The organism is Leucobacter sp. 1207-22 (assembly GCF_052850455.1).
Genome location: NZ_VXCR01000002.1, coordinates 230,687 through 461,372 on the forward strand (window position 1 = coordinate 230,687; position 230,686 = coordinate 461,372).

221 protein-coding genes, 4 tRNA genes and 3 pseudogenes (2 of these 228 cut by a window edge) are annotated in these 230,686 nt (G+C 59.6%); 78 read left to right on the forward strand and 150 right to left on the reverse strand.

The features are described 5' to 3' along the window. From uvrB to FW756_RS04275, 11 genes are all read left to right on the forward strand, one after another. Window positions 1-2,039: the 3' portion of an excinuclease ABC subunit UvrB gene (uvrB, locus tag FW756_RS04225; RefSeq protein WP_446428923.1), read on the forward strand. Its footprint begins 52 nt before the window's first position; the window shows 2,039 of its 2,091 coding nt (coding positions 53-2,091); its start codon lies beyond the left edge, outside the window; the stop codon is at window positions 2,037-2,039. A 49-nt stretch (window positions 2,040-2,088) separates the two neighbouring features. Next, on the forward strand, window positions 2,089-2,658 hold the full coding sequence (locus FW756_RS04230) for a hypothetical protein (RefSeq protein ID WP_446428924.1): 570 nt from the start codon (window positions 2,089-2,091) through the stop codon (window positions 2,656-2,658). 86 nt (window positions 2,659-2,744) lie between these two features. Further along, window positions 2,745-5,642 (forward strand): excinuclease ABC subunit UvrA, encoded by a 2,898-nt coding sequence (uvrA, locus tag FW756_RS04235; RefSeq protein ID WP_446429209.1) that lies wholly within the window; start codon window positions 2,745-2,747, stop codon window positions 5,640-5,642. After that, window positions 5,639-7,570 carry an excinuclease ABC subunit UvrC gene (uvrC, locus tag FW756_RS04240; protein WP_446428925.1) on the forward strand — a complete coding sequence of 644 codons (1,932 nt, stop codon included), beginning with the start codon at window positions 5,639-5,641 and terminating at the stop codon, window positions 7,568-7,570. Before uvrA ends, uvrC begins: the two co-directional genes overlap by 4 nt. Continuing rightward, window positions 7,567-8,445, forward strand: a complete 879-nt coding sequence (gene rapZ / locus FW756_RS04245) for an RNase adapter RapZ (RefSeq protein WP_446428926.1) — start codon at window positions 7,567-7,569, stop codon at window positions 8,443-8,445. The genes uvrC and rapZ overlap by 4 nt, the downstream gene beginning before the upstream one ends. A 50-nt stretch (window positions 8,446-8,495) precedes the next feature. Next, complete coding sequence (whiA, locus tag FW756_RS04250; RefSeq protein ID WP_446428927.1) at window positions 8,496-9,476, forward strand: DNA-binding protein WhiA; 981 nt, start codon at window positions 8,496-8,498, stop codon at window positions 9,474-9,476. Between the two features lie 128 nt (window positions 9,477-9,604). Next, entirely contained in the window at window positions 9,605-10,219 is a 615-nt protein-coding gene (locus FW756_RS04255; RefSeq protein ID WP_446428928.1) for a superoxide dismutase, read from the forward strand. A gap of 85 nt (window positions 10,220-10,304) precedes the next feature. Beyond that, window positions 10,305-11,507 carry a phosphoglycerate kinase gene (locus FW756_RS04260; RefSeq protein ID WP_446428929.1) on the forward strand — a complete coding sequence of 401 codons (1,203 nt, stop codon included), beginning with the start codon at window positions 10,305-10,307 and terminating at the stop codon, window positions 11,505-11,507. After that, window positions 11,504-12,298, forward strand: a complete 795-nt coding sequence (gene tpiA, locus FW756_RS04265; protein WP_446428930.1) for a triose-phosphate isomerase — start codon at window positions 11,504-11,506, stop codon at window positions 12,296-12,298. Before FW756_RS04260 ends, tpiA begins: the two co-directional genes overlap by 4 nt. A gap of 87 nt (window positions 12,299-12,385) precedes the next feature. Continuing rightward, window positions 12,386-12,634, forward strand: coding sequence for a preprotein translocase subunit SecG (gene secG, locus FW756_RS04270; protein WP_188024016.1), 249 nt, complete (start codon window positions 12,386-12,388; stop codon window positions 12,632-12,634). Window positions 12,635-12,662: 28 nt separating this feature from the next. Further along, on the forward strand, window positions 12,663-13,019 hold the full coding sequence (locus FW756_RS04275; RefSeq protein WP_446428931.1) for an RNA polymerase-binding protein RbpA: 357 nt from the start codon (window positions 12,663-12,665) through the stop codon (window positions 13,017-13,019). A 77-nt stretch (window positions 13,020-13,096) separates the two neighbouring features. Here the strand turns inward: FW756_RS04275 and FW756_RS04280 are convergent, their stop codons facing one another. The 3 genes from FW756_RS04280 to tkt are packed head-to-tail and all read right to left on the reverse strand — an operon-like array spanning window position 13,097 to window position 17,909. Next, entirely contained in the window at window positions 13,097-14,722 is a 1,626-nt protein-coding gene (locus tag FW756_RS04280; protein WP_446428932.1) for a glucose-6-phosphate isomerase, read from the reverse strand. Further along, window positions 14,719-15,831 carry a transaldolase gene (gene tal / locus FW756_RS04285; RefSeq protein WP_446428933.1) on the reverse strand — a complete coding sequence of 371 codons (1,113 nt, stop codon included), beginning with the start codon at window positions 15,829-15,831 and terminating at the stop codon, window positions 14,719-14,721. Before tal ends, FW756_RS04280 begins: the two co-directional genes overlap by 4 nt. An 8-nt stretch (window positions 15,832-15,839) precedes the next feature. Then, window positions 15,840-17,909, reverse strand: coding sequence for a transketolase (gene tkt / locus FW756_RS04290; RefSeq protein WP_446428934.1), 2,070 nt, complete (start codon window positions 17,907-17,909; stop codon window positions 15,840-15,842). 84 nt (window positions 17,910-17,993) lie between these two features. Between tkt and FW756_RS04295 the strand changes: the two genes are divergently transcribed. Further along, complete coding sequence (locus tag FW756_RS04295; RefSeq protein WP_446428935.1) at window positions 17,994-18,920, forward strand: heme o synthase; 927 nt, start codon at window positions 17,994-17,996, stop codon at window positions 18,918-18,920. A 472-nt stretch (window positions 18,921-19,392) separates the two neighbouring features. Here FW756_RS04295 and FW756_RS04300 read toward each other — a convergent pair whose 3' ends face one another. Together FW756_RS04300 and FW756_RS04305 are read right to left on the reverse strand one after the other, a co-directional pair. Further along, complete coding sequence (locus tag FW756_RS04300; protein WP_446428936.1) at window positions 19,393-20,820, reverse strand: APC family permease; 1,428 nt, start codon at window positions 20,818-20,820, stop codon at window positions 19,393-19,395. 48 nt (window positions 20,821-20,868) lie between these two features. Then, window positions 20,869-21,972 carry an alcohol dehydrogenase catalytic domain-containing protein gene (locus FW756_RS04305; protein ID WP_446428937.1) on the reverse strand — a complete coding sequence of 368 codons (1,104 nt, stop codon included), beginning with the start codon at window positions 21,970-21,972 and terminating at the stop codon, window positions 20,869-20,871. 142 nt (window positions 21,973-22,114) lie between these two features. On the opposite strand from FW756_RS04305, the gene FW756_RS04310 reads away from it, so the two are divergent. Continuing rightward, window positions 22,115-23,566, forward strand: a complete 1,452-nt coding sequence (locus tag FW756_RS04310) for a PucR family transcriptional regulator (protein ID WP_446428938.1) — start codon at window positions 22,115-22,117, stop codon at window positions 23,564-23,566. Here FW756_RS04310 and FW756_RS04315 read toward each other — a convergent pair. Then, window positions 23,563-24,477 (reverse strand): COX15/CtaA family protein, encoded by a 915-nt coding sequence (locus FW756_RS04315; protein ID WP_446428939.1) that lies wholly within the window; start codon window positions 24,475-24,477, stop codon window positions 23,563-23,565. The two genes, FW756_RS04310 and FW756_RS04315, sit on opposite strands and share 4 nt — an antisense overlap. Before the next feature lie 253 nt (window positions 24,478-24,730). Here FW756_RS04315 and sufB point away from each other — a divergent pair, with 253 nt between their 5' ends. Genes sufB through FW756_RS04350 form a run of 7 tightly spaced genes read left to right on the forward strand, consistent with a single transcriptional unit; the run spans window position 24,731 to window position 30,577 of the window. Then, complete coding sequence (gene sufB, locus FW756_RS04320; RefSeq protein WP_188024024.1) at window positions 24,731-26,149, forward strand: Fe-S cluster assembly protein SufB; 1,419 nt, start codon at window positions 24,731-24,733, stop codon at window positions 26,147-26,149. 2 nt (window positions 26,150-26,151) lie between these two features. Next, the gene (gene sufD / locus FW756_RS04325; RefSeq protein WP_446428940.1) at window positions 26,152-27,330 is read left to right on the forward strand and encodes a Fe-S cluster assembly protein SufD; all 1,179 of its coding nucleotides are present in this window, start codon (window positions 26,152-26,154) and stop codon (window positions 27,328-27,330) included. Beyond that, a complete protein-coding gene (locus FW756_RS04330) occupies window positions 27,330-27,662 on the forward strand; it encodes a non-heme iron oxygenase ferredoxin subunit (RefSeq protein WP_446428941.1) in 333 nt (110 codons plus the stop codon). The genes sufD and FW756_RS04330 overlap by 1 nt, the downstream gene beginning before the upstream one ends. Then, window positions 27,659-28,417, forward strand: coding sequence for a Fe-S cluster assembly ATPase SufC (gene sufC / locus FW756_RS04335; RefSeq protein ID WP_188033888.1), 759 nt, complete (start codon window positions 27,659-27,661; stop codon window positions 28,415-28,417). The genes FW756_RS04330 and sufC overlap by 4 nt, the downstream gene beginning before the upstream one ends. Before the next feature lie 9 nt (window positions 28,418-28,426). Further along, entirely contained in the window at window positions 28,427-28,777 is a 351-nt protein-coding gene (locus tag FW756_RS04340) for a metal-sulfur cluster assembly factor (protein ID WP_446428942.1), read from the forward strand. Between the two features lie 60 nt (window positions 28,778-28,837). Further along, window positions 28,838-28,969 carry a hypothetical protein gene (locus tag FW756_RS04345; protein ID WP_446428943.1) on the forward strand — a complete coding sequence of 44 codons (132 nt, stop codon included), beginning with the start codon at window positions 28,838-28,840 and terminating at the stop codon, window positions 28,967-28,969. 9 nt (window positions 28,970-28,978) lie between these two features. Then, complete coding sequence (locus FW756_RS04350; protein ID WP_446428944.1) at window positions 28,979-30,577, forward strand: ABC-F family ATP-binding cassette domain-containing protein; 1,599 nt, start codon at window positions 28,979-28,981, stop codon at window positions 30,575-30,577. Window positions 30,578-30,648: 71 nt separating this feature from the next. Here FW756_RS04350 and FW756_RS04355 read toward each other — a convergent pair whose 3' ends face one another. The 4 genes from FW756_RS04355 to FW756_RS04370 are packed head-to-tail and all read right to left on the reverse strand — an operon-like array spanning window position 30,649 to window position 33,263. Beyond that, the gene (locus FW756_RS04355) at window positions 30,649-31,641 is read right to left on the reverse strand and encodes a cutinase family protein (RefSeq protein WP_446428945.1); all 993 of its coding nucleotides are present in this window, start codon (window positions 31,639-31,641) and stop codon (window positions 30,649-30,651) included. 44 nt (window positions 31,642-31,685) lie between these two features. Continuing rightward, window positions 31,686-32,603 carry an SURF1 family cytochrome oxidase biogenesis protein gene (locus tag FW756_RS04360; RefSeq protein WP_446428946.1) on the reverse strand — a complete coding sequence of 306 codons (918 nt, stop codon included), beginning with the start codon at window positions 32,601-32,603 and terminating at the stop codon, window positions 31,686-31,688. Next, window positions 32,581-32,859 carry a hypothetical protein gene (locus FW756_RS04365; RefSeq protein ID WP_446428947.1) on the reverse strand — a complete coding sequence of 93 codons (279 nt, stop codon included), beginning with the start codon at window positions 32,857-32,859 and terminating at the stop codon, window positions 32,581-32,583. Before FW756_RS04365 ends, FW756_RS04360 begins: the two co-directional genes overlap by 23 nt. Further along, window positions 32,856-33,263 carry a DUF3099 domain-containing protein gene (locus FW756_RS04370; RefSeq protein WP_446428948.1) on the reverse strand — a complete coding sequence of 136 codons (408 nt, stop codon included), beginning with the start codon at window positions 33,261-33,263 and terminating at the stop codon, window positions 32,856-32,858. Before FW756_RS04370 ends, FW756_RS04365 begins: the two co-directional genes overlap by 4 nt. Window positions 33,264-33,403: 140 nt before the next feature. Between FW756_RS04370 and fabG the strand changes: the two genes are divergently transcribed. After that, window positions 33,404-34,114: a 3-oxoacyl-ACP reductase FabG gene (fabG, locus tag FW756_RS04375; RefSeq protein ID WP_446428949.1), complete on the forward strand. Its 711-nt coding sequence runs from the start codon at window positions 33,404-33,406 to the stop codon at window positions 34,112-34,114. A gap of 71 nt (window positions 34,115-34,185) precedes the next feature. Here the strand turns inward: fabG and FW756_RS04380 are convergent, their stop codons facing one another. The 5 genes from FW756_RS04380 to ctaE all read right to left on the reverse strand — a co-directional run bounded on the left by FW756_RS04380 (window position 34,186) and on the right by ctaE (window position 39,444). Further along, complete coding sequence (locus FW756_RS04380; protein ID WP_446428950.1) at window positions 34,186-35,178, reverse strand: CPBP family intramembrane glutamic endopeptidase; 993 nt, start codon at window positions 35,176-35,178, stop codon at window positions 34,186-34,188. A gap of 94 nt (window positions 35,179-35,272) precedes the next feature. Further along, complete coding sequence (gene qcrB, locus FW756_RS04385) at window positions 35,273-36,883, reverse strand: cytochrome bc1 complex cytochrome b subunit (protein ID WP_446428951.1); 1,611 nt, start codon at window positions 36,881-36,883, stop codon at window positions 35,273-35,275. Beyond that, a complete protein-coding gene (gene qcrA, locus FW756_RS04390; RefSeq protein ID WP_446428952.1) occupies window positions 36,880-37,968 on the reverse strand; it encodes a cytochrome bc1 complex Rieske iron-sulfur subunit in 1,089 nt (362 codons plus the stop codon). The genes qcrB and qcrA overlap by 4 nt, the downstream gene beginning before the upstream one ends. A 43-nt stretch (window positions 37,969-38,011) precedes the next feature. After that, a complete protein-coding gene (qcrC, locus tag FW756_RS04395) occupies window positions 38,012-38,809 on the reverse strand; it encodes a cytochrome bc1 complex diheme cytochrome c subunit (RefSeq protein WP_446428953.1) in 798 nt (265 codons plus the stop codon). Between the two features lie 20 nt (window positions 38,810-38,829). Continuing rightward, window positions 38,830-39,444, reverse strand: coding sequence for an aa3-type cytochrome oxidase subunit III (gene ctaE, locus FW756_RS04400; protein ID WP_446429210.1), 615 nt, complete (start codon window positions 39,442-39,444; stop codon window positions 38,830-38,832). 161 nt (window positions 39,445-39,605) lie between these two features. Between ctaE and trpD the strand changes: the two genes are divergently transcribed. After that, window positions 39,606-40,673, forward strand: a complete 1,068-nt coding sequence (gene trpD / locus FW756_RS04405; protein WP_446428954.1) for an anthranilate phosphoribosyltransferase — start codon at window positions 39,606-39,608, stop codon at window positions 40,671-40,673. A 75-nt stretch (window positions 40,674-40,748) separates the two neighbouring features. On the opposite strand, the gene FW756_RS04410 is transcribed toward trpD, so the two are convergent. From FW756_RS04410 to FW756_RS04420, 3 genes are all read right to left on the reverse strand, one after another. Further along, window positions 40,749-41,546 carry a M23 family metallopeptidase gene (locus FW756_RS04410; protein WP_446428955.1) on the reverse strand — a complete coding sequence of 266 codons (798 nt, stop codon included), beginning with the start codon at window positions 41,544-41,546 and terminating at the stop codon, window positions 40,749-40,751. Window positions 41,547-41,725: 179 nt separating this feature from the next. After that, on the reverse strand, window positions 41,726-42,358 hold the full coding sequence (locus tag FW756_RS04415) for a phosphoribosylanthranilate isomerase (protein ID WP_446428956.1): 633 nt from the start codon (window positions 42,356-42,358) through the stop codon (window positions 41,726-41,728). Window positions 42,359-42,663: 305 nt separating this feature from the next. Continuing rightward, complete coding sequence (locus FW756_RS04420; RefSeq protein WP_446428957.1) at window positions 42,664-43,491, reverse strand: phosphatase PAP2 family protein; 828 nt, start codon at window positions 43,489-43,491, stop codon at window positions 42,664-42,666. Between the two features lie 598 nt (window positions 43,492-44,089). Here FW756_RS04420 and FW756_RS04425 point away from each other — a divergent pair. After that, the gene (locus tag FW756_RS04425; RefSeq protein ID WP_446428958.1) at window positions 44,090-44,527 is read left to right on the forward strand and encodes a hypothetical protein; all 438 of its coding nucleotides are present in this window, start codon (window positions 44,090-44,092) and stop codon (window positions 44,525-44,527) included. Between the two features lie 15 nt (window positions 44,528-44,542). Here the strand turns inward: FW756_RS04425 and FW756_RS04430 are convergent, their stop codons facing one another. Then, a complete protein-coding gene (locus FW756_RS04430) occupies window positions 44,543-45,343 on the reverse strand; it encodes a TrmH family RNA methyltransferase (RefSeq protein WP_446428959.1) in 801 nt (266 codons plus the stop codon). Continuing rightward, window positions 45,340-46,203 (reverse strand): alpha/beta fold hydrolase, encoded by an 864-nt coding sequence (locus FW756_RS04435; RefSeq protein WP_446428960.1) that lies wholly within the window; start codon window positions 46,201-46,203, stop codon window positions 45,340-45,342. Before FW756_RS04435 ends, FW756_RS04430 begins: the two co-directional genes overlap by 4 nt. Before the next feature lie 117 nt (window positions 46,204-46,320). Here FW756_RS04435 and FW756_RS04440 point away from each other — a divergent pair, with 117 nt between their 5' ends. Beyond that, window positions 46,321-47,025, forward strand: coding sequence for an exonuclease domain-containing protein (locus FW756_RS04440; protein WP_446428961.1), 705 nt, complete (start codon window positions 46,321-46,323; stop codon window positions 47,023-47,025). A 194-nt stretch (window positions 47,026-47,219) separates the two neighbouring features. On the opposite strand, the gene FW756_RS04445 is transcribed toward FW756_RS04440, so the two are convergent. Together FW756_RS04445 and FW756_RS04450 are read right to left on the reverse strand one after the other, a co-directional pair. Next, window positions 47,220-47,468 carry a type B 50S ribosomal protein L31 gene (locus FW756_RS04445; RefSeq protein ID WP_446428962.1) on the reverse strand — a complete coding sequence of 83 codons (249 nt, stop codon included), beginning with the start codon at window positions 47,466-47,468 and terminating at the stop codon, window positions 47,220-47,222. 148 nt (window positions 47,469-47,616) lie between these two features. Continuing rightward, on the reverse strand, window positions 47,617-48,402 hold the full coding sequence (locus tag FW756_RS04450; RefSeq protein ID WP_446428963.1) for an ABC transporter ATP-binding protein: 786 nt from the start codon (window positions 48,400-48,402) through the stop codon (window positions 47,617-47,619). A 77-nt stretch (window positions 48,403-48,479) separates the two neighbouring features. Between FW756_RS04450 and serB the strand changes: the two genes are divergently transcribed. Together serB and FW756_RS04460 are read left to right on the forward strand one after the other, a co-directional pair. Then, window positions 48,480-49,127: a phosphoserine phosphatase SerB gene (gene serB, locus FW756_RS04455; protein ID WP_446428964.1), complete on the forward strand. Its 648-nt coding sequence runs from the start codon at window positions 48,480-48,482 to the stop codon at window positions 49,125-49,127. A gap of 37 nt (window positions 49,128-49,164) precedes the next feature. Next, window positions 49,165-50,001 (forward strand): aldo/keto reductase, encoded by an 837-nt coding sequence (locus tag FW756_RS04460; RefSeq protein WP_446428965.1) that lies wholly within the window; start codon window positions 49,165-49,167, stop codon window positions 49,999-50,001. An 81-nt stretch (window positions 50,002-50,082) separates the two neighbouring features. On the opposite strand, the gene FW756_RS04465 is transcribed toward FW756_RS04460, so the two are convergent. The 6 genes from FW756_RS04465 to FW756_RS04490 all read right to left on the reverse strand — a co-directional run bounded on the left by FW756_RS04465 (window position 50,083) and on the right by FW756_RS04490 (window position 54,449). Further along, window positions 50,083-50,520: a helix-turn-helix domain-containing protein gene (locus FW756_RS04465; protein WP_446428966.1), complete on the reverse strand. Its 438-nt coding sequence runs from the start codon at window positions 50,518-50,520 to the stop codon at window positions 50,083-50,085. Between the two features lie 4 nt (window positions 50,521-50,524). Further along, window positions 50,525-50,968 (reverse strand): GNAT family N-acetyltransferase, encoded by a 444-nt coding sequence (locus FW756_RS04470; protein ID WP_446428967.1) that lies wholly within the window; start codon window positions 50,966-50,968, stop codon window positions 50,525-50,527. Window positions 50,969-50,986: 18 nt separating this feature from the next. Then, window positions 50,987-51,409 carry a cytochrome c oxidase subunit 4 gene (locus tag FW756_RS04475; RefSeq protein ID WP_446428968.1) on the reverse strand — a complete coding sequence of 141 codons (423 nt, stop codon included), beginning with the start codon at window positions 51,407-51,409 and terminating at the stop codon, window positions 50,987-50,989. An 18-nt stretch (window positions 51,410-51,427) separates the two neighbouring features. Further along, window positions 51,428-53,062 carry an aa3-type cytochrome oxidase subunit I gene (gene ctaD / locus FW756_RS04480; RefSeq protein ID WP_446428969.1) on the reverse strand — a complete coding sequence of 545 codons (1,635 nt, stop codon included), beginning with the start codon at window positions 53,060-53,062 and terminating at the stop codon, window positions 51,428-51,430. 17 nt (window positions 53,063-53,079) lie between these two features. Then, on the reverse strand, window positions 53,080-53,931 hold the full coding sequence (gene ctaC, locus FW756_RS04485) for an aa3-type cytochrome oxidase subunit II (protein ID WP_446428970.1): 852 nt from the start codon (window positions 53,929-53,931) through the stop codon (window positions 53,080-53,082). Window positions 53,932-54,092: 161 nt separating this feature from the next. Beyond that, window positions 54,093-54,449: a HesB/IscA family protein gene (locus tag FW756_RS04490; protein WP_446429211.1), complete on the reverse strand. Its 357-nt coding sequence runs from the start codon at window positions 54,447-54,449 to the stop codon at window positions 54,093-54,095. An 88-nt stretch (window positions 54,450-54,537) separates the two neighbouring features. Between FW756_RS04490 and FW756_RS04495 the strand changes: the two genes are divergently transcribed. Continuing rightward, window positions 54,538-55,194 carry a DUF3043 domain-containing protein gene (locus FW756_RS04495; RefSeq protein WP_446428971.1) on the forward strand — a complete coding sequence of 219 codons (657 nt, stop codon included), beginning with the start codon at window positions 54,538-54,540 and terminating at the stop codon, window positions 55,192-55,194. 101 nt (window positions 55,195-55,295) lie between these two features. Here the strand turns inward: FW756_RS04495 and FW756_RS04500 are convergent, their stop codons facing one another. From FW756_RS04500 to FW756_RS04525, 6 genes are all read right to left on the reverse strand, one after another. After that, window positions 55,296-56,330, reverse strand: coding sequence for a quinone-dependent dihydroorotate dehydrogenase (locus FW756_RS04500; RefSeq protein ID WP_446429212.1), 1,035 nt, complete (start codon window positions 56,328-56,330; stop codon window positions 55,296-55,298). 13 nt (window positions 56,331-56,343) lie between these two features. Further along, the gene (nrdR, locus tag FW756_RS04505; RefSeq protein ID WP_446428972.1) at window positions 56,344-56,826 is read right to left on the reverse strand and encodes a transcriptional regulator NrdR; all 483 of its coding nucleotides are present in this window, start codon (window positions 56,824-56,826) and stop codon (window positions 56,344-56,346) included. Then, window positions 56,826-58,136 (reverse strand): histidinol dehydrogenase, encoded by a 1,311-nt coding sequence (hisD, locus tag FW756_RS04510; protein WP_446429213.1) that lies wholly within the window; start codon window positions 58,134-58,136, stop codon window positions 56,826-56,828. Before hisD ends, nrdR begins: the two co-directional genes overlap by 1 nt. A 27-nt stretch (window positions 58,137-58,163) precedes the next feature. Beyond that, on the reverse strand, window positions 58,164-59,741 hold the full coding sequence (locus FW756_RS04515) for a class I SAM-dependent methyltransferase (RefSeq protein WP_446428973.1): 1,578 nt from the start codon (window positions 59,739-59,741) through the stop codon (window positions 58,164-58,166). Between the two features lie 77 nt (window positions 59,742-59,818). Further along, entirely contained in the window at window positions 59,819-61,303 is a 1,485-nt protein-coding gene (locus FW756_RS04520) for an amino acid permease (protein ID WP_446428974.1), read from the reverse strand. Window positions 61,304-61,566: 263 nt separating this feature from the next. Continuing rightward, complete coding sequence (locus tag FW756_RS04525; protein WP_446428975.1) at window positions 61,567-62,349, reverse strand: SDR family oxidoreductase; 783 nt, start codon at window positions 62,347-62,349, stop codon at window positions 61,567-61,569. Window positions 62,350-62,505: 156 nt separating this feature from the next. Between FW756_RS04525 and FW756_RS04530 the strand changes: the two genes are divergently transcribed. Then, a complete protein-coding gene (locus FW756_RS04530; protein ID WP_446428976.1) occupies window positions 62,506-62,871 on the forward strand; it encodes an RNA polymerase-binding protein RbpA in 366 nt (121 codons plus the stop codon). On the opposite strand, the gene lnt is transcribed toward FW756_RS04530, so the two are convergent. From lnt to FW756_RS04565, 7 genes are all read right to left on the reverse strand, one after another. Continuing rightward, window positions 62,828-64,456, reverse strand: coding sequence for an apolipoprotein N-acyltransferase (gene lnt, locus FW756_RS04535; RefSeq protein ID WP_446428977.1), 1,629 nt, complete (start codon window positions 64,454-64,456; stop codon window positions 62,828-62,830). The two genes, FW756_RS04530 and lnt, sit on opposite strands and share 44 nt — an antisense overlap. Then, a complete protein-coding gene (locus FW756_RS04540; protein WP_446428978.1) occupies window positions 64,456-66,750 on the reverse strand; it encodes a DEAD/DEAH box helicase in 2,295 nt (764 codons plus the stop codon). Before FW756_RS04540 ends, lnt begins: the two co-directional genes overlap by 1 nt. 2 nt (window positions 66,751-66,752) lie before the next feature. After that, entirely contained in the window at window positions 66,753-67,586 is an 834-nt protein-coding gene (gene tatC, locus FW756_RS04545; protein ID WP_446428979.1) for a twin-arginine translocase subunit TatC, read from the reverse strand. A gap of 25 nt (window positions 67,587-67,611) precedes the next feature. After that, a complete protein-coding gene (locus FW756_RS04550; protein WP_446428980.1) occupies window positions 67,612-69,696 on the reverse strand; it encodes a helix-turn-helix transcriptional regulator in 2,085 nt (694 codons plus the stop codon). Between the two features lie 5 nt (window positions 69,697-69,701). Next, entirely contained in the window at window positions 69,702-70,604 is a 903-nt protein-coding gene (locus tag FW756_RS04555) for a peptidylprolyl isomerase (protein WP_446428981.1), read from the reverse strand. Between the two features lie 108 nt (window positions 70,605-70,712). Further along, window positions 70,713-71,780 carry a tRNA (adenine-N1)-methyltransferase gene (locus FW756_RS04560; protein ID WP_446428982.1) on the reverse strand — a complete coding sequence of 356 codons (1,068 nt, stop codon included), beginning with the start codon at window positions 71,778-71,780 and terminating at the stop codon, window positions 70,713-70,715. Continuing rightward, window positions 71,777-72,532, reverse strand: a complete 756-nt coding sequence (locus FW756_RS04565; protein WP_446428983.1) for an HAD family hydrolase — start codon at window positions 72,530-72,532, stop codon at window positions 71,777-71,779. The genes FW756_RS04560 and FW756_RS04565 overlap by 4 nt, the downstream gene beginning before the upstream one ends. A 106-nt stretch (window positions 72,533-72,638) precedes the next feature. On the opposite strand from FW756_RS04565, the gene FW756_RS04570 reads away from it, so the two are divergent. Continuing rightward, window positions 72,639-73,694 (forward strand): PAC2 family protein, encoded by a 1,056-nt coding sequence (locus FW756_RS04570; RefSeq protein WP_446428984.1) that lies wholly within the window; start codon window positions 72,639-72,641, stop codon window positions 73,692-73,694. A 101-nt stretch (window positions 73,695-73,795) separates the two neighbouring features. Here FW756_RS04570 and mshC read toward each other — a convergent pair whose 3' ends face one another. The 9 genes from mshC to FW756_RS04615 form a co-directional block, all read right to left on the reverse strand. Then, entirely contained in the window at window positions 73,796-75,043 is a 1,248-nt protein-coding gene (mshC, locus tag FW756_RS04575) for a cysteine--1-D-myo-inosityl 2-amino-2-deoxy-alpha-D-glucopyranoside ligase (protein ID WP_446428985.1), read from the reverse strand. Beyond that, window positions 75,043-75,921 (reverse strand): undecaprenyl-diphosphate phosphatase, encoded by an 879-nt coding sequence (locus FW756_RS04580; RefSeq protein WP_446428986.1) that lies wholly within the window; start codon window positions 75,919-75,921, stop codon window positions 75,043-75,045. The genes mshC and FW756_RS04580 overlap by 1 nt, the downstream gene beginning before the upstream one ends. A 92-nt stretch (window positions 75,922-76,013) precedes the next feature. Beyond that, complete coding sequence (locus FW756_RS04585; protein WP_446428987.1) at window positions 76,014-77,327, reverse strand: M20/M25/M40 family metallo-hydrolase; 1,314 nt, start codon at window positions 77,325-77,327, stop codon at window positions 76,014-76,016. A 120-nt stretch (window positions 77,328-77,447) separates the two neighbouring features. Further along, window positions 77,448-77,532, reverse strand: a tRNA-Leu gene (locus FW756_RS04590). Between the two features lie 131 nt (window positions 77,533-77,663). Next, window positions 77,664-78,470: a YidC/Oxa1 family membrane protein insertase gene (locus FW756_RS04595; RefSeq protein WP_446428988.1), complete on the reverse strand. Its 807-nt coding sequence runs from the start codon at window positions 78,468-78,470 to the stop codon at window positions 77,664-77,666. Window positions 78,471-78,675: 205 nt separating this feature from the next. Further along, window positions 78,676-78,984, reverse strand: coding sequence for a hypothetical protein (locus FW756_RS04600; RefSeq protein WP_446428989.1), 309 nt, complete (start codon window positions 78,982-78,984; stop codon window positions 78,676-78,678). A 182-nt stretch (window positions 78,985-79,166) separates the two neighbouring features. Beyond that, window positions 79,167-79,251 (reverse strand) — tRNA-Leu (locus tag FW756_RS04605). A 138-nt stretch (window positions 79,252-79,389) separates the two neighbouring features. Then, entirely contained in the window at window positions 79,390-79,884 is a 495-nt protein-coding gene (ybaK, locus tag FW756_RS04610; protein WP_446428990.1) for a Cys-tRNA(Pro) deacylase, read from the reverse strand. Between the two features lie 49 nt (window positions 79,885-79,933). Beyond that, complete coding sequence (locus FW756_RS04615; protein WP_446428991.1) at window positions 79,934-81,742, reverse strand: DEAD/DEAH box helicase; 1,809 nt, start codon at window positions 81,740-81,742, stop codon at window positions 79,934-79,936. Between the two features lie 82 nt (window positions 81,743-81,824). Between FW756_RS04615 and FW756_RS04620 the strand changes: the two genes are divergently transcribed. Both FW756_RS04620 and FW756_RS04625 read left to right on the forward strand, forming a co-directional pair. Beyond that, window positions 81,825-82,646, forward strand: coding sequence for an SGNH/GDSL hydrolase family protein (locus FW756_RS04620; protein WP_446428992.1), 822 nt, complete (start codon window positions 81,825-81,827; stop codon window positions 82,644-82,646). Between the two features lie 73 nt (window positions 82,647-82,719). Beyond that, window positions 82,720-83,061 carry a GerW family sporulation protein gene (locus FW756_RS04625; protein WP_446428993.1) on the forward strand — a complete coding sequence of 114 codons (342 nt, stop codon included), beginning with the start codon at window positions 82,720-82,722 and terminating at the stop codon, window positions 83,059-83,061. Here FW756_RS04625 and gluQRS read toward each other — a convergent pair. Beyond that, window positions 83,051-84,004 carry a tRNA glutamyl-Q(34) synthetase GluQRS gene (gene gluQRS / locus FW756_RS04630; protein WP_446428994.1) on the reverse strand — a complete coding sequence of 318 codons (954 nt, stop codon included), beginning with the start codon at window positions 84,002-84,004 and terminating at the stop codon, window positions 83,051-83,053. The two genes, FW756_RS04625 and gluQRS, sit on opposite strands and share 11 nt — an antisense overlap. A gap of 87 nt (window positions 84,005-84,091) precedes the next feature. Here gluQRS and FW756_RS04635 point away from each other — a divergent pair, with 87 nt between their 5' ends. Together FW756_RS04635 and pdxY are read left to right on the forward strand one after the other, a co-directional pair. After that, a complete protein-coding gene (locus FW756_RS04635) occupies window positions 84,092-85,435 on the forward strand; it encodes an FAD-binding oxidoreductase (RefSeq protein ID WP_446428995.1) in 1,344 nt (447 codons plus the stop codon). 61 nt (window positions 85,436-85,496) lie between these two features. After that, entirely contained in the window at window positions 85,497-86,348 is an 852-nt protein-coding gene (gene pdxY / locus FW756_RS04640; protein WP_446428996.1) for a pyridoxal kinase PdxY, read from the forward strand. Here the strand turns inward: pdxY and crcB are convergent. From crcB to FW756_RS04655, 3 genes are read right to left on the reverse strand one after another with little or no spacing between them, the layout of a single operon-like run. Next, entirely contained in the window at window positions 86,345-86,719 is a 375-nt protein-coding gene (crcB, locus tag FW756_RS04645) for a fluoride efflux transporter CrcB (RefSeq protein ID WP_446428997.1), read from the reverse strand. The two genes, pdxY and crcB, sit on opposite strands and share 4 nt — an antisense overlap. Then, on the reverse strand, window positions 86,712-87,143 hold the full coding sequence (locus FW756_RS04650) for a fluoride efflux transporter FluC (RefSeq protein WP_446428998.1): 432 nt from the start codon (window positions 87,141-87,143) through the stop codon (window positions 86,712-86,714). Before FW756_RS04650 ends, crcB begins: the two co-directional genes overlap by 8 nt. Window positions 87,144-87,196: 53 nt before the next feature. Further along, entirely contained in the window at window positions 87,197-87,727 is a 531-nt protein-coding gene (locus FW756_RS04655) for a hypothetical protein (protein WP_446428999.1), read from the reverse strand. A gap of 127 nt (window positions 87,728-87,854) precedes the next feature. Between FW756_RS04655 and FW756_RS04660 the strand changes: the two genes are divergently transcribed. From FW756_RS04660 to FW756_RS04675, 4 genes are all read left to right on the forward strand, one after another. Then, complete coding sequence (locus FW756_RS04660) at window positions 87,855-88,805, forward strand: ABC transporter substrate-binding protein (protein WP_446429000.1); 951 nt, start codon at window positions 87,855-87,857, stop codon at window positions 88,803-88,805. 39 nt (window positions 88,806-88,844) lie between these two features. Then, window positions 88,845-89,798, forward strand: coding sequence for an amino acid ABC transporter permease (locus tag FW756_RS04665; RefSeq protein WP_446429001.1), 954 nt, complete (start codon window positions 88,845-88,847; stop codon window positions 89,796-89,798). Beyond that, a complete protein-coding gene (locus FW756_RS04670) occupies window positions 89,795-90,565 on the forward strand; it encodes an amino acid ABC transporter ATP-binding protein (protein WP_446429002.1) in 771 nt (256 codons plus the stop codon). Before FW756_RS04665 ends, FW756_RS04670 begins: the two co-directional genes overlap by 4 nt. 105 nt (window positions 90,566-90,670) lie before the next feature. Continuing rightward, window positions 90,671-92,626, forward strand: coding sequence for a cyanophycinase (locus FW756_RS04675; RefSeq protein ID WP_446429003.1), 1,956 nt, complete (start codon window positions 90,671-90,673; stop codon window positions 92,624-92,626). Window positions 92,627-93,355: 729 nt separating this feature from the next. Here FW756_RS04675 and FW756_RS04680 read toward each other — a convergent pair. After that, the gene (locus FW756_RS04680) at window positions 93,356-97,819 is read right to left on the reverse strand and encodes a hypothetical protein (protein WP_446429004.1); all 4,464 of its coding nucleotides are present in this window, start codon (window positions 97,817-97,819) and stop codon (window positions 93,356-93,358) included. Between the two features lie 481 nt (window positions 97,820-98,300). On the opposite strand from FW756_RS04680, the gene FW756_RS04685 reads away from it, so the two are divergent. Continuing rightward, window positions 98,301-98,585, forward strand: a complete 285-nt coding sequence (locus tag FW756_RS04685; RefSeq protein WP_446429005.1) for a prepilin-type N-terminal cleavage/methylation domain-containing protein — start codon at window positions 98,301-98,303, stop codon at window positions 98,583-98,585. Window positions 98,586-99,062: 477 nt separating this feature from the next. On the opposite strand, the gene FW756_RS04690 is transcribed toward FW756_RS04685, so the two are convergent. The 3 genes from FW756_RS04690 to FW756_RS04700 form a co-directional block, all read right to left on the reverse strand. After that, window positions 99,063-99,443 (reverse strand): hypothetical protein, encoded by a 381-nt coding sequence (locus FW756_RS04690; protein ID WP_446429006.1) that lies wholly within the window; start codon window positions 99,441-99,443, stop codon window positions 99,063-99,065. An 80-nt stretch (window positions 99,444-99,523) separates the two neighbouring features. Continuing rightward, on the reverse strand, window positions 99,524-100,297 hold the full coding sequence (locus tag FW756_RS04695) for a hypothetical protein (protein WP_446429007.1): 774 nt from the start codon (window positions 100,295-100,297) through the stop codon (window positions 99,524-99,526). A 32-nt stretch (window positions 100,298-100,329) separates the two neighbouring features. Further along, window positions 100,330-101,490 carry a hypothetical protein gene (locus tag FW756_RS04700; RefSeq protein ID WP_446429008.1) on the reverse strand — a complete coding sequence of 387 codons (1,161 nt, stop codon included), beginning with the start codon at window positions 101,488-101,490 and terminating at the stop codon, window positions 100,330-100,332. Window positions 101,491-101,684: 194 nt separating this feature from the next. Between FW756_RS04700 and FW756_RS04705 the strand changes: the two are divergent. Then, window positions 101,685-101,861 (forward strand): annotated as a pseudogene (locus FW756_RS04705) (helix-turn-helix domain-containing protein); the annotation flags it as partial. A 9-nt stretch (window positions 101,862-101,870) separates the two neighbouring features. Here the strand turns inward: FW756_RS04705 and FW756_RS04710 are convergent. From FW756_RS04710 to FW756_RS04735, 6 genes are all read right to left on the reverse strand, one after another. Continuing rightward, a complete protein-coding gene (locus tag FW756_RS04710; protein WP_446429222.1) occupies window positions 101,871-102,251 on the reverse strand; it encodes a hypothetical protein in 381 nt (126 codons plus the stop codon). Window positions 102,252-102,448: 197 nt separating this feature from the next. Then, on the reverse strand, window positions 102,449-102,637 hold the full coding sequence (locus tag FW756_RS04715) for a hypothetical protein (protein WP_446429009.1): 189 nt from the start codon (window positions 102,635-102,637) through the stop codon (window positions 102,449-102,451). Window positions 102,638-102,919: 282 nt separating this feature from the next. Next, window positions 102,920-103,306 carry a hypothetical protein gene (locus FW756_RS04720; RefSeq protein WP_446429010.1) on the reverse strand — a complete coding sequence of 129 codons (387 nt, stop codon included), beginning with the start codon at window positions 103,304-103,306 and terminating at the stop codon, window positions 102,920-102,922. A 148-nt stretch (window positions 103,307-103,454) separates the two neighbouring features. Continuing rightward, complete coding sequence (locus FW756_RS04725) at window positions 103,455-104,171, reverse strand: hypothetical protein (RefSeq protein ID WP_446429011.1); 717 nt, start codon at window positions 104,169-104,171, stop codon at window positions 103,455-103,457. A gap of 92 nt (window positions 104,172-104,263) precedes the next feature. Beyond that, complete coding sequence (locus FW756_RS04730) at window positions 104,264-104,698, reverse strand: hypothetical protein (protein WP_446429012.1); 435 nt, start codon at window positions 104,696-104,698, stop codon at window positions 104,264-104,266. 11 nt (window positions 104,699-104,709) lie between these two features. Further along, window positions 104,710-104,970: a hypothetical protein gene (locus FW756_RS04735; RefSeq protein ID WP_446429013.1), complete on the reverse strand. Its 261-nt coding sequence runs from the start codon at window positions 104,968-104,970 to the stop codon at window positions 104,710-104,712. Window positions 104,971-105,234: 264 nt separating this feature from the next. Between FW756_RS04735 and FW756_RS04740 the strand changes: the two genes are divergently transcribed. The 8 genes and pseudogenes from FW756_RS04740 to FW756_RS04775 all read left to right on the forward strand — a co-directional run. After that, window positions 105,235-105,438, forward strand: coding sequence for a hypothetical protein (locus tag FW756_RS04740; RefSeq protein ID WP_446429014.1), 204 nt, complete (start codon window positions 105,235-105,237; stop codon window positions 105,436-105,438). Between the two features lie 212 nt (window positions 105,439-105,650). Further along, window positions 105,651-106,676: a hypothetical protein gene (locus tag FW756_RS04745; protein WP_446429015.1), complete on the forward strand. Its 1,026-nt coding sequence runs from the start codon at window positions 105,651-105,653 to the stop codon at window positions 106,674-106,676. Continuing rightward, window positions 106,625-107,302 carry a type IV secretory system conjugative DNA transfer family protein gene (locus FW756_RS04750; RefSeq protein WP_446429016.1) on the forward strand — a complete coding sequence of 226 codons (678 nt, stop codon included), beginning with the start codon at window positions 106,625-106,627 and terminating at the stop codon, window positions 107,300-107,302. Before FW756_RS04745 ends, FW756_RS04750 begins: the two co-directional genes overlap by 52 nt. Before the next feature lie 8 nt (window positions 107,303-107,310). Beyond that, a complete protein-coding gene (locus FW756_RS04755; protein WP_446429017.1) occupies window positions 107,311-107,853 on the forward strand; it encodes a hypothetical protein in 543 nt (180 codons plus the stop codon). 196 nt (window positions 107,854-108,049) lie between these two features. Next, entirely contained in the window at window positions 108,050-108,817 is a 768-nt protein-coding gene (locus FW756_RS04760) for a replication-relaxation family protein (RefSeq protein ID WP_446429018.1), read from the forward strand. Window positions 108,818-109,149: 332 nt separating this feature from the next. Further along, window positions 109,150-109,341, forward strand: a complete 192-nt coding sequence (locus tag FW756_RS04765) for a hypothetical protein (RefSeq protein ID WP_446429019.1) — start codon at window positions 109,150-109,152, stop codon at window positions 109,339-109,341. Window positions 109,342-109,425: 84 nt separating this feature from the next. Then, a complete protein-coding gene (locus FW756_RS04770; RefSeq protein WP_446429020.1) occupies window positions 109,426-109,701 on the forward strand; it encodes a hypothetical protein in 276 nt (91 codons plus the stop codon). A 283-nt stretch (window positions 109,702-109,984) separates the two neighbouring features. Next, window positions 109,985-111,049 (forward strand): annotated as a pseudogene (locus FW756_RS04775) (recombinase family protein); the annotation flags it as partial. 81 nt (window positions 111,050-111,130) lie between these two features. Here the strand turns inward: FW756_RS04775 and FW756_RS04780 are convergent. From FW756_RS04780 to FW756_RS04835, 12 genes are all read right to left on the reverse strand, one after another. Beyond that, window positions 111,131-111,616 (reverse strand): hypothetical protein, encoded by a 486-nt coding sequence (locus tag FW756_RS04780; RefSeq protein ID WP_446429021.1) that lies wholly within the window; start codon window positions 111,614-111,616, stop codon window positions 111,131-111,133. A gap of 58 nt (window positions 111,617-111,674) precedes the next feature. After that, window positions 111,675-111,750 (reverse strand) — tRNA-Ala (locus tag FW756_RS04785). 36 nt (window positions 111,751-111,786) lie between these two features. Continuing rightward, window positions 111,787-112,188: a ribosome silencing factor gene (gene rsfS, locus FW756_RS04790; RefSeq protein WP_446429022.1), complete on the reverse strand. Its 402-nt coding sequence runs from the start codon at window positions 112,186-112,188 to the stop codon at window positions 111,787-111,789. A 37-nt stretch (window positions 112,189-112,225) separates the two neighbouring features. Next, a complete protein-coding gene (locus FW756_RS04795; RefSeq protein WP_446429023.1) occupies window positions 112,226-113,626 on the reverse strand; it encodes a hypothetical protein in 1,401 nt (466 codons plus the stop codon). After that, complete coding sequence (gene nadD, locus FW756_RS04800) at window positions 113,623-114,222, reverse strand: nicotinate-nucleotide adenylyltransferase (RefSeq protein WP_446429024.1); 600 nt, start codon at window positions 114,220-114,222, stop codon at window positions 113,623-113,625. The genes FW756_RS04795 and nadD overlap by 4 nt, the downstream gene beginning before the upstream one ends. A gap of 2 nt (window positions 114,223-114,224) precedes the next feature. Continuing rightward, window positions 114,225-114,434 carry a hypothetical protein gene (locus FW756_RS04805; protein WP_446429025.1) on the reverse strand — a complete coding sequence of 70 codons (210 nt, stop codon included), beginning with the start codon at window positions 114,432-114,434 and terminating at the stop codon, window positions 114,225-114,227. A gap of 61 nt (window positions 114,435-114,495) precedes the next feature. Then, window positions 114,496-115,749 (reverse strand): glutamate-5-semialdehyde dehydrogenase, encoded by a 1,254-nt coding sequence (locus FW756_RS04810; protein WP_446429026.1) that lies wholly within the window; start codon window positions 115,747-115,749, stop codon window positions 114,496-114,498. 64 nt (window positions 115,750-115,813) lie between these two features. Then, window positions 115,814-116,596: a glutamate 5-kinase gene (proB, locus tag FW756_RS04815; protein ID WP_446429027.1), complete on the reverse strand. Its 783-nt coding sequence runs from the start codon at window positions 116,594-116,596 to the stop codon at window positions 115,814-115,816. Then, window positions 116,593-118,113, reverse strand: a complete 1,521-nt coding sequence (gene obgE / locus FW756_RS04820) for a GTPase ObgE (RefSeq protein ID WP_446429028.1) — start codon at window positions 118,111-118,113, stop codon at window positions 116,593-116,595. Before obgE ends, proB begins: the two co-directional genes overlap by 4 nt. Window positions 118,114-118,216: 103 nt before the next feature. Then, entirely contained in the window at window positions 118,217-118,471 is a 255-nt protein-coding gene (rpmA, locus tag FW756_RS04825; RefSeq protein ID WP_188024094.1) for a 50S ribosomal protein L27, read from the reverse strand. Window positions 118,472-118,505: 34 nt separating this feature from the next. Further along, window positions 118,506-118,814, reverse strand: a complete 309-nt coding sequence (rplU, locus tag FW756_RS04830) for a 50S ribosomal protein L21 (protein WP_188024095.1) — start codon at window positions 118,812-118,814, stop codon at window positions 118,506-118,508. A 188-nt stretch (window positions 118,815-119,002) separates the two neighbouring features. Then, window positions 119,003-121,456 (reverse strand): Rne/Rng family ribonuclease, encoded by a 2,454-nt coding sequence (locus FW756_RS04835; protein ID WP_446429029.1) that lies wholly within the window; start codon window positions 121,454-121,456, stop codon window positions 119,003-119,005. 248 nt (window positions 121,457-121,704) lie between these two features. On the opposite strand from FW756_RS04835, the gene FW756_RS04840 reads away from it, so the two are divergent. Beyond that, entirely contained in the window at window positions 121,705-122,313 is a 609-nt protein-coding gene (locus FW756_RS04840) for a vitamin K epoxide reductase family protein (protein ID WP_446429030.1), read from the forward strand. Between the two features lie 75 nt (window positions 122,314-122,388). Here the strand turns inward: FW756_RS04840 and coaE are convergent, their stop codons facing one another. The 5 genes from coaE to leuA form a co-directional block, all read right to left on the reverse strand. Further along, the gene (gene coaE, locus FW756_RS04845) at window positions 122,389-123,009 is read right to left on the reverse strand and encodes a dephospho-CoA kinase (RefSeq protein WP_446429031.1); all 621 of its coding nucleotides are present in this window, start codon (window positions 123,007-123,009) and stop codon (window positions 122,389-122,391) included. 74 nt (window positions 123,010-123,083) lie between these two features. Next, a complete protein-coding gene (gene rpsA, locus FW756_RS04850) occupies window positions 123,084-124,526 on the reverse strand; it encodes a 30S ribosomal protein S1 (RefSeq protein WP_446429032.1) in 1,443 nt (480 codons plus the stop codon). A gap of 168 nt (window positions 124,527-124,694) precedes the next feature. Further along, window positions 124,695-125,696 (reverse strand): Holliday junction branch migration DNA helicase RuvB, encoded by a 1,002-nt coding sequence (ruvB, locus tag FW756_RS04855; RefSeq protein WP_446429033.1) that lies wholly within the window; start codon window positions 125,694-125,696, stop codon window positions 124,695-124,697. Continuing rightward, window positions 125,693-126,310: a Holliday junction branch migration protein RuvA gene (gene ruvA, locus FW756_RS04860; RefSeq protein WP_446429034.1), complete on the reverse strand. Its 618-nt coding sequence runs from the start codon at window positions 126,308-126,310 to the stop codon at window positions 125,693-125,695. The genes ruvB and ruvA overlap by 4 nt, the downstream gene beginning before the upstream one ends. A gap of 74 nt (window positions 126,311-126,384) precedes the next feature. After that, window positions 126,385-128,130: a 2-isopropylmalate synthase gene (gene leuA, locus FW756_RS04865; protein ID WP_446429035.1), complete on the reverse strand. Its 1,746-nt coding sequence runs from the start codon at window positions 128,128-128,130 to the stop codon at window positions 126,385-126,387. Window positions 128,131-128,282: 152 nt separating this feature from the next. On the opposite strand from leuA, the gene FW756_RS04870 reads away from it, so the two are divergent. After that, window positions 128,283-130,076, forward strand: a complete 1,794-nt coding sequence (locus tag FW756_RS04870) for a DUF2207 domain-containing protein (RefSeq protein ID WP_446429036.1) — start codon at window positions 128,283-128,285, stop codon at window positions 130,074-130,076. An 86-nt stretch (window positions 130,077-130,162) separates the two neighbouring features. Here the strand turns inward: FW756_RS04870 and FW756_RS04875 are convergent, their stop codons facing one another. The 12 genes from FW756_RS04875 to lepA form a co-directional block, all read right to left on the reverse strand. Next, window positions 130,163-130,534, reverse strand: a complete 372-nt coding sequence (locus FW756_RS04875; RefSeq protein ID WP_446429037.1) for a DUF5684 domain-containing protein — start codon at window positions 130,532-130,534, stop codon at window positions 130,163-130,165. Between the two features lie 46 nt (window positions 130,535-130,580). After that, entirely contained in the window at window positions 130,581-131,516 is a 936-nt protein-coding gene (gene era, locus FW756_RS04880) for a GTPase Era (RefSeq protein ID WP_446429038.1), read from the reverse strand. A 5-nt stretch (window positions 131,517-131,521) separates the two neighbouring features. Further along, window positions 131,522-132,823: a hemolysin family protein gene (locus FW756_RS04885; protein ID WP_446429039.1), complete on the reverse strand. Its 1,302-nt coding sequence runs from the start codon at window positions 132,821-132,823 to the stop codon at window positions 131,522-131,524. Beyond that, on the reverse strand, window positions 132,820-133,281 hold the full coding sequence (gene ybeY / locus FW756_RS04890; protein ID WP_446429040.1) for an rRNA maturation RNase YbeY: 462 nt from the start codon (window positions 133,279-133,281) through the stop codon (window positions 132,820-132,822). Before ybeY ends, FW756_RS04885 begins: the two co-directional genes overlap by 4 nt. Next, entirely contained in the window at window positions 133,278-134,294 is a 1,017-nt protein-coding gene (locus tag FW756_RS04895; RefSeq protein ID WP_446429041.1) for a PhoH family protein, read from the reverse strand. The genes ybeY and FW756_RS04895 overlap by 4 nt, the downstream gene beginning before the upstream one ends. After that, window positions 134,284-134,634, reverse strand: coding sequence for an HIT domain-containing protein (locus tag FW756_RS04900; RefSeq protein WP_446429042.1), 351 nt, complete (start codon window positions 134,632-134,634; stop codon window positions 134,284-134,286). Before FW756_RS04900 ends, FW756_RS04895 begins: the two co-directional genes overlap by 11 nt. A 133-nt stretch (window positions 134,635-134,767) precedes the next feature. Next, window positions 134,768-135,535: a 16S rRNA (uracil(1498)-N(3))-methyltransferase gene (locus FW756_RS04905; protein WP_446429043.1), complete on the reverse strand. Its 768-nt coding sequence runs from the start codon at window positions 135,533-135,535 to the stop codon at window positions 134,768-134,770. A 6-nt stretch (window positions 135,536-135,541) separates the two neighbouring features. Then, window positions 135,542-136,648: a molecular chaperone DnaJ gene (dnaJ, locus tag FW756_RS04910; RefSeq protein WP_446429044.1), complete on the reverse strand. Its 1,107-nt coding sequence runs from the start codon at window positions 136,646-136,648 to the stop codon at window positions 135,542-135,544. Between the two features lie 52 nt (window positions 136,649-136,700). Further along, window positions 136,701-137,741, reverse strand: coding sequence for a heat-inducible transcriptional repressor HrcA (gene hrcA / locus FW756_RS04915; RefSeq protein ID WP_446429045.1), 1,041 nt, complete (start codon window positions 137,739-137,741; stop codon window positions 136,701-136,703). Window positions 137,742-137,808: 67 nt separating this feature from the next. After that, complete coding sequence (gene hemW, locus FW756_RS04920) at window positions 137,809-139,047, reverse strand: radical SAM family heme chaperone HemW (RefSeq protein ID WP_446429046.1); 1,239 nt, start codon at window positions 139,045-139,047, stop codon at window positions 137,809-137,811. Between the two features lie 2 nt (window positions 139,048-139,049). After that, the gene (locus FW756_RS04925; RefSeq protein ID WP_446429047.1) at window positions 139,050-139,844 is read right to left on the reverse strand and encodes a DUF1990 family protein; all 795 of its coding nucleotides are present in this window, start codon (window positions 139,842-139,844) and stop codon (window positions 139,050-139,052) included. Next, window positions 139,841-141,691, reverse strand: coding sequence for a translation elongation factor 4 (lepA, locus tag FW756_RS04930; protein ID WP_446429048.1), 1,851 nt, complete (start codon window positions 141,689-141,691; stop codon window positions 139,841-139,843). The genes FW756_RS04925 and lepA overlap by 4 nt, the downstream gene beginning before the upstream one ends. A 248-nt stretch (window positions 141,692-141,939) precedes the next feature. On the opposite strand from lepA, the gene rpsT reads away from it, so the two are divergent. Both rpsT and FW756_RS04940 read left to right on the forward strand, forming a co-directional pair. Further along, window positions 141,940-142,200: a 30S ribosomal protein S20 gene (gene rpsT, locus FW756_RS04935; RefSeq protein ID WP_446429049.1), complete on the forward strand. Its 261-nt coding sequence runs from the start codon at window positions 141,940-141,942 to the stop codon at window positions 142,198-142,200. A 101-nt stretch (window positions 142,201-142,301) separates the two neighbouring features. After that, window positions 142,302-142,802, forward strand: a complete 501-nt coding sequence (locus tag FW756_RS04940; protein WP_446429050.1) for an HPP family protein — start codon at window positions 142,302-142,304, stop codon at window positions 142,800-142,802. A 7-nt stretch (window positions 142,803-142,809) separates the two neighbouring features. Here FW756_RS04940 and holA read toward each other — a convergent pair whose 3' ends face one another. After that, window positions 142,810-143,847 carry a DNA polymerase III subunit delta gene (gene holA, locus FW756_RS04945; RefSeq protein ID WP_446429051.1) on the reverse strand — a complete coding sequence of 346 codons (1,038 nt, stop codon included), beginning with the start codon at window positions 143,845-143,847 and terminating at the stop codon, window positions 142,810-142,812. Between the two features lie 154 nt (window positions 143,848-144,001). Here holA and FW756_RS04950 point away from each other — a divergent pair, with 154 nt between their 5' ends. The 5 genes from FW756_RS04950 to FW756_RS04970 all read left to right on the forward strand — a co-directional run bounded on the left by FW756_RS04950 (window position 144,002) and on the right by FW756_RS04970 (window position 149,181). Beyond that, window positions 144,002-144,874 carry an AraC family transcriptional regulator gene (locus tag FW756_RS04950; RefSeq protein ID WP_446429052.1) on the forward strand — a complete coding sequence of 291 codons (873 nt, stop codon included), beginning with the start codon at window positions 144,002-144,004 and terminating at the stop codon, window positions 144,872-144,874. A gap of 117 nt (window positions 144,875-144,991) precedes the next feature. Beyond that, a complete protein-coding gene (locus FW756_RS04955) occupies window positions 144,992-146,077 on the forward strand; it encodes an iron chelate uptake ABC transporter family permease subunit (RefSeq protein ID WP_446429053.1) in 1,086 nt (361 codons plus the stop codon). Beyond that, complete coding sequence (locus FW756_RS04960; RefSeq protein WP_446429054.1) at window positions 146,074-147,186, forward strand: FecCD family ABC transporter permease; 1,113 nt, start codon at window positions 146,074-146,076, stop codon at window positions 147,184-147,186. Before FW756_RS04955 ends, FW756_RS04960 begins: the two co-directional genes overlap by 4 nt. A 35-nt stretch (window positions 147,187-147,221) precedes the next feature. After that, window positions 147,222-148,076, forward strand: coding sequence for an ABC transporter ATP-binding protein (locus tag FW756_RS04965; protein WP_446429055.1), 855 nt, complete (start codon window positions 147,222-147,224; stop codon window positions 148,074-148,076). A 79-nt stretch (window positions 148,077-148,155) separates the two neighbouring features. Further along, window positions 148,156-149,181, forward strand: coding sequence for an ABC transporter substrate-binding protein (locus tag FW756_RS04970; RefSeq protein ID WP_446429056.1), 1,026 nt, complete (start codon window positions 148,156-148,158; stop codon window positions 149,179-149,181). Between the two features lie 155 nt (window positions 149,182-149,336). Here FW756_RS04970 and FW756_RS04975 read toward each other — a convergent pair whose 3' ends face one another. The 4 genes from FW756_RS04975 to FW756_RS04990 all read right to left on the reverse strand — a co-directional run bounded on the left by FW756_RS04975 (window position 149,337) and on the right by FW756_RS04990 (window position 156,904). Then, complete coding sequence (locus FW756_RS04975) at window positions 149,337-151,529, reverse strand: ComEC/Rec2 family competence protein (protein WP_446429057.1); 2,193 nt, start codon at window positions 151,527-151,529, stop codon at window positions 149,337-149,339. Between the two features lie 284 nt (window positions 151,530-151,813). Then, window positions 151,814-152,689 (reverse strand): helix-hairpin-helix domain-containing protein, encoded by an 876-nt coding sequence (locus FW756_RS04980; protein ID WP_446429058.1) that lies wholly within the window; start codon window positions 152,687-152,689, stop codon window positions 151,814-151,816. A 215-nt stretch (window positions 152,690-152,904) separates the two neighbouring features. Continuing rightward, window positions 152,905-155,433, reverse strand: a complete 2,529-nt coding sequence (leuS, locus tag FW756_RS04985) for a leucine--tRNA ligase (protein ID WP_446429059.1) — start codon at window positions 155,431-155,433, stop codon at window positions 152,905-152,907. A 64-nt stretch (window positions 155,434-155,497) separates the two neighbouring features. Next, the gene (locus FW756_RS04990) at window positions 155,498-156,904 is read right to left on the reverse strand and encodes an anthranilate synthase component I family protein (RefSeq protein ID WP_446429214.1); all 1,407 of its coding nucleotides are present in this window, start codon (window positions 156,902-156,904) and stop codon (window positions 155,498-155,500) included. A 78-nt stretch (window positions 156,905-156,982) separates the two neighbouring features. Here FW756_RS04990 and FW756_RS04995 point away from each other — a divergent pair, with 78 nt between their 5' ends. Next, window positions 156,983-157,756, forward strand: a complete 774-nt coding sequence (locus FW756_RS04995) for a hypothetical protein (RefSeq protein WP_446429060.1) — start codon at window positions 156,983-156,985, stop codon at window positions 157,754-157,756. On the opposite strand, the gene cydC is transcribed toward FW756_RS04995, so the two are convergent. The 4 genes from cydC to FW756_RS05015 all read right to left on the reverse strand — a co-directional run bounded on the left by cydC (window position 157,753) and on the right by FW756_RS05015 (window position 163,661). After that, window positions 157,753-159,414, reverse strand: coding sequence for a thiol reductant ABC exporter subunit CydC (cydC, locus tag FW756_RS05000; RefSeq protein ID WP_446429061.1), 1,662 nt, complete (start codon window positions 159,412-159,414; stop codon window positions 157,753-157,755). The genes FW756_RS04995 and cydC overlap by 4 nt on opposite strands. Then, window positions 159,411-161,078 (reverse strand): thiol reductant ABC exporter subunit CydD, encoded by a 1,668-nt coding sequence (cydD, locus tag FW756_RS05005; RefSeq protein ID WP_446429062.1) that lies wholly within the window; start codon window positions 161,076-161,078, stop codon window positions 159,411-159,413. The genes cydC and cydD overlap by 4 nt, the downstream gene beginning before the upstream one ends. A 90-nt stretch (window positions 161,079-161,168) precedes the next feature. Then, a complete protein-coding gene (gene cydB / locus FW756_RS05010; protein WP_446429063.1) occupies window positions 161,169-162,197 on the reverse strand; it encodes a cytochrome d ubiquinol oxidase subunit II in 1,029 nt (342 codons plus the stop codon). A 15-nt stretch (window positions 162,198-162,212) separates the two neighbouring features. Next, on the reverse strand, window positions 162,213-163,661 hold the full coding sequence (locus FW756_RS05015) for a cytochrome ubiquinol oxidase subunit I (protein ID WP_446429215.1): 1,449 nt from the start codon (window positions 163,659-163,661) through the stop codon (window positions 162,213-162,215). Window positions 163,662-164,001: 340 nt separating this feature from the next. On the opposite strand from FW756_RS05015, the gene FW756_RS05020 reads away from it, so the two are divergent. Further along, a complete protein-coding gene (locus FW756_RS05020) occupies window positions 164,002-165,051 on the forward strand; it encodes an App1 family protein (protein ID WP_446429064.1) in 1,050 nt (349 codons plus the stop codon). Then, a complete protein-coding gene (locus tag FW756_RS05025; protein ID WP_446429065.1) occupies window positions 165,048-166,121 on the forward strand; it encodes an FUSC family protein in 1,074 nt (357 codons plus the stop codon). The genes FW756_RS05020 and FW756_RS05025 overlap by 4 nt, the downstream gene beginning before the upstream one ends. A 95-nt stretch (window positions 166,122-166,216) precedes the next feature. Here FW756_RS05025 and FW756_RS05030 read toward each other — a convergent pair whose 3' ends face one another. The 10 genes from FW756_RS05030 to FW756_RS05075 all read right to left on the reverse strand — a co-directional run bounded on the left by FW756_RS05030 (window position 166,217) and on the right by FW756_RS05075 (window position 176,458). Beyond that, on the reverse strand, window positions 166,217-166,774 hold the full coding sequence (locus FW756_RS05030) for a YceI family protein (protein ID WP_446429066.1): 558 nt from the start codon (window positions 166,772-166,774) through the stop codon (window positions 166,217-166,219). 136 nt (window positions 166,775-166,910) lie between these two features. Then, a complete protein-coding gene (gene trmD, locus FW756_RS05035; RefSeq protein WP_446429067.1) occupies window positions 166,911-167,645 on the reverse strand; it encodes a tRNA (guanosine(37)-N1)-methyltransferase TrmD in 735 nt (244 codons plus the stop codon). Next, on the reverse strand, window positions 167,642-168,256 hold the full coding sequence (rimM, locus tag FW756_RS05040; protein WP_446429068.1) for a ribosome maturation factor RimM: 615 nt from the start codon (window positions 168,254-168,256) through the stop codon (window positions 167,642-167,644). Before rimM ends, trmD begins: the two co-directional genes overlap by 4 nt. After that, entirely contained in the window at window positions 168,256-168,510 is a 255-nt protein-coding gene (locus FW756_RS05045) for an RNA-binding protein (RefSeq protein ID WP_188024259.1), read from the reverse strand. The genes rimM and FW756_RS05045 overlap by 1 nt, the downstream gene beginning before the upstream one ends. A 14-nt stretch (window positions 168,511-168,524) precedes the next feature. Then, window positions 168,525-168,944 carry a 30S ribosomal protein S16 gene (rpsP, locus tag FW756_RS05050; protein ID WP_446429069.1) on the reverse strand — a complete coding sequence of 140 codons (420 nt, stop codon included), beginning with the start codon at window positions 168,942-168,944 and terminating at the stop codon, window positions 168,525-168,527. A 150-nt stretch (window positions 168,945-169,094) separates the two neighbouring features. Next, window positions 169,095-170,654, reverse strand: a complete 1,560-nt coding sequence (gene ffh, locus FW756_RS05055) for a signal recognition particle protein (RefSeq protein ID WP_446429070.1) — start codon at window positions 170,652-170,654, stop codon at window positions 169,095-169,097. A 54-nt stretch (window positions 170,655-170,708) separates the two neighbouring features. Beyond that, window positions 170,709-171,584 carry a signal recognition particle-docking protein FtsY gene (ftsY, locus tag FW756_RS05060; RefSeq protein ID WP_446429071.1) on the reverse strand — a complete coding sequence of 292 codons (876 nt, stop codon included), beginning with the start codon at window positions 171,582-171,584 and terminating at the stop codon, window positions 170,709-170,711. 44 nt (window positions 171,585-171,628) lie between these two features. Further along, window positions 171,629-175,369, reverse strand: a complete 3,741-nt coding sequence (locus tag FW756_RS05065; RefSeq protein ID WP_446429072.1) for a chromosome segregation SMC family protein — start codon at window positions 175,367-175,369, stop codon at window positions 171,629-171,631. Between the two features lie 109 nt (window positions 175,370-175,478). Further along, window positions 175,479-175,871 carry a DUF4260 family protein gene (locus FW756_RS05070; protein ID WP_446429073.1) on the reverse strand — a complete coding sequence of 131 codons (393 nt, stop codon included), beginning with the start codon at window positions 175,869-175,871 and terminating at the stop codon, window positions 175,479-175,481. 29 nt (window positions 175,872-175,900) lie between these two features. Further along, a complete protein-coding gene (locus FW756_RS05075; RefSeq protein ID WP_446429074.1) occupies window positions 175,901-176,458 on the reverse strand; it encodes an OsmC family protein in 558 nt (185 codons plus the stop codon). A 250-nt stretch (window positions 176,459-176,708) separates the two neighbouring features. On the opposite strand from FW756_RS05075, the gene FW756_RS05080 reads away from it, so the two are divergent. Next, window positions 176,709-177,746 (forward strand): helix-turn-helix domain-containing protein, encoded by a 1,038-nt coding sequence (locus FW756_RS05080; protein WP_446429075.1) that lies wholly within the window; start codon window positions 176,709-176,711, stop codon window positions 177,744-177,746. Window positions 177,747-177,815: 69 nt separating this feature from the next. Here FW756_RS05080 and FW756_RS05085 read toward each other — a convergent pair whose 3' ends face one another. The 6 genes and pseudogenes from FW756_RS05085 to FW756_RS05110 all read right to left on the reverse strand — a co-directional run bounded on the left by FW756_RS05085 (window position 177,816) and on the right by FW756_RS05110 (window position 182,802). Then, window positions 177,816-179,531, reverse strand: a complete 1,716-nt coding sequence (locus FW756_RS05085; RefSeq protein WP_446429076.1) for a sunset domain-containing protein — start codon at window positions 179,529-179,531, stop codon at window positions 177,816-177,818. A gap of 150 nt (window positions 179,532-179,681) precedes the next feature. After that, a complete protein-coding gene (locus tag FW756_RS05090) occupies window positions 179,682-180,269 on the reverse strand; it encodes a hypothetical protein (protein WP_446429077.1) in 588 nt (195 codons plus the stop codon). 104 nt (window positions 180,270-180,373) lie between these two features. After that, window positions 180,374-180,778, reverse strand: a complete 405-nt coding sequence (locus FW756_RS05095) for an arsenate reductase ArsC (protein WP_446429216.1) — start codon at window positions 180,776-180,778, stop codon at window positions 180,374-180,376. A gap of 45 nt (window positions 180,779-180,823) precedes the next feature. After that, window positions 180,824-181,120 (reverse strand): annotated as a pseudogene (locus FW756_RS05100) (ArsR/SmtB family transcription factor); the annotation flags it as partial. Next, window positions 181,120-182,220 (reverse strand): ACR3 family arsenite efflux transporter, encoded by a 1,101-nt coding sequence (gene arsB / locus FW756_RS05105; protein WP_446429078.1) that lies wholly within the window; start codon window positions 182,218-182,220, stop codon window positions 181,120-181,122. The pseudogene FW756_RS05100 and the gene arsB, both read right to left, overlap by 1 nt. 117 nt (window positions 182,221-182,337) lie before the next feature. Then, complete coding sequence (locus FW756_RS05110) at window positions 182,338-182,802, reverse strand: MepB family protein (RefSeq protein WP_446429079.1); 465 nt, start codon at window positions 182,800-182,802, stop codon at window positions 182,338-182,340. Between the two features lie 212 nt (window positions 182,803-183,014). Between FW756_RS05110 and FW756_RS05115 the strand changes: the two genes are divergently transcribed. Next, window positions 183,015-183,368, forward strand: a complete 354-nt coding sequence (locus FW756_RS05115) for a DUF1877 family protein (protein ID WP_446429080.1) — start codon at window positions 183,015-183,017, stop codon at window positions 183,366-183,368. A 99-nt stretch (window positions 183,369-183,467) separates the two neighbouring features. On the opposite strand, the gene FW756_RS05120 is transcribed toward FW756_RS05115, so the two are convergent. After that, window positions 183,468-185,063 (reverse strand): isocitrate lyase, encoded by a 1,596-nt coding sequence (locus FW756_RS05120; protein WP_446429081.1) that lies wholly within the window; start codon window positions 185,061-185,063, stop codon window positions 183,468-183,470. Between the two features lie 318 nt (window positions 185,064-185,381). Here FW756_RS05120 and FW756_RS05125 point away from each other — a divergent pair, with 318 nt between their 5' ends. Next, entirely contained in the window at window positions 185,382-186,698 is a 1,317-nt protein-coding gene (locus FW756_RS05125; RefSeq protein WP_446429082.1) for a heparan-alpha-glucosaminide N-acetyltransferase domain-containing protein, read from the forward strand. 100 nt (window positions 186,699-186,798) lie between these two features. On the opposite strand, the gene FW756_RS05130 is transcribed toward FW756_RS05125, so the two are convergent. The 3 genes from FW756_RS05130 to FW756_RS05140 form a co-directional block, all read right to left on the reverse strand. Then, entirely contained in the window at window positions 186,799-187,635 is an 837-nt protein-coding gene (locus tag FW756_RS05130; RefSeq protein WP_446429083.1) for a PhzF family phenazine biosynthesis protein, read from the reverse strand. A gap of 20 nt (window positions 187,636-187,655) precedes the next feature. Continuing rightward, on the reverse strand, window positions 187,656-188,111 hold the full coding sequence (locus FW756_RS05135) for a hypothetical protein (RefSeq protein WP_446429084.1): 456 nt from the start codon (window positions 188,109-188,111) through the stop codon (window positions 187,656-187,658). A 174-nt stretch (window positions 188,112-188,285) separates the two neighbouring features. Next, complete coding sequence (locus FW756_RS05140) at window positions 188,286-189,386, reverse strand: hypothetical protein (protein ID WP_446429085.1); 1,101 nt, start codon at window positions 189,384-189,386, stop codon at window positions 188,286-188,288. Window positions 189,387-189,717: 331 nt separating this feature from the next. On the opposite strand from FW756_RS05140, the gene FW756_RS05145 reads away from it, so the two are divergent. Genes FW756_RS05145 through FW756_RS05155 form a run of 3 tightly spaced genes read left to right on the forward strand, consistent with a single transcriptional unit; the run spans window position 189,718 to window position 191,023 of the window. Beyond that, a complete protein-coding gene (locus tag FW756_RS05145; RefSeq protein WP_446429086.1) occupies window positions 189,718-190,137 on the forward strand; it encodes an SRPBCC family protein in 420 nt (139 codons plus the stop codon). Next, on the forward strand, window positions 190,134-190,544 hold the full coding sequence (locus FW756_RS05150; RefSeq protein ID WP_446429087.1) for an EVE domain-containing protein: 411 nt from the start codon (window positions 190,134-190,136) through the stop codon (window positions 190,542-190,544). The genes FW756_RS05145 and FW756_RS05150 overlap by 4 nt, the downstream gene beginning before the upstream one ends. Continuing rightward, the gene (locus FW756_RS05155; protein ID WP_446429088.1) at window positions 190,541-191,023 is read left to right on the forward strand and encodes a MarR family winged helix-turn-helix transcriptional regulator; all 483 of its coding nucleotides are present in this window, start codon (window positions 190,541-190,543) and stop codon (window positions 191,021-191,023) included. Before FW756_RS05150 ends, FW756_RS05155 begins: the two co-directional genes overlap by 4 nt. A gap of 23 nt (window positions 191,024-191,046) precedes the next feature. Here the strand turns inward: FW756_RS05155 and FW756_RS05160 are convergent, their stop codons facing one another. The 4 genes from FW756_RS05160 to FW756_RS05175 all read right to left on the reverse strand — a co-directional run bounded on the left by FW756_RS05160 (window position 191,047) and on the right by FW756_RS05175 (window position 194,654). Continuing rightward, entirely contained in the window at window positions 191,047-191,616 is a 570-nt protein-coding gene (locus FW756_RS05160) for a hypothetical protein (protein ID WP_446429089.1), read from the reverse strand. A 14-nt stretch (window positions 191,617-191,630) separates the two neighbouring features. After that, a complete protein-coding gene (locus FW756_RS05165) occupies window positions 191,631-192,200 on the reverse strand; it encodes a DUF6434 domain-containing protein (RefSeq protein ID WP_446429090.1) in 570 nt (189 codons plus the stop codon). 61 nt (window positions 192,201-192,261) lie between these two features. Next, window positions 192,262-194,070 carry an alpha/beta fold hydrolase gene (locus FW756_RS05170; protein ID WP_446429091.1) on the reverse strand — a complete coding sequence of 603 codons (1,809 nt, stop codon included), beginning with the start codon at window positions 194,068-194,070 and terminating at the stop codon, window positions 192,262-192,264. Next, entirely contained in the window at window positions 194,067-194,654 is a 588-nt protein-coding gene (locus FW756_RS05175; protein ID WP_446429092.1) for a TetR/AcrR family transcriptional regulator, read from the reverse strand. Before FW756_RS05175 ends, FW756_RS05170 begins: the two co-directional genes overlap by 4 nt. 139 nt (window positions 194,655-194,793) lie before the next feature. Here FW756_RS05175 and FW756_RS05180 point away from each other — a divergent pair, with 139 nt between their 5' ends. Next, window positions 194,794-195,276, forward strand: coding sequence for an HXXEE domain-containing protein (locus FW756_RS05180; RefSeq protein ID WP_446429093.1), 483 nt, complete (start codon window positions 194,794-194,796; stop codon window positions 195,274-195,276). Here the strand turns inward: FW756_RS05180 and FW756_RS05185 are convergent. Next, complete coding sequence (locus FW756_RS05185; RefSeq protein ID WP_446429094.1) at window positions 195,202-195,522, reverse strand: zinc finger domain-containing protein; 321 nt, start codon at window positions 195,520-195,522, stop codon at window positions 195,202-195,204. The genes FW756_RS05180 and FW756_RS05185 overlap by 75 nt on opposite strands. A 30-nt stretch (window positions 195,523-195,552) precedes the next feature. Between FW756_RS05185 and FW756_RS05190 the strand changes: the two genes are divergently transcribed. Further along, window positions 195,553-195,999 carry a hypothetical protein gene (locus tag FW756_RS05190; RefSeq protein ID WP_446429095.1) on the forward strand — a complete coding sequence of 149 codons (447 nt, stop codon included), beginning with the start codon at window positions 195,553-195,555 and terminating at the stop codon, window positions 195,997-195,999. Between the two features lie 72 nt (window positions 196,000-196,071). On the opposite strand, the gene FW756_RS05195 is transcribed toward FW756_RS05190, so the two are convergent. The 10 genes from FW756_RS05195 to FW756_RS05240 form a co-directional block, all read right to left on the reverse strand. Further along, window positions 196,072-197,091: an Fpg/Nei family DNA glycosylase gene (locus tag FW756_RS05195; RefSeq protein ID WP_446429096.1), complete on the reverse strand. Its 1,020-nt coding sequence runs from the start codon at window positions 197,089-197,091 to the stop codon at window positions 196,072-196,074. Then, the gene (rnc, locus tag FW756_RS05200; protein ID WP_446429097.1) at window positions 197,092-197,811 is read right to left on the reverse strand and encodes a ribonuclease III; all 720 of its coding nucleotides are present in this window, start codon (window positions 197,809-197,811) and stop codon (window positions 197,092-197,094) included. It lies immediately after the preceding gene. Between the two features lie 67 nt (window positions 197,812-197,878). After that, window positions 197,879-198,082 carry a 50S ribosomal protein L32 gene (rpmF, locus tag FW756_RS05205; RefSeq protein ID WP_188034009.1) on the reverse strand — a complete coding sequence of 68 codons (204 nt, stop codon included), beginning with the start codon at window positions 198,080-198,082 and terminating at the stop codon, window positions 197,879-197,881. A 15-nt stretch (window positions 198,083-198,097) separates the two neighbouring features. Continuing rightward, window positions 198,098-198,667 carry a YceD family protein gene (locus tag FW756_RS05210; RefSeq protein ID WP_446429098.1) on the reverse strand — a complete coding sequence of 190 codons (570 nt, stop codon included), beginning with the start codon at window positions 198,665-198,667 and terminating at the stop codon, window positions 198,098-198,100. Continuing rightward, window positions 198,667-199,161 carry a pantetheine-phosphate adenylyltransferase gene (gene coaD, locus FW756_RS05215; protein ID WP_446429099.1) on the reverse strand — a complete coding sequence of 165 codons (495 nt, stop codon included), beginning with the start codon at window positions 199,159-199,161 and terminating at the stop codon, window positions 198,667-198,669. Before coaD ends, FW756_RS05210 begins: the two co-directional genes overlap by 1 nt. A gap of 38 nt (window positions 199,162-199,199) precedes the next feature. Further along, window positions 199,200-199,892 (reverse strand): response regulator, encoded by a 693-nt coding sequence (locus tag FW756_RS05220; RefSeq protein ID WP_446429100.1) that lies wholly within the window; start codon window positions 199,890-199,892, stop codon window positions 199,200-199,202. 63 nt (window positions 199,893-199,955) lie between these two features. Further along, window positions 199,956-201,326 carry a sensor histidine kinase gene (locus tag FW756_RS05225; protein ID WP_446429101.1) on the reverse strand — a complete coding sequence of 457 codons (1,371 nt, stop codon included), beginning with the start codon at window positions 201,324-201,326 and terminating at the stop codon, window positions 199,956-199,958. 22 nt (window positions 201,327-201,348) lie between these two features. Then, window positions 201,349-202,248 (reverse strand): ABC transporter permease, encoded by a 900-nt coding sequence (locus FW756_RS05230; protein WP_446429102.1) that lies wholly within the window; start codon window positions 202,246-202,248, stop codon window positions 201,349-201,351. Window positions 202,249-202,276: 28 nt separating this feature from the next. Then, window positions 202,277-203,194, reverse strand: a complete 918-nt coding sequence (locus FW756_RS05235) for an ABC transporter ATP-binding protein (protein ID WP_446429103.1) — start codon at window positions 203,192-203,194, stop codon at window positions 202,277-202,279. Window positions 203,195-203,350: 156 nt separating this feature from the next. After that, window positions 203,351-205,540, reverse strand: coding sequence for an ATP-dependent DNA helicase RecG (locus tag FW756_RS05240; protein ID WP_446429104.1), 2,190 nt, complete (start codon window positions 205,538-205,540; stop codon window positions 203,351-203,353). A gap of 119 nt (window positions 205,541-205,659) precedes the next feature. On the opposite strand from FW756_RS05240, the gene FW756_RS05245 reads away from it, so the two are divergent. Next, entirely contained in the window at window positions 205,660-206,463 is an 804-nt protein-coding gene (locus tag FW756_RS05245; protein ID WP_446429105.1) for a tyrosine-protein phosphatase, read from the forward strand. 14 nt (window positions 206,464-206,477) lie between these two features. Then, on the forward strand, window positions 206,478-207,134 hold the full coding sequence (gene rsmD / locus FW756_RS05250) for a 16S rRNA (guanine(966)-N(2))-methyltransferase RsmD (RefSeq protein WP_446429106.1): 657 nt from the start codon (window positions 206,478-206,480) through the stop codon (window positions 207,132-207,134). A gap of 425 nt (window positions 207,135-207,559) precedes the next feature. On the opposite strand, the gene FW756_RS05255 is transcribed toward rsmD, so the two are convergent. After that, entirely contained in the window at window positions 207,560-209,026 is a 1,467-nt protein-coding gene (locus FW756_RS05255) for an NAD-dependent succinate-semialdehyde dehydrogenase (RefSeq protein WP_446429107.1), read from the reverse strand. A 31-nt stretch (window positions 209,027-209,057) separates the two neighbouring features. Next, window positions 209,058-210,401: a 4-aminobutyrate--2-oxoglutarate transaminase gene (gabT, locus tag FW756_RS05260; protein ID WP_446429108.1), complete on the reverse strand. Its 1,344-nt coding sequence runs from the start codon at window positions 210,399-210,401 to the stop codon at window positions 209,058-209,060. A gap of 111 nt (window positions 210,402-210,512) precedes the next feature. On the opposite strand from gabT, the gene FW756_RS05265 reads away from it, so the two are divergent. Beyond that, window positions 210,513-211,754, forward strand: coding sequence for a PucR family transcriptional regulator (locus FW756_RS05265; protein WP_446429109.1), 1,242 nt, complete (start codon window positions 210,513-210,515; stop codon window positions 211,752-211,754). On the opposite strand, the gene thiL is transcribed toward FW756_RS05265, so the two are convergent. Continuing rightward, window positions 211,751-212,788, reverse strand: coding sequence for a thiamine-phosphate kinase (thiL, locus tag FW756_RS05270; protein WP_446429217.1), 1,038 nt, complete (start codon window positions 212,786-212,788; stop codon window positions 211,751-211,753). The genes FW756_RS05265 and thiL overlap by 4 nt on opposite strands. Window positions 212,789-212,854: 66 nt before the next feature. Here thiL and FW756_RS05275 point away from each other — a divergent pair, with 66 nt between their 5' ends. Beyond that, window positions 212,855-213,361 carry a DUF3515 family protein gene (locus FW756_RS05275; protein WP_446429110.1) on the forward strand — a complete coding sequence of 169 codons (507 nt, stop codon included), beginning with the start codon at window positions 212,855-212,857 and terminating at the stop codon, window positions 213,359-213,361. A gap of 71 nt (window positions 213,362-213,432) precedes the next feature. Here the strand turns inward: FW756_RS05275 and FW756_RS05280 are convergent, their stop codons facing one another. From FW756_RS05280 to FW756_RS05310, 7 genes are all read right to left on the reverse strand, one after another. Then, a complete protein-coding gene (locus tag FW756_RS05280; RefSeq protein ID WP_446429111.1) occupies window positions 213,433-214,542 on the reverse strand; it encodes a D-alanine--D-alanine ligase family protein in 1,110 nt (369 codons plus the stop codon). After that, window positions 214,542-215,645: an NAD(P)H-dependent glycerol-3-phosphate dehydrogenase gene (locus FW756_RS05285; protein WP_446429112.1), complete on the reverse strand. Its 1,104-nt coding sequence runs from the start codon at window positions 215,643-215,645 to the stop codon at window positions 214,542-214,544. Before FW756_RS05285 ends, FW756_RS05280 begins: the two co-directional genes overlap by 1 nt. Further along, window positions 215,642-216,418, reverse strand: a complete 777-nt coding sequence (locus FW756_RS05290; RefSeq protein WP_446429113.1) for a lysophospholipid acyltransferase family protein — start codon at window positions 216,416-216,418, stop codon at window positions 215,642-215,644. Before FW756_RS05290 ends, FW756_RS05285 begins: the two co-directional genes overlap by 4 nt. Before the next feature lie 107 nt (window positions 216,419-216,525). Further along, the gene (gene murA / locus FW756_RS05295) at window positions 216,526-217,848 is read right to left on the reverse strand and encodes a UDP-N-acetylglucosamine 1-carboxyvinyltransferase (RefSeq protein ID WP_446429218.1); all 1,323 of its coding nucleotides are present in this window, start codon (window positions 217,846-217,848) and stop codon (window positions 216,526-216,528) included. 80 nt (window positions 217,849-217,928) lie between these two features. Continuing rightward, on the reverse strand, window positions 217,929-218,534 hold the full coding sequence (gene leuD, locus FW756_RS05300) for a 3-isopropylmalate dehydratase small subunit (protein WP_446429114.1): 606 nt from the start codon (window positions 218,532-218,534) through the stop codon (window positions 217,929-217,931). A 3-nt stretch (window positions 218,535-218,537) separates the two neighbouring features. After that, window positions 218,538-220,016: a 3-isopropylmalate dehydratase large subunit gene (gene leuC, locus FW756_RS05305; protein WP_446429115.1), complete on the reverse strand. Its 1,479-nt coding sequence runs from the start codon at window positions 220,014-220,016 to the stop codon at window positions 218,538-218,540. A gap of 212 nt (window positions 220,017-220,228) precedes the next feature. Then, window positions 220,229-221,260: a TerC/Alx family metal homeostasis membrane protein gene (locus FW756_RS05310; RefSeq protein WP_446429116.1), complete on the reverse strand. Its 1,032-nt coding sequence runs from the start codon at window positions 221,258-221,260 to the stop codon at window positions 220,229-220,231. Window positions 221,261-221,482: 222 nt separating this feature from the next. On the opposite strand from FW756_RS05310, the gene FW756_RS05315 reads away from it, so the two are divergent. Together FW756_RS05315 and FW756_RS05320 are read left to right on the forward strand one after the other, a co-directional pair. After that, window positions 221,483-222,241 (forward strand): TIGR00645 family protein, encoded by a 759-nt coding sequence (locus tag FW756_RS05315; RefSeq protein ID WP_446429117.1) that lies wholly within the window; start codon window positions 221,483-221,485, stop codon window positions 222,239-222,241. Between the two features lie 83 nt (window positions 222,242-222,324). Beyond that, window positions 222,325-222,409, forward strand: a tRNA-Leu gene (locus tag FW756_RS05320). Window positions 222,410-222,491: 82 nt separating this feature from the next. Here FW756_RS05320 and FW756_RS05325 read toward each other — a convergent pair. Continuing rightward, complete coding sequence (locus FW756_RS05325) at window positions 222,492-223,181, reverse strand: hypothetical protein (RefSeq protein ID WP_446429118.1); 690 nt, start codon at window positions 223,179-223,181, stop codon at window positions 222,492-222,494. A gap of 68 nt (window positions 223,182-223,249) precedes the next feature. On the opposite strand from FW756_RS05325, the gene FW756_RS05330 reads away from it, so the two are divergent. The 5 genes from FW756_RS05330 (at window position 223,250) to FW756_RS05350 (ending at window position 227,839) form a co-directional block, all read left to right on the forward strand. After that, window positions 223,250-223,567 (forward strand): putative quinol monooxygenase, encoded by a 318-nt coding sequence (locus FW756_RS05330; RefSeq protein WP_446429119.1) that lies wholly within the window; start codon window positions 223,250-223,252, stop codon window positions 223,565-223,567. Between the two features lie 215 nt (window positions 223,568-223,782). Continuing rightward, entirely contained in the window at window positions 223,783-224,031 is a 249-nt protein-coding gene (locus FW756_RS05335) for a hypothetical protein (RefSeq protein WP_446429120.1), read from the forward strand. A gap of 258 nt (window positions 224,032-224,289) precedes the next feature. Beyond that, window positions 224,290-225,507, forward strand: coding sequence for a hypothetical protein (locus FW756_RS05340; protein ID WP_446429121.1), 1,218 nt, complete (start codon window positions 224,290-224,292; stop codon window positions 225,505-225,507). Between the two features lie 128 nt (window positions 225,508-225,635). Further along, window positions 225,636-226,781, forward strand: a complete 1,146-nt coding sequence (locus tag FW756_RS05345) for a GTPase family protein (protein ID WP_446429122.1) — start codon at window positions 225,636-225,638, stop codon at window positions 226,779-226,781. Next, window positions 226,781-227,839, forward strand: a complete 1,059-nt coding sequence (locus tag FW756_RS05350) for a serine hydrolase domain-containing protein (protein WP_446429123.1) — start codon at window positions 226,781-226,783, stop codon at window positions 227,837-227,839. Before FW756_RS05345 ends, FW756_RS05350 begins: the two co-directional genes overlap by 1 nt. Window positions 227,840-227,885: 46 nt before the next feature. Here FW756_RS05350 and FW756_RS05355 read toward each other — a convergent pair whose 3' ends face one another. Both FW756_RS05355 and FW756_RS05360 read right to left on the reverse strand, forming a co-directional pair. Continuing rightward, window positions 227,886-229,151, reverse strand: coding sequence for an NAD(P)/FAD-dependent oxidoreductase (locus FW756_RS05355; RefSeq protein ID WP_446429124.1), 1,266 nt, complete (start codon window positions 229,149-229,151; stop codon window positions 227,886-227,888). A gap of 45 nt (window positions 229,152-229,196) precedes the next feature. Further along, on the reverse strand, window positions 229,197-230,686 hold the 3' portion of the coding sequence (locus FW756_RS05360; protein ID WP_446429125.1) for a serine hydrolase. 694 nt of this gene lie beyond the right edge of the window; only the last 1,490 of its 2,184 coding nucleotides appear in the window; its start codon lies beyond the right edge, outside the window — the gene reads right to left on this strand; its stop codon occupies window positions 229,197-229,199.

The window sequence follows — 230,686 nt, forward strand, 5'->3', positions numbered from 1 at the left end:
CGAGCGGCGATCAGCCGAAGGCGATTGAAGAGCTTGCTGCGCGCATCAACGCAGGCGAAACTGACGTCGTGCTACTCGGCGCAACTGGCACAGGCAAGTCAGCAACGACTGCTTGGCTCGTCGAGGCCGTGCAACGTCCGACGCTCGTTCTCGCCCACAACAAGACGCTTGCCGCGCAGCTGGCAAGTGAATTCCGTGAGCTCTTCCCCAACAATGCGGTCGAGTACTTCGTGAGCTACTACGACTACTACCAGCCTGAGGCTTACGTTCCCCAGACCGACACCTTTATTGAGAAGGACTCCTCGGTGAATGCCGAGGTTGAACGCTTGCGACATTCCACCACGAACGCACTGCTTTCCCGGCGTGACGTGATTGTGGTTTCGACAGTTTCGTGCATCTACGGCCTCGGTAAGCCTGAAGAGTATTACGAGGCAATGGTGCCGCTCGTGGTCGGCGACCGCCTCGACCGCGACGTGCTGCTGCGCCGGTTCGTTGACATGCAGTATCAGCGAAACGACATCGAGTTCGTTCGCGGCAACTTCCGTGTGCGTGGCGATACCGTCGAGATTATTCCGATGTATGAGGAGCTCGCGATTCGCATCGAGTTCTTCGGCGACGAGATCGAGGCGCTCTACTACCTGCACCCGCTCACGGGTGATGTCATCAAACAGGTCGAGACCGTGTCAGTTTTCCCAGGCTCACACTATGTCGCAAGCCGCGATGTCATGAATCGCGCAATGGGCACGATCTCTACCGAGCTAGATGAGCGTCTCGCCGAACTGAAACGCCAGAACAAGCTGGTCGAAGAGCAGCGTCTGCGCATGCGCACCACGTTTGACCTCGAGATGATGGAGCAGATTGGCTTCTGCTCGGGTATTGAGAATTACTCGCTCCACATCGATGGGCGGGAGCCGGGTGAGGCTCCGCACTGCCTGCTCGACTATTTCCCAGACGATTTCCTCGTTGTCATCGATGAGTCGCATGTCACCGTGCCACAAATTGGTGCGATGTATGAGGGTGATGCGTCGCGAAAGCGCACGCTGGTTGATCACGGATTCCGACTGCCGAGTGCGCTCGACAATCGACCGCTCAAGTTCGCAGAGTTCAAAGAGCGTGTTGGGCAAACCATTTACCTTTCGGCAACCCCTGGCAAGTATGAGATGGAGCGCGCTGACGGCATCGTCGAGCAGATTATTCGCCCGACAGGCCTGATCGATCCAGAAATTGTTGTGAAGCCTTCCGAGGGACAGATCGACGACCTGCTCGAGGAAGTTCGGGCCCGCGCTGAGCGTGACGAACGGGTGCTCGTCACTACGCTCACGAAGAAGATGGCCGAACAGCTCACGACCTTTATGGAGGAGGCGGGTGTTCGCGTTCGGTACCTGCACTCAGACGTCGACACACTGCGTCGTGTTGAGTTACTTACGGAGCTGCGTGCCGGCGTCTACGACGTACTCATCGGCATCAACCTACTGCGTGAGGGGCTCGATCTCCCTGAGGTGTCACTCGTCTCCATTCTCGACGCAGACAAAGAGGGCTTCCTGCGGTCGTCGACGTCACTCATCCAGACCATCGGTCGCGCTGCTCGAAACGTCTCTGGCCAGGTGCACATGTATGCCGACAAGATCACGCGCTCCATGAAGGAGGCGATTGAAGAGACCAATCGTCGCCGCGAGATTCAGGTGGCGTACAACACTGAGTACGGCATCGACCCGAAGCCGCTGCGTAAGAAGATCGGTGACATCACCGAGATGCTCAATCGCGAAGCCGCCGACACCGAAGATGTGCTCTCTCGTTCTGGTGCACATTCGCAGCGGAAGAGCGGTTCGTCGCAGAAGGCAAAAGGCAAGGCTGCTGCGCGCGCCGGAGCAATCGCTTCCGAGGGTGCAGCGAAGCTCGAAGAACTCATCAATGATCTCACCGAGCAGATGCTACTCGCGGCGGAGGAGCTCAAATTCGAGCTTGCCGCGCGCCTGCGTGATGAGCTCACCGAACTGAAGCGCGAACTGCGGAGCATGGACGAGGCGGGCCACCTGTAGGCCCTGCGATCCACGTCCACATGAACGAGCAAGAGGCAATGGAACAACAATGACCGCAACGTCGAGCAGCACCCGTGGGGCGAACATTCCTGCGCTTGAACGAGCTTCCAATATGACGTGGGGTGAGTGGCTTGAGCTGTTCGCAGCCGCGAACGCAGCGACGCTTAGTCACCGTGAGATCGCAGATCTTGCGGCCGCGAAGATGCCACCAGAACTGGAAAACCCGCACTGGTGGGCGCAGATGGCAACGATCGCCTTCGAGCAACATGCGGGCATTCGTCGGCCAGGCCAATCGGCAGATGGCACGTATCGAGTGAGCGTGAGCCGCACGGTCCCTGGAAACCGTGATGCTGTAATCGAATTCTGGGCCGAGACTGCCGCAGGCACCGATTTTCTCGGCGCCAAGCTGTCAGAACCTCGCCGCTCGCGCACCGACAAACGCACGTTCTGGCGTTCAAACCTCACGGGGCTGGGCAAGCTCGAAGTGGCTGCCGCAGCCAAAGACGAGACGAAGGTGCTCGTGACAATCAGTCACGAGGGGCTTGCTGACGAGAGCGACGTCGAACATTGGCGCGCGCTTTGGAAAGAACAGCTCGCCCGTTTTCCCAGCGCAAATTAATCGCACATATGTTCGAACTATTGCCCCCGGCAACGTAAGATAGAGCTGTGACTTCGAAGAACTTCGACCTTGCCCCCAGTACCCCGATTCGCTCCTCGGCAGCGCACGCCGAGATTAGTGTTCAGGGTGCCCGCGTCCATAATCTCCGCAATGTCGACCTGTCGATTCCGCGTGACTCCATGGTGGTGTTTACCGGCCTTTCGGGCAGCGGTAAGTCCAGCCTTGCGTTTGACACGATTTTCGCAGAGGGGCAGCGTCGTTATGTTGAAAGCCTGAGTGCGTATGCCCGCCAGTTCCTCGGTCAGGTCGACCGCCCAGATGTTGATTTCATTGAGGGCTTGAGCCCCGCGGTCTCAATCGATCAGAAGTCAACGAACCGTAACCCGCGTTCGACCGTCGGTACGATCACCGAGATCTACGACTACATGCGTCTACTCTGGGCTCGTGTTGGCATCCCACACTGTGCAGAGTGTGGTGAAGCGATCCAGGCACAGACGGTGCAGCAGATCGCTGACCGTCTCATGGAGCTCGAAGAGCGCACCCGTTATCAGGTGCTCGCACCCGTAGTGAGCAAGAAGAAGGGCGAGTTCGTCGACCTCTTCCAGGAGCTCGCAGCCGGCGGCTACTCACGAGCGATTGTAGATGGCGAGATGATTCAGCTGTCCGATCCTCCCAAGCTCAAGAAGCAGGTCAAGCACGACATCTCGGTCGTTATCGATCGCCTCGTTGCGACGCCAGACGTCCTCGGTCGGCTGACTGACTCGCTCGAGACCGCGCTGCGTCTCGCTGGCGGCATCGTCGCGATTGAGTACGTTGATGAAGACAAGGGGAGCGCCGACCGCGTACAGCTCTTCTCAGAGAAGCTCAGCTGCCCGAATCAGCACCCCATTCAGCTCACTGAGATCGAGCCCCGCACGTTCTCCTTCAACGCGCCCTTCGGAGCCTGTGGCGCGTGTTCAGGTCTCGGTACGAGCATGTCAGTCGATGAAGACCTCGTGCTTGGCGATCCGGCACTCTCAATTGCCGAGGGCGTCATCGTTCCATGGACGAGCCAGGGCAAGAGCCTCTATCAGTACTACGAGAAGCTGCTCGTTGGTCTCGCAGATGACCTCGACTTCTCGCTCAAGACACCGTGGGGTGAACTTGACGAAGAGGTACGCGAGGCAGTGCTTCACGGCAATAACTTCAAGGTCAACGTACGGTGGAAGAATCGTTTCGGCCGAGAGGTCAAGTACTCGAGCGGCTTTGAAGGCGTCATTCCCTTCATCGAGCGCCAATATGCCGAGGCAGAGTCTGACGCGAAGCGCGATCGCTGGCAGGAGTTCCTACGCGAGGTACCGTGCCAGTCGTGTGCTGGCCAACGCCTCAAGCCTGAAGTACTCGCAATTACTGTCAACGAGCAGTCAATCTCGCAGGTCACTGAGCTGAGCCTGTCGAACGCGAAGCAGTTCTTCGACGAGGTCACCCTGACCGAACGCGAGGCAAAGATTGCGGCGCAGGTGCTCCGCGAGATCCGCCTCCGCTTTGACTTCCTCATTGAGGTCGGACTTGGGTACCTCACACTCGCACGCGCCGCAGGCACACTCTCCGGTGGCGAGGCTCAGCGTATCCGCTTGGCTACACAGATTGGCTCCGGCCTGACTGGCGTGCTCTATGTGCTTGATGAGCCATCGATTGGCCTGCACCAGCGCGATAACCGCCGTCTGATCGAAACCCTCGTGAAATTGCGTGACCTCGGCAACACCCTCATCGTTGTGGAGCACGACGAAGAGACGATCGAAGCCGCCGACTGGATCGTTGATATCGGGCCTGGTGCTGGCGTTGAGGGTGGCACGGTTGTCCACTCTGGCAGCTACGCAGAGCTGCTGAGCAATCGAGAGTCCGTGACCGGCGACTATCTTGCGGGTCGTCGCAGCATCGATACCCCGAAGCAGCGTCGCAAGCGTGACAAAAAGCGCGAACTCAAGGTCGTTGGCGCGCGCTCAAACAACCTGCAGAACGTCGACGCAACGTTCCCACTCGGCGTCATGACTGCGGTCACTGGCGTCTCAGGCTCGGGCAAGTCAACCCTTGTGAACGACATCCTGTACCGCGTGCTTGCGAATCAGCTCAACGGTGCACGACTCGTTCCAGGCAAGCACACCCGAATTACCGGCCTCGAACACCTCGACAAGGTCGTGCACGTCGACCAGGCGCCGATTGGCCGCACACCACGCTCGAACCCTGCAACATACACGGGTGTCTTTGACAAGATCCGCAACCTGTTTGCTGAGACGCCCGAAGCGAAAACCCGCGGCTACCTGCCCGGTCGCTTCAGCTTCAATGTCAAGGGCGGCCGCTGTGAGGCTTGCTCGGGCGATGGCACCCTGAAGATCGAGATGAACTTCCTACCCGACGTATACGTCGCGTGTGAGATCTGTGGCGGCAGCCGTTACAATCGCGAGACGCTGCAGGTCCGCTACAAGGGCAAGAACATCTCCGAGGTCCTCGAGATGCCCATTTCTGAGGCAGAGTCGTTCTTCGAGCCGATCTCCTCGATCCACCGCTACATGAAGACTCTGGTCGACGTCGGGCTCGGCTATGTGCGCCTTGGCCAGAGCGCGACAACGCTCTCCGGTGGCGAAGCGCAGCGTGTGAAGCTCGCAACCGAGCTCCAGAAGCGCTCGAACGGCCGCAGTATCTATGTCCTCGACGAGCCAACGACCGGCCTTCACTTTGAAGACGTGCGCAAGCTACTGCTTGTACTCAACGGTCTGGTAGACAAGGGGAACACGGTGATTACGATCGAGCACAACCTCGACGTGATCCGCAGCGCCGACTGGGTTATTGACCTCGGCCCAGAGGGTGGATCTGGAGGCGGAACGATTCTCGCTACAGGCACTCCTGAGCAGCTCGCAGAACACCCCGAGAGCCACACTGGACGATTCCTCGCAGAGGTGCTGCACGGCCGTGAAGCGAAGGCGGCCGCAAAGGCCACCAAGTGACACCTGAAGACTCGAGATCTTCCTTCCGCCCTGCGCAGGGGGAGATCCCAACCAGCCCCGGCGTGTATCGGTTTAGCGACCGATACGGCCGGGTGCTGTACATCGGCAAGGCAAAGAACCTGCGCCAGCGGCTCGCGAACTATTTCCAGCCGATGCACGCACTCATGCCTCGTACGCAACGCATGCTCATGCTTGCCGCCAAGCTCGACTGGACCGTTGTCGCTACCGACACCGAGTCGCTCGTGCTCGAACACACATGGATCACGGAGTTCAAGCCGCCCTTCAACGTCCAGTTCAAAGACGACAAGACCTATCCGTACCTTGCCCTGACTCTTCGTGAGGAGTCTCCGCGACTCATCATCACTCGCAACGAGCACATCCGTGGCGCGAAGTACTTTGGCCCGTATCCGAAAGTATGGGCTCTGAAGGAGACCGTTTCGCTGCTGCAGCAGGCGTTCCCCATCCGCACCTGCAACGATGCCGATTACAAGCGGGCCATGTCCTCAGGTCGGCCGTGCCTCGCGGGTCAGATTGGTCGCTGTGGTGGCCCATGTTCGGGCACCATCAGCATTGCAGATCATCGGGCTCGAGTCGAAGAACTCGGCGCTTTCCTTGCGGGCGCCGATGATTCCCACCTCAAGCTTCTTGAACGTGAGATGAAGGCCGCCGCCATTGAGCAGCGGTATGAGGAGGCCGCAAAGCTGCGTGATCAGATGCAGGCAGTCGCTCACGTGCTTGAAAAGAACGCGATAGTTCTCGGCATGGACGTCAATCTCGATGTCTTTGGGCTCCGCTCTGATGAACTTTCGGCGGCCGCACATCAGTTCATCATTCGCGGTGGCCGCATTCGAGGTGAGCGTAGCTGGATCGTTGATGTCGAGCTCGATGACTCGCCTCCTCGGCTAGTTGAGCAAGTGCTCCAATCCGCGTACCCGCAGGACCGGGAGCCGCCTTCAGAAATCCTGGTATCCGTCATGCCCGACGGTGTAGAGGAGCTGCAGAAGGCGCTCGGCAAACAACGTCCGCGAGGCGGAAAAGTCAAGATCCGCGTCCCTGAACGAGGTGACAAGGCTCAGTTGATGGATCGCGCGGTCCTCAACGCGGGGGAGAACCTTGTCCGTCACAAGCTCAAGCGAGCGAGCGATATCACCGCACGAACTGATGCGCTCGCAGAGATCCAAGATGCGCTCGGTATGGATGTCGCGCCGCTTCGCATCGAGTGCATCGATGTGTCACATCTCCAAGGCACCAACGTTGTTGCGTCGCTTGTCGTATTCGAAGATGGCCTGCCAGCGAAGAGTGAGTATCGCAAGTACTCGATTGAGGCAACGACGGACGATACTGACTCCATTTATCAAGTGGTGTCTCGTCGCGCCGCACAACTCAACCAGGCGAGGGCTGCAGGCGAACTCCCAAACGGCGTCTATCGAGACCGCCCCCAGCTCCTTATCGTCGACGGTGGCGAGCCCCAGGTAGCGGCAGCAGCTCGTGCACTCTCGGAGCATGGCATTACCGACGTTATGCTCTGTGGAATTGCAAAGCGACTTGAAGAGATCTGGCTTCCTGAAGACCCGTTCCCAGTGATTCTTCCACGCACAAGTGACGCCTTGTTCCTGGTCCAGCGGATTCGAGACGAAGCCCACCGCTTTGCGATCACATTCCAACGACAGAAGCGCAGTACTGCAATTGCGACACAGCTTTCTGAGATCCCCGGGCTCGGCCCCAAGCGCGTGCAGCAGCTTCTGAAACGGTTCGGGTCGGCGAAGCGTTTGCGAAGCGCAACAGCAGCAGAGATCTCTGCGATGCCAGGCTTTGGGGATCGGCTCGGAGAACAAGTTCATCGCCATCTCACAACTGCGACAGAAGCGGCGACAGCCGGTAAGCTGGTGGTTCCTGAAACGGACGAGACCGAAGGTGATGCGACATGAGCGAAGAGAAATCGACGCAAGAAATTCTGATTGTCACGGGCATGTCTGGCGCAGGCCGAAGCACCGTGGCAAACACCCTTGAAGACCTTGGTTGGTACGTCGTCGATAACCTTCCGCTCTCCATGGTGAAAACACTGGCAGATATGGCCGATAAGTCTGGGGGAGCTCTCCCTCAGATTGCAGCGGTCATTGATGCTCGCGGGCGAAACCTGTATAGCGACATTCAATCAACTGTTGCTTCACTGCGTGAAAACGCAACGGTCCGTGTGGTCTTTCTTGATGCAAACAATGATGTTTTGGTACGACGGTACGAGCAGGTTCGTCGCCCTCACCCGCTCCAGCTTGAGGCAGGCGGCCTGCTCGAGGGAATCCGTCTAGAGCGTGAGCGCTCAGGGGAGTTGCGTGCTTCGAGCGATGTCGTCATTGACACGTCCGACTACAACGTTCATGGCCTCACCACCCACGTTCGGGACCTGTTTTCAGCGGAAGACACCCCCGGGCTGCAACTCAGCGTTATGAGCTTTGGATTTAAGTACGGGGCGCCAACTGACGTGGATCTCATGGCAGACATGCGATTTCTACCAAACCCATTCTGGGAAACTGATCTACGTTCGCTCACGGGACTGGACGGACCTGTGAAAGACTATGTCCTTGCGCAAGAAGGCGCAGCAGAGTTTCTCGAGCACTACGTTGCTTCTCTCGCGCCAGTTCTTGCTGGATTCCAGCGTGAGAACAAACGGCACGCAGCGCTCGCGATCGGCTGCACCGGTGGTAAACACCGGTCAGTTGCGATGGCCCGCGAGCTCGCGGATCAATTTGCTGCCCTCCCTGGCGTGAGCGTGTCGCTCCGTCACCGCGACCTCGGTCGCGAGTAGCGCACACCTTTTGATTTTCTGTTGATCTTTCGTTGAGAGGACTCTTCTCCGTGCCGACTACCGCTGAAGTCAAGGGCGAGCTCGTCCGCATTCCCGTCCAGCCGACTGGGGTGCGGATGGCTGAGGTTGCCACGACGCTTCGCCTTTCTGGAGGACTGCACACCATCAACGGTCGCATTGTCCTCGAGGCCGAACTGCACACCCCGCAGATCGTTCAGCGTGTCCGTAAGGACCTCGCCGAGCTGTATGGCGTCCGCGCTGACGCTAAGCAGCTGCCCCCCACCACGGTGCGCCCAGGTGCACCACAGTTTCTCGTTCGCGTCCTTGATGGCGAAACTCTCGCTCGCCAGCTTGGGCTTCTCGATCAGCGTCGTCGCCCGATCCGCGGCCTTCCAAATCGCGTCGCTACCGGCGACGCCGCAGAACTCGCTGCTGCGCTGCGCGGCGCATTCCTCGCGCGCGGCTCGATCACGCCGCCCGGCCGCACGGCTGGTCTCGAGATCGCATGCCCAAGCAGTGAAGTTGCGATGGCGCTTGTTGGCGCGGCAGGTCGCATCGGCATCGATGCGAAGAACCGCGAGGTTCGCGGCACCAGCAAGCTGCTTGTTCGTGACGGTGAAGCGATCAGCGCGATGCTCGGCGCAATGGGCGCTGTTGGCGCCCGTTCCGAGTGGGACAACCTTCGGAAGGCCCGCGAGACTCGCGCCACCGCGAATCGTCTCGTGAATTTTGATGACGCTAATCTTCGTCGATCCGCCCAGGCGTCTGTGACGGCTTGTGCGCGGGTTGAGCGCGCGCTTGAGATCCTTGGCGAAGATGTGCCAGAGCACCTCAAGTACGCTGGCATGTTGCGTCTGCAGCACCGCGAGGCGAGTCTCGATGAGCTCGGCACCAAGGCTGAGCCTGCATTGACGAAGGACGCAATCGCTGGCCGGATCCGCCGCCTTCTCGCGATGGCAGATAAGGAAGCTCTCGCGAAGGGGTTGCCTGGAACCGAAGCAAGTCTTCCCGATTTCGCAGAGGGCAACTAGGCCAAACCTGATACTCCCTGCATACCCCGGGAGTATCGCTAACTGCGAACGGAAATACCCCAGCCGACTCGCCGCGGTGCGAGTAGAGTGGGGCATACACCAACATCTGATTGAAACGGAGCAAGGCTATGGTTTACACCCTTCCTGAGATGCCCTACGACTACGCAGCACTCGAGCCGCACATCAGCGGCAAGATCATGGAGCTGCACCACAGCAAGCACCACCAGGCATACGTCACCGGTGCGAACGCTGCAGTCGAGGCTCTTGCTGAGGCTCGCGAGACTGGCAACCTTGCAAACGTGAACAAGCTTGAGAAGGACCTCGCGTTCAACCTCGGTGGCCACGTGAACCACAGCATCTTCTGGAACAACATGTCACCAGAGGGTGGCGAGCGTCCCGAGGGTGAGCTTGCAGCAGCAATTGACGAGTACTTCGGCAGCTTCGAGAAGTTCCAGGCTCAGTTCACCGCAACCGCACTTGGCGTGCAGGGCTCGGGTTGGGCTGCGCTTGCATGGGACTCGCTCGGCCAGCGCCCGAACATTGTTCAGCTCTTCGACCAGCAGGGCAACCTTCCCGCTGGCACCACTCCGCTGCTCATGCTCGACGTGTGGGAGCACGCGTACTACCTCGACTACCTCAACGTTCGCGCTGACTACGTCAAGGCTTTCTGGAACATCGCAAACTGGCAGGACGTCGCTCAGCGCTTCGAGACCGCTCGTTCGCAGACCCCAGGCCTGATCTAATTTCCGATAAGCGGGTGGGTGACGTATCTGTCACCCACCCGCTTCGGCATGTTCTCCCGAAATACCACTAGGAGTATTCCCCGCTATGCGCACGCTTGAAGATCTCGGCTCGCTCGCCTCACGAACGGTAATCGTTCGCTGCGACCTTAACGTCCCACTGTCAGAGGGCGTGATTACCGACGATGGGCGGATCCGCGCATCTCTCACGACCATCCGCGAATTGCGCGCTGCGGGCGCACGCGTGGTACTCCTGTCACACCTCGGTCGCCCCAAGGGGGCACCCGAGGAACGCTTCTCGCTTCGCCCTGTTGCAACGCGCATGGCAGAGCTGCTCGAGTCGCCTGTGCGGTTCGTTGGTCAAACCGTAGGAGATGAGGCTTCGGCTGCGGCGGCAGCGCTGAACGACGGCGACGTACTGTTGCTCGAGAACTTGCGCTTCAACGCAGGTGAGACCAGCAAGGACGATGCCGAGCGTCGCGCGTTCGCGGAACGGCTTGCTGCGCTTGGTGAGCTTTTTGTCTCTGACGGCTTCGGTGTTGTGCACCGTAAGCAGGCGAGCGTTTTCGATCTGCCCCAGATTCTTCCTAGCGCCGCAGGCCGCCTCGTTGCAGCCGAGACGGTTGTGCTCGAGCGATTGACGGAGAACGCGGAGCACCCTTACACGGTCATTCTCGGTGGCTCAAAGGTCTCAGATAAGCTCGGAGTCATTTCCCACCTCATCGAGCGCGTCGACACGCTGCTTATCGGTGGCGGAATGCTCTTCACTTTCCTTGCTGCACAGGGCCACCAGGTTGCTTCCAGCTTGCTTGAAGAGGACCAGCTTGAGACCGTGCGTGGCTACCTTGCTGACGCCGAGCGCCGCGGTGTTCGTATCGTCCTACCTACCGATGTCGTGGTAGCTGAGCGCTTTGCTGCTGATGCTGCCCACGAAATCGTCGCAGCCGATGCGATCGAGTCGAGCGCATTTGGTTCGGCAGGCATTGGCCTCGACATCGGCCCTGACAGTGCGGCGGCATTCGCAGAGGAGATTAGCAAGTCGCAGACCATTTTCTGGAACGGCCCAATGGGCGTATTCGAGATGGATGCATTTGCTCACGGCACCCGCGCTGTTGCACAGGCTCTCACCGCCACTCAGGGCTTCACTGTTGTTGGCGGCGGAGACTCTGCGGCTGCAGTTCGCGCGCTTGGCTTTGCTGATGACCAGTTCGGTCACATCTCCACCGGTGGTGGCGCGAGCCTCGAATTCCTCGAAGGCAAGCAGCTTCCGGGACTCGAGGTGCTCGCATGAACGCCACGGTAACCCGCACCCCGCTCATCGCGGGCAACTGGAAGATGAATTTCGATCACCTGCAGGCGATCGCTTTCGTGCAGAAGCTCGCTTGGGGCCTGAAAGACGCGAAGCACGACTTCTCTGACGCTGAAGTAGCCGTGTTCCCGCCTTTCACCGATCTACGTTCGGTGCAGACTCTCCTCGCAGCTGATCGACTTTCTCTGAGCCTCGGTGCTCAGGACGTTTCCCAGCATCAGTCGGGCGCATTCACCGGCGACATCTCGGCAGCAATGCTTACCAAGCTTGACGTGCAGTACGTCATCGTGGGGCACTCAGAGCGTCGTCACGGCCACGGCGAGTCCAATGACGTCGTTGCGGCAAAGGCTGCTGCGATCTCGCAGACCGGCATGGTTCCCGTCATTTGCGTTGGTGAAACCGCTGCTGATCTTGAGGAGCACGGCGCGGCCGCAGTTCCTGTCGCGCAGCTCCGCGCTGCGCTCGCGACGCTTCCCGCCGGCTCGCCATTCGTCGTCGCTTACGAGCCAGTCTGGGCGATCGGCAGTGGCCAGGCTGCAACGCCAGAGCAGGCGCAGTCTGTTGCGCAAGCTTTGCGTGAGACCATCATCGAGGTCTCCGGAGAAGATGCCGCCGCAACAACTCGTGTGCTGTATGGCGGGTCAGTGACGAGTGAGAATATCGCAGCGTTCATGCGTCAGTCTGACGTGGATGGCGCGTTGGTTGGTGGCGCCAGCCTGAAGGTTGACGAGTTCCAGCGGATCATCCGTTTCCGCCAACACGTCGGCGCGTAGCTATCCCAGTGCCGCATGGCGGCTATACTGGTTTCTGGTCCGTCGGTGCCGCGCACCTTGCGCAGTGCCAAGTGAAAGGTTTCCTCAGTGCTCGTAGTTAAGATCATCCTCTTGGCGCTGCTTGTTCTTACGAGCTTGCTCCTGACGCTGTTCATCCTGCTGCACAAGGGCCGCGGTGGCGGCCTCTCCGATATGTTCGGTGGCGGCATGGGCTCAGCTCTTGGCTCCTCGGGAGTCGCCGAGCGAAACCTCAACCGCATCACGGTTGTCGTCTCGATCGTTTGGGTTCTTTCGATCGTTGGCGTCAACGTTATTGATCGCTTCACGCTGATCTAAGTTTTATCTTGTAGAAAGCAGGTCACTCGTGGCAGGCAGCAGCAATGCTATCCGTGGTGCCCGCGTCGGTTCTGGTCCCATGGGGGAGCAGGATCACGGCGTGCGTGCCGAACGTGTTCAGGTCTCGTACTGGGACGCACTGGGCAACGAAACGATCCGCTACTTCTCAGCTGACGTAGCTGACGAGGAGATCCCGGATCAGATTGATTCACCGACTTCGGGGCTTCCCGCTGGTCGCAATAAGGATGAGCCACCCCAGCTCGTGAAGAACGAGCCTTACAAGACGCACCTCGCATATGTCAAGGAACGTCGCACCGAAGAGGAAGCCGTCGAGCTTCTCGAAGAGGCCCTGCAGAAGCTCCGCGCACGACGCGGCCGCAAGTAGCAGTCATCCTTGAGCGTAATAGGAAAGGCCCCGAGCAATTTGCTCGGGGCCTTTCCTATTACATGTGCCGCATCAAACTATGCACCCAGCTGCTCAACGGCAGCTACCAACTGGTCGAGTGCGGCAACGGTCGTCGCCCCGCTGACACGAAGCACCGTGCGACCGCGCTCTCTGAGTACCGCAGCATCACCATTTGCCTGCGCACGCATGAGTGTGGCAAAACTCGATTCGCCCTCTGGAATCTCAAGATCCTCTGTGGGAACATCGATGATCTGCAAGAACACCCCAAGCGGACGTCCACCCTTGTGGAACTGACCCACCGAGTGCAAGTATCGAGGACCCCAGCCGAGACTCACCGGAACATCCCACGCATCAGCGAGTGCTGACCGGAATCGCTCCAGTGGGCCTGAGCAGGGGCCCTCCGGAGCTGCATATGCCTGGATAGCGACATAGCCATTCGAGGGGACGGCCTGTTTCAGGCCGGCAATAATATCCGCAGCAGCAGCGTGTTCTCCCGATTTGCACGAGATGCCTGAGACCGTGGTTCCTGCAAATGCAGGCACCCAGCACTCTTCGGAATCCTCCGCAGAAGTCAAACTCTTCCGTGCCGCAATCTTTGCAGATTCAACGTCAGGCTGGTTAAACGGATCTACGCCGACAAGGTGTCCCAGCGCAGCGGTCGCAACTTCCCAAAGCAGGAACTGCGTACCGAGCGACCCAGCAACAGCAATCGCCTGTTCAGAATCAATCGTGAGGGCTGCGCCGATGGCGTCGCCGTCCTGGAGCTCAACCACGCGCGCTGGTTCTGCCGAGGTTGGTGCTGCACCACGGGGGAGCGACAGAGGGAGAACTCCCTGTTCATCCTTGCCTGTGGATTCTGCAACAAGTTGCTCGATCCACAAACCGAGGCCCCAAGGCTCAGACACTGACTCGACGACTTCGAGCACATAGCGCTCGGGAAGGTCCGCAAACACCGTTGCCGCCAGCTGCAGAGCAGGGTTGTCGAGTGAATCTTGCATGAGCGAAGGTCTGACTGCCTCCGCTTCAAGCAACAACCGCTCAATATCTGCTCCAGCCAGCCCCGCGGGCACGATGCCGAAAGCAGTGAGAGCCGAAAACCTGCCGCCCACATTCGGATCAGCATGAAACACTCGCTGTCCAGCCGCGCGAGCGCTAGCCTCAAGCTTTGATCCAGGATCTGTGACAACGACCACGTGATCCGCCGGATCAACATTCGCATCAGCGAACGCCCGCGTAAATGCCGCGCGATGGCTCAGAGTCTCCACAGTGGATCCAGACTTCGAGCTAATCACCGCAAGCGTCTGCTCGATATCGTGAGTGAGCGCTGCGCGAACCGTGTCAGGGTGCGTTGAATCGAGCACTGTGAGCTCGATTCCTTCCCTGTGTGTAATCACATATGGCGCAAGACTCGATCCACCCATACCGCACAGCACGATTCGCGAGATTCCACGTGCGAGAATCTCTGAGCGGAAAGACTCCACTTGCGCCAGCACATCCCGCGCTTCAGATGAGAAGTCCACCCATCCGAGACGAATCGCAGCTTCGTCAGCAGCCGAACCGCCCCAGAGCGTGTCGTCCTTTGCAAAGAGGCGTGATGCGAACCGGCTCTGAACAAGCTGTTCGAGAATTGGCTGCGAGCGGCGACGTGCCGAATCTGTCAGGCACACCGCTGCTGCGCTCACTGGGCCACCTGCATCGCCAGAGTAACGGTCTTCACCAGTTCCTTCCAGGAAGCTTCAAACTTCGCAAGTCCTTCGTCTTCGAGTTGAGACATCACGTCGCTGTATTGGATTCCCAACGCGTCCAACGCGTTCCAAACCTGATTCGCTTCAAGGTACGCAGGGGACACTCGGTCACTGGCGGGGAGGCCGTGATCAGCGAAAGCTTCAAGGGTCGCGAGCGGCATCGTGTTTACCGTGTTTGGCGTCACCAACTCGTCGACATACGCTGTGTCCTGCAGAAGTTCTGCATTCTTCACGCCCGTTGACGCCCAGAGCAGCCGCTGCGGCTGCGCCCCACGTGCATGTAGATACTTGAGCCGCTCGGTTTCCATCATGTTCGAGAAGATCTCGTGCGTGAGTCGCGCATTTGCAATTCCAGCGCGGCCGCGAAGCGAGAGTGCCTCATCAGTTCCGACGGATGTGAGTCTGGCATCAACCTCGGTGTCCACTCGAGAGACAAAGACTGAGGCTACCGAGTGGATTCCAGCGATGGATCGTCCTGCAGCGCGGGCTCGTTCGATCCCGGCATAGTACGCGTGGAGCACCTGACGATAGCGCACGACGTTAAAGATCAATGTCACGTTGACGCTGATGCCCTCGCTCACCACTGCAGCGATTGCCTCAAGACCTGCCTCAGTGGCGGGGATCTTAATCATCGCATTGGGGCGATCAATTCGTTTCCAAAGATCACGAGCTTGCTCGATCGTGCCCTGTGAATCGTGCGCGAGCCCGGGGTCAACCTCAAGCGAGACTCGACCATCACGACCCCTACTTGCCGCATACACATCTGCGAACACATCGCAGGCAGCTGTCACATCTGCGACAGTTAGATCGCGGATCGTTTCAGCAACGGAGAGTCCGCGAGCGACGCATTGATCTATTGCGGCGCGGTATGCGTCACCATCGGCCAGCGCGGCGGCAAAAATCGTGGGGTTCGTGGTCACGCCTACGACATCGTGTTCGCGGACGAGCCTCGAGAGCTGTCCGCTCTCGAGGCTGCGGCGCGAAAGATCATCAAGCCAGATGCTCACGCCCGCACTGCTGAGATCAGCGGTGTGCGAGTGGGACATTGATCCTCCTATGCCTGCGCCTGCAGGCTTTCCTGTGCTGCCGAAACGACAGCTTCAGTGGTGATTCCGTACTCACGGAACAGTGTTTCGAAGTCGGCTGACGCACCGAAGGTCTCGATTGAAACCGATCGGCCTGAGTCACCAACAAACTTTTCCCAGCCAAGCGATAGGCCAGCTTCAACGCTCACACGTGCCTTCACAGAAGCTGGGATGACACTTTCACGGTACTCAGCAGACTGCTCGGCGAACCACTCGAAGCACGGCATCGAGACCACTCGAGCGCCCACGCCCTGTTCGGCAAGAATGTCGCGAGCTGCCACTGCGAGCTGCACCTCTGAACCGGTTGCCATAAGAATGACATCAAGTGAATCGGTCGGCGTATCAGCAAGCACGTATGCGCCGCGACGAACAGCCTCAGTGCGGGTACCTGCGAGGACGGGAACGTTCTGACGGGTCAGAGCAAGGCCGGTTGGGCCGCCGTGACGTGTCAGGATCTCGTGCCATGCAATTGCAGTCTCGTTCGCATCGGCTGGGCGAACCATTGCAAGGTTTGGGATCGCACGAAGAGACGCAATGTGCTCGATCGGCTGATGCGTCGGACCGTCCTCACCAAGTGCGATCGAGTCATGTGTCCACACAAACACGCTCGGCACGTTCATGAGCGCCGCGAGTCGAACTGCAGGACGCATGTAGTCGGCGAACTGCAGGAAGGTACCGCCATAGCTACGGGTCTTGCCGTGAAGCTGGATGCCATTCAGGATCGCGCCCATGGCGTGTTCCCGAATACCAAAGTGCAGTACGCGGCCGTAGGGGTTGCCCTGCCAGGTCGAGGTCGAGTGGTTAGCGGGAACAAACGAAGCAGCGTTCGGGATCGTCGTGTTGTTGGACCCAGCGAGGTCTGCGGATCCGCCCCACAACTCGGGCATGATCGGACCGAGAGCTGCAAGCACCTTGCCGCTCGCCGAGCGGGTAGCGACGCTCGCGCCAGCTTCAAATGCGGGAAGCGCCTCAAGCGCGCCCTCAGGAAGTTCTTGTGCTTCAAGACGATCAAGCAACTGCTTACGCTCTGGGTGGGCCTTTGCCCAAGCGTCGAACGAAGCTTGCCATTCAGCTCGCTTTGCGGCGCCACGGTCGACTGCGCCACGGGTGTGTGCAATCACCTCAGGCGCAACATCAAAGTGCTTCTCAGGGTCGAACCCAAGAACCGTCTTCAGTCCTGCGAGTTCTTCTGCGCCCAGCTTTGCACCGTGGATTCCACCGCTGTTCTGCTTGCCCGGCGAAGGCCAACCGATGATGGTCTTCAGAATGATGAGGGTCGGCTTGGACGACTCTGCCTTTGCTTCCTCAATCGCAGCGTAAAGCTCAGCGACGTCTTCGACGTATGCTCCGGTCTTCTTCCAGTCGACCTCAAGCACCTGCCAGCCGTATGCTTCGTAACGCTTCGCGACGTCCTCAGAGAACGAGATGTCAGTGTCATCCTCGATCGAGATCTGGTTCGAATCGTAGATCGCGATGAGGTTGCCAAGCTCCTGGTGGCCCGCGAGCGAAGCAGCTTCGGCGGTCACGCCTTCCTGGAGGTCACCGTCACCTGCAACAACGTAGATGAAGTGGTCAAAGGGGCTGGTTCCTGGCGCAGCTTCGGGGTCAAAGAGGCCACGCTCGTAACGTGCCGAATAGGCAAACCCGACTGCCGACGCGAGTCCCTGGCCAAGTGGGCCGGTCGTAATTTCAACGCCCTTGGTGTGGCCATACTCGGGGTGCCCTGGGGTCTTTGAACCCCAGGTACGAAGCGCTTCGATGTCTTCGAGCTCAAGACCATAGCCACCCATGTACAACTGCACGTACTGTGTGAGCGACGAGTGTCCGATGGAGAGAATGAAGCGATCGCGGCCGAGCCAGTCAGCATCGGCAGGGTCATGGCGCATGACCTTCTGGTGCAGCAGGTACGAGACAGGGGCGAGGCTAATCGCCGTGCCTGGATGACCGTTGCCCACCTTCTCAACTGCGTCCGCAGCGAGCACGCGTGCGGTGTCCACCGCCCGATCATCAAGCTCGTCCCAGTGCAATCCGTTCGTCAACAGCCCCAGCCTCTCATGTTGCGTTTTGCGCCTACTCAGCGCACTCCCACCCAATCTTACCGACTACCGGTACCATGAGGAGTGATGTCCGCAGAGATTTCTACCCCAGCAGCTCCCGTTCAGGCCCCGCGTTCGTTCGGCCGGACGGTGAAGAACTACGTTGCACTCACCAAGCCGCGCGTGATGGAGCTTCTGCTCGTTGTCACTGTTCCGGCAATGATTCTGGCCCAAGGTGGCTTGCCGAATCTCTGGCTCGTGCTTGCAACGCTTATCGGTGGCGCCATGAGCGCGGGTTCCGCCGGTGCTTTCAATTGCTATATCGACCGCGAGGCCGATCGCGTGATGAACCGCACGAAGAATCGCCCGCTCGTTACCCGTGAGATTTCAGATCGCAATGCGCTGATTTTTGCGTTTGCGCTCGGCGTTGCGTCAATCGTCTGGCTCTACTTCACGACGAACTGGCTTGCCGCTCTGTTGAGCCTCGCCGCAATCTTCACGTATGTCGTTGTATACACAATGTGGCTCAAGGGTCGCAGTGAACAGAACATCATCTGGGGCGGCATCGCTGGCTGCTTCCCTGTGCTGATCGGCTGGGCTGCGGTGACTGAGTCACTCGCATGGCCGGCGTGGATCTTCTTCCTCATCATCTTCCTCTGGACTCCTGCACACTACTGGCCGCTCTCGATGCGTTACCGCGAGGACTACGCTGCAGCTGGCGTGCCCATGCTTGCGGTGGTGCGAGGCCGCACGACTGTTGGCCTCCAGGTCATCCTGTACACCTGGGCAACAGTCGTCTCGAGTTTCCTCCTCATCCCTGTCGCCAACATGGGTTGGACGTACTCGGTAGTCGCGCTTGCAAGTGGCATCTACTTCATTGTTGAAGCCCACAAGCTGTATAACCAGGCAATCCGCGGCAACGAAGGCAAGCCGATGCAGGTGTTCCACGCATCGATCGCCTACCTCTCGGTGCTTTCGATTGCGATCGCGGTGGATCCGCTGCTTCCGTTCTAGTTTTTACTCACGGCATAACTGCCGTATATGTAGTAGCCCCGGGCCGTTTGGCTCGGGGCTACTACATTGTCGGCTCAAGAAGATCATTGAGCAAAGTCGATCCTGGACCTATCGAATGTTGCCCTGTATTAAGTCCCAAGGGTTCACCGTTTGGAGAATCGCCATCGACTCTTCAGAGGGCAGAAGCACCCCGACCCCAGCACTTACTCAAGTAATGTCATCAGTAGTACCCACAGCTATACAACGCACCGTGGACGGCGACGGTGGCCCACCAGGTGGTGGTTCAGCAGCACTGGATGTGCAGCTCGCGAGTGTTACGGCAAGGCAGACAACTGCCGACATTGAAAGTACGTCGCGAAATGACACGATTCTCGTCTCTCAATCGTGGAATGGACGCCGCCGAACACAAAGAGGTGGCTGTTCTCCCCAAATAACAGGGAAGAACAGCCACCTCTTAGGCGAAGTCGAACTTCTAGCCGACGCCATCCAGCATGTCGGTGTCGGTGTTACCGATCCGCGCAATGACATCGGGTCGCTTCTGCTTCAAGTACACGAATCGGGTCAGCGCCAGGATCATGGTGAGCAAGAAGAGATACGGAATCACGTTCAACGGGAACGCAGGGACCGGCCACACGTTTGCGAAGAACACGTAGGCCATCGCAACAACAGCGACCGTCGCGCACACCGTCACGAGCGCGCTCCGCATCTTTTCGCGACGAACATACACCACACACGCAATCGCGACGAGAGCGTAGGCAACCATGTAGCCATAGGTGCCATAGGTGTCGACCCACACGACAATGTCCATCGGGTGCACGCCGAAGGCGAGCAAGATGATGTCAAGGATGATCGCTGCAGGTCCGGCAATCAACAGCACGCGGTGCGGCGTGAGGTGGGTGTCGTGCGTACGTCCGAAGCGTTCTGGGACGACGCCTTCCTTGCCCATGACGTAGACGATGCGGCCCACGACGTTGAGCGGAGCAACAACGACAGCGAAGAATGATGCAGCTACGCCAAACACGAGCAGCGGCGTGAACCAGGTCGGCATGCCAATCTTGTCCGAGATCGCCTGGAGCGGGCTCGCAACCTCACCCAGTTCCGCGCCAAGAACAGCGATCTGCGTGTACGCAGCGAAGATGTACAGTACGCCGACTCCCGCCGCGCTCCACATGATCGCACGGGGGATCGCGGTGTAGGGGTTCTTTGCCTCGCGTCCGAGCGCATCCGCGGATGAGAATCCGACGAAGCCAAGGATGCCGAGAACCATACCGGCAGCGACACCCTGGAAGGGTGCGCCCGTCATCTTGAACTGCGCCGGGTCCCATGCATTCGGGCCGACCGCAATCAGCGCGATGACCAAGAGCACAAGGATGATCGCGAGCGAGACCAGCTCGAGCACGAGCGATACACGTGCCGAGACGCGGATCCCGCGAATGGTGAAGAAGGTTGCAAGTCCACCGATAGTGATCGCGAGTGCAATCAGCCAGATAACGTTGCCAGCCGGGATGCCCAACAGGGTGAGCAAATCCGAGGTATATGAGATCGCTCCACCAAGCGAGCCCGCTGCGATGCCCCAGCAACCGATGATCAACGCGACGCCGGCGATGTACGCGCCGGTCGGGCCGAGGCCCTTCGAGACATAGGTGTACAGCGACCCTGCTGATGCGTTCTTCTTGGCGAAGACAGCCACGCACCAGCCGACACACAAAATGACGATGGTTGCGAGCAAGAGCGACAGCATGGTGCCGTTTCCGGCGCCGACGAAGATTCCGGCCGCTGTGAACGCCATCACGGCACTTGGCGCAATGTTCGCGATTGCCTGGGCAGAGAGCTCTGCGCCCGACATTACTCCCTGGCGCAAGCCCGCATCGACGGGCGCTTGCCTTTCAGTAGTTGACATGAAGTCGAATCACTCTCCTTCGAGTGGTTGAGAATTCCCGAAGGAAAATTACGGAATGAGCAGGGTGCGGAGTACGCCACCTGCTTCAAGGTCGTCGAGCGCATCTGCAGCGTCTTCGAGACGACGGCGACCTGAGATGAGCGGATCGAGCTTTAGCTGACCATCCATGTAGCGGTCCACGAGCGCCGGAATATCAATGGAAGGTCGAACAGAACCGTAGTTCGAGCCAAGGATGCGCTGGTCAGCCTCGGCAAGCACGAGAGGCTCAAACGATGCCTTCGCGCCGGTCGGCGGAAGGCCAACGATAACGGCAGCGCCGCCAAGCCCGAGCATGCGAACTGACTGTTCGGTGGTGATCGTGCGTCCGATTGCATCGAAGGCGTAGTCCACGCCATCGGGAATCAGCGCAAACAGCTGCTCGACGACGTCACCGTTTGAAGCATCGATGCGATCGGTCGCACCGAACTGCAGCGCCATCGCAGTCTTTTCAGGCAGCAGATCGATCGCAATGATTCGCTCAGCACCTGCAAGCTTCGCGCCCTGGACGACGTTCAGACCAACGCCGCCACAACCGATGACCGCGACCGTCGAGCCGGGCTCAACAGCTGCGGTGTTCAATACCGCACCAACACCAGTAGCTACCGCGCAACCAACCACGGCGATAACGTCAAGCGGTGCGTCATCTCGCACCTTCACAGCACCCGAAACGGGTACAACGACTTCTTCCGCGAAGGAAGAGACGCTGAGGTAGTGGCGTAGCGACTCGCCGGTCTCGGCGTTCGAGAGTCGTGACGTGCCGTCGAACAGTGAACCAGTAGCGTTGTTCACCTCAACGACCTTCTGGCATCGAGCCTCGTGGCCCTGCAGGCAGTAACGGCACTCGCCACAAGGCGGCACCCAGCTCAGCACAACATGATCGCCTACAGCGAGTGAAGTAACCCCTTCACCGAGCTCAACCACGACGCCTGAACCTTCGTGCCCCATGACGAGCGGCGCGGGTGCGTCCCACTCGCCACGCTTTACATGCAGATCGGAGTGGCACACGCCAGCCGCTGCAATCTTTACTCGCACCTCACCGGCTTTGGGGCCGGCAAGCTCTGCTTCAACGACCTCTACGCGAGTGTCTGGGTCGCGAAATACGACAGCCTTCATGGGTCTTCCTCCGTTGGATTATGTCCGCGCCGTTGGTCTGGCGCGAGGCTACTCCGAGATGGTACGTACGAGGTGAACGATTTGTCGCCGTACCAAGTGCTGAATTCTGGGCTTAAGCTGTTGCGTTTGGTACATTTGGCACATGGCGCTTACTGTTTCAGCTGTCACCCGCGCAGTCCGCGGCACCTTTGTCTCGCAAGGGCTTTCGAGCCTCAGTCTGATCGACAGCGTCACCGCACATGAGGATCTTGTTGTTGTTGGAAACCCCGGCTACACAACGCTGATCACCGGCAATTTCGACGCCCTCATTGCCAGGGTCGACAGCAGTCCCGATGATGCGAAAGTCTTTGCAAATACAGTGTGGGTGTCTGCGGTCGACTCTCCAGAAGTTCGGGCGAAACTTGAGGCCAGAAACCTTGATGCGATTCTGGGTTGCGAGCTCAATGCAGACGCCTTGCACGCGTCAATCACCACGCTGCTTGTCGAAGACCGAGCAGCGTCTGATCGCCTCGTTTCTGGAGGCATGAAAGTCTTAACTCAGGCCGCAAGACGAGGGGGAGTGACGGCTGTCATTGCAGAGCTCACGCATCGCGTGAATGGCTGGGCAGTGCTTCTAGATCCGCAGGGTCATCTCATCGCAAGCGCTGGTGCAGGCAGACTGCATGTCACTGACGCCTCAGCGGTCGCACTTGGCCGCCCGGTTCGGGTGCGGCACGAAGGGCTGCAGATTCACCAAGTTGGCTCTGATCGGGACATTGCAGGGTACTTAGTCATTGCGACCCGGTCTGGGACAATGAGTCACGCGCGCGACCTCGCGTCGCTCGCAGCTGAGCTCTGCGACTTGCTCTTGCGAACCCACGACCCGTCAAAGACTGATCACCTGGGGCGCGAAGCGCTCATGAACACGTTGCTCGCGGGTGGCACAGCCGCACTTGAGCTACTTCGAAGGTGGGGCGTCCACGAACACTCACTGACAGCATTCGCACTTGGATCGCGTTCTCGCACGATCGATGCGGAACGAATCCTGCGTCGCTGGCTCCACGAGATGGGTGCGGAGTATGTGTTCGCCAGTCAGGGTGGAAAATTGCTCGGTTTCGTGCGCGAGGATCTCGTGCCGAGCTTGTTGCAACGCGTTGAAGAACTTCGGCCAGTCTCTGGTCAACGACTACACGCAGGAATTGGGGCGGCAACACCGGGGGACAACCTGGCTTACTCCGCCACCCAAGCGATACAAGCGCTCGAGACGGCACTCAACGACGGGCAGCTTGTGGTGCACTATGAGCGAGTCTCGTCAGTCTCGCTCGTGCTGGGTTCACTTGCTGACACATCTCGCACACAACTTGCGCAGGTGCTCGATCCCTTGCGTGACAGTAACGGCTCTCATGGGGACCTCACGGCAACACTGCGCGTGTTTCTCACAGAGAATGGTCGCCATCGAGCGAGCGCGGATCGCCTGGGCATTCATCGCCAGACGCTCACCTCGCGACTGCAACGCGTGGAAGACCTCACCGGGCTGTCGCTCGCTCAAGTTGATGACCGAACGACAGCCTGGCTCGCACTGCGAGCCATTGACGACGAGAGCGCGCTTCGCTAGTCGGCGATCACGCTTGCTGATTCTGCGGGGGCGGTTACGGCGACCGGACGCTTCAGTGAGAGTATCGAAGCCGTCATTGTCGCCACGCTCAGTGCTGCGAGCACCATGTGTACGCCAACCACGAGGGCCGGAAGTCCGTTGCGCGCCTGGTACAAACCTACGAGAATCTGCACAAACACCAACAGAGCAAGCGCAATCGACCATTTTGCGGTCGGGAGCTTCTTCGTCACTGCCCACAGCATGAGCGCAACAAGCAGAACACCAGTGATGTAGCCGGGCCACGCGTGTAGGTGCGCAAGGATACTTGCATCGAAGCCGTTTCGGACGACGTTCTCGTCGCCCGAGTGAGGGCCGTTCGCTGTCGTCAGCACTCCCATGACAATGAGAACTGCCATGCCGAGAGTAGAGATGTGGGAGAGGATCGCATATCCCTTTGGTACAACGCGTACACGAGGACCAGCAGGAACGTGCATGAGGTAGACATAGGCTGCGGCGATGCCAACAATAATGAGGCTCACAATGTAGTGGAAGCCAACGAGGACAGCTGCGAGATCAACCCAAACCACAACGCCGCCAACGAAGGCTTGCACAAGCACGAGACTGAGGACGAGCCATGAAAGCACCGAGAGATCGCGTCGCTGTGCCCGGATCCGCCACGTCAGAACAACAACCACGATCGCGACGATCAGCAGCGGGCCACTGATCGTCCGGTTGCCAAATTCAATGAGCGAGTGGTAGCTCTGCTCAGCAGTTGGCACGAGGGATCCCGGCGTGCAGAGGGGCCATTCAGAACAACCAAGCCCAGAGCCGGTCAGTCGAACCGCGCCTCCCGTAGCGATGATCAACACATTCAAGAGGAAAGAAATCCAGGCGAACGTCTTCAATGTGCGGGGGAGTCGCACTTTTGACACTTGGTGCTCCTTTATAAGCGTCCATCCATCTCTGCTGCACGTGCGCGCCCCCCACCAGATTGTCAGTGGGAACCTGTAGAGTGATGAGTTGTGGTTGAGAACGATGCAGCCCCTGAGCCAATTCGCACAGGTGGCCGTTCAACGCCCAGACTACTGCACCGCTGCAGGGAATTAGCTTGACAAGGTAGTGCCCGAGTGCGGTGCGCCCCGCGAGCTAATGTTCCCGCGCAAGACGATGAATGAGGGAGTGATCATGTCTGAAGTGCTGATCGACCGGCCAGAGCTTGAAGGGCTCGGCCAGTACGAATTCGGCTGGCACGACAGCGACGCAGCCGGCGAGGCCGCGAAGCGCGGCCTGAACGAAGACGTTGTACGCAATATTTCTGGCTTGAAAAACGAGCCTGAGTGGATGCTTGAGCGCCGTCTCAAAGCTCTGCAGATCTTTGGTCGTAAACCGATGCCCACTTGGGGTGCGGACCTCACCGGTATTGATTTCGACAACATCAAGTACTTCGTTCGCTCGACTGAGAAGCAGGCGACGACGTGGGAAGATCTTCCCGACGAGATTAAAGACACGTACGAGAAGCTCGGTATCCCCGAAGCTGAGCGTCAGCGTCTTGTTGCGGGTGTGGCTGCACAGTACGAATCTGAGGTCGTGTACCACCAGATCCGTGAGGATCTCGAGGCGCAGGGTGTCCTCTTCCTCGACACCGACACCGCGCTCCGTGAGCATCCTGAAATCTTCCAGGAATACTTCGGCACGGTTATCCCCTCTGGTGATAACAAGTTTGCAGCGCTGAACACCGCCGTGTGGTCGGGTGGTTCCTTTGTGTACGTCCCGAAGGGTGTACACGTCGAGATTCCGCTGCAGGCCTACTTCCGTATCAACACGGAAAACATGGGCCAGTTCGAGCGAACCCTCATCATCGCTGACGAGGGCAGCTATGTGCACTACATCGAGGGTTGCACCGCGCCGATCTACAAGTCGGACTCGCTTCACTCAGCAGTCGTTGAGATCATCGTGAAGAAGAACGCCCGCGTTCGCTACACGACGATCCAGAACTGGTCAAACAACGTATACAACCTCGTCACCAAGCGCGCAATCGCTGAAGAGGGCGCGACCATGGAGTGGGTTGACGGCAACATCGGCTCAAAGGTCACGATGAAGTACCCGTCGATTTATCTTGCAGGCGAGCACGCAAAGGGCGAGACTCTTTCCGTAGCCTTCGCTGGCCCCGGCCAGCATCAGGATGCAGGCGCGAAGATGATACACATGGCTCCCCACACGAAGTCTTCGATTCTGTCGAAGTCGATCGCACGTGGCGGCGGCCGCACCGGTTACCGTGGCGAGGTCCGCGTGGATGCGAATGCGCACCACGCAGCGAACTCGGTGGTCTGTGATGCGCTCCTCGTCGACACCATCTCGCGGTCAGACACGTACCCCGCGATTGACATTCGTACAGACGATGCAGTGCTTGCGCACGAGGCAACCGTGACACGCGTGAGCGAAGACCAGCTCTTCTACCTCATGAGCCGCGGCCTCTCGGAAGAAGAAGCAATGGCAATGATCGTTCGCGGCTTTATCGAGCCGATCGCGCGCGAGCTCCCCATGGAGTACGCGCTCGAGCTGAACAAGCTCATCGAAATGAGCATGGAAGGATCCGTCGGTTAATCATGTCGAATCTTCAGACTGAACAGCTCGGTTTCAAGGCACACAGCGACGGCGACTGGGATAACCGCGCTCCCATTCAGACCCGTTCTGACCGCTTCAAGTCGACCAACCTCGCAGATTTCCCGGCAGTGACCGGCCGCGAGGTCAACTGGAAGTTCACCCCGATCGCTCAGATCAAGCACCTTCTGACTGGTGATCTGAACGGCGCAACCACTGCCCTCGAAATCTCTGATGCCGCGGGAGTTACGGTTTCCGAGGTTGCAATGGACTCGGAGTTCGTCGGCCGCGCCGGCATTCCCGAAGACCAGGCAGCAGCAAACGCATGGGGCCAGGTTGCAGCAGCACAGCGCATCTTGCTCACGAGCGAAGAGCACCAGACCGTCGTAGTGAAGCGCACTGCGCTCTCTACTGACGCAACCGCTGCTCACACGGTCATCGAAACCGCGCCTCACGCACAGGCACTCGTCATCATCGAGAACTCCGGAGATGCGAACCTCACTGAGACCGTGGAGATCGTCGTTGGCGAGGCTTCGAAGCTCACTGTTGTCTCGATCCACGAATGGAACGAAGACGCGATTCACCTGGCAAGCCACAACGCGACTATCGGTCGCGACGGTGACCTCCAGCACATCGTTGTTTCGCTCGGTGGCAAGGTCGTACGTGTCAACCCGACGCTGCATCTCGACGGCCAGGGTGCAAATGGTGAAGCATACGGCGCATACTTTGCGGACGCAGGCCAGCACCTTGAGCATCAGGTCTACATTGATCACAACGCACCCAACACCCGCAGCCGCGTTGCGTACAAGGGCGCGCTGCAGGGCGAGGGGGCACACGCAGTGTGGATCGGCGATGTGCTGATTCGTCGCGTTGCTTCCGGCACCGACAGCTACGAGGAGAACCGCAACCTGACCCTCACCGAGGGCACGCGCACCGACTCGATCCCGAACCTCGAGATTGAAACCGGTGACATCGCGGGCGCAGGTCACGCGTCGACCACAGGCCGATTCGACGAAGAGCACATCTTCTACCTGCAGAGCCGTGGCATCTCAGAAGACGAGGCACGCAAGCTTGTTGTGCGTGGCTTCCTCTTTGACGTGATCCAGCGCATCGGTAACGAGCAGGTTGAGGAGCGTCTCCAGGCAGCGATCGATGCTGAACTCCAGCAGAGCGTGCTCGCATAATGGCACGTCTGAAGGCACTTGATCTGAGCGACCTCACACAAGACCAGGCGGTACGCGTGGAGCTCGACGGGGTTCCGATGGCAATTGTGCTTGATAACCAGGGCGTCGTTCACGCCATTGGCGATACTTGCAGCCACGGTCAGATCAGCCTCTCGGAGGGTTTCGTCGAGGGAAACACCCTCGAGTGCTGGGCACACGGGTCAGCTTTTGATCTGTGTACCGGCGTTCCTCAGAATCTTCCGGCATACGAGCCGGTACCCGTTTACGTCGTCGAGATTGAAGACGGCATTGTCTACATTGACCCCCACGTTACGAAAGAGATTGAAGCATGACTTCCGTTCTTGAGATCAAGGATCTGCACGTCAGCGTTGAGACCGAGCAGGGTCCCAAGCCCATCCTGAAGGGCGTGAACCTCACGATCCGCAAGGGTGAAACCCACGCAATCATGGGCCCGAACGGCTCAGGTAAGTCGACCCTCGCGTACGCGATTGCCGGCCACCCCCGCTACGAGATCACCGGCGGCCAGATCATCCTCGACGGCGAAGACGTCACCGAGATGGAAGCCGACGAGCGCGCACAGGCTGGCCTGTTCCTCGCGATGCAGTACCCGGTGGAGATCCCCGGCGTGACCAACGCAAACTTCCTGCGCACCGCAAAGACCGCGATTGACGGCGAAGCTCCTGCCATCCGCACCTGGATGAAGGACGTCAAGGAGGCGATGGGCAACCTTCGCATGGACGAGTCCTTTGCAGCACGTAACGTCAACGAGGGCTTCTCGGGTGGCGAGAAGAAGCGCAACGAGATTCTTCAGCTTGAGCTCCTCAAGCCGAAGTTCGCTGTCCTCGACGAGACCGACTCTGGCCTCGACGTTGACGCGCTCAAGATCGTTTCTGAGGGCGTAAACCGCGCAATGGACAACACCGGCCTTGGTGTTCTGCTCATCACGCACTACACCCGCATCCTGCGTTACATCAAGCCTGACTTCGTTCACGTCTTCGTCAACGGCCGCGTTGCCGAGCAGGGCGGCCCCGAGCTCGCTGATCGTCTTGAGGAAGAGGGCTACGACCGCTTCCTCACTGAGGCGTAAACTAGACTCATGTCTACCGATAACAACGCACCTCAGGTCACAATCGACCCTGAGTTTCGCGAGCAAGCGGTCGAGGCGCTGAAAAACGTCTCTGACCCCGAGCTCGGCGTCAATATCGTTGACCTCGGCCTCATCTACGATCTCGCGTATGATGAGGAGCACGATGCACTCGTGATCAGCATGACGCTCACCAGCGCGGGTTGCCCGCTCACTGACGTCATCGAGAACGACATCGCCGAAGCGCTCGACGGTCTTGTGGCTGCCTTCCGAATCAACTGGGTTTGGATGCCACCCTGGACGCCAGAGCGCATCACCGATGAAGGCCGCGACATGATGCGCGCCCTCGGTTTCGCAATTTAAAACATCCTCCGGTTCGGGGATCGATTTCCCGCCAACTTGTGTCCGGCATCTGCTATTTGCATGCCGGACACAAGCGCGCACTGTGTAGAAATCGACCCCCGAACCATTGGTGTTTTTGACGCACTCCGCGTCACCGCTGTGGCGATCGATAGCGCCTTGCAATTCGGTCTGCCAGAATCTCTCAAGCTTTAAGGACCCCTCATGATTATTGTCGAGGATCTTGCGATCGACGTAGGCGCACGGCGCCTCATGGGGGGCGTTAACTTCCGCGTAAACCCCGGTGACAAGATTGGCCTTGTCGGGCGAAATGGTGCTGGCAAGACCACGCTGACCCGCACGTTGTCGGGGGAGTTGCAGCCCGCCGAAGGTTCGGTCACCATTTCAGGCGAACTCGGGTTTTTGCCCCAGGATCCGCGCACTGGTGACCCTGAGCAAATCGCACGCCACCGCATCCTCGATGCCCGAGGCCTCGGCACATTGCAGAAGAACATTGACAAGGCATCTCTCGAGATGGCTTCCGATGATCCAGCGGTTGCTGCGAAGGCCATGAAGCGCTTCGGCAACCTCACCGATCGTTTCCACGCGCTTGGTGGATACGCTGCGGAATCTGAGGCCGCATCGATTTCACACAATCTCGGTTTGCCCGACCGAGTACTTGACCAGCCACTTAAGACGCTGTCTGGCGGTCAGCGTCGACGCATCGAGCTTGCGCGAATTCTGTTCTCAGACGCTGACACGATGATTCTTGACGAGCCAACGAACCACCTCGACGCCGACTCAATTGTGTGGCTCCGAGAGTTCTTGAAGACGTACAAGGGCGGCGTGATTGTCATCAGTCACGATATCGACTTGGTCGGTGAAACCGTGAACCGCGTGTTCTATCTCGACGCCAATCGCCAGGTCATCGATGTCTACAACATGGGTTGGAAGCTCTATCAGCGTCAACGCGCTGCAGACGAGGAACGTCGTCGCAAGGAGCGCTCGAACGTCGAGAAGAAGGCTTCTGCCCTGAAGGATCAGGCTGCCCGCTTCGGCGCGAAGGCCTCGAAGGCGGCGGCAGCGCATCAGATGGTCGCCCGCGCAGACAAGATGTTGTCTGGCCTAGAAGAGGTTCGCCAGGCAGATCGTGTTGCAAAGCTGCGTTTCCCGGATCCGGCTCCGTGTGGCAAGACCCCGATCATGGCGGAGGGGCTGTCAAAGTCCTTCGGCTCTCTCGAAATCTTTGCCGGCGTGGATCTCGCGATCGATCGCGGTTCGAAAGTCGTCATTCTTGGTCTCAACGGTGCTGGTAAGACCACCCTGCTTCGCTTGCTCGCGCAGGTCGACGAACCCGACACCGGAGAAATCATTGCCGGCCACGGCTTGAAGGTTGGCTACTACGCTCAGGAGCACGAGACACTTGACGTGATGGCGAGCGTGCTGCAGAACATGATCTCTGTGTCGCAGCATCTCACCGAAACTGAGGCTCGCAAGGTACTTGGTTCGTTCCTCTTCACTGGTGACGATGTACACAAGCCAGCTGGCGTACTTTCGGGCGGCGAGAAGACCCGTCTTGCGCTTGCAAGACTCGTTGTCTCGAGCGCAAACGTACTGCTGCTCGATGAGCCAACAAACAACCTTGATCCCGCCAGCCGTGAAGAGATCCTCGACGCACTCGCGCACTTCAGCGGCGCCGTAGTGCTCGTGTCGCATGACCCAGGCGCAGTCGAGGCCCTCAACCCGGAGCGTGTACTTGTCATGCCTGAGGGCACCGAGGATCATTGGTCAAAGGAGTACTTGGAGCTCATCGAGCTCGCGTAAGGCGCACGCGCAATAGGGGCGGGGTGGATTCATCTGAGAATCCACCCCGCCCCTATTGCGCGTAGCGATCGTTATGGACGCGGTTCGAGCCCATCCGCTCCGGGCTGCGTGCCTCGTTCTTGAGCGCCACTCTTTGGGCTCTCATCTTTTTCTGGGACGTCAGAGTCGTCCGTCTGCGTTTTCTCAGCGTTCTTGGGTTTTTGTTTCGGCTTTGGCTTCGCAGGATCAAGTCGTGACACTACGAACGCGGTGCCGTCCTGCTGCATCCCATTGTCGAAGTACTCAACATGTGCCTCTTCAGTCGCGTCGAGCGCGCTTTGACAGACCAGATCCTTATCGACACAGAAATCTCGGATCCTGTCCTCATACGCAGCCAACGCTCCTTCACGACGTGGGAAGACACCGTCACGATTCATCTTGAAGCTGCCCTGATTGTAATCCTCGACTGCGAGGAACCTGGGGTTTCCGTACAGCACGACCGAGCGCACCTGGGCTTGGATTTCTGGTGCGAGATCGCCGGCTGTGACCCCGACCATACGGTCTTCTGCTGCGGAGAGTGCATCACCAATAACCAAGGCGCCTTGCGAGTAGCCAAGCAATACAAATGACTGTTCATCGCCACAGGCTTCGTGTTGAACGCGCAACGTGTCTAGGAGCACGCGGACACCCTGCGACCCGCCCTCGCGAACATCGGTATCTGCGGGGTAATCAAGGTCGATCTGTGTCACCTCGTCGGGACGCGCCTTCTTAATCTCACGCGCGACGGGGGAGAGCAGCTGACCCTTTGTTGGTTCGCCCGTTCCTCGCACTGTTACGACCAGATAGGGAGTGCAGTCAAGCGGCTCAACAAGAGGTTCAGGATGCAGTTCAAAATCATACTTCTCATCCGTAATTGTCGCCGCGTCCAGCTCTGGCTCAGTCACGGCTTCAGCCACTGAGTCACGCGTAGCAACAGGGTCGACCTTCGGCGATGAGCACGCAGCGAGCAGCGGAACCGTCACGGCGACAAGAGCAATGGATCCGATCCGCGCCATTGAGCGGCGAGGGGACTTAATGTAAGACATACAGAATTACTTTCAGTTCAGAATGGCACGCTCAATGAGAAGTATTATGCGCCAAGGAGCGCGTCTTCTTCATCGGCATCAGTGACCTTCTTGCGGCGCTTCTCGGCACGAACCTCGTCAGCGAGCCGCACCTTCTCTGAGCCGGTGTTCAATCCGCGATACTCCTGGCGAGCCGCATACGTCACCCCGATCCCCGCAATCAAGATAAACACGTACCACTGCAACGCATAAGACAGGTGTGGTCCTTCGTCACGCTCCGGGCGAGCAGGCAAGGTACCGTGCTCGGTGGCGAGAGGTGCACCATCAAGCGATGCTTCCTGCACCAACATGCCGTAGCTCGCAAGATACGCCGATTCAGCGGTGCCGGTGACACGTGCGACTTCCTCAGACTGAATACTCGCAACGGTCATGCCAGCTGAGGTGCGACCAGGAATCTCTGGTTCGCTCGCTCGAAGTCTCGCGGTCAGGAGTACCTGTCCCTCTGGAGAGGTAGGCAAAGACGCCAACGCCTTATCGCGGGCCGAGATGTCATCAGACATCGCTTGCGCACCATCAACAGGCACCCAACCGCGATCCACAAAGAAGACCTGCCCATCAGTCGTCTTGAATGGCACTATCAGGTCTGAACCAACGGTTCCTGGCCCAGGACGGTTACGAGCCAGCACTGGCGTGTCCAGGTATTCTCCCGTGACGACGACCTGCTGCCATTTCTGCTCATCCTCATCGAACGATGTCCGGTCTGGCACTTCTTCAGCGAGGGGAACCGGTTCAGCGTCGTAGTTCAAATCGATGCGGTCGATCTCAGCACGGGCTTCAGCGCGGCGCTCAAATTGCCAATTTCCCAAGAACACGCAGGCGACCGAGAACACTACAAGTAGCGCAAAATAGCCGATCCAGCGGGGGGAGTACAGGAACTTCCATCCGGGAAGCTCGGCCTCACTATTGGGCAATGTCACGGTCACTTTCGCTTTCCTGGGCCTGCGCGATGAGCGCGTCTACCGAAATAACTTCGAGCGGGAAGCTGCGCGCCTCGAGAAAATCGCGCAGCGCAGTCAGATGCGGCTCACACGCGAGCCAAGTCTTTTTTCGTTCAGGGGTGTGGATCTTTGGGTTTCGCCATTGGATCGCCCACAACGCAGTGTCTGAGCACCGAGCTCGGGAGCACCTGAACTGTTCGTCAAGTTCGCCGCCGAGACCGATGTGTGGGACGGAAATCATGAGACCTCACCTGGCTGGGCAGGGGAGTCAGTACCGGTTTGCTCAGCTTGGCTCGCTCCGCCGCGCCGCGTGGGATCAACATCGATAACAATGACTGGTGGCGAAACAAGAGCTTCATCTTCGCCACCGTTTGCGCTGGCAGGCCGGGTGAGCTGCAATGGCTCAGGCGCGTCAACCTCTTCGCCACCGCCGTGGGCTACGGCGTTGCCGATCATCACTGCAAACCATGGCAGCACAATGGATCCAACGGCGGGAATGAGTATCCACCAGCCATGAACCCAGAAGAACGAAACAACACACACCACACGAATCCCCATCGACAGGTAATACATCCGTTCACGGTGCGCACGGTCAGCGTCTGGATTCACCCCAGCCGAGGTTACGCGATAGGTCTTCTGCATCATGCTCCCACAATCAGTACCCACCAAGCCTACGCCTTTCACGCTGGGGAAATGCCGGTGAATCGCATGCGCGCGCCTGGCTTTCCCGAGCACTGCAATAACTTAGGCTGGTACCTATCTGTATGTCTTTCGAAAGGACCCTCATGACGACTCCCCGCACCGTCCTAGTCACCGGCGGCAACCGCGGCATCGGCTACGCAATTGCTGAGCGTCTCCTCACTGATGGCCACCGCGTGGCTGTCACCGCACGCTCTGGCGAAGGGCCTGCAGGTTCGCTCACCGTACAAGCAGACATGACCGATGCAGAGTCAATTGATCGCGCTTTCGCGGAGATTGAGGCAGAGTACGGCTCGGTCGAGGTCGTCGTTGCCAATGCGGGCATCACGAAGGATACGCTTCTCCTGCGTATGAGCGAAGAGGATTTCACAAGTGTCATTGACACGAACCTGACTGGTACCTTCCGTGTCGTCAAGCGTGCTGCAAAGGGTCTCCTCAAGGGTCGGTTCGGTCGAGTCATTATGATCTCGAGCGTTGTCGGGCTTTACGGCGGGCCTGGGCAGATCAATTACTCGTCCTCGAAGGCGGCCCTTGTTGGCTTCGCGCGTTCACTCACCAGGGAACTCGGTGCGCGTAACATCACCGCCAATGTCGTCGCCCCCGGGTTCGTTGAAACTGACATGACCGCGGTACTGCCAGAGGATACCCAGAAACAGTACCTCGCCACCATTCCCGCGAACCGCTTTGGCCAGGTCCAGGAGATTGCAGGAGCAGTTTCATTCCTTGCTGGTGATGATGCGGCCTACATCTCGGGCGCCGTCATCCCGGTAGACGGCGGCCTTGGCATGGGTCACTAACACACCCAATCGCAAAAGCCCGGAACGCATGGCGCGCTCCGGGCTTTTGTTACATCTACAGATAGTTACAATTACTCATTTTGAGCATTTGTATGCTCCAGATTCTCAGTCTCACGCTTGGCGCTCGAGAGTTCTGGCTCTACCTTGAACTGCCCCATGAGCGCCAGCCCCAAAGCGACAACTGCCAACACGATCCAGGACGCGAGGCCGAGTGGCCCTGCGAGCGCAAAGTCCGGTGAATCACCAGCGGCGCCAAGCAAAAGGAACATGCCACCAGAGGCGTTCAACGCCCCGTGGGCTATGACGGCTGGCCACACAGAAGCGCTTCGCATTCGCAACCAGCCAAAGAACACACCCCAGGCGATGCAGCCAGCCACCATCAGGAACACCCCGAACCAGTCCGTGCGGTTGAAGTTGTACCCCAACAGAATGAGCGGAGCGTGCCAAAGACCCCATAGCGCACCAGAGAGGAGCAATGCTGGCCATGCCCCCAACGGGCGAAGCGCAGGGAGCAGCCATCCCCGCCAGCCGACTTCCTCCCCAAACGCAAACAGGCAGTTGAAAACAGCACCTACGGGGATGAACGCAAGCTGCATGAGCACTAAGACTTCAAGGGACGGCAGCCCGATAACTGATACATCCATTCCCAGTGGCTGCAGCTGGGCGTTTAACTCGGCAGCAAAGCCTGAGAAGTTTTCGAGATCAAGCTCAAGCCAACCAAACAGGCTACCGAGGACCAACGTCGCTCCCACGAGCACAATTGGGGCGAACAGGCCGAGCACAGTGAGCCACACGACGCGCTTCGCCGGACGAAGCGGCCACATGCCCAAGAAGCGAAGGCGCTCACTGGCTGGGACTTTCATTACGAACATGACGATGAGAACCGCAACCAGTGGGGTGAACATCATCGCGGCCGCGATTGCCCCAAAAAGTGCGTCATATCCGGGCCGCTCTTGCGGGACAATCCAGACGGGAATTGCAACCAACCAGGCAAGTGCGAGCGCAACCGCTGAGAAAGTGACCACCGCCGGCCACGGCACGCGTTCCAATCGATCAGCGCGCATTGCATTCAACTCCTTTGTTCCGCATGGGGTGAAAACGAGAATGCCCCCGCTAGGAATCCTAGCGGGGGCATTCTCAAATGAGGAGCAATCAGGCTTAGTGACCTTCGTGCTTTGCCTTCTCGATCTCACCCTGAGTCGGGGGAACGATGCGGTCCTCGTAGAACCAACGGCTCATTCCAGCGCGGAGGCGCTTGCCGAACGAGATCTTGCCGTTGTCATCGGGGCGCAGCATGAGCGGAGCGTAGTCGTCGTAGCTGACAAGCTCCCAACGCTCGTACTCGCTGAGCTCCTTGTGAACCTCAACGAACTCGCCACCTGGCATGCGGACGATGCGGCCCGACTCGTAGCCGTGGAGCGCGATCGAGCGATCCTTCTTCTGCAGGCCGAGGCAGATGCGCTTCGTGAGAATGTACGCAATGATCGGGCCGAGGAAGAGGAGCGCCTGAAGGGCGTGAATGACACCCTCCATCGACAGCTGGAAGTGGGTTGCCATGAGGTCCGAGCTTGCGCCTGCCCACATGACAGCGTAGAAGGTCACACCTGCAGCGCCGATAGCGGTACGGGTAGGAGCGTTGCGCGGACGATCAAGGATGTGGTGCTCACGCTTGTCGCCGGTCACCCAAGCTTCAATGAAGGGGTATGCCGCAACAATCACGAGGAAGACACCGATGATGATCAACGGAAGCAACATGTTCCATGACCAGGTGAATCCGAACCACTCAGTCTCGAGCCCAGGAGGAACAAGACGGAGCATGCCATCGGCAAAGCCGATGTACCAGTCAGGCTGTGTACCAGCAGAAACCGGTGACGGATCGTATGGGCCGTAGTTCCAGATCGGGTTAATTCCGAAGAATGTAGCGATCAGAAGAATGACACCGAAGACGATGAAGAAGAAGCCGCCAGCCTTTGCCGCGTAAACGGGGAGGACTGGGAAGCCAACAACGTTGTTCTCGGTCTTGCCGGGGCCGGGGTACTGCGTGTGCTTGTGGATAACCACGAAGGCAAGGTGCAGTGCAACAAAGAGAATCACCAGGGCAGGCAGCAACATGATGTGCAGCATGTACAGGCGACCAACAATGTCAGTGCCCGGGAACTCGCCACCGAAGAAGAGGAACGAGAGCCAGGTTCCGATAACCGGAATTGCCTTGATGATGCCGTCGATAATACGAAGACCGTTACCCGACAGAACGTCATCGGGGAGCGAGTAGCCAGTGAAGCCTTCTGCCATTGCGAGCACGAAGAGGACGAAGCCGATGAGCCAGTTCAACTCGCGGGGCTTACGGAAAGCACCGGTGAAGAAGATACGGAGCATGTGCAGACCGATCGACGCTACGAAGAGCAGCGCTGCCCAGTGGTGCACGTGACGCATCAGGAGGCCACCACGAACCGAGAACGAAATGTCCAGAGTCGAGGCCATAGCCGCCGACATCTCCACGCCCTTCATGGGAACGTAAGGACCCATGTAGTGGGTCTCGACCATCGACGCCTGGAAGAACAGGGTGAGGAAGGTGCCCGAGAGGAGAATGACGACGAAGCTGTACAGCGCGACTTCACCAAGGAGGAACGACCAGTGGTCAGGGAAGACCTTGCGGCCAAACTCCTTAACCGCGACGCCAATCTTGGTGCGATCGTCGATGTACGAGGACGCCGCAGCTGTGAAGCGGGTTGAGCCGCTCTGTGCGGTGGTATCAGTTACGGTGCTCACTTCAGGCGCTCCCAGTAGCTCGGACCGACAGGTTCATGGAAATCGCTCTGCGCCACGAGGTAGCCTTCGCTGTCAACCGTGATCGGCAGCTGGGGGAGAGGACGCTTTGCGGGACCGAACACAACCTTTGCTTCCTTTGACACGTCAAACTGCGACTGGTGGCAAGGGCAAAGGAGGTGGTGGGTGTGCTGCTCGTAGAGAGCAACGGGGCAGCCGACGTGGGTGCAGACCTTCGAGTATGCAACGATGCCGTTGTAAGCCCAGTCTTCGCGGCCGGGGCTCGGGTTGAGCTCCTTCTCATCCAGACGCATCAGGAGAACAATCGCCTTTGCCTTCTGGTTCAGAACGTCGCTTGCGGCACCAAGGTTCTCGGGCACAACGTGGAATGCTGAGCCAATGGTGACATCTGCTGCGCGGATAGCGCCACCGACATTTGCACCACCGAGGTCGCGCGCAAGTCGGGTGCCCTTCTCCCACATGGTGTGGCGGAGAACCTCAACCGGATCGATGTCCTGCGGAGCGAGGCCGCGCAGGAGAGTGATGCCTGGGATCGGGAATGCGATGAGCGCGCCGAGCAGGCTGTTGCGAACAAGAGTACGGCGCGAGAAGCCCGATTCCTTGTCAGCAACTTCGAATACCTCAGCAGCAGTCTCGCGCACCTCAGGGGAGCTTGAAACTGGGTGACGGTAGTCGATCGACTCATGATCCGCCATCAGCGCCTTGCCCCAGTGGACAGCGCCAATACCAAGTGCGAGCAGCGCGAGCGTCATGCCAAGGCCGACGAACATCGTGTGCAGGCGGATCGACGCAAGTGCGCCGTCCTCAATCGGGAAGAACATGTACGCGAGAACCGCGCCGAGGCTTCCTACGATCGAGAGGTAGAAGAGGGTGTAAACAGCGCGGTTTGCGCTCTTCTCCTTCTTCGGATCAATATCTGTAACGCGCTTCCGGTGTGGGGGAAGCCCGGGATTCTGCACTGCGTCCGACGAAATGACCGCGGTTCCCACCGAGGCACCGTCACCGCTGTGGCCGTGGGCGCTGACGACAGCGTCCTGAGCGCCGTCGTTCTTCGCTTCCTCTGCCATGTTGCTCCTTGACTTAAGAGATGAAACTGCTGATGCGTTGCCGCTAGTTGGACTTCGCGGTGACCCAAACGGTCAGACCGACGATGACACCGAGACCGATGACCCAGATGAAGAGGCCCTCAGCTACCGGACCAAGCGAGCCGAGCTTGAAGCCGCCAACTGCGGGCTCATTCTCGATGTACTTGAGGTAGGAGATGATGTCAGCCTTGTCCTGAGGCGCAAGGTTTGCGTCGTTGAAGACAGGCATGTTCTGCGGGCCGGTAACCATTGCGTCGTAGATGTGGATCGGGTCCACGCCATCAAGCGAAGGCGCCCACTTACCCTGAGTCAGCGCGCCACCCGCAGCTGCAACGTTGTGGCACATTGCACAGTTAATGCGGAACAGGTCGCCACCGCGTGCAACGTCGCCGTCTGCCTGGAGGTACTTCGACTCGGGGAGTGCAGGACCAGGAGCCAGCGATGCGACGTAGGCAGCCATTTCAAGGGTCTGCTCTTCGGTGAACTGCTGCGGCTTGACCATGCCCTGGGGGCCCTGGAAAGCAAGCGGCATACGGCCGGTGTCTACCTGGAAATGCACGGAGGCTGCGCCCACACCAATAAGCGTGGGGCCGTCTTCGGTACCTTCAGCGTTGACGCCGTGGCAAGTTGCACAGTTTGCACCGAACAGCTTGCGACCTTCATCAATAACCTCGGTCGAGTTGAGGTCCACTTCTGCAGTCGCAGAGGTCTGAGTGAAACCAGCGTATGCAGCGCCGGTAACAACGAGACCCACAGCGAGCAGAGCAACGGTAGCCAATGGATGGCGGCGACCGGCCTGACGATTCTTCTTGGCGAATGCCATGATCTTCTTACTCCTGAGCTTTACTTAAGGACGTAAACGATGAGGAACAGGATGATCCACACGACATCGACGAAGTGCCAGTAGTAGGACACGACGACCGCAGTGGTCTCTTCCTTGTGCGTGAAGTTCTTAACCGCGTAGATGCGGCCAATCACGAGCAGGAACGCAACCAGGCCGAGCGACACGTGGATGCCGTGGAAGCCGGTGGTCATGTAGAAGGCAGAACCGTACGGGTCGCTCATGAGGGTGATGCCCTCAGAAACGAACGTTGCGTACTCATAGGACTGGCCTGCAACGAAGATCGCACCGAGGATGAACGTGAGGTAGAACCACTCAACCGTTCCCCAGTTGCGGATTCCGCGGCCGGTCCTGCGAGGCTGCATGCGCTCTGCTGCAAACACGCCTGCCTGTGCGGTGAACGAAGACGCCACCAGGATCAGGGTGTTGATAAGGGCAAACGTGAAGTTGTGCTTCTCGGTCTGCGTTGCCCACAGCTCAGGGTTCATCGCCCGGAGTGTGAAGTAGATCGCGAAGAGGCCTGCGAAGAACATGACCTCGCTGCCCAGCCACACGATCGTGCCGACGGCGACGATGTTGGGTCGCTTAACCGCGGGCACGGCTGACTTGGTATTCATAGTGGTCTTGGTCACCCTTCCATTATGGCTGAAAGTTTGGTGTGCATTTTTCATCGCAGCGCAAACTATGCAGATTACTGCGAAATACCTGACAATCCTATCGTGATGTGAAGACGTTTGTGCGCCACGCCTCGCCGTGGCGTGCCGGATAGTATTTACGTATGATCGACACCCAGACCTGGCCAGCAGTATTAACTTCGCTTCTTTCCGGGGAAGACCTCAGTGTTTCGCAGTCAGAGTGGGCGATGTCCCAGGTCATGACTGGCACAGCTTCCCAGGCCCAAATGGGTGCGTTTCTTGTAGGTCTCCGCAGCAAGGGCACAACTGTTGAGGAAGTTATCGGCTTCCGCGACGCGATCCTCGCAGAGGCTCGTCCCATCTCGCTACCTGCAATGTCCCTCGACATCGTAGGTACCGGTGGTGACCGTTACGGGACTGTCAACATCTCTTCAATGTCTTCGATTGTGGCGGCCGCGGCAGGTACACCTGTCGTGAAGCACGGTAATCGCGCCGCTTCGAGCAAGTCTGGTTCTTCCGACGTGCTCTCCGAACTCGGCATTAGCCTGTCGCTTGACGCCGATCAGCTTGCAGCTTCATTCGACGAGGCGGGGATCGCGTTCGTGCATGCCGCACACTTCCTCCCCGGGTTCCGGCACGTTGCGCCAGCCCGCGCCGAACTTGGCATCCCTACTGTTTTTAACTTCCTTGGCCCACTCTGCAATCCAGTTCGACCCGAAGCATCAGCAGTAGGCGTCTCAGACATCGAACGCATTCCCCTTTTTGTTGGAGTGTTCCGTCTGCGTGGCGCATCAGCTCTTGTCTTCCGCGGCGATGATGGGCTTGATGAACTCACCACGACAGGGCACTCGCGCCTCTGGGAGATTTCCCGCGGCGGCCTCACCGAGCATGACATTGATCCACGCGATCTGGGCCTGCCCCGGGCGCAGATGTCGGATCTCCTCGGCGGCACACCCCAGGAGAATGCTGAGGTGGTTCACCGTGTACTGAGTGGCGAGCGTGGCCCTGTGCGCGACATTGTGCTTCTGAACTCCGCCGCCGGGCTGGTTTCATACGATCTTGCTTCGCAGCCCGAATCCGTTGAACGCCCACTCCTGGTTCGTCTCCGTGAGGGGATCGAACGCGCTGAGGCTGCGATTGATTCTGGAGCAGCTGCTGCGAAGCTCGCGACGTGGGCAGCGGCGACGTCGCGCTTCAACAGCACGCTCTAATCCTCCCGAACACAGCAGTGGGGCGGTTCCTGACAGAACAGGAACCGCCCCACTTCTACTTGGGCGGGTACCGAGCTAGGCGGCGGGCTTCGCCGCAACTGCTGGCTTCGGCACGACGCGGCTATAGGTCGCGAGGAATGGCATCGGATCAACCGGGACGCCTTCAATCTCAACGACGAGGTGCAAGTGCGCGCCAAACGAGAGTCCCGTATTACCGACCCTGCCGGCAACTTCGCCCTTCTTGATGACATCGCCAACTTGCCAGGTATGAGAATCGGTCTGCATGTGGCAATACCGACTCTTCGTTGGCTTTCCGTCGATGGTGTGCTGAATCTCGAGCGCGAAACCGCATGCCTCGGTGATAAATGGCCCAGCGCTCACAACCCCGTCAGCGATAGCGAGCACGGGGGTGCCTTCGGCGATGCCGAAGTCTTGCGCCGCGTGGAACTGTTCGACTGGCTCGGAACGATAGCTGAAACCGTCAGTCAGGACTGCTGGTTGATCAAGCGGATATGCAACGACCGCGTCGGGGAGGCTGAAGAAGCTACTACCAACGTTTGGCCCAACCGCCACCGCAGGAATGTCACCAAGTGCACCTGCAACACTGTCTTCAGAGCCGATTGCGCTGTAAAACTTCTGTCCCGACACACGTTCGCTCGCACTCACGCTCGTTTCGGCAAGTGAGGGGAGTGCAAAGGAAAGCACCAGGCCGGCAACACTCGCCGCGCCAGTTACTTGCAGGGCCCGCTTGAGTCGCGACACTACAGGCCGCTGGGGTACCGAATGCTCGGGTTCAGATGCGTCACGCTCACCAGGAAGCTGCGAGATCGTGCTAATCGCAGCCGTTGAAACCTCAGCGAGCTGTTCGCGCATCCGGATCTCTCGTCGCGACGGGAAGGTTCGCGACGTGGATTTACTATCGGAGTTCATACATCCCTGATGATTGGTTGACGAGCGGGCATCACTCAAATGTAACGATTATGTTACAGCGAAGCAACCTCGAATGTGAAGTGGTCAGCGAATTTCGGTGATTCTTGCATCGAATTTCCAGACTAGATCCGTCGAGCCGACTTGGCATTTAATACAAACGCCCGCACAAGGTCTGGGTCTTTCACGCCACGGCGAGACTCGACGCCACTAGAAACGTCAACGCCGCCGGCCCCCGAAGCCTCGAGCAATTCTTGCACATTCTCGGGGGAGAGGCCCCCAGCGAGCAACCATTCATCCCCGATGGAAAGCCGTGTCGCCGTGCTCACATCCCAAACTTCACCCGAACCAGGAATCGAGCCATCAAGCAACAGGCGTTCTTCACCGAAGGCTCCAGCGCGCACCTCAGGCTCATCAGCCAATGAAGCAGCCCGCCATACCCGGAGCCCAGCTTCACGTGCCACTTCGAAGTCCCGTGCATCAAAGCCACCATGGAGCTGGAGGACATCTGCGCCGAATTCCTCCATGAGACGCATTGCCTCAGTAATACTGACGCCACGTACAACAAGCACGGTATCAATCTGGCGACCTAGATCTGCCGCTGCATCGCGCGCTGAGTGGATCACTTCGCGTGCGGCGGCGGGCTCAATGTGGCGTGGGCTCTGCGCATATGAGACCAGGCCTATAGCGTCAGCCCCGGCACGGATGGCAACGTTGGCAGTGTGCGTGTCGGTAATGCCACAGATCTTGACGTACATGAATGGAATCTTTCCTGGTAAAGCTATCTAACACCTGCAGTAAGTGGTGCATTCACCCGAAGCGCCCTCGGATCCGAGTGCAGGACTAGTTAACCAGCCGCGCCGGAGCGTGACAGCAGCTTCCGCAATGCGCGAACACCGCGGCAAGTTCGACCCGAGCACGGTGAATACTCACAGTCAGCGTGAAACCTGCCACATCTGCCACAACATTGCCTTTACTTCTGAGGAGATCGCTGATGTTTGTGCCGCACTGGGGAAGGGACTTATTCACACGAGCTGACATAATATAGATTATCCGCGAATGGCTACCCGACGCTGGTGCGCACGTTTCGCGACGATGATTCAAGCAACCTCGCACACGTGATCGCCGAGTGGCCAGCAAGCATCGCGCTCGCAGTTGCAGCGGCAAGTCCTGCAATCAGGATGTTGCGCGACGACTCCGTGAATGCACCCGCAACGACAAAACCCAGTGCAACCGCCGCCAAGATCCATCCGATCAACACAAATGCGTTCGCCGCCTGCCGGCCGTGTGATCCGCCGCCCGACAATTTCCCACCGGGAGCCAGAGCTGCACCTGCGGCAAATACCACCACCGCCAACGCAACTCCACCAAATACGTCTGAGGGCCGATGCCAGCCAAAGAAGATCAATTGGCACCCAGCAACGCTCATCACGACCGCCCCAATGAGCGTGACGAGAACACGAAGCTGCCTGGGTACGGCAAGCACAAGTGCAATGGCCACAACCGCGAAGGCGGTCATGTGACCACTTGGGAAGGTGTTTGGCGCATCGTACGCGACGAAGTCCGGCCTCGTGAGCATTTGCCCCTTCAGTACCTGAGAGGCGACAACCGCAATGGTTGCGCTGACGCCAATATAGACAGCCCGGGAGACACCATGGGAGGCGAGCGCAACCACACACAGGATCAGAATTGCGAGCGCGACCGACGCTGGCGTCACAAGCCCGAGTGGCGCGGGCGGATCCGTCGAAAAACGTGAAGCGTCGAGCACGGTTTCTTCTGTTCGCTGCCCAATCTCGCTGCGCACGCCGAGCACGTATGACACAACGCCGACGCAGAGCCAGAACAACATGATAAGAACGGCGACCAGGCGCGGCGGTAAGGCTCGAAGCATAAGGCCACTCCCCTTCGTCGTCACAAAATCATGCCTGGTTGCTTTGGTGTGTATGAGAGCTCGCTGCACGATTCAGCGCTGCAGGACACACGTAGGGTTAATGATTCTACTTGCCCTCCCCTGGCAAGTCGCCGCTGGCTTGGGTCGTGTTTCTTTTCCCGTGTTTATTCTACGCCGTAGGAAAACCCGCACACGTCAAGCCTCCAAGTGCCCCTTTTGCTTCATGCAGTTCAGGCTAAACTCGGACCGAAATGAATGCATCACTACCGGGCAGGACAGCTGCGATCGCTAGCTCACAGGTTGTCGCCACAGCAGGAACACTCATTGATGAGGTCTGGACGGCAGGTCTCACGCTCACCGCCATAGGCGTCTTGAACACCCCGACGCGCACCCAAGTGACCCGATGAAATTGCGGTCATTACTGTGCCGTGCGCAAGAGAGCTGGGCTCGCTTACGCACGGAGCCGAAACCGGCACCTAGCTGGGGCAACAATGCCCAGTCTCACGCTCAACTGCGATTCACGGGGGTACCAGCACGCCTGTCATCGTTCGGGTGGGCAATCGCTGGCGTTACCCTCACAGCAGGTGCTCTCGTTTCGATGCTCGCAATTCTCATGGCGCCTGAGAGCAGCGGTGAAGCGCGGATCGTCGTAGTCGCTTCTGCGCTTGTGCTCGGAATCCCGCTCACGCTCGCGGTGAAAGTGCCATTTCGTTGGCGCAGCCGCGTGTGCAGCCTGACGTTCACGGATGCAGCGCTGCTCCTCATGGTTGACGGGTCACTCAGAACGCTCTCGTACGACGAAGTGGCGAAGTTTATTTGGGCCACCGGCACCGAATATTCGCGCTGCGTGATCGAAACCAAATCTTCCCGAGTCTCATTACTCGTAGGGATTGCGCGGCCTCTGACTAGTCGCCGCCCAGATCTCCCAGCGATCTCAGATGAGACCCGTCGCGTCCTCATCGCTGCGGGCTTCACCGTCCACGCCGAGAGCACCGCATATCTCCAACTCCAGGGCCCAGCAGCTTCCTCGAGGTAATGCGTTAAGCGTCTGCTAGCGCGTTGCGTAGAACGTCACCGCCGCCGCCGCTGCGACGTTCAGAGAGTCAACGCCACCCATCATCGGGATCGTCACTCGTCGGTCGAGGCGTCGATCTACCTTCGGCGTAATGCCGTGACCCTCAGAACCCAATACGACTGCCAGTTTGCTGTGGTCTTCCGCAACGAGTTGATCAAGCGTGATCGCCCCCTCGCCTAACGTCATGCCGGCAACGACAAACCCTTCGTCTTGCAGCAGTGCAATCCCCTGCGGCCACTGCTCAAATCGCGTCCAGGGAACTTGGAACACTGTCCCCATGGACACGCGTACGGCACGCCGGTAGAGCGGATCCGCGCAATCAGGGGAAACCAAGACCGCATCAAATCCGAGTGCAGCCGCATTTCTGAAGACGCTGCCGACATTGGCGTGATCGGTCAGGCCTTCAAGCACGGCTACCCGTCTTGCCGTGCTGAGAAGTTCCAGCGGATCACGAACCACGGGTCGGTGCATCGACGCGAGTACGCCTCGGTGCATATGAAAACCGGTGAGCTGCTCCAGTTGCGCTTCACTGCCGACATATACCGGCACATCGGGGTGCCCAGCAAGCGACTCCCCCAGCTGCGGCAGCCAGGCTTCAGTGGTCAAGACCGCCCGTGGGGTGTGGCCGGCCGCGATGGCACGCGCAATCACTTTTGAGGACTCGGCGAGGTACAGGCCCTCCGCTGGCTCTCGAACGCGACGGAGCGCCACGTCTGTGAGCTGCGTAAAGTCGCTCAGCTCGGGCGCATCGATGTCGGTGATCGGCGTGAGGTTCATGCAAGGTCTCCCAGGGCGTCAGTAATCCAGGCCGCCGCCTCTGCAACAGCTTCATAATGCACGAGATGGCCGATACCAGGGAGGATGCGCAGAGTCGCACCTGGAATTCGGCGTTGCAGGTCAAGTTGCGCAGCAAGCGGGGTGATGTCGTCACGATCGCCAACGATGAGGAGTGTTGGGACGTGGAATTCAGATGCAAATTCTCGTACTGTGTGCGAGACGGACGCCCGAAACGCTTCAAGCAGCGTCGCAGAATCGGAAAAGGCGCTGAAGTATGCGTGATGCTGGGCGTGAATCCAAGCGCGAAGCTCTGGGTCGCGGGTCTTCGCCATCACCTCGCTCATGACACGCACGATGACACGGTTGCCGAGCAGCCCCTTCGCCGCACGCTCGGGAAGCAAGCTGCCTGCTCGATAGTATCCAATCGCCAGTTGCGTCAGCACGGCTTGTGGGCCTTCGAGTGCGGGGGCCGCAATCGGATTAATCAGAATGACCTGTTCAGGTGTGAGTCCTGCGTGAAGCGCAGCTGACACCACCAGTGAGCCGAATGAGTGACCCAGCATGGTGTGACCGTCTGGCGCTGCCTGTTCAACGAGGGCTACCAGCCATTCGCCGTACCCTGCGAGGTCATGCTGAGTCGCTGGCATCGGGCCAGTTGCACCGAACCCGGGCAGGTCGGGTACGAGGAACCGAAACCCGGGATTGCGCTCAGCAAGCTGCTGAGCCAGCCCCTCGAGACCGTGGTGGTCACCACGGAACCCGTGCACAAGAAATACCGGACGCCCCTCAGGCGCGCCATATTCCCAGACGAAGGTGCGAGTTCCTGCCACGTCGAACGTGCGTATCGTGCTCGTGTTCACCTGATAATCGTATCGGCCCCACAGACATTCCAGCCCGACGCCTCCCCCGCATGTACTCGAGCAGATACGATCAGTAACGTCCCGCGTTCTCACGCGTGCAGCTCGAAAGGAATCCCGTTGCAGCGACCACTCCCCCTCTGGGCATCACAAATCGCCGTTTTTGACACCGAGACCACCGGTATCGACACCGAAACATCTCGAATTGTCAGCGCAACCGTTGCCCTGATTGGCGACCAGGGAGAAGTACTCGAACGCTACGACTGGCTCCTTGATCCAGGAGTGGAGATTCCTGATGCCGCAGCGCGTGTCCACGGCATTACGACAGCCATTGCGAGGACCAGTGGCACAAATGCAGCTGTGGGCGTTGCCCAGATTGCCGCCCGTCTTGCAGAAATGGTTGACCGCGGCTTCCCCGTTGTCATCTATAACGCGCCGTACGACCTCTCACTGCTGGCTGCAGAGCTTCAGCGCCATGAGATCAACGCGGCTTTGCCAACTGCACCAGTCCTTGACCCGCTCATCATCGATAAGCAGGTAGACAAGTACCGTCGCGGAAAACGCACCCTCGAGGCCACCGCCGCTCACTATGGGGTGGAATTGGGCACGGCCCACGACGCAGGCGATGACGCAATTGCATCAGGGCGGGTCATGCAGCGGATCGCAGCGAAGTTTGGCGACACCATGGCTGATGACCTAGATACGATTCACGCCGCACAGGTAAAGTGGGCGGCGGATCAGGCCGAGAGCTTCCAGGACTACATGCGCAAGAATCGCGATCCAAACTTCACGGCCGATGGCCGCTGGCCGATTCGTCGCGGCTAAAGGCATTCCGCGCGTACAGTCTCCCGCAATGCCTTGCGAAACAGGGCCCTTCTTTCGAGAGGGGCCCTGTTTCGCGTCAGAAACCCCTCGATCCGAATGGCAGGGGATGTTTCGCGGGTGATGGGCTTGCAGCAACCCAAGACGCAATAAGGCCCGGGTTCACAAGAACCCGGGCCTTATTGCTGAAGCGAAACTTAGGCGCCGAAGCCCTTGAAGCGCTGGTTGAACTTCTCGACGCGTCCGGCCGAGTCGAGGATACGCTGCTTGCCGGTGTAGAACGGGTGCGAAGCGCTCGAGATTTCCACATCGAGGACCGGGTAGGTCACGCCGTCAAGCTCGATCGTCTTTTCGCTCTTCAGGGTCGAACGGGTGAGGAAAGTCTCGCCCGAAGCCAGGTCGCGGAAAACGATTGCGTTGTACTCGGGGTGAATTTCGGTCTTCATTGGAATAATCCTTTTTGCCTTGATGATGGTGTGTAACAGCACACCGTGGGCCTGCGGCGAGAGCCGCAACAAGCGTCTAGTTTAGCAGATCATTTGTCGCATCGAGTTGCATCTCGGCACGGAGTGTTATGGGCTGCGAAATATCTTCTTACGCGCGAGCCGTTGCCACGTATCGACCATTCTTAGCAGTGAGCTCAAGCGGCAGACCAAAGGTGCGCTCGAGATTCTCAGAAGTCAACGTCGAATCGATTGGCCCGGCGGCTTTCACCTTGCCATCCGCAACGAGAAGCAGGTGAGTGAAGCCTGGCGGAATCTCCTCAACGTGATGCGTCACCAAAATCATTGCAGGAGAAAACTCAGACTGCGCAAAACCAGAGAGCATCTGCACGAGCCGTTCACGTGCGCCGAGATCAAGACTCGAACCAGGCTCATCGAGCAGCAACATCTCAGGATCCGCCATCACTGCACGCGCGATCATTGCACGCTTACGCTCACCATCGCTCAGCGTCCCGAACTTACGATCCGCGAGACCCTCAAGATCCCACTCGGCGAGCACTCGCCGAGCCTGCCGCACGTCAATCTCGTCGTACGACTCGTTCCAACGACCCTCAACAGCGTAGGCCGCGGTGAGGACCAGGTTGATGACGGTCTCGTCAGCGGGAATCCGACGCGCAAGCGCAGACGACACGAAGCCGATCCGTGTACGTAGATCACGCACATCGACACGTCCAAGGCGCTGATCCAGAACGTCAACAGTGCCCGTTGATGGGTAGTCCTGACCTGTAGCAAGCTTCATCAGGGTGGTCTTGCCAGCACCGTTGGGTCCGAGAATCACCCAGCGGTCTGCCGAATCAATCGACCAATTGACGCCATCAAGAATCGGACGGCCGTTACGGACGTACGAAACGTCGGAGAGCTTGAGAACAGTTGCCATAGCTCCACACTAACGACTTGTCGCGCGCCCGCGCGTACATGAAACGCAGTGCGCTGGAATTCTCTAAACTGTCAGGCATGACCGTTGCACCGCTTGTAGTACTCGACTGTGATTCCACGACCATTCAAGACGAGGTGATCGAACTTATCGCAGAGGCCGCCGGCACCCGCGAGCAGGTGGCAGAGGTCACCGAGCGCGCAATGCGCGGAGAGCTCGACTTCTCAGAAAGCCTCGCAGAGCGGGTTGCGACACTCGCAGGAACTCCAGTAAGCGTCTTCCAAGACGTCTATGAGCGGATCCGCCTCTCCCCTGGCATTGTCGAACTCATTAGCGAGGTGCACGGCCGCGGCGGCAAGGTTGGCGTTGTGTCTGGCGGATTCCATGAGGTGCTCGACCTGCTCGCGAAAGACTTGCACCTCGATTTCTGGTCGGCCAACCGCCTGGAGGTCGAAAACGGCCTCCTGACTGGTCGAACCGTTGGTCCCGTCATTCACGCACAGGCCAAGGCAGAAAAGCTTCGCCTGTGGTCCGCGGAAAGCGGAATCTCACTCGATGCGTCAATGGCCATCGGGGATGGCGCGAACGATCTCGAAATGATGAAGGTTGCAGCCATCGGAGTTGGCTATAACGCCAAGCCCATCGTGCAGGAGCAGGCGGACGAAGCCATTTCCAACGACCTCCAGCAGGCAATTCCATTCCTCGACCGATTGCCACTACGGGCCTAACACTTCATCCAAATCGCACGCAGCCAAAGGAGACCGCATGCAGCAATCAACCGTCCCCCACGTCACCCTCAACAACGGCTCCAAGATGCCACAGGTCGGCTTTGGCGTGTTCAAAGTCACGGATGATGACGCTGCAGACGTCGTGGGAAGTGCGATTGAGTCGGGCTATCGAAGCATCGACACCGCGTCGCTTTATGGGAACGAGCATGGCGTTGGCCGCGCTATAGCGAATGCAGACGTGCCCAGAGAAGATCTCTTCATCACCTCCAAGGTGTGGCCAAGCGAGTATTCATTTGACGGCGCGCTCCGCGCCTACGACGAGTCGCTTGCAAAACTCGGGCTCGAAAAGCTTGATCTGTATCTCCTCCACTGGCCTGCGCCACAGACCGACGGCTATTTGGAGGCCTGGCGAGCGCTGACGCACCTGTCCGAACAGGGCAAAGTCGGCGCCGTCGGCGTCTCCAACTTCTTACCAGAGCACCTCACTCGGCTGGCGGACGTGAGTGATATCGTTCCCGCAGTAAACCAGATCGAACTACACCCGGCATTCCAGAACCGAACAAGCGCCGCGGTGAACGCAGAGCGAGGTATCGCGACTGAGGCCTGGAGTCCACTCGCTCAGGGCGGCGCACTCGGACATCCGAAGATCGTTGAGATTGCGGCGCGAAAGCGCTGCTCCCCTGCTCAGGTCATCCTCCGATGGCATCTACAGCAGGGCCGGATCATCATTCCGAAGTCACAGACCCCCAGCAGAATCAGGGAGAATCTGGAGCTGTTTGGATTCACGCTTGAGGCAAGTGACTTGGCTGCAATTGACGCTCTGGATCTCGCAGACGGCCGAGTTGGGCCGGATCCCGCCACATTCGCAGGGTAATCGAGGACTCAGCACCGATCCGACGACGATGGCCGGTACTCTCTTTCGAAGAAAGTACCGGCCATCGGTGTAAGTATCGACTCAATCGACTTCAGCGGAAATGTGAACGCTGGTGGACCCCAGTAGCTCACGAACTCCGCGTTGAGTCAGTGCAGAGAAGTCATCTTCAGCGTAAACCGCGGAAAGCTCTTGCAACAACGGTGAAATCTCCGAGCCCACCTCGGGATCTGGAAGCACCGCGATTGCCTGCATCAGGAGAAGAACATCCTCTCTCGATGCGTCAGACACTTCAGGAAGCGCGAATAGTCGTTCAACCACATCTGCCACACAAGCAAGCATCAATGCTCGCTTAGACGAGAAACTCGCGTACAGATGTGGCTGTGGCACATCTGCACGGGCGGCGATCCTGCCCGTGGAGGTGCCATGATAGCCGTAGAGGCCGAACTCAATGAGTCCGGCCTCTACTAGGCGGCGTCGATTTTCACCAGGACGACGACGACCCTTGTGTGTGTCAGTCATCTACTTAGAAAAAATCGAGAATCTTGCGGTAGTGCTCGCCCACAGCCTCGAAATCTCGGTGATTGTAGAACGAACCCATACGAGCGGTTGATGCAGAGATTTGCCTGACGCCACGTCCCAAGCAGTAATGCTCGTTCGCAGACATGAGGCGATCGCCGATGCCATTTTCACGTGCAGACTCGTCTACCACTATCTCTTGCAAGTGGGCGGTAAGGCCGGGTGCATGCAACAGACGGGACACAGTCAGCAGTGAATAGCCAACGACTTTGTTATCACTTTCAGCGACGAAGAGAACATTCGTTTCTTGTTCGCGTCGGATCATCACATTGTCGTACGCAACCATGAACTCGTCTCGACCGATCGGCTCGCGACCGGTGGAAAACTGGCGGGCCAGGCCGAAGACAGCTTTCGCGTCTTCGGCCTGGCCGCGTCGAATCGTGATACTCACGAGATCATCCAGATCTAACTACCGTGCGAAGTTACCGCGGTAGTACTCGTAAACCCAACCCACAACCGAAACGATCACGAGAGGAACCGAGAAGAACGAGATCCAGAAGTTGAACGAGAGGCACATGCCGAGAACGACGAGTGCACACGCGAGTGCGAGCATCAGGGGCCACCAGCTCCAGGGGCTGAAGTCACCAAGCTCGGGGTCGCCATCATCAATGTCAGAATCGAGGCGGTCTTCTACAAGCTGACCACCCTGCTTCTTCTTGATGAGGCCAAGGTAAACCGCGATCATACCTGCAAGGAATGCAGCACCGAAGATCGACATCGAGCCTGACCACTCAAGGTAGCCGTGAACGATGAAGTTCCAAGCGGTGTAGACCGAGGCGAGGATAGCGAAGTAAATCGCAAGGATCCAGAAGATTACGATGTTTGATTTCATATTCTTGTTCCTTCCTTACTACTTAGCTTCACTAATTTCGCGGACTACCGGCTGCTCAACACCGCTCACCTCAGGGTGATGCAGGTCGAAAGCAGGTGACTCCGAGCGAATACGCGGGATCGAGGTGAAGTTGTGACGCGGGGGCGGGCAAGAGGTTGCCCACTCAAGCGAGCGACCGTAACCCCAGGGATCATCAACCGTGACCTTGGGCGCACGACGCGCGGTGATGTAAACGTTCAGGAGGAACGGAATCATCGAAGCGCCGAGGATCATCGCACCAACAGTCGAGAGCTGGTTACCCCAGGTGATGCCATCGCTCGGCATGTAGGTGTAGTAACGACGTGGCATAGCCATAACGCCAAGCCAGTGCTGCACGAGGAAGGTCGTGTGGAAGCCGATGAACAGTACCCAGAAGTGAATCTTGCCGAGACGTTCGTTGAGCAACTTACCGGTCCACTTTGGCCACCAGAAGTAGAAACCAGCGAACATCGCGAAGACAACCGTACCGAAGATCACGTAGTGGAAGTGTGCAACCACGAAGTAGGTATCGGAGAGGTGGAAGTCAAGTGCAGGCGAGGCGAGAATGACACCGGTGAGGCCACCGAAGACGAAGGTCACGAGGAAGCCAAGCGACCAGAGCATCGGAGTTTCGAAGGTGATAGAGCCGCGCCACATGGTGCCGATCCAGTTGAAGATCTTCACGCCGGTAGGAACCGCGATGAGCATCGTCATCAGAGCGAAGAACGGGAGGAGAACCGAACCAGTGACGTACATGTGGTGAGCCCACACAGTCATCGAGAGCGCTGCAATTGCAATGGTCGCGTAGATCAGGGTCTTGTAACCGAAGATCGGCTTGCGGCTGAAGACCGGGAAAATCTCAGAAACAATGCCGAAGAACGGCAGCGCGATGATGTACACCTCGGGGTGGCCGAAGAACCAGAAGAGGTGCTGCCACAGGATTGCGCCACCCTCACCGTTAAACACATGAGCACCGAAGATTCGGTCAGCCGCGAGGCTGAAGAATGCTGCTGCGAGAACGGGGAAGACGAGGAGCACGAGGATCGAGGTCACCAGGGTGTTCCAGGTGAAGATCGACATACGCCACATGGTCATGCCAGGAGCGCGCATCGTGATGATGGTCGTGATGAAGTTCACGCCACCGAGGATCGTGCCGAAGCCACCGATACCGAGGCCGAGCACCCAGAGGTTTCCACCGACACCAGGAGAGTACGTCATTTCAGACAGCGGCGCGTAAGCGAACCAACCGAACGAAGCAGCACCCTGGGGGGTAAGGAAGCCACCGACCGCAATGAGCGAGCCGAAGGTGTACAGCCAGAACGCGAAAGCGTTCAGACGGGGGAAGGCCACATCCGGTGCACCGATCTGGAGCGGCATCATGACGTTTGCGAAGCCAGCGAAGAGCGGCGTAGCAAACATGAGCAGCATGATCGTACCGTGCATGGTAAACAGCTGGTTGTACTGTTCCTTGGTAGCAATGACCTCGAGGCCAGGCTGGAACAGCTGCGCGCGGATCACCAGGGCCATCAGGCCGCCAATGAGGAACCACACGAAGGAGCTGATCAGGTACATGTACCCGATCACCTTATGGTCCGTGGATGTCATCCACGAGACAACTACGTTGCCCTTCTTCATCTTTCTGCTATCCCCTATTAGTCGTTCTGAGCCCTAGCGACGTCCTCGGGGAACGAAGCCTGGTTCGGGTTGTACTCATCGCCAACCAGACCGCGGTTCTCCGGGTTCGCCTTCAGGGTGTCGATGTACTGATCGTAATCTTCCTGTGAGACAACCTCGACCTGGAAGAGCATCATCGAGTGGTACTCGCCACAGAGCTCTGCACACTTACCCATGTAAGTGCCGATCTCAGTGGGCTCGAAGCTCATGTAGTTGGTCTGGCCAGGGATCATGTCCTTCTTGTAGAGGAACTCTACGATCCAGAAGGAGTGAATGACGTCACGGGTCTCAAGACGAATCTCAGTCTTCTGGTTTACCGGGAGGTAGAGAACCGGCATGGTCTCTTCGGTTGCTTCACCGGTCTCGTCGGTCTGCACCTGTACGCCCTGGAAGTGGACGTCGTCAGAGACATAGTTAAAGTCCCAAGCCCAACGCTTGCCATAAACTTCTACGACGTTGTCCGGGTTGTCGTACCGAGCTTCAATCTTTGCCATCTCCTGAGCGGTGAAGGCGAAGAATCCGAGAACAAGGAGAACCGGGACCACAGTGAAGAAGGTCTCGATCGGCATGTTGTAACGCAGCTGAACGGGGAGACCAGTCTGACCCTTGCGACGACGGTAAGCAATCGTCGCCCAGATGATGAGTGCCCAGGTGATAACGCCCACGATAAGGAGCACAATCCACGAGGTCACCCAGAGGCCAGTAATACCTTCGGTGTGGTTCGTCGCATTAGTGGATCCCTCGGGGAGGAATCCGCGCTGCTCTTCGGGCGTGCAGCCCGCGAGCACAAGTGCCGCGGACAGCGCCACAGGGGCCGCGACCCATTTCATTAGACGATTGGAACGCACCGCATACCTTTCGATATCTACTTCTCGTCCCCCATTTCGGGCAGACGAATCTGATGACTACCTGTTAGCTTAGCGCGAACCTGAACGTTCCCCGAACACGGATGCGCGGGTGTCGCGAACAGGAACGCGAAAAATCAACAGAATTAGCTAAAACTGTCGCCACAGGCACAGCTGCCCTCGGCGTTCGGATTGTCGATCGTGAAGCCCTGCTTTTCGATAGTGTCTTCGAACCCGATGGTTGCGCCGTTCAAATACGGAACGCTCATCATGTCCACTGCGACCTCGACACCTGAGAAGTCGACGATTGCATCGTTGTCGAGCGTGCGCTCGTCAAAGTAAAGCTGGTAGATGAGTCCCGAGCAGCCACCGGGCTGTACGGCAATTCGAAGGCGAAGGTCATCGCGACCCTCCTGAGCGAGCAAGCTGCGAACTTTCTCGCGCGCCGCATCGGTCAACGCAACGCCGTGTGCCTGGTCAACGGCACCCTCAGCAGTTTCCATTTCCATGGCTGCTCCTTTACGTCTTAATTTCTGCGAATTCGTATCGCAACAAGTCTACGCCTCCCAGAGCGAGAGGGTACGCTGTTAGTTGGCTCGTTTCCCGCTCGCGGATCCGCAGGGTACGGCCTCGACGCCAATTGGCCTCGGATTCGAAAGGAATGACGACGAAATAATGAGTCGCGCAGAGCAGCCACATGCCCAGGACTCCGGGCAGAGCTCCAATGAAGAAGCACACGGCAAGGGCCGCCCTACCCCCTCGCGTAAAGCTGCACAGGCAGCAAACGCCCGTCCGATCGTAGGCTCGAAAGACAAGGCGCAGCAGAAGGAACTGCGACGCGCCCAGCTCGCAGAGCGTGAACGCGCACGTGTTGGCATGATGCAGGGTGAGGAACGATTCCTTACCGCACGTGACCGTGGCCCGCAGCGACGCTACGTCCGCGACTATGTTGATGCTCGTTGGAGCATCGGCGAACTACTGATCCCGTTGATGTTGGTCGTCCTGGTCATGACCTTCATTCCCGGCATCGTTCAGGTGCTGAGCCTTGTGCTCATTTGGGCCTTCGTTGCGCTCGCAATTCTTGATGCCGTGATCCTTGGGTTCCTGCTCAAGAAGAAGCTCACCGCAAAGTTTGGTGCTGAGAACCTGCAGCGCGGCTACCGCTGGTACGGCGCCATGCGCGCAATGCAGTTCCGACCGCTGCGCGTCCCCAAGCCCCAGGTCAAGCGCGGCAACTACCCCGCATAACCTGCGCAACAGTACTGCCCCGGTGAGTAAAATACTCACCGGGGCAGTACTGTTTTGTCGAGTGCGGATCGCGCATGCGGATCCGCACCCGACACTTGGGGTTATGCAGCCTGTCGCCAACCGGCCTTTTTCAGCCCGCGGTTAATCGCGCGCGCCCAGAGTGGCCCCTCGTAGATGAACGCGGTAAATCCCTGTACGAGTGTCGCGCCGGCTTCAAGACGCTCGATGACATCAGCAGCGGTGGTCACACCACCGACCGCAATCACACAGAAGTCTGCGGGTGCGGTCTTGCGGATCCGCTTGAGCACCTCAAGAGAGCGATCCTTCAGCGGGGCACCTGACAGCCCACCAGCGCCGATAGCCTCAATCTCGGCGGGACTCACCGAGAGGCCCTCACGTGAAATCGTCGTGTTCGTCGCGATGATGCCGTCGAGCCCAAGACGTACGGCCAAGTCAACAATGCCATCGATTTGCTCATCACCCATGTCAGGTGCGATCTTCACGAGCAACGGGGTCTCCCCCGCAGCCTCACGCACTGCTGCAAGCAAGGGCTCGAGCAGATCGATCTCCTGCAGGCCGCGCAGTCCGGGCGTGTTGGGTGAACTGACATTGACCGCGAGATAGTCCGCGATGGGCGCAAGCCGCTCAGCACTCCACACATAGTCCGCAGTTGCGTCAGCGACCTCGGTCACCCGACTCTTGCCGATGTTCGCGCCAATGATGGGTCGGTTTCGACGCAAACGTGCCCGTTCGATGCGAGGTACAGCTGCTGCAGAACCGCCGTTGTTGAAACCCATCCGGTTGACGAGTCCGCGGTCTGCCACAAACCGGAACATACGCGGCTTTGGGTTTCCCGGCTGCGCATGCTTGGTGACGGTACCCACCTCAACGTGACCGAACCCAATCTCGCCAAGTCCCTGAATGCCTTCAGCGTTCTTATCGAAACCAGCCGCAAGCCCAAACGGGCTTGGGAAGGTCAGGCCCAGTGCCTGCACCTGGAGCGAGGAATCGGGAGCGCAGTAACGTCGCACCAGTCCACCAAGCAGCGGTGTCGCGCGAATGACGCGGAACGCCAGATGGTGTGCCACCTCTGGATCCATCGGCTTGAAAAAGATATTGAACAGTGCGGGGTACAGGCGCATGCCGGAATTACTCCTTGGTGGATTCTGAGCCGGAGCTCTTTGTCGTGACAGCTGAGCGCAAATCATCAATCGCGCTTTCAAAATCAGCGAGCGATTCGAACGCTTGATAGACGCTCGCAAAGCGAAGGTACGCGACCTCATCAAGCTCCCGAAGGTGCGGCAGGATTGCGAGCCCGATTTCATTCGCTTCAAACTGAGCGACACCAGACGAGCGCACCGATTCTTCGACGCGCTGCGCAAGCACAGCCAGATCCGCATCGGTGACTGGGCGACCCTGGCAGGCCTTTCGCACGCCGCTCACGACCTTTTCGCGACTGAAAGGTTCAACAACGCCTGAGCGCTTGATGACCGTCAAACTCGCTGTCTCGGTCGTGGTAAAACGGCGACCACACTCGGGGCACTGACGGCGACGACGGATCGACATGCCGTCATCGGCGGTGCGTGAATCGATCACGCGGGAATCAGGGTGGCGGCAGAACGGGCAATGCATCAGATCGCCTCTTCAAAACGTGCTGACACGGCCTCGCCGTGCGCGGGCAACCCTTCAGCGCCAGCGAGAGCAAGAAGCGGCGACTCAACCTCTGCGAGCGCGTTGCGATCATACGTAATGATCTGCTGCGGTCGCAGGAATGTGTGCGCTCCAAGACCTGACGCGAAACGCGCGGTACCGCCGGTTGGAAGCACGTGGTTGGAGCCAGCGAGGTAGTCCCCCAAGCTCACCGGAGTGTAGCTCCCGACGAAAATTGCTCCAGCATCGGTAATCTGCGCGAGGACCGCAGCATCATCACGGGTCTGAATCTCAAGGTGCTCGGGGCCGTACGCGTTACTCACGCGTGCTCCCATGTTCATATCATCGACGAGCACGATAGCTGACTGTGGGCCGTTCAGAGCAACCGCGACGCGTTCTGCATGACGTGTTTCTCCTGCACGTGCAGCAACCTCTGCGATGACACGTTGTGCGAAATCTTCAGAATCAGTCACAAGCACTGACGCCGCTGCCTCGTCGTGCTCAGCCTGACTAATCAGGTCGGCAGCAACAAAACGGGGATCCGCGCTCGAATCGGCAAGAACGAGGATCTCAGTGGTGCCGGCTTCAGAATCAATGCCGACAAGCCCGCTCACCACGCGCTTTGCAGCAGCAACAAATACATTTCCAGGGCCCGTCACCACGTCGACGGGCTGCAGGTCAATGCTGGACACACCATGCGCAAAAGCAGCGATCGCGCCAGCGCCACCGATCGCGTACACCTCAGTTACCCCACACAGTGCAGCAGCCCACAGCACTGCGGGGTGCGGAAGTCCGTTGTTGTCACGCTGCGCTGGTGACGCGAGTGCAAGCTCGGGCACACCCGCAGTCTGCGCAGAAACGGCGTTCATAATAACCGAAGACGGGTAAGCTGCTTTTCCGCCTGGCGCATAGAGTCCGACACGTGAGACCGGCTGCCAACGCTGCGTAATTGTTGCGCCATCAGCGATGCGAGTCACCTGTTCAGCGGGCACCTGTGCGGCTGAACCCTGACGCAGTCGAGTAATGAGTTCACGCAAGGCCGACTCGACCTCTGGTGGGCAGTCAGCAAGTGACTCCTGTACCGCAGCCGCCGGCACTCGAAGCAGGTGTCCTTCAACACCGTCGAAGTCGCGCGCTTGGTCGCGCAGTGCCCCTTCGCCGCGGTCAGCGACGTCTTGCACAAGGGGGCGTACTCGTTCTACCGCGACCTCTGCGCCGAGGGCAGCACGCGGGACGAGCTTGAGGAGGTCGGCACGGGTGAGCTCGCGCCCCCGCAGATCAATCGTTCTCATCACGTTTCCAGTCTACCCGGCAGGCAGTCATCCCTTGTTCGAGGGTGCAAGCATTCCCAGCCACGCAAGTTCGCGCGCCGCAGCCACGAGGGCTTCTGCTGCCGCGTCAGCGTCGACCTCAAGGATCGTTGCGAGCGCATCCGCAATCTGAGCCAGGCTCAGATCGCCGTCACACGCGCCGACCGCAGCAGCGATGAGCGGATCCGCGCTCACTCGACGTGCGAGCGGACGATCAATAGCGAGCGCGAGGGCGCGTGGCGACTCCTGACCGGGAGTGTGCTCTCGTTCTTCAACAACGTCACGCGAGCACAGCCAATGTGCAGCCAGCACTTCAGTGTCTGTCATCCGCTCGGCAAGCACACCGTTGGCAAATGCACTCGCAAGCAGCTCTCCGGTACGCGGACCACCATACGGCCCTGCGACCTGCTCAACATGCACGATGAGTTCCCGCGCAGGGGGCAGTTCTCGTCGAATGCGGATCGATCCTAGCCCGATTGCAGCGATCCGACGTCTGGCGAAATCGTCGAGCCAGCCAGCCATCAGTTGCTCAAATTCCGCTGACCCGGGGCGGGCTCCACCGTCGCGAGCCCACGTTTCCGCATACTGCGCTGGCTCAACACGATCGCGCTCGATCACCCATGCGGCAAGTGCCCCGTGGCTTGCATGAGCGCCTTCGATCCAGGTCTGCACACGTCCAAGTCCGTTCATCCCCCACGGCGATTCCCAGTTCGCGAGGCAGATCAGCGTTCCCCCAGGCATCAAGTGCGCCGGGCTTTCCCGCACGACACGCTCGGCAAGCGCGTCTCCCGTCATTCCGCCGTCGCGGTACTCGTAGATGGGTGCGGTTTCGTCGCGTGGCGTGATAACGAATGGCGGATTCGAGAGAACGAGTTCGAAGCACTCCCCCGCAACTGGCTCGAAGAGATCTCCCTGCCGGAATTCGATGTTCTCAATTTCGTTGAGACGCGCGTTCGCTCGGGCGATCATGAGTGCACGCGCTGAGATATCTGTTGCGACAACTGGGCCGCGCAGTGCGAGGTGCATGGCAACGATTCCGCAGCCAGTCCCCAAATCAAGGGCAGACGCGACGTCACCACTTGGCGCTTGCGAAATCAAAGAGCGGGTCGCACCACCGATACCCATAACGTGATCAGACCGCGCCGGACCGCGCCGGAGCTGATCGTCAAGGTCGGAGATGATGCGCCAATCACGCGGATCATCGCTGCGCGAGTCCTCAACCTGTACTGGGTTAAGTGAAAGCGCCGCACGTAGTCGTCGCGGGTGTGCGCTATCAACCGTCTCGCTGTCAGTCTCTGTCAGCAATCCGAGTTCTACTGCTCCTGCAACCGTGAGCTTTGGGAAGGCGTGATCGAGACGAGCCAGTTCAACTGTCTGACCGAGCAAGAATACTTCAATGAGCGTACTCAGCGAGGTGTGCTCCCCCGCAGTTGCAGCACGCTCAGCCAACACCCGAAGCGCTGGGGCGAACACTCCGCGTTGACGCGCGGCGTCTGCGGCGACGCCGAGCTCGTTCATGACGGCTTCTGCCCAGTAGTCCGCGCTATCAAGGTCCTGTCGCAGCTGATCGATAAGGTCACACTTCACCTTGCAAGAATACGGCGTGGAACCCGGGAACGACGAACGCCCCTGCGGCAATCCGGGGCGTTCGTCGTTCGCAGGTGTTAGCGCTCAGTCACCGAGCTTGTCGCCTGCGTCGTGACGATGGTCTGCAGACCAGGTCCCGCGATACGACGCTTTGCGAGATTCTTTCGCACGAGTGGCCAGAAAATCACCAGCACGAGCGTCGCTGCGAGGCTCGTAAACACCTGGGTGCGACCACTCTCTGTGGTCATCATCACAACGACAATGGCGGCAATGGCCGCGATCAACAGGATGTTGAGCCAGGGGTGCAGCCACACCTTGATCTTGAGTTTGCCCACCTCGTCTGGGCTCATCTGTTGGCGCAGCCGCATCTGCGTCAGCGCAATGAGTACGTAAACGAAGAGGGCGACGAGACCTGCCGAATTCATGATGAACTCAAAGACGCCTGAGTCAGGTGCGAAGAAGTTCACCAGCGTGGCAATAATGCCGCCAATGGTCGATGCGATGAGCGCGAAAACCGGTACACCGCGACGATTCTTTCGCGCGATTACCTTTGGTGCATAGCCCTGCTCAGCGAGCGCTGCGAACATACGAGATGCCGAGTACAGGCCAGAGTTCAGCACCGAGATCACCGCGGTGAAAATGATGAGCTGCATAATCTCAGTCGCAAAGGGCAGACCGAAGCGTTCGAATACGAGTGTGAATGGCGCATTCGCAACACTTGTCGGTGCCGGCAGCTCATTCCAGGGAATCACCATCGTGACGATGAGGACACCGCCAACAAAGAACAGCAAGATTCGCCAAATGACCGTGCTTGTGGCTTGGCGAATTCCCTTCCCAGGATCCTCGGATTCAGCGGCCGCCATGACCGCAATCTCTGTTCCAAAGTACGAGAAGATGACGAGTGAAACTCCCGTGAGCGCGATGCCAATCCCGTTCGGAGCGAAACCGCCATGCTCCCACAGGTTCGGTACGGAGAAGTGTGACTCCGGCCAGAGGCCAAGCACGAAGAGTACGCCAGCGCCGAGGAAGACAACGATCGCGATGACCTTGATGCTGGCGAGCCAGAACTCAACCTCACCAAACGCACGTACTGACACCATGTTCACGCCAATAAACAGGACCAGCATGCCGATGCCCCATGCCCATGACGGAAGTACCGGGAACCACGTGTGCAGAGTTTCTCCACTGAGCACGGCTTCATAGGCGAGCACGCCAACCCAGAAGTACCAGTACAGCCAGCCGACAAGATAGGCTGCCCAACCACCAAGCCCGACACGGGCATATTCCATGAATGAGCCAGTCGCAGGTCTGGCGGCGGCCATTTCACCCAGCATGCGCATTGCCAGGAACACCAGCAGGCCACCAATAAGGTACGAGATGATCGCGGCTGGTCCGACGCTACGGATCACATTGCCTGAACCAACAAACAAGGCGGCGCCAATGATGCCGCCAAGCGTAATCATGGTGACGTGTCGCGGTCGGAGTTTTGGTTGACTGCTGACCACCTGACCGGCTGAGGTTGCCGGCGAGACTGGCTTGTCGTAGCGAGATTCACTCTGCATGTTTCGCCCTTGAAATATCGAGACTGTGCGACAGTCGCCACACAGCTCTACAAGCCAGATGGCAACGTTGCCAGGGCCGAAGTGGCCCGTTTCCAGTAGTCTCGCGGATCAGTGCTCGCAACGCGTTTGCAGTTCTGCACAGTGATGCGCGCTTCCCCTGTGCAAACCCGCCGTGTGAGAATTTGACAGCGCTCCACACACAAACAAAAAGCGGCGGCCGCTTCCCACAGGAAGCAACCGCCGCTCTCGCTTAGCGAGCCGAATCAGCCCTCGCCATTGAAACTTGCGGTGTCACCAACGAGGCGAGTGTTATCTGCAGGAACGGGATCAACTGCGGCCCGTGCTACCTCGGCAGCAAACTCAGCCACGTTGTAGAGCTTGCCAGCCTGCTCACGACGCTCTTCAATCGCACCGGGGTTCAGACGATTCAGCAGCGTTGCCGTAACGGTGCCCTCGATCATGTCGCCTGAGACGACGACGAACCCAATCCCACGTGCCTCAAGCTCGGGGATTCGCGCACGCAACGCGTCTTCGCCTGCACGCTTCGACTCTGCAACTGGAACATATTCCGGCATCGTCGGTGTCGTACGGATGAAGTGGGCCTGATGGCTTGTGACGAACACGACGCGCGCTCCATCACTGAGCAGTGGCAGGGCGGCATCGAGCACACGCAGCTGCGCGTCACGGTTGAGCTGGAGGGCGTAATCCTCCGCCATCCCGCTTTCCATACCACCCGAAGCGTTCAAGACCAAGATGTCGAGACCGCCAAGTTCTTCCTTCACCGCGGCCATCATGCCGTTTACAGAGTCAGAATCAGTGAGATCTGCGCCTTGTACAAGCGCACGAACACCGAGCTCCTGCAGCTGTGCAGCGAGCTTCTCGGCGCGAGGAGCCTTGTTGCGGAAGTTCACGACAACGTCCGCACCTGCTTCTGCAAAGTAACGGATCGTGTCTGCACCAACGCCACGGGATGACCCCGTGACCAGTGCACGACGGCCAGCGAGGCTGCCCGACTCAAGAACGGTGGGCTGAGCGGATTCAGTCATCTGCGATGCTCCTTCGAGAACTGTGCATACGTACTCGCCTAGCGTAGTGGAAGAAACATTCCCACTACCGCCGCGACGCGATGACCGATAGCCTGCACGTAGGTGGGCGACGATGAAGAAGCCAGGAGGAGTCGCCCTCGACATGGAGGTCCAAAGATGGCCGATCGTACACTGCGCGGAGCACGTATTGGCGCGACAAGTATGCAGAATGAGCAGGGCGTAGAACTCGCCCCACGCAAAACTGTTGAATACCTCACAGACAAGGGCGCCCGATTCAAGGTCGTCTTTGATGCAGACGCAGAGCCTCCTGCTGAATGGATCGATCAGCGAAGCGGCGAACTCGGGTTCCTCGACGACGAAGCTGGCCAAGCGGCACGCGCAGAGTTTGAAGGCAAGGAATCCACACAGCGCACACCGTGGGACATGCTCATCGAACGGCGCACCCGCGAAGAACTTGAGGAAGTTCTCGAGGAACGGCTCAAGATTTTGCGCGCTCGCCGCGGTTCACGTAAGAAGCAATAGCCCCAACCGCGAACCCAACGACACCAATCAGCATCCAGCCAGCCGCAAACCACGGCCCAAGCAGGATGCCTGGCGTTGTTCCCTCAACGAGCGGAACTTCAGCCACCATCGCGTCGCGCGTGAACGGCGTGAGCGCGGCTATCGACGTGCCATCTGGCATGACGATAGCGCTCGTCCCAACCGTAGAGATGTTTACCAGTGCGCGACCGCTCTCGATTGCGCGTAATCGTGCAATCGAGAGCTGCTGCGCACTTTGGTCAGTGTGACCAAAGTCTGCGTTATTTGTCGGCCCAAGAATGAGCTGGGCCTCGTCTGCATTCATGACCCGAGCTTGGTCGTCGATCACCATGTCAAAACAGATCGCGGCGCCAAGCTGAACGACGCCCCGCGTGGTTTCTGCCTGTAGCACAGGCGAACGCTCTCCGGGCGTGTATTCAAGTTGCACGAGATCAACGAGATCTGGAGCGAGCATTCGGAAGAACTCTCGATTTGGCATGTATTCGGCGAAGGGCACCGGAAAACGCTTGTCATAGCGCTCGTCTGTCACGCCAAAGCGATCCACAACGACGACGCTGTTCGAGTACACCCCGTCTGGCGACTCCGGTGTGAAGTCCTGCAGGATTGTTCCGACAACGATTGGGGCATTTGCACGAGCAGACAACTGCGCAACCTCAATCTCACGAAGGGGTTTGCCTGGCAAATCAAACTCTGCGGAATTCTCAGGCCACACGATGAGATCTACCGATTCATTGCGAGACTCGAGCTCTGCGAGTAGTTCTTCCGTTCCAGTAACGTGATCCCGAAAAACCGCACCAGCCTCACGATTGTCAAAAATGGCTGCCTTCGCGTTGCCCTGCACCGCGGCAACCCGCAACGTACTTGTCGTTGGCAGGTGAAACGGCGGAAGGAACGTCGCAGCGATCACCACAATGGTCATCGCGGAAATCGCAGTAACACGGTGCCGTGATGAGATCCGAATCTCTGAGTTTCTCGGCCAAACGACCGCAACGACTGCGGCAGCAACGAGCACAATAAGTGCGCTCATGCCTGCAAATCCAACCCACGAGACCAGGCTGTTCCAGGGCGACTCGGCAAATGGGAACAACGCGCGGCCCCAAGCAAAACCACCATAGGGGAGGGTGATCTGCCCCTGCTCTCGCAGCACCCATAATCCCGCAACGGTGATTGCCTGTGCAGGCGCGAGCCAAGTGACGAATCCTGGGCGTAACTCCGCAAGCCGCGCAAGACCACGGGTTGCAAGCGCAACCACAAAACCGAGCAACACCATCCAAACGGTCATCACACCAGCAAGCCCGATCCAAGGCAGCGGCCCGAGGTACAGCGTGAGCCATGAGATATGCAGAAACCAGTAGGAGGCACCTCCTACGAGGCCTGCAAGCAGAGCTACCCCGACGCGCTGTTGCCACCACGAAGCCAGCATGAGCGCGATTCCAGGGAGTGCAAGGGGCCAGGCAGCCACACTCGGGCTTGCAAGGTCAAACAACACCCCACCGAGAGCGGCAGCCGGCAGCGAAATGTACCAAGCTAGTCGCGTTGGCTGGCCTGCAGCACGCTGAAAGACCATCAACTTGTACTCGAAGCCGCGACAATTCCACGCTTTACCAGGCGCTTCGCGTCACGTGCGCGATTGGACAGCTCAGCGAGTGATTCTGGCGCGCCTGTAAACTGCGCGGCGTGCGAACAGGCTTGCGCAACCTGGTCGAGGAGATCGATGGTCTGCTTCGACCAGCGCACAAAATCGCCAGCTCCGATGCCGCTCTGCTCGAGCACGTGCTCAAACGTCGCCCCGCCTGCCCAGTTGTGCATCGCCATCGCGAGACCCGCGTGCGGCATCGTCGTCTGCGGCAGCCGATATCGCTCTGCAAGGTCGTCGAGATACACCCACTCATCCAGTACACGATCAAGTACCGCGTGGAATGATCCGCCAGGAAGTCGAGGTGAATCTTCGTCATCGCGCCGAGGCTCATAACTGAGTGTGCAGCACATTGCTGCGAGCCCCGCAGCGTCGAGCGGATCAAAGAGACCAGATCGGATGCACTGTGCGACGAGGAGATCACGCTCTCCGTAAATGCGGCGAAGCATTTCGCCCCAGCCGGTAACGACAATCTCAGACTTGCCGTTCTCCCGCACCTTCTCTAGGTAGTCGAGCTCGAGTAACTCATCAACCACTCTGCCGAACGTTCTGGCGATTGTTCCGGTCTTGTTCGTGACTTGCCTTCGCCCGCGCTCGATCTTGCGGCGAAGCTTGCGCGCGCGATCTTCCCAGCGCTTTTTATCGGAGCCCTGTGCCTTCTCAGCCGCACGCTCGTAGCCAGCGAGCGAACGCTGCTCAGCTTGGAGGTCTCGTGCTTGATCAACGACAGCACGGTCGGCCTGAAACTGTGCGAAAGACAATTCGAGGGTGTCTTGTGCCTGTTCAACCGTCAGACGATCGAGAAGGTTTACCGCCATATTTGGCGTCGGCCTGAAACTCGATTTGACCGGGAATGATCGAGCTCCAGCGAGCTGGGAAAGATCTTCGACGTTCAACCCGTCTTGCCAGACCACGACCGCGTGACCCTCAACGTCGATACCGCGTCGTCCCGCACGACCAGTGAGCTGCGTAAACTCTCCCGAGGTGAGCGGGACTCGCTGCTCGCCGTTGAATTTGTCGAGGCGCTCAATTGCGACCGCTCTGGCAGGCATGTTGATGCCAAGGGCAAGCGTTTCTGTCGCGAAGACGATCTTGACGAGGCGTCGCTGGAACAACTCCTCCACCGCAGACTTAAATGCTGGAAGCAAGCCTGCGTGATGCGCTGCAATTCCACGCTCAAGACCGGCAATCCATTCGCGAACACCAAGCACCCGACGATCCTCTGCAGAAAGGTCATGGACGACTCGATCTGCCACCTTGCGAATCTCGCTCCGCTCTTCACGGGTGGTGAGGCTCATCCCTTCGAACAGGCACTGTTTGACCGCCTGGTCACACCCGTTACGGCTAAAGATGAAGACGATCGCAGGAAGCAACCGTGCCTCTTCGAGTGAGCGAGCAATGTCGGCACGTGAGATTCTACGGGAACGACGCACAGGGGCCCGGCCACGGGACCGCTCACGTTCGCGACGATCCCGTCCATTTCTTCCACCACTACTCGGACGTGGACTCCCGGCCAGCTGTCGAAGCTCCGGGTTCACACGCCCTCCGGTCGTCGTCTCCCCCTCCTTGTTCACGAACAACGGCAGAAGCTCGCGCGACGTGAGCACGTGCTGGTAGAGAGGAACGGGCCGATGCTCTGACAGAATCACGTCAGTGTCACCACGTACCGCGTGCATCCAATCACCGAATTCTTCAGCGTTCGATACGGTCGCGGACAAAGATACCAAGCGTGTTTCAGGCGGCAAATGCAGAATGATTTCTTCCCAAACTGCGCCACGGAACCTATCGCCGAGGTAATGCACCTCGTCAAGGACGACGAAGCCAAGCCCGTCAAGTCCAGCAGACTCCGCGTAAATCATGTTGCGAAGCACCTCGGTCGTCATGACCACGATGGGCGCATCGCCGCGGAGATTCACATCACCGGTAAGAAGACCAACCTCGTCTTCACCATAGGTTTCGCACAACTCGTGAAACTTCTGATTCGAGAGGGCCTTAATGGGTGCGGTGTAGAAGATCCGCTGGTCCCGCTCGCGCCGAGCAAGATACACCGCGAACTCGGCCACCGTCGTCTTACCAGAGCCAGTCGGGGCGGCAACAAGCACGCTCTTGCCGTCTTCGAGCCGTTCACAGGCAGTCCGCTGAAACCGATCCAGCGGATACGCAAGGCGCGATTCAAAGTGATCAAGGGCTGGATGCGTGGTCATCTCAGAACCGGCCTCGGTCATAACTACTTGGACTCCTCAGGGGTTTCGGAGACGTCACCGACGCCATCCAAGTCGTACTCAGCAAACTCTTTTGCACGACGTTTGTCGACACGTCGGTCATGCAGGATCGCGACGCCTGTCGCGAGGAAGAACAGCACGGTGATTGGCACTGCGAGAAGGAACATGCTCATCAAGTCCGCTGCGGGAGTTGTGATCGCCGCGAACAAGATGATGATGAGAACTGCGATACGCCAACTCTTCAGGATCGACTTGCCGCGAACGACACCAAGGAAGTTCAACAGCACCAGCAAGACTGGCATGACGAAACCGACCCCAACTGCAAGCAGCAGTTTCACCGTGAACTCAAGATAGGTTCGCGCGTTGATAAAGAAGGCGTCCTCAGTCGGCTGGAACGTCGACATCAGTCGAACGATGTTCGGCAAGACCATCCATCCGGCATAGATGCCCGCGAGGAAAAGTGGGACAGCAGTTCCCAAGAAGCCAACACCATAGAATTTCTCACGGCGGGTGAGACCGGGGGCAAGGAAGGCCCAAACCTGGTAGAGCCACACCGGAGACGCAATAATGACGGCGATGAAGAGAGCGATCTGCACCTTCGTGTCGAAACCACTCGTCACGTCGGTGTACTGAATCAACGCTGTACGGCCGTCGACCTTCAGGTCCTCGATTGGTTTTCGCAGCATCATCCAGACCCAGTCTGAAAAGATCCAGCCTGCAACGAGACCCACCGCAATTGCGATCGCGGAAATGATCAAGCGGTTACGCAGCTCAACGAGGTGCGCACCAAGACTCATCCGCCCGATCTTGCGTTGCGGATTCTTCGCCTCTTTTGCCATGATTCTCAGCTTATCCCAGCTCTGTTCAATCAAACTGCGGTGCCGACGCAGGTTCCCATTCTGAATGCCGGCGGGCGGCCTGCGCCGCCCATTCGTGCACAGCAGAACGGGCCACCACAGGCAGTTCGACCTCGATCTCACCCAGTGCGCGTTGCACGAGGCGTACAGCGGTCTCGGCATGCCAGCTCACGAGCTGCACACGTACCTCGCCCGTTGCAAGCCGCTCGATGACTGTCGGCGTGAACCCGTCAATCCGTGACAGTAGCCGCTCAGGCAGTTTCGCAACGACGGTATCGGATGCAGCAACCTCGCGCTCATGACTCATCAGATGAGTTTCATCGACGGGACCAGCTGGATGCAGATCCGCAATCCCCGCGACCAGAAACATCCGTTCGCCCGAGCGCTCGCGACACCAACCACGCAGATACCAAGCGTCATCGACCTCAAGAAGCACGAATGGGTCGACGATCCGTTCAGACGACTCACCGGTGCGGCTGACATAGCGGAAAGCCACCGCCTCACGCTGCTCAATTGCGTGCGCAAGTTCGCCAATACGTGGATCGGTCGGTACATCAGCGGCTGAGATCGCCGCATTTCCGTCGGCGCTTCCGACCACCGCGAGTTTGTCGCGTAACGAATGTGCGAGTTGCTGATCCGCTGCGGGCAGCACCGGCACGAGTGCTTCAAGTCCCAGCAGCAGCGACGACAATTCGACACCACTCAGACGAGGTGCGTCATCGATTGCGACGGTGTGAGACAGGCTCACCGTGCCATCGCGTAATGCGTCCCAGTCGATGTCAAAGAGATCATCATGCTGATAAGCCAACGACTCCCCCGGAATGCCCGCAGTACCGAGAAAGCGAATGAGGTCAAACAGCCGTGACTCTTCGACTTCAAACCGCTCGCTGAGTTCAGTCAGCGAAACCGGCCCGCTCTCACGCAAAAACGGCACGAGCGCAAGCAACAGCAAAACAGCGTCTTCCATGGCCAACGGCGCACGTCGCGCGACCGCAGAGCGCTGCTGCTGAGAAGACCCCCCAAGCGTCGTCGTTACCTCTCCCGCGTGCAGCTCCGCAAGTTGCGAGAGCGCTTCTGCAACTCGTTCTCGCAAGCTATCAGGTGCGAGAATCATCACATCAGTGCCAAACGCTGCGAGCTCCAAAGCAAGCTCCGCATAGTCAATAGTGCCGAATGCAAACCGCTCGTACTGTCCGTCAGCTGCAAGCTCTGCGGAACCTCGCATGCGCAGTTGACTTGCGGCATACGTCCCGGTCTTCGCAGCGACCTCGGCCCGCTGCACACGTTGGAAGCTCTCAAGGTCAGCAATTTGCGCAGGCACGAGGTCCCGTAGCTCACGTGCGTACGGTTTCTTCGTCGAACGCACCGCATCAGTAATGCGCGACAGCAAGAATACTCGAGGCGCATTGCGCTCGAGGTCAAACGCAAGGAGGTGCCACCTGCCTTCAAAGCGATGAATGGCCAGCGGCGCAACATGGCGCGCAAGGGGTGTGGATCGATCGATAATGCGGTACCCGAAACGCACAGCCTCGCCAGCATCTATCGCAGCAAGCAGGGCGGGAGCTGCAGGTTCGGTAAGCCCAAACCTCGGTACAACGTGTCCATGAAGGGCGGCGTCCGGCGCCCGCAGAGCCTCAACCTTGACCGTGGCTCGCCGGCTGACGGTATCGAGACTCCCCCTTCGCCACGAGAGTGCCGCAAGGCGAAGAAGCGTCAGCTCCCGATCGGAAAATTCCAATCCCTTCGGGACCTGCAGGTCACGCTTCGAAACTCGATAGCGGAGCAGTTGGTTGTTTCCCGGATCTGCAGGTGAGTCAATCACCTCAAGCGGGACACCGATGTCACGCAGCTTCACCTTGTCACGCTCAAATTGACGTTCAAGGGCCGCGATCCGCTGCTTGCGGGTCTCTCCGTCAGCAGGTGAGACGTCGTAACCATCGACGCGCTCGAAAACTTCTTGCTTTGTCAGACCACGCTCGCTCGACAAAAGCGCGAGCACAAGATTGAAGAGGCGCTGTTCAGGCCGGTTACGTTTCAGCGGCCCGAACAGCGCGTCCCAGTCGTCAAGGTCTTCCCAATCGACTGCTGCCATGCAGGTTAGCCTGCCGCGACGATGTCCATAATGAATACCTGCGCCTGGCCGCCAACGTCAGTCATGACGACGACCTGCGAACCGACCTTCTGCCCGGTCAGTGCAGCACGCAGCGGATCTGCACCCTGGTCAGCACCGAGTGGAGCGGTCATTCCGGAGTCCCAGGTGTTCACAAACACTGACTGATCTGCCCAGTTCACGCCCATAGCGTTTACCTGGACGATGTCAGTGTCCTTCACAACTGGACCCTCACCGACAATGCGAGTTGCCGACTTCGTTCCCGTTGGCGCCTTCGTCGGCGGCAAAACGATGCCCGGCTGACCATTCTCATTCGTGACAACTGCCGGGTAGCCGTTTGGCAGCCCCTTTGTACGTCCCTCAGCCTTCGGGCCATACACGCCAAGCACGTCGATCACAGCGATCGCGGGCGTACCCATGGTCATTCCGTATTGCGTCGCAGTCTGCGCACTGAGCGTGACGACTACACGATCACCTGGAACGGCACAACGGATTCCTTCTGAGAACGGCGATGCCTGCGCCTCTGTAACTGAGACGAGCTGCTTCGAGCCTGCACCAGACTGGGCCTGGCTGTCATAAATAACCTGCCCGGTGCCCCCATCGATGACGGCCATGTTGACCGTGGCAATGTCGCCTTCTTCAATGACGTCGCTGCGGTCTTTTGCCTTGTTGACAATCGTACGCTGCGTGAGCAGATCCGCCTGGGGGTAGTCAAGGCTTACCGATAGCGCCTCGCCCAGCCCACCCTGCACGTTGACCGAATTGCTTGAGGACCCAGCGGTCAGCAACGGCTTGCAGTTTGCCTCAGCGGTATTTGCTGTGGTGCAGCCGGTCAGGCCTGCGACCAGAAGGGCGGCCGCGGCGGTGGCCGGAACAATGCGACGAAGCATGGAGAAACCTCTCGATGGTACAGATCGAAACGATCGGGATGATTGTCATCCTAGTGCCACACAGGGCGTAGCTTCCTGCAAGCTCGCCGCCCCATGTGCACTCAGGATTTAGTCTTCTGCGCGATCCACGCGCTGGTCAGCGACCTTCTGAGCCTCGCGAGCCTTCTTTCGAAGAATCTTGTCACTCTTCACGCGCTCACCCACAGCCTCGGGAGTCCAGGTCTCCTCAGATGTTGCGTCCCCCATGTCCGGCAACCAGTTCGCGAGGTCTGCGTCAGTGAAGTCGCTCTTTGATGCCCGGCGCTTGAGGTCTGGGACAACGGTATTCGGAGCCAGACGGCGAGCGGTGACCAGGAAGCCGGTGTGTGCCACCATGCGGTGATCAGGGCGCACGGCAAGACCTTCGACGTGCCAACCGCGAACCATCGTTTCCGAGGCCTGCGGGTGCGTGTACAGGCCGGAACGACGCATTTCCTCGACAGTGCGCGAAAGCTGGGTAACGGTCGCAACGTAGCAAATAATGACGCCGCCAGGAGCGAGGGCGTCTGCCGCAATTCCAACGCACTCCCAGGGTGCAAGCATGTCAAGGACGACGCGGTCTACTGAACCCGGAGCCACTGCGTTCGGGAGTTCATCTTGCAGGTCACCGACCGTGACTGACCAGTTCTCTGGGTCTTCACCGGTGAACGCACGCACATTTGCCCGAGCAATCTCAGCGAATTCGTCACGGCGCTCGAACGAACGCAGGGTGCCTGTCGCGCCAATTCCACGCAGGAGGTGGAGCGAGAGAGCGCCAGAACCAACGCCCGCTTCAACGACGTTCGCGCCAGGGAAGATATCCGCGAGCGAAAGGATCTGCGCGGCATCTTTGGGGTACACAATCGCGGCACCGCGCGGCATCGACATGACAAAGTCAGAGAGCAACGGACGGAGCAACAAGTACTCCTCACCCGAAGAATTCGTCACGACTGACGCGTCGGGCTGGCCGACAATCTTTGCGTGCGGGAGCGTGCCTCGGTGGCTCTGGAACTCTCCACCTACTTCAAGGGTGAAGGTGTTCATGCGACCCTTCGGGCCGGTGAGCTGGACACGGTCGCCGTACACAAACGGGCCGCGAAGTGCGGGGGAACCCGCAGTCTGCGAAGCCGCGTCAGTCGCGTTGGGCTGATCGGTCATGATGTCTCCTCGATGGTGGAAGTGAATTGTTCGTCCCGATCCTGCGAGAGCGCGGATCGGTACAGGGTAAAAGTATTGGCGACTGCCTCGACATCGCGCCCGCTGAGTCCGGTCTCCCAGATCACATGAGCTGGCGTATCGGCAAGCGACACCATGTTCGGCAGGCCGATCGTGACCGCACCTGATGCAGCTGCCGAGCGGATTCCCGTGCGCGAATCTTCGAACGCTACACACTCAACGATGTCGACATTGAGTGCCTGAGCGCCGAGCAAATATGGCTCGGGGTGTGGCTTCTCGTGTTGCACTTCGTCGCCCGCGATCACGGCGGAGAACGTACCAGGAGGCAACATTTCCACGACGGCGTCAGCGATCCGCCTCACCGACATGGTGACGAGCGCCGCAGGCACCCCTGAAACTCCAAGGGCACTCAGCAATTCCCGAGCACCGGGTCGCCACACTGCTGGCTCCGCTTGCATGCCAGCGACAACACCGTCGGCCCACTCGTCGACAATTGCATCGATGGAAAGCGGCACACCCAGTTCCTGGAAACGGCGCGCCGCGTCACGCAGACCGGTACCAACAAGCTGATCCGGCAATTCCACGGGCATCTCGATGCCAAATCGAGCAAGCATTTCGAGCTCCACTCGCAGCCACAATGGCTCCGAGTCGATGATTGTGCCGTCCATGTCCCACAGCGTCGCTGCAGGCAACGAGCTGGTACCGCCAACAGGCGAATTGTGATGGGCGTTCATTCACCCCAGTCTACCGGCCAATCTCAGGTACTCTGGTGGTCTGCCAGCGCATTGCGGCTCTCAGGCCAAAATTTACTTTGCGCCCAACCTGTGAAGGAGATTCTTCGTGAGTATTCGCTCCGCATCCGGAGAAAACGCACGCATCATGATTGCGGCGTTCCAAGGGTGGAGCAATGCCGGTGATGCGACGACTGAAGCCGTCGCCCATCTGACGGAAATGCTCGGGAATGAAGTCATCCACACCATTTCCGGCGAGCACTACTGCGACCTGCAACTCAACCGACCACGAGTCAGTCGTGACGAAGCTGGCAATCGCGTGATTACCTGGCCAGACACGAAGCTCTGGGGCCCTGTGCGGCGTCCGGAGCTCGAGCAGTTGGCCGGGCTCGCAGAATTCACAGAGACCGAAGTTCTCCCCGATTCAGAAGACGCTGTCGAGGTTGTTGCTGCAGATCGCGTAACTCGGCTCGACGGCACTGCCGTCACCGATCTGTATGTGCTTTCAGGGGTTGAGCCCACACGCGACTGGACGGCATTTGCAGAAGAGATCGTCACTCTGGTTGACGTCTGGGACATCGACGTCGTTGTCTTCCTTGGCGCACTCTTCGCAGATGCGCCCCACACCAGGCCGATCGTCACCACTTTGAGTAGCGAAGATCCTGCGCTTCGCGAGGCTCTCGAGGCAGAGAAAGCGACCTACGAGGGCCCAGCCGGTGTCCTCACCACGGTCGATCTCGCTCTCAATGCTGTTGACGTTCCATCAGTTGCACTGTGGGCACAGGTTCCCCACTACGTGCACAGCGCTCCCTCACCCAAGGCGACACTTGCTCTGCTTGACAAGCTCGAGGAGATTCTCGATATCTTCATCCCTCGCGGCGATCTCCTCGATCAGGCAACTGATTGGGAGAACAACATCAACAACATTGCAAGCATCGATGAAGAGATGTCACGGTATATCTCACGCCTCGAAGAGGCACGAGATGAACTGCATGCCGCGGATGGCGCGGGCGATGCACTCGCACTTGAGTTTGAGCGTTTCTTAGGCTCGGAACAGCACAGCCCCAGCGCAGAAATCACCGAACTCATCACTGATGTTGAGCTTCCCATCGACCCAGATGGCGACCTCGAGGCACCCGACGATGGGAGCACTCCACGGGACTAGCGGTTCACCACCGCTCACGAAATTGCCGCCCACACGAATGAAGATCGTGTGGGCGGCAATTTCGTGAGTTCTGCGTGAAGTCTCAGAGCTTCGCGAGTGACCTACAAGGCAACTCCAAGCAGTGCGAGCACTGCGTTCGCAAGGAGCCCAGGGTCGTCCACACCACGATCGAGCGCTGCGTCGAGCGTGGCAAGCATGACCGGAGTATCAAGATCATTTGCGATCGCCGTACGCAGCTGCTGCACGACTGCTGCCGACGACAACGGCTCTGCGCACGCTCGCACAAGCCCATCGCGCCAGGCCTGCAAGCGGCGATCTGCGCGCTCAAGGTCGGCATCTTCCCACTCCCACTCAGAGCGGTAATGATGCGCGAGAAGGCCGAGACGGATCGAGCCTGGATCTGCTCCAGCATCAAGGAGCTTTGAAACGAAGACAAGGTTGCCACGCGACTTCGACATCTTATGGCCGCGATAGGCCACAAGGCCGGCGTGGCTGTACAAATGCGCGAGGGGCGTGTCTGTCAGCGAAGTGGCGTGCGCCGCAGTGAACTCGTGGTGTGGGAACACAAGATCTTCGCCACCACCCTGAACAGTGAACGTACCGCCGAGTGCGCCCGTTGCAATCACTGAACACTCAATGTGCCAGCCTGGACGACCAGCACCAACTGCGGTTTCCCAACTTGGCTCCCCGGCGCGTGCAGCACGCCAGAGAAGCGGATCAAGCGCATCACGCTTCGCGTAACGGTCAGGATCTCCCCCACGCTCAGCACTGAACTTTGCCATCGTGTCACGATCGTACGGAGCAACGTCTCCGAGCCGCCACTGCGAGTGCGCCTGAGCACCCTGAATGTCAAAGTAGATGTCATCACCGGCAATGGAATCTGCGGTAGGCACCGTATATGCAAAGCCTCGCTCAATGAGCGCCGCAACTGCGTCCGCGATCTCATCGATCTGCTCGGTCACGGCCACATAGTGGGCGGGAGGAATCATTCCAAGACGGAACATGTCTGACCGGTAGAGTCCGATCTGGTCATCCGCAAGCTCGCGCCAGTCAACGCCGGTGGCGTTCGCACGCTCAAGAAGCGGATCATCGACGTCTGTAATGTTCTGCGCGTAGACGGCCTCAATGCCAGCGTCGAGCCAAGCGCGCTGCATGATGTCGAACGTCACGTAGGTAAAGGCGTGGCCAAGGTGGGTCGCATCGTACGGAGTGATTCCGCACACATACAGCGAGGCCTTGCCATCTTGAATTGCTGGGTATTCGAGTCGCCCAGTTGCGGTATTGAACAGTTTCGGTGTGATGCCTTCACCAGGAAGATCAGGAATCTCTGGTCGAGTCCAGGTACGCATTAACCAACTCCGTTCGTTGCAAGTGCGGTGGCAGCGCTCACGGTGGCACCGCCATCAGCGGCGAGAACCCCAGTACCCAGAAGGATAAAGACGAGGATTCCAAGCGCAATGCGGTAGATCACAAATGGCATGAAGCTCTTCTTCGAAATGTATCCCATGAAGAACTTGATAACGAAGATCGCGATGACGAAAGCAATGACCGTTGCTACGAGAGTGAGCGACATTGGCACACCTGCTGTTGGTTCTTTGACCTCTTTGAGAAGCTTATAGAAGCCCGAACCAAGCACCGCGGGAATTGCAAGCAGGAATGAATACCGTGCTGCAGCCTCACGCTTGTATCCCATGAGCAAGCCAGCGGTAATCGTGCCACCCGAACGTGAGACGCCAGGAATCAGGGCGAGCGCCTGCGCGCAGCCATACGCAAGACCGTGCTGCCAGGTGAGCTTCTCAAGCGGACGCGTCTTTGGGCTGAAGCGATCAGCAAAGCCGAGCAACACACCGAAAACAATCAGCATCGTTGCGGTAAACCACAGCGAGCGCAGAGTCGTATCGATGGCGTCTTCAAAGACAAGCCCGAGAAGCACGATGGGGAACGATCCAAGGATGATCCACCAACCCATCAGCGCGTCAGGGTTCTTGCGTGGAAGTTTGCCAAACAGCGACTTCCACCAGCTGCCAATGATGCGAACGATGTCGCGCCAGAAGAACACAATGACCGCTGCTTCAGTACCAATTTGTGTGATCGCGGTAAACGCTGCGCCAGCATCGCCAATACCGAGAAGCTCGCTCGCGATGCGCAGGTGCGCACTCGACGAGACTGGCAAGAACTCTGTGAGTCCTTGCAGGATACCGAGCAGGATTGCGTCGAAGAAACTCATCGTTTCCTTTCGTGGCCGGTTTCGCTGTGCTTCGCGTGAGTGACCTCACGTAAAGGGCCGCGTCAAGAATAGCCGAGGGATGCCGACTTTTCTTAGTAGGTGCGCAGCAAGTCGACCAACACGCGATGACCAAAGTCAAGCGCGTCCAGCGGTACTCGCTCGTCAACCCCGTGGAACATGCCAGGGAAGTCCAGGTCAGCAGGCAGACGCAGCGGAACAAAGCCATAACCGGTAATTCCGAGCCGCGAAAGTGCCTTATTGTCGGTGCCGGCAGCAAGCAAGTATGGCAACACGGTCGCGTCAGGGTCGTGGCGCGACAGGCTCGCCGTCATGGCTTCAACGAGCTCGCCAGAGAAGGGAACCTCGAGGCCGATATCGGAGTGCAGTGCCTCAACTTCAATGTGTGAGCCAACGATCTCTTGGATCTTACGCATGACCGCTTCTTGCTCGCCGGGGATGGAGCGCACATCGACAAGCGCGTCTGCGGTATCGGGAATCACGTTGTGCTTGTAGCCCGCGTCGAGCACGGTGGGGTTTGCCGTGTTGCGCAGGCTGGCCTGAATGAACCCACCGCCCTTACCCAGGCGAAGCACGAGTTCGTCGGGGTTCACTTCTGCCGGGTCAACCCCAACGATGCGCGAGAGCTCGGCGATCAGATCGCGCGTGGTGCCACAGAGCGCAATCGGCCATTCATGCCGCCCAAGCGCCGCAATAGCTTCGGCCAATGTGGTCAGTGCATTGTCTTTCCAGTATCGCGATCCATGAGCTGCGGTACCGCGGGCACGCAATCGGATCCAGTCGAGAGACTTCTCACCAGTCTGGATGAGATATGCGCGCTTGCCTTCGACATCGACCGAATAGCCGCCCACTTCGCTTACCGCGGTCGTTGCCCCTGCGAAAAGTTCAGGGTGGTGCTCGACAAGGTAGTGAGAGCCGAACAGGCCACCATTTTCTTCGTCTGCAAAGAACGCAAGAATGATGTCGCGGCGAGGCTTCTCCCCCGCCCGTAGGATTTCGGCGATCGCGGTAAGCATCATGGCGTCCATGTCTTTCATGTCGACCGCGCCACGACCCCACAGCATGCCATCTTTAATGACGCCAGCAAACGGATCAACGCTCCAGTTCGCGGGGTCAGCAGGGACGACGTCAAGGTGACCATGCAAGACCATAGCTGGCAAGCTCGCATCAGCGCCCGCCACCCGAGCGACCACGTTTGCGCGACCTGGCGCAGACTCAAACAGTTGCGGATCAAGCCCCAGCGCGCGCAGGTAGTCGACAACGTAATCTGCCGCTGGCCGCTCGGGCTCAGCGTCGCCGCCACCGCGGTTCGTGGTGTCAAAGCGGATCAGGTCACGCGCAATGCGCGCAGTCTCTGACAGGGACTGCTCTAGCTGGTCGTTGCTCATGTCATCCACCGTAGTCGTAACCAGCGACAAACGTCAGAACCATGAAGCCGTGTGACAGGTGAAACACAGAAAAACAAAGAAGCGGTGAGATCTTACGATCTCACCGCTTCTTTTCGTTCGTGCGCGGAGGGGGACTTGAACCCCCACGTCCTAATACGGACACTAGCACCTCAAGCTAGCGCGTCTGCCATTCCGCCACCCGCGCGAACCGCTCACGCCGTCATCGGCTGAACAAGTAATAACTTACACGGGATCTGGATGCAGCACCTAATCGATCCGCATTCGGCGTTTCGCGATAGCTGGCTGCGCTACTGAGTTGTGACAGCGCCAGTTCAGTTAGCGCTGAGTTTCGTGCACACTTGGCGCACCAATCGTTTTACTCAGCACCAATCGCTCAACAAATGTCCACGCCGTTGTGACAAGCAGGTAGAGGCCTGCCGCTAGCGGGGCGATTCCTGCAATGATGACCGTCACAAACGGCATATAGCCAAGCGCCTTGGTGAGTCCGGTGAGATCCGGCATTTGCGGCATTCCTGCCGCCGACGCCACAGGTGCGGGCCGGCCTTCCACTGCTACCTGCGTCGCTGGGAGCTGCACAAACCGACGAGAGAGCCACGTCACCACACCGATGAGTGCCATGACCGAAACGAACACGATGATCGAGGTCGGATAGGCCGAGCCACCACCAACGACATTCACGAGCGTCGCATCGAGCGGCACCCCCATAAACGTGTGGCTCAGGAGCCTATTGTCTTCGCCGCCAATCTCCGGTCGCACAAAGAGCCCATACACTGCCATAAGAATGGGCATTTGAATGAGCAGCGGCAGGCACCCAGCCAGCGGCGACGCCTTCTCGCGCTGATACAGCTCCATCGTTTTTCTTTGCAGCACCTCGGGGTTCTTCGCGTACTTGCGCTGAAGCGCAGCCAGTTCAGGAGCCAACCGCTGACGCATGGCGTTCGCTTTCGCCTGCGATCGCCCCACCGGAATCAGGGCGGCGCGAACCGCCAAGGTCAACAGCACGATGGCAACGGCAGCGCTCTCTGCGCCCGCGAGTGGAACCAGCAGGTCGCTTAATGTCGTCACTACCCAGTAAGCACCTTCCACAAGCACACGAATGGGAAGGAAGTCGTAAGGATTCATCGTACTTCTCCGTCACGAAGAAGTACGTCAGCATCGCATGCTGGACAAAGCGTGGTCAAAGTATTCGGGGTCAACAAAGTCTCGTCTCAAGTAGTGATGTGCACTGGTTACCAGAACGCATCACCTGAGTACGCGCGCACGAGAACTGCACGAAAAGAACTCTTACGTGCAGCGAAGGCGGCGGCAGCCGCACCAAAAGCGCTACTCAGGCGATTGCGTGAGTAGCCAGCGCTGGCGCGCGAACGGCAACCGTGCCAGCAGCACCGGGTGCACCTGAGAATAGGCAAGAAACGGCTTCGAGAGCCTGCGGGCGGGCGGGCGGATCATGCCGCAGCCACCCGAGTACACGCAGAGATGCGCGCGACACCTTCCGAGAAATGCTGGCGATAACGAGTGCACTCAGGAGAACTACGAGCACCGTCTGGCTCAGTGATTCTGGAGCAGCGGCGCCAAAGCCAAGCGCAATGGCAAGCACCACGAACTGTACGGCGATCCACATGGACGCTGTCATCATTGCACTCACCTGCTTTCACTCAGCGAGACAAGCGTAATCGATAAACCTGTGTCCTCAGCGACCACGGGCGCGACGTCACACCGTTCACCGCCGTCTCCGCGGATGCACACAACCCACAATCTTGCGAAGACAAAAACAAAGAAGCGGTGAGATCTTACGATCTCACCGCTTCTTCTCGTTCGTGCGCGGAGGGGGACTTGAACCCCCACGTCCTAATACGGACACTAGCACCTCAAGCTAGCGCGTCTGCCATTCCGCCACCCGCGCGAACCGCTCATGCCGTCATCGGCTGAACAAGTAATAACTTACACGCCGATTGACCCTCGCAACGAATTCGCTCGAACTCTCGCGCGCGTCGCGCGAAATCATGCGGATTCGCTGGTCTTCAGTGTGGAAGCCACGGTATTAACCGAGCTTTGCAATTGAGGCGAACTTCGCGTCAGCAATGGCTGCAAGATCGGTCGCCGCAAGCTCGATGTCGAGCCCGCGTTTGCCACCAGAAATCAGGATCGTGTCGTGTTCGCCCGCCGACTCGTCGAGTATTGTCACAAGTTTCGTGCGTTGCCCCAGCGGGCTGATGCCACCGACCACATAGCCAGTCTTACGCTCGGCAACTTTTGGATCAGCCATCACGGCTTTCTTGCCACCCGCTGCCATCGCAATGGCTTTCAAGTCGAGGAGTCCTGAGACAGGAACAATCCCTACGACGATTTCTCGGCCATCAACCTCCACCAGCAGCGTCTTGAAGACGCGTTCCTGGGGAACATTGAGCGCGGCCGCAGCTTCCGCCCCAAAGTCCGTGACATGTGGATCGTGCAAGTACTCTCGCATGTGAAAAGTTACGCCAGCCCGAGTGAGTGCAAGGGTTGCAGGAGTTGATCCGCCACTCTTTTTCGCCATGCTCTCTACCGTAGCGGGTCATCCGACTGGCGCAACAGCGCGGATCTCACTACGGGCGAAGCCGGCGGCGGAGCAGCTCGATTCGTTTCTGAATCTGGGTAACTGACGCCTGCCCTACCGTGGGCCCGCCACAGATGCGACGCAGTTCATTATGAATGTCTTTGTGCGGTTCACCGGTTACGCGCGCGTACATGCCAACGAGACTGCTCAACAGCTTGCGCTGCTCTCCCAGCGTGCGATGCAACGCCTCTGGCGCTTCTGCTTTCTCGGGAGCGTGTTCGTGTAGTCCTTGGCGCGCAGCACTGCGTTTCGCCTGACGTGACTGACGCTGCTGCAGCAACGCCTGCACCTCTTGCGGCTCAAGCAAGCCAGGGAAACCGAGAAACTCAAGTTCTTCCTCGGTCTCAACTTCGGCGTATCCACCGAACTCTTTGCCGTCAAACACCGCGCGATCAAAGTGCGCGTCGGAGGCAAGCGCCTCATACTTAAATCCGTCGTCAATGAGGTCCGAGGAAGCTTTGTCCTCACGCTCCGCTTCAGACATGAGCGCTGCCTCAGCGTCCCACATCTCTTCCGCACTCTTTGGTCCTTCAAGAACGTGGTTACGTTCTTTTTCGAGCTCGGCAGCGAGGCGCATAAGTGGCGGCACGTTCGGGATAAAGACCGAAGCAATTTCGCCGCGACGCCGCGAACGCACAAAACGCCCAATGGCCTGGGCAAAGAAGAGCGGTGTCGACGAACTCGTCGCGTACACACCGACCGCAAGCCTAGGCACATCGACGCCCTCAGACACCATGCGAACAGCGACCATCCAACGCGAGTCGCCCTTGGAGTACTCGTCGATACGAGAGCTGGCCTCAGGGTCGTCCGAGAGGATCAATGCCACTGGCTGCTTCGAGATTTCTCGAAGCATTGCCGCGTACGCCTTTGCCGACGCATGATCAGTCGCGATCACCAGACCGCCTGCGTCAGGAACCTGCTGCCGGACCTCGCTGAGGCGGCGGTCGGCTGCGTTGAGCACCTTCGCCATCCAGTCGCCTGCAGGATCGAGCGCCGTGCGCCACGCCTGATTCGTGACGTCTTTCGCGTTGCCCTCCCCCAGACGCGCTTCCATCTCTTCACCGGCAGACGTCTGCCAACGCATTTTGCCCGCATAGACCATGAATACGACGGGTCGGACGATGCCGTCTGCAAGCGCACGCCCGTAGCCATAGTCGTAGTCAGTCAGCGAGATCGTTGTGCCATCTGGCTGCGGTGCGTACTGCACAAATGGAATGCGCGCTTCGTCAGAGCGGAACGGCGTTCCCGTGAGCGAGAGTCGCCTGCGCGCGGTGCCGTAGGCCTCCCGGATCGCGTCACCCCAGCTCAGCGCGTCACCGCCGTGGTGAACCTCGTCCAAGATCACGAGGGTGTCAGCATTCTCGGTCAGCAGCTTATGCTGAACCGGCTTCATAGCGACCTGCGCATAGGTCACTGCAACACCGTGGTAATGGCGACCATACCCAAGACCGTCGTTGTTCGAGTACTCGGGGTTCAAGCGGATACCAGCGCGTGCTGCCGCATCTGCCCACTGCGTTTTGAGGTGCTCCGTTGGCGCAACCACGATAATCTGGGTTACTGTGCGATTCGCTCGAAGAATCGCAGCCAAGCGAAGCGCGAATGTCGTTTTACCTGCGCCCGGCGTTGCCGAAGCCAGGAAGTCTTGCGGACCGGTGTCGAGGTAACGATTGATCGCTTCCTCCTGCCAGGCACGAAGCGTCCCCGCTGTACCGTGAGCTGCACGCTCCGGGTACGCCGGGGGCAAGTGCTCGGCGGCACTTGTTCCCGGGAGGTTAAAAGCTTCCTGCTGATCGGTCACAGCCCAATAGACTACCGGTGAACCCCCGACACCGACTGCCGCGTTTCTCAGCAGGCCTGGAGTTTTGAAGGAGATGTCAGATATGGAACATCTAGCTGAACAGCACCGCGATAACGCGGCATTGCCGTGGACTCGGTACGTTGCAGTCGGCGATTCATTCACCGAGGGAGTCGGCGATCCGTCCCCAGACAGCCCGGGCGGGTTGCGCGGTTGGGCGGATCGCTTCGCAGAGGTCTTACACGAGAAGAATCCCGAGCTCGCCTACGCGAATCTTGCTGTTCGCGGCAAGCTCATCCAGCAAATTATGGATGAGCAGGTCGAAAATGCACTCGAGCTGCGTCCAGACCTCATTAGCGTGTGCGCAGGTGGCAACGACGTGATCCGTCCTGGCACCGATCCAGATGAGGTGGCAGCGAAACTTGAGCAGCTCATCTCGAAGCTCAAGTCTGGCGGTGCGACAGTGCTCGTATTCACGGGTGTCGACGTTGCGTTCCAACCAGTGTTCCGCTCGATCCGCGGCAAAGTCGCCATCTTTAACGAGAATGTTCGCAAGGTCGCCCAGCGCCAGGACGCAATCGTTGTTGACCAGTGGGCCATTGAAGAGTTGCAAGACAGTCGCTATTGGGCAGGTGATCGCCTGCACCTCAACGCACTCGGCCACCACACCATTGCGCGGGCCACGCTCGATGCACTGAATGTGCCTCACGAGTTGCAGCCGCTTGAGCCGCCAACCCTTCCAGAGCGGAGCTGGCAGGCAGCTCGCAAGGATGACGTGGTCTGGGCTAAAGAACACCTCGTTCCTTGGGTGATTCGTCGCATCAAGCACGTTTCCTCTGGTGACAATATCGTGGCAAAGCGCCCAGAACCGAGCTCCCCTGTGGCGCCACGCGAAGGCCAGGCTTAACGCACTGTTGAACCCCGTAGGCTCGCCGAGGATTTTCGGTGCATTTCCCGGCATTGCGCGGTAGGTTGAAGACATGACGAACCTCACGAAGCAGCTCGCCGATGCCGTCACCAAGAACGGCGTGAGCGCAGCCTACGGCGATCCAATTGATGTTGATGGCACGACAATCATTCCTGTTGCGTGCGTTTCTTACGGTTTCGGCGCAGCTGAGGGTGACGCTGGCGACTCCAACACGAAGGGCGAAGGCTCAGGTGGTGGCGGTGGCGGCGCTTCAATTCCTGTTGGCGCTTATGTCACCCGTGACGGATACACGCGCTTCGAGCCAAACCTCATTGCGCTACTCACCGTTGGCATTCCGTTCGTATGCGTTGCGGGTCGAGCATTGTCACGAGTGATCCGCGCACTCAAGAAATAACGCCTGGCCAAGTCCAGGGATCGCGCGGCAGCGTGCGCGGATCAAAGCGTTCAAGGAGCAGGTCAGTAGTGATCTGCTCCTTTTCGTGTGTTCGACCGATGAGTCCAAGTGACTCCGCAAGTACCCGCAACACCGCAGCGTCAGTCACACCCTGTGCACGCAGTTGCGGCAGCGTGACGGCACCGTCACGCTTTGCGAGGCGCTGACCTGACGGCCCAAGGACGAGCGGCACGTGCGCATATTCCACGTCGGGTGGCGTGGGAAGTTTGAGCAGCTGTTGGAGCAGAATCTGGCGAGGCGTCGACGGCGCAAGGTCCGATCCGCGCACAACCTGATCCACACCCATCGCGGCATCATCGACAACAACCGCAAGGTTATAGGCGACCGTGCCATCACCACGGCGCAAGACGAAGTCGTCGATGTCGCCAACAACATCTCCCAACGTCACATCGACAAACTTCAACGAGTTCATCCCTGCCGGGGCGCGGAGCCGAAGCGCAGGCAATCGCGGAGCAATCGCGGCACGCGCTGCCTCACGCTCGGCATCGGTGCGATCTCGACAGGTGCCGGGATAGGCGCCAGGCGGCGCGTGTGGGGCACTTGGCGCCGCAAGAATGTCTTTCCGCGAACACGTGCATTCGTAGAGCAATCCAAGGTCATCGAGTTTGGCGATGGCCGCAGCATGATCCTCACCACGGTCCGTCTGCAAGACGGCTGGTCCATCCCATTCAATTCCGAGACTCGCGAGGTCAGCAAGCTGCTGCTCCCCCGACCCCGCGTCACGGGCACGATCAAGATCTTCAATGCGCATCAGGAAGGCTCGACCCGTAGACCGCGCGAAGAGCCATGCGAGCAGTGCTGTCCGAAGGTTTCCAAGATGGAGATCTCCCGAGGGGCTCGGTGCATACCTTCCGGCACCACGCATGGGTTCGTGCAGATTCATTCCTCCAGTTTCTCACGGTACCGCGTAGCTTCAGAAGCTAGAGCGGGTGCCGTCGATATGCTGCAGGTAACCAATGAGGGGGAACTAGTGAAATTGCAGGCACTACGAGATGTACTCGGAACACGACTCGTCACTGATGGCACATCGCTCGTCACACATGCGACTGATCTTTCACGCGCCGTTTTCACCGGGACTCCCCTTGGCATTGTTTTCGCCGAATCAACTGCAGACGTGTCTGCGGCGCTCGCATGGGCCAACGAGCATGAGGTTCCAGTCAGCGTTCGTGGGGCTGGCACCGGGCTCACTGGAGGCGCGGTCGCATACGACCGGGGACTCATCATCTCCTTGGAACGCATGACACGCATCGTTGAGATAGACGCCGCAAATCGTCTTGCAATCGTCGAAGCCGGTGTCATCAACGCGGATCTCACCACGGCGTGCACCGAACACGGACTATTCTTTCCGCCAGACCCAGCAAGTTCGCGCATCAGTACCATCGGCGGCAACGTTGCAACCAACGCTGGTGGCCTTCGCTGCGTCGCACACGGCGTGACCAGTGACTGGATTGCCGGTCTCACCGTCGTCCTTGCCGACGGGCGCATCATGCGTACCGGCGCCCGTACCCGAAAAAACGTCGTCGGTTACGACCTCACGAGTCTCTTCGTCGGTTCGGAAGGCACACTTGGCATCGTCACCGAGGCAATCGTTCGCCTCAAACCGCTCCCCGAGGGAGCGCCAGTCACCTTCTGGGCAGATTTCGACACCGTTAGCGCAGCCGGTGATGCCGTCGTATCAATCGTGAACAGCACAGCCGCGCCAGAAGTTCTCGAGCTCATGGACGCTTTCAGCGTCGAAATCATCGAATCGTTCAACCCCACCGGGATACGCGTCCCTCAAGGTGCGCTCCTCGTGGGCCAAACAGCTGGAGCTGAAGCACTCGCCGCAGCCACCCAGATTGGCGAACTCGCGCGGGCCGCAGGGGCAGTGGGCGCAGGAATCGCTGAAACAGACGCGCTCATTGAAGCACGTCGCCTATCGAACCCAGCTTTGAATGCGCGCGGTCTCAAGATCTCGTGCGATGTCGGGGTGCCTGTTTCATCACTCGCAGAAATGTTCCGTGGCGTTGAGGCGCTCGCCGCAGCCCACGGAATTCGCGTTTCTAGCGTCGCGCATGCTGGTGACGGAAACCTGCACTGCACCGTTGAATCCCCCGACACACCTGCAGGGATCGCCGCTGCCGACGCACTCATCGATGACATCACACGTCTCGCGCTGAAGCTCGATGGCACGATCACCGGTGAGCACGGTATTGGTTCTGTGAAGCAGCACGAGGTGGCTTGGCAGCTCGATGAGGTCACCCGCGACGTGCAGTTTGCAGTGAAACACGCACTCGATCCAAAGAATATTTTGACCCCTGGTCGCGGTATCTAGATTGGTCTACGCAGGGTCGGGCGCAGTGGTCCACACGCCTCCCCGGTGGGAAAATCTTCCCATGCGAATGCTCTCAATTCAGTCCTCTGTCTCGTATGGCCACGTCGGCAACTCTGCAGCGGTCTTCCCTCTCCAGCGCATTGGCGTTGAAGTCATGCCGGTGTCAACTGTGTGCTTCTCAAACCACACCGGCTATGGCTCATGGGGTGGACCCATGCTCTCCGGTGACAACGTTCGCGACATCGTCGCTGGTGTTGAAGACCGCGGCGGCCTCGCAGGGGTCGCCGCAGTGCTCTCGGGCTATCAGGGTGGCGACGACATCGGCGACGCGATCCTTGACGCCGTCGCGCGCGTCAAGCGCCACAGCCCGGATGCGATCTACGCGTGTGACCCGGTTCTCGGAAACGCGACTTCAGGGTGTCACGTCGCGCCAGAGGTGCAGTCGCTCATTCGCGATCGCGTTGTCCCCCACGCTGACCTCATCACGCCGAATCAATTCGAGCTCGGCTTCATAACAGGGACCTCGCCAGACACGCTCGAATCGACGCTTGCTTCGATCGATGCGGCGATGTCAATTGGTCCGAAGTACGTCCTGGTGACGAGTGTGGTAACCCCTGACCAGGCCGAAGACACCATCTCAATGATTGCGGCGACACCGGCTGGCGCCTGGATGGTCACTACTCCACGTCTCCCCCTGAAGGCGAACGGCTCTGGCGACGTCACCGCAGCACTGTTCACAGCTCACTTTGCCCGCACAGGTGATGCAGCAGACGCGCTCGTACGCACCGCATCGAGTGTGTACACCCTGCTCGAAAACACCCTCAAATCAGGTGAGCGCGAGCTCCAGCTCGTTGAATCCCAAGAGGCATACGCGCACCCCAGCATGCAGTTCGTCGCAGAACAGATCCGCTAGATCGCGAGCTGTCCGAGCGCGACACCAGCGATCGCACACGCGACAGCCACAACGAGCATTCCCACACTGTTCGTGAGCGCCGCCCAATACCGGCGCTCACGAATGAGTTTGAGTGTGTCAAGGCTTGCGGTGCTGAATGTTGTGTAGCCGCCCAGCAGTCCGGTGCCAAGCAGCAGGGCCCATGGCGTGGCGATGGCAAGACCCGTGATCAGTCCTAGCGCAAACGATCCGCTCACATTCACGAGCATGATGCCCAATGGGTAGCGGGTGCGGATCCGCCGCATCACCAGGGTGTCGACCACATGACGCAGTGCCGCACCGAAACCACCACCAACAGCAACACAGACAAGCGCGAGAATCCCGTTAGGCACGTGTCTCCCGTCTGCGGGCTGCGCGGCTGCCGATCCGCTCGCCGGCGATAATCCCAACGAAGCTCGCGATGGCGCCACCAACGAGCGTCAGGCCAGCGTACGCCGACAATCGGCCCCAGTCATCAGTCAGCACAAAGCCGCTCAGCTCGACCGCGACCAAGCTGTAGGTCGTGAACCCACCCAGAACGCCTGTTCCCAGGAATAGCCGCGTGGACCGGCGCCTACCGGCGTCAGGCCCGAGCGCTGAAAGCCAGAACGTCATGAGGGCGAGCGAGAAGGCACCGACGAGGTTGACGGCAAGAGTTGCAGTGGGAAACCCTCCCGGCTCGGCAGTAGCGTGCGTGAGTCCGTGTCTCATGCTGGCGCCGATAGCCCCGCCAAGCGCAACAACAAGCACTTCTCTTACCAATGGCACGGACTTCACCTGGCCAGTCTATTGCTGGTGTTTCTTGAGTGACCGACGAGCGCTGCCGGAAGTTATCGAATGTAGACGTCGAGATGGTTGCCGTACGTGCCGCGATCATAGATCTTGCCCGAGAACCCAAACGGGGTCTCAACAACTGTGCCCTTCGCCGCATCGCCCGCGAGCACGATGAACCCGTCGGCGTCACTCACATACCCTGCCGCATTGACATGCCTCCCAGGCACGTCAAGACCCTCGCCAGGGAGCACCTGCTGACTGTAGTAAGTGAAGCGATAGCCGCCCCAGTTGACCACACCGCTAAACAGAAACTGTTCGAGCGTGTAGAGCGCACCGGTCGGGTGAGCCGCAGACTCCATGTCTTCGACAGCTGGCACGCGAAGATCAAGCAATTTCTCTGGCCCCTCAGCCACAACAAACGCTTGCACTCCGCTTGCCGCAGAAAGATCATATTCTGCACCACTCTGAGAATCCGCGTGGCTTACCGGCGCTAGCGCGGCCGAGCCGAGCAGAAGTCCTGAGAATGTCACAGCCGCAACTGCCTTACCCCGTGAGAGGCGTGGGGTGGCAGATCGAGCGAGAGACATGATGCCGAAACTCTACCTTGAGTCGCTGAATATTCAAGACATAAAGAAATAGACATTTCTCTTATTGCATTTGTCACACCATCATGAAATGATCATTTCACATCACAACAGAGCAAAGGAGCTCTCAATGAAACTGAAGTCGCTGACCCCGCTCGTGTGCGCCGCTGGCATCGCTTTCGCGCTGTCCCTGACCGGCTGCACCAATGCATCTGAGGCACCAGCAGCGGGTGGAGCAGAGTCTGCTGAATCGACCACCGGTTCCGGCCTCCCAACCGAGCAAATCACCGCACTCAAGGCAAACCCAGCACTTATTGAGCTGCTCCCCGCGACCGTCGCAGACTCGGGCAAGCTTCGTATCGCGACCGATCCCACCTACGCACCGTTCGAGGTCTATGCAGATGACAACAAGACCGTCGTCGGCCTCGACGCCGATCTCGCAACGTCTCTCGGGCAGCTCCTTGACCTTGAGGTCGAGTTTGTCCCAGCCGGTTTCGATGCCATCATTCCAGGCTTGTCATCCGGCAAGTACGACATGGCAATGTCAGCTTTCTCCGTCACCGATGAGCGCAAGGCAAATGCAGACTTTGTGATCTACCACCAGTCAGGCAGTGGCGTCGCTGTCCCAACGGGGAACCCAGACAAGCTCTCGGTGGATCCACTCTCACTCTGCGGCAAGACCATCGGTGCAGAAAAGGGCACCACCCAGGGCATGGAAATGCTTCCGGGGTTCAGCACCACCTGCACCGACGCTGGCAAGGAAGCAATCGACATCAAGCTCTTCCCAGGCACAGACAAGGCGATCACCGCCCTCTCATCGGGTCGTGTCGCTGGCGTCGTTTCTGGCGCGACAGGCCTCGGCTACCAGGCCAAGATCACCGGTGCGTTCGATCTCGCTGAGGGTGGTGACTACGCCTCAAAGCCGACCGGCCTTGTCCTTCCGAAGGGCTCAGACCTCACTCCAGCAATTACTGCCGCAATGCAGGAACTCGTCACGACCGAGGCCTACACCGAGGCCTTCGCAAAGTGGGGCATTAACGAAAGCAACTACGTCACCCCCGACGAAGTTCCCGTTTCGTAATTCTCCGCTCGGCCGCAAGGACAAAGGTACAAAATCGCGATGAGTACATTGGTGGATCCGATGAACACAACAACTCCCCCGCATGCTCCTCCCACAGAGGACTATCCGATTGCACAGAAGAAGCACCCTTGGCGGTGGATCTCAGGCGCCGTCATCCTGTTGCTCTTGGGAATGCTTGCGTATTCAGCAATCACGAATCCACGATTCCGCTGGGACGTCATCGGACTGTACTTCCGCGATGTTTCTATTGCCGAGGGCATCAAGCTCACCTTGTTCCTCACCGTCGTTTGCATGGTCGTTGGAATCGTCCTTGGCATCGTTCTGGCAGTGATGCGGCTGTCGGTGAATCCAGTTATCAGAGGAGCAGCTGGCCTCTACGTGTTCTTCTTCCGAGGCACCCCTGTCCTCGTACAGCTGCTCCTCTGGTACAACCTCGCCGCGCTCTACCCAGACATCACATTTGGCATCCCCGGCATCCACCTCGACGCCAACCAGATCGTTACGCCACTCATGGCGGCAATTCTTGGCCTCGGCTTGAATGAGGCCGCATACATGTCTGAAATTGTGCGAGCAGGCATCCTCTCCGTCGACCAAGGGCAGTCTGAAGCATCGGGCGCGCTCGGCCTCAACCGACTGCAGACCATGGTGAAGGTAGTGCTCCCCCAAGCCATGCGCGTGATCATCCCGCCGACTGGTAACGAGACCATCGGCATGCTCAAGCAGACGTCCCTGGTGAGTGTCCTCGCCGTGTCTGAGCTGTTGTACACAACGCAGGTGATTTACACGAAGAACTTCCAAGTCATTCCAATGCTCATCGTGGCAAGCATCTGGTACATCATCATGACCACCGTCTTTACGCTCGGCCAAGCTTGGCTCGAAAACCGCTACTCTCGCGGTGCCACCCGCACCGTACAGCCCAGTTGGGTCGACCGAATCCGTAACGCAATGCGCGTTCACTCGCCAGCAAGCAACCCGAAGGGGCTCAAGTCATGACCACCTCAGATCTCATGGTGCGCGCTGCAAACGTGCACAAGCATTTCGGGTCGCTCCAAGTCCTCAAAGGCGTAGACCTCGAAGTTGGCCGCGGCGAAGTTGTCTGTCTCATTGGCGCATCGGGTTCAGGCAAGAGCACACTCCTGCGCTGCATTAACCACCTTGAAAAGCTTGATGGTGGACGAATCTGGGTCGATGACAACGTGGTCGGTTACGAGCTGCGCAATAAGACCCTGCATGAGAAGAACTACAGCGAGATCTGCAAGGACCGCACACAAACAGGCATGGTGTTTCAGCAGTTCAACCTCTTCGGACACATGACTGTGCTCGAAAACATCATGCTCGCGCCGAAAACCGTGTTGCGCAAGCGCACTGCCGAGGTGAAGCCACGTGCACTTGCACTGCTCGAGCAAGTTGGCCTTGCAGATAAGGCAAATGCCTACCCGCGTCAGCTCTCTGGTGGCCAGCAGCAGCGCGTTGCGATCGCTCGCGCGCTCTGCATGGACCCAAAGCTCATGCTCTTTGATGAGCCCACCAGTGCGCTCGACCCCGAACTCGTCGGCGAAGTCCTCAAGGTCATGCGTGACCTCGCCGCCTCCGGGATGACGATGATCGTCGTCACGCACGAGATGGGCTTTGCTCGCGAAGTCGCGGATCGCGTGGTCTTTATGCACGGCGGTCAGATCGTCGAACAGGGGCCAGCTGCAGAGCTGCTCGAGAATCCCAAGCACGAGCGCACCCAGGCATTCCTGGCCGCAGTGCACTAATCGATCTAGGCAAATTTCGGCCACTCAACGTCACTGGCGACACGTCAGGACAGCGCCGCTGCATGCATGCGTGCGGCAACTCAATGAAGAGATTGGAATCTATTCGTGAATCATCAGAAGATTCGCCGAAGTCTCGGTGTCACCGCAGTGGTTGCGTCCCTCGCAGCCACCAGCCTCACTGTCGGCGCGGCAACTGCGTTCGCAAACGAGGGTGATGCGGCTGCACCAGCGGCTGACACTGGCAAGAAGGGCACCGTCGTCATGATCGGCGGGGCGATCTCGCCGAACGACACCGAGTACAGTTCGAGAATCATGGACGAGATCGTTCGTCTTGCGCAAGAACATGCCGGTGAGGGGAAACGACCACTCATCGCCGTCTCTACGGCTGCTTCAACTCCCGCTGCAAACGCAGAGGAGGCAGCCGATGAAGACGAAGACAACGCCACCATCAACGGCATGGTCTATTACAAGGAGTGGTTCGAACGGCACGGCGCCGATGTCTACCCCATTCCGGTAGATGTGAACCCCGGCTTGGACTATCCAGGCGACCCCTACAGTGCTGATAACGCGAACGATCCAGACGTTGCAGCGGCAATTGCTGCGGCAGACGGAGTCTTCTTCGGCGGCGGGGACCAGACCAACTACGTTCGCGCGTTCATGGACTGCACCGGCCCCGACGCAGCGGCGGAAGCAATTCACGCGTACACCACCTGCACCGACACCCCAGCCATGGCAGCGATTCGCTCAGTCGTAGATAGCGGCGGTGTCACTGGCGGCACGAGCGCAGGTCTCGCGATTCAGCAGGGCAAAGACATGATCTCAGGCGGATCGCTCTACCAGTCGTGGGCTGAAGGTGCACGACCGGGTTGGTATTCCGGTGATGATCCAGAAATCGGCGACCCGCTCACCTATATCCCCGCTGGCGGGTTTGGGTTCTTTGACGAAGGCACGATGGACTCACACTTCGCTCGCCGTGATCGGCAGCCACGAGTGATCCGCCTCGCGATCGAGACCGGCCACGATCTGGCATTCGGCGTCGAAGAGAAGACCGCTCTGATCGTGGATCGCGCAAGCCGCACCGGCCGCGTGATGGGCGAGCTCGGCGCAACAATGCTTGACGTGAGTGATGCAGTTTCAGACGGACAGAATGTTTCAGGCGTGCGTTATTCGTATTTCGGAGACGGCTCGACCATCGACTTCGCTAGCCGCAAGATTTCTCTTGCCGGCGACGTCAAGACTGGCCCGGGAACGGCAACGATTCCGGCTGACTGGGCACAGGAGGACATCTGGGGTTCAGGTGACTGCAACGACGGAATCTTCGGCACGATGAGCGTCGTCGAGCAGCTCGTCCCTTCAACCGAGTCTCGCTTGAGCGGCATCACCTGCGACGCGGGAGACGGCGAACCCCGTTTCGTCACCACGCTGAATCGCACCGCTGACACACAGTGGACGAATACTGGCAGCTTCACCGACCTGGAAATCACGATCGCCAACGAAGCCGCCCTGCAGGTATCTCCCGTCACCAATCTTACTGCAGTCGTAGCAGGTCAGGAGTCGGAGCTCGCGTTTACCGTCACCAACACCGGCGGTACCGGCGTGACCGGAGTCACCCTCGGCGGCGCATTGGCACCTGCCCACGACCTGGCAAGCATGGCAAATGAGGTGCTGCTTCCCGGTCAGTCGGTGACGGTTTCGACCCCCTATACCGCAAAGCTCGGCGCGCAGGAGTTCGCCGTCACAGTGACCGCAACACCCACAACAACGGCAGGCGCTCCGCTCAACGCTGACGACGCTACTTACGCCCAGACATTCTCGGTCACCGGCGTGAAGAACTCGACAGATGGCGGAACCGACGGCGGCACTGATACCGGGACGACTCCCGGCACCGGAGCGAACGGCACAACTGATAACGGTGCTGCTGGTGGAAGCAAGGACGGCGCACTAGCGCATACCGGTGCAGATACCAACGCAGCATGGAGTTACGGTCTTGCGGGACTCGCGCTCGTGCTCGCCGGTGCGGCAGCGACGATCTTTGGACGTCGCTCACGCGCTCAGCGATAGCGTGCTCCGGTAGCGAACTACCCGAGCAAGAGGGGCCTGGGGTTCACACAGATTGGTGTGGACCCCAGGCCCCTCCTTTCGTGCTGCCGAATGCCGCGTTGCCGCACGTCGAAACAAGGTTCTGCGCAGGCGGGATCCGTGCACAATCGATGTGCGGCACGGTATGGCTGGCCGCGCGTGAACGACGAGACCGCCTCACGGCACGCAATCCTCACCATGGGCGCAAGCAAAGGCGGGCCCGGCCAGAAGACCGAGACCCGCTCATATGGTGGGACTGTTCTCCTCCCATGCAAACAAACTCGGCGAGGTCTACGGACACCTTGTCCGCCAGTCATCCAGCCCTCCACCGGCCGAGGGGACGGTCGCACCGCCCAGGAGCACGAGCCCCCGAGTCTCCGGCGCGAAGGCGCAACAGATTGTCGAGGGCTATAAGGCAGGGCTCACCGTCTACGAGCTTGCGGAGAAGCACGGCGTCCACCGCGCCACCGCGAGTGAGGTGCTCAAGCGCAACGGGATTGCGATGCGGCGCCAGCCTCCTACAGAGGCGCAAGCCGACGAAATGGTTCGTCTCTACCAGGAAGGCCTATCACTTCGGCAGGTCGGCGACCGCCTGGGTTTCAATGCCAGCACCGTACTCAACAAGCTCAGGGCCAGAGGTATTACTACACGTGATTCGCACGGTCGAAGCTGAATCGTTGCATCTTAGGAGCTCTAGCTGGAACACTCGGTTCAGAACCGTTCGGCTTCCGTAACCGCATCATCCACACCGTAGGCACCGATCAAGAGCATCCCATCTAGCACGTCGAGTAGCTCGGCTCTATGCGCCTTGTTGCGGGATTGAGCCAGTCCTCGGACCACAAGCTGGCTGATATACGGCGCATCACCAGCTGCACCCGTTCGGATATCGCTTGCATCAGCACCAAAGACGGAAATAAATCTCCGCGAGGCCTGCAATACGAGTTCATCCACTTTGTCCGTTGAGTTTTGCAGCGTAATCAAGAGTTGAGGGGTAGCACGTTCGTATACCGGCGACTCAATTAATGCCTTAAGCAGAGACATGAAAGGCCGGAGCGGCTTATCACGCAAGTGCATCGCCACCTTAGCAACGGCCTCTTGCACTTCCGGTTCGGCATCATCCATCAGGGCTATCAATACGGAACTAGCGAGCTTCGCGTTCGACGTACTATCGACGTGATTCGCGAAGACTTCTGCAGCCCCAGTTCGCACGAGCTTGCAACTGGTGAATACGCGATCTATCAGCTTCGCGCGACCCCATTCGAGGGCAGCGAAAGCGGCTAGTCTTCCTCCTTCCTGACGTGCCTCCGGATCCTGGGAGACCAACATCCGATCTATGACAGGATCAATGAGTGTAGGGTCCACGTTGCCGAGGTAGATCATCAATCGCCGTACAAAATGCGTAGCCAGAATCCGATCATCGGTATCGATCAGTGTCTGGAATGCGATCTCGACTTGCGGGCGAGCATGTCGAAGCGCCGCAGCAAGTGTGTGCGCAACGGATGACCTGACGAAGATCACCGGATCGCTAGCGAGCTCACCAAGATGCGGTCGAACGAGTTCGGTCCGCTGGCCGTCGGTATCGAAGATGAGGAGATTGCCCAACGCTTCAACAAGACTACCTCTCGCGGTATTGATAGCGTTGGTATACATGTCGACCGCGCTTCGCCCATCGTCGTCATTGCGCGTGAAAATCGGTTTGTCATCAGAAGGGTCGGCCGAGGACAACGCGCGATGGAGAATAAGCTCGACGAGGTCAAGCGGCACTTCTCGGTAGTAATGTTGCAAGGCTCTACCAAGCCAGCGGTCCACTTCTTCGTGACCCAGCGCCGCAAGATGCCGCACCGCGTCGAAGATCAGCGGCGCTGCTTGCTCAGTGTGTACGGCCTCAGCAAACCCCATCAATAGGCCATCGGCGTACGCTGGACTGAGGCTCGGCGTCAGACGTAGCGCCAATCGAGCGAACCGGATAGGGTCTTCAGTCGTTTGGGCCTTGAGGACTTGCGACAGCTGACGATCGCCACCAGTCAACTTATCCCAGTTGGTTTCATCCGTTTCATATCGAGCCATGGCTCCGAGCCACTGGTCATCGCTCATCCTGCTTGCAGCTTCAGCGGATATGGGCGACCCTATCCAACCACCTCTGCCGCCATCGGGCTCAGAAGGCGTGGTTTCGTGAAACTTCCTTCGGTGCTCATTGAGCCGCCTAGCTCCTGCTGGTGAAAGCCGTTCTTCCTCCATCGCCGACAGAAACTTGAACGCTGTTCGCCCAAAGCTGTGTGTAGTCTCATACGGGTTACGCAGGTCCAGGAATAGGCTTTCAAGTTTCTGATGAACATCATCATCAACGAGGGGACCCACGGACCGGAGAAGCTCACGTGCTACCCAAACTGAATCTGAAGTGTAGCCGCAAGAAAGTCTCGCTCCCCCTTCGAGCAGCAGATTTGATATCCAGCCCTGAAAGTTCTTGACACCTGCGGTGAGCGCCCGGTAAAGCATAAACTGCGCGCCATCATGCGGGTCTGTCGAAATTGTTTCGAGTAGTGGACGCACTTCATCTGGCTTCGTTTGTGCGAGCTTCTCTAGCGCACCAACAGAGCCGGCAAACAATGCGTCGTCGAGGTCCCGATCATCCAGCTCGCCCGGGTGGAATCGAATGGAGAAGTGTTTGTCCGCAATCGGATACCCGAGATGAGGCTCATAGGCAGTCGCGGCCATAACTCGAAGAAGGTAAGGAACGACCTCCTCCGCGAACGCGAGCGGCTCTGCGGCTGCAGCTTCACGCACCAGTTCTGTGGCACTATAGTCGTGAAATTTGAGAAGAGATACGACGCCCTGCTCGTCGACCTCAAGTCCTTCCGGGTGTTCGATGATGCGGGCGCGTATCAACTCAATTGCCCAGATTGGCCTGTACTTCGCGAGGTCGTGAACAGCAAGCCATAGCTCGTTTCCAGTCTCGTCAAAGCCGCCAGCCCGGACAGCACCGAGCAGAAGATCAAACATCCCTCTGCTGCGATGTGAATCGGCGCGCCCAACCGTCCAGCGCACCCATTCAAGGTATTGCGGATGGGACTGCCGCGCATGCAACAGCTCTGCAACTAAGAGCGATTCATCTCTAACGCTCGTCATCATCAAGTTGAGTGCACGCGTCTGCAGCTCGGACTCATCACTATCAAGCCAGTCGTCGATATACCCATCTTCAAAGAAACGCCTGAGCCAAGCGCTGCGACGGGTATGCGACCAAAGATGAGCTTCCAGTTGCGGTGCCGCAGCGGCAACACGCAGGACAGTATCGACGTCATCGCTGCTGGGAGAGATAAGAGCGGACAGCACTGCGAGCGCCGTCTCCTTGATATGGAAGCGCACACTATCGCTCGTTAGAACAGCCTCAACCTCAGCTCGAAACCGGTCAGGCTCGCGCTCGTATAAGTGCTGCAGAATTTGACGAACCTGCGCGCGACGGAACAGTTCTTGTTCGTCTCGCAGCAAAAAAGCCACCAGCGTCTCGGAACGGGACACCCATTGCCTTGCAAATGCATAGTCAAAAAAGGCCTCGTGAAAGAACGCGATTCGCGCGCCATCTCGCGCTAGCACATGCTCTGAAACAAGCACGTTGGCATCCTCAATGAGGTCGTTGTCGTCAAGGACCTCAATCGGAATCGACAACGTCTGTCGATCGCTAGCTTCATTCGCAATTCGGCTTATGACATCATTAAATCGGATCCCGCTCCGCCTAGCTCGCGAATTTTGCCTTTTACGCTCCCAGTAGGCCTCAAATAGCGACCCCCGGGACTGAAACGTCACGGCACCCGCTTGACCAGCTATCGTCTTGAGTAGCACGAGATGCATTGGAGTCTGCAGGATCGCCCGCTGAGATGCAGACAAGCTACCTGCTTCGAGACCCATTGCGGTCACCGCAGCATCAACCACCTCAGCCGAGAGCAGATCGACCGTTATCTTGCCCGCGTCGGTTCGATCGGCAAGCGTTCGAATCCGATGATCGTTCTCGATGTCGAACTCACGGCAGGCAAGGATCACCTTCATGCCAGTCACAGAAAGAGCTTCTCCCACAAGATCTGCAACAACGTCGAAACTCTCTGGGATGCGTCCAGAGGCAAGACTGACTGCATCGAGTTGATCGATGACAAGATATGCGTCTCGTCCCTCAGCGGATAGTGCGAGCGCTGTGGCCGGTGAAGTGTCTAACCCCAGATGCTGACCCAACTCGACAGTCGAGGTGAATGCACCAAATCGGTCGAGACGGAACGCCAAAACATGCGCGCCTGTTGCTTCAAGTGACTCGACGGCCTGCTCAAGGACCGAGCTTTTGCCGCCTCCCGCAGCCCCAGCTACGAGCCCCGTTCGATGATCCTGAAGTGACTCAATCAGCTGCGTAGCCTCGGTGCGTTCGATGCGTGGTTGAAGCAGTTCACGACGGATGGATGCATGCCATCTGTTCGTAATGCTAATCACCTGATCTCGCATGGTCTTGCGAGATGCTGCTTCGATTGGTCGGATTCCCCGCAGTGCAAGAAGTTCAAGCAGATCAGCTCGCGTGAGCTTCTTTCCGAGGTTGTCGAGAAGAATGTCGCCGATCACGAGCGAGGCCATGGCACCAGCAGCACCCTCAAGCTGGCACGCCGCAAACATCGAGTTCACCCGTATCATGTCGTTCTCGTCCTGAACAAGGAACCACATTCCACGCAGTGTGCGCCAGGCTCTTTGAGGGTTCTCGAGAACGGCAGAAGCGCTCAATTGGTCGAACACGTTACGGAGTTCCTCAGTGAGCCACTCTTGAGTGAAGCCGTTCAAGTCTTCCGATTTACGAGCGCGCTCGGCCAACTCCTGCAGAGGACGGCAAGGAACAAGAGAAACAAAGTGAAATGCGCGTCCGGCCGCAACGTGGCCCGCCGCTGACCCGAATACACCGAGAGCTGCCAACGACCTCACTGACCAGCTGTTGCTGTTCCCATTCTGACGCTTAAGCTGATGGATCTCGGTAGTCGCGCCATTACGATAGGTGAACTCAGAGCCTTTGGCAAGGTCAAGATCGATATCCTCGAGCGTCAGTGAATACTCGCCATCGTTGATTATGCAATATAGCGCATGCCTGACAGCCCAGGCGGCCTCGTACCTATTGCCGATCTTGTCGGCTTCGCCTCCTGGCCTGGGGCTCAATTCTGATCCCCGACATTGATGGTCGCTGTCATTGAGATACACCTTATCGCGGCAACGTCTGCGTTTCTTTGACCAAGGAGAACCGAATGAGCGTGTAACGTCGCACTTGGAACCCCAGGCTTCCTGTCCACGTAATGCGATGTAATTCTTGCCATCCTGCGGGTGTCTCCTCTGCGCCGAGGGGGCGCTTACGTACTTACTATCAACCTTGCCCCTACAGTACCTGCGGCCACCGATGTCTGAGCATCGGACCAGCGCAGCCGGGACCACAGAGGCTTTGACTTGGTGCTGTGATCTGCCTGTAATTATTCCATGATCTGGGATTTTCGTGAAGCTCACTGAGCGTGGGGTGACGACGGCCACAGATCGCTCAACTCGCCGCTCACCACCTTCTCAAGCAGATAGGCCTGCGATCACATTGGCAGTACGCAGTGTCGAGAGAGACGAACTGTTGTAAAAACTACGCCACCTCGATCCTTGAATGAATATCGCCTATGCTTCAAAGTCGATCACAACAATGCAGCCAAAGACGACATCTCCACAAAATCAGCCCTTGCCTCAGCGAGGCTTCACTATCGTCGATCTCTTGGTCGTGATCGTCGTCATCGCCATTCTTGCCGCCGTGAGCATCTTGACGTACAACGGAATCCAAAAGAGGGCGGGGACTGCCGCCTACGTTGCAGCCGCCGACACTGCCGAGAAGCAAATTCGCCTCGTCTCGGTCGATGACAAGATCCCGCAGGCAACCCATGTTCACGACAGCTGACTTGGCGCTGCTTCAGGCTTTCCCGCCACCAGTGACTTCACAGCCAGTGAATGCGCTAGGTTCACAAACGAGAACGGAGAAATCACGAGCTACAAAGTTGATCCGGGCGACAGCACACTTCTTCGAACCGCTGGGGTCGAGGCGCCAGCTAAGTTTCCAACGGTTCGGATCAGCGCCAACGGTCAGCGCATTGTAAGCCGGGGAATTATCATCGGATACGTTATGAGCAATGCCGCATGGCTTGTTTACTATCCACCAGATCCATCGACGTGTGGCCGCGGAATCAACTGGATTGACTTGATCTTGCAGATGTACGAAAGCATGGTGCAGAGTGATCCGTCATTCGAAAATACTCTCGTTGATACCTATGGGCTGAACTGGCGTCAGGAGATCCGAAGCAACACCTTCGGTGGAGCTGGAATGTGCTGGCTCATAATCAACCTTCAGTAGGGGCGTGGTCGCGCAGATCCCGGCTTGTCAACCGATCGCCCCACTCGCTCTCAACGATCCCAGACACCAGTTTCCATTATTCGGGGCCATAGAGACGTAGTAGGTGATCTCCGGCGTCGCATTCTGCGAACTCTCCGGCCCCGTAATGACCAGCACGGCACGCGGCAACCCGAGTTCACAGTTGAGCTTGTCTTCAACCTTCCAGTTCCACCCCGGGTTCTCCTTGATCTGAGCGATTCGGTTTGCCTCCTGTGTGCCCTTGTCCGTCCGCTGGGCGCAGTACCACTCAGGCTTCTCGGATGGGCTCGGGAACCCGGCATTGCCCCAGTCTCGGACCAGCGTCACCCCAGTTTCGGAAATAGATGAGGATCCAGACGTCGCGTCTTCAGACGCAGGGTCGGTTGTCATTCAGCCTGTAAGCAACAGCAGACCAGTTGCCGCTAGCGAGGGGGCTACGGCTGCTCGACGTGATCGACCTGGTGCAATCATTACTGGAGCCCCTTCCAGCTCAAATTGTACGGATTCTCAACTTGCTCGTGAGTGATATCCCAATCCTGTGTAGTTTCATTCCATAGGAATCTTCGCCACACATCTGCTGGAGCTTGACCCTCGACAGTAGCGGTCATATAGCTCGTACAAACATACCCTTCACTTGGGTCTTTGAATGAATGCTCTTTCGGGCTGGTTGTGGTAGCTGGTAGGGGCTTATCGTCAGCAATCGCATTAAAGAAGGCCGTGTCTGTAAAGTCAACACCTTTCGAGGCCACGTTGTTAGTGAGGCACGAGTTCACACCATCCAGGATGCTCGCGGCACTGATGTCTTCCCGCCACTGATCATCGCGGAATTTGTCGGAAACGTATGCCCTCCAGAGAACCTGCTTCGCTTCGTAGCGAGCCTCTACTGCTTCAACCTTGTCCGTCCGGCTTGGTGCACCAAACTCACCTCCGAGCGGGTTGTTCGCTTGAAACTCTTTGCATGCCTTAGCGCGAACAGCCGCAAGGTCGCCGTCTCCCCCGAACTTTGCGAGCTGGCCAAGCTCATCCATGACGACCTCATTCACGACCAAGTTGTCGCGGATCTTCGGCACGTTCAATTCAGGAGTGGCTGACTGGGTAGGTGACGGAGTGACATCCGCGGACCGCGAGGTCTCGACCGGCTTCGTCTTGACCGGGGCAGCAGGACCATCACTAGCGCATCCGGTCGGCGAGAGGAACACCGTCAGGCAGGCGGCGCTCCCGATCGACTGAACTGTTCTTTTCATTTCTGTCCGCCTTTCGCGGTTCGTTGCAGTTCTCACCGCTGACCCTGCTGCCGAGCGCGAGCTACGACCAGCACCTGCGTCAATGCGAACACCGGGAGATAGATCCCGGAGGCGAGGCTCGTGCCGAGAACCCCCGTCACCATAGCAACCACCAACACCCCGAGGAGCACGATGTAGAGCGCGCCACCTTGGAGCAATCGGACCCCGGCTCCCGCCGCAGCATCCGCTGTGGGGTTGTAGGTGGCGAAGTAATAGAGCGGCGGCACGAGTGCAGCAACTGCGGCGAATTGAAACAGCTGTGCCGACGACGCGGCAGCAACTGTGCCATTGATTGCCAGCCAGAGAGCGAGGAGCGCGATCGTAGCGATGGCTCCCCCAACGACCGTCGAACGAGTTGCCGTCTTCTCCGGCGGTTCGAGCCCCGGATAAGCAACGAAGCGTCCCGGGATTCCGCTGAGTAACTGGAGAACCAGGAAGAGCACCACGCTGCACCCTGCTGTGAGCACGGCGCACAGCGACCCTTCCGCCGCCGAGGGCAAGAACAATCGCACCAGCCACGCACCGACGAGCGCCACGGCGAACATCTGGAGCACGGTCGCAGTCTGAATCAGAAGCAGGAACACCAGGTCGCGCCCTGCGGCAATCGGCGAACGACGATTCCGCACGGCAGTGAGTGATCCCGGCAGGTAGCCACTGGCAATCGGTGTGCGTACGGGGTTGTCGAAGACGCCGGCGCACTCAGTACGCTCGAGGTCGTAGGAAAACTCCATCCATTGCCTCGGTTCGAGCGCGGAAAAGTCAATCGTGAGCCGCCTACCGTTCTCAGAGACGATGAGGCCGGTGCTCAGCTTCTGCGACAGGTTGGAATTGTGCGCATCGACGGAAGCACCTGCGACCCGCCGACCCTTCTCGCAGTCCAATCCAAGGTCGCCGCCGCTGCTTGCAGGCTGCTCAATGCGGTCGGTGCCGGTGTTGCTGATGCGAGCTTGGAAGCGCATCCGGCCGTCAGCACCAGCCCCCGCGCGGACCTTGATACGGATGCCAGGCGCTGCCGAGCGGGGCTCAAATACGGTGTACCCGAGAAGAGGGTGGCCCCGGAGCTTCCACGAGAGCCAGATCCCGATGAGCGTTCCGAGCACGCCAAGCGCTGCGTCCCAGTTGCTGGCGAGGAACGCCACGGATGCTTCGATCATGGCCGGAGCTCTTTCCTGCGGCGGATCGCTCCTCCCCTGAGGGCGAGATGTTGAGTTGATACGTGCCGGATATTTCGTGCCTGATTCATCTTGCCGGATATTTCTGGTCGACGGAAGTCGTGGAGGCGACCAGCCTTGGAGTGGTGAGTATTCAGCCGGCGAGTTCGTGGAACCAGTACGTGCGCGAGCTCGGCGTGGAGCTGCCGCGGCGTCGTCTGGACGCGGGTCTCACCCAGGAGCAGCTGGCGCACCGCGCGGGGCTCACCCGGACCCACTACCAACAGGTCGAACGCGGGTACTGTAAGAAGAACGAGCCCGCAAACCCCAGCTTGAAGCTGCTGGTGCGGATCGCTCAGGCGCTCGGCGTAGAGGTCGCCGAACTACTCCCGCCGACCGCCAGGATCGAGTGGGGCGAGGAGACGAAGCGGAGCAGACGCTTCGCTCCCAGCGAGACCTGCGTGCACTCTGCCAAGCAGTTTGAGGAGGCGCTTCGAGGACTCCAGACTCATCTCGAGCTCTGTGTACTCGCTGGCGATACTGGTCCAGACCTCATCGTCGCCGTAGAAGCGGCGCGCTGCGACCACGAGGCACTCCGTCACCGTTTCCGCACCGCTTTCCGAGTCAAAGGACAGCCGTCGGAACACTCCGGGTGCGCTCTCCCGCTCTGTCTGGTGGTAGCGGTCCGCACTCCCCTCGGGGTCATGAAGCATCGCGCACCAGGGTGGGCACGCGGCATCGGACGCGGATGGGTTCAGTGTCATCAGGGCCTCCTGGGCGATCAGAGGAAGCGGCCCAGGGCTGATCATCTGGGGCTCGGGTGCCCAGACAGGAAGGTGATCAGCGGTCGCGCGCGACGATGAGCGCTGGAGCCGCGGGCTTCTAGCCTCGCAGGCAGAAACGGCCCCCGGCACCGTTCGGCCCCCGAATCGAAACTTTCCGAACTCTCTGAACGGGCACCTCAGACGCACATGGGCGGGCCAAGTTCGACCGCCTCGCCAGCCGTCGTGGCCGTGGCGATGCCGCAGACCCGCGCCTCGACGTCCGGCTCGATGAGCAGCGGCGTGTAGAGGGAGTTGACGTTGTCAGCGGAGCGTTCTTGGCTGCGCGAACTTGTAGGGTCGCTGACCGGGTAGATTCGGAAGCTCATCGAGCCTCCGTCCGTCTTGCCGTCCAGGCTCGTGACACGTCCCTAGACCCCCATGCAAGAGTTGGAATAGAGCATCTCGACCTTGAACTGGTCGTTCTGCTGGGTCCGCACGTCCGCGATGACTTTGTCCTCCCGGCACTTCGTCTGCATCGGGTCGACACCATCGGCTGGCTCCAGGAACTGGTCTCCAAGCGGCTCCTTCACTTGGGCAGTCCAGTACGCTTCCCGGTCCTGCAGCACCTGCCACCAGACGACGCTCGTGAGCTCCGCGGCCAGCGCCGCCTAGAGCGCAACCGCCAGCACGATGCGCCACGGAGGCCGCTTCTTGCTGCTCGCATCAGTTGGGTCCGGGGAACCTTCCACGACCGTTTCGTCCCTACGTCGCGCTCGAGTATCCAGCAGGCTTCTGCGCTCCAACCACTCTTTGGCGTCGTCACCGAGCGCTTCCACCACCTTGAGGGTGGTCTTCTCGCTGGGCAGGCGACACCCCGAGAACGCCTCGGAGAGCACGCCCTTCGACACGTGAATCTGAGAGCTCAACTCGTGAAGGGTGGGGTCGCCCGCCCGGAGCTTGAGCTCACGGAGATCAGCGGCGAACCGTTCGAGGCTGTCTGGAACAGAAACGGACGCAGCTTCGCGTGCCGTGGGCGAGGACGTTGAAGAAGCCATGGCAATAGATATAGCGGATCAGGCGCCCGATCCGTCACACGGTTGCGCCACTCGACATATGCGCTCCGTGCAAACGAAATTGCGAGGCCTGACTAAAGTGGCGCGACGAACATATTATTTGCCACAAGATCACCTCACGCAGGACTGATTATCGAGGCAGCGCCTCATCAAAGTCATTGCCAGAAATGTCGACGGGGATCGAGTGTTCCTCGTTGCGCGGGCAGACGGCCATCGATGCCCACTTCGTCACGTCCCGCTTGGTGCGCTTACCGGTGTTATCGTAGAAGTCGACCCAGGTCTCTGGAATCTGCTGGAAGCGGAGCTTCTGGTTCTTGCACTTCGGGCACCGCATGGCCAGACGAAGCGAGTACGGGTAGGTCCGACCGTTCTCCTCCTTGATACCGGCCCAAGAGCGGAAGAACGGACGCTTCGGCAAGCGAAGCACATTCCGACGAAGGAACCGGAAGAACGACCAGCCAATGAAACTGATGGCGATCGTGAAGACCGAGGCCATGAGCCACCAGTACTCTTTCAGCATCCCACTTGAGATGTCCAAGCCGCTGCCCGACATGAAGACGTCAACGAGCTGCTTCACCGAGAAGGCGCCTGTGACGAACCCGGCGATGGTGATCAGGCCAGAGATCGTTCCGATGAGCGCGGCCGGGGTAGGGACCCGCGTCTTCTTGACGATGTCGAAGGTGCGCTGTGGCTCTTGAGGAGTCGGTACCGAGGTGATCACGATGCCGTGATTGTCGCCGCCGAAGGCGACGCCACCGTCCTTGGCGAACGGGGCGGTGACGTCGCCGTCCGCCTGGATCTGCTGGTTGCCGCTACTGCTGTCGCCGATGTGCTGAGTGTTGGTCACGGGGTGCTCCTGGGTCGTTCTTGATGGGTACGGCTCAGCGTACGGGACACCACCGACAACGAAAGAGAGCACGATGCGCGCGCTGCGAGCACCTAAGTGAGCACGGTCGTCCCGTTCGCCGTCACAATGTAGGTTGCTTCGGCCAGCTCCTGGTGGACGGAGAGCCCCGGCGCTACCTGCATCCCGAGCGGATGCCCCGAACCGTGGTTCAGTCCTGCGCAGCCGCAGACGCAATCGATGACGTTGTCCGGGTTGGCGTCCCAGCAGGCCTCAACGCATGTGGTGGCAGCGTATCCGAACTGATGCACTAGCACTTCTCCGTACTCGTCGACCAACGCGTCGAGAACGTGCCGAGTGTGAGGTCGTGCAACGAGAAAGCGCTTGGACTGCCTGTCGTACTCTGGCCTCGTGCGTTTGCCGCAGACGTCCTTCAGCCAGTCGAAATTGGCGCGGGGTGAACCCCGCCACGGCAGCTCAATAGCTGCTCTGGCGTTGGGTTTCAGGATCACGGTCGGTATCGAGGGCATTATACGGCTCCTTACTTTTCGATAGCACGTTGGGCAGCTCGATGCTGCGCGGCATCAACCAGCTTCAACACCTCATCCACTTCATCCTGGGAGTGGTCACCGTGGGCTCGCCAGGATTCAAGCTGCTCATTCGTGAGCCCAGCAAGCTCTCGGTCAAAGGCCTCGAGATTCGCCTGCGTGATGCGTCGGGAGTAGGCAGCTGCGCCTTGTTCTCGATCATACTCCTCAACGAGCGCACGACCGTCTTCATGCCTCATTGCAAGCGCGATCAAGCTGCTCCATCGGATCAGCGACGGCATTGCCTCCGGGACGCTGAGATCTCCTTCGGTCAGGAAGTTGGGCAGGTAGTCGAGGAGCGCGTCACACGTTGGGAGAAGCTACTCGGCAGCCCCTGTAGCGTCCTGCGCCGTCAAGGCTGGAGCACTGCGTTCGGCCAACCCGAGCCGTCGCTGATCTCACTCGCGAATTGGGGTTACCCGGTGCCCGGGGACGGTGACTCCGCCACCCAGGAGTCTGCGTGATGAGAGGTGTGAAACATGTCAAACGATGGGAAGCCGACCTCATGGACGGCGATGCTGTTCCGGACGTGCGCCTATCTCTTCGGCACCGTCATTCTGCTGCACCTGACGCTCTCCCTCCTCGCTGAGCTCTGGTGGCTGCTGCTCATCATCGGGATCGTCACGCTCGCTTGGATCGGGCTGCGCTTGTGGATCCGCTTTCGGGATCGCTGGCTGGACTGACCCGACCCAGGGACCGGAGGCGGCGATCAGCGTCTCACCGAGAAAGTCAAACCGCGCCGGTAGGCCGCGCGGCTCGAGCGCCCAGTCCGGGTTCCGCATCACGCCGGTGTGGCGGAAGGACTTCGACCGCGCCGGATTCGCCAGAGCCCTGCTGCTGCTCGCGATGCATCTTGACGAACAGAACGAGAAGCCGCACAAAAGGGACAAACCCGATGACTCACACGAAGGAGGTAGACGAAATGAGCCAGAGCGATAACCAGACGAATCATCGAAGGACGATGACACAAGCGACAGATGCGTTGGAGTGGCGCGAGCTGACCTGGCTCGAGGTGCTCTCTCCCGACCAGATCACCACTGTGCTCGAGCGTTTCGCGACCGCTCCCGAACTCGTCACCCTCATTCTCGAGTTCCGCGCCGACGATCGCGGGGCCTGCTGGCTCCTCGGCACCCAGCCCCACCGTATCCCGGCGATCCGCGACGCCCTCGTCTCACACCTTCCTGTGCGCCTGAACACGCCGCGGAAAGCTCGCAGCCGGATGGAAGACGCCGCGACCGTCACCGTGGTGGGCGGGCATCTGCTCGGTGCCGCCACGGTACGGGTATCGACCGCGGTGCGCGCACTGTACGGCACGGTGTCGCAACTTCAGGAGGGTGAGCGGGTAACGCTCCAGCTCCAGCTCCTCCTCGGCCGTCTCCTGTCGCCGCGGTTCTGTGCTGGTCCCGGCTATCACTCATGGCTCGACCTGCTGCTCGGCGGTCAGACGCCTCCGAGGAAGTCTTCGACCACCAGCGCTGCGACGGAGGCTCGCGAACGGCATGGCTTCCAGGCAAGCCTCCGCATCGGCGCAACCGGCACTCCGGCCCGTACCCGGTTCCTTATCCGCCAGGTTTTTGGGTCGCTCCGTACGATCGAAACCAGCGAAGCCCGCCTCCGCCTCAGCGCGGGGAACCCGGTGAAGCTGAACGAGGCACGCCTACCGTGGCGGTGGCCGATCGCACTCCGTTCGTCCGAACTGGCCGCATTTACTGGCTGGCCCGCCGGAGAAGCACCGCTGCCGCTGATCGGATCGATACATCCCTGCCGAAGCACGATCTCGTGCGTGACAGCCGGGTCATCGGCATCACTGCGGCGCAAGGGCACGAGGAGAAGGTCGCGATCCCGATCCGGGACGCCGCGTTCCACACGGTGCTGGTTGGACCGACCGGCAGCGCAAAATCGACCGTCATGCTCGGACTGATCGAAGACGCCATGCGCGCCGGGCGCGGCCTCGTCATCTTCGATCCGAAGGGCGACCTCGCCACCGATGTCCTTGCTCGAGTCCCTGCACACCGTCTGCAGGATGTTGTGGTGATTGACCCGACGAACCCGTCGCCAGTGGGCTTCAACCCCCTGCATGGTCCGGCTCGGCTTGCGCATGTCACGGCGGACACATTGCTCACGATCTTCGAGTCTCTGTTCAAGGACTACTGGGGCATCCGGACTGCCGATGTCCTCTCTGCGGCGTTCCTCAGTTTGTCGCATGTCCCTGAGGCGAACCTCCTCTGGCTGCAGCCGCTCCTCACCAACCCGGCCTTCCGAAAGAAGGTACTGAAAGGGCAGAAGGATCCGCTCGGCACTGAGGCGTTCCGGCGTCAGTACAATGCGAAGACGCCTGACCAGCAGGCGATCGAGATCGCTCCGGTGCTGAACAAGCTTCGCCAGATCATTCTCCGTCCCGGCCTTCGCGCCATGCTCGGTCAGTCCGACCCGCAGTTCGATATCGGTGACCTGATGTCGAAGAAGCGCATTGTCGTGGTCAACCTCAACCGAGGTCTACTCGGTGCCGACGCCGCCCGGCTCGTCGGGACGCTGCTGCTCGGGTAGCTCTGGTCATGGTTGCTGGCGCGGCAGTCGGTACCGCAGGAGCGTCGCCATGTCGTGGAGATCTTCATCGACGAGGTGCACGACTTCGTCTCGGGATCCCCGGTGATCTCGCCGATGCGCTCGCTCAGGCGCGCTCCCTTGGTGGCGCGTTCACGATGGCGCACCAGTACTTCTCCCAGCTCATTCCGGCCATGCGCGAATCCATGAACGCCAACGCCCGCAACAAGATCTACTTCGGGATGAACGGCTACGACGCGACCACGGCCGCGAAGCAGACGCCGAGCCTCGATGTGCAGGACTTCATGCTGCTGCCGAAGTACCACGACTACGCAAACGTCCTCCAGCAGGGTGAAAGCACCGGCTGGATGACCTTCAAGACCCGTCCACCGAGCACTCCAATCGCTGACCCATCAGCTGTCTACGCGGCGTCACACGATCGGTACGGCGTCTCCGCTGAGGCGACCGAGCAGCAGATCCTGAACCTCATCGAGACCTCGACGAGCGACAACCCGGGCGAGTCGCCCGGCGGCATCGGGAGAACAAAGCGATGAGCACGCCCAAAGCTCCGAACCGATTCTCGAAACGGTTCGGAAGACGTTCCGCCGGTACGAACACCTCGCCCGTGCCGCAGGGCAGCGCGGAAGCCGCCCGCGTGCTAGCCGTGACTGAGCCCCAGTTATGGGGTCACCGCCGGGGCCGCTCAACGAGCGCGTCCATCAGCCATCCAGCACAAGAAGGAGGTGCGTCATGATCGCCGATGAACACCCGATGCGGGGGCGGCTGCTTGAGCGCGTTCGCCAGCATCGCTTCATCACGACACGTCAACTGATGCGCCTCACTCGCTCCTCGTACGGCACCCCTCGTTCAGCGCTCCGGCAAACCCTTCGGCACCTGACCACGCTTCGCGAGCGGAACCTGATCGCCAGGCTCGAACGCTGTGTCGGCGGCTGGCAAGGCGGATCCGCCGTCACGATCTGGACCCTCACCACGAAGGGCTTCCGTTTCCTTACCGGCGGCACCGCCCGGCTTCGCCCACACCACACCTCGACCACGTTCCTCGCGCACCTGCTGGCGATTTCCGAGACCCGCGTGCTCTTCTACGAGACCGCCGAGCAGTACGAGCTCAGTGCGGAGGCGGTGGGTGGGCCGTCCTGCTGGCGCCGCTACCTTGGCGCGCACGGGCAGACGATCACTCTGAAGCCCGACCTCACCGTCACGGTGACGAGCCGCGAGTTCGTCGACCGGTACTTCCTGGAGGTCGACCGCGCCACCGAAAACCCCGCCCGCGTGATCCGCAAGTGCTGGCAGTACGAGTTCCACCGCCGCACCGGCATCGAGCAAGAGCGCCACGGCGTCTACCCGGTCGTAGTCTGGATCGTCCCGCACCAAGAACGAAAATCCCGGTTCCTGCGGGCACTCGACGCCGAGACAAAGCTGCCGCGCGAACTATTCACCGTGATCACCCTGGACGAGCTTACGTCACTGATCCGTGACGGGCCGCAAATTTCCGACTAGCTCCATAGACCGGTGCTCGGCGGTGCTCACGCTGCTGTCCCGGAGAACAAATCTCACATCCCGAAAGGAGGGAAGCCATGATCAACCAAATCAACGAACTCATCCGAATGAGAGTCGACGACGCCACCAGCATCGCGACGGATCTCCTGGAGAAGATCGCAACGTCTAAGTAGTGGCGCGACGTTCTGCGTCGAGGTCGCGACGAATACGGCAGCGTCTTCATTGCATTCCTACTCGTGCCATTCATCAGGGACCGCACGCCAGACCAGCTAGTGAGTCTATGTGGCCGGACGTTCGCCGCTGAAGGACGAGACGAAGACGATGCCAGAGAAGTGCTACTGAAACTGAACGGTTGGGACGACGAACGAGATGCCGCGAACAGACAGATCGGGTTCGAAGGCGTCCTCGCCTGGGATGAGACGCGGCTCCAGGAAGCTCTTGAGGCTCGGTACTGGTTCATTCAAACGTACGACGGATGCTTCGCGTTCGACCGTACCGACTTGAACCAGAACGGCCAGAGCTGACACCACCAGCGGGGCGAGCTACCGCTCTCGGCCAAGCTCGTCCCGCACCCATCAACCATCAGTTAAGGGAAAGGAGCCCCCTCTATGACACACGAACGACAACCCCCTCACGTACCGCCGGAGCAGCGCACCGTATGCCCGGCACCTGAACCCACTCCGCAGCCACGCACCCGCGCTGAAGCCCGCGAGCTCGAACGCCTCCGCCTCGAGTATGGCGCTGCCTTCGAGGTCTACCTCGAACGTATCTGGAATGGGGTCGAGCCAATCCCCGACATGGAGAACGACTTCACGAACCTTCACTGGGCGTCCTACGACCGCATCGAGCACTTCATCGACGATCAGCTGGATGCACTCGGCTAGCTCGAGCCGATCACCAGCATGCTCCGAACCCACGACCTCCCACCAGAACTTCTCACCTGGATCCGCACCGGCTTCGCCGAAGCGCCCCACGGTGGCTTCGAGATCATCGATCGAGGAAGGTAACATCATGTCTTCGTTGCCTAACCCGACCCCCGATGCTCCGCCTGGAACAGTGGAAAACCAAGATCAGAGGGTCAATTTCGGACTGGACTCTTCCAATGAACAGAGCGTCAATGGGAGCATGAGCACGCCCATCTACGCCCCACCGCAACCACAGGCCGCGATGACCGATCCGTTCGCCGTCTTCACGCAGTCTTTCACGCCGAAGCGCGCCGTCTCGTACCTGCGCGTCTCCACGCGGGAGCAGGCCGAACGCGGCGGCAGGGAGGAGGGGTTCTCGATCCCTGCCCAGCGCGATGCCAACAAGAAGAAGGCCCAGTCGATGGGGGCGATCGTGGTCAAGGAGTTCGTTGAGCGAGGTGTCTCCGGCACCTCGACCAAGCGCCCGGCGCTGCAGGACATGCTCCGCTACCTCGAAGAAGAAGCCGAACACATCGATTACCTCATCGTGCACAAGCTGGATCGTCTCGCCCGTAACCGCGCCGACGAAGTCGCTATCACCGAGACGGTCCGTGAACTGGGGATCACATTGGTCTCCACGAGCGAGAACATCGACCAGACCCCTGGAGGCATGCTGTTGCAGGGCATCATGTCCTCGATCGCTGAGTTCTACAGTCGCAACCTCGCCAACGAAGTCCTCAAGGGCATGAACGAGAAGGTCCGCAACGGTGGCACCGTGGGGCGAGCGCCGATCGGCTACTTCAACGTTCGCGACTTCAGCACCGGGCAAGAGGTTCGCACTGTCACGATCGACGATGCTCGCGCGCCACTCATTTCCTGGGCGTTTGAACAGTACGCGACTGGGGAGCGGACCCTTCGCACCCTGACCGATGAGCTAAACCGGCGCGGTCTCACTACAGTCACAACGACGCGGATGACCGAAAATCCGGTACAGATCCGGCAGGTTCACTCGATACTGACCAACAGCTATTACACCGGCTTCACCAGCTTCAAAGGGGTCGAATACCCCGGGTCTCACACGCCCCTGATAGACACGGAGACCGTCGCCAAGGTGCAGGCTGTTCTGAAGCCGAAAGCCAACGGCGAACGCACGATCAAGCACGACCACTACCTGAAGTCGACGATCTTCTGCGGGCATTGCGGATTCCGCATGCTCGTGCAGATCACGAAGAACCGCCCTGGAGAAAACTACCCGTACTACATGTGCCTCGGCAGGCACTCCAAGCGCACGGACTGCCAGCTGCCATCCATCCAGATCGCAAACCTCGAAGCGCGCATCCAGCAGCTCTACGACAGGCTCAGCCTCTCCCAAAGCCTCCGCGACGACCTTGAGAAGCTGCTCCGCGCCTCACTCGCGAACATCCGCTCGGATACCATCGCCGAGCACAAGCATCTTGAGTCCACGAAGCAGGAGGTCGAGCGCAAACAGCAGAAGCTCCTCGAAGCCCACTACAACAACGCGATCCCGTTCGACGTGCTCCGTACCGAGCAGAAGCGACTCGATGCTGAGCTGCTGACCGTCACGCGGAAGCTCCGAGATCTCACCGCTGACTGCACAAGGGCTGACGGACTCATCACGCAGGCACTGGACCTCGCCCAGTTCATCGGGGCCAGCTACCGGCGGGCGCCCGAACAGATCCGCCGCGTGTTCAATCAGCTCGTCTTCGAAAAGATTAAGGTCACCCACGACGACCACGGCCAGCACCAGCTCGAAGCCGTCCTCCAGCCACCGTTCGACCTGATCTTCGGTGCAGCAACCAAAACCCTCGTAGCAACGACCAGGCTCGGCACCTGCCCGGAAAACAGAAGAAAGCCCGCCGCAAGCGACGAGCATTCTTCTGAACTCAAACTTCAGCCCGTTGTTCTGGACAAGGGTTTGAGTAAGAGCATCGTGGTGGATCTAAGGGGATTCGAACCCCTGACCCCCTGCATGCCATGCAGGTGCGCTACCAACTGCGCCATAGACCCAGGTGAAGTCGGACGAATACTCGCCCGACGACCTTCTTATTCTACATCGAGAGATGCCTGGTGAGCCAATCGCGCACGCTCGAGCGTGTCGTTGACCTCGATGTTTGGGCAGTCGCCCCAGAGGCGCTCGAGCTGGTAGAACTCGCGATCCTCGTGATGGAAAACGTGTACCAAAAGGTCACCGAAGTCGAGGAGAATCCAACGACCGCCAGCACGTCCCTCACGACGGATTGTACGAACGCCAGCCTTGTTGAGATCCTCTTCAATACCATCTGAAATGGCCTGAACGTTGCGTTCTACCGAGCCACTGACAATCAGGAACGCATCTGCGTACCCAAAGTGCTCTGCGACATCAAGTGCAACCTGGTCGGTTGCGCCCTTGCCATCGGCAGCGAGGACCGCGGTCTCAATGATGGACTCAAGCGGCTTCGTCTCCACTACGGTGACCCTTTCGAAGAAGTTGATCTGATCGAAATCAGAATGCGCCGCTGTTGACGGCCCAAACAATAATACCGCCCACAACGACCACGAGTCCGCCACCTGAGAGAGCGAGGATCATCGGGAGCTTGCTCTTCTCGCGTGTCGGAGCCGCCACTACCGGCGTTTCCGACACGACCTGAGCACTCACCGCGGCGCGAGCAGACACCGGAGCTACGCCGTGATCCGCAGTTGCATTGAGCGGATCTTGCGCCGCCTCGGCAGTGAACGGGTCAAACTCAGCAGAGTGCTGGAGCGACGCGTGGCTGCCAGTTTCGCCGAGAGACTTGGGAAGATGAATAGCACCGGTGACAAACAACTCACCAGTCATGCCAAGCGGGCCGGTCAGCGAGTCAGTGTCTTCCGGATGCGAGGGAAGAATCAGTGCAGAGGTATTGCTTGGGCTTGCTGCCCCCTCCTGCGCAACCGCACGAGAGATCAGAGATTCAAAATCAGCCTGCGACGCTGCGCTGCCACCGATACGTGACGCAGGGTCGTCAATGACGGGGTGCCATTCCTCGGGTGGACGAATGTCAGGGAAGGTGTAGGCGGGAGCTTCGCTCTCGACGGGCTCCGCAACTTCTGCGACAGGTTCGCTCACCACGGGCTCGGCAGTTGCGACAGGCAGGTCTTCAGCAGCCTCGACCGGCGCTGGTGCCTCTTCGCGAACAGCAGAGACAGTCTCGACCTCTTCGACTACCTCAGGGGCTTGGGTATCGACGTTGAGTTCAGCGTCAGGGATATCAGTCTCTTCAAGCGCCTCCGCCTCGGCAGCGTCGGCGTCTTCAGACTTCTTGCCACGACGCCAGAGGGCCCCAAAACCACGCTTGGACTTCCCCTCGGCGTCAATGTCGTCCGCAACTTCAGCCTGCTCGGCTTCAGCTTCGACAGGGACATCCTGTGGCTCGTCAACGACAGCCGCAGCAGGCGTGGCACTCGGCTCCTCTGCCTGCTTCAACTCGTCGAACGTGTATGCAGCTGTTGCGGGGAAGGCGCTGTCATCGAGCGGGGGTTCCTCGGCGAAGAGATCAGCGGCACCAGGTGCAGCGATCTCCGCTTCGGAGACCGAAGCGCCGGATTCAACCGCTTCAACCGCAGGCGCAATCACCTCAGTAGTGAAAGGCCCCGATGCGCCTTCATCTTGCATTGCAGCCGCTGCCTCTTCACGCAGCTGTCGCATCTCACGACGCGAACGTGGCGTGCCGTCCTCATGGACAGGCGAAATGTCAATCGATTCGAGAACCTCTTCAGAGACCCGCACGGCTTCAGCCGCAGGCTCGTCAATGGTCAATGCAGCCGGCTCTGCTGGCTGCGAATTAGCGGCGCCGTTCTGTGCGCGCTCCGCTTCTTCGCGTGCACGCAGCTCGCGCCGTGTTAACGGTCGTTCCTGCTCACTCATGATTCCAATGCTCCCTCGGCGTATAGCCCATGCTTTGCAATGTACTGCACGACGCCGTCCGGCACGAGGTACCACACGGGAAAACCTCGCCCTACACGCTCCCGGCAATCCGTCGAAGAGATCGCAAGTGCTGGAATCTCCAGGGTGCTTACGTTCTCCTGGGAGAGTCCAGAAAGTGTGAGTTCATGGCCTGGTCGAGTCACCGCAATGAAGTGGGCGAGTTCCCAGAGCCTGTCTACGTCTTTCCAACCAACGATCTGTGCGATCGCGTCTGCGCCCGAAATGAAGAAGAGCTCCGCATCGGGCATTTGCTCGCGTAGGTCTGCGAGTGTGTCGACCGTGTAGGTGGGGCCGAGTCGATCAATATCGACTCGGCTCACCTTAAAGCGCGGATTTGATGCGGTAGCAATCACCGTCATCAAATACCGGTGTTCCCCCTCGGAAACATTGCTTTTTTGCCACGGCCGTCCAGTCGGCACAAAGATAACCTCGTCGAGGCCGAAACTCTGTGCAACTTCACTAGCTGCGACGAGGTGGCCGTGGTGAATAGGGTCGAACGTGCCGCCCATCACCCCGACTCTGCGTCGTTCAGCCACGATTAGTGCTGCGATTCCCCGCCGTGTTCACGGGCGTATGCTTCTGCCTTCTCTGAGTGGCGGTTCGCCACATCACGGAAGGAGAAAACGACGAGACCCATTACTGCGAAGAGCGCAGCAACGATCAGGCCGTACGCGACTGCCGGAATCGGCAGCTCGTTCACAACGTGCGCGCCCTCAGAGGCAGCGAGAACGGTTGCGGCAAGTGACATGAAAACCCCTTGTGTGGAAACTCAAGAAACAGATGTTCGAATATAAGTGTAGCGGTAGCCGCTAGCGGATCTGGCCATTGCCACGTACGAGCCACTTGGTGCTCGTGAGCTCGGGCAGCCCCATCGGTCCGCGAGCGTGCATTTTCTGGGTCGAGATTCCAACCTCAGCACCGAAGCCGAATTCGCCTCCGTCTGTGAAGCGAGAGGATGCATTCACCATGACAACGGCCGCATCGATCTCGGCGAGGAACCGATCCGCGCTCGAGATGTCATTTGTCACAATGACTTCTGTGTGACGGGTTGAGTAACGTTCGATGTGGCTAATTGCCTCATCAATCGAATCAACGACACGCACTCCCATGGTGAGGCTGTGGTGCTCGGTTTCCCAGGTCTCGGCGGTTGCCGCGTTCACTCCACTGTTTGCCGCGATTGCACGGTCATCGCCAAGAAGCGTGACGCCACTCTCGGCAAGCGTAGAAAGAATGTTCGGCAACATACGCTCGGCCGCATCGCGGTGCACCAGCAGGGTTTCAGCAGCATTGCAGACACTCGGACGATGAGTCTTGGCATTGCGAACGATCTCTACAGCCATATCTTCATCAGCTGTCGCGTCTACATACACGTGAACAACGCCGGCTCCAGTCTCAATGACGGGAACGGTCGACTCCTGGACCACGGTCGAAATCAGACCAGCACTGCCGCGTGGGATCAGAACATCAACGAATCCACGAGCTCGCATCAGGCGCGTTGCACCTTCACGACCGAACTCGTCGATCGTCTGCACGACATCACCGTCGAGACCGGAAGCGGTAATGGCCTCCTGGATCAAACGAACAAGTACTTCATTCGAGGATGCGGCAGCCGATCCGCCTCGCAACACCGCACCATTGCCACTCTTGAGTGCGATCGCTGCAATATCTACCGTGACGTTCGGGCGCGCCTCGTAGATCGCGCCCACGACGCCGAACGGAACACGAACCTGCGAAATACGAATGCCGTTCGCGAGGGTACTACCGCGCACAACCTCGCCGACGGGGTCTGGTAGCGCAATGATCTCGCGCACTGCCGCTGCGAGTCCCAGCAATCGATCTTCATCGAGACGGAGTCGATCGAGCAGGCCATCGCCAATGCCCTGCTCCCGGCCGCGATCCAGATCCTTAGCGTTCTCCGCCACGATCACTGGGATGTTTGCCTCAATGGTCTGTGCAATCGCTTCAAGAGCGCGATTCTTCTCATCGGTGGTCGCAGTGCCGAGGCGGCGCGAAGCGGTCTTTGCACGCTGCAAGCGCGCGAGAAACAGATCTGAGGTAGCCATGACCACATTCTAGGACACAGTCGTGTCGGTCACAGCTACCTCAGAGTGAGAACCTGCCTACGTCCTAGGTCGTAGCCGGGCGCGCCTCAAACCAGGTCCCTCGATCCGCGCCCTCAAGGACAGAGCCGAAGAGCCGAGCTTCAGTGAGCAATACCTGCGAACCCGCATCTGCCGCGAGCCGAGCCGCCTGCACCTTGGTTGCAGCGCCGCCGGTCCCCCAGCCAGAGCGACTCTCGCCAATCTCAATGCCTTCGAGCGGATCACGGAATCCAACAAACGGGATCCGCTTGGCGCCCGGATTCTCAGGCGGCGCGGTATACAGCGCATCGACGTCAGAGAGCAGCACGAGCAAATCGGCACCGACGAGACGCGCAACAAGCGCTGCAAGACGGTCGTTGTCACCAAACCGGATCTCATGAGTCGCAACCGTGTCGTTCTCGTTAATGACCGGGAGAATACCCAACTCAAGCAGACGCTCGAGCGCACGCTTCGCGTTGCCGCGATGCGTCGGGTTTTCCATGTCGTTCGCGGTCAGAAGCACCTGACCGCCGACGATTTCGTGCGTGGTGAGGGCCCGTTGGTAACGATTCACCAAGACGTTCTGGCCGACCGCTGCTGCGGCCTGCTGGGTTGCGAGGTCTTCGGGACGCTGCTCCAAATTCAAGAACGGAACGCCCGTTGCGATTGCACCACTCGAGACCAACACCACCTGCGCGCCCGATGCGTGCAGCTTGGCAAGTGAGTCAACGAGCAGAGGAATCTGCGCGGCGTTCTCGCCGCTGACCGAAGACGATCCAACCTTGACGATGACTCGCTTTGCGGCGAAGATCTTCTCGCTCAGGTTCAATGCTCGTCCTTCCAGAGCCCCGACTCGCGCTCACGCTCCAGCTCAGCTCGCGCCTCAGCCTTCGCATCCATCATCTTGTGGTATTCCTCACGACGCTCATTGTTCGTACGACGTGAGCTGCGATCGATGCGATCGTCAGAGCCACGGACACCAACCTGCACCTCGGCAGCACTCGTAATTGAGGGCTCCCAGTCGAAGACCACACCTGAACCAGGGCCGATCACAACGGTCGAACCAGATACTGCACCGGCCTTGACCAGCGCGTCCTCAAGCCCGGCCTTCTGCAGCCGGTCAGCGAGGTATCCAACCGCTTCGTCATTGGCAAAGTCAGTCTGCTCCACCCAGCGCTCGGGGCGTTCGCCGAGAATACGGAAGATCGTGCCGTGCGTACCGCCCTCAGTGCGGACCGTGAACGAAGCCTGACGGCCGCCGCGGCTACGTTGCTTCGGCTCAAGCACGATGCGCTCGCGCACCTCTGCAGCAGCGGCAAGTTCTGCAGCGCGTGCTTCCTCCACCAGCCCAGCCAACGCGAAGGAGAGTTCGCGCAAGCCTTCGTGACTTGCCGTTGAGATCTCGAAGACGCGGTAACCCTGCTTCTCCAGGTCACCACGCACGAACTGAGCAAGCTCACGTGCTTCTGGAATGTCGATCTTGTTCAGAGCAACATACTGGGGACGTTCGTTGAGTGGCTTCTGCCCCTCAGGCACAGGATATGCCTCAAGTTCTGCCCGAATCACTTCGAGGTCAGAGAGCGGATCACGGCCGGGCTCGAGGGTCGCACAGTCAAGCACGTGCAGCAGTGCACTGCATCGCTCTACATGGCGCAAGAAATCAAGGCCAAGACCCTTGCCTTCGCTCGCGCCCTCGATGAGGCCAGGCACGTCAGCGACGGTGTAACGATGCTCACCCGCGACAACAACACCCAAGTTCGGGTGGAGCGTCGTGAAGGGATAGTCCGCAATCTTCGGCTTTGCAGCACTCATCGCGGCAATCAGGCTCGACTTACCAGCCGACGGGTAGCCGACAAATGCGACGTCAGCAATGGTCTTCAGCTCAAGCGTGAGCGAGAGTGCCTTGCCCTTTGTACCGAGCAGAGAGAAGCCTGGCGCCTTGCGCTTTGGGCTCGCGAGACCCCAGTTGCCGAGGCCACCGATACCGCCGCGGGCAGCAACGTAGCGCATGCCAGCCTCGGTAAAATCAGCAAGGGTCTCCCCCTTGGTGCTCTTGATAACCGTGCCGATGGGCACGCTCAGCGCGAGCTCGGCACCATTCGTGCCATCACGATAATCACCAGCACCATAGCCGCCATTTTCTGCAGTGAGATGTGGTCGTCGATGGAAATCGATCAGCGTCGTGCTTTGTGGGTCAGCAACGAACACGACGTCACCACCGTGTCCACCTGCACCACCATCTGGGCCAGCGAGAGGCTTAAACTTCTCACGCTTTACCGAGACACAGCCGTCGCCACCGCGTCCTGCCTGCAGATGCACCTGCACCTGATCAACGAACGTCACCATGACTTCTCCACCCTCTCACCTGCGGCCAATAACACCTTCAAGTGTATGGCCGTAAAACAACAAGAGGCGAGCCGAAGCCCGCCTCTTGCGAAAACCCGCGAACTTACGCTGCGGTGACGATGTTGACGACCTTGCGGCCGCCCTTCGCGCCGAATTCAACCTCGCCTGCAGCAAGTGCGAACAGCGTGTCATCCTTGCCACGGCCGACGTTTACGCCGGGGTGGAACTTGGTGCCACGCTGGCGGACGATGATCTCGCCTGCGTTCACATCCTGGCCGCCGAAGCGCTTCACGCCGAGGCGCTGTGCGTTCGAATCGCGGCCGTTCTTGCTAGAGCCTACGCCCTTCTTTGATGCCATGAGTCTCTACTCCTTAGGTAGCAGCCGAAGCTGGTTACTTGATGCCGGTGACCTTGAGGCGGGTCAGGTCCTGACGGTGACCCTGGCGGCTCTTGTAACCGGTCTTGTTCTTGTAGCGCTGAATGACGATCTTCGGGCCACGGAGGTCGCCGAGCACCTCAGCAGTAACCTTCACCTTTGCAAGCTTCGCTGCATCGGTGGTCACGGTCTCGCCGTCGACGAGGAGAACCGCGGGAAGCTGAACCTTACCCTTTGCGTCACCTGCCATACGGTTAACGGTGATGATCGAACCGATTTCGACCTTCTCCTGCCGGCCGCCTGCGCGCACAACTGCGTAAACCACTTGTCACCCTTTTCCTAGGATCGTCTTTCTAAGTCAGTCGCAATTGGTCTGCAACCGAAACACTGTCGCCGATGCACATAAAAGCATCTAGCACAACGATCAATATTAACTTGAACTTCTATTTACGGTCAAATATGTGCCAGCGTGTCGAATCTGGTGTTGACCAGTCACCAAATTCGATGGAACTTTTAGTCCCGCTCGGAAGCCTTTTCTTGAACCCGCACGTCAAGTGCATCAAAAATTAGCTGCTGCGGGTCAACCGCGACATCTTTCGGAACAGCAGGCGCTGATTCCGCAGGCGAAGAAGCCTCTCCCTGCTCACTGCGCGCCGCACGACCTGAACCACCAGCGGGCTGCGAGGCCCGTCGGCGCGCACGAGACGTTCCGACTGCAGGTGCGTCTGGGAGTGCGTCGAGCACGCTGTCAAGAAGATTTGCTGCGGGATCGATCTCCACCGGTGCCGCAGCAGCCGGAGTTGCAGCGCCACGGCGAACCTTGCCGGATACGGCCTTGCCAGTCTTCTTTTCGACCGGTGCTACTGAACTCTGCGCATCGCTCTTCGCCGATTCCTCAACACCCGCGCCTGGAAGCGTGGACGCTGCGACCTGAGCGAGCATATTCTTCGCACCGTCGGAGATCGCGTGAGCCTTCGAATCAGTCGCGGCCGCTTGCTGATGCTGCGACTCCCCCTGACTGTTGCCACCTGAACCGTTGTTCGAGTTGCCGCCGCCATTATTGTTGCGACCACGCTTTGACGAGCGTGGAGCCTCGTTGCGATGCTTCGAGACCGGCTCGTGGTGCACGACGACACCGCGGCCCGCACACACGTCACAGGGCTCGCTAAACGATTCGAGTAGACCGAGACCAAGCTTCTTGCGCGTCATCTGCACAAGACCAAGCGAGGTAACCTCTGCAACTTGGTGCTTCGTGCGGTCACGCCCGAGGCATTCCACCAGACGACGCAACACAAGATCACGGTTTGACTCAAGGACCATATCGATGAAGTCGATAACGATAATGCCACCGACGTCACGCAGGCGCAGCTGACGAACAATCTCTTCAGCGGCTTCAAGGTTGTTCTTCGTAACGGTCTCTTCGAGGTTGCCGCCCGAACCGACAAACTTGCCAGTGTTGACGTCTACGACCGTCATCGCTTCTGTACGGTCAATGACCAGTGAACCACCAGAGGGCAGCCACACCTTACGATCAAGCGCCTTTGCGATCTGCTCAGTGACACGGAACTTGTCAAAGACGTCACGCTCACCTTCGTAACGCTCGACGCGCTGCAGGAGATCGGGTGCAACCTGCTCGAGGTAGTTGGAGATCGTCGCGTGCGTCTCGTTGCCCGAAATGACCATGCGCTGGAAGTCCTCATTGAAGACGTCACGAACAATCTTGATCAGCATGTCGGGCTCAGAGTGCAGCAGCGCAGGGCCACCACCCTTTGCCATACGTGACTGGATATGCTCCCACTGACGCGCGAGGTGCTGGACGTCACGCGTGAGCTGCTCTTCGGTTGCGCCTTCAGCAGCCGTGCGTACGATAACGCCAGCGCCACTCGGAAGTACTTCCTTCAGAATCTTCTTCAGGCGCGCACGCTCGGTATCGGGAAGCTTACGTGAGATGCCGTTCATGGCACCACCAGGAACGTATACGAGGAAGCGACCAGGAAGCGAGATCTGGCTCGTCAGTCGTGCACCCTTGTGGCCCACCGGATCTTTCGTGACCTGCACGAGCACGCGGTCGCCCGGCTTAAGCGCATTCTCGATCTTGCGCGCGGTGTTGCCGCCCTCAAACTCTGACCAGTCAACCTCGCCTGAGTAGAGCACGGCATTGCGGCCACGACCGATGTCGACGAACGCGGCCTCCATGCTCGGGAGCACGTTCTGCACACGACCGATGTACACGTTTCCGATGAGCGAGTTTTCGCTTGACCGCGCAACGTAGTGCTCGACAAGAACGTTATCTTCAAGCACACCGATCTGAATGCGATCAGACGCGCTGCGCACGATCATCTGGCGGTCTACAGCTTCGCGTCGAGCAAGGAACTCAGACTCAGTAATCACCGTACGGCGTCGACCAGCATCACGGCCATCGCGACGTCGCTGCTTCTTCGCCTCGAGACGAGTTGATCCCTTCACGCGCTGAGGCTCGGTAACTACCGGCGCGGACTGGCGTCGCTGAGGTTCAGGCTCAGCTGCTGGCTGAGGCGCTGCCGCACGACGGTTCCGACGACCGGTAGATGCTTGCTCGGGCCCGCGGTCCTGCTGGCGAAGCGCCTGGTGCTGCTCTTCAAAGATGTCGTCAAGCTGACGGAAGTTGCTGCGACGGGGGCGCGGATCAATCGGCGGCACATCGGGCGCCAGGAAGATCAGTCGCGTGGTCGCACGGAACTGCTCTTCCGGAGAGAGCGACGCGAGCGGCAGCACCAATGGGAGACCATCAGAACCCTGAACGGGCTCGTTCTCGCTCGCCGGAGGCTCAGCTACTTCAGGCACAGCTGCATTTTCTGCGGCGTCCCCAGCTTCTGCCGTCGCATCAGCCGATACTGGCTGTGCGACAGACGTTGACTCGGTCACTTCTGTGGATTCTTCAACCGTTTCGCCCACTTCTGGGTTTTCGGTAGCTTCGTTCGTCACCATTCCTGGTGCTCTCCATTCACTGCCCCAAATACGGGATCTGGAGCAAAAACTCTTGGCGCGATTGCGCCTTAACAACTCGTACTCTTCCGCGTACCGGCTGGTTGTCGCCCGTGCGACTGAACCCGCTTTCCGGCGGTGCAAGACTCTTGTGGGTAACACGACTATGCGTTGCCACAACCTCCATTATTACACGCGACTCACATATGAGTCTCGTGTGACGTTCAGTGTCGTCGGTTTAGACTCGGGACATGACCGAGGTGACACAATCCCCTACTCGACCCCGACTCTTCCCAATTGCCACAATCGCGCTTGGGTTTATCGGCTTGTTCGCAGCTTTCGAGCTTCTCACCGAATACATCAAGACAATGCAGAAGCCGGGCTATGTTCCGAACTGTAACGTCAGTGTCCTTGTCACCTGTGGCCCAAACATGGACTCATGGCAGGGTTCAATCTTCGGATTCAGTAACACGATCATTGGCGTCGCGGCATTTATGGCGCCAATCTTCGTCGGCTTCGCGCTTCTGGCAGGCGCACAGTTTGCGAAGTGGTTCTGGACCATTTACCGAATCGGCCTCGCCTTCGGCATCATCTTCGTGGGATGGCTCGCCTACCAAAGCATCTTCAACCTCGGCACGCTCTGCCCCTGGTGCATGGTCGTCTGGTCCGTCACTATCCCACTCTTCTGGATCACACTCTTCCAGCCAGAGGCGGCAGGATACGTGCGTGTCAATGACGACACGCAGCAGCGCGCTATCAGCCTGCGGTCGTGGGTGTGGGTCGCTATCGCGCTCTGCTTCATCATCATCGGTGCAGCAGCACAGTTCCGTCTTGATTGGTTCGCAGAGTTCACTCGGTAACAAGATACGCAAAGGTCCGGCCACGGTGCATCGTGGCCGGACCTTTGCGTATCCCCTACGCGACACGCCCGCAGCTCAACCTCGCAGCGTATTCCAGAGCGCGTCCACCTGCTCAATGGTGTCTTGCAGACTGCCTGAGGTATCGATGACGGTGTCGGCAACCGCACGACGCTCTGCGTCGGTCGCCTGGCTCGCGATCCGCTTGTCAGCCTCTTCTTGACTGAGGCCACGAAGCAGGCGCAATCGTTCAGCGCGCAACTCAGTTGGCGCCTCGGCAACAACAACGTGGTCCCAAGTTGCGGGCGCATCGTCGGTCGCCATGCCATGCCCTGATTCCACGAGTAACGGAATCTCATAGACCACAACGGCGTACGGATCCGCCTCAATAGCAGCAGCGATCCGCGCTGCCGCGAGTCGACGCACCTCTGGGTGCACAATCGCGTTGAGCTTCGCAAGAGCGTCCGCATCTCCAAACACGCGCTCACCCAGAGCGCTGCGATTCAGCGAACCAGATGCCGCGTCAAGGACACCAGCGCCAAACTCAGTCGCAATCTTGCCAAGCCCGGGCGACCCGGCAGCAACCGCTTCACGTGCGAGTTGATCAGCGTCAATGACCACCGCTCCGAGTTCACTGAAGCGTTCGCGGATTGTGGACTTACCAGACGCAATTCCACCGGTCAGGGCAATGAGTGTCATGTCTCCATCAAACCAGAAAGCCCGGCTCCTTTCGGAACCGGGCTTTCAGTATGTAGCTATCGAGCTAGAAGGAATTAGTTGCCTTCGAGCTGAGCCTTGAGTGCAGCGAGTGCCTCATCGTCAGCAAGTGCGCCGGTAGCGTTCGAGTCGCTCGAGAAGGTCGAAGCGGGTGCCTCAACTGCGGGAGCTGCTGCTGCTTCAGCGATCGAAGCTGCAACCTGCTTCTTGTGTGCTTCCCAACGCTCCTGAGCAGAAGCGTATTCCTTCTCCCAGTTCTCGCGCTGGCTCTCGAAGCCTTCCTTCCACTCCTGAGTCTCAGGGTCGAAGCCTTCGGGGTACTTGTACTCACCGTTCTCGTCGTACTCAGTGGTCATGCCGTAGAGTGCGGGATCGAACTCGGTGCCCTCGGGGTCAACGCCCTCGTTCGCCTGCTTGAGGCTGAGCGAGATGCGGCGGCGCTCGAGATCGATGTCGATGATCTTGACGAAGACTTCCTGGCCGGCCTGAACGACCTGCTCAGCAAGCTCAACGTGCTGACCCGAGAGCTCGGAGATGTGCACGAGGCCTTCGATGCCGTCTGCAACGCGTACGAATGCGCCGAACGGAACGAGCTTGGTGACGACGCCCGGTGCAATCTGGCCGATTGCGTGGGTGCGTGCGAATACCTGCCAGGGATCTTCCTGCGTAGCCTTGAGCGACAGCGAAACGCGCTCGCGGTCGAGCTCAACCGAAAGAACCTCAACGGTTACTTCCTGGCCAACCTCAACGACGTCCGATGCGTGCTCGATGTGCTTCCACGAGAGCTCCGAAACGTGCACGAGGCCGTCGACGCCACCGAGGTCCACGAATGCACCGAAGTTGACGATCGACGAGATGACACCCTTGCGAACCTGGCCGGGCTTGAGCTCTGCGAGGAACGACGAACGGGTAGCCGACTGGGTCTCCTCGAGGAGTGCACGACGCGAAAGCACAACGTTGTTGCGGTTCTTGTCGAGCTCGAGGATCTTTGCCTCGATCTCCTGGCCGAGGTACGGCGTGAGATCGCGGACGCGGCGGAGCTCGATGAGCGATGCGGGGAGGAAGCCACGGAGTCCGATGTCAACGATGAGGCCGCCCTTGACAACCTCGATGACGGTACCGGTAACAACGCCGTCGCTTTCCTTGATGCGCTCGACATCGCCCCAAGCACGCTCGTACTGAGCACGCTTCTTCGAGAGGATCAGGCGGCCTTCCTTGTCCTCCTTCTGGAGAACGAGTGCCTCAACCGAGTCGCCGACCTTGACAACCTCATCGGGGTCAACGTCGTGCTTGATGGACAGCTCGCGCGAGGGGATAACACCCTCGGTCTTGAAGCCTACGTCGAGGAGAACCTCGTCGCGGTCAATCTTTACAACAGTGCCCTCGATGAGGTCACCGTCGTTGAAAGACTTAATGGTCAGTTCGACCGCTGCAAGGAAGTCTTCGGCCGAGCCGATGTCGTTGATAGCGACCTTGCTGGTGGTCGTTGAGTTAGTCATGAAATTGGTCTCCAGAATGGACAGGAAATCAGGCGGAGACGCGCCAATTCTCATTGACGAGGCACGAAGCCCCAGTGCGCCATCCGCGTGGACAGGTTTCGCCACAAATGTGACACTCAACCCTATCCCGGATTCTCAAGTTTCGCCAACAGGCAACCGACCGGCGAGTTATGCCGCCGGGGGCACCATTCCAAGGTGCTCCCAACCCAAGCGAGTGGCGATCCGCCCCCTCGGAGAACGGGCGATCAATCCCGCGCGCATCAGGAACGGCTCAACAACCGCCTCAATGGTCTCAGACTCTTCACCGACTGAGGCCGCGAGCGTGGAAAGCCCGACCGGCCCTCCCCCAAAACGCTCGACGATAACACCAAGCACCTCGCGGTCCAGGCGGTCGAGGCCGTTCTCATCGACGTCGTACAGCGAGAGGGCGGCGCGCACCGCAAGCACATCAGCATCAACCTCGTGCACGAGACAGTAATCACGCACACGTCGCAGGAGTCGATTGGCAATACGCGGTGTTCCGCGCGAGCGGCTCGCAATCTCAACCACGCCTGCATCGGCCAGCGGGAACGCGAGCAAACGCGCCGCACGAGCGACAACTCGCTCAAGCTCCGCGTTTGCGTAGTACTCAAGGTGCGCGGTGAAGCCAAACCGGTCACGAAGCGGGTTCGGCAGTAGCCCGGCGCGGGTTGTGGCACCAACGAGTGTAAATGGCGCCAGTTCAAGTGGGACGGACGTCGCTCCGGCCCCCTTGCCCACCATGATGTCGACCTTGAAGTCCTCCATCGCCAGGTACAGCATCTCTTCGGCACTGCGCGCCATGCGGTGAATCTCATCGATGAAGAGCACCTCGCCAGGCGAGAGCGATGACAGTACTGCCGCAAGGTCCCCTGCATGTTGAATCGCCGGGCCAGACGTCTGCTGCAATGGAACATCAAGTTCAGCGGCAACAATCATCGAGAGGGTCGTCTTGCCGAGCCCTGGTGGGCCAGCGAGCAAGATGTGATCGGGCGTACGACCGTCAATCGCGGCCGCGCCGAGCAATAAACCGAGCTGATCCCGAACCTTCTCCTGGCCAACAAACTCCGTCAGCGAGCCAGGCCGCAGGGCTCCCTCGTAGGTGAGTTCGGCGGATCGACCCTGCGGGGAGAGTTCTCCTTCGCCGTTCAACGGCCAACCCCACGATTGCTCTGCAACAAGGCAAGGGCTGCACGCAGGAGGCCCGCGTGATTCGCGGGAGCACCAGCGTCGAGTGCGTCACGCGCTGCCTGCTGCGCATCCTGCTCGCGCCAACCAAGGCCAACCAAGCCCTCTGCAACAGCGCCAACGACGGCGTCACCTGGGTCAGCATTTTCTGCCTCATCGTGGTGTAGTGCGATCTGCAAGCCGTCCAACTTGCCTGCGAGCGAAACAACAATGAGCTTCGCTGTCTTCGGGCCAACGCCAGAAACCTTTTTAAAGGGCTTCTCATCTTCACGCTTCACTGCGTCCACGAGTTCAGTTGGGGCGAGTGCCGAGAGCACACCGAGCGCCATGCGCGGCCCAACGCCAGAAACGCTCAGCAGGCGCGTAAACAGTTCGAGCTCGACCTCCTCAGAGAACCCAAACAGCGTCAGCGAGTCCTCGCGCACAATCAGCGAGGTGACGAGAGAAAGATGGTCTCCAACGACCACAGCTGGGCCACGACCTGCGGGCACCTCGACGCGATAGCCCAAACCGCCCACGCCGATAACTACCCAGCCAGCACCCTGAGACAAGACCGGCCCGTTAATCGAAGAAATCACAGTGCCCACCCTAAACGCAAGAATGGTCGGAGCGACTGACGCCACTCCGACCATTCGAACAAATGTACGACTACTTATGCAGCGACCTTCGCGCGCTCTGCTCGGTTAATCGAAGAAACGATCGCCTTGAGCGTTGCACGCGTAGTGTCTGGATCGATGCCCACGCCCCACAGACGCTGGCCATCAACCTCGAGATCCACGTACGCTGCGGCGACTGCGTCGCCACCCGAGCTCATTGCGTGCTCGACATAGTCAAAGAGCGTCACTTCGTGGCCGCTCTCATTCACACCTGAGATGAAGGCATCGACCGGACCGTTGCCGCGCGAGGTCATCTGCTCACGGCCATCGCCATCTCGGTAATCGACGACAAGTTCAGTCACACCATCGCCAGCGCTCGTCGATGCAGTGCGGAACAGCTCGTAGCGACCCCACTGCGCGAACTCGGTTCCTTCGGTGGGGAGGTACTCGTCCTGGAAGATGCGCCAGATCGACTCACTCGAGACCTCGCCGCCTTCGCTATCGGTCACGTCCTGCACAACCGCGCTGAACTCAATCTGCAGACGACGCGGCAGGTCGAGGCTGTGATCAGTCTTCAGCAGGTATGCCACACCACCCTTGCCCGACTGCGAGTTCACACGAATAACTGCTTCGTATGAGCGCCCGAGGTCCTTCGGATCAACCGGCAGGTACGGAACAGCCCATTCGATGTCATCAATGCTCTTACCAGCAGCCTCTGCGTCGGCTGCCATGCGCTCGAAGCCCTTCTTAATGGCATCCTGGTGCGAGCCAGAGAACGCCGTGTAGACGAGATCGCCAGCCCACGGGCTGCGCTCGGGCACCCGAAGCTGGTTGCAGTACTCAGCAGTACGGCGAACCTCGTCGAGGCGAGAGAAATCGATCTGCGGATCGATACCCTGCGTGAACATGTTGATGCCGAGTGCGACCAGATCCACATTGCCTGTGCGCTCACCGTTACCAAAGAGGCAACCCTCGATGCGATCTGCACCAGCCAGGTAACCAAGCTCAGCAGCGGCGACGCCGGTACCACGGTCGTTGTGCGGGTGCAGCGAGATGATGACATTCTCGCGGTTGTTGATGTTGCGGCACATCCACTCGATTGAGTCGGCGTAGACGTTCGGCGTAGCCATTTCAACCGTTGCGGGCAGGTTCAGAATCACCTTGCGCTCTGGTGTCGGTTGGAAGACGTCGAGAATCGCATTGCACACCTCGGCCGCGTACTCAAGCTCAGTGCCGGTGTATGACTCAGGCGAGTATTCGTAGTAGATGTCAGTGTCTTCGCAGATGTACTCGAAGGACTTGCAGAGCTTTGCTCCCTCAATCGCGAGCTGCTTGATACCTTCGCGGTCCTGACGGAATACGACGTCGCGCTGCAAGATGCTCGTCGAGTTGTACAGGTGCACGATCGCCTGCTTAGCGCCGATGAGCGATTCATATGTGCGCTTAATGAGGTGCTCACGCGCCTGAGTCAGCACCTGAATGGTGACATCGTCGGGGATCGCATTGTCTTCGATGAGCTGACGCACGAAGTCAAAGTCCGTCTGGCTTGCCGAGGGGAAACCAACTTCGATCTCCTTGTAGCCCATCTTGACCAACAGGTCGAACATGATGCGCTTGCGCTCTGGGCTCATCGGATCGATGAGCGCCTGGTTGCCATCACGGAGATCAACTGCACACCAGCGTGGAGCTTCGGTGATCTGCTTCGTGGGCCACGTGCGATCTGGGAGATCAACCTTGATGATCTCGCTGTACGGACGGTAACGGTGGGCCGGCATGCCCGAGGGCTGCTGCATGTTCTTCATGAACCTTGTATCTCTCTACGTTCGCTTGTTTGTTCCGCCAAACACAAACACCGCGACGAGGAAGGCCAGAAGGGTTAGGCCTCGTCGCGGCAACTAAGGAGAAGCGTGCCGAACAGCATGTCTTTCACTATAGCACCCGGTAACCTAGCCACATGCCATGGACACGCTTTGTAGCAGCACCTGCGCTCCTCCTCACTCTTGCTTTCGCCAGCTTTTTTGGCGGGACAGCCCCAGCTTCTGCCTCCGTTGATGATTTTTCATACAGCAGCTGGGACGTCGACTATTACGTCACTCAAGATGAGCAAGGGCGCGCACTCACACACGTCACCGAAACCCTCGTCGCCGAGTTTCCCGATGTAGATCAGAACCGTGGCATTGTGCGGGGACTTCCACTCTCCTATGAGCAAGCCGCCCTCGATCCGCGAGATTTCACGGTGACCAATGAATCAGGACAGCCAGTCCCCTTCGAGACAGAGACCGATGATGGGTTCATTGCTGTACTCACTGGCAACGACGACTACGTACACGGACCCCAGACATACGTCATCTCATACACGTTGAGCGACAACATTCTTACCGTCGACGATGGTACCGCCGACGAGTTCTACTGGGATCTCGTGGATTTCGAGCATCAACAAGACATCGCGTCTTTCACCGCCTCGGTCACCTTTGACCCCAAGGTTGCCACCGCACTGACGGGTGCCGCCGCCTGCTATTTCGGCACTGCAAACTCCAGGAACGAATGTGAAATAAGTCTCGTCGGCGACACCGCGACCATTTCTCCGATCGCACTCAGCGCTCACGAGGGCGTCACCACTGCGATCGGACTCGCGCCTGGCACCTTTGTGCAGCCACCCGTTCGGCTGCCTAACTTCCTGCTTGACGTTGTGCCGTGGATCACCGGCGGGGTTTCCGCACTACTGGGTCTCGCGACGATCATCACCGTCACACGTCATGTTCGTAAACGACGAGCATTCCGCGGCACGATCGTCGCGCAGTACGACGTCCCACGACACCTGCCACCGCTGCTTGCAGATCACATTGCCGGACATTCGACGTCTCCTATCCCTGCCGAGTTCATTCATTTGGCGGTGCATGGCGCGATCCGAATCGAAGACGACCCCAAGAAGGCTGGCAAAAAGTCGGCTCGCCCGACGCTGCGGCTCGTGGACCGCGATGCTGTGGGAGATCCGCTCGATGCCGCGACGATCGACAAACTGTTTGGCAGCTCTGCTCCCGGCGCGAGCGTGAAACTCCCGAAGAGCGATGAAAAGTTCGCAGAACGCATGCAGGAGCTAACGGCGACCGGCACAGCGCAGGCAAAGGCACGCGGCTACTTCACAAAGGAACGCGTTCCAGTTGCCCGCCTGCTTTCGCTCATCGCAGCGCCACTCATTGCGGCACACATCATTTTGACGATCATGGCCATTGGGCAGCGAAGCAGCGCTGCCTCCGTTGGATTCTTGCTCCTGGGGCTGTTTGCGTTGGTTGGGTTCTTCGTGGGCCTGGCGTCGCACGAAGTGCACACCGAGCGCGGCGCAGAAGCTCGCGAGTATCTGCTTGGGGTGAAGGAGTTTATTTCGGTTGCAGAGGCTGATCGAATTCGGATTCTGCAGTCACCAACGGGAGCCGAACGTCGACAGGTCGACCACGCAATGGTTGTTGACCTCTATGAGAAACTCCTCCCCTATGCGATGATCTTCGGCCTAGAGAAACAGTGGGCGAAGACACTCGAAACGACGTACTCCCAGCAGCCCGGCTATATGCCGATCTGGTACCCAGCGCTCATGCTGCACGGCGGCCTTGGGAATTTCACCAAAGAGATCTCAAGGTTCACCGACAACATGTCGTCGTCGGTGAGCTACACGTCTAGCAGCTCTGGTGGGTCATCCGGGGGCGGATTCGCTGGCGGTGGTGGCGGCGGCGGATTCAGCGGCGGCCGATAGCAACACAAAAGACCCGTTCTCACACTCGAGGCACTGCAAGAAGCAGCACCAACGATGAGGAGAACGGGTCTTAGTGTATTCAGGTGTTACTGCGCGGTACGGTCGTAACGCGCCTGGCCGAAGCCGATGATGAAGAACCCGATGGTCGAGAAGATCCAAATCAGGAACACGGAGAACACCGTGCTCTTACCGAACTTCTTGCCGACGCGCAGGCAGACCATGATGTTAAAGATGATGTTGACGATCGGGATGATGTACAGCAGCGACATCCAGCCTGAGTAGCCCGCAATCTTCACGAGGAAGATGATGTTGACGATCGGAATGATCGCGAGGATTCCCGCGTACCCAGCCTTGGTGAAGACCTTCCACATCGCGATGACGACGAGGATGTACCAGGCGATGGTAAACACCCCGAGCCCACCCTGCATCAACGCAAAAAACTGCTCACTGACATCCATATTGGTCTCCTCGCCGAGGTAGGTTTGCACCAGCTATGCGCCGGCTTTAGAAACCGAGCTTACCGAGCGCCTTCGGATCGCGCTGCCATTCCTTCAAAACCTTTACCCGAATGGAAAGGTAGACACGCTGACCAAGCAGCTCTTCGATGCCCTTGCGAGCCGTTTCGCCAATCGACTTCAGACGCTGGCCACCCTTGCCGATGACGATGCCCTTCTGGCTATCACGCTCAACATACACGGACGCGTAGATCTCGATGAGACCGTCTTCACGTTCTTCGCGGTCGTCAACGGACGCGGCGAGCGAATGCGGCAGCTCCTCACGTGCTCCAGCCAGCGCAGCCTCGCGAATCAACTCAGCAATGCGTTCGTCTTCGCTCTCGTCAGTGATGGTTTCGTTTTCGTACAGCGCCGGTGACTCTGGCATCAGGTCGAGCAGCACCTCAGAAAGAATGTCGAGCTGCTGATCCTCTGTCGACGAGATCGGCACCACTGCATCCCACTCACGCATCGCACCGAGCTTGGTGAGCTGATCGATGATCTCGGTCTGTGAGGCGCTATCAATCTTGGTCAGGATCGCGACCTTCTTGGCACGCGGGAAATCGTTGAGACGCTCGTCGATGAAGCGATCGCCAGGACCGATCTTTTCGTTTGCCGGGACACAGAAGCCGATGACATCCACATCACCAAGCGTTGTCTCGACGAGCGCATTCAGGCGCTCACCCAGCAGCGTACGGGGGCGGTGAATACCCGGCGTATCAACAATGATCAGCTGACCATCCGGGCGGTGAACAATACCGCGGATCACGCGACGAGTCGTCTGTGGCTTCTCACTGGTGATGACGATCTTTTCGCCGACAAGCGCGTTGGTGAGCGTCGATTTACCAACGTTCGGACGTCCAACGAACGAAACGAACCCTGCACGGAACGCACGTTCCGCAGAGTCGGTTGCGTCGTCAGCAGGCTGCGAAACTTCTTCGCTCATATTGATTACTCTTCCTCTTGCTGTGCTGACGACATTTCATCGCCAATGAGTTTTTGGGCGCGGATCGTGACGAGCCGCTGACGGCGCCGTTCAACTTCGACTGCCTCAAGCCTGATGTCTTCGATCGCGGCATGATCTCCCGGTTCAGGAAGTTTCCCGACAAGCATGGTCAGGAGACCGCCAACGGTATCGACGTCTTCGACCTCAAGTTCGGTCTCAAACAGGTCTGCGAGGCGATCGATCGGAAGTCGAGCGCTCACGAGATAGGTCTCGTCGCCCTCCTCGACAACGTCAACCGTCTCGCGGTCATGTTCATCGCTAATTTCGCCAAACAGCTCTTCGATCAAGTCTTCGAGCGTGACAAGCCCCGAGATGCCGCCGTATTCGTCGACAACGAACGCCAGGTGATTGGACTCTTCTTGCATCTGCCGAAGCAACCGGTCAGCTCGCTGCAGTTCAGGAACAAATACGGGAGCCTTCATGATCCGCGTCACGGGCGAGGTGTCGACTTCATCGAGTTTGCGCAACATGAACTTACTTGCGTCCCGTAGGTATACGACTCCGACGATGTCGTCAGTGTCGCCGCCAACAACTGGCAAACGTGAGTGACGTGAGTTCAACTGGGCTTCGAGTGCTTCTCGCACGGTCTGATCCGCGCTGACGGTCACCATGTCGATGCGCGGCACCATGACCTCGCGGACGTACGTGTCGTTCAACTCCACGATTGAATGAATGAGGTCGCGGTCGTCGTCTTCAAGCACCGCTTGCTCTGCCGCCTGATCGACCACAGAGAGGAGCTGTTGCTCATCACGAATCCGTGCCGCGCCTTCACGTCCGGGGGTGACACGATGACTGAAACGAATCAGGCCGTTCGAGAGTGGACCGAGCAGCACACGAATTGCATGCACGGTACGTGCCGTCACTCGAATTACCCCATCTGGTCGGTGCGTTCCCACGGTGCGAGGACTCGAGCCAACGAGTACAAAGGTAACTGCAGTCATCACAATCGTTGCAATGACCAGTTCGAGCCAGAGCTCGTCGAGCATGTACGCGAGCACCAAGGTGATGAGCACTGCCGAGAGCACCTCAGCAAAGACGCGGGCGAACGAGAGTGCGTTGACGTGGCTTTCTTCGTTCTCTGCAATTGCGCGGATCGCCTTACTCGACCGGCCACCCTCATCTGCAAGCGCGAGCAGCTCGGCTCGCGAACGCACGGAGAGCGCCGCATCGGTCGCAGCAAGCAGACCGCCGATCGCTGCGAGCAAAAGCGCAGCGATGATGAGTAGGGCAGCTAAGCCAGCACTCAAAGTGAGCGCTCTCGGGCGTGGAAGGCCATCACGATGTCTCGCTGGATGCCAAACATCTCTGCCTCTTCAGGAGGCGTCGCGTGGTCAAATCCGAGCAGGTGCAACATGCCGTGCGTCGTGAGAATGATGATCTCCTGAGCAAGGTCGTGGCCTGCAGCATCGGCCTGGCGGTCTGCGACCTGTGGGCAGATCACGATATCGCCGAGGATACCTGCGGGGGTCTTCGCGTCAAGTCGCCCCGGGCGAAGCTCGTCCATCGGGAAGCTGAGCACATCGGTAGCGCCTGGCTCACCCATCCACTGCTCGTGAAGGTCAGACATCGCAGGCTCATCCACGAGCATTATGGCGACATCGGTATCGGCGTGCACATGCATCGCCTCAAGCGCGAAGAGCGCGAGGCGCTGCAACTGCTCTTCTGAAATCTCGATTGCTGATTCGTTATTGATCTCTACGCTCATGAGGCGTCTCCTTGGGTATTCTGCTCATCGTAATCTTGGTATGCGTCGACAATGCGACCGACCAGGCTATGACGAACGATGTCGTCTGCGGTGAGCTCCGCAAAATGAATGTCTTCAACGTTTCCGAGAATGCTCTTCACCACGCTGAGGCCACTGCGACCTTTCGGTCTATCGACCTGGGTGAGATCGCCAGTGATGACCATCTTCGAGCCATAGCCGAGACGCGTCAGGAACATCTTCATCTGTTCAGGCGTCGTGTTCTGTGCCTCGTCAAGGATGACGAAGGCCTCATTCAACGTACGCCCGCGCATGTAAGCGAGGGGCGCAACTTCGATGGTGCCGTTCGCGAGCAGGCGCCCAACGAGGTCTTGATCCATCATTGCGCTCACCGCATCAAACAGCGGTCGCAAGTACGGATCAATCTTCTCTTCAAGCCCACCTGGCAGAAAGCCGAGACTCTCCCCCGCTTCGACTGCCGGGCGGGTAAGCATGATCTTTGAGACCTCGCGTCGCTGCAGCGCCTGCACGGCCTTCGCCATCGCCAGATAGGTCTTGCCGGTGCCAGCCGGACCGATCCCGAACACGATGGTGTTGTCGTCGATTGCGTCAACGTACCGGCGTTGGCCGTCGGTCTGGGCGCGTACAGCATTGCCGCGGACCTGGACGATCGGTTCGCTCAGTCGTTGGGGAGCCGATCCTGCCTGCCCTGCGTTGACGAGATGTGTAATCGCACGCACATCATTTGCTGAGACTTGACCACTCGTTCGAGCGAGGTCAAGCACTTCGCGCACGACGGTTTCAGCTGCGCGAACGAGCGCAACGTCTCCCCTGAGTGTCATGACTTCATCACGCACATGGAAGCGCACACCTGGGTGCAGCTCTTCCAGGTCGCGAATCAACTGATCACGATGTCCGAGGAATGAGCTCAGCTCAACTCCGGAAAGCGCAACTGTGCGACTGAGTTCAGATGGGCCCGTTGGTGATTGGGCTGGACTGGTTGTTTCAGGCTCCAACGAGCGAGTTCTCCTTGAGGTCACCTGCAAGCACGTGTGCGTGCACATGGAATACGGTTTGGCCGACGGTCGCGCCTGAGTTGAACAGCAGACGGAAATCACCGTTGCCGTGCTTCTCCGCGAGCTGCTTCGCAACTGAGACCATCTCAGCGAGGGTCTCGGGATCACCGGCAGCGAGCTCAACAACGTTCTCGTACTCCGTTGATTTCGGGATAACGAGAATGTGTACCGGTGCCTGAGGCGCGATATCTGGGAACGCAATAACGCGCTCGGTCTCGGCGAGAATCTCTACCGGGATCTCTCCAGCTACGATCTTGGCGAAAATGGTGTCCTGAGCCATGTGTCCAGTCTACCCGGCAGTGATCGATGCGGAAGATGCGAGATGCAGATCGTTCGCGGGTGGCAGACAGTAACCATCGCACACCGGACTCGAATCTGTTTTGAAGCTTCTCGTCGTTACCCGTCGAAGTCGTCTACCAGCGTGCGAGTCCCACGTTGAGCACTGCAAGTGCGGCTGGCCCGGCCGACGAAGTTCGCAAGACGGTACTCCCGAGCACGAGGACCCGTGCTCCCGCTGCCTCAAGCTCGTCGATCTCTGCATCTGCAAGACCGCCTTCAGGCCCAACTACGAGTTTGATCTCACGCACGTGCGCAGCGAGCCCCTCAGTGACCCAGGCGCTCAGGGCGCGCGTACCGCGCGGGTGTAATACCACGACCTCAACCTCGGGATCTGACGCGGCAGCACAGATCTCACGGGTAGTCGTCAGCGGCCCAACGACTGGCACCCAAGCGCGCAGCGACTGCTTCGAAGCCTCACGTGCAATGCGCTGCCATTTTGCGATTCCCTTTGCAGACTTCTCAGCACCGCCAACCCCATCCCAGCGTGACACTGACCGCGCGGCCTGCCACGGCGAGAAGCCGTCGACACCGAACTCCGTCGACTGCTCAACAGCACGCTCGTCACGATCGCCCTTCGCAAGCGCCTGCACAAGAGTGAGACGAACCGCGGGTACATCGACCTGACGCACGTCAAGCAGTCGAACCGTGAATCGATCCTTCCCTACCGCGATTGCTTCTGCGTTGGCAAGTGCCCCCTCACCGTTACCGATGAGGATCTGCTCCCCCTGACGCAAGCGACTGACGCGAACAGCGTGCCGTGCTTCGTCACCGGTGATGTCAATTTCGGAACCCGACACAAATTCAGCCGCGCTGAGTCCCTCGCGGTAGTACAGGTTTGCCATGCGCGTTTAGTTCTTAAAGAAGCGATCGCGGATCTTGCCGAAGAACCCCTGGTGGAACTCACCGAAGTGCGGGTGCTCATCCTTTCGGAGCGCTGCGAGCTGACGAACCAGGTCCTTCTCCCGTTTGCTGAGCTTCGATGGGGTTACCACCTGCACCGCAATCTTCAAATCACCACGGTTCGTTGTCTGGAGCCCTTGAATGCCACGACCGCGGACGGTAATGATGTCGCCTGACTGTACGCCGGCGGGAACTTCTACCTCTACTTTGTCGCCATCAAGCGAATCGAGTGAAACCTCAGCACCAAGCACCGCATCGGTCATAGCGACCTGAAGCGTGCTGAGAAGGTCATCACCATCACGGCTGAAAATGTCGTGGTGCGTCACACGGAACTCAATGAACAGGTCACCGTTCGGGCCACCGCCAGGGCCGACCTCGCCACCGCCGCGCATCTGCATGCGCGTACCGGTCTCAATGCCTGACGGAATGTCGAGCGGAAGCTCACGGCGCTCACGCACTCGCCCCTTGCCTGCACACGAGGTGCACGGGTGCTCAATGATCGTGCCGTAACCCGAGCAACTCCCACAGGGGTGCATGGTCACGACATTCCCGAAGAGCGAACGCACCTGGCGCTGCACCTGACCCTGGCCATGGCACACATCACAGGTCACCGGGCTCGTGTCAGGCTGGCATCCACTGCCATCACAGGTGTTGCAGAGCACCGCAGTGTTGATCGTGATGTCGCGCTTCGCACCGAAAACGACCTCTTCGAGAGGCACGTCGATGCGGATCAGGGCATCTTCGCCACGCTCCGCGCGTGAACGAGGCCCCTGTGATCCGCCGCCGAAACCACCACCGAAGAATGTCTCGAAGATGTCGCCAAAGCCACCCGCACCGCCGAAGCCTGGCTGATCCCCACCACGGTCGTAGCGGGCACGCTGCTCAGCATCGCTGAGAACATCGTATGCATGTGTGACGTCCTTGAAGCGTTCAGCTGCTTCTTCAGACGGGTTCACATCCGGGTGGAGCTGGCGCGCGAGCTTGCGATACGCCTTCTTGATCTCTTCTGGGGTCGCTTCGCGGGAAACTCCGAGGACCTCGTAGTGATCTGCCACTCTGATTGCTCCTTAGTGGTTGCGGTTGAAAACTGATGTGTATCGGCTGACGCTACGAGTGCGTCTCGCCAAGCATTTGGTTGAGGTAGCGCGCGACTGCGCGCACACTCGAAATATTGCCTGCGTAGTCCATCCGAACAGGACCGAGCACGCCAAGCCGTGAGGCCGTGTCGCCAATGGAGGCATAGTTTGTTGCAATTACTGACGCCTCGGGCAGGCCGTACAACGCGTTCTCACGACCGATCGAAGCCGCAACATCGCGCTGATCATGCACCAGCTCCTCGAACAGGCGCAAAAGTGTGACCTGTTCTTCGATGGCTTCAAGCACCGTCGTGAGGGTGCCAGAGTACTCGCCGGGACGCGAAAGATTCGCGGTACCAGCGACAGCAATCTTGTCACTGCGATTGGCTTTCAACTGGCCGAGCACGATGGCGAGCACGCGCCCAATGAGCTCGTTCTCGAGTGGGGCTACCCACTCATTTGCGTTCGCAGCGAGATCAGTGATCGCGCGTTCTGCGGAATCAAGGTCTTGCCCAATGATCGCTTGCGCGATCCGCGCCCGAAGGCCGTTGACCCATGCCTCAGTGACCTGTGCGGACGGCAGCTTCGCAACCTGTTGCTCTACCACCCCAGAGCCGAGAATGAGGACGCAGAGCACGCGGTCTTCACCCACGGCGACCAGGTCAATGTGACGTACGACCGTACTGCGAAGCGACGGGTACTGCGCCACAGCGACCTGATTGGTCAGTTGCGCCAGCAATCTCACGGTGCGAGTCATCGCGTCATCAAGATCGTTCGCCTCGCCAAGGAAGCGTTCAATCGCGGTGCGCTGCGCCCCGCTCAGTGGACGCGCCCGAGCCAAGGTATCGACGTACAGCCGGTACCCTTTGTCGGTCGGAACGCGGCCCGACGACGTGTGCGTCTGCGCGATGAGCTCTTGGTCTTCGAGCGAGGCCATATCATTACGAATGGTCGCGGCCGAAACCCCGAAACTGTGCCGATCAACGATGGACTTTGAACCGACAGGCTCACTCGTCGCGACATAGTCACTCACGATTGCGTGCAGGACAGCGAGACCGCGTTCGGTAACCATCGCGACTCCCTTCCTGGCACTCAGCACGTTCGAGTGCCAAGTCTAGCGCAGCCCGCCGCAGAAATACTTAGCTGAGCAGTGCGCCGACTACGCGGTCAGCGAGCAGTCGACCCCGAAGGGTCGGTACGATTCGGGGCGCGGATCCGCCACTTCCCAACGCAGCACGGCCATCGATGAGGCCGTCAGCGATCAAGCCAGCAACCGCACCGCGTTCGCTCTCAGCAAGCGCCGAGATGGGCAGACCATCTGCGATGCGGGTCTGCAGCAGCACCTGCTCCTCGTGACGGGCCTCTTCGCTCAGCAGTTCACGTTCGAGAGCCGGCGAAACGCCCTGTGAGATACGGTCAGCGTACGCTCGCGGATGCTTCACGTTCCACCAGCGCGTTCCGCCAATGTGGCTGTGCGCGCCCGGTCCTGCCGCCCACCAGTCCTCGCCTGTCCAGTACGACAGGTTATGGCGCGAACGAGTCTCTTCGCTGCGCGACCAGTTACTCACTTCGTACCAGTCGTACCCGGCTGCCGCGAGCTTCGAATCAGCGAGTTCGTACATCTCAGCATGGAGATCATCGTCAGTCGCTGGGTATTCGCCTCGCTTGATCTGTGCAGCAAGCTTGGTTCCCGGTTCGACGATAAGCGCGTACGCCGACAAGTGGTCGGGTGCCATCGCAAGTGCGGCGTCGAGCGACGTCTCCCATTCCTCAAGCGTTTCGCCAGGCGAACCGTAGATGAGATCAAGACTCACCTGCAGCCCAACCTCGCGAGCCCATGCAACAACCTGCGGTACTCGCTCAGGCGAGTGGGTACGGTCAAGCACGCTCAGCACCTTCGGCACTGCGGACTGCATGCCGAAGCTGACACGGGTGAAGCCGTTGTCTGCGAGATGCTCGAGGTACTCGCGATCCACCGAGTCAGGATTTGCCTCGGTCGTCACCTCGGCGCCAGGAGCGATTCCCCACTCATCACGAATGCGATCAAGCATGAGCACCAGATCAGCCGCTGGCAACAGCGTCGGGGTGCCACCGCCGAAGAAGACGGTCGAGACTTCACGTGCTGGCAGCCCGGAGTCCCGCATCACTTTCGCGCCGAAACTCAGCTCAGCCGCAGCCTCTGAGGCATAGTGCGACTGGTTCGTGGTACCGAGCTCGCTCGCAGTGTAGGTGTTGAAGTCACAGTAACCACAGCGCACACGGCAGTACGGGACGTGGACGTACACGCCAAAGCGACGCTCATCAGCACCCGCGAGCACCGAGGCCGGGAGGGCACCGTCAGCTGGAGCAGGCTCGCCGGGTGGAAAGGCGCTCGGCACGGTTAGCGATCCGCCGAATCATCACGCGGAAGTTCGATCACAATCGGCTCATCAGCCTGGACATCGACGCTCGCGTCGACATCAGACATTCCTGCAGGCGCAGCTGACTCATCGGCCCCAGCGTCAGGCAGGGTGTTCACGGGTGCGACACCAGGCAGAAGCGCTGTGAGGATGCGCTTCGCTGCATCAAGCACATTGCGCTGATCGTTTCGCGCCTTGAGTCCGAAGATGCCGTTCTGCGAGGAGAAGAAGAAGCCTCGCACACCCGCCCAAACGGTGCCGTCTTCCTTCAGCTCAACGACCGCGAAGTGCTCACCATACGGGCCACCATCATCGGATCGATCGCCCCAGGCAAAGCCAACGCGGTTGTTTTCAACGAGCGTGTACACGACCAGCACCTCGCGGTCGAGATCGCCGATGCGCAAGCGTGCCTGTGTACCTGCAGTGACATAGGGCTCGCCATCTGGACCGAACAGCTCTTCGGTATTGCCGGTGGGCACTGGAGTGCCATCTGCGTCAAAGATGACTCCGGTGTAGGCGTCGCCTTCGCCCCGATCGATCTCCTCGACGGTGCAGCCCGCACCGCGGTGCGCGCCCCAGGTCATGAGCCAGCTCGACGCGAGGATGAAGCGCTCTTCACCACTGCCAAGCTGCAGTGTCTCCTCGTACGAGGTACTGCCCGCAGGCGGGAAGCGCACGAGGTCCGGCGCACGCGAGGCACCAACGGCTGCGTAGCCAACTGGCATCTCGCGATGCGTCGAGCGCCGTGGGAAGTCTTCCTTCGGCGCCGGGGTCACTTCTTCGCGTCCTTCGTCTCGACCTCGCCAGACAGTGCCGCGATGAAGGCCTCCTGAGGCACCTCTACACGACCGACCATCTTCATGCGCTTTTTGCCTTCCTTCTGCTTCTCGAGCAGCTTGCGCTTACGGCTAATATCGCCGCCGTAGCACTTGGCAAGGACGTCCTTACGGATTGCGCGGATCGTCTCACGAGCAATAATGCGTGAACCTACCGCCGCCTGAATGGGCACCTCGAACTGCTGGCGCGGGATGAGCTTGCGCAAGCGCTCAGCCATCATCGTGCCGTAGTGGTAGGCGTTGTCGCGGTGGACAATTGCGCTGAACGCATCGACCTTGTCACCCTGGAGGAGGATGTCGACCTTCACAAGGTCTGCCTCTTGTTCGCCCATGGGTTCGTAATCGAGCGATGCGTAGCCCTGCGTGCGGCTCTTCAGGTGATCGAAGAAGTCGAACACGATTTCACCAAGGGGAACGCTGTAGCGAAGCTCAACGCGCTCGCCAAGGTATTCCATCCCCATGAGGCTGCCGCGGCGGCTCTGACAGAGCTCCATGACCGTGCCGACGTAATCCTTTGGAGTGAGGATCGCGACGCGTACCACCGGCTCACGAACCGAGCGGATCTTCCCCTCGGGGTACTCGCTCGGGTTCGTCACAGTAGTCTCGGTGCCGTCTTCACTCGTGACCTGGTAGACCACGCTCGGCGCGGTGGCAATGAGGTCAAGGTCAAACTCGCGGCGCAGACGCTCAGAGATGATCTCGAGGTGCAGCAGGCCGAGGAAGCCACAGCGGAAGCCGAAGCCAAGCGCGACCGAGGTCTCTGGCTCGTACTGCAACGCAGCATCAGAAAGCTTGAGCTTGTCGAGCGCCTCACGAAGCACCGGGTAGTCAGAACCATCGATCGGGTACAGACCCGAGAAAACCATTGGCTTCGGATCGGTGTATCCCGGCAGGGCTTCTTCAGCGCCGTGGAACTTCGTGGTGACCGTGTCACCCACCTTCGACTGGCGGACGTCTTTCACGCCGGTGATGAGGTATCCCACCTCGCCAACGCCAAGACCCTTCGTCGGGGTCGGCCCCGGTGATGAAACACCAATCTCGAGCGCCTCGTGCTCAGTCTTGGTCGACATCATCAGGACCTTCTCACGCGGAGTGAGTTTGCCATCGACCATACGAACATACGTGACCACGCCACGGTAGGGATCGTAGACCGAGTCAAAAATCATTGCGCGCGCAGGACCATCTGCGTCGCCAACGGGCGCGGGAACGCGCTCAATCACACTGTTGAGAAGCTCTTCGACGCCCATGCCGGTCTTGCCTGAGACCTTCAGGATGTCGTCAGGGTTACCGCCGATGAGATCCGCAATTTCAGCTGCAACGCGCTCAGGGTCTGCTGCGGGAAGGTCGATCTTATTCAAGACCGGGATGATCTCGAGGTCGTTCTCCATCGCGAGGTAGAGGTTCGCAAGCGTCTGCGCCTCGATGCCCTGTGCAGCATCGACGAGCAGAATTGCACCCTCACAGGCAGCCAGCGAACGAGATACCTCGTAGCTGAAGTCGACGTGACCTGGGGTATCGATCATGTTGAGCGCATAGTCACCACCGTCGTGGCTCCAGTGCATACGGACAGCCTGCGACTTAATGGTGATACCGCGCTCACGCTCGATATCCATATTGTCAAGGTACTGAGCGCGCATATCGCGGTCAGAAACGGTGCCGGTGACCTGCAGCATGCGGTCAGCAAGGGTGGACTTACCGTGGTCGATGTGCGCGATGATGCAGAAGTTGCGAATCTTCGCGGGGTCGGTTGACGACGGCGCTGGGGGGTTCACACTACGAGGAGACATTGTGGCTCATTATCTCACAGTGGTAATGAGGTTTCTGGCCAAGTCATGCGGGAGCACGCGTGGCGCGAGATTCCAAGCGTGCCACCCCGCGCAAAACACGCACATTCGCACTCCCAGCGGCATAGGCGGATCATCTGCTAAAGTTAACTTCTGACTTGCGTGTGGAACTATCCACACATCCGCTAGGTGCCCTCTCTCACCGATCGGAACAATTCATATTGACCTTGAAATGAAGGAACTCACTTAACGTGGCAAACATCAAGTCGCAGCTGAAGCGCATCAAGACCAACCGCAAGGCTACCGAGCGTAACCGTGCATACAAGAGCGAGCTGCGTACCCTCATTCGCAAGACCCGCGAGTCGATCGCGACTGGCGACAAGACCGCTGCTGAGGCAAACCTCAAGGTTGCTACCCGCAAGCTCGACAAGGCTGTTTCGAAGGGTGTTCTGCACCAGAACAACGCTGCGAACCGCAAGTCGAAGCTCGCAGCTCAGGTTGCAGCTCTCTAAGACTGCTTTCTGAAGCTTCACGAAGCGGCGGATCACTTCGGTGGTTCGCCGCTTCGTTTTATCTGCACCCAATTGGGTGCGTCAGGCTCGAGGAGATACCTGTGCCCGCTAGCTGGAAAGCTGCGTTGAAGACGAAGACCCCGCCGCGTCCCGCGTTCAATAAGATCATTGTTGCCGTGCTGGTTGCAGGCATCGCACTGTGCTCGCTCGTGGCCATTGGCACCTTGGCTGGCCATCAGCTACTCATCCCACCCCTCGCCGCGAGCATGGTGTTGATCGTCACCGGTCCCAACCTGCACCTCTCTCAGCCGCGGCAGGTGATCGGTGGCCACCTGTTGTCAGCGCTGGTCGGTGTTGGTGTCGGCGTCGTGAGCCATTCACTCTGGGCCGCAGCAATCGCAGGGGCGTTATCACTCGGGGTCATGCTTGCCCTACGCACAGCACACTCCCCCGGCTCAGCCACGGCAATGATTGCGGCGATGACCGTTTCGGGTCGAATCTCACTCATTCTTTCAACCGTCATTGGCGCGATAATCCTTGTCTTGTTCGGCATTCTGCTCAACAAGATCAAGCGCACGGGTTACCCGGCCTACTGGTGGTAGGCCGACCCTAACCACTGGTACGACCTCGCAGAGCGACGAAGCTTACGAGCTGCTCCAGTGCGTACTCGGGATCACGGGTGCCGCCTTTGAGGAGCCACTCCGTTTCGCACGCCAAATCAATTGCGCGAGCGAGGTCTTCCTCGCGCCACGCCTGCGCATCGCGCACCGCGTTCTGCACCATCCACGGAGCCATGCCGAATTCTTTTGCGAGCTGTCCCGCAGAACCGCGAGCGCCATATACCCGAGCCATTCCGCGCAACTTCATATTGAGCGCCGCGAGCATCGGGATCGGCGAGAGACCCGTCAAGAGGGCCTGACGCAGCAGCACAAGCGCATCGGAACGGCGACCCGCAATCGCTGCATCAGCAAGCTTGAATCCGCTTGCTTCAACACGTCCCTCAGTGGCGCGACCAACCTCAGTCTCGGTGAGACTACGCCCAACGTCAGAGACGAGCTGAACGCAAGCGCCTGCGAGCTCGCCAACACTTCCAGAAGCATAGGCCGCAACAAGCATGCGAACCGCACCGGGAGTTGCTTGCGCGCCAAGTCGCCGGAATTCTTGTTGAGCGAAGGTGAGCCTGTCTGATTCTTTCTTAATCTCTGGGCAGACGACCTCGATGGCACCAGGCGCGCTGCCGCGTACAAGGTCAAGCAGGGCTTTGCCGCGCATGCCATTCACGTGACGGAGCACGAGGGTCGTGTCTTCAGCCGGGTCTAGCACGTACCGCTTGGCATCTTCGATAAACGCGTCTGAACTCTTCTCAACACCGCTCACACGAATGAGCCGAGGCTCTGCAAAAAGCGACGGGCTTGCAAGCGTAAAGAGTTCGCCTGCCGAATAGGATGCAGCGTCGATGTCATGCACTTCAAGCTCGGCATTTTCACCCTTGAGCTGGTCGCGAATACGCTGACCAGCACGGCCAGCAAGAAACTCTTCGACGCCGCTAATCAACACGGTTGGCGCCGGCCGCGCTTCAGTCCAATCGCACTGCGGTGCCTTGGTCTTTGCGATCTTCGTCGGTGTCGTTCGTGCTGCTGCTGCCACGACACACACTCTACCCGCACCCACCGACATTGACCGTTTCACCCCGATACACACCACATCTTCCACGCATTGGAAACGCATTGGTGAGCGAAAGCCGCATTCATCTGACTAATATTAGGAGCGCCTTACTTCTCTGATTGACTCCCAGGTGACCATGACTGTTCTCACTCTGCACGCCGAACGTGCACCACACCCGAGCCTCCTGGCCGAAGCTCCCGAGCCGCAGCTGGCACGGCTGCTTCGGCACTCACCAGAGCACCATGTCGCCGACCCATACCTCTTCACCACCAGCGTGCACGTCCCCGATCACGCCGTCACCTGGGCGCGACACAGCCATCCAGAACACGAACTCCTCTGGACCGACCGTGGTGTTGTCACGATGGTCACCGGCGGCCGCCAGTGGACGGTTACCCCAGGCATCGGGCTGTGGATTCCAGCTGGCATGGAGCACGAGGGCTCCTCGCGCGAAAGCACCGAGATCCGCACAACCTACTTCGCACCAGAGAGCTGGACGCGCACCTGGGACAAGCCCGTCGCAGTACGACTCGTGCCCGCAGCGCGCGAGCTGCTGATTCATCTCAAGAACACCCGCATGTCAGTGCAACAGCGTTTGCGCGCTCAGCAGGTGTGTGTCGACATGCTTGAGCTGAACGATTCACTTGATCTCGATGTACCCATCCCAGAGGATCAGCGCCTGGCGCTTCTTGTAGAAAAAGTCCTGGGTGATCCGGCAGACGACCGATCCCTCGAGCAGTGGGCGTCGCTGCTCAACATGACCTCACGGACGCTCACCCGAGCATTCAGCGCCGAGGTCGCGATGAGCTTCACGCAGTGGCGTCGGCTTGTACGAATGCGCGCAGCGCTCGGGGCGCTTACCGACGGCGACAGCGTGAAGTACGTTGCACGCCGCGTGGGCTACAGCACGACAAGTGCCTTCGTCACCGCGTTTAGAAAGACCGTTGGTTGCACGCCGGGTGAGTTCACCGAGCGCATCACCGGTCAGGGCCGAAACCGACGCGCAGCCTAGCGCCTGTCTCATACGAGAAACGACCTGTCCCCCCAGGTCTGATGTATCAGCGTAGCTTGGAATTACGCGCCAATCCGGCGCGATCGACGTCACAGCCACCGGAGCTCGCCTCGCATTATGCCCATGCCGACTCAACCCAGCACTCTTCCCCGAGCTCATCCAGTCACACCTGATACGCCTGAACAACCTCCCCAGGGGAAGGCAACTGGAAACTTCGCACGCACGCTCTGGCTACTCGTTGCGTGCCTCGGCCTCGGCGTCATCGTCGTCGCAAGTATCGTCATTGGGTCACGTGAGATCCCTCTCGCTACGGTGTGGGACGCCCTCTTTGCTCCAGCAGACATCGAGGATCACTTCGTCGTTCGTGACTTACGTGTTCCCCGTACCGTGGTGGCGATCGTCGTCGCAGCGGCTCTGGGCATCGCCGGGGCCCTCATTCAGGCCCTCACGCGAAATCCCCTCGCGGATCCCGGCATATTGGGGGTCAACTCAGGTGCGTCGTTCGCGGTCGCAGTGGGTGTCGGAGCATTCGGCGCGGCCTCGATCACCGAGTACATCTGGTTCGCCTTCGGCGGTGCGCTTATCGTCACATTTGCGGTCTATGCCATCGGTTCAGCTGGCCGAGGTGGTGCCGATCCGCTCCGACTCGTCCTCGCAGGTGTAGCGCTCGGCGCAGCACTCAGTGGCCTCACTTCGGCGCTCACGCTATTGAATCCTGAGGCTTTCGACAAAATGCGAAACTGGGGTGCCGGCACCGTCGTCGGGCGTGAACTCGACATCGTATGGCCAGTACTGCCATTCCTCGCCATCGGTCTCCTCATTGCGATATGCCTCGCCCGTTCACTCAACGCCATTGCACTCGGCGACGACCTGGCCGCGGCCCTCGGCGCGCATGTGCTGCGCACTCGAGTCTTCGTCGTCATCGCAGTCACGCTCTTGGCTGGTGGCGCAACCGCAATCGCTGGCCCGATTGGCTTCGTCGGCCTCATGGTGCCGCACGTTGCGCGGTGGATCGTCGGACCAGACCAACGGTGGATCCTCGCATACACGCTGGTCCTCGCACCGGCGCTGCTCCTACTGGCAGACATCGCGGGACGCCTCATCATGCGTCCTGCCGAGGTCCCCGTCGGAATCGTGACAGCTTTTGTTGGCGCACCAGTACTCATCATGCTCATCCGAAAGCGGAAGGTGAGTGGCCTGTGAGCGCTCCATCGCAATCTCCGTCTGCCCACGCGCAGACACATCCACACAGGCATGCTTCGTTACCGCAGCAGGTGCAGTTCGGTCGTACCTTCCGCAGGTGGCACGTTCGTGGCGTATGGCTACGAATCGACATGCGAGTGCTTCCCATGTGTCTCGCACTGCTGGTCATCGCAGTCATCATTTTCGTTGCTGCACTGGCTAGTGGCGACTACCCGCTGTCAGTTGCACAGGTGTGGCAGGCGCTCACCTCACAGGCAGAAGAGTTCACACGGACCGTCGTCATCGAGTGGCGTATGCCACGCGCGCTCGCGGCGTGCGTGTTTGGCGCCGCGCTTGGGGCGAGTGGCGCGGTCTTCCAGTCGCTCACGCGAAACCCGCTCGCAAGTCCCGACATTTTGGGGTTCTCAGCTGGCGCATACACCGGTGCACTGATCGTTATCATCGTGCTGCATGGGACCTATCTTGACGTTGCGGCAGGCGCGTTCGTTGGCGGAATCGCGACAGCTGGCCTCGTCTACATTCTTGCGTTCAGGGGCGGCGTGCAAGGTTTCCGGCTCATCATTTCCGGTATCGCGGTGTCAGCAATGCTGAGCTCGCTCAACACGTGGCTCACGCTGACTGCGAACCTCGACACCGCTCTGATCGCTGCGGTCTGGGGAGCCGGATCACTCAACGGCATGACCTGGCTACAGACCGGCGCTGGTGCTGTGCTAGTGGTCGCACTTCTCGCGATCACCCTCGGTTTCACACGGCCACTCAAACAGCTTGAGCTTGGCGATGACGCAGCGCAAGCGCTTGGCGTACGCGTCGAACCCATCCGGCTCACGCTCATGTTGCTTTCGGTTGCGCTGATCGCCGTGGTGACAGCCGCCGCTGGCCCGATCTCATTCGTCGCATTTGCGGCACCGCAGATCGCACGCCGCATCACACGTTCACCCGGCGTCTCTGTTGCAGCGTCCGCTTGCATGGGCGCGGTGCTCCTCTCGGCCTCTGACTATGTCGCGCTCCACGCACTTCCAGCGATGCTGCCTGTCGGCACCGTCACCGTCGTGCTCGGCGGCGGCTACCTCATTTGGCTCCTCGTCGTCGAAGCCCGCAAACGCGGTTAACTCGTTCTTTCCCCACGCTCTTAGAAAGCATGCGCATGACTGTATCCCCTCCTGAATCCACGGCTTTGCAGATTGTTGACGCCACGATTGGCTACGACCGAAAGACCATTTCAGAGGCTTTGTCGGTAGCCATTCCAGACGAATCGTTCACGGTCATCGTCGGGCCCAACGCGTGCGGCAAGTCGACCCTGCTTCGCGCACTTTCCAGGCTTATACGCCCAACAGCCGGTGAAGTGCTGCTCGACGGCAAGAACATCGCAACGTACAAAGCGAAGGCTGTGGCGCGAAAACTGGGCTTACTCCCCCAATCCTCGATCGCACCTGAGGGCATCACGGTTGCGGATCTCATCGCCAGAGGCCGGTATCCGCACCAGGGACTCATTCGCCAGTGGACCGATGCAGACGAGTACGCCGTTATCCAAGCCATGAACGCGACAGGGGTCACAGAACTCTCGACCCGCCTCGTCGATGAACTTTCGGGTGGTCAGAAACAACGCGTGTGGGTGGCAATGGTGCTTGCCCAAGAAACTCCATTGCTATTGCTCGATGAGCCCACCACATATCTCGACATTGCCCATCAGATTGACCTGCTCGAACTCTTTACTGATCTGCATCTTGCAGGAAACACCCTTGTCGCGGTCTTGCACGACCTCAATCAGGCGGCACGCTACGGCACCCACCTCATTGCGATGAAAGATGGCGCAGTGGTCACACAGGGCACTCCCGAAGAGGTCGTCACCGCCGAGATCGTCGAGGAGGTGTTCGGACTTGCCTGCATCGTCGTGCCCGACCCTGTCACCGGCTCCCCAACTGTTGTGCCACTCGGTCGTGACCGTTCGCGTCCGGATCGCGAAGCTCCACGTCTCCCCCTCGATGCGAGAAGTTTCTAGCGTTGTATTCAGAGGCCAATGCACTCACGCAAGGCCCCCTTGCCTGTTCGCCAGGCACCACATCATGTCAAGGATCTATATGCCCCTCTCAACTGCCGGAACCGGCATCTCACGCCTCAGGCCTGCCCGTCGAGCACGCACGCTGGCGTTTCTCTCTGTAGTCGTCTCGATTGGCCTCCTCACTGGTTGCACCGGTGGAAATACTGCAAGCACCGATAGCAGTACCTCAGGTGAAACCATCGATTTCACCTATGAGGGTTACTCCGCGGAGATTCCTGCTGATCCGCAGCGAGTCGTCGTGCTCGATAGCCGCAGCGGACTCGAAATGGCGTTGCTCGCCGACTACCCACTTGTCGCAACTGCATACGGCGAGGACAGCCCTCTCTCACCGCTCATCGATGAAGACGTTGCTCATCTGAAGAACACCGCGTTTGATCTGAACCGCGAGGAAATTGCTTCGTACAACCCCGACCTCATCGTCGTTGGTAAAGGCTGGTGGGACTTCTACGAGGGCGAAGACTTCAAGCTTGATGACATTGCCCCGGTGCTCGCCGTCAACGACGGCCTCGATGTCGAGGGTGCTTCTGCCGAGAACCCCTTTGAGGCGATGACTGCGCAGCTCAATCTGCTTGGCCGCGAGGATCAGGCGGAAGCTGCAATCGAGGGCTACGAGCAGGCTGTTGAAGACGCACGTCAGCGCATTGAGTCGTACACCAAGGGCAAGTCGATCGCAGTGATTCACGCGCCCGTTGACAACTTCACGGTCATTGCTGATGAATCCGTCTATCAGGTGGTGCTCCCGGCCCTCGGGTTCGAGATCTATGACAACGCTGAGATCGCATCGGCACCGCCCAATCCCAACGGCATTGGGCACATGCTCAGCTACGAGAATGCAGTAAGCGCACTCGGTGAGGCAGATGTCATGCTCGTATACAAGGCTGACGTTGGTGCCGACCTTGATCCCCTACTCAATCGTGTTCCCGCAGTGGCAAACGGCAATTGGATTGAAGGAAACCTCGCTGAGCGTTTTGGTTTTGCGTTGACCTACACGAGCTTCGTGGACGGCATCGCTGACGCAGTCGAAGGGTTCCCTGACTTCAAGTAGTCATACCGCGAGCTGCAGGGGGTGCAGGTCGCGTCGCAACGTGGTGCCGGTACGGTTTCTCTTCACCGCAAGAAACCGTACCGGCACTTTTGCATGAATCATGGCGTCCACAGCTGAGTGCGTGGGCGACCATGCTTGATCCGAAAGAACAAGCTTCATCGCGGCCCTGGAGAATGTTTGTTGGATACACCTTGAGATTTCACTTGGAACCCTCGAACCTCGTACTCGTCTAATACAAAGGCGACCGTTCCTGCCACGTCTGTTCGCCACGTCTGCATACCCATTCCATCAAGCGCAGAGAGCAGGTCACTGTTTGGGTGCCCGTAGCGGTTCTTCACACCAACTGAAACGAACGCCGTTCCAGCTCCCAATTGTTCGTAGAGGGGTAGGTGCTGATCCTTTGACCCGTGATGAGCGACCTTTACGACGTCACTCGAGATCTTCACCCCTCCAGCAAGCATGGCCTTTTGTTCATCCTTGCCGGTATCAGCAAGCATGAGAATGTGCCGGCCGAGAATATCGACCGACATGACGATACTCGCCGCGTTCGTATCTTTCGGAATGGTTCCGTTTGCTGGAGCCAACACCTCCCAACGTAAGCCAGGCTCCCCTGGGGCAACCCCTCCGCCGGTGCGACCCTGCCGCAGCACCACAGGCGTCAGATCCTGCGCAAGCAGACTTCTCACAAGTGCACGGTCTTCACCGTCTTTTGCATTCGCAGGCGCAATGATCACGGTCTCCGTCATACCCGCGACTGCGTCTAACGCGCCAACATGATCTTGATCATCGTGGGTCAGCACGAGTTGATCCACTCGTGCTACGCCGAAGCGTGTCAAGCATTCCCGCAAGAGGGCTTCGTCATCTCCAGTATCGACCAGCATCACAAACTCCGGATGCCTCGGGTCTCGCAGCAGCGTGGCATCACCTTGCCCGACATCGCAGGACACGATTGCCCAATCTCGCGGCACACCAATTCTGGAAACAACTGGCGCGATACCGGTCATCGTCGCTGCGATGCCTGCGCCGGTTACAGCGAGTAACGAAGCGAGCCGCTTTGCCCGTGCCGGTAGCCTTTCCCCCGCACCCCATGGGAGCCTGAGCCTTCCTTGCTCCCAGGCACCTCGCGAGAGTTGTCTCGTCACCAATGCGACGAACACTCCGCCGAGTAATTCGACAAGTGCTAACGAAATAGCCCCGAACCAACCACCACTCCAGTGCCACCGGCCAAAAGACACCTGGGCTCCGGTTGATGCAAGGAGTTCGATCCAACGCGCCGGGACCGCAGCAAGCGAGACCAGACAAGCTCCAGCCCCTTCAGCGAGTGGAAGCACCATGGTGGCACACAGCCCGATTGCTGTCCCGAGTGGTGCTGCAGGTGCCGCCAGAACGTTGGTGAACACACTCACAAGAGACAGCCCCGGTTGCAGGAGCAGCAATAGGGGGCCGCACGTGAGTTGAGCCGCCAGCGTGAGTGAGAACGGCGTGGCAAGCCATCCCGGCACCCTGCAGGTGCGTCTAAGCCCACGTGTGATGTGGCGAGAAAACAGGAGGATACCAAGTGTGGCAGTGACCGAGAGCGCGAACCCGGCCTGCACAGCCTCCCAAGGATCACGAATCAGGAGTACCAGCACAGCGACTCCCAACGCTGACAGCGCTTGCGACCGTTTCCCTGCAAACTGGGATATCAGCACGACCGCGGCCATGATCGCGGCTCGCTGCACACTCGAGTCGGGACCGACGATGCCCACAAAACCGAGGAGAAACAAACCTGCAATGGGAACTCGCGACCGACGCCCGAGGCCCATGCGTGAAGCAAGCCAGATTCCAGCGGACACCACGAGCGCACAGTTGGCGCCTGAGACAGCAGTCAAATGTGTCAGGCCTGTCTCAAGCATGTCTGCGGAGAGGCTGTCATCAACAAGCGAGGTATCCCCCACGGCAAAGCCAGGAACGAGCGCCGCGTGAGCCACAGGGGTTGCAGCTGCCAGTAGACCGGCCCGTAACCGGGAGGCAGTCGCGTTCCAGCCACTTGCAGGCTCAAGCATCTGCAGATCTCGCACGGTGATGTTCCAAGCGCTTGTCGATCCAACTTTCGCTTGATTCGGTTGCCCTCGAACAGAGACTCTCGTCCCGGGGCCGATCGTCGCATCTGGAATGCCCTCGATCCACAGCTTCACCGGTACAGTTACCCCGTGCAGATCAGCCGCAGCCTGCAACCCAAAGCTTTCGCCACCGAAAGAAGCACTGTGCGTTTTGGGAAATCCAACGACTTCAGCTTGAAACTCCATCGTCCGTTCCTGCTTCGATGCTGCAACGAACTCTGGGTGCATTCTCGCGGAGTCGCTCATGTCAACTCGTACAGACACCAGAATGATGATGCTGCAGAACATGAGGGTGACAGTGCCAAGCTTTGACACTCCACGTCGATGTACTCGGTGGCGACTACGAAGGGTCCGCATCGCTAACAAGAAGCCACCAGCAAGCGCTGCAACGACGCACCATCGACTCGCGCCGGGTTGGTGAATCAGTAGCGCACAGGCGCCCCATCCCGCCAGCGCAGGGAACAGGAGCCGCCAGGCGCCAGGTGGACCGGTGCTCGCGTCGACCAAGAATCCGCCATTGACGTGAGCGATCATAGGGTCACGAGGGGCTTGAGCGATTCGAGCGTCTTCTCGCCGATGCCGCTCACCTCACCGAGTTGATCTATCGTGCGAAAGCCACCGTTTGCCGCACGCCACTCGACAATTCGTGCAGCGAGCGCAGGCCCGACGCGAGGTAGCGTCTCGAAGTCGCTCACGCTCGCGCTGTTCAGACTCACTAAAGCCGTGCCGCCACCCCCGCCGCCAGCGCCCGGGTCTTGCGAGGTAGTCTCTGGGGCAAGCGCCTGCTCGAGGTTTGGTACAACAATTTGCTCACCGTCAATCACCAGGCGTGCGAGGTTCACACCGGTGAGTACAGCGGCTTCACTGGCACCACCAGCAGCAGTCAGCGCGTCGAGCACTCGCGCGCCTTGCGGGAGCTCGACAACTCCCGGCTTCACCACTTCTCCGATGACATGAACGGCAATTGCAATCTCGGCAGCGGCTGGTTCACCGGCCTCGTCGATGACCCCGGCACCGGATGACTCGGAAACCCCTGCTTCTACAAACGGAGCAGTGGTCTCCCCAGGCTGCCCCCACATGAGCCACAGCGTCACCACCGATGCGGCCACAAAGAGTACAACCGCGGCGATGACGGGAACCGCAATCGAGCGATGAGCAAGCGAGGAAACGGCGACGCGTTCACGCCAGGTGAGAGCTGGTCGCTCGCCAGGAGATTGCGGCTCGTTGAGCGCCCAGCGACCTTGCGGCTCTTCAGCGGTCTCACGATCCGCGGGTTCTCCTGTGAGCACGCTGAGCCAGCCTGGTGAGATATGACTGGCGTTGCTGCCGCTCCCGGCAGGTGCCATTGCTGCTGGTTCCGCGTCAGGCTGCTGGACGGGTGGAAGGGTCAAGTGCTGCGGTCTCATGCCGCCAAGTGTGGTGCGCTTTGCTGCCGACAGCGGTCCACACGCAGCACATGTGTAGAACGCTCCGACTGCTCTCGAGTACTCGCTGTTGTGAGCAACACAGCTTGCTGTTCGGCGAGTTCGACGGATGCAGCGAGAAACGCACGAAGGCCGCGCAGCTCATAAGAACTGCGCGGCCTTCGTGGCGCGAACAGCGTCTCGCGACGCCGAAGTGACTACTTCGCGGGCTTTACCGCAATGCTCACGATCTTGGGAACGCGAACGATGAAGTTCACGATCTCCTGGTCGCCGATGGCGCGCTTCACGCCGTCGTCTGCAAGCGCAGCTTCACGCGCTTCGTCTTCGGTCACCGATGCTGGCAGCGTAAGACGCGCACGCACCTTACCGTTCACCTGCACAACCATGGTGACCTCGTCTTCGACGATGAGTGTCGGATCAGAGGCTGGCCATACCGCGAGCGCGACGGTAGCCTCGTGGCCGAGCTTTGCCCACATGTCTTCTGCCGCGAACGGCGCGAAGAGCGAGAGGATCTGCGCGATCGCCTCAGCCGACTCGCGAACAGCTGGGTCTGCGATGCCGCAGCCAGAGTCGATCGCCTTGCGGGTGAAGTTCACCTGATCCATGAGGCGTGCGACAACAACATTGAACTTGTACTGTTCAACGAGCGTCGGAGCGTCTGCCAGGAGCTGGTGAGTGTGCTTCCGAAGCGCCTTGTCGCTGCCTGCGAAATCAACACCGACCGGAGCACCGTTCTGCTCGACGTCGTCGGCGATACGCCATGCGCGCGCAAGGAACTTTGCCGAACCCTGCACTGAGACGTCAGCCCAGTCGATGTCGTCCTCGGGCGGACCAGCAAACGCGAGTGTCACGCGCAGCGCATCAGCACCGTGCTCCGACAGCTCAGAAGCGAACTCAACGAGGTTGCCCTTCGACTTCGACATCTTCGCACCGTCGAGCAGCACCATACCCTGGTTCAGCAGCGAGGTGAACGGCTCTTCGAAGTCGAGGTAGCCAAGGTCGTGCAGCACCTTGGTGATAAAGCGCGAGTAGAGCAAGTGCAGAATCGCGTGCTCAACGCCGCCAGCATACTGGTCGACGGGGCCCCACTTCTTTGCAGCCTCAGGATCGAACGCCTGGGTGTCATCGTTCGAAGAGAGGAAGCGGAGGAAGTACCACGAGCTGTCCACGAAGGTGTCCATCGTGTCGGGGTCGCGCAGCCACTCGCCGTCTTCGTCATTGACGGTCGCCCACTCGGTTGCTGCACCGAGCGGTGACGAGCCCTTTGGCTTCAGATCGAGGCCCGCTGAGGCAGGCAGCTCAACGGGAAGCGAGTCGTGGGCCACGGGCTTCATCTCGCCCTCATGCTCGCCGGTGCCGTGAAGGATCGGAATCGGGGTGCCCCAGTAGCGCTGACGCGAGATGAGCCAGTCACGCAGACGGTAGGTCGTGGTTGCACGACCGGTGCCGCGAGCTTCAAGCACCTCAATCGCCTTCGCGATCGCTTCAGCCTTGGGCAGGCCGTCAAGCTCACCTGAATTCACCAGCAGGCCCTCGCCAGCGGTGGCCTTGCCACTCTCAGCAGGGTTGGGAAGCTCTGCGCCGTCTTCGTCTCGCACATCGACAACCACGCGTACTGGCAGGTCGAACTTGAGGGCGAAGTCAAGGTCACGCTGATCGTGTGCTGGCACTGCCATGATCGCGCCGTGGCCGTAGTCAGCGAGCACGTAGTCAGATGCCCAAACAGGGATACGCTCGCCATTCACAGGGTTCACTGCAAAGTGATCAAGGAAGACGCCGGTCTTCTCACGATCAGCGTTCTGGCGCTCGATCTCAGTCTGCTTCTGCGTCTGCTCAAGGTATGCTTGGAACTGCATGCGAACCTCGGGCGAAGCGCCAGCAGCGAGCTCAGCTGCGAGATCAGCATCGGGAGCAACCACCATGAAGGTAGCGCCGTGCAGGGTGTCGGGACGAGTCGTGAAGACAGGGACCTTCGCGTCGCGGCCTTCAATCTCAAACTCAACTTCTGCGCCGCGCGAGCGACCAATCCAGTTGCGCTGCATGTTGAGCACCTTGGTCGGCCACTGGCCTTCAAGGGTATCGAGGTCGTCGAGGAGGCGATCCGCATAATCAGTAATGCGGAAGTACCACTGAGTCAGCTTCTTCTTGACGACCATCGCACCGGAACGCTCCGAGGTGCCGTCAGAGAGTACCTGCTCGTTCGCGAGAACGGTCTGGTCTACCGGGTCCCAATTGACCCAGCTGGCCTTGCGATACGCGAGGCCCTTCTCGTACATCTTGAGGAACAGCCACTGGTTCCACTTGTAGTACTCGGGATCGCTCGTGTGAAGCACGCGGCTCCAGTCAAACGACGGAGCGTACTTACGGAACGAATCCTTCTGCTGCTGAATGTTGGCGTAGGTCCACTCACGGGGGTCAACACCGCGCTTGATCGCCGCATTCTCAGCGGGAAGTCCGAACGAGTCCCAACCGATCGGGTGAAGTACGTCGTACCCGCGGCCGCGCCAGAAGCGCGCCATGATGTCACCGAAGCAGAATGCTTCAGCGTGACCCATGTGCAGGTCACCTGACGGGTACGGGAACATATCGAGCACGTACTTCTTCGGCTTGCCCGAATCTTCGTTGCCAACCTCGAACGGCTTCATCTCGTCCCAGACGGGAAGCCAACGATCTTGGATCTTGCGGAAGTCGTAGCCTTCGGCGTCACGCCCCTGCTGCTCGGTCACACATACCTCGTTTTCAACTGCGTCACACGCCCCGACGGACGTGCATATCTTTCAAGAATACCGCTTACAGCGCGGCAAGAAGTGGACTGGCCTTCAGATGCTTTTCTGCGGCCTCCATCGCGGGGTCTGAGTCGGCGGTAATTCCACCGCCCGCGCCGATCCGCACGCTCGTCTCAACCTGTCCATCGGCGCATTCGTCGGCCCGCAATTCCACGCTGCGAATCGTCATCGCGATCTCGGCGTCACCATTCGCGGCAACCCAACCGAAGCACCCGGAGTACAAGCCTCGGGGGCCTGCTTCAAGCTCGCCGAGGATTTCAACGGCGCGCCGTTTGGGGGTGCCAGTCATCGATCCGCCCGGGAAACACGCGGCGATGGCGTCCCACACGTCGTGTGGCGCGGATCCGCCAACCACCTCACGGTTCCCCAGCTCTCCCGCGATGGTACTCACGAGCTGGTGCACGTGCGGGTGAGTCTCAACTTCCAGAAAGCGCTCGACCCGCACCGTTCCGACTGCACAGACACGGCTGAGATCGTTGCGCATGAGGTCGACGATCATGAGGTTTTCAGCGCGCTCCTTCGGGTCCGCTTTGAGCTCTGCCGCGAGTGCAGCATCGGCTTCCCTCGTGCCGCCACGCTTGCGAGTGCCCTTAATCGGATGCGTACGTACAGTTCCGTCGTGCACGCTGAGGAACCGTTCTGGACTCATGCTCACCAGCGCATCGTTTCCTGCAACGAGCACTCCCCCTCGCACGGCGCCCGATCCAGTTCGCAGCTGCTGAAATAACGCGAGCGGATCGATCTGCCCGTTCACCACGGCCTCTGCGGTATCGGTCAGGCACAGGACGTAGGCGTCGCCGTCGGCGATTGCGGCACGGCACGACTCAACAGCAGCCTCGTATTGCTCGTCTGAGCGTCGCCAGGTGAGTTCGAGACTTCGCGATGCATCAGTCACCTCCGCTGCATCATGAGACGCGTACTCGAGAGCGCGCTGGGCCGAACGAAGTGGCGCATCAAATCGGGTGAGCCAGGCGACACGCGCAGATTCGGCACCACGCAGGGTCACTTGCCCGGTTTCGTGGTCAATCGCGATGACGACATCGAGGCGGATCGCGAAGCTCGCATCATCCGCCAGCGTCGTTGCCGCTGGTTCTGTCGGAGCCTGCTGATCGAGACCAGGCGCTCGGTGTGGAGCAGTGTCGAGCAGCCCGAGCCCAAACTCGTATGAGAGTGCGAGCGCCCACAAACCGCCATCGACAATGCTGGAAGATGCAGCACGGAGCTCTGCGAGAAATTCATGTTCTCGCCCAGGGTGCGGCCTGCGCACCTCGGCGCCCACACCGAGGTAGCTCACCGCAGCCTCGCCAGGGGCGGGAGTCTCACCGTCAAACCAGCACCAGGCCTCACCCGAGGCAGCCAATACGTCAGCGATGGTCGATGCGTCAACGGCATACGGCAGCTGGGTCAACATCACCCCATAAGGGTAGCGTCGTGCGGCTGGGTCGGCGCGCAACGGTGCGTGGAACTGCGTCCCTGCTACGCTCGCGGCATGGAACGTGAGCTACTTGTCGCCGATTCTTTTCGCACCCGCACACACTCGTTTACTGGCGAGACTGAGGCGCGCGGCATGGAACTGCATGTCTCTCGCTTCATCGATGCGGTTGAGGAGGCGGTGGCTGGCGAGATTCCCTTCGAAGACCTCGCAGGTTGGCTCACGGACTTCTTCGAGGCCGCTGGCGAGGACATCGCGGCGGGCGGCGACGGGTTTCCTCGGTTTGAGCTGTGGCGCACTGCGGCAGGAGACCTAGAACTTGCCTGCGCGATTCGCCCGCTTCCCGAGCTCGGCGAAACCCTCGCGCTGATCTCGGTCGACCACGCGACTGCCCGTGTGACGCCGTGGCGGAAGGGCCCAAATATCTCCCGCTATGCTGTGCTCAACCGCGAGGTGGGAGCCGAGGCACTGTTCGTGAGTGAAGATGGCCTCGCGATCGAAGGAGCGACGACGAGTCTGCTCGCATGGAATCCCACCACCGGTCACGGCCATTTTCTGCCAGGCGCAGGTGAGCGTCGACCCGAGGGCCGCATCGTCTCGGTCACAGAGATCCTCGTGCGAGTGATTGCTGAGGAAGATGAGGCAACTGTGTCGTTTGGGGAAGCACCCATTCTCGCGCGTGAACTCCACGAGTATGAGGTGTGGGCGGTGAATGCGCTGCACGGCATTCGGGTCGTGACGAGCGTTGATGGCGTCCCGACCCAGGCGGCACAGCATGAGCGCCTTGCGCGATTCCGCAAGGCGCTCGATCAGACCTGGCAGCCGGTCTAGAGTTCGAGCCGCGCGCCCGTAACGTCGTCCGGCAGGTGGGTGTGCGTGATAAGCATGACCGCGCGATCCCCTGGGATTGCACCAAGGAGGTCGCGCATGAGCACGTCGGCGCGTTCGCGGTCGACACCCGCCGTCGGCTCATCGAGAATCACCACAGGGAAGTCAGCAAGAATCGCACGCGCAAGCGCGATCCGCTGTGCCTGACCGCCAGAGACCAGCGCACCGTGCTCACCAACACGTGCATCGAGCCCGCCACGTTCTGCAAGCCACTGGCCAAGCCCCACGCGCTCAAGCACAGCGACGAGTTCATCATCGCTGGCAGACTCCTGCGCAAATTTCAGGTTCTGACGAATGTCTGAGTCAAAGAGGTGCGGGCTCTGCTCACACAGGCCAACGAACGAGCGAAGTTCTGCTCCCGCGAGCGTGCGCGCGTCCACTCCTGCGACGCGATATTCGCCGCGGTAGTCGAGGAGGCGTGTGAGCGCCAGAGCAAGGGTCGACTTTCCCGAACCTGACGGGCCAGTAACGACGAGCAATTCACCAGCAGCAAGCTCAAAATTGATGCCGGTAACGGCATCGTGATCCGCGCCAGCGTGACGTACCGAAAGATCCCGAGCGGTGAGCAACGCTTCTCCGGCTGGGAGCACGGTGGGCAACGAAACCGGAGCAGCCGGGTCTACGGGAATCTCAGCTGGTAGGGGCTGCTCGGTGAGGTCGGCAATGCGATCCGCGCTCGACTCGACCGCGCGACGTGCCGTGAAGGCCGCAAGCACCTGCGCGTACACCTCGAAGACTGCAGCAGGAGCGATCACAATCGCAGCGAATACTGGCGCCGACATCGCCACCCCGGTGACGGGTGCAGCGATCAGGAAGATGGCGAGTGTCGCGATTCCTGCGCCGAGCGTCACGATCGCACCGGTCAAGCCAGCAGAACGCGCGCGGCGCTCCTGTACCTTCGCGAGGCGCGCTTCTGCGGCAGCAATCCGCGCCCGCTGCGCAGGAAGCGCATCAAACGCCGCAAGCACCTCAGCCGATGCAAACCGTTCGAGCAAGGCGTCCATGAGACCAGAACGTGCGGCCGCGAGCTCACGGTCGCTCTTTCCAGCGATACGACGTGCGAGCCAAGCCGCGACGAAACCAGACACCACGAGCACCGCAAGCAGGATCAGTGCGGCCGGGATCGAGGCAATCGCCACCATGACCAGGCTGAGGCCGATCACAATGCCGCTCACGATCTTGGGCTGACGCACCCGCAGCGCTTCGTCTTGCAACTGGTCGACGTCATCAACGAAGGCCGAAAGCACCTCGCCGCGCTTCGACGTTTCGAGGGCACCAGGCACCCTTGGAATCAATTGTTCAAAGGTCTCAGTGCGCAACACCGCAAGCTGACGCAGCGCAGAGTCATGGCTTGAGAGCCGTTCGACGTAGCGGAACGCCGCACGACCCACCGCGAGGGCACGCACTCCGACAATCGCGAAGGTGAGGTGCAGAACCGGGGGCTGCTCCCCCGCCCGCACGATGAGCCACATACTCAGCGCGAGCAAACCAACAGCGCTACCGTCTGAGAGCACGCCGAGCAAGATGCCCGGCATGCGTCGCTTCATGGGGGGCACCGCACGCGCGATGACCGTCTCGCGACTCGTCATTACTGCGCTCACGCGCGCACCTCCGCTGCATCGATACGTTCAATTCTGTCTGCGGCGGCAAGCACCGCTGGCCGATGACTCACGACGAGCACGGCTCGCCCGGCAGCAGCTTCGTCTCGCATGGCGCGGATCACCAGACGCTCCGAGTCTGTGTCGAGTGCAGAGGTCGGCTCATCCAACAGCACCGCTGGCGCATTCAACTGCCAAGTACGGAACAGCGCGCGTGCCACGCTCACGCGCTGGGACTGGCCGCCAGACAGACCGCTGCCGAGTGCGCCGAGCTCGTATGCGAGGTCGAGGTCATCGAGACCGACTGTGTTCAAGGCGCGACGGGCGAGCTGCGCATCTGGCGTCCCGCCAAGTGCGAGGTTGTCGCCCACTGAACCTTGGATGAGTCCGGGACGCTGCCCAACCCAGGAGAGCACCTCGGGGCGGTACACCGTGCCCGCTGCGGGAGCGAGTGTCCCCATCAGCATCGCGACGGCAGTCGATTTGCCAACGCCAGACGGGCCTGCGAGCGCGACAACCTCGCCGGGATTCGCAGAAAGCTTGAGCGGAGCGGCGATCTGCCGTCCACCGCGCACGAGCGGTACGTCCAGCAAACCCACCAAGCCATCAGTGGCGACAACCTCGCCGGTGGTGTGCGGCGCAGTTCCCTGCTCGGTGTCCTCCGTCTTGCCGTCGATAAGGTCGAACACCTCACCAACCGCGGTCAGTCCCTCGGTAGAAGCGTGGAACGCGGCACCTACCTGGCGGATCGGGATGAACACCTCAGGCAGCAGCAACAGTACGAACAGTCCCATCGCGAGCGGGAAGTCACCAACAACGAGGCGCGTGCCGACTGTGACGGCAACGAGTGCGATAGAGAACGTGCCTGCGAGATCAAGCACGAAGCCAGACAGGAACGTGACGCGCAACACCTTCATGGTGCTCTCACTGTACTCGTCTGTCTCACGTGCGATACGCGCAGCCTGCCGCTCTTCGCGGCGGAAGATCTTCAGTGTGGCAAGCCCGGTCACCACATCAAGGAACGACGCTGACAGATGTTGCAAGCGGCCCCACTGCCGATCCTGCACTGCCTTCGTCGCCAAACCAATAAGAATCATAAACACCGGAATCACCGGGAACACGATCACGACGATGATGCCACTCAGCGGATCCGCGAGCAGTACGCACGCAACCAGCACCGGTGTCGCAACCGCCGTGAGAATCAGCTGCGGCACATACCCAGCGAAATAGCCGTCAAGTGCATCCAAGCCGCGACCAAGCGTGGTCGCAAGTCGCGAGTCTGGAACGCCTGCCGTCGCCTGTGGCGAGCGGGCGTCAATCGCGTCGAGTGCTGCGGCGCGCAGTTCACTCTTCACGCGCACCGATCCGCGCGCAGCGAGGGCATCCATCGCCCAGCTTGACCCAGCACGCAATAGCAACGCCGCGAGCGCGCAGCCGAGGAGCAACGGCAGCTGGTCAACCGGTGAGATGCCTTTGGGAGTGAGGCTCAGATCCGCGCCCTGCGTGAAACGCAACACCGGATACGCAACGGCCGCAATTGACTGCGCGAGGAACCAGCTCCATGCAACGATCGCGAGCGTGCGAACCAAGCCGATGAGGGCTCCCCAGCCAAAAACTGAGCGGGCAGAACTCGCAGTGCGCAACATGCGCGGGTCAAGCGGTTTCACAGCGGTGAACTCCTTGAGGTGAAGCGGATCCGAATGCGCCAAGGGCCAGGCCCGGGTCTTCCCGAACCTGGCCCTTGCATTGCTTCCAGACTAGTGTGCAGCGGCTGGGATCATCTCCCGGCTGACGCGCTTGCGGAATACCCAGTAGGTCCAAGCCTGGTACGCAAGCACCAGCGGCAGGGTAATCACAGCGACCCAGGTCATGAACTCCAGGGTCTTCGGCGAGCTCGCCGCGCCCTCGATAGTCATCGAGAATGCGGGATCGATGCTCGACACCATGAGGTTCGGGAACAGCGCAGCAAAGATCGTGAGCAGCGCGAACGCGATTGTCACGGTGTTGCCGACGAATGCCCAGCCTTCGCGGCCCACCAGGTTCGCAACCCAGCCTGCAATGAGTGCGACCGCAGCAATTGCAGCGCACGCAATAATCAGGCCAAGGTGCGGGCTGGCGAGGTTCATCACGATGGTCCAGATGAGGAAGCCAGCGGCGGCAACGATAGTGACGATACCGACACGTGTTGCAAGCGCACGAGCACGCTCGCGGATCTCACCGGTGGTCTTTAGCGCGATAAACACTGCACCGTGGGTGAAGCAGAGCAGCATCACGACGATACCGCCGAGCAGGCCGTAGGGGTTGAGCAGCGTGAGGAGCGTGCCCTCGTAGAGCCAACCACCGTTGTCCATGCGGGTGATGGGGAGGCCCTGCACCAGGTTCGCAAACGCGGTACCCCAGAGAAGCGGCGGGAGGAACGAGCCCCACATGATGAACTGGTCGAACCAGTTCGTCCACTTCTTGCCCTTGCCCTGGTGGCGGTACTCAAACGAGACACCGCGCAGGATCAGTGCGACAAGGATGAGGAGCAGCGCCAGGTAGAAGCCAGAGAACATCGTCGCGTACCACTCGGGGAACGCTGCGAAGAGGCAGGCACCTGCAACGATGAGCCAGGTCTCGTTGAGGTCCCAAACCGGGCCGATCGTGTTGATCATGACACGGCGGTCGGTGTCATCCTTGCTGATGAACGGCATCGACATGCCAACACCAAAGTCGAATCCATCGAGAACGAAGTAGCCGATAAGCAGCACTCCGACGATGAGGAACCAGATAGTCGTCAATTCCATGATGATCGTCCCTCCTTAGTAGACCGTCGTCAGCTTGTGCTGATCTGGCTGCTTGCTGTCGTCGCCATCTTCGAACTCAATCTCGAGCAGGCCAGCAACTGCTGCCTTGCGGATGAGACCGAACTCAACCACGGCAAGAGCGCCGTAGACAACGGTGAAGACGATAAGCGAAATGAGGACTGCCCAGCCGGGTACGCCCGGTGAGACTGCCTGCTCGGTCGTCATGAGACCGAACACGATCCAGGGCTGGCGGCCCATCTCGGTGAAGATCCAGCCAACGAGCGAACCGAGCAGCGGAAGCGGAGCGGTCCAGATCGCAACGCGCCACACCCAAGTCGGAAGCTGGGTCTTCTTGCGGGTGACCCAGAGGCCAACCGCAGAGATGACTGCTGCGAGGCCGCCGAGTCCGATCATCCAGCGGAATGACCAGTACGTCACCCAGATAATCGGGGTGAAGCTGCCGTCAGACGGGCAGGTCATGAGCGAGTCTGCACCGCAGAAGTCTGCCGTGTACTGCGCCTGCAGGTCGTTGATGCCTTCAACGGTGCCATCGAAGCCACCGGTCGACAGGTACGAGAGCAGGTACGGGATACGGATCGAGAAGATCTCGTGCAACCCATCAGGAGTACCAAGGCTGAAAATCGAGAACGAGGCGTCTTTGCCAGAAGCGGTGTTGTAGATCGCTTCTGCAGCTGCCATCTTCATGGGCTGGGTCTCGGTCATGGTCATCGACAGGTGGTGGCCAGTGAACCCGGTTCCAGCGAACGCGATGATGTTCGTCCAAGCGCCAAAGCGAAGGGCAGTGTGCATCTCGTCAACGAACTGGTTGCGCTTGAGGTGCCATGCAGCAATCGCGACAATCACAACAGCTGCGAACATGATCGAAGCAAAGATCGTGTGTGGGAACTGCCACACCGCAACAGGGTTGGTGAACACCTCAGCGATGTTGGTGAGCTCTGCACGGCCGCGCTCTTCGTTGATCTCGAAGCCGACCGGGTTCTGCATGAACGCGTTGGCGACGAGAATGAAGTACGCCGAGATCGTCGAACCGATCCACACGAACCAGATACTCATCAGGTGGAGGCCGCGTGGGAGCTTGTTCCAACCAAAGATCCAAATACCGATGAACGTTGCTTCGAAGAAGAAGGCGATGAGTCCCTCAAGCGCGAGCGGTGCGCCAAAGACGTCGCCGACGAAGCGTGAGTAGTTCGACCAGTTCATGCCGAACTGGAACTCCTGGACGATGCCGGTGACCACACCCATCGTGAAGTTAATGAGCAGAATCTTGCCAAAAAGCTTGGTCAAACGCAGGTACTTGATGTTGTCGGTGCGGACCCATGCGGTCTGCAGCAGCGCAACCAGCAAGCTCATGCCGAGCGTAAGCGGCACAAAGATGAAGTGGTACAGCGTTGTCAACCCGAACTGCCAACGGGCAAGCAAGAGCGGATCGAGCGCCTCGGTCATATATTGCATTGTTGACTCCTGAACGTGGAATCTTGCTCCGCGCCAGCGAATCGAATTCCCGTAGTGAAGTTTCCGATTCAGGCATATTGCCCGATTCGGTGAAGACCAAAATGGCCGTCACCTGTGATTTTACGCATATCTATGAGGTTCCTGCGAATAATTCTTGACGTCAAAATTCTTCTAGCTTGATGTCAAAATATTCATAGCTTCACGTCAAAACAATGTTTTCTCGACCCGAAGCAAAACCAGCGCACGTTCGGCAGATCAGCCCCGCGCGAACATTACGCCGCGCATGCTCCCATTGCGTTCCTCGAAGCGGCGAACCGCCTAAACTGGAATCGTGACTTCCGTACAGCAGCCAGACGATCGTCCTCGCTTCGCAGCGCGGCTCGAAGATCGCATTCACGGCTTCCGAGAGAAGCGCGCAATTTCGCGCGGCAAGACTCCGTCCGTCATCCCATACATCGGCTACGGCTCGACAGAATGGGTGCGCGTACTCGGCCGCGTGCTGTACCTCAAGCCAGACACCCGTGAGCACACCCGCTTCCGTCCAGACGTCGCCGCAATCTCGCGCGTTCGTGGATGGCGCACGTTCACCAGCCTCGCCGTACCGTTCCAGCGAGTTCAGGTACTCATTGATGGAAATCCGGTCGCCGACGTTGTCGCCGACCGTGGTGGCGTCATTGACTCAATCGTTCCGGTGCAGCTCACCCCCGGGTGGCACACCATCACCATTCAAACCGACGAAGCAGAAGCAGCTCACGCGCCGATTAACATCGTCGATCCGAACGCAACACTCGGCGTGATTTCTGACGTTGACGACACGATTCTGATGACTGCCCTGCCCAAGCCACTCGTTGCGGCATGGAACAGCTTCGTTCTCGACGAGCATGCGCGCACTGCGATTCCCGGCATGCCAGTCATGCTTGACCACTTTGCCGCGGAGCACCCAGGCGCACCGGTGATCTACCTTTCGACCGGAGCCTGGAACGCAGCCCCGGCACTCAGCCGCTTCCTAGAACGCAATCTGTACCCCATGGGGCCTCTCTTGCTCACCGATTGGGGTCCCACGCACGACCGCTGGTTCCGCAGCGGCAAAGAACACAAGCGTCGCGAGCTTCGCCGGATCACGAAAGAGTTCCCCGGAGTGAAGTGGCTCCTCATCGGAGATGACGGCCAGCACGACGAGACTCACTACCACGAGTTCGCGACCGAACACCCAGAAAGCGTTGCCGCGGTCGCGATCCGCCAACTCTCAGTGGGCGAGGCTGTTCTCGCAGGTGGCCGCTCGAAGGCGCGTTTGCATCGGAACACGAGTGGCGTGCCCTGGGTATACGGGCCCGACGGCGCTACGCTTCGCGAAGAGCTCAGGAACATCGGACTGCTATGACCATCGAACAGGGCCGCATGGACTGGCGAGGTGCGCCGAAGCGCTTCACCGGACGATTCACCGTTTCAAAGCGGCAATCAATCCTGCAGCCCTTGAAGGCAGCTGCCGCCGCAATCACGACGTGGTTGGTGTGCACAACCTTCCTTGATTCGCACCTTCCGATCTTTGGTGCGATCGCTGCGCTACTGGTCATGCAGGAGAACGTTGATCAGTCACTCACCCGTGGCGTTGAACGTGTGGTCGGCGTGGTCGTCGGAATTTCGGTTGCGCTCGGCGCGGCAGCAGTGTTTGGCCCGCACCCATGGCTGTTCATTGCGGCAATCATCGTTGCGATGCTCCTCGGCTGGATCTTGCGCATGTCGCAATCCTCTGCCAACCAGATCGCGATCAGCGCTCTGCTCATGATCGCGCTCGGCGGCCTGTCCATGGACTACGGCGTCGAACGCTTGCTCGAGACAGCTATCGGCGCAACAATCGGTGTGCTGTTCAATGCGCTCATTGTCGCCCCCGTTCGCACCCCGTCACTCCGCGCCGCGATCACCAGTCTCACGCAGCAGTCAGCAGACGCACTCATTCACCTCGCAGAGGCACTTGAGAGCCCGCGAGACGAGGCGTGGCTGCAGAACATGTACAACCAGGCACGTTCACTCAATGCCGACCGCACGCGCGTGCACACACTGCTTCGACAAGCCCGCGAGAGCCTGCGTCTGAACCCGCGCAGCCGCCGCTATCGTTCGGATCTCCTTGAAGACGATGAGCTTTTCCAGCAACTCCAGCCCATCATCACCCAGGTCATTGGCATGTCTCGCACGATGTTTGATCTGTACGACGCCGATGTCGTCAATGACCCTGCGGTTCCTGGAATGGCAGACGAGATTCGTCGCGCAGCGCACGACTTGCTGCTGCTCTCAGCAGGTGACGCAGAATGGGTCGCCCACCACGAAGTACCAGCTCTGACAGCCCCGTACGTGATTCCCCGCGCAAACCCCGACCATTGGGTACTCATCGGCTCGTTGATGGCTGACCTTGGTCGTGTTCGTGGTCGCATCACGGGCGATCTCGATCTTTAGCGTTCACACTGCTCGTTAGCCGAGCTTTGCACACAAGCGTGCCCCCGGAGCCAACCATGGCGCCGGGGGCACGCTTGTGTTTAACGCAGCTGAGACTACTCGGCGAGAGCAGCCTGCACGTCAAGGGTAATCGTCACATCGCTGCCGAGCATGAAGCCACCGGTCTCGAGTGCTGAGTTCCAGGTCAAGCCGAAGTCCTCGCGCTTGACGACTGCGTTTGCGCTGAAGCCGACCTTCTGATTACCGTAGGGATCGGTGCCAAAGCCCCCGAGTTCGAAGTCAAACGTCACAGGCTTGGTGATGCCCCGAATCGAGAGGTCGCCGTCAACTTTGAGGTCACCATGTTCTTCGCGAACGCCAGTGGAGACGAATGAGATCTCAGGGAACTCGTCAGCGGCGAAGAAATCACCGGTACGAAGGTGCTCATCACGCTGCGCCTGATTGGTGTTCACCGATGCGACCTCCGCCGTTGCACGAACGGTGGTGTCCAGTGGGTTCTCCCCCGTCACAAACTCTGCGTCGAAGCGTTCGAACTTGCCCTTGACCTTGCTGATAGCGAGGTGGCGAATCGAGAATCCAACCTCAGTGTGCGTGGGATCTACGTGCCAGGTGCCTGCGCGGTAGCCGGGAATGTCAGTTGCGGTGATGCTCATGGTGAAAGCCCTTCGTTGAGAAGCAGTTATGCGGGTATGAGAAGTAAAACTCATGCATACGCATCTATATTCCCAACTTCGCGGAGAATTTTCCCAACAAAAATGCCCCGCGACGTTCATCACGGGGCATTCAAGCTCATTCTGCTGCGTAGCGGCCTCTCCGGCCGGCTCGCTCACCAGGCGGAAGCAGGTCCGGGCGCACCTTGCGAGTTCGTTCGATTCGCTGCTCCTGACGCCACTGAGCAATCGCGGCATGATTGCCACTCAAAAGCACACCTGGCACCTCACGGTCACGCCACGAAGCAGGCTTCGTATAGCTCGGGTACTCGAGCAACCCATCTTCCTCATGCGATTCCTCGACAAGGCTCTCAGGGTTACCGACGACACCGGGAACCAAGCGGCCAATCGCCTCGATCATCGCGATTGAAGCGACTTCACCGCCATTGAGGATGTAGTCACCAATGCTCACCAGCCGAATGCGGGCGTGTTCCTCATACTCATCAAAGACACGGTGGTCGATACCCTCGTACCGGCCACACGCAAACACCAGGTGATCCTCATGAGCGAGCTCACGAGCCATGCCTTGCGTGAACACATCGCCCGCTGGCGAGGGAAAGATGATGAGCGGCGAACTATCGCCAGCCTCAGCGATGATGCCGTCAAGCGCTTCACCCCACGGCTCAGGCTTCATGACCATTCCCGCGCCACCACCGGTGGGAGTGTCGTCTACCGTACGGTGCTTGTCGTGCGCGTGCTCGCGCAGATCATGCACGTTCAGGTCAATAAGCCCCTTACTCCGAGCTTTGCCCATGAGCGAAAGCTCAAGCGCATCAAAGTAGCCGGGAAAGATCGAGACGACGTCGATTCTCACGAGTGATCTGCCTCCGCAGTGTCAGATTCGGAGTCTTCGAAGAGACCCAGGGGTGGAGTGATGAAGATCTTGCCAGCTTCGATATCTACCCGCGGAACAATTGCCTCAACGAACGGCACCAGGACCGAACCATTTTCGGTCTTCACCGTCAACAGGTCTTGAGCTGGGAAGTGCTGAACGTCAGTCACCTTGCCAACAACGACATCGCCCTCTTCGGTCTCGCGAACAACCTCAAGCCCATTGAGCTCGTGGTCGTACCATGCATCATCTTCAGCACCCGCATTCACGGTTGCCTCGTCGATCCAGAGAATCGCTCGAACGATGGACTCAGAAGCGTTCCGGTCGGGCACTTCGTTGAAGAAGCCAACGGGCGACTCATTGAACCAACGCAATTCGCGCAGCTCAATCGTCTTGCCGAACCACTCGGAATCGGTGGGAACCTGCAGGTGGAAGACCGCGCCAGGAACAAACCGAAGTTCTGGGTTATCGGTGAAGAGTTCGAGCTTAACGCCACCCTTCAAACCGTGGGGCTTAGTAAGCCTACCGACGCGCAGGCTCCCCGCCCCACAATCGGGACGAGGAGCCTGCGCGCGGCGTGGAGCCTCTGCCATTAGCGAGCACTCCGATCGCCGTCGGTATCGATGACGTCAACGCGAATACGCTCGCCAGAAGCGAGAGCAGAAATCACGGTGCGAAGCGCCTGCGCGGTACGACCACTGCGCCCGATCACGCGGCCGAGGTCTTCAGGGTGCACACGCACCTCAAGAACCTCACCACGACCGGAGCTTTGTGCGTCCACGCGAACATCGTCAGGGTGATCTACGATCCCGCTAACGAGGTGCTCAAGCGCCTCAGCAAGTGCCATCTGAGCCAAAGGACTTAGGCCTCGGTGGTCTCAGCTGCAGCCTCAGCCGGTGCCTCTTCAGCAGCGGGAGCCTCAGCAGGCTTCTCAGCCTTGGGGCGTACAACGCTCTTCTTCGCCGAATCAGCCTCGAACGCAGCCTTTGCCTCAGGTGCGAGAACCTTCGACTCAGTGTTGCCCTCGCCCGAGAACTTGCCCCAGTCGCCGGTCAGCTTGAGAAGTGCAGCAACCTGCTCGGTGGGCTGAGCGCCAACCGAGAGCCAGTACTGTGCGCGGTCCGACTCGATCTCGATGAGCGAGGGGTTCTGGGTGGGATCGTACTTGCCGATCTCCTCGATGACGCGACCGTCACGCTTGGTGCGTGAGTCAGCAACAACGACGCGGTAGAAGGGAGCGCGGATCTTACCGAAGCGCTTGAGGCGAATCTTTACTGCCATGAGTAACTCCTAAAAAAGTGAGTGTGTCGCACCGAAAGCCAGTGCGAAAGCCTGAATACGCGGCAACCGCGAACTCAACAATTCTTCCACACGAAGGGGTGGAAATGCAATTTATGTTGCGATCAGGGGTTTTACACCCCACCTGATGGTCTAGGCCTTGCCGCCGAGCATCTGCTGCAGCTTTGCAAGGTCCTCTTCAGTGGGTGCAGCACCCGCACCGCGCCCAATTCCGAAGCCAGAACCACTTGCGGCAGACTCGGCCTTTGCCGCAATGCCTGCCTGCTGCTGGGCACGCTTTGCCGGGTTGCCCGACTGCTTCTTGCCCTTGCCCTTTGCCTGCTGCTTCTTCTTGGAACCATGGCTCATGCCGGGCATCGGACCCATGCCTGGAATCTGAGGAACACCACCACGCGCGACGGTCTTCATCATCTTTGCCGCCTGCTCAAAACGCTGCACAAGTGAGTTCACGTCGGTCACGGTCATACCGGAACCCTTCGCAATACGCAGACGACGTGAGCCGTTCAGAATCTTCGGGTTCTGACGCTCTGCCTTGGTCATCGACTGGATGATCGCCTCGGTCCGAACGATTTCACGCTCGTCAAAGTTCTCAAGCTGATCCTTCATCTTGCCCATGCCGGGAAGCATGCCCATCATCTTCTTGATGGAACCAGCCTTACGAAGCTGTTGCATCTGACCGAGGAAGTCGTCGAGCGTAAACGCGTCCTTTGCGATCTTCTCAGCAACCTTGCGCGCCTCGTCCTCATCGAAGGCCTGCTGCGCCTGCTCGATCAGGGTGAGAATGTCGCCGAGGTCAAGGATGCGGCTTGCCATACGGTCCGGATGGAACGGTTCGAAGTCACCGAGGCCTTCACCGGTTGAGGCAAACATGATCGGACGCCCGGTAGCCGAACGGATCGAAAGTGCAGCACCACCGCGTGCGTCACCGTCAAGCTTGGTGAGGACGACGCCAGTAAAGTCGACACCTTCCTGGAACGCCTTGGCAGTTGCGACGGCGTCCTGACCAATCATGGCATCAATGACAAACAGCACTTCGTCAGGGGTAATCGCCTTGCGAATGTCAGCAGCCTGCTGCATGAGCTCAGCGTCAACGCCGAGTCGACCAGCGGTATCGACGATGACGAAGTCATGCTGCTTCGACTTTGCTTCGGCAATACCCGCCTTGGCAACCTTTACCGGATCACCAACGCCGTTCCCCGGCTCGGGCGCGAAGATCGCTGCGCCAGCCTGCTCAGCGACAACGCCGAGCTGGGTAACAGCGTTCGGACGCTGAAGGTCACACGCAACGAGCAGAGGCGTGTGCCCCTGGCCCTTGAGCCACTTGGCCAGCTTGCCAGCAAGCGTGGTCTTACCCGCGCCCTGCAGGCCTGCCAGCATGATGACCGTCGGCGGATTCTTCGCGAATTCGAGTCGACGCTGCTCGCCACCAAGAATCTCGACGAGTTCTTCGTTCACGATCTTGACGACCTGCTGCGCAGGATTCAAAGCGTTGTTGACGTCGTCACTGAGTGCGCGCTCACGCACCTTGCCAGTGAATTCCTTCACAACGTCGAGCGAGACGTCTGCCTCAAGCAGCGCACGGCGGATCTCGCGGACTGTCCCATCAACGTCAGACGCTGAGAGCTTGCCCTTAGAGCGGAGATTCTTGAGCGAGTCAGTCAGCCGCGCCGACAGGTTTCCAAAAGTAGCCATAGTGGCTAAATTCTACCCTCATTCTTTCCCGCGACTCACGCAGGACACCGAGAGTTAGCCGATGAGCTGTGCGGCAAACACGTGCGGGGTGAAGCCAGTGAGGTCACCGATGCCCTCACCCTGCCCGACGAGCTTGATCGGAAGCTTCGTGTTCTCCTGCACAGAAAGCACGAAACCGCCCTTTGCAGAGCCATCAAGCTTGGTCAGCACGAGCCCGGTCACACCAGCGTGCTCAATGAACGCCTCCGCCTGCGCGAGACCGTTCTGTCCGGTCGTTGCATCGAGGACCAACAACACCTCTGAGACGGGCGCGAGCTTCTCAATGACGCGACGCACCTTGCCAAGCTCGTCCATCAGGCCACCCTTGGTCTGTAGACGGCCAGCAGTGTCAATGATCGCAATATCGTACGATTCGTCAATCGCTTTCTGCACAGTCTGGAATGCAACAGATGCGGGGTCCTGTCCCTGCTGCTGCGGCTTGACAATTGCGACCCCCGCACGATCCGCCCACGTGGCCAACTGCTCAACTGCGGCAGCACGGAACGTGTCTGCAGCACCAACAATGATCTTCTTGTCGAAGGCCTGCAGGTAGTTGGCGAACTTACCGATGGTGGTCGTCTTGCCGACGCCGTTGACGCCGACGACGAGAATGACAGCGGGTCGCTCTGAGAGGTGCAAAGTCGGATCGAACGTCGCGAGCCGCTCTTCGATCGCGTCCTGGAGCATGCGGCGCATCTCCTTGACTTCTGTCACGCGGTGACGCTCAACCTGCTCACGCAACTCATCAAGGATCGACTCAGCAATCTCGGGGCCAAAGTCAGCAGTGATGAGGGCAACTTCGAGGTCGTCCCAGGTCTCATCGGTAATGAGTTCGGGTCCGCTGAAGAAGTTGCGGAATGCCTGCGAAAACGACCAAGATTTCTCTGCCATGCAGATAAGACTACCGACTGGGGGCGCGGATCGTGGGCCAGGGCCTACGTGGCGACGGTTTCAACTGCCTGATCATCGCGCGCAAGGCGCTGACCAACGACTGCCGAGATGCCGTCTTTCCGCATCGATACGCCGTAGAGGGCGTCTGCGATTTCCATCGTCCGCTTCTGATGGGTAATCACGATGAGCTGCGAGTTCTCACGCAGCCTTTCGAAGACTTCAAGGAGTCGCCCAAGGTTTGCATCATCCAGCGCCGCTTCAACCTCATCCATGATGTAGAACGGACTCGGTCGCGCCTGGAAAATAGCGATAAGCCAGGCGACGGCTGCGAGGGATCGCTCGCCACCAGAAAGCAACGAAAGACGTTCAACCTTCTTACCTGCCGGACGTACCGAAATCTCAATACCGGTCGTGAGCATGTCGTCGGGGTTCGTGAGGATGACTTCACCTGCACCACCAGGGAACAGAATCGGGAAGACCTCGCTGAAGGCCGCCTTGGTGTCGGTGAATGCCGCGGCGAAGATGTCTTTCATCTTGTCGTCGAGTTCAGTGATGATATTTCGCAGGTCTGCCCGAGTCCGCGTGAGGTCTTCCAGCTGCTCAACGAGGAACTTATGCCGCTGTTCGAGTGCGGCAAACTCCTCGAGCGCGAGCGGGTTGATGCGGCCAAGCGCTGCAAGACGTTGCTCGGCGCGCGCAAGTCGCGCCTCCTGCTCAGCACGGACGTAGGGAACCCCGCTGATGTGCCCTTCGGGTGCCGCCGGTGCATCTTCAAACTGCTCAGTGTCAGCCTCAGGTGCCGCCTGCTCCCCCAACTCTGCTGCGAGCTGCTCCTCCAAGCTCAGCTCCCGAGCAGGCTGGCCTTCGGCAACCACCACGTTCGACGCACGAACCGCGTCAGCACCATCAGCACTGTCAGTTGTCGGGATGAGTACAGTCGGCCCATACTCAGCGAGCAGCACGTCCTCGCGAAGCCCTAACTCGTTCGCGGCGCGCTCCATGAGCGCAGTGAATTGAATACGACGCTCGTGACTCTTCATCTCCGAGCCATGCACGATGTTCGTGACTTCCTGCAGTCGTGCACGAAGATCCGCTTCCTCAGCGCGCAGGAGGGTGAGCTCTTGTGTGTTTCGCGCACGCACTTGCTCGGCCGACTGCTGCGCGAGGCGGGCCTCGGTAAGTGAGCGATCGCACGCCTCAAGAATCATCGGGATCCGCGACGCCACACTTTCTGCCTGTGCTGTCTGACGTGCCCGCAACACCGCACGGCGCGCTGCTTCATCAGCCGCAGCTCGTTCAGCTTCGTACTGTTGTTCAACCGTCTGAGCCTGGGCATGCGCTGCCCGCGCACGTTCTCGCGCGGTCTCGAGCGCGAGCCGCTTTTCAAGTTCTGCTTGCCGGAGTTCGTCAAGCAGACGCTGCGCAGCCTCGCGCGATGACGTGTCGAGCACAGGGCGCGGATCCGCGAGCGCTCCCGCGAGTTCGTCTGCAGCGTGCGCCGCGGCGGTCTCAGCAGCAGCACCATTCTCAACGACGCCAGCATGAGCGGCCTTCGCGCGCTCTGCCTCTGCGTGCGCTGCTTCAGAACGTGCAACGAGACGGTTGCGTTCGTTGTGGAAGGCTGTCTCTCGCGCATCAGCTTCACGCATCTCTTCGAAGATTCTCTTCGCATCAGACTGTGCCTTTGCGACGAGAGCGCGGAGATCTGTGAGTTCGACCTCACCGCTCGCAAGGAGCTCTGAAATCTCGGCACGACGGGTGCGTGCGTGTTCAAGCTCGCCAGTGAGTTCGATGCGTGAGGGTGACTGCCCTGATCCGCCGCTGACGGTGTGCGCGGTCACGACATCACCACCGCCAGTGACGATCATGAACGCGGGTATCGTGGCAAGCTCTCGCAGCTTCACCGCACCATGCTGCGCGGTTGTAAGGTCTGGCGCAATGTACGTAGCCTGCAGTAAGGCTCGCACGCCCGCCGGTGCTTCCAAGATCACATCGCTCGCATGAGTGAGCCCCGCAATTTTCGGCACTGAGGAAGTTTCGGAGGCAGTCGTCGATGCATCGTGTCCAGCAAGGACAGTCCGAAGATGGCCAAGTTCACCATCGTGTGCAGCGCGGATCGCCACCTCTGCAGCACGCTCATCTTGGACGAGCAAGGCGTCTGCGAGCGAGCCGAGCGCGACACCAATCGCCGCAGACGCCCCCTCTTCTACACGAAAGTGGTCAGCAACCCTGCCGAGTACGCCCGTGGGTGCATCAGTAAGAATCGCAGCCGACGCGTCCCGTGCTTCCAGTGAGCGGGCAAGCGCAGAAATGCGGGCGTCAAGCCCTGCACCCTCTCGCTCAAGTTCGTGGAGTCGCTCACGAGCTGCGTCACGAGCTGCCTCTGCGGTGTCCTGCGCAGCCTGCGCTTCTTTGTACAGCGCTTCACGGTCGACACCAAAGTCAGCTGAGTCAAGCAGGTCACCAGCCCCTGCCTCCGAGGTGCGTTCTGCAAACTCACGCAACTCGCGCTCCGCAGCTGTCGCACGCTCAGCTGCCTGAGTGTAGGCAAGCTGGCGTCGTTCAATTTCTGCCAGCACCGCGTCGCGCTTCTGCTCGGCCGCAGTTGCGACACCTCGCAGCGTCGACACGTTGAGGTCATAGGCAGAAACTGCTGCGCTCTGTGCAGCAACCTGCTCGTCGGTCACCTCAAGCCCGGTCTGCGCTGTGCGGGTCTGTAGCCGGGCCTGCTCCCACGCCTCTTCAGCCTGCGGGATCAACCGGTCAAGCTCGTCTGCCTCTGTCGCGGCATCACTCACCGTGCTCTTGGTAATGCGATGCGCCGGAGCGTGTGAGTCTGCTTGTGTCGCCAAAAACGTGAGTCGCTGCTGGGCTTGAGTATAGAGTCCACGAAGCTTCGACTGCGCGGCCTCGAATGCCAGCGTCACCCGACGTGCTTCATCGAGTGCATCGCCTTGCTGTTCGGTTTCAAGGTGAGTCACGCGAAGACGCTTCTGCTCAGACTGTTCCTGGAGAACCACCTGCTCCTGATGGCGTTCAGCTTCGTTTCGCGAGAGGTCTTCGAGCTCGCGCTTCAAGCGGGTGACGTCATCAGCTATGAGGCGCGCCTTTGCGTCTCGCACCTCTGCAGCGATGCCCTGCGCAGCACGTGCGACCTCAGCTTGGCGTCCGAGCGGCTTGAGCTGACGACGCAGCTCTCCTGCCAGGTCGTTCAAACGCGTGAGATTCGCTTCCATTCCGTCGAGTTTGCGGAGTGTGCGTTCTTTGCGGCGGCGGTGTTTGAGAATGCCAGCGGCTTCCTCAATAAAGCCGCGGCGCTCCTCTGGCGTCGCGCGAAGCACAGCGTCGAGCTGCCCCTGGCCGACGATAACGTGCATCTCGCGACCGAGTCCTGAATCGCTGAGGAGCTCTTGCACGTCGAGCAGGCGACACCCCTCACCGTTAATCGCATACTCGCTCGCACCACTGCGGAACAGGGTACGACTAATCGTGACCTCGGAATACTCGATCGGTAGTGCGCCATCGCTATTGTCGATCGTCAGGCGCACTTCTGCGCGGCCAAGCGGCCCACGGGTCGATGTACCTGCGAAGATGACATCTTCCATCTTGCCGCCACGCAGGTTCTTTGCACCCTGCTCGCCCATCACCCAGGCGAGGGCGTCAACAACGTTGGACTTTCCCGAACCGTTCGGGCCGACGATCGCAGTAACCCCAGGCTCGAACTGGAAGGTTGTCGGCTGCGCGAAAGACTTGAAACCGCGGAGCGTCAAACTCTTGAGGTGCACCTGCCGTCCTTTCACGCCTGATCAGCCAGTATTCCTACTACTTACGGAGCAAGCCTACTCGCAGAAAAGCCTCCCGCCACGGTGTGACGGGAGGCTTCGACGTGTCGCTTTATGCAAGCACCATCTGCACGATCGTGCCATCTGCGGCACGGGGGCCAAATCCGAGGGTGCGATCCGCCGCAATATGTACGAACCAAGCGAGGCCGGCCAGTGCAAGTCCATAGAAGCCGTCGGGGAACGCTCCGGTGAGGAAGAACAGGATGACTCCGACGATGAGCATGATCACTGGGATCGTCATCGTGTGCATCGTGTTGTAGAACTTCACCCTGCTCGGCTTCAAACGTCCACGCTCAGCGAATGCTCCGATGAGCGAGATGTCAGGCAGGATGCCGAAGATGATCGCGATCGTTGCTGCGGGCCACCCCCACATCACGCAGCACAGCACGATCATGACGAACCAGACTGCGGCACTCATGCCCCAGGTCAAACGCAAGAAACCCATGCAGAGAAGTGTACCCGTGCGTGGTTGAGCTACACCTTGGCGACGCTCACTGCAACCGGTGTCGGGTTCTTGAAGAGGTCATACACCGGGCAGTTCGCGTCAACGGCGACACGGAGTTCTTCGTAGCGTTCGATCGTCTCGGGGCCTGAGATCTCGACGCGAAGACGGATGTCGCTAAAACCTGCACGAACTGAAGGATCCTTCCCGAGCAGGCGAGCAGCATCAAGATCACCCTCAGCGATGACCTTGATGTCGTCAACCTGAATGCCGAGAGCATCTGCATAGAGGCGATACACGACGGTCTGGCAGCCGATGAGCGCGCCAAGCGCGTATTCCACCGGGCTCGGCGCGACATCATCGCCAGCAAGCGGTGCTGGCTCATCAATGACAAACTCATGCTTCCCTGAACGCACACGAGTGGCGACACTTCCCTCACCAATACCGGTCGTTCGGTAGGTGAGTTTCGACGAGTTCCGGTTCGCGTCAATTCGATCACTCCATGCCGCGCTGGCGGACTGCAGGCGCAGGGCGCGCTCCGCGGCGGTGATCTCTGGAATATCGATTGCGAGTGCAGTTGCAGTAGTCATGTTTGAGACAGTAACTCGGCCGATCCGCACCCCGCATCTCAGGGTGAAACAGTGCGCAACCGAAGGTCATACCGAGTCACAAAACCTGTTTTGGTTGCTGTTTTTCACCGCTTGTGCTTGCACCTACTCTCGAAATCCTGGCGTCACCCATCGTGAAAAACCTAGGCAATCATTGGGGTGGCCTAACAGTCGAGCGGCAAATTGAGCGAGAATCTTGGTCTTCGCTCTGCACCGCTGCTTGGATTGAAACATGCACAGCACCAAACAAGACTTCGGTCGCTTCGTCTCCGAGCATCGCAAGAGCCAAGGACTCACACAACGCGATCTCGCAGAGGCGCTACACGTGACCGAATCCGCGATCTCAAAGTGGGAACGTGGACTCTCGTATCCCGACATCACGGTCATCCCTTCCCTCTCACGAGCGCTCGGCGTCAGCGCAGACGAACTCATGAGCGCAAGCGAAGATCACGACGCACGCGAGGAGAAGCGAGAGGCCCGCAGCTACCGCAAGTGGCGCTCAGCAATTCTCTGGACGACAGCAGTGGCATATGCCACGACGATCGTTACATGCTTCATCGTGAATATTTCGGTCTCGCATCGCCTCGACTGGTTCTGGATCGTGCTTGCCGCTGTTGCACTCGCCGCGAGCCTCACCACGCTGCCACTCTTCAATCTGCCGGCAAAGGGGTGGATCGTTCTGGGCAGCGCGACGGTATCTTTGCTCGTGCTTCTCGGCATCACGGCACTCACTGCTGGTGCGGGAGCGTGGCTCCCCATCACTCTCACCGCAATTCTGCTCGGTCTCGTCATCTGTTTCGGGCCGATCTGGCTCGCGTCCGCCTCATTGCCCCGCGCAGTTGGCTCACACAAGACAGTGATCGCACTTGCGCTTGACACTGTTGCGCTCGTGCTGTTCATCACCGTCACCATGCTGGTACTTGGCAAGGGTGATGCGCTCCTTACTCCGACGCTCGCGCTCGTCGGTCTCGGTCTTGTCCCCTTCTGGATCTGTGCGCTCGTCATCCGCTATGTTCCGTTGCACGGCCTCGCTCGCGCCGGAATCGTGCTCGGAGTCGTCGGGGCCTTTTCGCTGGTGGTCAACGATTGGATCGACGCCATTGTTGGTGAACCCACTCGCGAACGCGTAGTTGACCTCGCACGTTGGGATCAGCCGCACCTCGACGGCAACATCTCATTCCTGGTGAGCGCAGGCCTCATTCTGTTCGCAGTGATCTTTATCATCGCGGGAATCGCACGCGGCGTTCACCTGCGACGCCACCGTTCGTAGCGTTAGACGCTTCAGGGCGGGCGAGGCATTCACTGCCTCTACCCGCCCTGAAGATGTGTTGCGCCGTTCTTACCGCTTCGAGGCGCGGTAACCGGCTGCAACCGCTGCGCCAGTCGTGCGGAAGCACTCTTCAGGCTTCGTTCGGTTGTAGTACGCGCCACCTCGCACGTGGTAAATCTTCGAGCTCGCATTGCCCTTAATTGGCGCCCAAGCCGGGCAGTCCCAGCCGTACACAGTGACCCGATTCGGATAGGTGACGACGGCAGTCTGCCCTGACGTTCGCGATGCCGTCGAGTATCCCGACTTCGTACCGGTCACCCGCACGGAGATCTTCTTGCCGACATCCGCTGAGGTGAGCTTGTAGGTTGTTCCCGTTGCTCCCTTAATCGCTGCACCGTTGCGAAGCCACTGTGTCGTGAGTTTGGTACTTGCCGTCCAAGATCCACGATTCACGGTGAGCGTCGAGCCGAACTGTTTCGTACCCGAGATTGTCGGGGCAGCAGTCTTCAGCACGCGAGGGACAGCCTTGCTACCAGAGGTCTTTGCGACACTCAGATAGCCTGACTTCTTGCCAGTGACACGAACGCTGATTTTCTTACCGGCGTCGCCCGATGTGAGCTTGTAGCTAGCGCGCGTTGCACCCTTAATAGCGGATCCATCTCGCAACCATTGATACGAGACATCGACTTTGGCTGGCGCCCAGCTTCCGGCCTTTGCCGTCACAGTTGAGCCGACAGTCACCGTGCCAGAAATACTCGGTGTTGGCGTCGCGGTAAGGGTACGGAGGACGACACCGGTCGAGGCAGACGTTACCGATTTCGTCGTGAATCCAGCGTTCGTGCCCGTCACGCGCAGACTAATTTTCTTCCCTGCGTCACTTGAGGTGAGCTTATAGGTCGAAGCCTTTGCCCCTGAGATTGCGGCACCGTTTCGCAGCCACTGATAGCCGAACTTCGTTCCCGATGGAGTCCAAGCCCCTGTACTGCCCGTCAGAGTTTTTCCAACGATGGCGGATCCAGTGATCTTCGGGGTCACGCTCGCGAGCGTGCCGACAACGACCTTCGCGGTGGACTTCGAGAGCACACTTGTCGCCTCATAGCCAGCGTGTGTCCCCGTGACACGAACCGAGATTGTTTTTCCCAGGTCAGCCGCTGTGAGAACGTACTTCGCCGAGGTCGCACCAGCGATCACCGCGCCACTGCGCAACCACTGATAAGTCGCAGCAGTTTCGGCAGGATGCGCAGCGGCGCGGGAAGCCGTCAAGCTCTGTCCAACCGCCGCTGTTCCAGTCACCGAAACCGCACCGAGCGAGAGTGTGCCGTGAGCAATCTTCACGGAGTTCGAAATCAGCCGCAGCGGAGGCATGCCGTCAATGTGCAACCAGACCACAAGTTCGAGTTGCTTGCCAGCGGTGTCTGCATTCGGAACGAACGCTTCGCTTGTTTCGCCTGCCACGGCCGCCCCGTCAACGAGCCACTCGATGGTAGTTGGGATCGTCGCGTCGCCCAGTTCCCATGCACCAAGATCCGCAATCGTAGCCGTACCGACTTTCGCGGCGCTAATTGCTGGATTCCTGGTAATAGTCGGAAGAACCGGCGCGGTCGGTTCTCCATCTTCCAGATCCTCCGGTATCTCTGGGGATCCGGGACGAACGGGCACAACGGGTGCTTCAGGAGCCTCGGGCAGTACCGGCTCGATAGCTGCCACATCTTCCACGGCAATCGCCGGATTTACCGGCCCCAACGAAACGACTCCCCCACCCAGCAACAACGCTGTAGTGAGCATTAGCCCCGCTGCTTTACGCATCGCATCCTCCATCGTTCGCGTCACGGACCTCGCCACGCAACCTCGCAATGCTATGCGAATCCCATCAGATCACCTAAGCGACACGTGCTGCATAAGAATCTGTGCGCGCGGATCCGCGCACGAGGGCTCCTAGCGATAGTCGACCCCGGCAAGAACAACAGCACTCGCGGTGATGGACACGCTCAGCACCGTCACCCAGATTCCAAACATCAGTCTCACTCTGCGCGGTGTCACACACCACTGCGCATATGAGTACCCCACCAAGGTAGCCGTGGCACTTGGAACCGCGAAGAACACCGTCCCAATCGCCAGGCTCTCAATCATCGATGAGCAATAGACACCGACCTCGCAAGGACCGCTGATCACACCATCCACGACGCCAAGCAATACGCACATGATTGCAACAACTACGAGCACCAATCCGGCCATCACCAGAGACTGGGCTGCTATCCCCCATCGAGTGATCCGCACACTGAAAAACAGGCTAAGGAGCCCCACAACCAGAGGCAGAAGAACCGAAAACACATATGGAATCACTCCCCTAAAAAGACTGGGAGTGCCATTCGCAACATTCATGAGGTCAAAGACGAGAGGGCCAACAGTTCCCAAGACCGAAACGCAAAGTGCCGCGCGAAGCGCCTGATATCCCCGGGACAGCTTCGCCCAGGCCTCGTCAGGCACACCCGTTGACTGCTGGTGCGTTTGGGGGTTCTCCATCCGCCAACCATATGCCGCATGGTTGCCGCAAGTCAGAGATACGAGCGAGTGATCCAAGCGGAACATGGCACCCATGGACGAAAATGGCGTGAATTCACGCCTGCTTATTTGAGCAGTTCGCGAATCAAGGTCTCCACGTATCCCCGAATCTCGTCACGAATCGGGCGAACCGCGTCAATTCCCTGCCCAGCAGGATCCTCGAGTTTCCAGTCCTCATAACGCTTGCCAGGGAAGTACGGACACGCATCACCACAACCCATCGTGATCACGACATCTGACTCCTGAACAGCTGCGGTCGTGAGTATCTTGGGCTGCTCCATCGTGATATCAATGCCAACCTCACGCATTGCATCAACTGCAACAGGGTTAATGTGATCCGCTGGCATTGATCCGGCCGAACGCACCTCGATGCGGTCACCAGCAAGCTCGCGGAGCCAACCAGCCGCCATCTGGGAGCGGCCAGCATTGTGCACGCACACGAAGAGAACGGAAGGTTTCTGGGCGTTCATGACGGCAAACGCCTCAAGAAGCGCAACGACCGCATGCCGTCTCGTCGGCGCGACGCGGTACCACACCCAGGTTCCACGGCGCTCAGAGATGACCATCCCCGTCGCTTTGAGCACCTTGAGATGATGCGACACCGTGGGCTGCGACACTTCGGCCAGCGCTGCGAGATCACAGACGCAAGATTCACCACGCGGATCGGCCGCAATCGCAGTCAGCATCCGCAAGCGCAGCGGTTCTGCCAACGCCTTCAAATCTGCTGCAACCGCAGCAGCGATATCTTCACTCATCGCGCTCGTCGTCGACGGTACGCATTCGCCCTCACCTGGACGCATCTCGGCGGCCATCACGCGACCTTCGATTCTGTGCGGCTATCGCTACCAAAGGGGTCGGTTCGAAACCACGTCCTCGCGAGCCACAGTGAGACATACACAAGCCCAACCAGCACCGGCACTTCAATAAGGGGACCCACAACTCCAGCAAGCGCTTGACCCGAGGTCGCGCCAAAGGTGCCAATGGCAACCGCAATGGCAAGCTCAAAATTATTCCCCGCAGCAGTGAACGCAAGCGAGGTGGTTCGTGCATATCCCAGGCCAAGTGCTTTACCGAGCAGCATGCCCGCACACCACATCAGCGCAAAATAGGCCAGTAGGGGCAGCGCAATACGGGCCACATCCCACGGATGAGAAGTCACCTGATTGCCCTGCAAAGCGAAGAGCAGCACGATCGTAAACAGCAGTCCATACAGCGCCCACGGGCCAATTGCTGGCAGGAATTTCTCCTCATACCAAGTGCGGCCCTTGCGCTTTTCGCCAATCCAACGTGAGACAAAGCCCGCGACCAGTGGAACGCCGAGGAAAACCAGCACGTTCAGCGCAATCTTCCCCATCGAAATGTCGAGCCCCTGCGCATCGAGACCGAGCCAGCCTGGAAGAACGGTGAGGTAAAACCATCCAAGCACCGCAAACATCACGACTTGAAACACTGAGTTGATCGCAACCAACACCGCCGTTGCCTCACGATCACCACAAGCAAGGTCATTCCAAATTACGACCATTGCGATGCAACGGGCAAGACCGACGATAATGAGGCCGGTGCGATACTCGGGCAGGTCTGGCAGAAAGATCCACGCAAGCGCAAACATCAGCGCCGGTCCAACTAGCCAATTCAACAGCAGCGAGGAAACGAGCAGCTTCTTGTCCCCCATCACCGCGCCGACTCTGTCGTAACGAACCTTCGCAAGCACCGGGTACATCATCACGAGCAGGCCGAGACCAATCGGTAGCGAGATGCCATCAATTTCCAGGGCCGACAGCACCGCAGAAAGTGCTGGAACAAACTGCCCGAGCAGCAGACCAGCAACCATGGCCAGGGCGATCCACAGCGGAAGCCATTTGTCGAGCGTTGAGAGCTTCTCGGGGGTTGCACGAGAGGCCTGATGAATCATGCGGGAGGATCCTCGACCTTCGGTGATTTGATTCGACACTCATCTATATTGACAGGCATCAATATGGTGTGCAACTCCCAGAACGTGCACGCCTCCTACGCCCCTGAAACACAGAACCTATTCCCTAGACCAATTCCCGAGTTCCTGAAAAGCAGCCGCTTGACGTTGCTGAGTCTTCGTCGCTTGCGAGTTCAGCCCGGTACTCCAACTCGGATACACGCGGAACCCACGCTTACCCTCGCTCGCGTCAGACCTGTACACCCCAAGTTTGATGAGCTGAGGTGTCGTAAATCGAAAGACGCCAAACCGAGGCCCTTCACACACAAACACCAGTAGACCCGCGACTGCGTCGTCGGGCGCAAACGGACGTGTTTCACCATTGGCATCTCGCTCCCAAACGGCGACGAAAGCGCCTGGCTTTTTCGGGGTGACGCGAGCCGTACGTATTCGCCAGGTTTCTGAACCGAGGACCACAAGACCGGCTTCGTAGTCACTGGTCTGCGCCTCTTCCTGAGGAGGCGCAGAGAGTCGCTCGCGGTCACCTCGGAGACGAAGAAAAGCTTCGAGCGCACGAAATTGCATGCCTTCATGCTACCGAGACGGGCTATCCTACCGATGACTCGCACATGCCACTCGGCGCACCCCACAGAATTGAGAAACCAGGGAGCTCGGCCTACATTTTCGACTCACCGATGCCGAGGTCGAACCAGTCCTCGAGGCGACAGGCGGCGACGCCAAGCTCGGTGAGGTTCTCGCGCGCTACGAAGAAGACCCAGCGCTGTACGCGCGTGCCTGTGAAACCGACAAGGCGTGGGATCCGATCGCCTGCGCTCTCTCCCGCAGGATCCAATGGCCCGTGGCCCGCACGAGGCGTCATTGGCGGCGCACGCGATCTCCAAGAAGACGAAGAAGAGTCGTGGATCACGCACCTGAACCCGAGCGGAGTCGCTGAGGTCGCCGCGTTTCTTGCAGACCTTACGGATGACGATTTCGCCGCTCAATACCGGGCCATGCCAGAAGAACTGCGAAACCCCGAGTACGGAGACCAAGAGGCCGAGTACGCACTCGGGTGGCTGGGCGAGCTTCGCACATTCTTCTCGGCAGCACAGGCTGAACGAGCACACGTCGTCTTTACTGTCGCGTTTTAGTAACACTCGGGGCGCTTCCGCTCCGCGCGAGTGCTCCCGATACATGCCAAGTGCGCCCCGCAGTCGGCCGAGGCCATATGCGGGGCGCACTCTCTTGGGTTAGTTGAACTGATTCATCGTGTTGTCCTTGCCACCGGCCTTCAGCGCCGCATCCCCGGCGAAGTACTCCTTGTGGTTATCGCCGATGTCGCTGCCAGCCATGTTCTGGTGCTTCACGGTTGCGATACCCTCACGGATTTCGCGACGCTGCACATCTCGCACGTAGGTCAGCATTCCCTCGTTGCCGAAGTATCCCTTCGCGAGGTTGTCGGTCGACAGTGCCGCGGTGTGGTATGTCGGCAGAGTAATGAGATGGTGGAAAATACCTGCGCGAGCCGAGCCATCTCGCTGGAAGGTGCGGATCTTTTCGTCAGCGAGTTCAGCAAGTTCCGTCGCGTCATAGTCAACACTCATGAGCGCGTCACGATCGTATGCGGAAACGTCCTTGCCCTCAGCTGCAAGCTGATCGTATGCCTGCTGTCGGAAGTTCAACGTCCAGTTGAAGGAAGGGCTGTTGTTGTAGACGAGCTTCGCGTTCGGGATCGCTTCGCGGATCCGATCCACCATTCCCGCAATCTGCTCAACGTGTGGCTTCTCGGTCTCGATCCACAGCAGATCCGCGCCGTTGCGCAAGGAGGTGATGCAATCAAGAACGCAACGATCTTCACCGGTACCGGGACGGAACTGGAAGAGGTTGCTCGCAAGGCGCTTGGGTCGCACGAGCTTGCCGTCGCGCTTCATCACCACATCGCCATCGCTCAGGCCAGATTCTGGAATCTCCTCGACGTCCAAGAATGCGTTGTACTGATCGCCCAGATCACCTGGCATGTGGCTCACCGCGATCTTCTGCGTGAGTCCGGCGCCGAGCGAGTCGGTGCGCGCGACGATGATGCCATTGTCAATCCCGAGCTCAAGGAACGCATAGCGGATCGCATTGATCTTCGCGATGAAGTCCTCGTGTGGAACGGTCACCTTGCCGTCCTGGTGGCCGCACTGTTTCTCATCGGACACCTGATTCTCGATCTGCAGCGCACACGCGCCTGCCTCGATCATCTTCTTTGCGAGCAGGTATGTTGCCTCGGGGTTTCCAAAGCCCGCATCAATGTCGGCAATGATCGGCACGACGTGCGTTTCGAAGTTGTCGATCTGCGACTGAATAAATTCGACCGCGGTGTCATCGCCTGCTGCACGCGCATCGTCGAGCTGGCTGAAGAGCAGGTCGAGTTCGCGAGCGTCTGCCTGCCGGAGGAAGGTGTACAGCTCCTCGATAAGCGCAGGCACAGACGTCTTCTCGTGCATTGACTGGTCTGGCAACGGTCCAAATTCCGAGCGAAGCGCAGCAACCATCCAACCTGAGAGGTAGAGGTAACGCTTGTTCGTCGTCTTCAGATGCTTCTTAATCGAGATGAGCTTCTGCTGACCGATGAAGCCATGCCACACGCCAAGCGACTGTGTGTATACCGAGGAGTCAGCGTCGTACTCCCCCATGTCACGTCGCATAATGTCTGCCGTGTACTGAGCAATTTCAAGCCCGGTATGAAAACGATTCTGCGCACGCATACGTGCGACGTGCTCGGGGTTAATACGATCCCAGCTCGGGCCGTACTCGCTCTTCAGCGCTTCTACGGATTCGATGTCGGCCTGGAATGCGGTCATGGTAACTCCTTTGTCGTGCGAGCCAGGGAGCAATTTCTGCGCCCGTGTTCGATTACTTCTACTCTGAGGTCACATTCCTCGCCTACTGCGACAATTTGGGGGTGAAATATCCCACTTTTTCTACAGTTCAGAAAGAGGCGCGGAGTGTGTGACAGGTCTCGACCTGGTCAAGAAAACTCCGAGGGCCGGTCTGAGCAACGCGCCAAAACGCCTCACATGGCCGATCAGAAAGCCCCACCCAGCGAATGAAACGTGCAACTTGCGCACGATTTCATGCTCACGATCTCCCGATGCCACCACTGCGCGCATACTGTGCAGATGACAGTCATAGAGACAGAAACGACGCAGTCCCCAGCGACAGCCGTGGGACGAGTCCGCTATCTGGGCATCGATCTCGCCAGGTTCGTTGCCATCGCTGGCATGATGGCCGCTCACCTTGTCGCAATCAAAGCGCTCATGCCCGATACCGCGGAGCCCGAGCAATCCATCAGCATCGCAGTAAGCCTTGCCACGAACGGCACGGCAGCAGCTTTGTTTGCAGTGCTCGGTGGCGTGAGTATTGTTTTTGCGACCCGTTCAAAGTTGCGTACCGATCAGCGCTTGCAGGCATCGCTATCAATTGCCGTTCGAGGCGTCGTTTTGCTGCTTCTCGGGGTGCTGCTCGGATTCGTGGACAACGGCATTATCGTCATCCTCGCCTTTTATGGCGTTGCCATGATTCTTGTTGCACCGCTCATCTCACTGCCAAGTTGGCTACTTGCGAGCATCGCGACGGTGCTCGGACTCACGTCTGGCTGGGTCAACATTGCCGTGCGACGTGCGCTCGGCATCACGATGGACGGCCCACATTTCACACTCGAATTTCTGGTCAGTGATCCACTTGTCGCTCTTCGTGCGCTGTTTCTTACCGGCGAGTATCCGGCCGTCACCTGGCTCACCTGTTTGATCGTAGGCATCTTGGTTGGGCGCCTCCTCACCACGGCTACGGCGCAGGGGAATCTGGGAAAGACGTCCGCAAGACTTGCCATCATTGGGGCCGTGATCTTCGTAGTGGCACAGCTCACCTCCAATTGGATCATCGACAACCTGCGCACATTCGGCGTACTCAAGGCAGGAACTGTCGACGAGGCAAGAATGCAACTGTTGCACATGGGAGGCAGTGGCGCCCCAGCTTCGCTGCACCCACTCGGGCAGCTCATCGCCGTGCCTCACTCCGGATCCGTCATGGATCTCATTCGCACCTTCGGGCTCTCGTGCGCAGTCATCGGACTACTCGTTTTCCTCTTCGATCGCGAAAGCGTGCGCGCCATAACGCAACCGAGGCGAGCAGGTTTTGGATCGAAGCTTCTCGGCGCAATTCGCGCCGCAGGCGCCGCCCCGCTCACCATTTACACGTTGCATATTCTGGTGTCGGGGCTCTTGCAATCCCCCACGTTCGGGTCCGGATCACAGCTCACAGGTGGGAGTGAGATTCCATGGTGGGCTGGTGGGCCAGCCATTTACCTTTTGCAGCTCGCAGGAGTCATCGCAATTGGGGCCATACTCTCGGCTTCTGGACGCCGCGGCCCGCTTGAAGCTTTGTTGGCGCGGATCGTCAGCCTCGTTGTCCCTCGCCGTTCAAGTTCCCAGAGTTGAGGCTCCTTGATCCGACCACGGAATATCGACCGCACTCTGTAGGGCACGGCATCGATGAGGGGCCGCGCCCTACAGGGCACCGCGTTGTAGAGCTCAGTTTCTACAACGAAACCTCACCTGTCACGCACAACGAGACGTTTCCGCCGACCCAGATGTCTCCTGAATCAGCAACGATATTGACACGTCCTTCGAACCCGATGGCAGTGCCCTGCGAAGCAACATATTCAGAGCCTGCGAGACCTGAGGTGATGAGCCAGTGGGCAATGCCGGCATTCAGACTTCCAGTAACGGGGTCTTCCCACACGGGGTCGCCGCCGACGAACGCACGCACTTCAAACTGGGCTTCGTGGCCGGGTTCATACGGGCCCACGACACCAATGGAAAATCGCTCCAGGTGTGCGGGGTCAGGCTGCAGTCCAATGACGTCAGCTGCACTCGCAAGGCGCACGCCGATCCACTCTGGCCCGTTCACGAGCCACGATGCCTCGAGAATGTCGCTCGGCGAAATACCCAGTGCACCTGCGATGCGCTTCGTAAGCGGCTCGTCGAGCGGCTCAAATTTCGTGAGTTGCGGCGCGGCAAAGCTCAGACCTTCGCTTCCGACACGCACCGACACAAGCCCAGCACCGCATTCTTGCATGACGATGCCATCCTGCTGCGGCTTGCCGCCCGAACGCAGCCAGGCGAATGCGGATCCGAGCGTGGGGTGACCCGCGAATGGGAGTTCTCGGGTAGCGGTAAAAATGCGTACGCGATAGTCGGCTTCAGGTGACTCTGGCGGGAACAAGAACGTCGTCTCTGCCAAATTTGTCCAACGCGCAAATCGCTGCATCTCGGCCGTGCTGAGACCTGTTCCGTCGTGCACGACTGCTAACGGATTGCCCCGGTACGGGGTGGGTGAAAAGACATCTACTTCGGTGTACTCGCGGGCTTGCACATCTCCAAACCTACACAACCTTATTCAGCATCAAAAGCCTCTTCGAACAAGTCAACGCCACTTGGCACATCAGCGAAAAAGCTCACTCCCACGCCAAGGCCTGCATCAATGCTGTCCAGTCCCGTCTCGGCAAACCGCAACATCCACGTGCCGTCGTCCCAGACCACAATCTCAGGCTGGTCGAATGGGGCGGGCGCGGATCGCAGGCGCTCACTATCTGCCTCCGAGAGTTGATCGCCGGTCTCACTCAAGTGCGCCACCAGATACTCAGCCGCGACGTCAGCCACGCGTGAGTCGGGCGAGAGCACGTAGGCCAAAAGCTCCAGGGACCGCTGATCAGGAGCCATCGCTGGCGACATCACGAGCGACGTGGGAATCATCGTGTCTTGCGCAGCCCAGCAGGCGAGTTCGTCTGGAGCGTCGACTCGCTCAAAACTTACGTCACCAATTTCGAACTGCTGCGGGATCTCTTGCATCGTGACACTGTATCAATTGGCGCGGATCATCGCGGCTTGCCGCTCACGCAGATCACCGTCAATGATTCCTTTACGACCAATGATTCAATCATGATCGCTCCCACCACCAGCTGCGTCAATACCGCGACGTCAGATCTCACAGAGGGGACCAACTCACTCGCAGCACTCAGACGCTTAACGATCGAGCAACCACCCGAGCAACAGCGGGAACCCGAGGATACAGACACCGGCACCAAGAACAATCGCCGTGCTCCAAAACGCCGGTCGGCGACGCAGTCGCTGTCCTTGCGCAGCTACGCGCGTCCAGGATTGGTTGCTGCGCGGATCTGAATAGGTGTCCGCCTGATGACCAAGCTCATGACCGATGAGCTCAGCAAATCGCAGCAGCGCCGTGTATTCCTCACGGTCAGCAGACGCTCGAACACGCTTCGACGCAACTGTGAGCTGATCTTCGACGATCTCCATATCCCATGATCGCCCATGATCGATCAGGCAGGCCATCACATCGGGCGTGAGGAGTTGCAGCGCATCAACCGCGTACTCGCAAGGTGCGTACACAGTGAAGTGCCTGTCAAAGTCCCCTTCGAGCGAGATCTGCTGAGAATTTACGAGGTACGTTCGCAGGCTCCCATTCATACGGGAATCGATGACGAGGTGCGGAAGGCTTCGTGGAAGCGTGAGCTGCAGATACCTAAAGGCGGTTCGAGGCACGGCCGCATCATCTTTCGACCCGTGGTAGCTTGCGATGCCCATCTTTACCGAGGGCCGGTCATAATCGTCCTGCGTCCACAGCGCGAACCGTGCCGTGAAGCGTGGCTGTGCCATCTGCGCCTCGCGCGATATCGGTTTGAGTCCGTTCGAGGCAGGAGGACCCTCAGCGAGCAATAGACCACGCGGAGCGGGACCATCGCAGTACGCAGCATAGTTCAGTCCCCTTTCGGTGGCGAACTTTTTGAGGCGGATCCCCCGACGAACATCGTGCGGCGCAGATACGAGGACGAACACGAAGACCCACCCCATCAGCGCAACCCACAACAACACAACCGTCAGAAAGCCCCGGAACCAGCCACCCGAGGCAGGGAACACCACAGGTGCAGGAAATTCCATCGTGAGCATCGACGCCACAAGCGTGACGGCAAAAACAGGGACGAGGAGTGCTCCCCCGGTCGCCGCACGGCGAAATACCCGAGGATCTTCGGCCCGCACTTCAGCCCAGCTTACATAGCTCGGGAACTCTGCTCGAAAGAGGCGAAGGCGTTCATCATTGGGGGTCATACGAGGCACCACCTGCGTCAGCCTGCCACTCACTGGCAATGCGCTCGATCCAGTCGACGGCATTCACACCGCACCGAGTGCCATCTCTGCTCGGCCTCACGCGCTACCTCGACCGCGCGTGAAGTTTCACCAAGATTGAACGTTTCAGGCGCACAGAGAATGCGAAGCGGAGGATTCACCTCACCCACTATAGGTGCGCTGGTGCATCCAGGGGCAGCACCGGACATTGCTCTGCGATTTACCCAACGACAACCTATCGCTCCACCACCAGCCCACCGAGATAGCGAGGATCAACTTGCACAACAATTAGTAAGCGCGCATACTATTATTCATGAAGCTCATTGACTCACACCACGCCTTCACCACGCATGACCCAAAGACCGTATTCTCACTGTGGTCCGACCCAGCAAGCTGGCCCAACTGGGATGCCGAGGTGCGTGAGGTTCATTTCGCGGGACCCACGAAGGTCGGCGCTCAGGGCAAGATGCGTCCGGCATCCGGCCCCGCCGCAAAGTTTTCAATCACTGCCCTTGAGCAAGACCACATTCTTACCAACGCGTCGTCACTGCCTGGCGCAACGCTCATTTTCGAGCACAAAGTCACACTCGCGAATGGCGGATCGGACATTGCGGTCACCGTCTCGGCTTCCGGGCCCCTGTCCACGTTTTGGCAGCGCGTTCTTCGCAAGAACATGTCCGGCGCCGCCCGCTCTAGCGTGGTCGGCCTCCTCAACCACCTGGATGCCGCATGACTCGCGGGTGGCTTGGTGTGGTATCGGCTGCGCACGTGCGCCGTGGAGTCCAGCTCGGCATCGCTCAAATCAATCACGGTAAACGTGCTCCCCTGGCGCGTATGAACACCGGCGATACACTGATCTACTATTCACCCACAGAGCAGCGCGGCGATCGCACCCCGTACCAACACTTCACAGCGGTTGGCACTTTTCCAGACAGCGACATCTGGCAAGCCGACGAAGGCTGTTTCATGCCGTACCGGCGCCGAATCAACTATCTCGCAACGGCACCGGTTGCGCTCACCGAACTCCGCAGTCAGCTACGTTTAACCCAAGAATCAAATTGGGGATACCAGCTCCGCTTCGGACTCATACCCCTCGACCCACACGATACCGACACCATTATCGAGGCGATGCTCACATGACCGGAAGACTCAACAGCTCCTTCCCTGCACCCGAGTTGAGTACCGGGCTGATGCTGTGGCAGGTGACGAACGCATGGCAACGCGAGATCCGCGCGGCCCTCGCACCCTTCGATCTCACCCACGTCCAGTTTGTCCTGCTCGCAGTGCTCACCCATGCGGATGACGGCACCCCTGTAACCCAACGCGAACTTGCCAGGCGCGCAGCAACAGATCCCATGATGACATCGCAGGTACTCCGGACACTCGAGGGGAAACGTCTTGTCGAACGACTTCCACATCCTGTCGACCGCCGAGCCCGCGCGGTCGCGGCGACTCCTGCTGGCATCGATCTCGCTAACCACGCCAACGCGGCCGTCGAAGCTGCGGATCACTCCTACTTCTCGACGCTAGGACCAAAAGTTCCCGACTTCACCGAAAGTCTCGCTGCGCTCTACGCCGCCAACGACGATGCCAACGAGAGCGACTCGGCCCCTGCGTAAGCGAGACGTGGGCCGAGAGGTCGCTACTTTTGGGCCCGTGCCGCGCGAAAGTCGCTTCGAAGCACACCGCGCTGGTGCGATTCCGAACAGGTGAGTCCAGCTTCCTCAAGCCAGCTTCTGGCACTCGCAGGAACTTCGGCAACAAACCGCTCGACCCTGTTATGGCGATACAACTGGCCAATCGTGCATCGGATTCGAGCGGTCGCAGAATCAACCGCGATCTGGGATGGCGCACCATCGTGCACGATATGCAGGCGGCGGAGGTCTCTCAGACGGATCTCAGTGCGATCCGCCCCATCGACAATGCAGAGCATCTGCTCACTGAGGATGATTTCAACCTCACGTTTACTGAGCCCCATTCGCATGTAGCCCACGACCGTGACACACAGCCCCGCGCACAGCACTCCTGCGAGCACCGCTCCTGACGTGTCCCCGCCCGACACAAGCACGAGGCAGCCAGTCACGAACCCGATCATGAGCGACAGCCAAATGAGCCCATTCGACCACGCCTGTCTCAGGTCTACTCCTTGAACCCGAAGCACGACTGCGCCACCCTCGCGGACCCAATCTGCGCACACAGATGACCGCGGCACGGTTCTTTGCCTCATCACGATCCCGCTATCGGACGCTGATCGACCGGGGTGTTTCGGTACACACGCCACTCCTCCAACAACTGTTCACGTGAGCCATCTGGGTGCCGCTCATGCCATGCGCGAGTAAAGCGGTTGTATTCAAACTGGCTATCAATGCTTTTGTTTCCCACGTGACGTGTTGCCGCGAAGTGGTCGAGTGCATCCTGCATCGTCTTCGTTCCGTCAGACTCGGCAAAGAATTCGCGCATGGCTGCATCGAAGTGAAACTCCGGCCCAATGTGTTCACGCATCCACGCTCGAACAACTTGGCTCGAGCGTTGCCCAACGGGAATCACGGTCGAGTGCAGAAGCGGCGCCGCAAGTTGCTTGGCTTGCGTGCGTCGAGCAGGCGGCGGCTCCTCGAACAACCGCCCAGCGAGTGCCGCGGCCACCCTCGCCGTGAGGAGCTGTTTGCTCCCGCTGGCGCGCACACCAATAGTCCGGGCAAAAGCTTCGAGTTCAGCTTTCAGCCAATACCACCTCAGAAATTCCTCTTCTGAAAGTTCGACTGACAGCGGAGGTCGGGAGATTGGATCGAGAGTCACCAGTTCAGCCTATTGCCAGTTGTCGCCCGTCAGGGTGAGGCATCACGCTGACGAGCGATCATTACTGCGCAATCAGTTTCGCGACTTCCTGGCCGTGGGTGAGCTGTGGATGATGTCCAGCTCCAGCAATCACGTGCAATTCCACATTGGGTTCTTTTCCCAGATCTCGCACGAACACAGGCAGCAACGGATCCTCCGACCCAGTGATAATGCGCACCGGGCCTGTGAACGCGCGAAGCTGTTCGCGCAGATCACGGCGCCAGGCTTCTGATCCCGCTTGCACGAGATGATCAAGCGCGTGGGTCGCGCTGCTGCGCTGCAGATCCTGCACACTCGTCTCAAGCGCATCAGCGTGCTGTCGACTACCGGTCAATCTCAGGGAGAACTGTTCTGCAGACATGTGCTTGAGTGCGGCGCGGATCAACGGGCGCTGCCACGTCGCAATTCGAGTAGGCGACTGCAAGAAGAACGGAGCTACGAGCGTGAGCGAGGCGACCTGCGCCGGGTGCTGAGCTGCCGCAATGACTGCCGCGGCCGCACCAATCGAATGCCCGACGAGGTGGGTGGGCACTTCCCCCAGCACACCCGGCAACCAGTTCTGCCAGTCAGACATGCCACTGCCGCGGCTCAAACCCAGTCCGGGGAGGTCGAGCGCGCGTGCACGTGTCGCCGCCGCAACGGCAGCCCAGGTGTCGGCATTCACTGGCAGGCCGGGCAAGATCACGCGATGGCTTTCGCGCACACCAAGCTCAAACGTACCGATGCCACCGATCTGCGACAGACGACGCTCCTCAGACGGTGCCGCACCGAAACGCTGCGCGACGAGGTAGTCAGCCCAGCGAGCCATCGACACGTCGACCTCGGGCATACGCATGCCGTGGCGCGAGGCGAACTCCTCCGCCGACTGCGTAGGATAGCGGTCAGCTGACAGGAAGGTGAGCGTTTCCAGATCCGCTTTCGTGATCCACCGAGGTAGGCGCGTAATCACTGCTGTCGGAATACGCAGTCTGGGAACCCTGGCACCGATATGCCTGCCAGTGTCCGCCAGCAGTTTCGGCAGCATCGGTGTATCGGCATCAAGCACCCAGTACGACTGACCTATCGCGTTCGGATCCGCTGCAACCTCACGCATGAACCGGGCAAGATAGTCAACGGTAACTACCGGCAAGAATGTGGCGTCGCCGCCGGGGAGAGCCGGCGTGGATCCGCGCCACAACTGCGCAATGGTGTCAGCGAGTCCGATCTGCTGATCTGATTCGCCGGTCTCACTGTCTCCGATAACGCTCGACGGATTGACGATCGTCCAAGGGACATCAAGTTCGGTCGCACGCGCTTGGAAAATCGCATCTGACTCCACCTTCGAAGCCTCATAGGAGCCGAGTTTCGCGTAACGCTTCTGCCGTTCGTCGTCTGACCACGGCACAGATGCCGGGTCTTGCCCTCCCACTCGATACCCAGAGATGTGCACGACTCGAGTCAACTGCGAAAGACCTGCCGCGAAATCAAGCACTCGCTCGACGATGCCAACGTTTGCCGTTCGTGCTTCATGCGGCGTCATGCCGAATCGGTAGACCCCCGCACAGTTATGAATCTCGGTGATGTGTTGCCATTTGGCGGATCCGCCAGCGAGTATCTCTTCGCCATCAAAGTCGACCGCGGCAAGAGCAATCTCGGCTGTGAGTCCGCGATTTGCAAGCCAAGCACTCAGCTTGCGTCCGGATTCGACCGAACGCACCGCCGCCGTGACAGAGGCACCTGCGCCCGCAAGTTGCAGGGCCAGGTGTCGACCCACCAGTCCAGAAGCTCCAAAGATGAGCGCATGACGCTTGCTTTCCTGACGCATGCTAGTGGAACGTTGTTCGTCATTCATGCGACAGATCCACTCTGACGAAGCAGCAAATCGACGGCATCTGCGGCGGCTTCGAGTGGCTGCACGTTCCGCAACGCTCGAGAGACAATGACTGCGCCCTCAACCATCGAGACGATTGCCGTTGCCAGCGCCTTCGAATCTGTGGATGTCAGGCCATTTGCCTCGAGCAGCTGCGCAGTCGGGGTGATCCACGACTCGAATGCCGTTGCACAGACACGCCTCAGCCGCTCGCTCTCAGCTCCCATCTCAAGCGTCACCACCGACACCGGGCACCCCAGACGAAAATCGCTTGTTGAGACGATGCCCGAGAGCACCTCGATTGCTGCGCGAATCGCCCCCGTTGCCCCTCCGCCCGATGCCGCCGCTTCTGCGAGCAGTTCACCAAACTCGACCGTTGCAAGCTCAATCGCGGCAACCCCCAGCCCCTCTTTGCCGTCTGGAAAGTGAAAATAGATCGAACCTCGCGGCGCTTCGGCGTCTTCGGTCACAGCGTTCAGGCCAGTTCCGCTGTACCCATTCTCCTGAATGAGACGGAGCATGGACGCGCTGAGTCGAGCCTTGGTGAGGGTTCCTTTGGATGCCATGCGTCAATAATAGACCGGTCAACATATTTTTATGCAAATCGAAGCTTCCCGGCGTACGCCAAAGCCGAAGATGACGGCTACACGGACGCTTGAGTGCACAACCCCAAACGGAGCCACCGTGTCACCCTAGAATCAAGACATGAAGCTTCGCGGACCTGCGCTTTTGTTTGCCACTTGGGCGCTGCATGACGTCGAGGAGGCGTTGGCATTTCCGTCAACGAGCGACGAGTTGGCTCACGTCACTGGGATCGAGAGCCTGCGCATCAACAGTCGCCAGTCATGGACAGCAGTTGGAACCATGGGCGCCTTCGTCGCGACTGCCTGCTTCCTCGGACGAAAATCCGAGGGGCGTTCACGACTGTATCGCGCCGTCTTGGCCGGACTCGAAGGGCATGTGTATACCCACCTTGTGGCCTCAGCTGCACGGCGAGGCTACACAGCCGGAGTCGCCACAGCAGTGCCGGTCATGCTTCCCGGTGCCATTGCAGCACGCAGAGAACTTCGACAGACAGGCACTCCCTTACAGATTCGCGATTACATTCGCGGATCAATTCTGCTTATTCCTGCAGCAGCCATCAGCCACGTGCTGGCAAGACTCATTCCGACGAACCCCCGTCGATAGCTCATTCCCTGAGCGCTGGCGCTGGCACTTCGAACAAAAGCAACTTGACCGTCCACCGAACGGAACCCGAGAGACCTTGGACCCGCACCGCGGGCACGCATCTCCCCGCGCCCGTACGCGTTCATCGAGTGCGCAAATACGCCTACGACAGCTCTTTCTGACGCTCAACAGAGCTCGTGTCCGATGGCGGCCGAAACTGTGCTCTGCCTGGCAAAGCGAGCAACGTTTGCCAGGTGCTCCGTTCATGTCCGATGTGCCAAATACAATGACATCACTATGTCGTTCAACTTCGCACTGGCATTCTTGCCGCACACAACCCCGTCAATGCTTGGCGAATCATCGCACGCTGCAATCTCGTTTGATGAGGCCAGCACCAGTTCGATGCATGGTGCGTCCTCGGCTGCATGTGGGCCCCACACGTTGCTTGTCGATCCCACTATGCAGATTCTCGACACGTCTTTCGTCTCCACGTCCGGCACAACGACTGTGCTGCTCTCAGGCGTCGCCGATACCTATGTGGTCAGAATTGACGGCGACAGTCCCCGGCTACGAGTCTTTTCGCAGTATGAAGTTGCAGAAGACGAAGGGGTGCCGGTGCCTGCCGAGTCCGTCTTCGAAGAAATCGAAGACCCGGAAGACGCCCATCTCGAGTTCTTTTGCCGCATGGCTGGCATTACGGTAAACGAGCTATGGACCCTCGACTGGACACCGCTCGCGTCTTAGGCCGTTATCAACTGATATCCACGCACGCGGATCGATTCACCCGCGATCATGGGTAGGCTCTCGCGCCTCGACTCATCGCTGGCGCTGGCACTTCGGGCAGAAGTGACTTGACCGTCCACCGAACGGGATCCGAGAGATCTCGGCCCCGCACCGCGGGCACGCTTCTCCCCCACGCCCGTAAGCGTTCAGCGAGTGCGCAAAGTACCCGGCCTGCCCATTCACGTTGACGTACTGCTCGTCAAAACTCGTGCCACCTTCGCTCAGCGCCTGACCGAGCACCTCGCGCACGTGCCCGAGCAACTCACGTACCTTGCGCGGGCCAACCGCACGCCCAGGAGTTTCGGGGTGCAGGCGCGCACGCCACAGCGCCTCATCAGCGTAGATGTTGCCGATTCCGCTCACCAGCGACTGATCGAGCAGCAGCGCCTTCACACCCGTACCGCGCGACCGTAAACGTTCAGCCCATCGGGCATCGTTAAACTCGGGGTCAAGCGGATCACGCGCAATGTGCGATGCCTGCGCAGGGATGAGTGCCGGCGCAACGCCCGCTCCACCTGCGCTCGCTTCCCCTGCCCCGCGCAGCAGACCGTTCCCAACAAAACCACCAGGAGCGCCATCGTCAGTTGCGACGAGCTCGTCAAGGGCGAGCGACCCGAAGAGGCGCTGATCCGCGAAATCAAGTCGCAGCTCACCATGCTCGGGGTTGTCGATCCAGATGCGGATCCGCACGTGCCGATCATCGGCCGCCTCGTGCGCACGCAGCAGCATCTGCCCACTCATTCCGAGGTGCGCAAGCAGCGCGAGGTGGGTTGCCTCACCGGCGCTCACGACCGGGATCCACATGAACTTTCCGCGTCGTGCGGGGGCACCGAGCACGACGCCGGTGAGCCTGCGCTCAAAGTCGGCGGCGCGGATCGCAGCGGCCTCTGAAGTGAGCGTCACTCCGTGCCCGCCGCGTCCGTCATCCCCAACGATGGGCACGTGGCGCTTGAGCGCACGCCCATCGAGCACTTCAACACCGACGACGCGAGCGCCGTCCACGGCGGGCGCAAGCCCGGCGCGGACGACCTCAACCTCGGGAAGTTCAGGCAACTAGCGGCGCTTTCGCTGTGCCGCTCGCGCCTGCAGCTGCTCGACCGCATCGCGGGCAGCAGCGAGCTCGGCTGTCTTCTTGCTGGTGCCCTCACCGCGACCGCGGACATTCCCGACGATCACGCGCGAAACAAAGCGGCGGTCATGATCGGGACCGGCGCCCATCGTTTCGTAGGTGGGATGCAGTTCACCGCGCTTCGCGGCTTCCTGCTGCAGCACAGTCTTCGGATCAAGCGTCTTGGTGAAACGCTTGCGGTCTGCAAAGAGCGGCGCAACAAGGTCAAGTACGAACGTGTTCGCAATCGCAGGTGTTGTCGAGAGGAAAACCGCGCCGATCACGGCCTCTACCGTGTCAGCAAGGATCGAGTCCTTGTCTCGGCCGCCACTCTTCGCCTCGCCCTTACCCAGGCGAAGCGACTCGCCAAGGCTCAAACCGCGCGCAATCTCAGCGAGTGCAACCGTTGACACCAGAGCCGACCGACGCTTCGCCAACTCGCCTTCTGGCAGGTTGGGGTAGTCGTTGTACAGCTTCACTGTCACCGCTTGCCCAAGAATGGAATCACCGAGGAATTCAAGTCGCTCATTGTGCGGAGCGTGATTGTGCTCAAACGCCCATGAACGATGTGTCAGTGCAAGTTCTAGCAGCCCGGGGTCTACGTCAACGCCAAATGGACGGAGAAAGCCGCCGAACTCACTCTGAGAGGAGTCCGACGGCTTCACACCTTCTGCGTGAGACGCAGTCTTCGCGTTCCCCGGGACCGAATGTTCGTTCCCGTTCACGTGAGACTTAGGCGTCTGCGACCTTGCGGCCCTTGTACTCGAGGAACAGAGCGTTGCCCTGTGCGTCCTCAACTACGCGTGCGCGGTGGGGCAGGCTGTACACGGTACGGCCATTCTCAACGGTCTTTACCAGCTTGGGCGCAACAGCCTTCCACGCCGAACGGCGGTGGCGGGTGTTAGAGCGCGACATCTTCCGCTTGGGAACAGCCATGATGTTCTCTTTTCCTTAGTCAGATTCAGGTAAACCCGAACCATTTGATTCTGCAGCTTCGACGGGCTCAGTCACGGTTTCTGCGAAACCGGCCAGAGCTGCCCAGCGCGGATCTACGATCCCGCCGTGCGATCCTTCAGCCTCTACATCGCGCAACTCACCAGACTCGGGATCGAGTCCCGGGCAGTCGGGGCGACACACAGGCTGAAACGGCAGTGCAAGCACTACCGCGTCTCGAAGCGTCGGTTCGAGATCTACATGATCTCCTTGAACCAAGCTCTCTTCGGCCTCACTGGGAGTATACGCGAAAAGCTCCTGGATTTCGACATGAAACGGCGTGGCGAACGTCTCTAGGCAGCGTCCGCACTCTGCATCCATCGTCGTATCGACGTCAGCGGTCACGAGTACACCTTCGTGCACCGACTCAAGTTTGAGGTCAATGTGCACCTCGGTACCCTCGCGCACCTGTGCAAGCGCTTCACCGAAAGTTTCGGGTGCAATGATGCTGAGCTCACGCTCACGCATCTCGCCCGGGCGGCCCATCAGGTCGCGTACCTCAATAAGGTATGGGTTCTTCTGCGGCATTATGCAAGCCTCGCCTTCTCAAGGAACCGCGATACCGGCGCAGGCACATAGCCGCTGACGTCGCCGCCAAGCTCAGCTACCTGACGCACCAGTGTGCTCGAAACATGCGCGTGCCCAGGATCGGGCAGCATGAAGATCGTCTCGACGCCCGCGAGGCTGCGGTTCATCAGCACCATCGGGGTTTCGTATGCGACATCAATCTGCGAACGGATGCCCTTGACGAGCACAGATGCGCCAACCTCGGTGCAGTAATCGACGAGCAGCCCAACCGACCATGAAGCGACGATGATGTTGTCTGGCATGCCAGGAGTTTCAACAAGCGACTTCTTGATGAGGTTCACTCGTTCAGCGATTGGCAGCATCGCTGCCTTGCTCGGGTTATGTACGACAAGGACGTGCACCTCATCGAACAGTTCGGCACTCCGACGGATCACGTCGAGGTGGCCGAGAGTGATCGGATCGAACGATCCGGGTACCACTGCAATCTTGTTCATACCTAAGAGCATATGACGCCGTGCATCACCCGTGCTGATTACAGGCCGTGATCTCGCGCGAAAATCACCGCTTGCACACGGTCGCGAAGCTCGAGTTTTGCGAGGATCCGCCCAACGTGCGTCTTCACGGTCGACTCCGAGAGAAACAGGTCGGCACCAATTTCTGCGTTGTTCTTACCCGTTGAGATGAGCGCAAGCACATCGCGTTCCCGGTCAGTGAGTACCTCAAGCGCTGCGCTGTCGGGTGCGGCGGCCCCGTTGTCACTCAGAAGCGCGCCACCGCCCCCGCTCTGCATCTGTTCGAGCATGCGACGAGTAACCGCCGGCGCCATCGCTGCATCACCAGATGCCACGCGACGGATCGCGTCAACGAGCTCGGTCGGGCGAGCGTCTTTCAGCAGGAATCCGCTTGCACCCGCATGAATAGCGCCAATGGCGTATTCGTCGAGGTCGAACGTGGTGAGCACGAGTACGCGCGTGTCAGGGAACTCCTGCACGATCCGCTCGGTCGCTTCAATTCCGTTCATTCCGGGCATGCGTACGTCCATGAGGACGACGTCGCACGCTCGCCCCTCACCACTCAACCGAGCGAGGGCTGCAAGCGCATCGCGACCGTCAGATGCCTCGCCGACGACGGAGATTCCTGCCTCGGCCATGAGTACCAAGCTGAAACCGGTGCGGATCAACTCTTGATCGTCGACCAACAGAACGTTGATGGAGTTTTCGGTCACGGGGTCACCTTCCAAGTATTCACGATCATGCACAGCGTGCGGCCGTTGTGCCCAGTATGCATGTTAGGCGCTTACGCCTGTGGTCTTTGCGCCAGAGTCAGCCGGAATTTCTGCACGCACGAGCCAGCCCCGGCCATCAGGTGCCCGACCAGCGTCAAGGGTTCCGCCGAACATGCGCGTACGCTCTCGCAGGCCTTCGAGACCACGCCCAGAGCCGAGTCCAGTGACGGGCGGCTGCGTGCCGACTGCGCCAAGATCTCGCACCGTGACGGTGGTGCGGCTCTGGCCGTGCTCGATCCGCACATCGACCTGAGCACCGGTGCCTGCGTATCGCAGCACGTTGGTGAGCGATTCTTGCACGATACGGTAGATCGCGAGCCCCTGGCCTCGGTCGCCGCTCTCAGATCCTTCGGTCGAGAGTCTGATGCGTAGCCCCGCATCTGTGAAGTCGCGGATCAGCCCAGGCAAATCGCTGAGTCCTGGCATCGGCGCAAGATCAGCCTGGTTCCCGTCTGGTGTGATTGCACCAAGCAGCCTACGCATCTCAGCGAGCGCGGTGCGTCCCGTTTCAGCGCTGCGTTGCATCGCGTTCGCAGCGGCCTCTGGTGAGGCTTCGACCGCGCGCGAGGCCCCCTCTGAGAGTGCGATCATGACCGACACCGAGTGCGCCACAATGTCATGCATTTCACGGGCGATGCGCGAGCGTTCCTCAGCGACGGCGAGCTGTGCGAGCTGTTCCCGCTCGCGAGCGAGCTGGTGCGCACGATCGACGACCGCTTCGACGTAGCGGCGTCGGTTGCCAATGTTAATTCCGGCAAGCAAGACAGCGAGCATCCAGGCACCAGTGAGCAGCACGAGGGTGATGAATTCTCCGAGGCTCTTGTGGCTCGGGCCAATAGCTACTGCGAGCGACCCAGACGCTGCACCAGGCACGGGGGTCACCCAATACTGAATGATCGTTCCGAGCATCACGATGCCGTACCCGACCCATCCCGCTCGGGCGCTGCGATGCACCGGCACCGCGTACAGCAGGAAGACTAGGGCGATGCCCGTCGCGAGTGACTGGATTCCATGATCGCCAAAGCTCGCGATGACACCTGCGGCGAGCGCGATGAGTGGGTACTTGCGGCGCAGCATGAGTGCTGCGGAGATGACGCCGATGCGGAGGATTGCGAAGGGCCACCATGGCCAGGCGAGATACCCGGGGATTGGTTGGAGGTCGGTGAGTTCGCCGGTGATGGGGTCGTTGACGAAGCTTGCTGAAGCCCAGTCGAGTCCGATGCCCATGAGGCAGCCGATGATGAACCAGACAACGATGAAGATGTCGACGGCTACTGGGTGTGCGGCGAGCGCCCGCCGGATGATTCCTGGCGGGCGCGGCAGCTGGACCTCGACGGTGCTGAGCGAGGTGTACGGCTGGGGTGGTGTGGTCACATTCTCACCTTAGTGAGTTGTCTCATCGTGCGTCACGGGCATTGAACGTGATTGCGGCAGGAATGGTGACTGCGGCGACCCATCCGATCATGCAGGCGAGCGCTTTCCCGTATCCGAAGGCTTCGGGGTTCTCGGTGACGTCTTGTACGCCGCTGGTCAGGGTGCTGCCGAGCTGGTCAGGCAGGTAGCCCATGACAGTTGGGAGCCAGTCCCAGTGAATGAACTGCACCATGATCATCATGGCAATGGGGAGCACGAACATGATGCCGAGTACGACGACGATGCCACCTGCGGTCGAGCGAAGCAGCGCCGCAACACCGTAGGCGAATGCGGTGATGAGCGTGAGGAAGAGGACGGCACCCAGTGCGCCAGTGAGTACTGGCGCGGTGAAGAGGTGTGCCCCTGCGTCGGGGATTGCAAGCACGGCAACGGCAAGGGAGACGACCGTGAGGATGAGACCCATCACGAACGAGAGTGCTGCGGCAACGATCCCCTTGGCGACGAACACTGGTGTGCGACTTGGCACGGCGATGAGCGTCGAGAGGATCATGCCGCTGGAGTACTCTGACCCGATGGCGAATACCCCGAGTGCGCCGAAGATGAGCGCCATGAAGGGTGCCGAGAAGGTGGAGACCATGAGCAGGTATCCCTGGAGGCTTGCGGCGTCCGATCCGAAGTACCCTCCGGTCCCGTAGTCGAAGCTCGCAGCGATTGATACGAGCGAGTTGAGCGCGATACCACCGACGACAGCAAGGAGGACGATGATGCGGACGCTCCGCAGGGAGCTGAGCTTGATCCACTCTGCGCGGAGCACTCCCCCAAAGCTGAGCTTGGGTGCGCGCGTGAGTCCCTTTGCGGGAATACCTACTGGGCGCGATACCTGGCGGGATGACACCGGAGCGGTGTGCGTTGTCGTATTCATGACTGCGATGCTGCTTTCGTTTCCGGTGTTACGCGGTGGTGTATTCGAGTGAGTCGCGGGTAAGCGCGAGGTACGCGTCTTCGAGGGACGAGGCGACCGGCGTGAGTTCGTGCAGCTCAATCGCCGCTGCCGCCGCAAGGCCACCGATCTCGGCTGCGCTGACGCCTGAGACGCTGAAGCGATCCGCGCCAAGAGACTCGATCTTCGGTACCCCGTGTGATGGGTGCCGGTCGAGGATCACTGCTGCGAGTCGTGAGGCATCTGGGCTACAGACCGTGACGAGGCCGCCGTCTGCCGAGGCGACGAGGTCACTCATTGGGGAATCTGCAATGACCTTGCCCTTACCGAGCACGATCACGTGATCGGCGGTCTGCGCCATCTCACTCATGAGGTGACTCGACAGCAGGACCGTTCGCCCCTCTGCGGCGAGCTGCCTGAGGAGGTGTCGCACCCACAGCACGCCATCCGGGTCGAGTCCGTTCACCGGCTCATCGAGAATGACGGTGTGCGGGTCCCCCAGGAGGGCAGCCGCAATACCGAGGCGCTGTCCCATACCGAGCGAGAAACCACCCACTCGTTTGTTCGCGACCGCGGTGAGTCCCGCTTGCTCGAGCACTGCGTCGACTCGAGTGCCAGAGATTCCGTGCGTTGCGGCGAGCGCGCGCAGGTGACTGCGTGCGGATCGACCCGGGTGCACACCCTTTGCGTCGAGGAGCGCTCCCACCTCTGCGAGCGGTGCTGGTGAATGCGTGAAGTTCTTGCGCGCAATCGTGACGGTGCCCGCGCTTGGCCGGTCGAGGCCGAGCATGAGACGCATGGATGTCGACTTCCCTGCACCGTTCGGGCCGAGGAAGCCGGTCACCTGGCCTGGGCGAATATCGAAGCTCACGTCTTCGAGTGCGGTCTTGCTGCCGTATCGCTTGGTTAGGCCTCGTGCCTCGATCATCGGTTGTCCTTTCGCTGGTGTGCGTAAGGTCAACGGTATTTTCGAACGGTAGGTGCGCGGATCCCCCTGCGGGGTTCTCCCTGTCGTACCTGGGTGCCGAAGTCGACTAGCACCCAGGTATCAGTCAGCGTTCGTTCATGCCACTGTCAGCGCCGATCACGACTTTGCGAGGTTCTCAAGTCTGCCGCTCTCGCCGTACTGCGCGAGTCTCGCGGCAAGAATCGGGTGTGCAGACAGCGTAGGGTCTGCGGTGAGCAAGGCTTCTGCCACATCACGCGCGTGAGCGATGATGTCGCCGTCCTTCGTCACGCGCAAAAGCTTCAGCGTTGACCCGTTGCCAGACTGCACAGTGCCGAGGATGTCACCCTCTCGTCGCAGTTCGAGGTCGATTTCTGCGAGCACGAACCCATCGCTCGTGGCCGCAACCGCTTCAATGCGTTCGCGGGCCTTCGTGCCCTGCTCAGCAGCGGTCATAAGCAGGCACAGGCCGGGATGCTCACCACGCCCAACGCGGCCTCGCAGCTGGTGCAGCTGCGAGACGCCAAAGCGATCCGCGTCCCGCACGATCATGATCGAAGCGTTCGGCACATTGACGCCGACTTCGATGACGGTGGTTGCGACAAGAATGTGGGTGCGTCCACTGGCGAACTCCCCCATCACGCGGTCTTTCTCATCACTTGGCATCGCGCCAGTGAGCGCGTCAATCTGCATCCCAGCAAACTGCGGCATGGACCGCAGCCAAGCAATCGTCTCCATGACGTTCGCCATGGGTTTTGCGGCTTTCCCGTCTTCTGCATCATCGGGCGAGGCCGCGTCTGGGTCTTCAGCTTTGCCGCCTGGTTCGATCGCGGGACACACGACATACACTTGACGACCGGCAGCAATGTCCTCCGCGGATCGAGCCCACACCCGCGCCGCCCGTCGCGGCATCTCAAGCTCGGGCACCACGAACGTTTCGATGCCCTGTCGGCCAGGCGGCAGCTCTCGGATCGTCAACGTCTCGAGGTCTCCAAACGCGGTGAGCGCGATCGTGCGTGGAATCGGCGTCGCCGTCATCGCAAGCACGTGCGGCTGCGCGCCCTTCTGTCGCAGGGTCTCGCGCTGCTCCACACCGAAGCGGTGCTGCTCGTCAACAACGATGAGCCCCAGATCGTAGAACGACACCGTGTCGCTCAGGAGCGCGTGCGTGCCGACGGCGATCCGCGCCGTGCCAGAAGCAAGCGAAAGCAACGCGCGCTTGCGCTCTGCAGCTGGCATTTTTCCGGTAAGCAATACCGGGTTGAGCTGTGCCGTCAAGTTTGGCCCGAGCGCTTCAACAATCGAACGGAAATGCTGACCCGCAAGCACTTCCGTCGGGGCGAGCATCGCGCTCTGCCCACCATCTTCGGCGACCTGCAGCATTGCGCGCAAAGCCACGAGCGTCTTACCTGAACCAACCTCGCCCTGGAGCAGGCGGTGCATCGGACGTTCAGAATCCATCTCTGAGCGGATCACCTGGCCCACGGCAAGCTGATCACCGGTGAGTGTAAACGGCAGTGCGTCATCAAAGGTGTCGAGCAATCCACCGCTCACCGCAGCGCGCGCACGGCTCTCTGCAATCTGCATGCGCATACGTCGGGCAAGCAATGCGAGCTGCAAATCGAACGCCTCACGGAACCGGAGGCTCTGCTGAGCACGCTGCCAGTCTGAGTCACGCTGTGGCCGGTGGATCAGTTCGAACGCTTGGCCCAGCGGCAGAATTCCCTCAGCGCGTTGCACTTCGGTCGGCAGCGGATCCTCAATTGCGCCAAGCGCGTCAAGCACGAGCTCAACGGAGCTCTGAATCGTCCAGGTCGGCATCTGTGCCGTCGCCGGATAGATCGGCACAGGAGTCTCAGACCACGCCTTCGCCGCCGCCTCATCAAGCAGCTCTGCACCTGGCGCATCATCAGGGTCATCGAACAACTGGTAGTCAGGATGCTGCAACTGCAAACGCCCTTGGTACGCGTTCACCTTGCCTGCGAACGTCCCGCGCACACCAGGCTTCAGTTTTTCTGCCTGCCACTTCTGGTTAAAGAAGGTGAGCGCGAGTGTGCCAACCCCATCGGTGATCCGCACTTCGGTAAGCACCCCGTTACGACGCTGCATGCGCCGTTCACGCACATCGAGTACCTGCGCAACAACGGCGACCTGTTCGCCGATGGGCAACGAATTCAGCGGCGTGAGCTCACCGCGCTTCGAATACCTGCGGGGTACATGATCCAGCAGGTCTCGTGCTGTGCGGATCGCGAACGCCTTCTCAAGTGCTTTAGCTGTGCGCGCGCCAACCACGTCTGCGATGCCGGAATCGAGCGTGACGGAAACCATACACCCAGGCTACGCGGTCGAACCGACAGGAGATTGACAGCATGCCGCACACCACCGAATCAAGACCGTTCGTTAGACTCGCAGTACAAGGGTAAGCACAATTCAGACAAGGATGTCCTATGAGCCAGCTTTCTCCACGCACCATCGCACTCCCCACCGCGCCGAATATGCGCACGCTTGGCGGCCTTGAAGTTGCCGGAGGGCGGATCCGCGACGGCGTCATCTACCGATCCGCGACACTCGCATACCTGTCAGACTGCGATGGTGAACACTTCCGCGATCTTGGCATCAAGCTGGTGTTCGATCTGCGCACCAGCGGCGAGAGCGACGCACAGCCGGACCGGCTGCCCGAAGGCATCGATCTCGTCAACCTCGATGTACTCGCAGACAGCCCACTCGATCTCGCGGCGAGCATGGCCATGCTCGACAAGGATCCCGCCGCGACCAACGCCATGCTGGCGACCGGCAAGGCCATCTCGATGCTTGAGCACTCATACAGCGACTTCGTCTCGCAGCCATCAGCACGCTGGGCTTACCGTACATTCTTTGAGACTCTCTCCGACGAAAACGAGCAGCGGCCGGCGCTGTTCCACTGCACCACTGGCAAGGACCGAACCGGTTGGGCTGCGGCGGCGCTCCTCTTACTCCTCGGTGCCGACGCTGACACAGTCCGTGCCGACTATCTGCAGACGAACACCGATCTTCTCCCCTCCCTGGCGCCAATGATTGAACAGGCAACCGCCGCAGGCATTGACGCAGACCTGTTGGTTCCGTTGCTGTCGGTGCAAGAGAGCTTCCTCGACACGGCGCTCGCAGAGGTGACGAAGCAGTATGGGTCGATGCAGGGGTACTTCACCGAAGGACTCGGGCTCAGCGAATCCCGCATCGGCGCACTGCGGGAACGGTTCGTGACCACGAACTGAAATACACTGGTGGGGTGACCAGAATCATCTCGGGAGCAGCTGGCTCCCTCACCCTCGACGTCCCAAAGTCGGGCACTCGCCCCACCAGTGATCGCGTGCGTGAGGCGCTCTTCTCGAGCCTCGAATCCTGGAACATGCTCGAGGGCGTCAGCGTACTCGACCTGTACGCGGGTTCTGGCGCACTGGGTTTTGAGGCCGTGAGTCGCGGTGCCACCGAGCTGGATCTCGTTGAAAAGCACGGGCCAGCCGCGCAGATCGTCGCGCGAAATGCCGCAAAGGTGCAATCGTCATTGCGCGGATCCGCCCCACGTATCGACGTGCATCGCCAGGCCGCAGCGACATACTTGGCCGGTTGCCGAGAGGTTCCGCTCTGGGACGTGGTGTTCATCGACCCGCCCTACGACCTCGGCGAAAACGAACTCATCGCAGACCTCAAGGCCGTCGCCCCGCGCCTGCGCCAGCAGGGACTCATCATGGTGGAGCGGTCGAGCCGCTCTCCCGAACCGGCCTGGCCTGCTGGTCTCGTGCTGTTCAAGAAGAAGTCTTATGGCGAAACTGCCATTTGGTGGGCAGAGGCCGTTGAAGGTGATGCTGAAGCCTTTGATGGTGCTGAGGAAGCCGTTGAAGATACTGCGGCGCACATCGAAGGCGCTGCAGAAGCCGCTAACTAAGGCATAGCCGCGGCAGTCACCGTCGAAACCCCGCCGCGACGACGAAATGTCTGGCTCACACGGCGAGAACGCTCTTTCTCTGGTCTCACTCGCGCGAGCGCAGCCACTTCTGTGGGCTTACCCCCGCGAGAACAGCCATTTCGGTGAGCTCACCCCGCGAGCAGCCATTTCGGTGAGCTCACCCCGCGAGAACGACCTTTTCTCCCGAAACGGCCCCTTTCTGACGCATGAAAGGGGCCGTTTCGCAGGGAACACACGTTTTCGAGGTACTGGCCTCAACCGCAGCCGAACAGTGCAAGCCCGAGCACCGTGCACGAGCACCGTACACGAGCACCGTACCTGCCCGCCACCGCTGCGCCCAACAGCAAACGGGCGGCCCCGCACCGATGACTCGATGCAAGACCGCCCGTTCACGAGGCGAAGAATTAACGCGGGATGAGCGTGTACTTCGTTGCGAGGAACTCGTGGATGCCCTCGAAGCCACCCTCACGGCCGACGCCCGACTGCTTCATGCCGCCGAAGGGAGCAGCAGCGTTCGAGACGAGGCCAGTGTTGAGGCCCATCATGCCGCTCTGCAGCTTCTCGATCATGCGCTGACCACGAGCAAGGTTCTCGGTGAACACGTAGCTCACGAGGCCGTACTCGGTGTTGTTCGCGATCTCAACAGCTTCGTCCTCGGTGGAGAAGCGGATGATGCCGAGAACCGGGCCGAAGATCTCTTCGCGCATGATTGCCGACTGCTTGCTGAGCTTGTCGATCACGGTGGGCTGGAAGAAGTTGCCAGCACCCTCGATGATCTCGCCGCCTGCAACAACGGTTGCACCGGTGTCGACTGCGTCTGCAACGAGGCGAGCGGTGTTTGCCACTGCCTTGCCGTCGACGAGTGCGCCGATGTCGTTGCCCTCGTCAGCACCACGTCCGATCGAGAACTTGTTCACGCGCTCTGCGATCTTCGCTGCGAACTCGTCGGCAACCGACTCGTGCACGATGATGCGGTTAGCTGCGGTGCAAGCCTGACCGATGTTGCGGAACTTCGCGAGCATGGCGCCCTCGACTGCTGCATCGATGTCTGCGTCTTCGAACACGACGAAGGGAGCGTTGCCGCCGAGCTCCATCGAGGTACGGAGAACGTTCTGCGCAGCTGCTTCGAGAAGCTTCACGCCAACCGGGGTCGAGCCGGTGAACGAGAGCTTACGGAGGCGGCTGTCGCTGAGCAGTGCGCTCGACTGAGCGCTCGACTTGCTCGTCTGAACAACGTTGACGACACCTGCGGGCACGCCAGCCTCTTCGAGCAGCTGCACGAAGAAGATGGTGGTGAGCGGGGTGAGCGCTGCAGGCTTCACAACAACGGTGCAACCAGCTGCAAGTGCCGGCGCGATCTTACGCGTAGCCATTGCGAGCGGGAAGTTCCAAGGAGTGATGAAGTAGCAGGGGCCCACGGGCTGGTGCGAGACAACAATGTTGCCGGTGCCCTCAGGGTTCGGACGGTAGTCGCCGCGCACGCGCACTGCTTCTTCCGAGAACCAGCGAAGGAACTCGCCGCCGTAGTTGACCTCACCGCGTGCCTCGGCGATGGGCTTGCCCATCTCCATCGACATCAGGAGTGCAAAGTCTTCCTTGCGCTCCATGAGAAGGTCGAATGCACGACGAAGGATGTTCGAACGCTCACGGGTCGAGGTTGCTGCCCATGCGTCCTGAGCAGCAACTGCAGCGTCAAGCGCGCGTACTGCATCATCAACGGTTGCGTCAGCAATGGTCTTGATGACGTCACCGGTTGCGGGGTCGTGCACGTCGAAGGTCGCGCCCGAGGACGATGCCTCGAACTTGCCACCGATTGCGAGACCCGAAGAAACTCGATCGAGCAGTTCCTGCTCGTTAGGCTTCAAAGCCATAAGAATGACCTACTTTCCTGTTGGGAAAAAGTTAGTTTGCCTTGATCGCGTCAACGACGACCTGGAGGCCCTCGCGAAGCAGCGCGTCAGAGATGGTGAGCGAAGGCAGGAAGCGGATGACGTTGCCGTAAGTACCGCAGGTAAGCGCGAGAACGCCCTGGTCAGCTGCAACCTGTGCAACCTTGTTGGTGAGTGCCGAGTTAGCCTTCTTCGAGCCCGACTCAACGAGCTCAACAGCCATCATTGCGCCACGGCCGCGGATCTCGCCGATGCGATCGTCCGACTTCTGGAGCTCTGAGAAGACCTCGGTGATGGTCGCCTCAATGCGCTGTGCTGCGCTGAGGAGATCGTCCTCGAGGTAGGTCTCGATGGTTGCGAGAGCTGCTGCACAAGCAACGGGGCTACCGGTGTAGGTGCCACCGAGGCCGCCTGCGTGCGACGAGTCCATGATCTCGGCGCGGCCGGTCACTGCCGACAGCGGGAGGCCGCCTGCGATGCCCTTTGCGGTGGTGATCATGTCGGGGACAACGCCCTCGAAGTTCGCAGCGAACATCTGGCCGGTACGTGCGAAGCCGGTCTGCACCTCATCAAGGATGAAGACAACCTTGTTTGCGGTTGCCCACTCCTGGATTGCGGGGAGGAAGCCCTCTGCGGGAGCGATGAAGCCACCCTCGCCCTGGATGGGCTCGATGATGATCGCAGCGAGGTTGTTTGCGCCAACCTGCTTCTCGATCTGGCTGATTGCCTGTGCTGCAGCCTCTGCACCGCTCAGGCCGTCACGGAACGGGTACGAAGCCGGTACGCGGTAGAGCTCGGGAGCGAAGGGGCCGTAGCCTTCCTTGTAAGGCATGTTCTTTGCGGTCATGCCCATGGTGAGGTTGGTGCGACCGTGGTAAGCGTGGTCGAAGACGACAACGCCGTTCTTACGGGTGTAGTGACGAGCGATCTTGATCGCGTTCTCTACTGCCTCAGCGCCCGAGTTGAAGAGCGCCGAGCGCTTCTCGTGGTCGCCGGGGGTGAGCTCGTTGAGCTTCTCAGCAACTGCGATGTAGCCCTCGTACGGGGTAACGGTGAAGCAGGTGTGGGTGAACTGAGCAACCTGCTCCTGAACAGCCTTCACGACGCGGGGTGCCGAGTTACCAACGCCGGTAACTGCGATGCCCGAGCCGAGGTCGATGAGCGAGTTGCCGTCGACGTCAACGAGGACGCCGTCGCCGCCTGCTACGACCGAGATGGGGAGAGCCGCGCCAACGCCCGCTGCAACAGCAGCGTTCTTGCGAGCGATGATTTCCTGCGACTTGGGGCCAGGAATGCTGGTGACGAGCTTGCGCTCCTGGGGCAGCGAGGGGCCGCCGATGACGGTTGCGTCAGACATGTTTGAAGTGCCTCCATGTGTCAGTGGTAAGCCACGCAGGGGTGCTCCCACGTAACTAGTCACCAGTGTATGCTTCCATTCCGATAATTCAGGGTGCCATAATGGAGATTGATGAACACAGCTTTCGCCAATCCGGCAAACACCCCCTCGGCTGATAGCCTGACCCACCAACCGTGGATCCCACTAGAGGATCTCCTGCATGACTACCAGCTCGGCCTCGTCGTCATTGCGGGCGGCGGCGGCGATGCCGGCGCGCGTCCGGTGCAATGGGTTCACCCGAGTGACCTCGTCGATCCAGCGCCGTTTCTCACCCCACGTACGGTGCTCCTCACGACCGGTGTGCAGTTCCCAGGCACACTCTCTCCCGGCACCGCAGAGACGTATGTCACCAGGCTCGTCGACGCTGGCGTTTCTGCCCTCGGCGTCGCGGTTGGTCTGCGCTGGGATCGCATCCCACCAACGCTCATTAGAGCGTGCGAGGAGCACCGTCTGCCGCTCGTGCGCGTACCGTATGACACTCCGTTTATCGCCATCTCGCGCGCAGCGACCCGCCTCATCGAAGCGGCAGTGCACGCACGAAGCATGGACCGCACTGACAACCTGTCCCGCGCCCAGCGATCCGCACCCCATATTGCTCGTGTCGAATCGGCGGTGCGATCAGCGGTGCTCAGACTTCTTACCGCTGGAGAGATCGAGCTGGCAACCTCGGTTGCTGCTGAACTCTTGCCGCCGCTCCCCCGCGGCCAAATCGTTGTGCTGAGTCTCGATGACCGCGCTGGCACGGCGCGTCCCGCTATCGACTCCGCCATTGACGGTGTGATTTCAGGCGATCTTGATCACCGTTCGCTGATCGTGTGTGAAACGTCGCGGCTCGCACCGATCCGCCGCCTGCTCGACCGCAATCAGGTCGCAGCTGGCGTATCTGAGCGCGGCAGGCACGACGATCTCACGACACTCATCGACCAGGCGGATCGAGCGCTTGAGAACGCTCAGTCACTCGGTGCGCCGAGCATCGTTGAGTATCGGCCGTCCATGCATTCCGGAGTACTGCAATTGCTCACCAAGAGCCGTGAAGCGCGGCGGCGCGCGCAGGGCCTGCTCGCTCCCATCACGGCGCACGATGAACGCCACACAGACACGATTCTCGTGAGTCTTGAGACCTGGCTTGCGCATAACGGACAGCTTTCGCCTGCTGCTGATGAGCTCGGCGTGCACCGACATACGCTTCGATCACGTATTCGCACGGCGGCGAGCCTGTTGCAGCGAGATATTGACTCTCCTGACACTCGTGCCGAAATCTGGACCGCGCTGCGCTTACTGCACACAAACCAGGATGGTGAGTCCGCCCGTTAGTGCGCCCCTGGAAGCACGACCCGGTAAGGATCCCAGCCGCCCGGCGACACCGGGTCCCCATCAAGCAGCACGCCTTCTGGAGCATCATCTGTTGGCTTCAACACGGGGGCCTGCCCAATCACCGTGCCAATCTGCACAAATCCGTCCGGAAGTACGCAGTCTGCAGGGAACGTCGCAAGCAGGCCGTGATCTTCGCCACCAAACAGCATGGCTGACACGTTCACGGGCTCACCGGCCTGCTCACCGAACCAGGCTTCGAGCCTGTCCCGCTCGAGACTCAATACCACTCCGCTTGCTGTCGCAAGGCGAGATGCATCGAGCGCAAGGCCATCAGAAACATCCATCATTGCGCTTGCCCCGGCCGCCGCTGCGAGCGGGCCGAGTGCGATCGGCGGCTCAGGCGCGAACTGCGCGGTGATCGCAGCAGGGTGCGCGGATCGCAGCTCCCCCAGCGTTCGCGAATGTGCAGTGCCGTCAGCCTCTGTCGCCTCGGAGAAGAGCTGTGCGAGTCCTTGACCGGCAAGGCCGAGCTGACCAGCGTAGGCCACGACATCTCCGACGCGGGCACCAGAGCGCAACACGGGCTCCCTTGAGCCTAGATCGCCGAGCGCGGTCACCGCAGCCATCAGTACCGGCGCGCGACCAAGGTCACCTCCCACGACACCACAGCCCGGCGCTAATTCAGCGCACGCGGCGGTGAGCCCCCGTGCCACCTCTTCGAGATAGCTCACCGGAATGTCGCGCGGAACAGCGAACGCAACAGTAAGTCCGGTCGGAACAGCGCCCATCGCAGCAACATCGGAAAGATTCGTAGCTGCGAGCTTCCATCCCAGTTCAAAACCGCTGTGCCACGCAAGACGAAAGTCAGGTCCCTCGATCATCGTGTCCGTCGTGACGACGGTCTCGCCGCCACGACGCATCACTGCGCAGTCGTCTCCCGGGCCGACCAGCGCCGAGGTTGCAGGAGCAAGGTTGCGAAGCACACGCTCAAGCACTCCCGCTTCACCGAGTTCCCCGACTGTCACGCTCTGTATGGCATTCACACACGTAACTGTAGCCTCTCGGGGTTTCCTCCAGCACAGCTCGCTAGAGTGAGGGATGTGTTTGATTCACTGATCCGCCGCCCGGGCGCGCTTGCTTCCATTGGACTTCTCGCGATTGCCGCGCCGCTCACCCTCAGTGGCTGTGCAGCCCCGGCACCGATGGAGGCAGCAGATGATGCAAACAACCCCGCGTGTGCCGAGGTGATCGTTCGCCTGCCAGAGACGGTCGCTGATCTCAAGAAGCGTGAGACCAACGCCCAGTCGACTGGCGCTTGGGGCAACCCGGCAGAAGTTGAACTGCGATGCGGGGTGGAGACGAGCGGCCCCACGACTGACATGTGCGTCAGCGTGAATGATGTCGACTGGATCATCGACGAATCGCAAGCGCCCCTCTACCGCTTTGAAGCGTACGGTCGTGAGCCTGGCCTCGAGGTCTTCGTCAACGGCGACGCGGTGAGCGGCACATCGGTGGTCACGGACCTCGCCGCTGTGGCGAAGCAGCTGCCCCAGGTTCGAGAGTGCACCGGCTACGCAGACAGCATGGCAATCTCGAAAGAGCAGTAGCCGCTACGAGACGCGATCAATACGAAAGGCCCCGAGGATCAATTCCTCGGGGCCTTTCGTCAGTGAGTTGCTTAGTACATCGGGCGCTTCTCGATCGCGAGCTCAACGAGCTCCGTGATGAGGTCGGTGTACCCGAGCCCTGATTCTGCCCACAGGCGCGGGTACATCGAGATGGGCGTGAAGCCGGGCAGGGTGTTGATCTCGTTGAGCACGGGTCCCTCCTCAGTGAGGAAGAAATCAATCCGTGAAAGACCCGCACACTGGCACACCTCAAACGCGAGCACCGCAGCGTCACGGATCGAAGCGAACTCGGCCTCAGTCACGTCCGCTGGCAATGCCAGCTCGATACCCGGCGCACCAAGGTACTTCGATTCAAAGTCATAGAAGTCACGGCCGGTGAAGACGATCTCGCCGATCACCGAGCTCGTGCGCGGGCGTGCATCGCCGCGGCCTTCAAGCACAGCGATTTCGACCTCGCGTCCGGTGACACCAGATTCCACAAGCACGGTACGGTCTTCTGCGAACGCGAGTTCGAGTGCCGCAGGGATCTGGCTCGGCTCCGTGACTCGGCTCACACCAACGCTTGACCCCGCGCGGGCAGGCTTCACGAAGAGCGGGTAGGTGAGCCCCTCGTCGATCCGCGCAACGAAAGCGGGGTCACGGTCAATCTGCTCACGAGTTACCGTACGCCACGGCGCGACGGCGATGCCAGCATCGGCAAGGACGGTCTTCACTGCGTGCTTGTCCATGCAGAGCGCCGAACCCAGCACGCCACTGCCGACGTACGGAAGACCAACGAGGTCAAGCATTCCCTGTACAGTGCCGTCTTCGCCGTACGGACCGTGGAGCATTGGCAGTACCGCATCAACGGTTCCAAGGCTGCGGATCGCGCCGCTCGCATCGATGACAGACATCTCGCGTGACTCGGTTGACGCGGGCCACAGCACGCGGGTTCCGTTCGCCTGCACCTCAGGGAGTGCGCCTGCTTCGAGGCGGTAGTCCGCAAGATCAGACTCGTGCATGAGCACGTTTGCACCCTGCTTCGTAATACCTACGAGGGTGACGTCGAACTGATCGCGGTCAATCGCACGGAGTACGCCTGCAGCAGTGACACAGCTGATGCCGTGCTCGCTCGAACGACCGCCAAACAGAATAACGACATTGCGCTTTTCAGTGCTCATCACTTGTTCCCCTTCAATCGGCTGATAAACCGCTTCCAGCGGCCTCCCGCATCAACCGAGAGCTTCAGCTCTGGCTGCGGGATATCGTCTTCGGTCGCGAGATGCGGACCAAGATTGTGTGGCTTCATCGTGCCTTCAAGCACCATCTTCACCTGCTGCACGATCGGCATAGTGATACCAAGCTCAGAGGCGACCTTCAGTACCGGATCAACTGAGGTGATGCCCTCAGCGGTCTGGTTCATCTGCGCTTTTGTCTCTTCAAGCGTAAAGCCCTGACCGATGAGTCTGCCAGCAGTGTTGTTGCGCGAGAGCGGCGACTGACAGGTGGCGATGAGATCGCCAAGACCAGCAAGCCCAGAAAGCGTGACGGGGTCAGCGCCCAACGCAACAGCGAACTCAGTCATCTCAGCGAGGCCACGCGTGATGATCGCCGCTTTCGTGTTTTCGCCATAGCCAACACCGTCAACGATGCCGATGGCGAGGGCGATAAGGTTCTTCAGCACACCGCCCAGCTCAGTGCCGGGAATGTCGGTGTTCACAAAGGTACGGAAGTACGGTGCAGCCGCAGCCGATGCGATCTCCTGCGCAATGGCAAGGTTCGCGCAGGAGGCGACAGCGCCCGTGGGCTGCTCCTTTGCGATCTCGAGCGCGATATTGGGGCCCGAGACCACACCGATCCGCCACGGATCGAGGTCGAGGGTGTCTTCAATGACCTCGGTCATACGCATGGTGGTCGAACGCTCAAGGCCTTTCACCAAGCTCACGAGCACACTGCGCGGATCAAGATATGGCTCAATGTCTTCGAGATTCTGACGCAGCGTCTGGCTGGGAACAGCGAGGAACACGATTTCTGCGCCGGTCAACACCTCTGCGAGGTCGTCGGAAGCCACCAAAGACTCAGGCAACGCAATATCAGGCAGGTACCTGCTATTGCGGTGCTCAATATTGATTTCTTCTGCAACCTCGGGTCGACGTGCCCAAATGCGCGTCTCTGAACCCGCGTCGCAGAGCACCTTTGCGAAAGTGGTGCCCCAGCTGCCGGCGCCGATCACAGCAACGCGACGGCCCTGCTTGCCAGTTGGCGTTCGCCCGGTGTCGATCAAAAGCGCCCCGTCTCTGTCTGCTGATGCTTACTTGGATCCCAACGTTCCGCGGGAGCCTTCTCACCGCGAAGCCCCTCGAGGAGCGCAGTGATCTCGTTCATCAGCATCATGGTTGCCTCGTTCACCGTCTTCTGGTCAAGTGGCTTACCAGCAAACTTGCTGAGATCGAGCGGCTCCCCCACTGACACGTGAATGGTCTTACGTGGGAACGGATGAATACGCTTTGCGTAGCGAGGCATGAGCTCTTGCGTGCCCCAGTGTGCGACTGGGATCAGTGGAATGCCCGACTCAAGGGCGAGGCGGATCGCCCCACCTTTGCCGCGCATGGGCCACAGGTCTGGGTCACGAGTCAACGTGCCCTCTGGGTACACGATGACGCCTGCACGCTGCTCAATGAGCTGGTTCGCGGCGCCCATGGGATTGTTCTTTGACTCAGCGGAGCGCGCTGACCCCTGTCGTTCAACAGGGATCTGACCGGACTTGCGCAGGAGCCAACCAAACACGGGGATCTTGAACAGGCTCGCCTTTGCCATGAAACGGGGAACGCGCCCAAGACGCCACGTCGCAACACCCATCGCAATCGGATCGATCTCGCTGTAATGGTTCGGGGCCAGAATAAACGGACCCTCAAGTGGGATCTTCGACTCGGGCGTGTACCGGTATCGAGTCATCAGCGCCCAGATGGGGAGTACCAGTCCCGCAAGGATCCAAAACACGGAAGGGCGTCGTTTTTCGGCAGAGGATCGTCCTCGCAGCTTCACCGTGTCAGTCATACTCCCAATTATCCCGGAAAAGCATGATGGCGCGTGCATGCACGCGCCATCATGGATGAATCTCGTCAGGTCAGAAGCACAGAACCTGCGCTTCTGACGCTCCGCTTTTAGCCTTCGAAGACGAAGTCCGCACCGAGCAAGCGAAGCTTCTCAATGAAGTTCTCGTAACCACGCGAGATGATGCCAAGGTTCGTGACCTTGGTCTGCCCCTCGGCGGTGAGACCTGCAATCAAGTAGCTAAAGCCACCACGCAGATCAGGAACCTCGATCTCTGCCCCGGTCAACGGGGTCGGCCCCGAAATTACCGCAGCCTGCTCGAACTCGCGACGCTTCACACGGCGGGCGTCGTCGTGCAGACCGTCCTTGAACACCTCAATGTTTGCGCCCATCTTGTTGAGCGCGTCAGTGAAGCCAAAGCGGTTCTCGTACACCGTCTCGTGAATCGTCGAGACGCCCTCGGCCTGTGTCAGCGCGACAACGAGCGGCTGCTGCCAGTCCGTCATGAAGCCAGGATGAACATCGGTTTCAATAGTCACGGGCTTCAGCTCGCCACCCGGGTGGAAGAAGCGAATACCGTCGTCGTGGATGTCGAAGTCGCCACCCACCTTGCGGAAGACGTTCAAGAAGGTCATCATCTCTTCTTGACGGGCGCCAGCGACGAACACGTCACCCTTTGTCGCAAGTGCGGCAGAAGCCCAGCTTGCTGCTTCGTTGCGATCAAACAGCGCACGGTGATCGTAGCCACGGAGCTCTTCAACGCCTTCAATGAAGATGACGCGGTTCGGCTCGACCGTAATGATCGCGCCCATCTTCTGCAGAATGCAGATGAGATCGGTGATCTCGGGCTCAATTGCGGCGTTGCGCAGCTCGGTCTGGCCCTTCGCAAGCACACTCGTGAGCAGCACCTGCTCAGTCGCACCCACCGATGGGTACGGCAGCTCGATGTTCGCGCCGTGGAGGCCGTTTGGTGCCGTCAGGCTGATGCCGCTAGGCAGCTTCTCGACAACCGCGCCGAACTTGCGGAGCGCGTCCAGGTGGAAGTCGATCGGGCGATCGCCGATACGGCAGCCACCGAGGTCAGGAATGAATGCCTCACCCAGTCGATGCAGCAGCGGCCCACAGAACAGGATGGGAATACGCGAGGAACCCGCGTGGGCATCAATGTCTGCGTGGTGTGCGATCTCAACGTTTGAGGGGTCGAAACGCCACTCGCCAGGCTCTTCGCCGCGGGTGACGAGCACACCGTGGAGCGCGAGCAAGCCCGCAACGACACGAATGTCAGAGACATTCGGTACGTTGCGAAGCACACTCGGGGTCTTACCGAGAAGCGCTGCAACCATCGCCTTTGGGGCAAGGTTCTTTGCGCCACGCACCTCGATACGGCCCATGAGCGGACGACCACCATTAATGATGATCTCGTCAGAGGTCAGGCCGACTCGAGCGCCCGCCTTTTGGGCGTCCTTCTTGAGTCCAGAAGCTTCGCTGTTATCGTCCTGATGCTCTAGCTGAGTCACGCGTTCTCCTTCACCGGAAGCGTCTGCGGCATCCAAACCGGTCGACGCTTCTCGAAAGCGGTAATGTCTGCCTCGTTACGCAGGGTCAAAGAAATGTCGTCAAGTCCCTCAAGCAGACGCCAGCGAGTGTAGCTGTCGATCTCGAAAGGAACCTGCAGATCGCCTGCGGTAACGGTCTGGTCTTCGAGGCTCACCGTGAGTTCAAGCCCGGGTGCAGCGTCCATTGCTGCCCACAGTCGCTCAACGTCAGCCTCAGAAACCTGCGCGGCAAGCAAACCCTGTTTGCCTGAGTTGCCACGGAAGATGTCTGCAAAGCGTGAAGAAATCACTACCTTGAATCCGAAATCGCGGAGCGCCCACACGGCGTGCTCACGTGACGAACCTGTTCCAAAATCTGGACCTGCGACCAGGATCTGCGAGTTCTTGTACGCATCCTGGTTCAGCACGAAATCGGCATCCTCGCGCCAGCGCGCAAAGAGTGCGTCGTCGAAGCCGGTCTTCGTCACACGCTTCAGATATACCGCGGGAATGATCTGGTCAGTATCGACGTTCGAGCGCTTGAGCGGAGCTGCAACGCCTGAGAATGTTTCGAATTTCTCCATGATTTACGCCTCAACCTTCTGAGCTGCGTGGTCTACACCGTTGGCCAAGTCTGACTGGAGGTCCCAGGGGCTCGAGAGCGTGCCGCGGATCGCAGTCGCTGCTGCAACCAGCGGTGACACCAGGTGCGTACGTCCGCCATTGCCCTGGCGTCCCTCGAAGTTACGGTTCGAGGTCGAAGCGCAACGCTCGCCCGGAGCCAACTGGTCAGGGTTCATACCGAGACACATTGAGCAGCCAGCGAAGCGCCATTCGCCACCGAAGTCCTTGACGATCTTGTCAATGCCCTCAGCTTCAGCCTCAAGGCGCACCCGTGCAGAACCGGGAACCACCATGAGGCGGATCCCCTCAGCCTTCTGCTTGCCCTCGATCAAACGCGCGAATTCACGCAGGTCGTCAAGACGAGCATTGGTGCACGAACCCATGAAGACCGCGTCGACCTTGATGTCTTTCATCTCCATACCTGGCTCAAGCGCCATGTACTCGATCGCACGCTCAGCTGCGGCGCGCTCGTTCGGATCCGCGATCTCTGCGGGAACAGGCACACGGTCGCTCAGTGCAACACCCTGACCAGGGTTCGTACCCCAGGTCACGAATGGCTCAAGCTTGTTCGCGTCGATGAAAATCTCTTTATCAAAGACGGCACCCTCATCAGTGGGCAGCGACTTCCAGTACTCAACAGCTTCGTCCCACGCAGCACCCTCGGGAGCGTGCGGGCGGCCCTTGACGTATTCAAAGGTGGTCTCATCAGGTGCGACCATGCCAGCGCGAGCGCCAGCCTCAATCGACATGTTGCACATGGTCATGCGACCGTCCATTGACAGTGCGCGGATCGCGGAGCCGCGGTACTCGAGAACGTAACCCTGGCCACCGCCGGTGCCGATCTGAGCGATCACTGCGAGGATGATGTCCTTTGCGGTGACACCGGGGCGCAGGTCACCATCAACGTTGATCGCCATTGTCTTGAACGGCTTGAGCGGGAGCGTCTGCGTCGCCATGACGTGCTCAACCTCGCTGGTGCCGATGCCAAAGGCCAACGCACCAAATGCGCCGTGAGTCGAGGTGTGGCTATCACCACACACCACGGTGATTCCGGGCATCGACAGGCCGAGCTGTGGGCCGACAACGTGCACGATGCCCTGCTCCTTGTCGCCGAGCGGGTGTGCACGCACACCGAACTCTGCAACGTTCTTGCGAAGGGTTTCGATCTGCACGCGGCTCGTCGGCTCTTCAATCTCACGCGTGATGTTCAGCGTGGGAGTGTTGTGGTCTTCAGTCGCGATCATGAGATCAACTCGACGCAACGGGCGGTCTGCCATGCGAAGGCCATCAAACGCCTGCGGGCTCGTCACCTCGTGGATGAGGTGGAGATCAATGTAAATCAGGTCAGGATCGCCGTTTTCACCCTTGACGACGACGTGATCGTCCCACAGCTTCTCTGCCAGGGTGCGGGGCTTCGTCGAAACGTTGCTCTGCTCAGTCATGTTTGCTTCTCTTCATTCTCTGCATGCGCGAAAATTCATCACCCGCGCTTGAAACCGGTCATCACGAAGACTCCGCGGCGGGCGACCGATATGGGCTATTCCCCGCCGCGGCAAACAAGAAGCTGTTGCCACGAACGCATGTCGGGAGTCTAGCACTCAGGGCGCCCTACCGATTGGTAAGGCGCCCTGAAATGGCGGAACTCTCGGAGAAATTACTTCTCTGAATCGTCCTGCGGAAGCTCGGCAGCACCCAGGTGCAGACGCTCGCCCGTTGCAGCCGCGGTGCGCTTCATCTTCACAATGCTGAAGATGGTTGCGACCGCCATAGCGAGAACAATAAAGCCGAGCGACATGCCAGTCGTGATGTCAGGCACATGCACCGGCTCACCACCATTGATGAACGAAAGTTCGTTCTCATGGAGTGCGTGCAGCACGAGCTTGACACCAATGAACGCGAGGATCGCAGCAATGCCGTACTTCAGGTATTCGAGCTTCTCGAGCAGACCGCCAAGCAGGAAGTAGAGCTGACGCAGGCCCATGAGCGCGAACACGTTTGCAGTGAACACAATGAATGGGCTCTGGGTGATGCCAAAGATCGCAGGGATCGAATCGAGGGCAAAGAGCACGTCAGTGCTGCCAAGCGCAATGTAGACGAGCAGCATTGGCGTAATGAGCTTCTTGCCATCGATCTTGGTAACCATTCGGCCGCCGTCGAACTCCTCAGAGTAGGGCAGGAATCGCTTCGCAAGACGGACCATCATGCCGTCCTTGACCGGCGCATCGTCGTCATGCTTTACCTGCTGGATCGCGGTCCAAATCAGCCACGCACCGAAGATAAAGAAGACCCAGATGTAGCGCTCAATAACGGCTGCACCCGCGATGATGAGGATGCCGCGGAAGATCAGCGCAAGCACAATTCCAACCATGAGCGCACGTTGCTGGTACGCGGTCGGCACCTTGAAACTCGCAAGGATCATCACGAAGACAAAGAGGTTATCGATCGAGAGGCTGTACTCCGTCAGCCAGCCTGCGAGGAACTCAGTGCCATGCTGCACATCGCCGAGCACAAAGATCGCTCCCGCAAAGACAAGTGCGAGCAGCACGTAGAAGCCAACCCAGAGGCTTGCTTCACGCATCGAAGGCACGTGGGGTCGCTTGATGATCATCAGCAGGTCGACGACAAGGATCGTCACGAGGACGACCATTGAGCCAACCTCAAACCAGAATGGAAGAACCGAGTTCACTCAGACTCCTGTTTCAGTAGGCCACGTTTTAGGCGCGGCGGATTCTGAAAGTCTCTTCCCAAACTCACAAGTGAGCTTGCTCCATGCCGGCAACGCCACGGAGCGCTACGTATTGACGACAGTGAAGAAGTGGAATACTCCCCTTCGCGTGCATAAGTGTAGCGCCTTGACATCTGTGCTGCGTTAACATTTAACAACTTACCCACGACCGAAAGGCCGACCGTGTCCCGTTCTAGCCAACCCCACATTGAGCGCACCGCAGCGAAGGGACCGAGCGCTGCCTCCCGAACGCTCGCTGGCTTCATCTTCGCAAGCCGCTGGCTCCAGGCGCCTCTCTACCTCGGCCTGATCATTGCTCAGGCCGTATACGTCGTACTGTTCTTCGTTGAGCTGTGGCACCTGTTCGAGAACGTGTTCATCACGGGCAAGATTGATGAAACGGATGTCATGCTGAGTGTGCTCGCGCTCATTGACATTGTCATGATCGCAAACTTGCTCATCATGGTCATCATTGGCGGCTATGAAACCTTCGTGTCGAAGATCCGCGTCAACGGTCACCACGATGAGCCCGACTGGCTCTCGCATGTCAACGCCAACCTTCTCAAGGTCAAGCTTGCGATCTCGATCATCTCGATCTCGTCGATCCACTTGCTGAAGACCTTCATCGAGGTTGGGCGCATGCAGAAGGGGCTCGTCCACGACAGCGCAGGACGTGTCATCTACTCGACTGATGGCGTCATGTGGGAAGTCATCATCCACATCGCGTTCATCGTCTCGGCGCTCGCGCTCGCATGGATCGATCGCATGAGCCAGCAGGGCCACAAGGATGATGCGCCCGCAGCAGCCCCAATCACGCCGGTCGTGATTGCGCCGGTCGCGGCGCATGGTGCGAGCACGAGCGCGGATCCCGCAGGCTACGTCACCGTACGCCTCCCAGCAGGTGCACAGCTGCCTGACGGCGCAGAGGTCATCGACCGATAAACCGTTCACGTCGAACACGCGGAAGTGAAGTTCACGTCTGTCAGCAAAATCCACTAGTCTAAAACGGTGCTCACGAGCACAATGCGCGAGTGGCGGAATTGGCAGACGCGCTAGATTTAGGTTCTAGTGTCTTCGGGCGTGTGGGTTCAAGTCCCACCTTGCGCACCACGTTATAAGCAAAGGGAAGTAGCTTTTTGAAGCTACTTCCCTTTGTCGTTGTTGCAGCTGAAAGTGCAGCTAAACTCAAGCCTCAGCGTGGCCCCGAAATGTCGCCTTTATTCAGGTTCATCCACCATTGATAGAGCGCATTCTCTTCAAGGTGAATTTGCTGGTAGAGCTCCCTCACCCGTCGATCCAGAGAAAGCCGCAAATACTGCTCGTCTCGCAGAATGAGAGCGATTCCAGATTCAACCGTGCGATAGTAGCCCTGATCCTCAGGCTCGGTGCGTGAACGCATATCGGCGAGGTAAGCCTCCAGTACACGAATGTACGACCCATCAGCCTGACGCGCTGCCGCTTTGAGGCGACTCTGGGAGATGAACTCTCGAATTGTTTCGGTGAGGGTGTTTGCAAATTGGGCGGTGTCAGCAAGCCTGTTGTTCGGCGCGCCAAAGAACACACGCTCAAATTCTTCGCTCAGCCTTTCGGCCCGGCCGGTGAAGCAACGCATTGCATCGGTCGGTTTCTTACTGATCTCAACGGTGTAAGCCTCCCCCAGATCGAGAACGCTTTCTTGACGAACATACCGAGGCTTCGGGGTCCCGTACTCTCCAATCGCCCAGGATTGAAGGACGCTTCTAATGCCTGGACCGTCATCGATCTGCAGCATCTGAAGATCGAGGTTGGAGTACCAGTCAGACATGAGCTCGAAAGCGACACGATCATCATGGAAGATATGGACCACGATTCTTTCGGGACCAGCTGCTTGCACAGGAGACATAGATTAAAGCCTATGTTCTATTTCACGAACCGTTCAATCATCGAGCGCTGTGAGAAGCTAGGCCAAGCATGTTGAAAGTAATTGCCCAAGACTTTATTCATCATGACGCCATCGAGATCGTCATGCCCCTCTATCGAGAACTTATTGAGCGTACTCGGCAGGAACCACTCAATATCTCTTATGAGTTCCTCGTCGATAAGGAAGATCCGGGTCACTTTATTTTCGTTGAGGAATGGCCTGACCGTGCTGCGCTCGATCTGCACTGTGAGACGGAACACTTCCGTCGATTAGTGCCGCTCATTGATGCTCACCAAAGAAGCGCGAACACCTACATCCAGATGCAGCCGGCTTTCCCAGACAGCCCACACCTACTCGCTCAGGGTTGACCACGCTGCGTCTGGCGCACCTGGCCAGGTAGACGCGTTCAATCGCGCAGGCTTGATCGCGTTGGGAGTCTTCGTGTTGGGAATCGGTGCGGCCGCAATCTGGTGGTTCTTACTTCGCTGAGCAACACCGCGCCACATCGGCACGGCAGGACGTGATGTGAATCAGCGCTGCACGTTTCTTCCGTTCATGACTCTTCGAGCAATACGGTGTGTGCATGGAAGATTTCGTCCCCACGTCGCTGTTCTGGTTCACACTCGCGCTCATTAACGCCGGGCTCGCTGAGCAAAAGGGACGTTCTCGATTGAACTGGTTCCTCATCAGCTTGTTCATCGGCCCGGTTGCCACGTTGCTAGTTGTGGTCTGGGATCGCCCGGCACCAACCAACGGTTCATTTACCGAAAGTCTCGCGAGACACCGCGCGGCGAGAGAACTGAGCAACGACCAGAACCGGTCATCTCAGTGAGACAGCGATGCTGATCAATGTCGACTCACTCTCGACCTGCTTCAAGCATTGGGGGCGGCTTACCGACCACGTTGGTGCCCCAGCAGCCCGAAGTCGCTCGGAAGACCAACACGCGTGCACATGAGTTGAGTTCCAGGTGGCTGTTTTCTCCCGTCGCGGGCGACACTTTTCTCCAAAAAACAGTCGCTTCAAGCCTCAAATACTCGTAGTGTGATGACAGGTAGTCCTAATGAAACACGAAGGGCAGAGTGAGGGTTCATGAAGACCAGGTCAAAGGTACATGCGAAAGCTGTGGGGGCTGGCCTCGCTGCTGTTCTCCTCGCCACGTTGGGACTTTTTGGGGCGGGTACAGCCGCTAGCGCCGCACCCGACGAGATCGTCGTTGATCAAGAGTTCGTCTTCGACGGCGTAGAGGGCGCAAGTCTCGACCCACGGGGCAGCCGGTTTGCCCAGCCGTTCATTCCTCAGAAGTCAGGCGCGCTCGATTCAATCACGCTTGAGGTGTGGACCGTGGGCGAGTACGAACTCAGCAGCGTCAGCATCCACACCATCACTGAAGATGACGAGATTTCCGCGGATCCGATTCCGGGCGGCTCTGGCACAGTGTCTATCGCGACCTGGCCGAATAACCCAGACGTCGCAACAGCAACCGCGAAGTTCAGCGCACGACCACAGCTCTCTTCTACACAGCGGTATGTCTTCATCGTCGATCCGCGCCCTGCGAGTGACCCGACAAATGATGGTGGAAGCTTCCCGATGGAGTTTGGAGGGGGCGCAGACTACGCGCTCATGGTCGCGCAAGGCGATACCTGGGGCACATTCTGGATCACAGGACACATCTACTTCTCCATCAGGTACGCCTCGCCAGCCCCGCTCGTAGAACTCGTGCCTGAGGCTCCGACTGTCACCCCGGGGGCGACGTGCGGTACACCTGGCATCGTGAACATTCCCGAACAGGAACATGTGCGATACGAACAGGTTGGTGACAGCGACGAAGTCACTGTCACGGCGTTCCCGCATGACGGCTACGCGTTCACCAATGATGCAGTTCGCGAGTGGAAGCTGAACGTTGCAGCGACGCCGTGCCCACCGGAACTCACAACGGTTACTCCAAGTGCGCCGACACTAACGAAAGCGACGTGTGATGCTCCTGGCAAGGTCTCGGCCCCCGAAGTAGCTGGAGTCAACTACGACGTCAGTGGATCGCTTGCAAGCACACGCGTCGTTGCGACTCCTCAGGACGGTTTTGCATTTCCCGTAAAGGCGCAGTCACAGTGGGTCTACGATTTGAGCGCCCTCAAATGTGGTCCGACTCCGCCGACAGACAATCAGAAGCCACAACCGGTGAAGCCGCTTGCCCACACCGGTGCTGAGTCGTCGACAATCGGTGTGACCGCAGGAGTGGCGCTCGCGAGTGTTGGGCTGCTCTCGATCGTGCTTGTGGTGATCCGCCGCAATCTCACCGCGACCAAATAGCAACGCCGAATGCTGTTGCGCGGTGCCCCGCATGAGTGCATTGGAGTACCGAGCAACAGCATTCGAGTCGATGCATAGTCGAAGAGGTATCGTTCTCCGAAAGTGTTGGAGTGAAAAGGAGCCGCATCATGCCGCAGGCAACGAACGGACAGCCACTCGACCCAAGTAACTTCATCGAGTCACGCAATGCGGCCAAATCGGAGTTTGGTCGATTTAACCTCGCGGTGATCGGTGGAACAGGCGTCGGCAAGTCTTCGCTCGTCAATGCCGTCTTCGGACGAAACCTCGCACAAACTGGTGCGGGTCTCCCTGTCACTCGCGGCGTGACCTACTACAAAGATGATTCCCTCGGTATCTGGGATATCGAGGGCTTTGAAATCGGTTCATCCGTCTCACCGCGCGAACAGCTTCGGCAGCATCTTGCCGAGATTGCAACGCATCCCGCAGACACCCACATCGCAGTGGTTTGGTACTGCGTGAAGGCGAATGATGCTCGTCTTACCCCGGCGGATATCGAAATGATTCGTGAGCTCGATGCGAGCGGTCTGCCAGTGATTCTCGTGCTGACCAAGGTGGACTGGGACAAAAACCCAATCACCGGGACGCGCCGCCCGGTCAAAGCCCTTACCGAGTTTATGGATTGGCTTGATCATCCAGTTGACCAGGGACAGCCGATCGATATCCCGTATCAGCGCGTGATGCCAACCTCCACCATGGACAAGGACGGGAAGGGCACGGGCCACGGGCTCGGTGATCTTGTCGAAGCGACGCTTGCGCTCGCTCCTGAACCCGTCAAGGATTCCTTTCGCGTTGCCCAACGCCTCAATCTCCCCTGGAAGCGGGAGATGGCGCGTACCGCGACCAAGGCTGCCGTGGCCGCCGCGGGAGCTGCTGCCGCGGTTCCGGTCCCGCTTGCGGACGCCGCGGTCCTCGCGCCGATCCAGCTCGGACTAATGGGGCGGATCGCAGCCATCTACGACCTGGATTTGACGACGATGATGTCTGCTGCTGGCCTCGCGCAGGTGGGCGTGCAGTTCACCGGGCGCGCACTCGCGAGCAGCTTCTTGAAACTTATCCCCGGCGCCGGAAGCGTACTCAATGCTGGAGTTGCTTCTGCGCTCACTGCGGCGACGGGCGAAGGGTGGACCAGGCTCTGCGAGCAGCTCCACACCGGAAAGCTTGATCTCAACAAGGTTGAAAGCTCGTGGGGCGCGTTTGTGCCGAGCTACCTCGAGGTGGTCCGGAGCATTGTGGTTCAGCGCGGAACGAAATAATGACGACTGTTGCAGGCGCGGATCCGCTCGCTGACTTACTCGAGCACGCAGTCTCCCCCGGTGTCGGGTGCGGCGCTGCGCTACTGACCGCGATCAACGGCGAGATCGTCAGTGACTACACATTCGGCGTTACTCGTCGATTCGAGAACGTCGATATCCCGACGACTGTGCCCGGTGAAGCGATCACCAGCGAGACCAGGTTCGATCTTGCCTCACTCACAAAACCGCTCGTCGCAGCAGCTTTGCTCACCGAACTCGAGAATCACGGCTTGGGGCCCGCGCTGCACGTGTCCGAGGTTCTCCCAGAGTTTCGGGACAGGTACGCCCAGGACATCACGGTCGGGCATCTCCTCACACACACCTCTGGTTTTACCCCGACTTGGCCAGATCGCACACCTGATCCTGGCGGGAAGCGGTTTCGACAAGCGGCGCGACCGCAGCACCCTCCGATGCAGCAGCACGAGTACTCCTGCCAGAACTACATCTGGGCTGGATACCTTGCCGAAGCACTCGCAGGTGTCCCGCTCTCTGAGCTCGTCAAGCGCCACGTCTGTGATCCGCTCGACATGCAAAGTACCGGTTACCTCCCAGCGCGCGAACTCTGGGCGCACATCGCAGCAACCGAGTACCAACCAGGGCGTGGCATGGTGCAGGGAGAGGTGCACGACGAAACAGCCTTCGCGCTCGGCGGCGCGGTTGGCAATGCCGGAATCTTTGGGACGGCCCCCGACATGCTGAGATTTGCCGAAGCCGTGCGCACCGGCGAGGGGTTCTCCTCCGCTGTACACGCTTGGCTCACTGAACCCGCACCGCTACCACCAGGTGCTGCGTATGCGCACACCTACGGGCTTCGCATGGCAGAGGCCTGGTGCGCCGCAACTCCGCGCACTGCGGTGAGCCACACCGGATTCACGGGAACGGCCTTTCTGACCGAACCCGGCGGATCATTCTCGCTCGTGCTTCTCACCAACCGCGTTCATCCAACGAGAACACAGTCGACGCTGCCAACGATGCGCGCGAGCATTGTCGCGGCCGCAGTCAGTCGCGCAGGAATCTGACGGGCTTCGCGCTCAGCATCCACTGAGCGCGAAGCCGCGACCGTGTTTAGCGACGCACCGCAAATGGAGTGAGATCAAGGTTCTTGCCCTTGACCTGCGTGACACGATTTGCGACCAGATCCGCGACCACTTCGCCGGTCACCGGGCCGAGCGAGAGACCGTGCATATTGTGGCCAGAGGCGACAATCACGTCTGCGCGGCCGGGCACACGCCCCAGCAGAGGCATGCCGTCGGCGGTCATTGGGCGTGGACCAACCCATTCGTCAGTCCGGTTCTCCCAGTCGCCACCGGTGATCAGTCCCGCTGCGGCACGCGTGAGCACGTCAAAACGGTCGCGATTCATGCGGGTCGGCCGCTGGTCGAATTCCATCATTCCAACGATACGTAGGCGCCCGTGCATGGGGATCGCGACACAGTGCCGATCCATCGCATGAATGAGCGTCGATGGCATGGTCTCGACGGGAACCGTGAAACTGTACCCCTTGCCAGAAACGACCGCTGTCGAGCGGATCCCAGATCTCTTGAGAAATGGCGTCGTCCATGCACCGGCTGCGACAACCACTCGGTCGCCGGTAATCGTCACTGGCTCTGAGACCTCATTCCGGCATTCAACGCTGGCGCCTGCCCCGAGGCGCTCGGCGGTGAGGCCGATCCGCACATCAGAACCTGCCGCGCGCACATGCTCAGCAAGGCTCGCAACGAAAGTAACGGGGTCGAGCGAGAACTCAGCTGGGAGCATGAAGCCGCCAGTGACGCCGGGATCAAGCGTTGGCTCATGCGCAGCGAGTTCGGCGTCCCGCAAGATCCTGCCGGGCGCTTCGCCCCAGCCGAGATCAGCGCGGCGCTGGTATCCCGCATGAGCCGCCTGCAGCGCCCCCTCTTCTGAGCACGTCATCAGGTAGCCTTCTCCGCCACCCGAGATATCGATGCCGTCGGCTGCCATGCGATGCATCGCGGGCAGAATCTCGCCAGAGAACTGCGCGAGGGCTGCCGATCCGCGCGCCGTGCCCCGCTTGCCAGAGGCGCGAATGAATCCCAAACCAAAGCCAGCAAGCGCAGGAAGACGGAGCGCATCAATCGACAAATACGACGATCTGGTGAACACGCCACGCATCACGTCGAGTGCCGTGTTCGGAGACGCAAGCGGCGCAACCTGCTGCGGCGTCAACTCGCCCGCATTTCCGGTTGCGGCACCGGCTCCGAGGTGATCACGCTCAATAATTGTCACCTGGTGACCGTCGCGCAGGAGCGCATACGCAGAACTCAAGCCGATGAGTCCGCCACCCACGATGACCACATGCTGTTTCTTCAATTCATCTCTCCTTCGAGTGAATGCTCAGTAAAAATTCGTGACCGGCTAGCCGATGACCGCACGCGGACGACGCCCGCTGAGTGCTGACGTCTCGGTCGATGTCACAGTCAGGCTTTGCACGAGGGGTGTCGCGAGACCGACGAGTCGCACCTCACAGAACAACTCGCCACGTTCGCAGGCAACGCTCCAACGCAGATGGGCTGCGTCATCCGCTGAGCGGATCCGCGATGCAAACGACAGCTGTCCTGCAGCAATCGCACCGACCTCGGCGAGCAAGGCTTCAATGCGTGCTCGGCGTACCGTCTCTGGAATGTCAAGGAGCACATTCGATGCCAGCACGCCGGTCTCAGCGAACGACTTGCCAGTGCGGATCGCGTCGTCCAGCCGCTCGGCTGCTTCGATCGTCGCAGGCCACGGCCTGGTCTCTTCAGCCGGGGCGTCTATGCCTTCAAGCGCCCGGGCAAGTGCGTCTGCGGCGAGCTGCTCGGTACGGAAAACATCAGAGTTCCCGAACGCGACCGCTCCGATGCCCGTCGCGAGCTGCCACCGCATGTGCGAGCTGAAACCGGGCAAACCACCCGAGTGCTGCGCGATACGGCCGTGCTGACGGTCATGTTCGACGGCAAGGCCATACCCGTAGCCGAGGCCTGCAAGGTCACGGAAGGGGCCGGGCTCCCCTACCGGGATAACCGTCTGCACACGCTGCATCTCTCGGCGGCTGTGTGCAGAAAGCACCTCTGGCCGAAGCGGATCCGCAGAAAACGCTGAAGCCAGGAATGCTGACCACGTTGCGATGTCGTCAAGCGTGCTGAACAGCGCACCAATGCAGGCGAGCGCACCCGAACCTACGAATGGTTCAGGAATGAAACTCCCACCCTGATCGAACGTACGGAACCCATGTGCAATATCGCGGTCGGCTGCGTACTCGTCTGCGGAATACTTCGTCGCATCGAGGCCGAGTGGGACGAGGAATCGTGCCCGCACCTCTTCCTCGACCGTTCGGCCGGTGACGGCTTCGATCGCCCGGCCAACGAACGACATACCGATGTTTGAGTATTGATATTTCTCACCTGGAAGCGCAGTGAGCTCAAACCCGAGTGCGCCGAGTGCCGCAATCTCTTCGCGCGTCGCACCAAGCTCACGGTCACCATAGGCATTGTCTTCCGGCATACCTGAACGATTTGCCAGCAGCTCAGCAACGGTGACCTGCCGGGCTTCACCTTCCCAGCGGAACAGCACACCAGGCACGTAGTCATCAATGTCTCGGTTGAGGTCAAGCCGTCCCTCATCGCTGAGCGCCAGGGCTGTTGCCGCGAGGAAGCTCTTCGACATTGACGCGATGCGAAACACCGTATCGCGTGCGGTCGACGCCCCGTCCAGCCTCGGCTCACCACATCCACGCCAAGCGAGCACACCTGTGCGATCGAAGAGCGCAACTGCCACAGCGGGAGCAACCTCGGTGCGCGCGGTGGCCAGCGCACTGTCGAGCGCACCTTCTGCAGCGCGCAGCCGCTTGGGTGTGCCTCCCACTTCAC

What these genes read in the sequence shown, in the direction of transcription:
- FW756_RS05350 (WP_446429123.1), top strand. Translation starts at nt 226,781, where the DNA reads ATGACGACTGTTGCAGGCGCGGATCCGCTCGCTGACTTACTCGAGCAC.
- sufD (WP_446428940.1), top strand. Translation starts at nt 26,152, where the DNA reads ATGTCGAATCTTCAGACTGAACAGCTCGGTTTCAAGGCACACAGCGAC.
- FW756_RS04975 (WP_446429057.1), bottom strand. Translation starts at nt 151,529, where the DNA reads ATGAGCGACTCCGCGAGAATGCACCCAGAGTTCGTTGCAGCATCGAAG.
- FW756_RS04585 (WP_446428987.1), bottom strand. Translation starts at nt 77,327, where the DNA reads ATGAGCAACGACCAGCTAGAGCAGTCCCTGTCAGAGACTGCGCGCATT.
- FW756_RS04840 (WP_446429030.1), top strand. Translation starts at nt 121,705, where the DNA reads ATGACCGAGGTGACACAATCCCCTACTCGACCCCGACTCTTCCCAATT.
- FW756_RS05185 (WP_446429094.1), bottom strand. Translation starts at nt 195,522, where the DNA reads ATGAACGGAGCACCTGGCAAACGTTGCTCGCTTTGCCAGGCAGAGCAC.
- sufC (WP_188033888.1), top strand. Translation starts at nt 27,659, where the DNA reads ATGACTTCCGTTCTTGAGATCAAGGATCTGCACGTCAGCGTTGAGACC.
- hisD (WP_446429213.1), bottom strand. Translation starts at nt 58,136, where the DNA reads ATGAGAACGATTGATCTGCGGGGGCGCGAGCTCACCCGTGCCGACCTC.
- FW756_RS05070 (WP_446429073.1), bottom strand. Translation starts at nt 175,871, where the DNA reads ATGGGTTTCTTGCGTTTGACCTGGGGCATGAGTGCCGCAGTCTGGTTC.
- FW756_RS04740 (WP_446429014.1), top strand. Translation starts at nt 105,235, where the DNA reads ATGTCAAACGATGGGAAGCCGACCTCATGGACGGCGATGCTGTTCCGG.
- FW756_RS04995 (WP_446429060.1), top strand. Translation starts at nt 156,983, where the DNA reads ATGGAACGTGAGCTACTTGTCGCCGATTCTTTTCGCACCCGCACACAC.
- FW756_RS04355 (WP_446428945.1), bottom strand. Translation starts at nt 31,641, where the DNA reads ATGTCTTACATTAAGTCCCCTCGCCGCTCAATGGCGCGGATCGGATCC.
- ftsY (WP_446429071.1), bottom strand. Translation starts at nt 171,584, where the DNA reads ATGGCAGAGAAATCTTGGTCGTTTTCGCAGGCATTCCGCAACTTCTTC.
- FW756_RS05155 (WP_446429088.1), top strand. Translation starts at nt 190,541, where the DNA reads ATGACCGGAAGACTCAACAGCTCCTTCCCTGCACCCGAGTTGAGTACC.
- FW756_RS04760 (WP_446429018.1), top strand. Translation starts at nt 108,050, where the DNA reads ATGATCGCCGATGAACACCCGATGCGGGGGCGGCTGCTTGAGCGCGTT.
- leuD (WP_446429114.1), bottom strand. Translation starts at nt 218,534, where the DNA reads ATGGAGAAATTCGAAACATTCTCAGGCGTTGCAGCTCCGCTCAAGCGC.
- FW756_RS04805 (WP_446429025.1), bottom strand. Translation starts at nt 114,434, where the DNA reads ATGTCACTTGCCGCAACCGTTCTCGCTGCCTCTGAGGGCGCGCACGTT.
- FW756_RS04310 (WP_446428938.1), top strand. Translation starts at nt 22,115, where the DNA reads ATGGCGCTTACTGTTTCAGCTGTCACCCGCGCAGTCCGCGGCACCTTT.
- FW756_RS04730 (WP_446429012.1), bottom strand. Translation starts at nt 104,698, where the DNA reads ATGCCCTCGATACCGACCGTGATCCTGAAACCCAACGCCAGAGCAGCT.
- coaE (WP_446429031.1), bottom strand. Translation starts at nt 123,009, where the DNA reads ATGACACTCATTGCCCTGACCGGTGGAATTGCGTCTGGTAAGTCCACA.
- sufB (WP_188024024.1), top strand. Translation starts at nt 24,731, where the DNA reads ATGTCTGAAGTGCTGATCGACCGGCCAGAGCTTGAAGGGCTCGGCCAG.
- FW756_RS04600 (WP_446428989.1), bottom strand. Translation starts at nt 78,984, where the DNA reads ATGATGACAGCGTCCATGTGGATCGCCGTACAGTTCGTGGTGCTTGCC.
- FW756_RS04625 (WP_446428993.1), top strand. Translation starts at nt 82,720, where the DNA reads ATGACGAACCTCACGAAGCAGCTCGCCGATGCCGTCACCAAGAACGGC.
- FW756_RS05345 (WP_446429122.1), top strand. Translation starts at nt 225,636, where the DNA reads ATGCCGCAGGCAACGAACGGACAGCCACTCGACCCAAGTAACTTCATC.
- nrdR (WP_446428972.1), bottom strand. Translation starts at nt 56,826, where the DNA reads ATGCATTGCCCGTTCTGCCGCCACCCTGATTCCCGCGTGATCGATTCA.
- FW756_RS04700 (WP_446429008.1), bottom strand. Translation starts at nt 101,490, where the DNA reads ATGATCGAAGCATCCGTGGCGTTCCTCGCCAGCAACTGGGACGCAGCG.
- FW756_RS04300 (WP_446428936.1), bottom strand. Translation starts at nt 20,820, where the DNA reads ATGTCAACTACTGAAAGGCAAGCGCCCGTCGATGCGGGCTTGCGCCAG.
- FW756_RS04370 (WP_446428948.1), bottom strand. Translation starts at nt 33,263, where the DNA reads ATGATGCAGAAGACCTATCGCGTAACCTCGGCTGGGGTGAATCCAGAC.
- FW756_RS04230 (WP_446428924.1), top strand. Translation starts at nt 2,089, where the DNA reads ATGACCGCAACGTCGAGCAGCACCCGTGGGGCGAACATTCCTGCGCTT.
- FW756_RS04460 (WP_446428965.1), top strand. Translation starts at nt 49,165, where the DNA reads ATGCAGCAATCAACCGTCCCCCACGTCACCCTCAACAACGGCTCCAAG.
- tpiA (WP_446428930.1), top strand. Translation starts at nt 11,504, where the DNA reads ATGAACGCCACGGTAACCCGCACCCCGCTCATCGCGGGCAACTGGAAG.
- FW756_RS05190 (WP_446429095.1), top strand. Translation starts at nt 195,553, where the DNA reads ATGTCGTTCAACTTCGCACTGGCATTCTTGCCGCACACAACCCCGTCA.
- ybaK (WP_446428990.1), bottom strand. Translation starts at nt 79,884, where the DNA reads ATGGCGAAAAAGAGTGGCGGATCAACTCCTGCAACCCTTGCACTCACT.
- FW756_RS05110 (WP_446429079.1), bottom strand. Translation starts at nt 182,802, where the DNA reads ATGCAATTTCGTGCGCTCGAAGCTTTTCTTCGTCTCCGAGGTGACCGC.
- ctaC (WP_446428970.1), bottom strand. Translation starts at nt 53,931, where the DNA reads ATGAAATGGGTCGCGGCCCCTGTGGCGCTGTCCGCGGCACTTGTGCTC.
- FW756_RS05235 (WP_446429103.1), bottom strand. Translation starts at nt 203,194, where the DNA reads ATGATCGAGGCACGAGGCCTAACCAAGCGATACGGCAGCAAGACCGCA.
- FW756_RS04530 (WP_446428976.1), top strand. Translation starts at nt 62,506, where the DNA reads ATGGCCGATCGTACACTGCGCGGAGCACGTATTGGCGCGACAAGTATG.
- FW756_RS04795 (WP_446429023.1), bottom strand. Translation starts at nt 113,626, where the DNA reads ATGAGTGAGCAGGAACGACCGTTAACACGGCGCGAGCTGCGTGCACGC.
- FW756_RS04660 (WP_446429000.1), top strand. Translation starts at nt 87,855, where the DNA reads ATGAAACTGAAGTCGCTGACCCCGCTCGTGTGCGCCGCTGGCATCGCT.
- FW756_RS04445 (WP_446428962.1), bottom strand. Translation starts at nt 47,468, where the DNA reads ATGAAGACCGAAATTCACCCCGAGTACAACGCAATCGTTTTCCGCGAC.
- FW756_RS04255 (WP_446428928.1), top strand. Translation starts at nt 9,605, where the DNA reads ATGGTTTACACCCTTCCTGAGATGCCCTACGACTACGCAGCACTCGAG.
- ybeY (WP_446429040.1), bottom strand. Translation starts at nt 133,281, where the DNA reads ATGAGCGTAGAGATCAATAACGAATCAGCAATCGAGATTTCAGAAGAG.
- FW756_RS05145 (WP_446429086.1), top strand. Translation starts at nt 189,718, where the DNA reads ATGAAGCTCATTGACTCACACCACGCCTTCACCACGCATGACCCAAAG.
- FW756_RS04720 (WP_446429010.1), bottom strand. Translation starts at nt 103,306, where the DNA reads ATGGCTTCTTCAACGTCCTCGCCCACGGCACGCGAAGCTGCGTCCGTT.
- FW756_RS04380 (WP_446428950.1), bottom strand. Translation starts at nt 35,178, where the DNA reads ATGCGCGCTGATCGATTGGAACGCGTGCCGTGGCCGGCGGTGGTCACT.
- era (WP_446429038.1), bottom strand. Translation starts at nt 131,516, where the DNA reads ATGAGCGAAGAAGTTTCGCAGCCTGCTGACGACGCAACCGACTCTGCG.
- FW756_RS05255 (WP_446429107.1), bottom strand. Translation starts at nt 209,026, where the DNA reads ATGGCTTTGAAGCCTAACGAGCAGGAACTGCTCGATCGAGTTTCTTCG.
- FW756_RS05125 (WP_446429082.1), top strand. Translation starts at nt 185,382, where the DNA reads ATGACAGTCATAGAGACAGAAACGACGCAGTCCCCAGCGACAGCCGTG.
- FW756_RS05175 (WP_446429092.1), bottom strand. Translation starts at nt 194,654, where the DNA reads ATGGCATCCAAAGGAACCCTCACCAAGGCTCGACTCAGCGCGTCCATG.
- FW756_RS05135 (WP_446429084.1), bottom strand. Translation starts at nt 188,111, where the DNA reads ATGCAAGAGATCCCGCAGCAGTTCGAAATTGGTGACGTAAGTTTTGAG.
- FW756_RS05045 (WP_188024259.1), bottom strand. Translation starts at nt 168,510, where the DNA reads ATGGCACTTGCTGAGGCGCTTGAGCACCTCGTTAGCGGGATCGTAGAT.
- FW756_RS05325 (WP_446429118.1), bottom strand. Translation starts at nt 223,181, where the DNA reads ATGTCTCCTGTGCAAGCAGCTGGTCCCGAAAGAATCGTGGTCCATATC.
- FW756_RS04340 (WP_446428942.1), top strand. Translation starts at nt 28,427, where the DNA reads ATGTCTACCGATAACAACGCACCTCAGGTCACAATCGACCCTGAGTTT.
- FW756_RS04665 (WP_446429001.1), top strand. Translation starts at nt 88,845, where the DNA reads ATGAGTACATTGGTGGATCCGATGAACACAACAACTCCCCCGCATGCT.
- fabG (WP_446428949.1), top strand. Translation starts at nt 33,404, where the DNA reads ATGACGACTCCCCGCACCGTCCTAGTCACCGGCGGCAACCGCGGCATC.
- FW756_RS05120 (WP_446429081.1), bottom strand. Translation starts at nt 185,063, where the DNA reads ATGACCGCATTCCAGGCCGACATCGAATCCGTAGAAGCGCTGAAGAGC.
- FW756_RS04490 (WP_446429211.1), bottom strand. Translation starts at nt 54,449, where the DNA reads ATGGAAACTGCTGAGGGTGCCGTTGACCAGGCACACGGCGTTGCGTTG.
- FW756_RS04655 (WP_446428999.1), bottom strand. Translation starts at nt 87,727, where the DNA reads ATGTCTCTCGCTCGATCTGCCACCCCACGCCTCTCACGGGGTAAGGCA.
- FW756_RS05140 (WP_446429085.1), bottom strand. Translation starts at nt 189,386, where the DNA reads ATGACCCCCAATGATGAACGCCTTCGCCTCTTTCGAGCAGAGTTCCCG.
- FW756_RS05335 (WP_446429120.1), top strand. Translation starts at nt 223,783, where the DNA reads ATGGAAGATTTCGTCCCCACGTCGCTGTTCTGGTTCACACTCGCGCTC.
- FW756_RS05170 (WP_446429091.1), bottom strand. Translation starts at nt 194,070, where the DNA reads ATGAATGACGAACAACGTTCCACTAGCATGCGTCAGGAAAGCAAGCGT.
- FW756_RS04980 (WP_446429058.1), bottom strand. Translation starts at nt 152,689, where the DNA reads ATGAGACCGCAGCACTTGACCCTTCCACCCGTCCAGCAGCCTGACGCG.
- FW756_RS04345 (WP_446428943.1), top strand. Translation starts at nt 28,838, where the DNA reads ATGCCGGACACAAGCGCGCACTGTGTAGAAATCGACCCCCGAACCATT.
- FW756_RS04580 (WP_446428986.1), bottom strand. Translation starts at nt 75,921, where the DNA reads ATGAGTTTCTTCGACGCAATCCTGCTCGGTATCCTGCAAGGACTCACA.
- FW756_RS04695 (WP_446429007.1), bottom strand. Translation starts at nt 100,297, where the DNA reads ATGAAAAGAACAGTTCAGTCGATCGGGAGCGCCGCCTGCCTGACGGTG.
- FW756_RS04745 (WP_446429015.1), top strand. Translation starts at nt 105,651, where the DNA reads ATGACTCACACGAAGGAGGTAGACGAAATGAGCCAGAGCGATAACCAG.
- trpD (WP_446428954.1), top strand. Translation starts at nt 39,606, where the DNA reads ATGATCGACACCCAGACCTGGCCAGCAGTATTAACTTCGCTTCTTTCC.
- FW756_RS04970 (WP_446429056.1), top strand. Translation starts at nt 148,156, where the DNA reads ATGCCCCTCTCAACTGCCGGAACCGGCATCTCACGCCTCAGGCCTGCC.
- pdxY (WP_446428996.1), top strand. Translation starts at nt 85,497, where the DNA reads ATGCGAATGCTCTCAATTCAGTCCTCTGTCTCGTATGGCCACGTCGGC.
- FW756_RS05245 (WP_446429105.1), top strand. Translation starts at nt 205,660, where the DNA reads ATGAGCCAGCTTTCTCCACGCACCATCGCACTCCCCACCGCGCCGAAT.
- FW756_RS04305 (WP_446428937.1), bottom strand. Translation starts at nt 21,972, where the DNA reads ATGAAGGCTGTCGTATTTCGCGACCCAGACACTCGCGTAGAGGTCGTT.
- FW756_RS04560 (WP_446428982.1), bottom strand. Translation starts at nt 71,780, where the DNA reads ATGACCGATCAGCCCAACGCGACTGACGCGGCTTCGCAGACTGCGGGT.
- FW756_RS04415 (WP_446428956.1), bottom strand. Translation starts at nt 42,358, where the DNA reads ATGTACGTCAAGATCTGTGGCATTACCGACACGCACACTGCCAACGTT.
- FW756_RS04450 (WP_446428963.1), bottom strand. Translation starts at nt 48,402, where the DNA reads ATGGCAACTGTTCTCAAGCTCTCCGACGTTTCGTACGTCCGTAACGGC.
- ctaD (WP_446428969.1), bottom strand. Translation starts at nt 53,062, where the DNA reads ATGAAGAAGGGCAACGTAGTTGTCTCGTGGATGACATCCACGGACCAT.
- ctaE (WP_446429210.1), bottom strand. Translation starts at nt 39,444, where the DNA reads ATGAATACCAAGTCAGCCGTGCCCGCGGTTAAGCGACCCAACATCGTC.
- FW756_RS04520 (WP_446428974.1), bottom strand. Translation starts at nt 61,303, where the DNA reads ATGCAGAGTGAATCTCGCTACGACAAGCCAGTCTCGCCGGCAACCTCA.
- rapZ (WP_446428926.1), top strand. Translation starts at nt 7,567, where the DNA reads ATGAGCGAAGAGAAATCGACGCAAGAAATTCTGATTGTCACGGGCATG.
- FW756_RS04465 (WP_446428966.1), bottom strand. Translation starts at nt 50,520, where the DNA reads ATGACTGACACACACAAGGGTCGTCGTCGTCCTGGTGAAAATCGACGC.
- FW756_RS05015 (WP_446429215.1), bottom strand. Translation starts at nt 163,661, where the DNA reads ATGACCGAGGCGCTCGATCCGCTCTTGCTTGCCCGTTGGCAGTTCGGG.
- FW756_RS04835 (WP_446429029.1), bottom strand. Translation starts at nt 121,456, where the DNA reads ATGGTGACGAACGAAGCTACCGAAAACCCAGAAGTGGGCGAAACGGTT.
- lepA (WP_446429048.1), bottom strand. Translation starts at nt 141,691, where the DNA reads ATGTCTCCTCGTAGTGTGAACCCCCCAGCGCCGTCGTCAACCGACCCC.
- FW756_RS05085 (WP_446429076.1), bottom strand. Translation starts at nt 179,531, where the DNA reads ATGCTCACTACAGCGTTGTTGCTGGGTGGGGGAGTCGTTTCGTTGGGG.
- FW756_RS05075 (WP_446429074.1), bottom strand. Translation starts at nt 176,458, where the DNA reads ATGACTACTGCAACTGCACTCGCAATCGATATTCCAGAGATCACCGCC.
- FW756_RS05150 (WP_446429087.1), top strand. Translation starts at nt 190,134, where the DNA reads ATGACTCGCGGGTGGCTTGGTGTGGTATCGGCTGCGCACGTGCGCCGT.
- FW756_RS04780 (WP_446429021.1), bottom strand. Translation starts at nt 111,616, where the DNA reads ATGCTCGTCGCTTGCGGCGGGCTTTCTTCTGTTTTCCGGGCAGGTGCC.
- FW756_RS04670 (WP_446429002.1), top strand. Translation starts at nt 89,795, where the DNA reads ATGACCACCTCAGATCTCATGGTGCGCGCTGCAAACGTGCACAAGCAT.
- FW756_RS05180 (WP_446429093.1), top strand. Translation starts at nt 194,794, where the DNA reads ATGAAGCTTCGCGGACCTGCGCTTTTGTTTGCCACTTGGGCGCTGCAT.
- FW756_RS04550 (WP_446428980.1), bottom strand. Translation starts at nt 69,696, where the DNA reads ATGGCAGCAGTCGATTGGGAAGACCTTGACGACTGGGACGCGCTGTTC.
- qcrC (WP_446428953.1), bottom strand. Translation starts at nt 38,809, where the DNA reads ATGGCATTCGCCAAGAAGAATCGTCAGGCCGGTCGCCGCCATCCATTG.
- tal (WP_446428933.1), bottom strand. Translation starts at nt 15,831, where the DNA reads ATGTCCCACTCGCACACCGCTGATCTCAGCAGTGCGGGCGTGAGCATC.
- FW756_RS05095 (WP_446429216.1), bottom strand. Translation starts at nt 180,778, where the DNA reads ATGAACGCCCAGAAACCTTCCGTTCTCTTCGTGTGCGTGCACAATGCT.
- FW756_RS04565 (WP_446428983.1), bottom strand. Translation starts at nt 72,532, where the DNA reads ATGAACGCCCATCACAATTCGCCTGTTGGCGGTACCAGCTCGTTGCCT.
- FW756_RS04770 (WP_446429020.1), top strand. Translation starts at nt 109,426, where the DNA reads ATGACACACGAACGACAACCCCCTCACGTACCGCCGGAGCAGCGCACC.
- FW756_RS04420 (WP_446428957.1), bottom strand. Translation starts at nt 43,491, where the DNA reads ATGCTTCGAGCCTTACCGCCGCGCCTGGTCGCCGTTCTTATCATGTTG.
- FW756_RS04715 (WP_446429009.1), bottom strand. Translation starts at nt 102,637, where the DNA reads ATGAGCTTCCGAATCTACCCGGTCAGCGACCCTACAAGTTCGCGCAGC.
- mshC (WP_446428985.1), bottom strand. Translation starts at nt 75,043, where the DNA reads ATGCGTACCTGGACTCGACCAGAGATTCCTGATCTTCCTGGTGAAGGC.
- coaD (WP_446429099.1), bottom strand. Translation starts at nt 199,161, where the DNA reads ATGAACAAGATTGCAGTGGTACCCGGATCGTTCGATCCGATCACTCTC.
- rpsA (WP_446429032.1), bottom strand. Translation starts at nt 124,526, where the DNA reads ATGACTAACTCAACGACCACCAGCAAGGTCGCTATCAACGACATCGGC.
- FW756_RS04365 (WP_446428947.1), bottom strand. Translation starts at nt 32,859, where the DNA reads ATGATTTCCGTCCCACACATCGGTCTCGGCGGCGAACTTGACGAACAG.
- FW756_RS04425 (WP_446428958.1), top strand. Translation starts at nt 44,090, where the DNA reads ATGCTCGCAATTCTCATGGCGCCTGAGAGCAGCGGTGAAGCGCGGATC.
- FW756_RS04690 (WP_446429006.1), bottom strand. Translation starts at nt 99,443, where the DNA reads ATGACAACCGACCCTGCGTCTGAAGACGCGACGTCTGGATCCTCATCT.
- FW756_RS05265 (WP_446429109.1), top strand. Translation starts at nt 210,513, where the DNA reads ATGAACACAGCTTTCGCCAATCCGGCAAACACCCCCTCGGCTGATAGC.
- FW756_RS04350 (WP_446428944.1), top strand. Translation starts at nt 28,979, where the DNA reads ATGATTATTGTCGAGGATCTTGCGATCGACGTAGGCGCACGGCGCCTC.
- FW756_RS04965 (WP_446429055.1), top strand. Translation starts at nt 147,222, where the DNA reads ATGACTGTATCCCCTCCTGAATCCACGGCTTTGCAGATTGTTGACGCC.
- FW756_RS05330 (WP_446429119.1), top strand. Translation starts at nt 223,250, where the DNA reads ATGTTGAAAGTAATTGCCCAAGACTTTATTCATCATGACGCCATCGAG.
- tatC (WP_446428979.1), bottom strand. Translation starts at nt 67,586, where the DNA reads ATGGCAAAAGAGGCGAAGAATCCGCAACGCAAGATCGGGCGGATGAGT.
- FW756_RS04905 (WP_446429043.1), bottom strand. Translation starts at nt 135,535, where the DNA reads ATGGCAAACCTGTACTACCGCGAGGGACTCAGCGCGGCTGAATTTGTG.
- FW756_RS04410 (WP_446428955.1), bottom strand. Translation starts at nt 41,546, where the DNA reads ATGCGCGAACAGCTCGCTGAGGTTTCAACGGCTGCGATTAGCACGATC.
- hrcA (WP_446429045.1), bottom strand. Translation starts at nt 137,741, where the DNA reads ATGGTTACCGAACGCGGTCTCGCTGTCCTGCACGCAATCGTGAGTGAC.
- gluQRS (WP_446428994.1), bottom strand. Translation starts at nt 84,004, where the DNA reads ATGAATCTGCACGAACCCATGCGTGGTGCCGGAAGGTATGCACCGAGC.
- FW756_RS04950 (WP_446429052.1), top strand. Translation starts at nt 144,002, where the DNA reads ATGACTGTTCTCACTCTGCACGCCGAACGTGCACCACACCCGAGCCTC.
- FW756_RS04475 (WP_446428968.1), bottom strand. Translation starts at nt 51,409, where the DNA reads ATGAAATCAAACATCGTAATCTTCTGGATCCTTGCGATTTACTTCGCT.
- FW756_RS04260 (WP_446428929.1), top strand. Translation starts at nt 10,305, where the DNA reads ATGCGCACGCTTGAAGATCTCGGCTCGCTCGCCTCACGAACGGTAATC.
- FW756_RS05290 (WP_446429113.1), bottom strand. Translation starts at nt 216,418, where the DNA reads ATGACTGACACGGTGAAGCTGCGAGGACGATCCTCTGCCGAAAAACGA.
- rpmF (WP_188034009.1), bottom strand. Translation starts at nt 198,082, where the DNA reads ATGGCTGTTCCCAAGCGGAAGATGTCGCGCTCTAACACCCGCCACCGC.
- FW756_RS04330 (WP_446428941.1), top strand. Translation starts at nt 27,330, where the DNA reads ATGGCACGTCTGAAGGCACTTGATCTGAGCGACCTCACACAAGACCAG.
- FW756_RS04295 (WP_446428935.1), top strand. Translation starts at nt 17,994, where the DNA reads ATGTCCGCAGAGATTTCTACCCCAGCAGCTCCCGTTCAGGCCCCGCGT.
- FW756_RS05025 (WP_446429065.1), top strand. Translation starts at nt 165,048, where the DNA reads ATGACCATCGAACAGGGCCGCATGGACTGGCGAGGTGCGCCGAAGCGC.
- FW756_RS04900 (WP_446429042.1), bottom strand. Translation starts at nt 134,634, where the DNA reads ATGGCTCAGGACACCATTTTCGCCAAGATCGTAGCTGGAGAGATCCCG.
- obgE (WP_446429028.1), bottom strand. Translation starts at nt 118,113, where the DNA reads ATGGTGACGTTCGTTGATCAGGTGCAGGTGCATCTGCAGGCAGGACGC.
- FW756_RS04810 (WP_446429026.1), bottom strand. Translation starts at nt 115,749, where the DNA reads ATGGCTACCTCAGATCTGTTTCTCGCGCGCTTGCAGCGTGCAAAGACC.
- FW756_RS04555 (WP_446428981.1), bottom strand. Translation starts at nt 70,604, where the DNA reads ATGCTTCGTCGCATTGTTCCGGCCACCGCCGCGGCCGCCCTTCTGGTC.
- ffh (WP_446429070.1), bottom strand. Translation starts at nt 170,654, where the DNA reads ATGGCTACTTTTGGAAACCTGTCGGCGCGGCTGACTGACTCGCTCAAG.
- FW756_RS04710 (WP_446429222.1), bottom strand. Translation starts at nt 102,251, where the DNA reads ATGACACTGAACCCATCCGCGTCCGATGCCGCGTGCCCACCCTGGTGC.
- rpmA (WP_188024094.1), bottom strand. Translation starts at nt 118,471, where the DNA reads ATGGCATCAAAGAAGGGCGTAGGCTCTAGCAAGAACGGCCGCGATTCG.
- FW756_RS04685 (WP_446429005.1), top strand. Translation starts at nt 98,301, where the DNA reads ATGAATATCGCCTATGCTTCAAAGTCGATCACAACAATGCAGCCAAAG.
- leuA (WP_446429035.1), bottom strand. Translation starts at nt 128,130, where the DNA reads ATGAAGAACATGCAGCAGCCCTCGGGCATGCCGGCCCACCGTTACCGT.
- arsB (WP_446429078.1), bottom strand. Translation starts at nt 182,220, where the DNA reads ATGATTCATCAGGCCTCTCGTGCAACCCCCGAGAAGCTCTCAACGCTC.
- FW756_RS05210 (WP_446429098.1), bottom strand. Translation starts at nt 198,667, where the DNA reads ATGCCGCAGAAGAACCCATACCTTATTGAGGTACGCGACCTGATGGGC.
- serB (WP_446428964.1), top strand. Translation starts at nt 48,480, where the DNA reads ATGACCGTTGCACCGCTTGTAGTACTCGACTGTGATTCCACGACCATT.
- FW756_RS05280 (WP_446429111.1), bottom strand. Translation starts at nt 214,542, where the DNA reads ATGAGCACTGAAAAGCGCAATGTCGTTATTCTGTTTGGCGGTCGTTCG.
- FW756_RS05090 (WP_446429077.1), bottom strand. Translation starts at nt 180,269, where the DNA reads ATGGAGAACCCCCAAACGCACCAGCAGTCAACGGGTGTGCCTGACGAG.
- FW756_RS04955 (WP_446429053.1), top strand. Translation starts at nt 144,992, where the DNA reads ATGCCCATGCCGACTCAACCCAGCACTCTTCCCCGAGCTCATCCAGTC.
- FW756_RS04595 (WP_446428988.1), bottom strand. Translation starts at nt 78,470, where the DNA reads ATGAATCCTTACGACTTCCTTCCCATTCGTGTGCTTGTGGAAGGTGCT.
- FW756_RS05340 (WP_446429121.1), top strand. Translation starts at nt 224,290, where the DNA reads ATGAAGACCAGGTCAAAGGTACATGCGAAAGCTGTGGGGGCTGGCCTC.
- lnt (WP_446428977.1), bottom strand. Translation starts at nt 64,456, where the DNA reads ATGGTCTTTCAGCGTGCTGCAGGCCAGCCAACGCGACTAGCTTGGTAC.
- FW756_RS05240 (WP_446429104.1), bottom strand. Translation starts at nt 205,540, where the DNA reads ATGGTTTCCGTCACGCTCGATTCCGGCATCGCAGACGTGGTTGGCGCG.
- rimM (WP_446429068.1), bottom strand. Translation starts at nt 168,256, where the DNA reads ATGGCAGAGGCTCCACGCCGCGCGCAGGCTCCTCGTCCCGATTGTGGG.
- FW756_RS05230 (WP_446429102.1), bottom strand. Translation starts at nt 202,248, where the DNA reads ATGAATACGACAACGCACACCGCTCCGGTGTCATCCCGCCAGGTATCG.
- FW756_RS05030 (WP_446429066.1), bottom strand. Translation starts at nt 166,774, where the DNA reads ATGAGCATCACCGCAACTGACATTCCCGGCTACCGCGCAGGCACCTGG.
- gabT (WP_446429108.1), bottom strand. Translation starts at nt 210,401, where the DNA reads ATGTCTGACGCAACCGTCATCGGCGGCCCCTCGCTGCCCCAGGAGCGC.
- rpsP (WP_446429069.1), bottom strand. Translation starts at nt 168,944, where the DNA reads ATGGCAGTAAAGATTCGCCTCAAGCGCTTCGGTAAGATCCGCGCTCCC.
- FW756_RS04990 (WP_446429214.1), bottom strand. Translation starts at nt 156,904, where the DNA reads ATGTTGACCCAGCTGCCGTATGCCGTTGACGCATCGACCATCGCTGAC.
- FW756_RS04620 (WP_446428992.1), top strand. Translation starts at nt 81,825, where the DNA reads ATGGAACATCTAGCTGAACAGCACCGCGATAACGCGGCATTGCCGTGG.
- leuC (WP_446429115.1), bottom strand. Translation starts at nt 220,016, where the DNA reads ATGACTGAGCAGAGCAACGTTTCGACGAAGCCCCGCACCCTGGCAGAG.
- FW756_RS04875 (WP_446429037.1), bottom strand. Translation starts at nt 130,534, where the DNA reads ATGGATGTCAGTGAGCAGTTTTTTGCGTTGATGCAGGGTGGGCTCGGG.
- FW756_RS04540 (WP_446428978.1), bottom strand. Translation starts at nt 66,750, where the DNA reads ATGACCGAGGCCGGTTCTGAGATGACCACGCATCCAGCCCTTGATCAC.
- FW756_RS04870 (WP_446429036.1), top strand. Translation starts at nt 128,283, where the DNA reads ATGCCATGGACACGCTTTGTAGCAGCACCTGCGCTCCTCCTCACTCTT.
- FW756_RS04430 (WP_446428959.1), bottom strand. Translation starts at nt 45,343, where the DNA reads ATGAACCTCACGCCGATCACCGACATCGATGCGCCCGAGCTGAGCGAC.
- cydB (WP_446429063.1), bottom strand. Translation starts at nt 162,197, where the DNA reads ATGGAATTGACGACTATCTGGTTCCTCATCGTCGGAGTGCTGCTTATC.
- FW756_RS04525 (WP_446428975.1), bottom strand. Translation starts at nt 62,349, where the DNA reads ATGACTGAATCCGCTCAGCCCACCGTTCTTGAGTCGGGCAGCCTCGCT.
- qcrA (WP_446428952.1), bottom strand. Translation starts at nt 37,968, where the DNA reads ATGGCAGAGGAAGCGAAGAACGACGGCGCTCAGGACGCTGTCGTCAGC.
- FW756_RS05080 (WP_446429075.1), top strand. Translation starts at nt 176,709, where the DNA reads ATGCACAGCACCAAACAAGACTTCGGTCGCTTCGTCTCCGAGCATCGC.
- FW756_RS04755 (WP_446429017.1), top strand. Translation starts at nt 107,311, where the DNA reads ATGGTTGCTGGCGCGGCAGTCGGTACCGCAGGAGCGTCGCCATGTCGT.